The 223,397-nt window shown below is 70.8% G+C and carries 211 protein-coding genes, 1 tRNA gene and 7 pseudogenes (2 of these 219 only partly in view); 102 read left to right on the forward strand and 117 right to left on the reverse strand.

Annotation, left to right across the window (positions count from 1 at the left end):
* From ACGFNV_RS12625 to ACGFNV_RS12640, 4 genes are all read left to right on the forward strand, one after another.
* On the forward strand, nt 1-186 hold the 3' portion of the coding sequence (locus tag ACGFNV_RS12625; RefSeq protein WP_393621808.1) for an FmdB family zinc ribbon protein. It extends 138 nt beyond the left edge of the window; the window shows 186 of its 324 coding nt (coding positions 139-324); its start codon lies beyond the left edge, outside the window; its stop codon occupies nt 184-186.
* A 132-nt stretch (nt 187-318) separates the two neighbouring features.
* Nucleotides 319-1,152, forward strand: a complete 834-nt coding sequence (locus ACGFNV_RS12630; protein WP_393621809.1) for an S-methyl-5'-thioadenosine phosphorylase — start codon at nt 319-321, stop codon at nt 1,150-1,152.
* Between the two features lie 158 nt (nt 1,153-1,310).
* Nucleotides 1,311-1,913, forward strand: coding sequence for a hypothetical protein (locus ACGFNV_RS12635; protein WP_393621811.1), 603 nt, complete (start codon nt 1,311-1,313; stop codon nt 1,911-1,913).
* A 147-nt stretch (nt 1,914-2,060) separates the two neighbouring features.
* A complete protein-coding gene (locus tag ACGFNV_RS12640; RefSeq protein ID WP_393621812.1) occupies nt 2,061-2,540 on the forward strand; it encodes an MscL family protein in 480 nt (159 codons plus the stop codon).
* Nucleotides 2,541-2,550: 10 nt separating this feature from the next.
* Here ACGFNV_RS12640 and ACGFNV_RS12645 read toward each other — a convergent pair whose 3' ends face one another.
* Entirely contained in the window at nt 2,551-2,733 is a 183-nt protein-coding gene (locus tag ACGFNV_RS12645) for a hypothetical protein (RefSeq protein WP_133928781.1), read from the reverse strand.
* Between the two features lie 77 nt (nt 2,734-2,810).
* Between ACGFNV_RS12645 and ACGFNV_RS12650 the strand changes: the two genes are divergently transcribed.
* The 4 genes from ACGFNV_RS12650 (at nt 2,811) to ACGFNV_RS12665 (ending at nt 7,499) form a co-directional block, all read left to right on the forward strand.
* A complete protein-coding gene (locus tag ACGFNV_RS12650; protein ID WP_393621813.1) occupies nt 2,811-4,040 on the forward strand; it encodes a low temperature requirement protein A in 1,230 nt (409 codons plus the stop codon).
* 101 nt (nt 4,041-4,141) lie between these two features.
* Nucleotides 4,142-5,173: a P1 family peptidase gene (locus tag ACGFNV_RS12655; protein WP_393621815.1), complete on the forward strand. Its 1,032-nt coding sequence runs from the start codon at nt 4,142-4,144 to the stop codon at nt 5,171-5,173.
* A gap of 154 nt (nt 5,174-5,327) precedes the next feature.
* On the forward strand, nt 5,328-6,554 hold the full coding sequence (locus tag ACGFNV_RS12660; protein WP_393621817.1) for an Ig-like domain-containing protein: 1,227 nt from the start codon (nt 5,328-5,330) through the stop codon (nt 6,552-6,554).
* A gap of 198 nt (nt 6,555-6,752) precedes the next feature.
* Nucleotides 6,753-7,499, forward strand: coding sequence for a DUF6227 family protein (locus ACGFNV_RS12665; RefSeq protein WP_393621819.1), 747 nt, complete (start codon nt 6,753-6,755; stop codon nt 7,497-7,499).
* A 19-nt stretch (nt 7,500-7,518) separates the two neighbouring features.
* Here ACGFNV_RS12665 and ACGFNV_RS12670 read toward each other — a convergent pair whose 3' ends face one another.
* The 5 genes from ACGFNV_RS12670 to ACGFNV_RS12690 form a co-directional block, all read right to left on the reverse strand.
* Nucleotides 7,519-7,776, reverse strand: a complete 258-nt coding sequence (locus ACGFNV_RS12670) for a hypothetical protein (RefSeq protein WP_393621821.1) — start codon at nt 7,774-7,776, stop codon at nt 7,519-7,521.
* Nucleotides 7,777-7,909: 133 nt separating this feature from the next.
* Nucleotides 7,910-10,021, reverse strand: a complete 2,112-nt coding sequence (locus tag ACGFNV_RS12675) for a fructose-specific PTS transporter subunit EIIC (RefSeq protein ID WP_393621823.1) — start codon at nt 10,019-10,021, stop codon at nt 7,910-7,912.
* A gap of 226 nt (nt 10,022-10,247) precedes the next feature.
* The gene (gene pfkB, locus ACGFNV_RS12680; RefSeq protein WP_393621825.1) at nt 10,248-11,195 is read right to left on the reverse strand and encodes a 1-phosphofructokinase; all 948 of its coding nucleotides are present in this window, start codon (nt 11,193-11,195) and stop codon (nt 10,248-10,250) included.
* Nucleotides 11,192-11,953 carry a DeoR/GlpR family DNA-binding transcription regulator gene (locus ACGFNV_RS12685; RefSeq protein ID WP_393621826.1) on the reverse strand — a complete coding sequence of 254 codons (762 nt, stop codon included), beginning with the start codon at nt 11,951-11,953 and terminating at the stop codon, nt 11,192-11,194. The genes pfkB and ACGFNV_RS12685 overlap by 4 nt, the downstream gene beginning before the upstream one ends.
* Nucleotides 11,954-12,143: 190 nt before the next feature.
* A complete protein-coding gene (locus tag ACGFNV_RS12690) occupies nt 12,144-13,676 on the reverse strand; it encodes an MFS transporter (RefSeq protein WP_393621828.1) in 1,533 nt (510 codons plus the stop codon).
* Between the two features lie 62 nt (nt 13,677-13,738).
* Here ACGFNV_RS12690 and ACGFNV_RS12695 point away from each other — a divergent pair, with 62 nt between their 5' ends.
* Nucleotides 13,739-14,725 (forward strand): helix-turn-helix transcriptional regulator, encoded by a 987-nt coding sequence (locus ACGFNV_RS12695; RefSeq protein ID WP_393621830.1) that lies wholly within the window; start codon nt 13,739-13,741, stop codon nt 14,723-14,725.
* Between the two features lie 466 nt (nt 14,726-15,191).
* On the opposite strand, the gene ACGFNV_RS12700 is transcribed toward ACGFNV_RS12695, so the two are convergent.
* Entirely contained in the window at nt 15,192-16,190 is a 999-nt protein-coding gene (locus ACGFNV_RS12700; protein ID WP_133928792.1) for a sigma-70 family RNA polymerase sigma factor, read from the reverse strand.
* A 224-nt stretch (nt 16,191-16,414) separates the two neighbouring features.
* Here ACGFNV_RS12700 and ACGFNV_RS12705 point away from each other — a divergent pair, with 224 nt between their 5' ends.
* Entirely contained in the window at nt 16,415-16,933 is a 519-nt protein-coding gene (locus ACGFNV_RS12705; protein ID WP_393621832.1) for a GNAT family N-acetyltransferase, read from the forward strand.
* 23 nt (nt 16,934-16,956) lie between these two features.
* Here ACGFNV_RS12705 and ACGFNV_RS12710 read toward each other — a convergent pair whose 3' ends face one another.
* Nucleotides 16,957-17,748: a dioxygenase gene (locus tag ACGFNV_RS12710; protein WP_393621833.1), complete on the reverse strand. Its 792-nt coding sequence runs from the start codon at nt 17,746-17,748 to the stop codon at nt 16,957-16,959.
* A 109-nt stretch (nt 17,749-17,857) separates the two neighbouring features.
* Here ACGFNV_RS12710 and ACGFNV_RS12715 point away from each other — a divergent pair, with 109 nt between their 5' ends.
* Nucleotides 17,858-18,367 (forward strand): MarR family winged helix-turn-helix transcriptional regulator, encoded by a 510-nt coding sequence (locus ACGFNV_RS12715; protein ID WP_393621835.1) that lies wholly within the window; start codon nt 17,858-17,860, stop codon nt 18,365-18,367.
* A 106-nt stretch (nt 18,368-18,473) separates the two neighbouring features.
* On the opposite strand, the gene ACGFNV_RS12720 is transcribed toward ACGFNV_RS12715, so the two are convergent.
* Together ACGFNV_RS12720 and ACGFNV_RS12725 are read right to left on the reverse strand one after the other, a co-directional pair.
* On the reverse strand, nt 18,474-20,015 hold the full coding sequence (locus tag ACGFNV_RS12720; RefSeq protein ID WP_393621837.1) for an MFS transporter: 1,542 nt from the start codon (nt 20,013-20,015) through the stop codon (nt 18,474-18,476).
* A gap of 119 nt (nt 20,016-20,134) precedes the next feature.
* Nucleotides 20,135-20,779, reverse strand: a complete 645-nt coding sequence (locus tag ACGFNV_RS12725; RefSeq protein ID WP_393621839.1) for a TetR/AcrR family transcriptional regulator — start codon at nt 20,777-20,779, stop codon at nt 20,135-20,137.
* Nucleotides 20,780-21,132: 353 nt separating this feature from the next.
* Between ACGFNV_RS12725 and ACGFNV_RS12730 the strand changes: the two genes are divergently transcribed.
* A complete protein-coding gene (locus ACGFNV_RS12730; RefSeq protein WP_393621840.1) occupies nt 21,133-22,419 on the forward strand; it encodes a M6 family metalloprotease domain-containing protein in 1,287 nt (428 codons plus the stop codon).
* A gap of 91 nt (nt 22,420-22,510) precedes the next feature.
* Nucleotides 22,511-24,241, forward strand: a complete 1,731-nt coding sequence (locus tag ACGFNV_RS12735) for an IclR family transcriptional regulator C-terminal domain-containing protein (RefSeq protein WP_393621842.1) — start codon at nt 22,511-22,513, stop codon at nt 24,239-24,241.
* A gap of 347 nt (nt 24,242-24,588) precedes the next feature.
* Here the strand turns inward: ACGFNV_RS12735 and ACGFNV_RS12740 are convergent, their stop codons facing one another.
* Both ACGFNV_RS12740 and ACGFNV_RS12745 read right to left on the reverse strand, forming a co-directional pair.
* Entirely contained in the window at nt 24,589-25,194 is a 606-nt protein-coding gene (locus tag ACGFNV_RS12740; RefSeq protein WP_393621843.1) for a dihydrofolate reductase family protein, read from the reverse strand.
* Between the two features lie 94 nt (nt 25,195-25,288).
* Complete coding sequence (locus ACGFNV_RS12745; RefSeq protein WP_393621844.1) at nt 25,289-25,681, reverse strand: SgcJ/EcaC family oxidoreductase; 393 nt, start codon at nt 25,679-25,681, stop codon at nt 25,289-25,291.
* A gap of 174 nt (nt 25,682-25,855) precedes the next feature.
* On the opposite strand from ACGFNV_RS12745, the gene ACGFNV_RS12750 reads away from it, so the two are divergent.
* A complete protein-coding gene (locus ACGFNV_RS12750; RefSeq protein ID WP_393621845.1) occupies nt 25,856-26,275 on the forward strand; it encodes a TetR family transcriptional regulator C-terminal domain-containing protein in 420 nt (139 codons plus the stop codon).
* Between the two features lie 23 nt (nt 26,276-26,298).
* On the opposite strand, the gene ACGFNV_RS12755 is transcribed toward ACGFNV_RS12750, so the two are convergent.
* A complete protein-coding gene (locus ACGFNV_RS12755; protein ID WP_393621846.1) occupies nt 26,299-26,868 on the reverse strand; it encodes a TetR family transcriptional regulator in 570 nt (189 codons plus the stop codon).
* Nucleotides 26,869-27,001: 133 nt separating this feature from the next.
* Here ACGFNV_RS12755 and ACGFNV_RS12760 point away from each other — a divergent pair, with 133 nt between their 5' ends.
* The 3 genes from ACGFNV_RS12760 (at nt 27,002) to ACGFNV_RS12770 (ending at nt 29,557) form a co-directional block, all read left to right on the forward strand.
* A complete protein-coding gene (locus ACGFNV_RS12760) occupies nt 27,002-28,267 on the forward strand; it encodes an MFS transporter (protein ID WP_393621847.1) in 1,266 nt (421 codons plus the stop codon).
* 83 nt (nt 28,268-28,350) lie between these two features.
* Nucleotides 28,351-28,743: a nuclear transport factor 2 family protein gene (locus ACGFNV_RS12765; RefSeq protein WP_393621849.1), complete on the forward strand. Its 393-nt coding sequence runs from the start codon at nt 28,351-28,353 to the stop codon at nt 28,741-28,743.
* Nucleotides 28,744-28,792: 49 nt separating this feature from the next.
* Nucleotides 28,793-29,557 carry an SDR family NAD(P)-dependent oxidoreductase gene (locus tag ACGFNV_RS12770; RefSeq protein WP_393621851.1) on the forward strand — a complete coding sequence of 255 codons (765 nt, stop codon included), beginning with the start codon at nt 28,793-28,795 and terminating at the stop codon, nt 29,555-29,557.
* Between the two features lie 12 nt (nt 29,558-29,569).
* Here the strand turns inward: ACGFNV_RS12770 and ACGFNV_RS12775 are convergent.
* Together ACGFNV_RS12775 and ACGFNV_RS12780 are read right to left on the reverse strand one after the other, a co-directional pair.
* A pseudogene (locus ACGFNV_RS12775) lies at nt 29,570-30,367 on the reverse strand (NAD-dependent epimerase/dehydratase family protein); the annotation flags it as partial.
* A gap of 66 nt (nt 30,368-30,433) precedes the next feature.
* On the reverse strand, nt 30,434-31,351 hold the full coding sequence (locus ACGFNV_RS12780) for a helix-turn-helix transcriptional regulator (protein ID WP_393621853.1): 918 nt from the start codon (nt 31,349-31,351) through the stop codon (nt 30,434-30,436).
* Between the two features lie 286 nt (nt 31,352-31,637).
* Here ACGFNV_RS12780 and ACGFNV_RS12785 point away from each other — a divergent pair, with 286 nt between their 5' ends.
* The 3 genes from ACGFNV_RS12785 (at nt 31,638) to ACGFNV_RS12795 (ending at nt 34,524) form a co-directional block, all read left to right on the forward strand.
* Entirely contained in the window at nt 31,638-32,492 is an 855-nt protein-coding gene (locus ACGFNV_RS12785) for an oxidoreductase (RefSeq protein ID WP_393621855.1), read from the forward strand.
* Nucleotides 32,493-32,865: 373 nt separating this feature from the next.
* A complete protein-coding gene (locus tag ACGFNV_RS12790; protein WP_393621856.1) occupies nt 32,866-33,642 on the forward strand; it encodes an SDR family oxidoreductase in 777 nt (258 codons plus the stop codon).
* A gap of 78 nt (nt 33,643-33,720) precedes the next feature.
* On the forward strand, nt 33,721-34,524 hold the full coding sequence (locus tag ACGFNV_RS12795) for an SDR family NAD(P)-dependent oxidoreductase (RefSeq protein WP_393621858.1): 804 nt from the start codon (nt 33,721-33,723) through the stop codon (nt 34,522-34,524).
* A 110-nt stretch (nt 34,525-34,634) separates the two neighbouring features.
* Here the strand turns inward: ACGFNV_RS12795 and ACGFNV_RS12800 are convergent, their stop codons facing one another.
* A complete protein-coding gene (locus ACGFNV_RS12800; protein WP_393621860.1) occupies nt 34,635-34,784 on the reverse strand; it encodes a hypothetical protein in 150 nt (49 codons plus the stop codon).
* 565 nt (nt 34,785-35,349) lie between these two features.
* Between ACGFNV_RS12800 and ACGFNV_RS12805 the strand changes: the two genes are divergently transcribed.
* Nucleotides 35,350-35,425: transfer RNA gene (locus tag ACGFNV_RS12805), tRNA-Arg, on the forward strand.
* A 68-nt stretch (nt 35,426-35,493) separates the two neighbouring features.
* On the opposite strand, the pseudogene ACGFNV_RS12810 reads toward ACGFNV_RS12805, so the two are convergent.
* Nucleotides 35,494-36,099, reverse strand: a pseudogene (locus ACGFNV_RS12810) (site-specific integrase); the annotation flags it as partial.
* On the opposite strand from ACGFNV_RS12810, the pseudogene ACGFNV_RS12815 reads away from it, so the two are divergent.
* The 4 genes and pseudogenes from ACGFNV_RS12815 to ACGFNV_RS12830 form a co-directional block, all read left to right on the forward strand.
* Nucleotides 36,088-36,360 (forward strand): annotated as a pseudogene (locus tag ACGFNV_RS12815) (hypothetical protein); the annotation flags it as partial. The pseudogenes ACGFNV_RS12810 and ACGFNV_RS12815 overlap by 12 nt on opposite strands.
* A 516-nt stretch (nt 36,361-36,876) precedes the next feature.
* Nucleotides 36,877-37,260, forward strand: coding sequence for an ester cyclase (locus ACGFNV_RS12820; RefSeq protein WP_393621861.1), 384 nt, complete (start codon nt 36,877-36,879; stop codon nt 37,258-37,260).
* 76 nt (nt 37,261-37,336) lie between these two features.
* On the forward strand, nt 37,337-37,636 hold the full coding sequence (locus ACGFNV_RS12825; RefSeq protein WP_393621862.1) for a putative quinol monooxygenase: 300 nt from the start codon (nt 37,337-37,339) through the stop codon (nt 37,634-37,636).
* Between the two features lie 276 nt (nt 37,637-37,912).
* The gene (locus ACGFNV_RS12830; RefSeq protein ID WP_393621864.1) at nt 37,913-38,326 is read left to right on the forward strand and encodes an Imm10 family immunity protein; all 414 of its coding nucleotides are present in this window, start codon (nt 37,913-37,915) and stop codon (nt 38,324-38,326) included.
* A 271-nt stretch (nt 38,327-38,597) separates the two neighbouring features.
* On the opposite strand, the gene ACGFNV_RS12835 is transcribed toward ACGFNV_RS12830, so the two are convergent.
* The 5 genes from ACGFNV_RS12835 to ACGFNV_RS12855 all read right to left on the reverse strand — a co-directional run bounded on the left by ACGFNV_RS12835 (nt 38,598) and on the right by ACGFNV_RS12855 (nt 42,455).
* Nucleotides 38,598-38,912 (reverse strand): hypothetical protein, encoded by a 315-nt coding sequence (locus ACGFNV_RS12835; protein ID WP_393621866.1) that lies wholly within the window; start codon nt 38,910-38,912, stop codon nt 38,598-38,600.
* Nucleotides 38,913-39,219: 307 nt separating this feature from the next.
* Nucleotides 39,220-39,906 carry a response regulator gene (locus tag ACGFNV_RS12840; protein ID WP_393621868.1) on the reverse strand — a complete coding sequence of 229 codons (687 nt, stop codon included), beginning with the start codon at nt 39,904-39,906 and terminating at the stop codon, nt 39,220-39,222.
* Nucleotides 39,903-41,063, reverse strand: coding sequence for a sensor histidine kinase (locus tag ACGFNV_RS12845; protein WP_393621869.1), 1,161 nt, complete (start codon nt 41,061-41,063; stop codon nt 39,903-39,905). The genes ACGFNV_RS12840 and ACGFNV_RS12845 overlap by 4 nt, the downstream gene beginning before the upstream one ends.
* Nucleotides 41,064-41,090: 27 nt before the next feature.
* Nucleotides 41,091-41,882 carry a hypothetical protein gene (locus ACGFNV_RS12850; RefSeq protein WP_393621871.1) on the reverse strand — a complete coding sequence of 264 codons (792 nt, stop codon included), beginning with the start codon at nt 41,880-41,882 and terminating at the stop codon, nt 41,091-41,093.
* A gap of 177 nt (nt 41,883-42,059) precedes the next feature.
* The gene (locus tag ACGFNV_RS12855) at nt 42,060-42,455 is read right to left on the reverse strand and encodes a DUF6959 family protein (protein ID WP_393622496.1); all 396 of its coding nucleotides are present in this window, start codon (nt 42,453-42,455) and stop codon (nt 42,060-42,062) included.
* Between the two features lie 431 nt (nt 42,456-42,886).
* Here ACGFNV_RS12855 and ACGFNV_RS12860 point away from each other — a divergent pair, with 431 nt between their 5' ends.
* Both ACGFNV_RS12860 and ACGFNV_RS12865 read left to right on the forward strand, forming a co-directional pair.
* Complete coding sequence (locus ACGFNV_RS12860) at nt 42,887-45,415, forward strand: SdrD B-like domain-containing protein (protein WP_393621873.1); 2,529 nt, start codon at nt 42,887-42,889, stop codon at nt 45,413-45,415.
* Between the two features lie 319 nt (nt 45,416-45,734).
* Nucleotides 45,735-46,415, forward strand: coding sequence for a hypothetical protein (locus ACGFNV_RS12865; protein WP_393622497.1), 681 nt, complete (start codon nt 45,735-45,737; stop codon nt 46,413-46,415).
* Between the two features lie 7 nt (nt 46,416-46,422).
* Here the strand turns inward: ACGFNV_RS12865 and ACGFNV_RS12870 are convergent, their stop codons facing one another.
* Entirely contained in the window at nt 46,423-47,763 is a 1,341-nt protein-coding gene (locus ACGFNV_RS12870; RefSeq protein WP_393622499.1) for a NosD domain-containing protein, read from the reverse strand.
* Between the two features lie 87 nt (nt 47,764-47,850).
* Between ACGFNV_RS12870 and ACGFNV_RS12875 the strand changes: the two genes are divergently transcribed.
* The gene (locus ACGFNV_RS12875) at nt 47,851-49,008 is read left to right on the forward strand and encodes a Dyp-type peroxidase (protein WP_393621875.1); all 1,158 of its coding nucleotides are present in this window, start codon (nt 47,851-47,853) and stop codon (nt 49,006-49,008) included.
* 311 nt (nt 49,009-49,319) lie between these two features.
* Here the strand turns inward: ACGFNV_RS12875 and ACGFNV_RS12880 are convergent, their stop codons facing one another.
* Both ACGFNV_RS12880 and ACGFNV_RS12885 read right to left on the reverse strand, forming a co-directional pair.
* Nucleotides 49,320-50,021 carry a response regulator transcription factor gene (locus ACGFNV_RS12880; protein WP_393621877.1) on the reverse strand — a complete coding sequence of 234 codons (702 nt, stop codon included), beginning with the start codon at nt 50,019-50,021 and terminating at the stop codon, nt 49,320-49,322.
* On the reverse strand, nt 50,018-51,223 hold the full coding sequence (locus ACGFNV_RS12885; protein ID WP_393621878.1) for a sensor histidine kinase: 1,206 nt from the start codon (nt 51,221-51,223) through the stop codon (nt 50,018-50,020). Before ACGFNV_RS12885 ends, ACGFNV_RS12880 begins: the two co-directional genes overlap by 4 nt.
* A gap of 163 nt (nt 51,224-51,386) precedes the next feature.
* Between ACGFNV_RS12885 and ACGFNV_RS12890 the strand changes: the two genes are divergently transcribed.
* The 3 genes from ACGFNV_RS12890 to ACGFNV_RS12900 are packed head-to-tail and all read left to right on the forward strand — an operon-like array spanning nt 51,387 to nt 54,624.
* Complete coding sequence (locus ACGFNV_RS12890; RefSeq protein WP_393621880.1) at nt 51,387-52,325, forward strand: ATP-binding cassette domain-containing protein; 939 nt, start codon at nt 51,387-51,389, stop codon at nt 52,323-52,325.
* Nucleotides 52,322-53,836 (forward strand): hypothetical protein, encoded by a 1,515-nt coding sequence (locus tag ACGFNV_RS12895; protein WP_393621882.1) that lies wholly within the window; start codon nt 52,322-52,324, stop codon nt 53,834-53,836. The genes ACGFNV_RS12890 and ACGFNV_RS12895 overlap by 4 nt, the downstream gene beginning before the upstream one ends.
* Nucleotides 53,833-54,624, forward strand: coding sequence for an ABC transporter permease (locus tag ACGFNV_RS12900; protein ID WP_393621883.1), 792 nt, complete (start codon nt 53,833-53,835; stop codon nt 54,622-54,624). Before ACGFNV_RS12895 ends, ACGFNV_RS12900 begins: the two co-directional genes overlap by 4 nt.
* A 159-nt stretch (nt 54,625-54,783) precedes the next feature.
* On the opposite strand, the pseudogene xerC reads toward ACGFNV_RS12900, so the two are convergent.
* The 3 genes and pseudogenes from xerC to ACGFNV_RS12915 all read right to left on the reverse strand — a co-directional run.
* Nucleotides 54,784-55,684, reverse strand: a pseudogene (gene xerC, locus ACGFNV_RS12905) (tyrosine recombinase XerC); the annotation flags it as partial.
* Between the two features lie 7 nt (nt 55,685-55,691).
* Nucleotides 55,692-56,501 (reverse strand): HNH endonuclease, encoded by an 810-nt coding sequence (locus tag ACGFNV_RS12910; protein ID WP_393621885.1) that lies wholly within the window; start codon nt 56,499-56,501, stop codon nt 55,692-55,694.
* Between the two features lie 38 nt (nt 56,502-56,539).
* On the reverse strand, nt 56,540-58,033 hold the full coding sequence (locus ACGFNV_RS12915; protein WP_393621886.1) for an AAA family ATPase: 1,494 nt from the start codon (nt 58,031-58,033) through the stop codon (nt 56,540-56,542).
* Nucleotides 58,034-58,445: 412 nt separating this feature from the next.
* Here ACGFNV_RS12915 and ACGFNV_RS12920 point away from each other — a divergent pair, with 412 nt between their 5' ends.
* Nucleotides 58,446-58,982 (forward strand): hypothetical protein, encoded by a 537-nt coding sequence (locus tag ACGFNV_RS12920; protein ID WP_393621888.1) that lies wholly within the window; start codon nt 58,446-58,448, stop codon nt 58,980-58,982.
* Nucleotides 58,983-59,210: 228 nt separating this feature from the next.
* On the opposite strand, the gene ACGFNV_RS12925 is transcribed toward ACGFNV_RS12920, so the two are convergent.
* The 8 genes from ACGFNV_RS12925 to kdpF form a co-directional block, all read right to left on the reverse strand.
* Nucleotides 59,211-59,432 carry a ferredoxin gene (locus tag ACGFNV_RS12925; RefSeq protein ID WP_393621889.1) on the reverse strand — a complete coding sequence of 74 codons (222 nt, stop codon included), beginning with the start codon at nt 59,430-59,432 and terminating at the stop codon, nt 59,211-59,213.
* Nucleotides 59,429-60,628, reverse strand: coding sequence for a cytochrome P450 (locus tag ACGFNV_RS12930; RefSeq protein ID WP_393621891.1), 1,200 nt, complete (start codon nt 60,626-60,628; stop codon nt 59,429-59,431). The genes ACGFNV_RS12925 and ACGFNV_RS12930 overlap by 4 nt, the downstream gene beginning before the upstream one ends.
* A 279-nt stretch (nt 60,629-60,907) precedes the next feature.
* Complete coding sequence (locus ACGFNV_RS12935) at nt 60,908-63,454, reverse strand: DUF4118 domain-containing protein (RefSeq protein ID WP_393621892.1); 2,547 nt, start codon at nt 63,452-63,454, stop codon at nt 60,908-60,910.
* A 12-nt stretch (nt 63,455-63,466) separates the two neighbouring features.
* On the reverse strand, nt 63,467-64,150 hold the full coding sequence (locus tag ACGFNV_RS12940; protein WP_393621894.1) for a response regulator: 684 nt from the start codon (nt 64,148-64,150) through the stop codon (nt 63,467-63,469).
* A gap of 106 nt (nt 64,151-64,256) precedes the next feature.
* Nucleotides 64,257-64,925: a potassium-transporting ATPase subunit C gene (locus ACGFNV_RS12945; protein WP_393621896.1), complete on the reverse strand. Its 669-nt coding sequence runs from the start codon at nt 64,923-64,925 to the stop codon at nt 64,257-64,259.
* A gap of 5 nt (nt 64,926-64,930) precedes the next feature.
* A complete protein-coding gene (gene kdpB, locus ACGFNV_RS12950; RefSeq protein WP_393621898.1) occupies nt 64,931-67,021 on the reverse strand; it encodes a potassium-transporting ATPase subunit KdpB in 2,091 nt (696 codons plus the stop codon).
* 29 nt (nt 67,022-67,050) lie between these two features.
* Complete coding sequence (gene kdpA, locus ACGFNV_RS12955; RefSeq protein ID WP_393621899.1) at nt 67,051-68,715, reverse strand: potassium-transporting ATPase subunit KdpA; 1,665 nt, start codon at nt 68,713-68,715, stop codon at nt 67,051-67,053.
* A 1-nt stretch (nt 68,716) separates the two neighbouring features.
* Nucleotides 68,717-68,806: a K(+)-transporting ATPase subunit F gene (kdpF, locus tag ACGFNV_RS12960; RefSeq protein ID WP_018566520.1), complete on the reverse strand. Its 90-nt coding sequence runs from the start codon at nt 68,804-68,806 to the stop codon at nt 68,717-68,719.
* A 418-nt stretch (nt 68,807-69,224) separates the two neighbouring features.
* Here kdpF and ACGFNV_RS12965 point away from each other — a divergent pair.
* The 5 genes and pseudogenes from ACGFNV_RS12965 to ACGFNV_RS12985 all read left to right on the forward strand — a co-directional run.
* Nucleotides 69,225-69,416: pseudogene (locus tag ACGFNV_RS12965) on the forward strand (cation:proton antiporter); the annotation flags it as partial.
* Between the two features lie 131 nt (nt 69,417-69,547).
* Nucleotides 69,548-69,715: a hypothetical protein gene (locus ACGFNV_RS12970; RefSeq protein ID WP_393622537.1), complete on the forward strand. Its 168-nt coding sequence runs from the start codon at nt 69,548-69,550 to the stop codon at nt 69,713-69,715.
* Nucleotides 69,716-69,967: 252 nt separating this feature from the next.
* Nucleotides 69,968-70,399: a hypothetical protein gene (locus ACGFNV_RS12975; RefSeq protein WP_393621902.1), complete on the forward strand. Its 432-nt coding sequence runs from the start codon at nt 69,968-69,970 to the stop codon at nt 70,397-70,399.
* A 223-nt stretch (nt 70,400-70,622) separates the two neighbouring features.
* Nucleotides 70,623-72,578 carry an amino acid transporter gene (locus ACGFNV_RS12980; protein ID WP_393621904.1) on the forward strand — a complete coding sequence of 652 codons (1,956 nt, stop codon included), beginning with the start codon at nt 70,623-70,625 and terminating at the stop codon, nt 72,576-72,578.
* A gap of 93 nt (nt 72,579-72,671) precedes the next feature.
* A complete protein-coding gene (locus ACGFNV_RS12985) occupies nt 72,672-73,190 on the forward strand; it encodes a hypothetical protein (protein WP_393621906.1) in 519 nt (172 codons plus the stop codon).
* Between the two features lie 46 nt (nt 73,191-73,236).
* On the opposite strand, the gene ACGFNV_RS12990 is transcribed toward ACGFNV_RS12985, so the two are convergent.
* The gene (locus tag ACGFNV_RS12990) at nt 73,237-73,491 is read right to left on the reverse strand and encodes a hypothetical protein (protein WP_393621908.1); all 255 of its coding nucleotides are present in this window, start codon (nt 73,489-73,491) and stop codon (nt 73,237-73,239) included.
* Between the two features lie 186 nt (nt 73,492-73,677).
* Nucleotides 73,678-73,983, reverse strand: coding sequence for a hypothetical protein (locus tag ACGFNV_RS12995; protein ID WP_393621909.1), 306 nt, complete (start codon nt 73,981-73,983; stop codon nt 73,678-73,680).
* Between the two features lie 382 nt (nt 73,984-74,365).
* Between ACGFNV_RS12995 and ACGFNV_RS13000 the strand changes: the two genes are divergently transcribed.
* The 3 genes from ACGFNV_RS13000 to ACGFNV_RS13010 all read left to right on the forward strand — a co-directional run bounded on the left by ACGFNV_RS13000 (nt 74,366) and on the right by ACGFNV_RS13010 (nt 77,440).
* Nucleotides 74,366-75,355 carry an STAS domain-containing protein gene (locus ACGFNV_RS13000; protein WP_393621911.1) on the forward strand — a complete coding sequence of 330 codons (990 nt, stop codon included), beginning with the start codon at nt 74,366-74,368 and terminating at the stop codon, nt 75,353-75,355.
* A gap of 239 nt (nt 75,356-75,594) precedes the next feature.
* On the forward strand, nt 75,595-76,107 hold the full coding sequence (locus ACGFNV_RS13005) for a DUF5994 family protein (protein ID WP_393621912.1): 513 nt from the start codon (nt 75,595-75,597) through the stop codon (nt 76,105-76,107).
* A gap of 139 nt (nt 76,108-76,246) precedes the next feature.
* Nucleotides 76,247-77,440, forward strand: a complete 1,194-nt coding sequence (locus ACGFNV_RS13010) for a PP2C family protein-serine/threonine phosphatase (RefSeq protein ID WP_393622501.1) — start codon at nt 76,247-76,249, stop codon at nt 77,438-77,440.
* Between the two features lie 44 nt (nt 77,441-77,484).
* Here ACGFNV_RS13010 and ACGFNV_RS13015 read toward each other — a convergent pair whose 3' ends face one another.
* The 5 genes from ACGFNV_RS13015 to ACGFNV_RS13035 all read right to left on the reverse strand — a co-directional run bounded on the left by ACGFNV_RS13015 (nt 77,485) and on the right by ACGFNV_RS13035 (nt 81,591).
* Nucleotides 77,485-77,967, reverse strand: coding sequence for a DUF5994 family protein (locus tag ACGFNV_RS13015; RefSeq protein WP_393621914.1), 483 nt, complete (start codon nt 77,965-77,967; stop codon nt 77,485-77,487).
* 368 nt (nt 77,968-78,335) lie between these two features.
* Nucleotides 78,336-79,097 (reverse strand): DUF2182 domain-containing protein, encoded by a 762-nt coding sequence (locus ACGFNV_RS13020; protein WP_393621916.1) that lies wholly within the window; start codon nt 79,095-79,097, stop codon nt 78,336-78,338.
* Nucleotides 79,094-79,708, reverse strand: a complete 615-nt coding sequence (locus tag ACGFNV_RS13025) for a DUF1326 domain-containing protein (protein WP_393621917.1) — start codon at nt 79,706-79,708, stop codon at nt 79,094-79,096. Before ACGFNV_RS13025 ends, ACGFNV_RS13020 begins: the two co-directional genes overlap by 4 nt.
* A gap of 171 nt (nt 79,709-79,879) precedes the next feature.
* A complete protein-coding gene (locus ACGFNV_RS13030; protein WP_393621918.1) occupies nt 79,880-80,581 on the reverse strand; it encodes an NAD(P)-dependent oxidoreductase in 702 nt (233 codons plus the stop codon).
* Nucleotides 80,578-81,591 (reverse strand): EamA family transporter, encoded by a 1,014-nt coding sequence (locus ACGFNV_RS13035; protein WP_393621920.1) that lies wholly within the window; start codon nt 81,589-81,591, stop codon nt 80,578-80,580. The genes ACGFNV_RS13030 and ACGFNV_RS13035 overlap by 4 nt, the downstream gene beginning before the upstream one ends.
* A gap of 79 nt (nt 81,592-81,670) precedes the next feature.
* Between ACGFNV_RS13035 and ACGFNV_RS13040 the strand changes: the two genes are divergently transcribed.
* Complete coding sequence (locus tag ACGFNV_RS13040; protein WP_393622503.1) at nt 81,671-82,570, forward strand: LysR family transcriptional regulator; 900 nt, start codon at nt 81,671-81,673, stop codon at nt 82,568-82,570.
* Nucleotides 82,571-82,642: 72 nt separating this feature from the next.
* Here the strand turns inward: ACGFNV_RS13040 and ACGFNV_RS13045 are convergent, their stop codons facing one another.
* Both ACGFNV_RS13045 and ACGFNV_RS13050 read right to left on the reverse strand, forming a co-directional pair.
* Nucleotides 82,643-83,755 carry a sensor histidine kinase gene (locus ACGFNV_RS13045; RefSeq protein WP_393621922.1) on the reverse strand — a complete coding sequence of 371 codons (1,113 nt, stop codon included), beginning with the start codon at nt 83,753-83,755 and terminating at the stop codon, nt 82,643-82,645.
* Nucleotides 83,748-84,443 carry a response regulator transcription factor gene (locus ACGFNV_RS13050; protein WP_393621924.1) on the reverse strand — a complete coding sequence of 232 codons (696 nt, stop codon included), beginning with the start codon at nt 84,441-84,443 and terminating at the stop codon, nt 83,748-83,750. The genes ACGFNV_RS13045 and ACGFNV_RS13050 overlap by 8 nt, the downstream gene beginning before the upstream one ends.
* A 179-nt stretch (nt 84,444-84,622) precedes the next feature.
* Here ACGFNV_RS13050 and ACGFNV_RS13055 point away from each other — a divergent pair, with 179 nt between their 5' ends.
* Nucleotides 84,623-85,699, forward strand: a complete 1,077-nt coding sequence (locus ACGFNV_RS13055) for an endonuclease/exonuclease/phosphatase family protein (RefSeq protein WP_393622504.1) — start codon at nt 84,623-84,625, stop codon at nt 85,697-85,699.
* 98 nt (nt 85,700-85,797) lie between these two features.
* Here ACGFNV_RS13055 and ACGFNV_RS13060 read toward each other — a convergent pair whose 3' ends face one another.
* Nucleotides 85,798-86,268, reverse strand: a complete 471-nt coding sequence (locus tag ACGFNV_RS13060; RefSeq protein ID WP_393621925.1) for a VOC family protein — start codon at nt 86,266-86,268, stop codon at nt 85,798-85,800.
* A gap of 214 nt (nt 86,269-86,482) precedes the next feature.
* Between ACGFNV_RS13060 and ACGFNV_RS13065 the strand changes: the two genes are divergently transcribed.
* On the forward strand, nt 86,483-86,734 hold the full coding sequence (locus ACGFNV_RS13065; RefSeq protein ID WP_393621927.1) for a hypothetical protein: 252 nt from the start codon (nt 86,483-86,485) through the stop codon (nt 86,732-86,734).
* 12 nt (nt 86,735-86,746) lie between these two features.
* A complete protein-coding gene (locus tag ACGFNV_RS13070; RefSeq protein WP_393621929.1) occupies nt 86,747-87,961 on the forward strand; it encodes an SPFH domain-containing protein in 1,215 nt (404 codons plus the stop codon).
* A gap of 29 nt (nt 87,962-87,990) precedes the next feature.
* Here the strand turns inward: ACGFNV_RS13070 and ACGFNV_RS13075 are convergent, their stop codons facing one another.
* Nucleotides 87,991-88,380 (reverse strand): hypothetical protein, encoded by a 390-nt coding sequence (locus tag ACGFNV_RS13075; RefSeq protein ID WP_393621931.1) that lies wholly within the window; start codon nt 88,378-88,380, stop codon nt 87,991-87,993.
* 219 nt (nt 88,381-88,599) lie between these two features.
* Here ACGFNV_RS13075 and ACGFNV_RS13080 point away from each other — a divergent pair, with 219 nt between their 5' ends.
* Entirely contained in the window at nt 88,600-89,487 is an 888-nt protein-coding gene (locus tag ACGFNV_RS13080) for a prohibitin family protein (protein ID WP_393621932.1), read from the forward strand.
* Between the two features lie 31 nt (nt 89,488-89,518).
* Here ACGFNV_RS13080 and ACGFNV_RS13085 read toward each other — a convergent pair whose 3' ends face one another.
* Nucleotides 89,519-90,868, reverse strand: a complete 1,350-nt coding sequence (locus tag ACGFNV_RS13085; protein WP_393622506.1) for a phosphatase PAP2 family protein — start codon at nt 90,866-90,868, stop codon at nt 89,519-89,521.
* A 386-nt stretch (nt 90,869-91,254) separates the two neighbouring features.
* On the opposite strand from ACGFNV_RS13085, the pseudogene ACGFNV_RS13090 reads away from it, so the two are divergent.
* The 4 genes and pseudogenes from ACGFNV_RS13090 to ACGFNV_RS13105 all read left to right on the forward strand — a co-directional run.
* Nucleotides 91,255-91,487: pseudogene (locus ACGFNV_RS13090) on the forward strand (hypothetical protein); the annotation flags it as partial.
* Nucleotides 91,488-91,615: 128 nt separating this feature from the next.
* Nucleotides 91,616-91,936 (forward strand): GYD domain-containing protein, encoded by a 321-nt coding sequence (locus tag ACGFNV_RS13095; RefSeq protein ID WP_393621934.1) that lies wholly within the window; start codon nt 91,616-91,618, stop codon nt 91,934-91,936.
* A 266-nt stretch (nt 91,937-92,202) separates the two neighbouring features.
* Nucleotides 92,203-92,391, forward strand: coding sequence for a hypothetical protein (locus ACGFNV_RS13100; RefSeq protein ID WP_133928881.1), 189 nt, complete (start codon nt 92,203-92,205; stop codon nt 92,389-92,391).
* A 16-nt stretch (nt 92,392-92,407) separates the two neighbouring features.
* Entirely contained in the window at nt 92,408-93,109 is a 702-nt protein-coding gene (locus ACGFNV_RS13105) for a DUF2637 domain-containing protein (protein WP_393621936.1), read from the forward strand.
* Between the two features lie 72 nt (nt 93,110-93,181).
* Here ACGFNV_RS13105 and ACGFNV_RS13110 read toward each other — a convergent pair whose 3' ends face one another.
* A complete protein-coding gene (locus tag ACGFNV_RS13110; protein ID WP_393621938.1) occupies nt 93,182-93,982 on the reverse strand; it encodes a hypothetical protein in 801 nt (266 codons plus the stop codon).
* Nucleotides 93,983-94,188: 206 nt separating this feature from the next.
* Nucleotides 94,189-94,587: an ACT domain-containing protein gene (locus ACGFNV_RS13115; protein ID WP_393621940.1), complete on the reverse strand. Its 399-nt coding sequence runs from the start codon at nt 94,585-94,587 to the stop codon at nt 94,189-94,191.
* 30 nt (nt 94,588-94,617) lie between these two features.
* Between ACGFNV_RS13115 and ACGFNV_RS13120 the strand changes: the two genes are divergently transcribed.
* The 3 genes from ACGFNV_RS13120 (at nt 94,618) to ACGFNV_RS13130 (ending at nt 97,403) form a co-directional block, all read left to right on the forward strand.
* Entirely contained in the window at nt 94,618-95,199 is a 582-nt protein-coding gene (locus tag ACGFNV_RS13120; protein ID WP_393621941.1) for a hypothetical protein, read from the forward strand.
* Between the two features lie 210 nt (nt 95,200-95,409).
* Complete coding sequence (locus tag ACGFNV_RS13125; protein WP_393621943.1) at nt 95,410-96,384, forward strand: glycoside hydrolase family 11 protein; 975 nt, start codon at nt 95,410-95,412, stop codon at nt 96,382-96,384.
* Nucleotides 96,385-96,416: 32 nt separating this feature from the next.
* On the forward strand, nt 96,417-97,403 hold the full coding sequence (locus tag ACGFNV_RS13130; RefSeq protein WP_393621944.1) for a polysaccharide deacetylase family protein: 987 nt from the start codon (nt 96,417-96,419) through the stop codon (nt 97,401-97,403).
* Between the two features lie 73 nt (nt 97,404-97,476).
* On the opposite strand, the gene ACGFNV_RS13135 is transcribed toward ACGFNV_RS13130, so the two are convergent.
* The 3 genes from ACGFNV_RS13135 to ACGFNV_RS13145 are packed head-to-tail and all read right to left on the reverse strand — an operon-like array spanning nt 97,477 to nt 100,122.
* On the reverse strand, nt 97,477-98,196 hold the full coding sequence (locus tag ACGFNV_RS13135; RefSeq protein ID WP_393621946.1) for a response regulator: 720 nt from the start codon (nt 98,194-98,196) through the stop codon (nt 97,477-97,479).
* On the reverse strand, nt 98,184-99,365 hold the full coding sequence (locus tag ACGFNV_RS13140; protein WP_393621948.1) for a sensor histidine kinase: 1,182 nt from the start codon (nt 99,363-99,365) through the stop codon (nt 98,184-98,186). The genes ACGFNV_RS13135 and ACGFNV_RS13140 overlap by 13 nt, the downstream gene beginning before the upstream one ends.
* A 22-nt stretch (nt 99,366-99,387) precedes the next feature.
* Entirely contained in the window at nt 99,388-100,122 is a 735-nt protein-coding gene (locus tag ACGFNV_RS13145; protein WP_393621950.1) for a hypothetical protein, read from the reverse strand.
* Between the two features lie 138 nt (nt 100,123-100,260).
* On the opposite strand from ACGFNV_RS13145, the gene ACGFNV_RS13150 reads away from it, so the two are divergent.
* Nucleotides 100,261-101,085: a class I SAM-dependent methyltransferase gene (locus tag ACGFNV_RS13150; protein ID WP_393621952.1), complete on the forward strand. Its 825-nt coding sequence runs from the start codon at nt 100,261-100,263 to the stop codon at nt 101,083-101,085.
* 151 nt (nt 101,086-101,236) lie between these two features.
* Here the strand turns inward: ACGFNV_RS13150 and ACGFNV_RS13155 are convergent, their stop codons facing one another.
* On the reverse strand, nt 101,237-101,737 hold the full coding sequence (locus ACGFNV_RS13155) for a GNAT family N-acetyltransferase (RefSeq protein ID WP_393621953.1): 501 nt from the start codon (nt 101,735-101,737) through the stop codon (nt 101,237-101,239).
* A 158-nt stretch (nt 101,738-101,895) separates the two neighbouring features.
* Between ACGFNV_RS13155 and ACGFNV_RS13160 the strand changes: the two genes are divergently transcribed.
* The 3 genes from ACGFNV_RS13160 (at nt 101,896) to ACGFNV_RS13170 (ending at nt 103,364) form a co-directional block, all read left to right on the forward strand.
* Nucleotides 101,896-102,114, forward strand: coding sequence for a hypothetical protein (locus ACGFNV_RS13160; RefSeq protein WP_393621955.1), 219 nt, complete (start codon nt 101,896-101,898; stop codon nt 102,112-102,114).
* A gap of 86 nt (nt 102,115-102,200) precedes the next feature.
* Nucleotides 102,201-102,860, forward strand: coding sequence for a hypothetical protein (locus ACGFNV_RS13165; RefSeq protein WP_393621957.1), 660 nt, complete (start codon nt 102,201-102,203; stop codon nt 102,858-102,860).
* 63 nt (nt 102,861-102,923) lie between these two features.
* On the forward strand, nt 102,924-103,364 hold the full coding sequence (locus ACGFNV_RS13170; RefSeq protein WP_393622508.1) for a MarR family winged helix-turn-helix transcriptional regulator: 441 nt from the start codon (nt 102,924-102,926) through the stop codon (nt 103,362-103,364).
* A gap of 19 nt (nt 103,365-103,383) precedes the next feature.
* Here the strand turns inward: ACGFNV_RS13170 and ACGFNV_RS13175 are convergent, their stop codons facing one another.
* A complete protein-coding gene (locus ACGFNV_RS13175) occupies nt 103,384-104,589 on the reverse strand; it encodes an MFS transporter (RefSeq protein ID WP_393621959.1) in 1,206 nt (401 codons plus the stop codon).
* An 85-nt stretch (nt 104,590-104,674) separates the two neighbouring features.
* Between ACGFNV_RS13175 and ACGFNV_RS13180 the strand changes: the two genes are divergently transcribed.
* From ACGFNV_RS13180 to ACGFNV_RS13190, 3 genes are read left to right on the forward strand one after another with little or no spacing between them, the layout of a single operon-like run.
* Nucleotides 104,675-105,676, forward strand: a complete 1,002-nt coding sequence (locus ACGFNV_RS13180; protein WP_393621961.1) for an ArsR/SmtB family transcription factor — start codon at nt 104,675-104,677, stop codon at nt 105,674-105,676.
* Complete coding sequence (locus ACGFNV_RS13185; RefSeq protein WP_393621963.1) at nt 105,673-106,179, forward strand: glutathione peroxidase; 507 nt, start codon at nt 105,673-105,675, stop codon at nt 106,177-106,179. Before ACGFNV_RS13180 ends, ACGFNV_RS13185 begins: the two co-directional genes overlap by 4 nt.
* Nucleotides 106,180-106,234: 55 nt before the next feature.
* Complete coding sequence (locus ACGFNV_RS13190; protein ID WP_393621965.1) at nt 106,235-107,107, forward strand: MerR family transcriptional regulator; 873 nt, start codon at nt 106,235-106,237, stop codon at nt 107,105-107,107.
* 121 nt (nt 107,108-107,228) lie between these two features.
* On the opposite strand, the gene ACGFNV_RS13195 is transcribed toward ACGFNV_RS13190, so the two are convergent.
* From ACGFNV_RS13195 to ACGFNV_RS13205, 3 genes are all read right to left on the reverse strand, one after another.
* Nucleotides 107,229-107,420, reverse strand: coding sequence for a DUF397 domain-containing protein (locus ACGFNV_RS13195; RefSeq protein WP_393621967.1), 192 nt, complete (start codon nt 107,418-107,420; stop codon nt 107,229-107,231).
* A gap of 193 nt (nt 107,421-107,613) precedes the next feature.
* Complete coding sequence (locus tag ACGFNV_RS13200; RefSeq protein ID WP_393621969.1) at nt 107,614-108,471, reverse strand: helix-turn-helix domain-containing protein; 858 nt, start codon at nt 108,469-108,471, stop codon at nt 107,614-107,616.
* 306 nt (nt 108,472-108,777) lie between these two features.
* Nucleotides 108,778-109,530 carry a GPP34 family phosphoprotein gene (locus ACGFNV_RS13205; RefSeq protein ID WP_393621971.1) on the reverse strand — a complete coding sequence of 251 codons (753 nt, stop codon included), beginning with the start codon at nt 109,528-109,530 and terminating at the stop codon, nt 108,778-108,780.
* A 390-nt stretch (nt 109,531-109,920) separates the two neighbouring features.
* Between ACGFNV_RS13205 and ACGFNV_RS13210 the strand changes: the two genes are divergently transcribed.
* Together ACGFNV_RS13210 and ACGFNV_RS13215 are read left to right on the forward strand one after the other, a co-directional pair.
* Entirely contained in the window at nt 109,921-112,956 is a 3,036-nt protein-coding gene (locus ACGFNV_RS13210) for a D-alanyl-D-alanine carboxypeptidase (RefSeq protein ID WP_393621972.1), read from the forward strand.
* Between the two features lie 216 nt (nt 112,957-113,172).
* Nucleotides 113,173-115,008 (forward strand): MFS transporter, encoded by a 1,836-nt coding sequence (locus tag ACGFNV_RS13215; RefSeq protein WP_393621974.1) that lies wholly within the window; start codon nt 113,173-113,175, stop codon nt 115,006-115,008.
* On the opposite strand, the gene ACGFNV_RS13220 is transcribed toward ACGFNV_RS13215, so the two are convergent.
* Entirely contained in the window at nt 115,009-115,848 is an 840-nt protein-coding gene (locus tag ACGFNV_RS13220) for a hypothetical protein (RefSeq protein WP_393621976.1), read from the reverse strand. It abuts the gene before it with no gap.
* Between the two features lie 81 nt (nt 115,849-115,929).
* Here ACGFNV_RS13220 and ACGFNV_RS13225 point away from each other — a divergent pair, with 81 nt between their 5' ends.
* Nucleotides 115,930-116,718: an SDR family oxidoreductase gene (locus ACGFNV_RS13225; RefSeq protein ID WP_393621977.1), complete on the forward strand. Its 789-nt coding sequence runs from the start codon at nt 115,930-115,932 to the stop codon at nt 116,716-116,718.
* A gap of 221 nt (nt 116,719-116,939) precedes the next feature.
* Complete coding sequence (locus ACGFNV_RS13230; RefSeq protein WP_393621979.1) at nt 116,940-118,520, forward strand: sodium:solute symporter family protein; 1,581 nt, start codon at nt 116,940-116,942, stop codon at nt 118,518-118,520.
* A 74-nt stretch (nt 118,521-118,594) separates the two neighbouring features.
* Here ACGFNV_RS13230 and ACGFNV_RS13235 read toward each other — a convergent pair whose 3' ends face one another.
* Nucleotides 118,595-119,710, reverse strand: coding sequence for an ADP-ribosylglycohydrolase family protein (locus ACGFNV_RS13235; protein ID WP_393621981.1), 1,116 nt, complete (start codon nt 119,708-119,710; stop codon nt 118,595-118,597).
* Nucleotides 119,711-120,039: 329 nt separating this feature from the next.
* Here ACGFNV_RS13235 and ACGFNV_RS13240 point away from each other — a divergent pair, with 329 nt between their 5' ends.
* The gene (locus ACGFNV_RS13240; protein ID WP_393621983.1) at nt 120,040-120,540 is read left to right on the forward strand and encodes a DUF2165 domain-containing protein; all 501 of its coding nucleotides are present in this window, start codon (nt 120,040-120,042) and stop codon (nt 120,538-120,540) included.
* Here ACGFNV_RS13240 and ACGFNV_RS13245 read toward each other — a convergent pair.
* From ACGFNV_RS13245 to ACGFNV_RS13255, 3 genes are all read right to left on the reverse strand, one after another.
* Nucleotides 120,533-121,096, reverse strand: a complete 564-nt coding sequence (locus ACGFNV_RS13245) for a hypothetical protein (RefSeq protein ID WP_393621985.1) — start codon at nt 121,094-121,096, stop codon at nt 120,533-120,535. The genes ACGFNV_RS13240 and ACGFNV_RS13245 overlap by 8 nt on opposite strands.
* A gap of 207 nt (nt 121,097-121,303) precedes the next feature.
* Nucleotides 121,304-123,916, reverse strand: a complete 2,613-nt coding sequence (locus ACGFNV_RS13250; RefSeq protein ID WP_393621987.1) for a bifunctional FO biosynthesis protein CofGH — start codon at nt 123,914-123,916, stop codon at nt 121,304-121,306.
* Between the two features lie 69 nt (nt 123,917-123,985).
* Nucleotides 123,986-124,852: an LLM class F420-dependent oxidoreductase gene (locus tag ACGFNV_RS13255; protein ID WP_393621989.1), complete on the reverse strand. Its 867-nt coding sequence runs from the start codon at nt 124,850-124,852 to the stop codon at nt 123,986-123,988.
* 222 nt (nt 124,853-125,074) lie between these two features.
* Between ACGFNV_RS13255 and ACGFNV_RS13260 the strand changes: the two genes are divergently transcribed.
* On the forward strand, nt 125,075-126,613 hold the full coding sequence (locus ACGFNV_RS13260) for a CehA/McbA family metallohydrolase (RefSeq protein ID WP_393621991.1): 1,539 nt from the start codon (nt 125,075-125,077) through the stop codon (nt 126,611-126,613).
* 57 nt (nt 126,614-126,670) lie between these two features.
* Here ACGFNV_RS13260 and ACGFNV_RS13265 read toward each other — a convergent pair whose 3' ends face one another.
* The 4 genes from ACGFNV_RS13265 to ACGFNV_RS13280 form a co-directional block, all read right to left on the reverse strand.
* On the reverse strand, nt 126,671-126,952 hold the full coding sequence (locus tag ACGFNV_RS13265; RefSeq protein ID WP_393621993.1) for a hypothetical protein: 282 nt from the start codon (nt 126,950-126,952) through the stop codon (nt 126,671-126,673).
* Nucleotides 126,949-127,224 carry a hypothetical protein gene (locus tag ACGFNV_RS13270; protein WP_393621994.1) on the reverse strand — a complete coding sequence of 92 codons (276 nt, stop codon included), beginning with the start codon at nt 127,222-127,224 and terminating at the stop codon, nt 126,949-126,951. The genes ACGFNV_RS13265 and ACGFNV_RS13270 overlap by 4 nt, the downstream gene beginning before the upstream one ends.
* Before the next feature lie 150 nt (nt 127,225-127,374).
* Complete coding sequence (locus ACGFNV_RS13275) at nt 127,375-127,659, reverse strand: hypothetical protein (protein ID WP_393621996.1); 285 nt, start codon at nt 127,657-127,659, stop codon at nt 127,375-127,377.
* Nucleotides 127,660-127,779: 120 nt separating this feature from the next.
* Nucleotides 127,780-128,604 carry an endonuclease/exonuclease/phosphatase family protein gene (locus tag ACGFNV_RS13280; RefSeq protein ID WP_393621997.1) on the reverse strand — a complete coding sequence of 275 codons (825 nt, stop codon included), beginning with the start codon at nt 128,602-128,604 and terminating at the stop codon, nt 127,780-127,782.
* 84 nt (nt 128,605-128,688) lie between these two features.
* Here ACGFNV_RS13280 and ACGFNV_RS13285 point away from each other — a divergent pair, with 84 nt between their 5' ends.
* A complete protein-coding gene (locus ACGFNV_RS13285; RefSeq protein WP_393621999.1) occupies nt 128,689-129,081 on the forward strand; it encodes a nitroreductase/quinone reductase family protein in 393 nt (130 codons plus the stop codon).
* 10 nt (nt 129,082-129,091) lie between these two features.
* Here ACGFNV_RS13285 and ACGFNV_RS13290 read toward each other — a convergent pair whose 3' ends face one another.
* The 4 genes from ACGFNV_RS13290 to ACGFNV_RS13305 all read right to left on the reverse strand — a co-directional run bounded on the left by ACGFNV_RS13290 (nt 129,092) and on the right by ACGFNV_RS13305 (nt 134,388).
* A complete protein-coding gene (locus ACGFNV_RS13290; RefSeq protein WP_393622001.1) occupies nt 129,092-130,543 on the reverse strand; it encodes an aldehyde dehydrogenase family protein in 1,452 nt (483 codons plus the stop codon).
* Entirely contained in the window at nt 130,540-132,270 is a 1,731-nt protein-coding gene (locus ACGFNV_RS13295) for an amidohydrolase family protein (RefSeq protein ID WP_393622003.1), read from the reverse strand. Before ACGFNV_RS13295 ends, ACGFNV_RS13290 begins: the two co-directional genes overlap by 4 nt.
* Nucleotides 132,271-132,366: 96 nt before the next feature.
* Nucleotides 132,367-133,485 (reverse strand): LLM class flavin-dependent oxidoreductase, encoded by a 1,119-nt coding sequence (locus tag ACGFNV_RS13300; RefSeq protein WP_393622004.1) that lies wholly within the window; start codon nt 133,483-133,485, stop codon nt 132,367-132,369.
* A gap of 132 nt (nt 133,486-133,617) precedes the next feature.
* The gene (locus ACGFNV_RS13305) at nt 133,618-134,388 is read right to left on the reverse strand and encodes an SDR family NAD(P)-dependent oxidoreductase (protein WP_393622005.1); all 771 of its coding nucleotides are present in this window, start codon (nt 134,386-134,388) and stop codon (nt 133,618-133,620) included.
* A 205-nt stretch (nt 134,389-134,593) separates the two neighbouring features.
* Between ACGFNV_RS13305 and ACGFNV_RS13310 the strand changes: the two genes are divergently transcribed.
* Nucleotides 134,594-135,328 (forward strand): hypothetical protein, encoded by a 735-nt coding sequence (locus tag ACGFNV_RS13310; protein WP_393622007.1) that lies wholly within the window; start codon nt 134,594-134,596, stop codon nt 135,326-135,328.
* Between the two features lie 64 nt (nt 135,329-135,392).
* Nucleotides 135,393-136,184, forward strand: a complete 792-nt coding sequence (locus ACGFNV_RS13315; protein ID WP_393622008.1) for a hypothetical protein — start codon at nt 135,393-135,395, stop codon at nt 136,182-136,184.
* A gap of 4 nt (nt 136,185-136,188) precedes the next feature.
* On the opposite strand, the gene ACGFNV_RS13320 is transcribed toward ACGFNV_RS13315, so the two are convergent.
* The 3 genes from ACGFNV_RS13320 to ACGFNV_RS13330 form a co-directional block, all read right to left on the reverse strand.
* The gene (locus tag ACGFNV_RS13320; RefSeq protein WP_393622010.1) at nt 136,189-136,851 is read right to left on the reverse strand and encodes a response regulator transcription factor; all 663 of its coding nucleotides are present in this window, start codon (nt 136,849-136,851) and stop codon (nt 136,189-136,191) included.
* A 124-nt stretch (nt 136,852-136,975) separates the two neighbouring features.
* Entirely contained in the window at nt 136,976-137,899 is a 924-nt protein-coding gene (locus ACGFNV_RS13325; RefSeq protein WP_393622011.1) for a TIGR03619 family F420-dependent LLM class oxidoreductase, read from the reverse strand.
* Entirely contained in the window at nt 137,896-139,188 is a 1,293-nt protein-coding gene (locus ACGFNV_RS13330; protein WP_393622013.1) for an amidohydrolase family protein, read from the reverse strand. The genes ACGFNV_RS13325 and ACGFNV_RS13330 overlap by 4 nt, the downstream gene beginning before the upstream one ends.
* Before the next feature lie 209 nt (nt 139,189-139,397).
* Here ACGFNV_RS13330 and ACGFNV_RS13335 point away from each other — a divergent pair, with 209 nt between their 5' ends.
* The 3 genes from ACGFNV_RS13335 (at nt 139,398) to ACGFNV_RS13345 (ending at nt 143,549) form a co-directional block, all read left to right on the forward strand.
* Nucleotides 139,398-142,346 (forward strand): BTAD domain-containing putative transcriptional regulator, encoded by a 2,949-nt coding sequence (locus ACGFNV_RS13335; RefSeq protein WP_393622014.1) that lies wholly within the window; start codon nt 139,398-139,400, stop codon nt 142,344-142,346.
* 287 nt (nt 142,347-142,633) lie between these two features.
* A complete protein-coding gene (locus ACGFNV_RS13340; protein ID WP_393622015.1) occupies nt 142,634-142,840 on the forward strand; it encodes a hypothetical protein in 207 nt (68 codons plus the stop codon).
* 256 nt (nt 142,841-143,096) lie between these two features.
* Nucleotides 143,097-143,549, forward strand: coding sequence for a phospholipase (locus ACGFNV_RS13345; protein ID WP_393622016.1), 453 nt, complete (start codon nt 143,097-143,099; stop codon nt 143,547-143,549).
* On the opposite strand, the gene ACGFNV_RS13350 is transcribed toward ACGFNV_RS13345, so the two are convergent.
* A complete protein-coding gene (locus ACGFNV_RS13350; protein WP_393622018.1) occupies nt 143,522-144,187 on the reverse strand; it encodes an ATP-binding protein in 666 nt (221 codons plus the stop codon). The two genes, ACGFNV_RS13345 and ACGFNV_RS13350, sit on opposite strands and share 28 nt — an antisense overlap.
* Before the next feature lie 125 nt (nt 144,188-144,312).
* On the opposite strand from ACGFNV_RS13350, the gene ACGFNV_RS13355 reads away from it, so the two are divergent.
* The 3 genes from ACGFNV_RS13355 to ACGFNV_RS13365 all read left to right on the forward strand — a co-directional run bounded on the left by ACGFNV_RS13355 (nt 144,313) and on the right by ACGFNV_RS13365 (nt 146,330).
* Nucleotides 144,313-145,164 carry a helix-turn-helix domain-containing protein gene (locus tag ACGFNV_RS13355; protein ID WP_393622020.1) on the forward strand — a complete coding sequence of 284 codons (852 nt, stop codon included), beginning with the start codon at nt 144,313-144,315 and terminating at the stop codon, nt 145,162-145,164.
* The gene (locus ACGFNV_RS13360) at nt 145,145-145,354 is read left to right on the forward strand and encodes a DUF397 domain-containing protein (RefSeq protein ID WP_393622021.1); all 210 of its coding nucleotides are present in this window, start codon (nt 145,145-145,147) and stop codon (nt 145,352-145,354) included. The genes ACGFNV_RS13355 and ACGFNV_RS13360 overlap by 20 nt, the downstream gene beginning before the upstream one ends.
* A gap of 418 nt (nt 145,355-145,772) precedes the next feature.
* Nucleotides 145,773-146,330, forward strand: coding sequence for a hypothetical protein (locus ACGFNV_RS13365; protein ID WP_393622023.1), 558 nt, complete (start codon nt 145,773-145,775; stop codon nt 146,328-146,330).
* Between the two features lie 506 nt (nt 146,331-146,836).
* On the opposite strand, the pseudogene ACGFNV_RS13370 reads toward ACGFNV_RS13365, so the two are convergent.
* Nucleotides 146,837-147,442, reverse strand: a pseudogene (locus tag ACGFNV_RS13370) (SRPBCC family protein).
* Nucleotides 147,443-147,505: 63 nt separating this feature from the next.
* A complete protein-coding gene (locus ACGFNV_RS13375) occupies nt 147,506-148,531 on the reverse strand; it encodes a medium chain dehydrogenase/reductase family protein (protein WP_393622024.1) in 1,026 nt (341 codons plus the stop codon).
* Between the two features lie 103 nt (nt 148,532-148,634).
* Here ACGFNV_RS13375 and ACGFNV_RS13380 point away from each other — a divergent pair, with 103 nt between their 5' ends.
* Both ACGFNV_RS13380 and argG read left to right on the forward strand, forming a co-directional pair.
* Complete coding sequence (locus ACGFNV_RS13380) at nt 148,635-149,198, forward strand: TetR/AcrR family transcriptional regulator (protein WP_393622026.1); 564 nt, start codon at nt 148,635-148,637, stop codon at nt 149,196-149,198.
* Nucleotides 149,199-149,243: 45 nt separating this feature from the next.
* Nucleotides 149,244-150,689 (forward strand): argininosuccinate synthase, encoded by a 1,446-nt coding sequence (gene argG / locus ACGFNV_RS13385; protein WP_393622027.1) that lies wholly within the window; start codon nt 149,244-149,246, stop codon nt 150,687-150,689.
* Nucleotides 150,690-150,740: 51 nt separating this feature from the next.
* Here the strand turns inward: argG and ACGFNV_RS13390 are convergent, their stop codons facing one another.
* Nucleotides 150,741-152,345 (reverse strand): FadD3 family acyl-CoA ligase, encoded by a 1,605-nt coding sequence (locus ACGFNV_RS13390; RefSeq protein WP_393622029.1) that lies wholly within the window; start codon nt 152,343-152,345, stop codon nt 150,741-150,743.
* Nucleotides 152,346-152,441: 96 nt separating this feature from the next.
* Here ACGFNV_RS13390 and ACGFNV_RS13395 point away from each other — a divergent pair, with 96 nt between their 5' ends.
* The 3 genes from ACGFNV_RS13395 to ACGFNV_RS13405 are packed head-to-tail and all read left to right on the forward strand — an operon-like array spanning nt 152,442 to nt 154,781.
* The gene (locus ACGFNV_RS13395) at nt 152,442-153,590 is read left to right on the forward strand and encodes a lipid-transfer protein (protein WP_393622031.1); all 1,149 of its coding nucleotides are present in this window, start codon (nt 152,442-152,444) and stop codon (nt 153,588-153,590) included.
* A 1-nt stretch (nt 153,591) separates the two neighbouring features.
* The gene (locus ACGFNV_RS13400) at nt 153,592-154,011 is read left to right on the forward strand and encodes a Zn-ribbon domain-containing OB-fold protein (protein WP_393622032.1); all 420 of its coding nucleotides are present in this window, start codon (nt 153,592-153,594) and stop codon (nt 154,009-154,011) included.
* Nucleotides 154,008-154,781, forward strand: coding sequence for an enoyl-CoA hydratase/isomerase family protein (locus tag ACGFNV_RS13405; protein WP_393622033.1), 774 nt, complete (start codon nt 154,008-154,010; stop codon nt 154,779-154,781). The genes ACGFNV_RS13400 and ACGFNV_RS13405 overlap by 4 nt, the downstream gene beginning before the upstream one ends.
* 7 nt (nt 154,782-154,788) lie before the next feature.
* Here ACGFNV_RS13405 and ACGFNV_RS13410 read toward each other — a convergent pair whose 3' ends face one another.
* From ACGFNV_RS13410 to ACGFNV_RS13420, 3 genes are all read right to left on the reverse strand, one after another.
* A complete protein-coding gene (locus ACGFNV_RS13410; RefSeq protein ID WP_393622035.1) occupies nt 154,789-155,334 on the reverse strand; it encodes a hypothetical protein in 546 nt (181 codons plus the stop codon).
* Nucleotides 155,335-155,545: 211 nt separating this feature from the next.
* Nucleotides 155,546-157,888: a PQQ-binding-like beta-propeller repeat protein gene (locus tag ACGFNV_RS13415; protein ID WP_393622037.1), complete on the reverse strand. Its 2,343-nt coding sequence runs from the start codon at nt 157,886-157,888 to the stop codon at nt 155,546-155,548.
* A 177-nt stretch (nt 157,889-158,065) separates the two neighbouring features.
* Nucleotides 158,066-158,788: a VOC family protein gene (locus ACGFNV_RS13420; protein ID WP_393622038.1), complete on the reverse strand. Its 723-nt coding sequence runs from the start codon at nt 158,786-158,788 to the stop codon at nt 158,066-158,068.
* Nucleotides 158,789-158,922: 134 nt separating this feature from the next.
* Here ACGFNV_RS13420 and ACGFNV_RS13425 point away from each other — a divergent pair, with 134 nt between their 5' ends.
* Nucleotides 158,923-159,558, forward strand: coding sequence for a TetR/AcrR family transcriptional regulator (locus tag ACGFNV_RS13425; RefSeq protein ID WP_133929174.1), 636 nt, complete (start codon nt 158,923-158,925; stop codon nt 159,556-159,558).
* A gap of 59 nt (nt 159,559-159,617) precedes the next feature.
* Here ACGFNV_RS13425 and ACGFNV_RS13430 read toward each other — a convergent pair whose 3' ends face one another.
* The 3 genes from ACGFNV_RS13430 to ACGFNV_RS13440 form a co-directional block, all read right to left on the reverse strand.
* A complete protein-coding gene (locus tag ACGFNV_RS13430) occupies nt 159,618-163,685 on the reverse strand; it encodes a trypsin-like peptidase domain-containing protein (protein WP_393622040.1) in 4,068 nt (1,355 codons plus the stop codon).
* A 5-nt stretch (nt 163,686-163,690) separates the two neighbouring features.
* A complete protein-coding gene (locus ACGFNV_RS13435; protein ID WP_393622042.1) occupies nt 163,691-164,065 on the reverse strand; it encodes a CU044_2847 family protein in 375 nt (124 codons plus the stop codon).
* A gap of 126 nt (nt 164,066-164,191) precedes the next feature.
* Nucleotides 164,192-164,644 (reverse strand): Lrp/AsnC family transcriptional regulator, encoded by a 453-nt coding sequence (locus ACGFNV_RS13440; protein WP_393622044.1) that lies wholly within the window; start codon nt 164,642-164,644, stop codon nt 164,192-164,194.
* Between the two features lie 82 nt (nt 164,645-164,726).
* On the opposite strand from ACGFNV_RS13440, the gene ACGFNV_RS13445 reads away from it, so the two are divergent.
* Entirely contained in the window at nt 164,727-165,350 is a 624-nt protein-coding gene (locus ACGFNV_RS13445; RefSeq protein ID WP_393622046.1) for a LysE family translocator, read from the forward strand.
* On the opposite strand, the gene ACGFNV_RS13450 is transcribed toward ACGFNV_RS13445, so the two are convergent.
* Nucleotides 165,274-165,807: a nitroreductase family deazaflavin-dependent oxidoreductase gene (locus ACGFNV_RS13450; protein ID WP_393622047.1), complete on the reverse strand. Its 534-nt coding sequence runs from the start codon at nt 165,805-165,807 to the stop codon at nt 165,274-165,276. The two genes, ACGFNV_RS13445 and ACGFNV_RS13450, sit on opposite strands and share 77 nt — an antisense overlap.
* Nucleotides 165,804-167,135, reverse strand: a complete 1,332-nt coding sequence (locus ACGFNV_RS13455; protein WP_393622048.1) for an acyl-CoA dehydrogenase family protein — start codon at nt 167,133-167,135, stop codon at nt 165,804-165,806. The genes ACGFNV_RS13450 and ACGFNV_RS13455 overlap by 4 nt, the downstream gene beginning before the upstream one ends.
* Nucleotides 167,136-167,239: 104 nt before the next feature.
* On the opposite strand from ACGFNV_RS13455, the gene ACGFNV_RS13460 reads away from it, so the two are divergent.
* The 3 genes from ACGFNV_RS13460 (at nt 167,240) to ACGFNV_RS13470 (ending at nt 170,203) form a co-directional block, all read left to right on the forward strand.
* Nucleotides 167,240-168,409: an acetyl-CoA acetyltransferase gene (locus tag ACGFNV_RS13460; protein WP_393622510.1), complete on the forward strand. Its 1,170-nt coding sequence runs from the start codon at nt 167,240-167,242 to the stop codon at nt 168,407-168,409.
* 129 nt (nt 168,410-168,538) lie between these two features.
* A complete protein-coding gene (locus ACGFNV_RS13465; protein ID WP_393622049.1) occupies nt 168,539-169,522 on the forward strand; it encodes an expansin EXLX1 family cellulose-binding protein in 984 nt (327 codons plus the stop codon).
* Nucleotides 169,523-169,537: 15 nt separating this feature from the next.
* Nucleotides 169,538-170,203 carry a pyridoxal 5'-phosphate synthase gene (locus ACGFNV_RS13470; RefSeq protein ID WP_393622051.1) on the forward strand — a complete coding sequence of 222 codons (666 nt, stop codon included), beginning with the start codon at nt 169,538-169,540 and terminating at the stop codon, nt 170,201-170,203.
* 74 nt (nt 170,204-170,277) lie between these two features.
* Here the strand turns inward: ACGFNV_RS13470 and ACGFNV_RS13475 are convergent, their stop codons facing one another.
* Genes ACGFNV_RS13475 through ACGFNV_RS13490 form a run of 4 tightly spaced genes read right to left on the reverse strand, consistent with a single transcriptional unit; the run spans nt 170,278 to nt 172,643 of the window.
* A complete protein-coding gene (locus tag ACGFNV_RS13475) occupies nt 170,278-171,147 on the reverse strand; it encodes a GNAT family N-acetyltransferase (protein WP_393622052.1) in 870 nt (289 codons plus the stop codon).
* Nucleotides 171,144-171,746, reverse strand: coding sequence for a GNAT family N-acetyltransferase (locus ACGFNV_RS13480; protein WP_393622054.1), 603 nt, complete (start codon nt 171,744-171,746; stop codon nt 171,144-171,146). The genes ACGFNV_RS13475 and ACGFNV_RS13480 overlap by 4 nt, the downstream gene beginning before the upstream one ends.
* Nucleotides 171,747-171,783: 37 nt before the next feature.
* Nucleotides 171,784-172,194, reverse strand: coding sequence for a Zn-ribbon domain-containing OB-fold protein (locus ACGFNV_RS13485; protein WP_393622056.1), 411 nt, complete (start codon nt 172,192-172,194; stop codon nt 171,784-171,786).
* Entirely contained in the window at nt 172,194-172,643 is a 450-nt protein-coding gene (locus tag ACGFNV_RS13490; RefSeq protein WP_393622057.1) for a DoxX family protein, read from the reverse strand. The genes ACGFNV_RS13485 and ACGFNV_RS13490 overlap by 1 nt, the downstream gene beginning before the upstream one ends.
* Before the next feature lie 64 nt (nt 172,644-172,707).
* On the opposite strand from ACGFNV_RS13490, the gene ACGFNV_RS13495 reads away from it, so the two are divergent.
* The 5 genes from ACGFNV_RS13495 (at nt 172,708) to ACGFNV_RS13515 (ending at nt 178,514) form a co-directional block, all read left to right on the forward strand.
* A complete protein-coding gene (locus ACGFNV_RS13495; protein WP_393622059.1) occupies nt 172,708-173,220 on the forward strand; it encodes a hypothetical protein in 513 nt (170 codons plus the stop codon).
* A gap of 248 nt (nt 173,221-173,468) precedes the next feature.
* Entirely contained in the window at nt 173,469-174,668 is a 1,200-nt protein-coding gene (locus tag ACGFNV_RS13500; protein ID WP_393622061.1) for a flavin-containing monooxygenase, read from the forward strand.
* Between the two features lie 190 nt (nt 174,669-174,858).
* The gene (locus ACGFNV_RS13505; protein ID WP_393622063.1) at nt 174,859-177,084 is read left to right on the forward strand and encodes an acetate--CoA ligase family protein; all 2,226 of its coding nucleotides are present in this window, start codon (nt 174,859-174,861) and stop codon (nt 177,082-177,084) included.
* Entirely contained in the window at nt 177,075-177,878 is an 804-nt protein-coding gene (locus ACGFNV_RS13510) for an enoyl-CoA hydratase/isomerase family protein (protein ID WP_393622064.1), read from the forward strand. Before ACGFNV_RS13505 ends, ACGFNV_RS13510 begins: the two co-directional genes overlap by 10 nt.
* Nucleotides 177,879-177,929: 51 nt before the next feature.
* Nucleotides 177,930-178,514, forward strand: a complete 585-nt coding sequence (locus ACGFNV_RS13515) for a flavin reductase family protein (RefSeq protein ID WP_393622066.1) — start codon at nt 177,930-177,932, stop codon at nt 178,512-178,514.
* Nucleotides 178,515-178,593: 79 nt separating this feature from the next.
* Here the strand turns inward: ACGFNV_RS13515 and ACGFNV_RS13520 are convergent, their stop codons facing one another.
* Nucleotides 178,594-180,204 (reverse strand): MFS transporter, encoded by a 1,611-nt coding sequence (locus tag ACGFNV_RS13520; RefSeq protein ID WP_393622068.1) that lies wholly within the window; start codon nt 180,202-180,204, stop codon nt 178,594-178,596.
* Nucleotides 180,205-180,374: 170 nt separating this feature from the next.
* Between ACGFNV_RS13520 and ACGFNV_RS13525 the strand changes: the two genes are divergently transcribed.
* Together ACGFNV_RS13525 and ACGFNV_RS13530 are read left to right on the forward strand one after the other, a co-directional pair.
* Nucleotides 180,375-181,397: an Lrp/AsnC family transcriptional regulator gene (locus ACGFNV_RS13525; protein ID WP_393622070.1), complete on the forward strand. Its 1,023-nt coding sequence runs from the start codon at nt 180,375-180,377 to the stop codon at nt 181,395-181,397.
* 139 nt (nt 181,398-181,536) lie between these two features.
* Nucleotides 181,537-182,160, forward strand: a complete 624-nt coding sequence (locus ACGFNV_RS13530; RefSeq protein WP_393622072.1) for a hypothetical protein — start codon at nt 181,537-181,539, stop codon at nt 182,158-182,160.
* Between the two features lie 8 nt (nt 182,161-182,168).
* Here the strand turns inward: ACGFNV_RS13530 and ACGFNV_RS13535 are convergent, their stop codons facing one another.
* Both ACGFNV_RS13535 and ACGFNV_RS13540 read right to left on the reverse strand, forming a co-directional pair.
* Entirely contained in the window at nt 182,169-182,609 is a 441-nt protein-coding gene (locus ACGFNV_RS13535; protein ID WP_393622512.1) for a nuclear transport factor 2 family protein, read from the reverse strand.
* A 111-nt stretch (nt 182,610-182,720) separates the two neighbouring features.
* Nucleotides 182,721-184,040, reverse strand: a complete 1,320-nt coding sequence (locus ACGFNV_RS13540; protein WP_393622074.1) for an MFS transporter — start codon at nt 184,038-184,040, stop codon at nt 182,721-182,723.
* 71 nt (nt 184,041-184,111) lie between these two features.
* On the opposite strand from ACGFNV_RS13540, the gene ACGFNV_RS13545 reads away from it, so the two are divergent.
* A complete protein-coding gene (locus ACGFNV_RS13545; RefSeq protein WP_393622075.1) occupies nt 184,112-185,116 on the forward strand; it encodes a GlxA family transcriptional regulator in 1,005 nt (334 codons plus the stop codon).
* Here ACGFNV_RS13545 and ACGFNV_RS13550 read toward each other — a convergent pair.
* The 3 genes from ACGFNV_RS13550 to ACGFNV_RS13560 form a co-directional block, all read right to left on the reverse strand.
* A complete protein-coding gene (locus ACGFNV_RS13550) occupies nt 185,106-186,155 on the reverse strand; it encodes a Zn-dependent alcohol dehydrogenase (RefSeq protein ID WP_393622076.1) in 1,050 nt (349 codons plus the stop codon). The genes ACGFNV_RS13545 and ACGFNV_RS13550 overlap by 11 nt on opposite strands.
* Entirely contained in the window at nt 186,155-187,309 is a 1,155-nt protein-coding gene (locus tag ACGFNV_RS13555; RefSeq protein ID WP_393622077.1) for an acyl-CoA dehydrogenase family protein, read from the reverse strand. Before ACGFNV_RS13555 ends, ACGFNV_RS13550 begins: the two co-directional genes overlap by 1 nt.
* A 124-nt stretch (nt 187,310-187,433) precedes the next feature.
* A complete protein-coding gene (locus tag ACGFNV_RS13560; protein WP_393622079.1) occupies nt 187,434-188,345 on the reverse strand; it encodes an SDR family NAD(P)-dependent oxidoreductase in 912 nt (303 codons plus the stop codon).
* Between the two features lie 86 nt (nt 188,346-188,431).
* On the opposite strand from ACGFNV_RS13560, the gene ACGFNV_RS13565 reads away from it, so the two are divergent.
* A complete protein-coding gene (locus ACGFNV_RS13565) occupies nt 188,432-189,358 on the forward strand; it encodes a cyclase family protein (RefSeq protein ID WP_393622080.1) in 927 nt (308 codons plus the stop codon).
* Between the two features lie 466 nt (nt 189,359-189,824).
* Here the strand turns inward: ACGFNV_RS13565 and ACGFNV_RS13570 are convergent, their stop codons facing one another.
* From ACGFNV_RS13570 to ACGFNV_RS13585, 4 genes are all read right to left on the reverse strand, one after another.
* Nucleotides 189,825-190,307, reverse strand: a complete 483-nt coding sequence (locus ACGFNV_RS13570; protein ID WP_393622513.1) for an ATP-binding protein — start codon at nt 190,305-190,307, stop codon at nt 189,825-189,827.
* A 510-nt stretch (nt 190,308-190,817) separates the two neighbouring features.
* On the reverse strand, nt 190,818-191,723 hold the full coding sequence (locus ACGFNV_RS13575) for an acyl-CoA dehydrogenase family protein (RefSeq protein ID WP_393622081.1): 906 nt from the start codon (nt 191,721-191,723) through the stop codon (nt 190,818-190,820).
* Nucleotide 191,724: 1 nt separating this feature from the next.
* Complete coding sequence (locus ACGFNV_RS13580; protein ID WP_393622083.1) at nt 191,725-192,858, reverse strand: acyl-CoA dehydrogenase family protein; 1,134 nt, start codon at nt 192,856-192,858, stop codon at nt 191,725-191,727.
* On the reverse strand, nt 192,858-194,051 hold the full coding sequence (locus ACGFNV_RS13585) for an amidohydrolase family protein (RefSeq protein WP_393622085.1): 1,194 nt from the start codon (nt 194,049-194,051) through the stop codon (nt 192,858-192,860). Before ACGFNV_RS13585 ends, ACGFNV_RS13580 begins: the two co-directional genes overlap by 1 nt.
* Before the next feature lie 146 nt (nt 194,052-194,197).
* On the opposite strand from ACGFNV_RS13585, the gene ACGFNV_RS13590 reads away from it, so the two are divergent.
* Nucleotides 194,198-195,715 carry a class I adenylate-forming enzyme family protein gene (locus ACGFNV_RS13590; RefSeq protein WP_393622515.1) on the forward strand — a complete coding sequence of 506 codons (1,518 nt, stop codon included), beginning with the start codon at nt 194,198-194,200 and terminating at the stop codon, nt 195,713-195,715.
* On the opposite strand, the gene ACGFNV_RS13595 is transcribed toward ACGFNV_RS13590, so the two are convergent.
* Both ACGFNV_RS13595 and ACGFNV_RS13600 read right to left on the reverse strand, forming a co-directional pair.
* Nucleotides 195,699-196,211 carry an EF-hand domain-containing protein gene (locus ACGFNV_RS13595; RefSeq protein WP_133928985.1) on the reverse strand — a complete coding sequence of 171 codons (513 nt, stop codon included), beginning with the start codon at nt 196,209-196,211 and terminating at the stop codon, nt 195,699-195,701. The two genes, ACGFNV_RS13590 and ACGFNV_RS13595, sit on opposite strands and share 17 nt — an antisense overlap.
* Nucleotides 196,212-196,378: 167 nt before the next feature.
* Nucleotides 196,379-196,759 carry an STAS domain-containing protein gene (locus ACGFNV_RS13600; protein ID WP_393622517.1) on the reverse strand — a complete coding sequence of 127 codons (381 nt, stop codon included), beginning with the start codon at nt 196,757-196,759 and terminating at the stop codon, nt 196,379-196,381.
* Nucleotides 196,760-197,135: 376 nt separating this feature from the next.
* Between ACGFNV_RS13600 and ACGFNV_RS13605 the strand changes: the two genes are divergently transcribed.
* Both ACGFNV_RS13605 and ACGFNV_RS13610 read left to right on the forward strand, forming a co-directional pair.
* The gene (locus ACGFNV_RS13605; protein WP_393622087.1) at nt 197,136-197,717 is read left to right on the forward strand and encodes a sigma-70 family RNA polymerase sigma factor; all 582 of its coding nucleotides are present in this window, start codon (nt 197,136-197,138) and stop codon (nt 197,715-197,717) included.
* A gap of 119 nt (nt 197,718-197,836) precedes the next feature.
* Nucleotides 197,837-199,270 carry a zf-HC2 domain-containing protein gene (locus ACGFNV_RS13610; protein WP_393622518.1) on the forward strand — a complete coding sequence of 478 codons (1,434 nt, stop codon included), beginning with the start codon at nt 197,837-197,839 and terminating at the stop codon, nt 199,268-199,270.
* A gap of 30 nt (nt 199,271-199,300) precedes the next feature.
* Here the strand turns inward: ACGFNV_RS13610 and purU are convergent, their stop codons facing one another.
* Together purU and ACGFNV_RS13620 are read right to left on the reverse strand one after the other, a co-directional pair.
* Nucleotides 199,301-200,182: a formyltetrahydrofolate deformylase gene (purU, locus tag ACGFNV_RS13615; protein WP_393622089.1), complete on the reverse strand. Its 882-nt coding sequence runs from the start codon at nt 200,180-200,182 to the stop codon at nt 199,301-199,303.
* Between the two features lie 95 nt (nt 200,183-200,277).
* Nucleotides 200,278-200,778, reverse strand: coding sequence for a hypothetical protein (locus ACGFNV_RS13620; RefSeq protein ID WP_133928989.1), 501 nt, complete (start codon nt 200,776-200,778; stop codon nt 200,278-200,280).
* Nucleotides 200,779-200,895: 117 nt separating this feature from the next.
* Here ACGFNV_RS13620 and ACGFNV_RS13625 point away from each other — a divergent pair, with 117 nt between their 5' ends.
* Complete coding sequence (locus ACGFNV_RS13625; RefSeq protein WP_393622092.1) at nt 200,896-202,212, forward strand: ABC transporter substrate-binding protein; 1,317 nt, start codon at nt 200,896-200,898, stop codon at nt 202,210-202,212.
* A 62-nt stretch (nt 202,213-202,274) separates the two neighbouring features.
* On the opposite strand, the gene ACGFNV_RS13630 is transcribed toward ACGFNV_RS13625, so the two are convergent.
* Nucleotides 202,275-204,152 (reverse strand): hypothetical protein, encoded by a 1,878-nt coding sequence (locus ACGFNV_RS13630; RefSeq protein ID WP_393622094.1) that lies wholly within the window; start codon nt 204,150-204,152, stop codon nt 202,275-202,277.
* 222 nt (nt 204,153-204,374) lie between these two features.
* A complete protein-coding gene (locus ACGFNV_RS13635; RefSeq protein WP_393622095.1) occupies nt 204,375-205,760 on the reverse strand; it encodes a transcriptional regulator in 1,386 nt (461 codons plus the stop codon).
* A gap of 349 nt (nt 205,761-206,109) precedes the next feature.
* Between ACGFNV_RS13635 and ACGFNV_RS13640 the strand changes: the two genes are divergently transcribed.
* Genes ACGFNV_RS13640 through ACGFNV_RS13650 form a run of 3 tightly spaced genes read left to right on the forward strand, consistent with a single transcriptional unit; the run spans nt 206,110 to nt 209,177 of the window.
* Nucleotides 206,110-206,772, forward strand: coding sequence for a bifunctional DNA primase/polymerase (locus tag ACGFNV_RS13640; protein WP_393622097.1), 663 nt, complete (start codon nt 206,110-206,112; stop codon nt 206,770-206,772).
* Nucleotides 206,773-206,826: 54 nt separating this feature from the next.
* Nucleotides 206,827-207,591: an ABC transporter ATP-binding protein gene (locus tag ACGFNV_RS13645; protein WP_393622099.1), complete on the forward strand. Its 765-nt coding sequence runs from the start codon at nt 206,827-206,829 to the stop codon at nt 207,589-207,591.
* On the forward strand, nt 207,588-209,177 hold the full coding sequence (locus tag ACGFNV_RS13650) for a transporter (RefSeq protein WP_393622100.1): 1,590 nt from the start codon (nt 207,588-207,590) through the stop codon (nt 209,175-209,177). Before ACGFNV_RS13645 ends, ACGFNV_RS13650 begins: the two co-directional genes overlap by 4 nt.
* A 129-nt stretch (nt 209,178-209,306) precedes the next feature.
* Here ACGFNV_RS13650 and ACGFNV_RS13655 read toward each other — a convergent pair whose 3' ends face one another.
* Both ACGFNV_RS13655 and ACGFNV_RS13660 read right to left on the reverse strand, forming a co-directional pair.
* Complete coding sequence (locus tag ACGFNV_RS13655) at nt 209,307-210,245, reverse strand: alpha/beta fold hydrolase (protein ID WP_133928996.1); 939 nt, start codon at nt 210,243-210,245, stop codon at nt 209,307-209,309.
* A 603-nt stretch (nt 210,246-210,848) separates the two neighbouring features.
* The gene (locus ACGFNV_RS13660) at nt 210,849-211,541 is read right to left on the reverse strand and encodes a metal-dependent transcriptional regulator (protein WP_133928997.1); all 693 of its coding nucleotides are present in this window, start codon (nt 211,539-211,541) and stop codon (nt 210,849-210,851) included.
* 259 nt (nt 211,542-211,800) lie between these two features.
* Here ACGFNV_RS13660 and ACGFNV_RS13665 point away from each other — a divergent pair, with 259 nt between their 5' ends.
* Nucleotides 211,801-212,556 (forward strand): SIS domain-containing protein, encoded by a 756-nt coding sequence (locus tag ACGFNV_RS13665; protein ID WP_393622102.1) that lies wholly within the window; start codon nt 211,801-211,803, stop codon nt 212,554-212,556.
* An 86-nt stretch (nt 212,557-212,642) separates the two neighbouring features.
* Here ACGFNV_RS13665 and ACGFNV_RS13670 read toward each other — a convergent pair whose 3' ends face one another.
* From ACGFNV_RS13670 to ACGFNV_RS13680, 3 genes are all read right to left on the reverse strand, one after another.
* Nucleotides 212,643-214,076: a PAS domain-containing protein gene (locus ACGFNV_RS13670; protein WP_393622104.1), complete on the reverse strand. Its 1,434-nt coding sequence runs from the start codon at nt 214,074-214,076 to the stop codon at nt 212,643-212,645.
* Between the two features lie 129 nt (nt 214,077-214,205).
* Complete coding sequence (locus ACGFNV_RS13675) at nt 214,206-214,649, reverse strand: GNAT family N-acetyltransferase (protein ID WP_393622105.1); 444 nt, start codon at nt 214,647-214,649, stop codon at nt 214,206-214,208.
* Between the two features lie 338 nt (nt 214,650-214,987).
* Entirely contained in the window at nt 214,988-216,088 is a 1,101-nt protein-coding gene (locus ACGFNV_RS13680) for a citrate synthase 2 (protein WP_393622106.1), read from the reverse strand.
* Nucleotides 216,089-216,413: 325 nt separating this feature from the next.
* Here ACGFNV_RS13680 and pdxH point away from each other — a divergent pair, with 325 nt between their 5' ends.
* Nucleotides 216,414-217,043: a pyridoxamine 5'-phosphate oxidase gene (pdxH, locus tag ACGFNV_RS13685; protein ID WP_133929185.1), complete on the forward strand. Its 630-nt coding sequence runs from the start codon at nt 216,414-216,416 to the stop codon at nt 217,041-217,043.
* A 22-nt stretch (nt 217,044-217,065) separates the two neighbouring features.
* Here the strand turns inward: pdxH and ACGFNV_RS13690 are convergent, their stop codons facing one another.
* The 6 genes in view from ACGFNV_RS13690 to ACGFNV_RS13715 are tightly spaced (at most 58 nt apart) and all read right to left on the reverse strand, a layout consistent with a single transcriptional unit that may run on beyond the window.
* Entirely contained in the window at nt 217,066-217,632 is a 567-nt protein-coding gene (locus ACGFNV_RS13690; RefSeq protein ID WP_393622108.1) for a hypothetical protein, read from the reverse strand.
* Between the two features lie 5 nt (nt 217,633-217,637).
* Nucleotides 217,638-218,279, reverse strand: coding sequence for a TetR/AcrR family transcriptional regulator (locus tag ACGFNV_RS13695; RefSeq protein WP_393622109.1), 642 nt, complete (start codon nt 218,277-218,279; stop codon nt 217,638-217,640).
* The gene (locus ACGFNV_RS13700; RefSeq protein ID WP_393622111.1) at nt 218,267-219,001 is read right to left on the reverse strand and encodes an enoyl-CoA hydratase family protein; all 735 of its coding nucleotides are present in this window, start codon (nt 218,999-219,001) and stop codon (nt 218,267-218,269) included. The genes ACGFNV_RS13695 and ACGFNV_RS13700 overlap by 13 nt, the downstream gene beginning before the upstream one ends.
* Nucleotides 218,998-220,566 (reverse strand): 4-coumarate--CoA ligase family protein, encoded by a 1,569-nt coding sequence (locus ACGFNV_RS13705; RefSeq protein WP_393622112.1) that lies wholly within the window; start codon nt 220,564-220,566, stop codon nt 218,998-219,000. Before ACGFNV_RS13705 ends, ACGFNV_RS13700 begins: the two co-directional genes overlap by 4 nt.
* A 45-nt stretch (nt 220,567-220,611) precedes the next feature.
* A complete protein-coding gene (locus ACGFNV_RS13710; protein WP_393622114.1) occupies nt 220,612-221,772 on the reverse strand; it encodes an acyl-CoA dehydrogenase family protein in 1,161 nt (386 codons plus the stop codon).
* 58 nt (nt 221,773-221,830) lie between these two features.
* Nucleotides 221,831-223,397 carry the 3' portion of an acetyl/propionyl/methylcrotonyl-CoA carboxylase subunit alpha gene (locus ACGFNV_RS13715; protein WP_393622115.1) on the reverse strand. It continues 275 nt past the right edge of the window, so only the last 1,567 of its 1,842 coding nucleotides appear in the window; the start codon falls outside the window, past its right edge; the stop codon is at nt 221,831-221,833.

Genomic DNA, 223,397 nt, shown 5'->3' on the forward strand with positions numbered 1-223,397 from the left:
TTCAAGGGTTCCGGTTTCTACCGCAACGACAGCCGCGGCTCCTCGTCGAGCAGCGCGCCGGCTACCGCGAAGTCGTCGACGTCCTCGTCCGAGTCGAAGTCCTCGGAGTCGAAGTCGTCCGACTCCAAGGCGTCGGACTCGAAGTCGTCGGGAGCCGGCACCTCCTCGAGCAGCTCCGCCGCATAAGACCCGCTCAGGGACCCTGCCGTCGTACGACGGCAGGGTTCTCGGCGTTCCGCCAAGTCCCTTCCCCGTCGCTCCGGAAGTCCCTTCCGAAGTCGCTCTCCAGTTCGGTCTCCGCCAGCTAATGTGCTGGTCATGGCGAACGCAGAGATCGGCGTAATCGGTGGCTCCGGCTTCTACTCGTTCCTCGAGGACGTGACGGAGATCCAAGTGGACACCCCCTACGGGTCTCCCAGTGACTCTCTTTTCCTCGGCGAGCTCGCCGGCCGCAGGGTCGCCTTCCTGCCCCGGCACGGGCGCGGTCACCATCTGCCCCCGCACCGGATCAACTACCGGGCCAACCTGTGGGCGCTGCGCTCGGTCGGTGTGCGCCAGGTCCTCGCCCCGTGCGCCGTGGGCGGTCTGCGCCCCGAGTACGGACCGGGCACGCTCCTCGTCCCGGACCAGTTGGTCGACCGCACCAAGTCCCGGGTCGGGACGTACTTCGACGGACTGCCGCTGCCCGGCGGCAGCGTGCCGAACGTGGTCCACGTGTCCCTCGCCGACCCCTACTGCCCCACCGGCCGGGCGGCCGCGATGAAGGCGGCACGCGGCCGGGACTGGGAGCCGGTGGACGGCGGCACGCTGGTCGTCGTCGAGGGTCCGCGGTTCTCGACCCGCGCCGAATCGGTGTGGCACCAGGCCCAGGGCTGGTCCGTGGTGGGTATGACCGGTCACCCCGAGGCCGCCCTCGCCCGAGAGCTCGAACTCTGCTTCACCTCCCTGACCCTCGTCACCGACCTCGACGCCGGCGCCGAGACCGGTGAGGGCGTCTCGCACGACGAGGTGCTGCAGGTGTTCGCCGCGAACGTCGACCGGCTGCGCGGTGTGCTCTTCGACGCGGTGGCGGCCCTGCCGACGACCGAGGAGCGGGACTGCCTGTGCGTGAACGCGCTGGGTGGGATGGATCCGGGATTCGAGCTGCCGTAAGGAGAGTTGCGGATGAGGGTGCTGGGGTGCCGGAACGCCTCGTTCAGGTGAGGGAGTTGTCCACAACCCGTCGGTAGTCCACCCGTCTCGGCGGGCGGCGGCGCGAAGCCTCATCGTGGGCTTCGCAAGCCGTTGCCACGTCTCAGGCGGTGACTCCCATGTCCTCCCTCACTCCCCCTCCCCATCCGTTCTTCCCGTCCTCCTCCGTGCGCCCGCCCGGCGCCGACGCCCCCACCACCTGCGAGGTGCCGCAGTTCGCCCCGGTGCGGGTGCGCGGCGGGCTGCATCGGCTTCGGCGGCTCGTACGGCACCGGAGGCCGGCCGTGGCGGCCGGCCTCGCCATCACCGCGGCCGCGCTGGTGGCGGCGGGGCCTGCGGCACAGCGAGACGGCGACGGGGCGCGCGGGCATCCCTCGTCACGCCTTCCCACTCACACCGCCTCGCTCGCGGATGACCGGGCGCCCGCGCGCCGGGCCGTGGAGATGGTGACGGCCCCCGTGCGCATCGCCGACGGGGCCACGGTCCGGCTGCTGCGGTCCGGGGACCGGGTCGACGTCATCGCCGCCGAACCGACGGGCACGGGCGGCGACGCCCGGGTGGTCGCCCACGGGGCCCTGGTGACGAAGGTGCCGGAGGTGCCGGAGGTCGTGGACGGCGCCGCCGACAGCGGAGCGCTCGTCGTGCTCTCGGTGCCGCGCACCACGGCGGCGCGTCTGGTCGGTGCCGGTGCGACGGCCCGGTTGGCGGTGACGCTGTGCTGAGCCATGCCCTGCGCCTGCTGCGCGGTCTGCGCCGCCTCTTCCTGCCGGATCCCACGTCGCGACCGGACTGGACACGGCATCGGCACCCTGACGTAGGTTGCGGAACTGTTTGTTCCCCAACCAGCGCATGCGAGGAGAGTCCCCGAGGTGGCCGAGAAGAACAAGGAACCGAGCATCCTGCAGGGCTTCAAAGCCTTCCTGATGCGCGGGAATGTCGTCGACCTGGCAGTGGCGGTGGTCATCGGCGCCGCCTTCAGCAACATCGTCAACTCGGTCGTGAAAGGGGTGATCAACCCGCTGGTCGGGGCGATCGGCACCAAGAACCTCGACGGCTACAGCTCGTGCCTGGAAGCGCCGTGCAAGGTGGCGCCGGACGGCACGGTCACGAAAGGCGTGCCGATCCTGTGGGGCACCGTCCTCGGCGCGACGCTGACGTTCGTGATCACCGCGGCGGTCGTCTACTTCCTGATGGTCCTGCCGATGTCCAGGTACCTGGCCCGGCACGAGGCCCGCAAGAAGGCGCGGGAGGGCACGCAGGAGGTCATCGAGGTGACCGAGCTGGAGGTCCTGAAGGAGATCCGCGACGCGCTGGTCGCACAGCGCGGGTCAGGTCACGACCGGGTGTAGCGGGAATCCCTCAGAGGTGGTGGGGCGGCTTCTCGTCGAGGAAGCGTTTCAGGTCGGCGGCGCTGTCGCCGTCGGCCCTCGGCCGCTCACCCCAACCCCGGTCCGTGTCGTCGGAGGACTGCGCGTCCAGCGGGTCGTCGAAGATCAGCGCGGCCTTCGGGTCGCGCGGCTCGGGGGCGGGGGCGGTACTCATGCCTCAAGAGTACGGTCCCGGAATCGTCGTGAATCCGTTCACGAGCGTTTCGCGCCGATGTCTGCTGTGCTGGACCCATGACGTCCAGCTCAACTCCCCCGTCCGGCGCGCCCGTACGCCACGCCCCTCTGCGCAGACTGACCGCGCGCGGCCGCGGGGAGGCGCACCGGGTGGCCTCGCCGCTGGAGCTCTTCTTCGACCTGTGCTTCGTCGTGGCCATCGCGCAGGCGGGCGTCGAGCTGGTGCACTCCGTCGCGGAGGGGCACGCGGGCCAGGGCGTCCTCGACTACGCGATGGTCTTCTTCGCCATCTGGTGGGCGTGGATGAACTTCACCTGGTTCGCCTCCGCCTACGACAACGACGACGTCCTCTACCGGGTCGTCACCCTGTTCCAGATCGCCGGCGTGCTGGTGCTCGCGGCCGGGGTGTCGCGGGCCTTCGAGGAGCACGACTTCGTGCTCGTGTGGCTCGGCTACCTGATCATGCGGCTGGCGATGTCCGCGCAGTGGCTGCGGGCCGCGCGATCGGCCGAGGGCGCCGAGCGGGCGACGGCGGTGCGGTACGCGGTCGGCGTGCTGGTGTGCCAGGTCGGCTGGCTGGGTCTCGTGGTCCTGCCGGAACCCGCCCGGCCCTGGGTGTTCCTGGCCATGGTGGTCGTGGAGCTGTGCGTGCCGGTGTATGCGGAGAGGGACTTCTCGACGTCCTGGCATGCGCACCACATCGCGGAGCGGTACGGGCTGTTCACGATCATCGTGCTCGGCGAGACGATCGCCGCGGCCACGGTCGCCGTGAAGTCTGCGGCGGACGAGCACAACGCGCTGGACGAGCTGCTGCCGATCGCCGCGGGCGGTCTGCTGATCGTGTTCTCCGCCTGGTGGATCTACTTCGTGGTGCCGATCCACGACCATCTGCGCTCCAGCAAGCAGGCGTTCGTGTGGGGGTACGGCCACTACCTGATCTTCGCCTCGGCGGCGGCGATCGGTGCCGGTCTGGAGGTGGCGGTCGAGCAGGCGGTCGGCCAGGCGCACATCTCCACACGGGCCGCCTCGGCCGCGGTGACCCTGCCGACGGCGCTCTATCTGCTGGCCGTGTGGGCGTTGCACGCGCGCCACTTCAAGGTGGGCGTCCGGCAGCAACTGGTGCTGCCGGTGACGGCACTGCTGGTGATCTGCTGCACCTTCCTGGGGCACTGGGCGGTGCTCGCGGCCGGCCTGGTGTCGGCGCTGGCGGTGGCGGTGGGCGTGGCGCTGACGGCGCGAACGGACGCGGCCGTGCGCGAGCCGAGGGCGACCGCTCCGGCGGCGTGAGGGCGTCCGGGGGTGCCGCATCACAGGTGCCTCAGGTGCCTCAGGTGCCTCAGATGCCTCAGGTGCCTCATCGGGTGCAGCTTCGCGGGAAACTGACCCCCATGACAGTTGACGCTCTGACGGACGTCGCCGGGGTGCGCGTGGGGCATGCCTCGCGCACCGGCGACGGTTGGCTCACCGGCACCACGGTCGTGCTCGCCCCGGAGGGCGGGGCGGTGGCCGCCGTGGACGTGCGCGGCGGCGGTCCCGGCACCAAGGAGACCGACGCCCTGGATCCGCGCAACGTGGTGGAGAAGGTCGAGGCGATCGTCCTGACCGGCGGCAGCGCGTACGGGCTGGACGCGGCGTCCGGGGTGATGGCCTGGCTGGAGGAGCAGGGGCGCGGGGTGCGCGTCGGGGTGGACCCGGCGCACGTCGTGCCGGTGGTGCCCGCCGCCTGCGTCTTCGACCTGGGCCGGGGCGGCGACTTCCGGGCCAGGCCGGACGCGGCCCTAGGCCGGATCGCGGTCGAGGCGGCCGCGGCCAGCCCGGCGGGCGCACCCGTGCGGGAGGGATGCGTGGGCGCCGGGACGGGAGCCGCGGTCGGGACACTGAAGGGCGGCGTCGGCACCGCGAGCACCGTCCTGGACTCGGGGATCACGGTGGCGGCGCTGGTCGTGGCCAACGCGGCGGGATCGGCGATGGATCCGGACACGGGGGTGTTGTACGGGGAGTTGTTCCAGGGGCGGCCGGTGCGACACCCGGAGGCGCACGTCCATGAGTCCGCACGCCGACGCCTCGCCGAGGCCGGGGCGAGGAACCCCCCTCCCCCGCTCAACACCACACTCGCCGTGGTCGCCACCGACGCGGACCTGTCCAAGGCGCAGGCGCAGAAGCTGGCAGGCACGGCGCACGACGGCATCGCGCGGGCTGTGCGGCCGGTCCATCTGCTCAACGACGGGGACACGGTGTTCACGCTGGCCACGGGGGCGCGCCCGCTCGACGCCGGGCACCCGCTCGCGCTGAACGAGGTGCTCGCGGCGGGGGCGGACGTGGTGACACGGGCGCTCGTGCGTGCCGTTCGGGCGGCGGAGTCGGTGGTCGGGCCGGGCGGGGAGTGGCCGTCGTACGCGGAGTTGTACGGGCGGCCGTAGGTGCTGCTCGCGCTTCGCCCGCGGCGGGCGATTGTCCCGGTTCTGTCACTTGACGGCGTTCGGGGCGGCCGGAGGGAACCTCAACGGCCGCCGGTCCCCTCTTCGTTCACGTACTGGAGCGGACCACGCACATCACACGAACCTGGAGCAGCTCGTGACGACGCCGGACATAGCACCGCGGCGAGCGCTGGGGGCCTGTGCCGCCCTTCTGGTCGGCGCGCTCACCCTCACCGCCTGTGGCGGCAGCGCCAACGCCAAGAACGACGACGAGAACGGCAAGGGCGGCAAGGGTTCCAGCCAGACCTCCGCCGCGGACATCGTCATCTCGGCCAAGGACGGTTCGACCGGCGCGTCGATCAACACGACCGGCGTGAAGGTCGGTGACGGTCGGCTGACCGAGGTGAAGATGACCGTGGCGGGGACGGGGCAGGCCGTACCGGGGGACATCTCCGCGAACGGCCGCTCCTGGAAGCCGAAGGAGCAGTTGGAGCGCGGGACGAAGTACGAGATCTCGGCGACCGCGAAGGACGCGGACGGCCGGGCCACGGCCGCCCGTTCGACCTTCACGACGGTGAGCAAGGCGAACAGCTTCATCGGGTCGTACACGCCGGACAACGGCACCACGGTCGGCGTCGGGATGCCGGTGTCGTTCACCTTCGACAAGGCGATCAGCGACAAGAGGGCCGTCCAGTCGCACATCACGGTCACCTCCAGCAGCGGGCAGGAGGTGGTGGGGCACTGGTTCGGTGCGCAGCGGCTCGACTTCCGGCCGCAGGAGTACTGGAAGGCCGGCTCCAAGGTCACGATGAAGATCGACCTGGACGGTGTGAAGGGCGCGAACGGCATCCAGGGGGTGCAGAAGAAGACCGTCACCTTCACCATCGGGCGGTCGCAGGTCTCCACGGTCGACGTCAACACGCAGACCATGACGGTCGTGCGGGACGGCAAGACGCTGCGGACGGTGCCGATCTCGGCGGGGAGCCCGGAGTTCACCACGTACAACGGGCAGATGGTGATCTCCGAGAAGTACCAGCAGATCCGCATGGACAGCAGGACGGTCGACCTCGCCAACGCCTACGACATACCGGACGTCCCGCACGCGATGCGCCTGACGACGTCGGGGACCTTCATCCACGGCAACTACTGGTACAACCAGGGCAACCCGCCCTTCGGCCGCCAGGGCACCAGCCATGGCTGCGTCGGCCTCCAGGACGTGCGGGGCGCGCAGGGGGACACGCCCGCCAAGTGGTTCTACGACAGCTCGATGATCGGTGACGTGGTGATCGTCAAGAACTCCCCGGACAAGTCGGTCGCGCCCGACAATGGTCTCAACGGCTGGAACCTGCCGTGGAGCCAGTGGGTGGCCACCAGCGCCGGGTGACGGGATCAAGTCACGAAGGACCGGATCAAGTCACGTTCGACCGGCCGAACTTGACGGGGTGACCGGCCGTGCGGGAACTTTTCGCACGGCCCCGGCGTTTTCTACAGCGTACGTTTTCTCGGTTCCGGGACACGATGTCCGACCGAGGGGCTACGGTATGCACCCACAAGGTGACATGCAGCAACGCCGGGAGAAGCCTTGAGCGTTCCGTACGAGACGGCACCGTACGAACCACCCGAGTCGCCCGAGTCTCCGGAGGAGCACCTCGCGCGGCTCCTCGGCCGCGCCCTGAACAGCTTCGAACTGCCCGACGAGACGCTCCACCAGTTGGACTGCGCGCTGGCGCACGACAGTTCCCTGCACTCCGCGCACCACAGCGCGGGGCTGCACCGGGAGACGTACCGGCACACCTGGCTGCTCGCCGACGGCTCGGCCGTCACCCTGTGGGAGCTGGTCCACAACACCGCGCGCGGCAGCGAGCCGCAGCACGAGGTGTACGTCGACGAGGAGGAGCTGCGCGCCGCCACCGGCCGGCTGCCGCTGCCGCCGGACGCCCCGGACTTCGAACTGCCGGTGACGGTCCAGCTGTCGCCGGCCCTGCAGCCCCGCCACGCGTACGTGACCGAGGACTCCCCGGACCACGCGCGCCGGCTGCTGCGCCGGGCGGAGAACACGGACCGGCCGGACGGGGCCACCGCAGCCCTGCTGACCACGGCGTTCGCCCACCAGATCACCCAGGCCTTCGGGCGCCCCTGCCGGGCGGGCCGTATCGGGCTGGGCTTCTCGCTCTACGAGCACGCGTTCCTGCTCGGCGACGGCCGGGAGATCTCCCTCTGGGAGGTCGAGCACACGGCGACGCCCGACGGCCGGCACATGTGCGAGGTGTACGACACCGAGGACGCGGCGCGGGAGGCGATGGAGCGGCGGGCCGCCCAGGTCTCCTGAACGGCCGGCGGGGGACGCGCTAGCGGCGGTCGTCCAACTGCCGTACGAGGAGCGCGAAGGCGTCCCGTTCCGCCGGGGTCAGCTCGACGGCCTCGCGGTGGGGGCCGCTCTGCCGCTGCTCCGGTACGCCGTACAGGGCGGCGGAGCCGGTGTGCCAGACGGTGGCCTCGGCGCGGGCCCGGCGCAGCATGCGGAGCAGGCCGACCAGCCAGGCGACGGACACCAGGGCGAGGAAGGCGACGCCCGCCAGCTGGAGGATCGAGACGTGCTGAGGCATACGTCCCAGTACACACCACGGCCCGGGACTTTGGTCCCGGACCGTGATGTATCTCGCAGGTGGTGTGAAGCACTCACACCGCGTCAAAAGCGCGCAGAGGGGTGACTACAGGCCACTGAGAGCCCTCGGCCACTCAGGCCGCGACCGGCTGCTTCGCCTGCGACGCCGAGGTGCCCGTGCCGTCCTGCGCGGCCTCGGCGGCCGTGGTCCCCGGGGCCGGCTTGCGCAGGCCCTTGAGGACGACGACCAGCGTGGTGGTGACGCCCACGCCCACCGCGATGGCGACCAGGTACAGGAACGGGTTGCCGATCAGCGGGACCACGAAGATGCCGCCGTGCGGGGCGCGCAGGGTGGCGCCGAAAGCCATCGACAGGGCACCGGTGACCGCGCCGCCGACCATCGAGGACGGGATGACGCGCAGCGGGTCTGCCGCGGCGAACGGGATCGCGCCCTCGGAGATGAAGGAGGCACCCAGGACCCAGGCGGCCTTGCCGTTCTCGCGCTCGGTCGGCGTGAAGAGCTTGCCGCGCACGGTCGTCGCCAGCGCCATGGCCAGCGGCGGGACCATACCGGCCGCCATCACCGCGGCCATGATCTTCATCGCCGAGTCGCTGGGGCTCGCGACGGCGATACCGGCGGTGGCGAAGGTGTAGGCGACCTTGTTGACCGGGCCGCCCAGGTCGAAGCACATCATCAGGCCGAGCAGGGCGCCGAGCAGGATCGCGTTGGAGCCGGTGAGGCCGTTCAGCCAGTCGGTCAGGCCCTTCTGCGCCTCGGCGATGGGCTTGCCGATCACGACGAACATCAGGAAGCCGACGATCGCCGCGGAGATCAGCGGGATCACCACCACCGGCATGATGCCGCGCACCGCCGCCGGGATCTTGACCCGCTGGATCGCCAGCACCACGCCACCGGCGATGAGACCGGCCGCCAGACCGCCGAGGAAGCCCGCGTTGATGGTCACCGAGATCGCGCCGCCGACGAAGCCGGGCACGAGGCCGGGCCGGTCCGCCATGCCGTAGGCGATGTAGCCCGCGAGGACGGGGACCAGGAAGCCGAAGGAGACCACGCCGATCTGGAAGAGCAGCGCGGCCCAGCTGTCGCTCTGGGTCCACACGAAGTGCTCCATGACCGACGGCGCCTTGTTGATCTTGTAGCCGCCGATCGCGAAGCCCAGGGCGATCAGCAGACCGCCCGCGGCGACGAACGGGACCATGTAACTGACGCCGGACATCAGCCACTTGCGCAGCTTGGTGCCGTAGCCCTCGGTGGAGTCGCCGGAGCGCTCGACGGGCGTCGCGCCCGGGGAACCGGCGGTGACCTCGCCGCGCTCGGCCTTGCCACGCACCTCGGTGATCAGCTCGCCGGGCCGGTTGATGCCCGCCTTCACGCCGACGTCGACGGTCGGCTTGCCGGCGAAGCGGTCCTTGTCCCGTACGGGCACGTCGTGGGCGAAGATCACGCCGTCCGCGGCCGCGATGACCGCCGGGTCGAGCCGGGTGAAGCCGGCCGAACCCTGGGTCTCGACGACGAGTTCGACGCCCGCCTCACGGCCGGCGTTCTCCAGCGACTCGGCCGCCATGTAGGTGTGGGCGATGCCGGTCGGACAGGACGTGACGGCGACGATCCGGAAGGGCCGCTCCTCGGCGGCCGCGTCCTCGGCGGCGACCGTGGCGGCCGTACCTGCGGCGGCAGTACCCGTGGCGGCGTCGGCGGAGGCCGCCGCCGACGCCGCCACGGAGTCTTCGGAACCGGCCCGCGCGGGCTCGTCCCCACCGGCGACCGCGGGCTCGTCCGCCGCGGGCTCGTCCCCGCGGATCAGCGCGGCCGCGGCCGTCGCGTCGTCCACCGACCGCAGCGCGGCGGTGAACTCGGCGTTCATCAGCTGCCGGGCCAGCGACGACAGGATCGTCAGGTGGGCGTCGTCGGCACCGGCCGGGGCGGCGATCAGGAAGATCAGGTCGGCGGGGCCGTCCGCCGCGCCGAAGTCGATGCCGGCGGCGCTGCGTCCGAAGGCGAGCGTGGGCTCGGTGACGTGCTCGCTGCGGCAGTGCGGGATGCCGATGCCGCCGTCGAGGCCGGTCGGCATCTGTGCCTCGCGCGCGGCCACGTCGGCGAGGAAGCCGTCCAGGTCGGTCACGCGGCCCAGGGCCACCATGCGCTCGGCGAGGGCACGCGCCGCCGCTTCCTTGGTATCGGCGGACAGGTCGAGGTCGACCAGGTCCGCGGTGATCATGTCGCTCATCGCGGGCTCCTTCGCACGCGTATCGCCCGGCACTGGGGGTGGGCGAGAGGGGGGACGGGGGTGCTGTGGGGGGTGACGGGAGTGGTGGAGGCGGGGCCGGGGAAACCCCGCCTCCTCGGGACGGCGGGGCGGCTCAGGGTGCCCCGCGTCCCGTCCGTCGCGGCGAGTAACAGGGAGCCTCGCCGCTCCAGGGCGGATGGTCGGGCCGTCGTCGCTGCGCGGACGCTCATGCCACCGGCTCCTTCAATACGCGATCCATCGGCACGTCCGCCGTGACCGTCACCACAGCGGGGTCCAGGTCGTCCGGCTTCGGCATCTCGCTGCCCGGCAGCTGTACGGCGGCGGCGCCGTGCGCGACGGCGGAGGCGAGCGCGTCGGGCCCGCTGCCGCCGGCGATCAGGAAGCCGGCGAGCGAGGAGTCGCCCGCGCCGACGTTGCTGCGGACGACGTCTACCCGCGCGCTGCCGAACCAGGCGCCGTGGGCGTCGACGAGCAGCTGCCCGTCGGCGCCCAGGCTGGCCAGGACGGCACCCGCGCCCCTCTCGCGCAGTTCCTCGGCCGCCTTCACCGCGTCGCCCACCGTGGCCAGCGGGCGTCCGACGGCCTCCGCGAGTTCCTCGGCGTTCGGCTTCACCACGTCGGGCCGCTCGCGCAGCGCCGCGAGGAGGGCGGGGCCGGAGGTGTCCAGCGCGATGCGCATGCCGGCGGCGTGCACCCGGGCGACCAGGTCGGCGTACCAGGACGGGGCGAGTCCGCGCGGCAGGCTGCCGCAGCAGGCGATCCAGGAGGCGTCGCGGGACTGCTCGCGCACGGTCTCCAGGAGCAGTTCCTGCTCGGCGGCGGACAGCTCGGGCCCGGGAGCGTTGATCTTCGTCAGAACACCGTCCGACTCCGCGAGCGCGATGTTCGAGCGGGTGGCCCCGGCGACCGGCACCGGCGCGACCTCGATGCCCTGCGCGTCGAGCAGGTGGGCGACGAGCGCGCCCGGCGCACCACCCAGGGGCAGGACGGCGACAGTGCGCTGCCCGGCGGCGGCGACGGCGCGGGAGACGTTCACGCCCTTGCCGCCGGGGTCCATGCGTTCGCCGGTGGCGCGGATGACCTCGCCACGGTCGAGGGACGGGACCTCGTAGGTGCGGTCCAGGGAGGGGTTCGGGGTGACGGTGAGGATCATGCGCGCACTACTTCCGTGCCGCCGCGCTCGATCGCGACGGCGTCTTCGGGGCTCAGCCCGCTGTCGGTGATCAGCAGGTCCACGTCGCTCAGGTCGCCGAAGCGGGCGAAGTGCTCCTGGCCGTGCTTGGCGGAGTCGGCGAGCAGCACCACGCGGCGGGCGGCGGCGACGGCGGCCTGTTTCACCGCGGCCTCGGCGAGGTCGGGGGTGGTCAGACCGTGCTCGGCGGAGAAGCCGTTGGCCGCCACGAAGAGGACGTCCGCGCGGATCTCTCCGTACGCGCGCAGCGCCCAGGCGTCCACGGCGGCGCGCGTACGGTGCCGTACGCGCCCGCCGACGAGGTGGAGCTGGATGCCGGGGTGGTCCGCGAGGCGGGCCGCGATCGGCAGGGAGTGCGTGACGACGGTGAGCTCGGCCTCCAGGGGGAGGGCGGCGGCCAGGCGCGCGACCGTCGTTCCGGCGTCGAGGATCATCGTGCCCTCGGTGGGCAACTCCGCGAGGGCCGCCTTGGCGATGCGGTCCTTCTCGTCGGCGGCGGTCGACTCGCGCTCGGCGATGTCCGGCTCGAAGTCGAGCCGGCCTACGGGGATGGCCCCGCCGTGCACCCGGCGGACCAGGCCGGCACGGTCGAGGGCCTTCAGGTCCCGGCGGATCGTCTCCGCCGTGACCTGGAACTCCTCGGCCAGCGACACGACATCCACCCGCCCGCCGTCACGGGCGAGCCGGAGAATCTCCTGCTGCCGCTCCGGTGCGTACATGTCCGTTCGCCTCCGACCGATGCCCGAACGTGTGGTTTCGATGGGAGGCTACGCCCGGATTTCCAGAAAGTAAACATTTTCGGGCTCCACTCGGACATGAACGGACTTCCGGCTGTGTCCGAGCATGCCAGGAGCACACATCAGAAGGGGCCCGGCATCTCGAAAGATGCCGGGCCCCGCACCGAGAAGCTCACCCCACCGGCTGCGGCTCCCGCTCCGCCACCCCGGGAACCTCCGACGAAGCGCCCTCGATGTGCTGCGCGGGGCGCCGGGGCAGCGCGAACATCAACAGGAAGATGACGACCATCACCGCGGCCACCCAGCCGAGCGCGTGCTGGAAGGCGTCCACGAAGGCCGGGCCGATCCGCTCCGGCCGCAGGTCGTCGCCGATGACCCCGAAGAACACCACGGACACCAGGCCGAGTCCCAGCGCGTTGCCCATCTGCTGCACGGTGTTGATGAGCCCGGACGCCGAACCGGCGTGTTCGCGCGGGACCTCCGACAGCACCGCGTCCGTGAGCGGGGCGACGATCAGGCCCATGCCCACGCCCATGACGACCAGCGGCAGCGCCATCTGCCAGGAGGCTATGGACAGGCCGTACCGCTCGGACTCCCAGATGTAGATCAGCACGCCCACCGCCATCAGCAGCGCACCGGCCTGGAGCACCTTGCGGCCGAAGCGCGGGACGAGCTTCTGCACGGACAGACCCGCCGCCGTGGAGACGGCGATCGAGAACGGCACACCGGTCAGCCCCGCCCGCAGCGGGCTCCAGCCCAGCCCGGTCTGCATGTACAGCGTCCACACCAGGAAGAAGATGCCGAGTCCGACCCCGAAGACGGTCTGCACCGCGATGCCGGCGGCGAAGCTCTTCACCTTGAACAGGGACAGCTCGACCAGCGGGGAGCCGTCCCGCGCGGCCTTCCGCTTCTCGAACACCACCAGCAGGGCGAAGACGACCGGCGCACCGGCCATCGACACGTACCCCCACACCGGCCAGCCCAGCTCCTCACCGCGGGTCAGCGGGTAGAGCAGCATCAGCAGCCCGAGCACGACCATGGCCACGCCCACCAGGTCCAGCCTCAGCGCCCGCGGAGCCTTCGACTCGCTGATGAAACGGCTCCCGAGCACCAGCCCGACGATCCCGACCGGCAGGTTGATGAGGAAGATCGGCCGCCACTCGAGCCCGAACAGGTTCCACTCGGTCAGCAACGCGCCGAGCAGCGGCCCGGAGACGGCCCCCAGCCCCACGATCGCGCCGAACAGCCCGAACACCTTGCCGCGCTCGTGCGCCGGGAAGGTGGCGTGCACGATCGACAGCACCTGCGGCACCATCAGCGCCGCCATCGCGCCCTGGAGGATGCGGGAGGCGACCAGCATCTCCGGGTTCGCGGCGAAGCCGCACAGCGCCGACGCGAGGGTGAACCCGCCGATCCCGACGAGGAACAGCCGCTTGCGCCCGTGAATGTCACCGAGCCGCCCGCCGGTGATCAGCCCCGCGGCGAAGGCGAGGGCGTATCCGGCGGTGATCCACTGGATCTGGCTGACGGAGGCGCCGGCGTCCTGCCGGATGGACGGGATGGCGATGTTGACGATCGTGACGTCGACGAGGTCCATGAAGGCCGCCGTCATCACGATCGCCAGGGCGAACCAGCGCCGGCGGTCGCCCGCGGTGCCCGATTCGCCCCTGTCGGCGGTGGTGCGCAGGGTGTCCGTTGAGGTCATGGGAAGAAGTTAGGACCCCAGTAGGTCTGATCGTGACCTACATGTGCGCGATTCTCACTCTCATGACAACGGACACTCCGGCTCGACTCCTCCAGCTACTGTCCCTGCTCCAGACGCCCCGCGAATGGCCCGGCGGTGAGCTCGCCGACCGGCTCGGGGTGTCCCGTCGTACCGTGCGGCGGGACATCGACCGGCTGCGGGAGCTGGGGTATCCCGTGCAGGCGAGCATGGGGGCGGACGGCGGGTACCGGCTGGTGGCCGGCAAGGCGATGCCGCCGCTCGTGCTGGACGACGAGGAGGCGGTGGCGATCGCGGTCGGGCTGCGCGCGGGCGCCGGGCACGCGCTGGAGGGCGTGGACGAGGCGTCGGTGCGGGCCCTTGCCAAGCTGGAGCAGGTGTTGCCGTCCCGGCTGCGGCACCGGGTGACCACGCTGCAGGCCGCGACCACGCCGCTGACCAGTGGGGACGGGGCGAGCATCGCACCGGAGACGCTGACCGTCATGGCGGCGACGGTGGCCGGGCGGGAGCGGTTGCGGTTCGCCTACCGCGCCGGGGACGGGAGTACGTCACGGCGGCTGACCGAGCCGTACCGGCTGGTGTCGACCGGGCGTCGCTGGTACCTCGTCGCCTACGACCTCGATCGCGCGGACTGGCGGACGTTCCGCGTCGACCGGGTGAGCGAGCCGTTCGCCACCGGGGTGCGGTTCGCTCCGCGGGAGGTGCCGGAGGGGGACGCGGCGGAGTATCTGCGGCGGTCCATCCGGCGGCGGCAGGACCCGCACGAGGCGGAGTACGACTTCGACGTCACCTTCCGGGCACCGGCGGAGGTCGTCGCCACCCGGTTGTGGGGGGCGATGGGTCGGCCGGAGCCGCTGGAGGGCGACGAGGGGGCGTGCCGGTTGCGGGGACGGACACAGGATCCGGTGGAGTGGGTGGCGGTCCGGCTCGCCGTCGTGGGGTGCGAGTTCTCCGTACGGGAGCCCGCCGAGTTGAGGGAGTGCGTACGGGAGTTGGGGGGCCGGCTGAGTCGCGCCGGGGGCGGTGGGTGAGACGGCCACCGGCCCGGGTGCCGTGGAGCGTGGCACAATCTGGCATTCGGGCGGGTCACCCCGTGGTTCAGGTACGGGGTGGCCCGCCTGAGTCGTGCGCGGGCCCGGCCGCGATGTGGCGCGACGGGAAGAACGCGGCGGGAAGGTGGAGACGGGCCCCGGCGCCCGGGGGGAGGGGCGCCGGAGCCCGGCTCGGGGAAAGTCCCGGCGCCGGGGGGGGATTGCGTCGGGACTTGGATCAGGGGCCCCGGGATGTCCCGGGGTCGGACCACCGTCTCGTGGGTCGAACTGCCGTGTCGTGGATTCTTGTTCCCGGACTCGGCGCTTTGAAGCGGCGTTACATCGCCATGTTTGCGCGGGCTTTCGCCACCCGGCGCACGCATCGGCGCGCACCCGCACCGTGCGCCTCGGAGTGCCTCTGCCGTGCCGAGCCGGCGCCCGTCGGCGCCGGCTTGTGGCACTCGGCTCATGCCGCCGCGTCGAACCCGGTGTCGCGGGCCAGCTTCTTCAGCTCCAGCAGGGCGTGCTTCTCGATCTGACGGATGCGCTCACGGGTGAGCCCGTGCTCCTTGCCGACCTCGGTCAGCGTGCGCTCGCGGCCGTCCTCGATGCCGTACCGCATCTTGATGATGGAGGCCGTGCGCTGGTCGAGGCGTCCGATGAGATCGTCGAGTTCCTCGCTGCGCAGGAGGGTGAGGACCGACTGCTCCGGGGAGACCGCCGACGTGTCCTCCAGGAGGTCGCCGAACTGGGTCTCGCCCTCGTCGTCCACCGACATGTTCAGCGAGACCGGGTCACGGGCCCAGTCGAGGACGTCGATCACACGCTCCGGGTTGGAACCGAGCTCCGCCGCGATCTCCGCGGGCTCCGGGTCACGGCCGTTCTCCCGGTTGAACTCGCGCTGCACGCGACGGATCCGGCCGAGCTCCTCCACCAGGTGGACGGGCAGACGGATGGTGCGGGACTGGTCGGCTATCGAGCGCGTGATCGCCTGGCGGATCCACCAGGTCGCGTACGTCGAGAACTTGAAGCCCTTGCGGTAGTCGAACTTCTCGACCGCGCGGACCAGGCCGGCGTTGCCCTCCTGGATCAGGTCGAGCAGGGGCAGGCCGCTGCGGGGGTAGCGGCGCGCCACGGCGACGACCAGGCGGAGGTTGGAGCGGATGAAGACGTCCTTGGCCCGCTCTCCCTCGGCGACCAGGGCCTCGAGCTCCTCACGGGTGGCGTCCGTCTTGGACTCCTCGTACCCGTCGAGGACCTGTCGCGCGAACACGCCCGCTTCGACGGTCTGCGACAGCTCGACCTCCTTGGCGGCGTCGAGCAGCGGTGTACGCGCGATCTCGTCGAGGTACATGCCGACCAGGTCGCGGTCGGCGATCTCGCCGGCGTGGGCGCGAACACTGCTTGCCGAGTCGGCCGTCTCGCCGGTGGCGGACTGACGACGGGCGACGGCACGGGTTGCCATGCGTGCTCCCTTGCGATGGTGGGTCAGCGGGTGGTCCGTCGGACACCGGACGCACTCGTCGGTCTTCGGCGCTCGGAGCGCTCTCTGCCTCCTGAACGCTCCGGACTCTTGTCGAGTGCCCTGCATCCGAAGGAAACAACGACTGGAATCAGGACAGAATTCCCAACCAGCACCTCGTTTTTTCTGATCATGCAGTACCCTGTCCGGCCACACGAGGAGGAGCGATGTCGCCAGCACGTACAGAGGTGCAGGTCAGGGCGGGAGTCGAGGCGGATCTCGACGCCCTCACGGATCTCTACAACCACTACGTACGTGAGACGGCCATCACATTCGACATCGAGGCCTTCACTGCGGAAGAGCGCCGCCCTTGGCTGCTCTCCCACCCTGAAGACGGACCGCACCGACTGATGGTTGCCGAGGCCACGGACTCACAGGAGATTCTCGGCTACGCCACATCCAGCCCTTACCGGCCGAAGGCCGCCTACTCGACCTCCGTGGAGGTCACGGTCTACGTCGCCCCGCACGCCGGTCGCCGAGGTATCGGCACGCTCCTTTACAAGGCGCTCTTCGAGGCGCTCTCCGGAGAGGACGTGCATCGCGCCTACGCGGGCATCGCGCAGCCGAACGAGGGGTCCGTCGGGCTGCACGAGCGCTTCGGCTTCCGGTACGTCGGCACGTACCGCGAGGTGGGCCGCAAGTTCGGCCGCTACTGGGACGTGGCCTGGTACGAGAAGGAGCTGTAGCCGTACGCCCGGGACGGCTCGCCTCAGCCGAACTGCACCGACCGCTTCGCCATGCCCATCCAGAAGCCGTCGATCACCGACCTCTGCGCGTCGAGCTCGCCGCTGACCTCCGCCGCGCCCATGGTCACGAAGAGCGGGGCGAAGTGCTCGGTGCGCGGGTGGGCGTAGCGGCCGGCCGGGGCCTTGTCGAGGAAGTCGAGCAGGCCGTCCCAGTCGCGGGACTCCAGCGCCCGGCGCCCCCAGTCGTCGAACTCCGAGGACCAGGTCGGCACACCCGGGCCGGTGTGGCGCAGGGCGGCCAGGTTGTGGGTGAAGAAGCCGGAGCCGACGATCAGCACGCCCTCGTCCCGCAGGGGCGCGAGCCTGCGGCCGATCTCCATCAGTTTCACCGGATCGAGGGTCGGCATGGAGACCTGGAGCACCGGGATGTCGGCTTCGGGGAACATCTCCACCAGCGGGACGTAGGCACCGTGGTCGAGGCCGCGGTCCGGGATGTCCTGCACGGGCATGCCGGGGGCGCGCAGCAGCTTGCGTACGGATTCGGCCAGCTCCGGTGCGCCCGGGGCGTCGTAGCGGACCCGGTAGTAGTGCTCGGGGAAGCCCCAGAAGTCGTAGACGAGGGGGACGGGCTGGACGGCACCGAGGGCGAGGGGCGCCTCCTCCCAGTGGGCGGAGACCATGAGGATCGCCTTGGGTCGCGGCAGGTCGGCGGACCAGGCGGCAAGCTGACCGGGCCAGATCGGGTCGTCCGCCAGCGGCGGCGCGCCGTGGCTCAGGTACAGGGCGGGCATGCGCTCCTGGGTGGCGGCGGACATGGCGGCGACTCCTTCCGGAGGATCAGTGCTTGAAACCTAAAGCTCTACCTCATGCAACATACAGTCACTTTGTTCAATTTTCAAGGACACAGCCTTTACAGTGGGATACATGAACACGGCACCCGCATCCGCTGAAGAGCCGCAGTGGCTCACCGCCGAGGAACAGCGCGTATGGCGCTCCTACCTGCATGCCACCACCCTCCTCGAGGACCATCTCGACCGCCAGCTCCAGCGTGACGCGGGCATGCCGCACATCTACTACGGCCTCCTCGTGGGCCTCGCGGAGGCCCCGCGGCGGCGGCTGCGCATGACCGAGCTGGCGATGAAGTCGAAGATCACCCGCTCCCGGCTCTCCCACGCGATCGCCCGTCTGGAGAAGAACGGCTGGGTGCGGCGCGAGGACTGCCCCTCCGACAAGCGCGGGCAGTTCGCGGTGCTGACGGACGCCGGCCTGGAGGTGCTGCGGCGGACCGCGCCGGGCCATGTGGCGGCCGTACGGCAGGCGCTGTTCGAACGGCTCTCCCCGGAACAGCAGAAGTCCCTCGGCGAGATCATGCAGATCGTCGCCGAGGGACTTCAGCCCAACGAAGCGGGTGCGGACCTGCCCTGGCTGCGCTGAGCCGCTCACTCAGCCGGGCCGGGGCAGGTCCTGGATGCGTTCGTACGGAGCGTCCCCTTCCCCGTACGAACGAAGGGCCCGAAGGGGTACCGCGGGACGGTCGCCGTCAGTGGACGACGACCGGCACCGCCAGCTCGTCCTCGACACTCTCGCCGGAGCCCGCCACCGTGGTGCCGTCGGGCCGGCCGGCGTTGACGAAGACCGACACGATCACGGCGGCCAGCACCAGCATGCCGACGGCGAACCAGATCGCGTTGGTGTAGCCGTGCACCATGCCCTGCAGCTGGACCAGCTGCTGCTGGGACTTGGACGTGGCGCCCCCGATGTGGTCCGTGATGTACGACGTCGTCGCCGAGGCGGCGATCGTGTTCAGCAGGGCCGTGCCGATCGCGCCGCCCACCTGCTGCGAGGTGTTGACCATCGCGGAGGCGACACCGGCGTCCCGGGGCTCGACGCCCAGGGTGGCCAGGGACATGGCCGGCATGAACGCCGTACCCATGCCGAGGCCGAGCAGCACCATCGACGGCAGAACGGTCGAGGCGTACGACGAGCCGATCTCCAGCTGGGTCAGCAGGAACATGCCGCTCGCGGCGACCAGGAAGCCGGGGCCCATCAGCAGCCGGGCCGGGACCCGGGTCATCAGACGTGTGCCGATCTGGGTCGAGCCGATCATCATGCCGACGATCATCGGCATGAAGGCGAAGCCGGTCTTGATGGGCGTGTAGCCCTTCACGATCTGCAGGTAGTAGGTGAGGAACAGGAACGTGCCGAACATCGCGATGATGGCGATGCCGAGCGAGAGGTAGATACCGCCGCGGTTGCGGTCGGTGACCACGCGCAGGGGCAGCAGCGGGGCCTTGACCTTCGCCTCGGTGACGACGAAGGCGACGAGCAGCAGCGCTGAGGCGACGAACAGGCCGACCGTCATCGAGTCGCCCCAGCCGTCGGTCTCGGCGCGGGTGAAGCCGTAGACCAGCGCGACCAGACCGGTGGTGGACAGCAGGACGCCGGGGATGTCGAGCGGGTTGCGGTTGCGGCCGCCCTCGGGCTCACGGATGACGAAGTACGCGCCGAGCGCGGCGGCCACGGCGAACGGGATGTTGACGAAGAACGTCCAGCGCCAGTCCATGTACTCGGTCAGCACACCGCCGAGGATGAAGCCGACGGCGCCGCCACCACCCGCGATCGCACCGTAGATGCCGAACGCCTTGGCGCGCTCCTTGGCGTCGGTGAACATCACGGCGAGCAGGGAGAGCGCGGCGGGCGCGAGCAGTGCGCCGAAGGCGCCCTGGAGGGCGCGGGCGCCGAACATCATCGCCTCGTTGGTGGCCGCGCCACCGAGCGCGGAGGCCGCGGCGAAGCCGACGAGGCCGACGACGAAGGCGTTCTTACGGCCCCACAGGTCGGCGATGCGGCCGCCGAAGAGGAGGAGTCCGCCGAAGGCGAGGGCGTAGGCGGTGACGACCCACTGCCGGTTGCCGTCGGATATGCCCAGGTCCTGCTGGGCGGAGGGCAGGGCGATGTTCACGATGGTGGCGTCGAGGACGACCATCAGCTGGGCGAGCGCGATGAAGACGAGCGCTTTCCAGCGGTTGGCGTCACCGGACGTGGCCGGTGCGCCGGGAGCCTTTGCGGCTGTTTCAGACATGGAGGTACCCACTTCGGGACTTCGGAGCGAAAAAAGACTGTCGAAAGGGGACGGCCCGTCGTTGTGACGGCCGGTCAACGTCGGTGTAGTTGACTGCTGTGGTGCGCTGAACTAATCGGTCAGGACTCGCGCAGGTCCTCCAAGGTCACGGCCGTGCCCGGCAGGGTGGAGCGGGCCGGGGCCCGCAGTCCGTCCAGGAACAGCTGAAGATGGCGGTGTACGAAGCGGTCGGCGTTGAGGCAGGCCGTACCGGCGGGAGGCCTGCTGAGCTGGGCCACGGCGACGAACAGGTCGCCGACGTCCACGTCGGCGCGGAGCTGTCCGGCCGCCCTGGCGCGGCCCATGACCTCATGGATGATCCGCTCGACCCCGTCGCGAGCGGCGACCAGGTCGGGGTGGTTGTCGTCGAACGTGCTGGAGAGCATCGGGCACAGCGCGCTGATCCGCTCGTCGGCGGCCACGTGCACGAAGCGCTCCAGCGCCCCGAACGCGTCGCCGTTCTCGGCGAGGGCGATCTCGGCGGCCCGCGCGGTGCGGTCCATGACCGAGCAGACGACCTCGCGCACGAGCGCGTCGCGGTCCGGGAAGTTGCGGTACACCGTGGCATTGCCGACGCCGGCCCGGCGGGCGATGTCGTCGAGCGGCACATCGGGGCCCAACTCGGTGAACATCTCCCGGGCGGCGGCGACGATCCGCTCCCGGTTGCGCAGGGCATCGGCGCGCGGCCGGGATGCCTTGCGCTGCTCGGGGGGCGCGGTCTGCACGGCGTACTCCTTGGTGGATGGGCTGTGTGGTTCGGTCCGAACAATCCGAACCATCCGGCGGCCCGTTCTGCTTGTCCGGCCTGTTCGGCTTGTCTGGTTCGTTCGGGTCCGCGATCCGGGGAGGGGATCCCCGTTTCACTCGGACACATGGCTAAACGGGGAATCAGTCCCCGGAATTTCCCCTACCGCCCTCCATTTCTTGTGACCTGAGTCACATCTCACGACGAGCGGGCGACCACGGACGGAGCCCACGATCGGCCCCCTCCAACGCGCGCCCCCCACCACCCCGACACAGGGTGATCGGGAGGGCGCAGCCGGTGACGGGCGGCTGCCCGGACCGGAAGGGCCCACCCATGCAGCCGCAGCCGACCAGGCGTCGGATACGCCCGCGCCGTGTGGCCGCCCTCGCCTCCGTGACCGTCCTGACCCTCGCGGTCAGCACCTCGGCCGGTTCCGGACGCCTCACCCCGAGTGCCTCGCCGGCCGGCGCGGGCCCGGTCGCGGTGTCCCCCTCCACCGCCCTCGGCGCCTGCATGATCAGCGGCAGCCCGGTCGTCCAGATGTCGGAGGGCATCCCGACCCCGGCCGGCTACGCCCGCGCCACCGGGGTCGTCCGCGCGCTGACCGTGATGGTCGACTTCTCCGACGCGCCGGGCCAGGGCAGCGCGCTCGACCGCTTCAACGAGTTCTTCCCGCAGACCCAGGAGTGGTTCCGCACGAGTTCCTACGGCCGCCTCGACTACCGCCCCGAGGCCCCGGTCCGCGACTGGCTGCGCATGCCGAAGCCGTTCCGCGCGTACGACATAGAACGCGGCGCGCCCTTCGACCCCGGCTACCGCGCTCTCGTCCAGGACATCGTGGCCGCCGCCGACCCGACGGTCGACTTCCGGGCGTACGACCTGCTGAACGTGCTGATCACCCCGAACGCGGGGCCGTCCGCGCTCGACACGGTCCTGTCCGTGACCTTCGCGGGCAACGCCGAGGCACCCGTCGCCGACGGCGTCCCCGTGTCGAACGCCTCCTTCGTCTACTCCCGCCAGGACGACGGCTCCGGCTCCTACGCCCGGACCGGCTTCCGCGTCCTGCCGCACGAGAACGGCCATGTCTTCGGGCTGCCCGACCTGTACACCCAGGAGGGCGGGGGCGCGGTCGGGCACTGGGACATCATGAGCGAGGACTGGGGGGCCAACAACGACCTGCTCGGCTGGCACAAGTGGAAGCTGGGCTGGCTGGACGCCACCCAGATCGGCTGCGCGGCGCTGCCCGGGACGACGCAGTACACGCTGACACCGCTGGCTCGGGCGGGTGGGCCCAAGCTGGTCTTCGTCCCGGTGAACCGCCGCAGTGGCTATGCCGTCGAGCTGCGCACCCGGGAGGGCAACGACGAGGCGGTGTGCCGCCCGGGCGTCCTGATCTACCGCGTCGACGCGGAGATCGACACCGGTATGGGCCCGATCACCGCGTACGACTCCCAACCCGACTCCGGCGGCTGCACCCGCAGCCCCAACGTCCACGCGGAACTCTCCGACGCCCCCTTCACCCCGGGCGAGACCTTCGTCGACTCCGGGCACGGCATCCGCATCTCGGTGACGTCGACGGACACAGCGGGGAACTACAGGGTGCTGGTCACACGGCGGTGAGATGGGTTCTCAGGTTCTGGTGGCCGAGGGCCTCAATTACGGTAGGCGTGCCGTGGAGCCGTAGGGCCCTGGATGCCGTAGCGGAGAGTCGATGCCTGCGAGGACGAGCGTGGAGAGCGTGCCGGACGCCGTGGCGGCGGGCGGCTCGTCCGCCGTGCCGCCCGCCGAGGCGGTGACGCCGTTGGTGCGTGGGGTCGCCGTGTTGCGGGAGCTGACCGAGGCCGGGGGCACGGTGAGCCTGAGCGGGCTGGAGCGGGCCACCGGGCTCGCGCGGTCCACGGTGGACCGGATCACGGCGACCCTCGCGCGGATGGGGTACGTACGGCTCGACGGACGGGACGCGGTGCTGGCCCCACGGGTGATGGAGCTGGGCAACGCCTACCTGGCGGCCCTGCGCCTCCCCGCCCTGCTGGACGCGCGCGCGGACGCCCTCGCCGACGAGCTCGACGAGTCGGTGTCGCTGGCGGTCGCCGACCGGGACGGCATCCGGTTCATCCACCAGGCCACCCGCCGCCGCGCCATGTCCCTCAGCTTCCGCATCGGCGACCTGCTCCCCGCCGAACGCACCGCGCCCGGCCCCCTGTTCGCCACGGAGTGGACGGACCCCGACTGGCACCGCTGGCGCGAGCGCCGGGCGGCGGACCCGCGGGACCGTGGCTTTCCCGCCGTACCGCCGAGGGAACGCCCGTCCCCGGACGAGGAGTTCGAGCGTGCGGCGGCCCAGGCCGCGACCGGCGGCTTCGCACTGGACGACCAGCTGATCGAGCCCGGCCTGGTGGCGGTCTCCGTACCGGTACGGGACCCGCGCACCGGCCGGATCGCCTGCGTGGCCAGCGTCGTCAGCCACACCAGCCGGCACACCGCGGCCGACCTGCGCGACACGCTCCTCCCCCGCCTGCGCACGGCGGTCGGAGCCATGGAGGACGACCTGCGCGAGGCACCCGTACCCGAGCCCGGGGCGGGCCCGACGGGACTCGCCACCTGGACGGGCGGGTCCAAACAGGAGCTCGGCCGAGAGTTCGTCGAGTCCCTCGCCCGTGGCCTGACCGTCCTCACCGCCTTCGGCGAGGGCCGGGCCGAGCTGCCGCTCACGGACGTGGCGAAGGCGACGGGCCTCGCCCGGGCGACGACCCGCCGGGCGCTGATCACCTACGAGCACCTGGGCCTGGTGACCCGCCCGACCGACCGCACCTTCGCCCTCACCCCCCGCGTCCTGTCCCTGGGCTTCCCGCCCCTGTCCCGCACCTCCCTCCCCCGCATCGCGACCCCGCACCTGACAGAACTGGCGGAACGGATCCAGGAGTCGACGTCGCTGGCGGTGCTGGTGCGGGGTGGCTCCGGCGCTGTGCCCAGCGAGACCAGCTCCGGGCCGGAGATCCAGTACACGGCGCGGGCCACCACGCACCGCGTGATGACCGTGGACATCACCCCCGGCACACGTCTGCCCGCCTACGCCACGTCACTGGGCCGCGTCCTGCTGGCGGACCTGCCGCCCGCCGAGCGCGACCCGGGCCCGCTGCACCCCCTGACCTCCCGCACGGTGACGGACCCCACGGCCCTCGCCGACGCCCTGGAGGAAGTGCGGGTCCAGGGATACGCCCTGGTCGACGAGGAGTTGGAGGAGGGGCTGCGCTCGATCGCCGTACCGGTACGCGACCGCACGGGCCGCGTCGTCGCCGCCCTCAACACGGCGATGCACCCGGCCCGCCGCACCCTCGACGACTGCCTCGACACCCTCCTGCCCGAGCTGATCACAACGGCCGGCCACATCGAGTCCGACCTCCACGTGGCGGAACGCTTCACTCACGTCGCGTCGGCCTGAGCGGGGCGGGCCTCTCACAGCGACCCCGCCGCCGCACACGCCCCAGCGGCGAGCTCCGAAGTCCGGGCCACGCGTCTACCTCACCTACACCACCACTCCCCCCCCCCACTCCCCCTCCACTCCGGCATCCGCCGGGCCCACCCGGTCCGCCAACATTCCGACACATTCGTCGAGCGCCGCGTGCCACGGCGGTACGAAGGCAGCGAGTTGACGTCCGACACCCCGCCCGCCTCCAGCACGGCCTCGACGACCGTCACCAGGACAGCGGCGGCCTCCAGGGCGTGCATGTCGGCCGGCGTCTCGAGCAGGCCACGCGGGCGCGCGACCGCTGAGCGAAGAGACAGAACCTAGTAGCTGTCGTAGCTGGGCTTGCCCGTCGGCCGGTAGACGCCGACGACGGTGCCGCTCTTCGTCGTCGAGACACTGACCGGCTCCAGAGCGGTGGGGACCGCTCCGTCGGCGAACAGCCGCTTGCCGGTGCCGATGATCACCGGATGGATGGTCAGCCGGTACTCGTCGACCAGGTCGTGCCGCATGAGCGTCTGGGCGAGGTCGCCGCTGCCGACGACGTTGATGTCACCGCCGTCGGACGCCTTCAGCTCACGCACGGCGTCGGCGACGTCGCCCTCCAGCAGCGTGGAGTTCTCCCACTCCAGGGACGTCAGGGTCCGGGACGCCACGTACTTGCGCATGCTGTTCATCCGCTCGGTGAACGGGTTGCCGGGATCGGCGGTCGGCCAGTACGCCGCGAAGATGTCGTACGTCTTGCGGCCGAGCAGCATCGCGTCGGCGGGCTCGTACCAGCCGGCGATGGCCGCGCCGACCTCGTCGTCGGACACCGGCCTCTGCCAGCCGCCGTGCTCGAAGCCGCTCTCGGCGTCCTCGTCCGGACCGCCCGGTGCCTGCATGACGCCGTCCAGCGACAGGAACGTGCAAACGATGATCTTGCGCATGGTGCGCTCCCTTCGTGTCGACGGGTGGACTGCGCGACCACCGGAAACTCATCGGTGGGGCCTCGGCGGCGCGGCAGGGGTCACCGTCCGATCCTCAGCCTGCCCGCACTTCCGTGTTCTGGCAGGCGTGCAGGAGCCAGCTCCCGTTTCCCTGCTTGGTCATGACGTAGAGCGGGGCACCTTCGGTGTCGCCGTCCGCCGAGTGGTAGACCTGCCGGACCTTGACCGCCGCGACGTCGGGCCGCAGGAACTGCGTGTGCACCGCCTCGTAGGTGACCTCGCCGTCCCAGCTCGCGGCGGGCAGGACGGCGCGGGTGAACTCGGCGATGGCGTCGAGGCCGATGAGGACCTTGCCGTGGGCGGTCGTCCAGACGGCGTCGGGATGGAACAGCGCGAGGAACCCGTCGACGTCCTTGGCGCGCTGTGTGCGCTCGACGGTGGCCACAACCTGTTCGATGGCTTTGATGTCCGCGGTTTCGGTGCTCATCTCGGTGTTCATATGGATCACCCTGAGACCTCAAGCAGACTTGAGGTCAAGGGTTCCACTCGCCGTGATCACCCCACAGGTGCTGGCGTCACTGCTTCCGCTGTCCCGGCACGAACGGGCCGGTCGCCGGAGCCACGCACACAGGCTTGCATACAGCCCCGCCTTCGTGCCTTCGTGCCTTCGGCGTCTTCGCGCCTTCGTGGGCGGGAGGAGCGCGACGAGGAACAGGCCGACCGGATCCTCGCGGCGGGGGCCTCGGGAGCCGCCGCACTCGGGCAGGTCCTGGCCGACGAGTTCACGGACCCCGACTACCTGCGCCACTGGCTCGCACTCTCCATCGCGGCGACGGACCCCGCCCATCCGGCGCACGAGTACTTCGCCCGCCGCGGCGAGCGGTTGCGCAGGCGGTTGCGGGACGATTCCGCGCCCGCCGCGCACAGCAGTACGGGCCTGACCGATGACGACAAGACGGTCATGGTGCTCGCCATGATGGACGGACTGAGGATTCAAGCCCTTCTCGATCCCTCGCACGATCCGTTGCGCCTGATGGAACCCTTCATGCGGATGCTCATCACTCCGGCCGAGAGCGAATAGCCCGGCATCCGGTCACCTGAACATCAGGCACCGCCTCGCGAACCCTCCGGGGGAAGCGCGGCCACCGCACGAGCGATCTCCTGCCGGAGCCGGTCCATGCCGAAGTCGGCGCCGAGCACCATGCGCCGCAACTGCGGCATGGCGACGCTCCAGCTCGCCAGGGCGAGGGTGAAGAACACGCGCGTCCGGGCATCGGCGTCCGGTTCACCGGCCTGCGCGGCGGTCACCTTGTCGCCATAGTGCGCGGTGCGCTCCTCCTCGGCGGGGACCGGCCCGTCGCCGATCTCCAGGGCCTCCCACATCACCAGGCGAAGGGCCTCGGGGTGGGTTCGGTGGTACTCGAAGAGCCGCTCCGAGTAGCCGACCAGATCCTCCGACGGCGGGACGGCCTCGGCCAGTTCGGCGAGACGGCGCTCCAGGACGACGGCGAAGAGCCTGTTCTTGTCGCCGAAGTAGTCGTAGATGGCGCGCTTGTTGGCCCTGGCCGCGGTGGCGATGCGGTCGACACGGGCGCCCGCGACCCCATGCGCCGCGAACTCGGCGGTCGCCGCCGTGATGATGCGCTCTTTGGTCGCCGCGGAGTCATATGCCATGCGGCCATGGTAACGAACTGGTTCGTTTGACCTTCGCGAGGCGGCATGCAACGCTGATTTCAGCAACCGAACCAACTAGTTCGTTCGGCCCTCGGTACGGACCGATCGCCGTCGAAAGGAGTCCTCGGCCGCCATGCCCCGATCCACACCACCGGCAGCTCCCGCGCAGCCGACCCTCGGCCGCGGTGTCCCCCTCGTCATGGCGCTGGCCTGCGGTGTCACTGTGGCCAACGCCTATTTCCCACAAGCCCTCACCCCGCTCATCTCCCGGAGTCTCGTCGTCTCCGACGGCACGGCCACGACCCTCGCGACGCTGACCCAACTCGGCTACGCCGTCGGGATCTTCCTGCTCGTCCCGCTCGGGGACCGCCTCCCCCGCCGACCTCTGATCACCGTGCTGCTCACCGTCACGAGCGTGGCGCTGCTGACCGCAGGGCTCGCCCCCGGAATCGGTCTGCTGCTCGCCGCGGGCACCCTGGTCGGCCTGGCCACCGTGGTGCCACAGGTCCTCCTTCCCATGGCAGCCGGGCTCGTCGCACCCGAGCGGCGCGGCAGCGTGATCGGGACCCTCCAGGCGGGGCTGATCGGCGGCATCCTGCTGGCCCGCGCGTTCGGCGGTGTTCTCGGCGAGCACCTGGGCTGGCGGGCCCCGTATCTGGTCGCCGCCCTGCTCACCGCGCTGCTCGCCGTGGTGCTCGGTGCCGCTCTGCCCACGACCGTCCCGGCAGTCCGCGACGGCTACCCGGGCCTCCTCGCCGACACCCTGCGACTGCTGCGTACGGAGAAGGAGCTGCGCAGGTCCGTGCTTTTCCAGGTCACCGTCTTCGGAGGGTTCAGCGCCGCCTGGACCGCGGTCGCGCTGCTGGTCACCGGACCGCGCTACGGCATGGGCACGCAGGCCGTGGGCGTGCTCGCGCTGGTCGGAGCGGGCAGCTTGTTCCTCGCTCCCTCCGCCGGAAAGTGGGTGGACCGGTACGGCCCCGACCGCGTCAACCTGTGGTGTGTCGTGGCCGGGGTCGCCGCGGCGGGCGTGCTGGCGGCCGGCGCGCTCGGCGGTGTCGTCGGGATCGTGGCTCTGGCCGCTGGATTGCTGCTGATCGACGTGGCGGTGCAGTGCGGACAGGTCGCCAACCAGGCCCGCATCTTCGCCCTGCGCCCGGAGATTCACAGCCGGCTCAACACGGGCTACATGACCTGCTCGTTCCTCGGCGCGAGCGCCGGGTCGTGGCTCGGTACCCGTGCCTACACGCATCTCGGCTGGTGGGCGGTGTGCGCTCTCATCGCACTCGCCGTGGCGTCGGCCGTGGTGACGTACGGGGTCGGGGGCAGCGGGCGCCGTATCACCGGGGCGGGCGCAAAGGACGCGATCGAGTCCGAGCCGACGCTCCCCTCTCGGTAACCGGCATGACCGAGCCCCTGGTGACCGCCCTCAATCCGTAGGACCGCCCTGTCCACCACCGCCTCCCCCTCCAAGGATTCGTCATGTCCGTCCCTGCCATGCCCCCGGCCGTTCTGCAGTTCTTCCAGGCCTCCCAGAACGGTGACGCCGACGCCTGGAGCGGCGCCTTCGCCGAGGACGCGCTCTTCCACGATCCGGTCGGCACGCCGCCCCTCAAGGGCCGCGCCGCGATCCACGAGCTCGTCGCCTCCGTCCTCACGGGCTTCAGCCCCTTCCTCGGGCTGACCCCGACCGAGGCGCACACCGCCGGAAACAACGTGGCCGTCGCCTGGCACGGTGCCGCCATCACCCGGGACCTCAGGCCGGTCAACTGGTCGGGCATCAACGTGTTCGAACTGGACGACACCGGCCGGATCCGCGAGGCGAAGGCCTACTTCAACCGCGCCGCCTTCCAGGCCCAGGTCGACGGCGGCTGACCTTCACACGACTGAAAGCCCCTCCCGCCACCCCGTACGAGGACATCCGATGAACGACATCTCCCCCACCCCGCTCACCGACCGCACCGCGCTGATCACCGGAGGCTCCGGCGGCATCGGAACAGCCGTCGCCCTGCGTCTCGCGGATGCCGGAGCCCGTATCGCTCTCGTCTACGGCAGCCACGGCGAGGATGCCGAGAACACCGCCACCCGGATCAACACGCTCCACGGCTCCGGCCGGGCGGTCACGCTCCAGGCGGACCTGTCCGAGGCGACGGCCGCCGCCGAGCTGGTCGACCGGACCTCCCACGTACTCGGCCCCGTCGACCTGCTCATCGCGGGAGCGGGCATCGGAAAGCAGCTGGCCTGGGCCGACATCGACGCCGACACCTGGGACACAACCATGGCCGTCAACGTGCGCGCGCCGTTTCTCATGGCGCAGGCCGCCCTTCCCGGCATGGTCGAGCGCGGCTGGGGCCGGGTCCTGTTCGTCTCGTCCATCGCGGCCCTCAACGGCGGCATCATCGGCCCGCACTACGCTGCCAGCAAGGCGGCCCTGCACGGGTTGACCCATTCCCTGGCGGCCGGTGTCGCCGCCGCCGGTGTCACGGTCAACGCACTCGCGCCCGCGCTCATCGGAGGCACCCGCATCCTGCCCGCCGATGCCGGCGAGGGTGGAAAACTGCCCGCGCCCATCCCGGTCGGGCGTCTTGGCACGCCCGACGAGGTCGCCTCCATGGCCGTCTCGATGGTCACCAACGGCTATCTGACCAACAAGGTGATCACGCTCGACGGCGGCCTGTACCCCCGCTGAGCCCAGGGTCACCTACGCCCTCGCCCGCTGGACCTCCGGCGCCACCTTCCTGCATCCCGTACGACGCGAGAGGCTGGCGTACCCGGCATGCCCGTCTCTTTCAACTCCTGCGGGAGAACCGGAAGTCGAGTCCTCATAAGCGGGACGCGGCAGCGAACAAGGACAGGCGGGTGCTCGGCCTGGTCGTGCTGCGCCAGGGTCAGTCCCGGTGGGGACGTGGTCGCGCCAGCTGTGCCGGGGGCGGAAGCCCAGGCCCTGTTTGGCGGCCTCGTTGGACAGCAGCGGGGTGCGGTCGCCGAGCTCGGTCCTCACAGGCACGTCGGGGAAGCGTGCGGCGAGGAGGTCCGGCGTGGGAACGGGCATGGCGGTGTCGTCGGCAACGATGAGGAAGGTCTCGAACCCGCGCGGCTGGTAGTGGAGGGCGGCTTCGACGGCGGCGCCGCTGTCGCGACCGTCGATGTAAGACCACAGGTCCCAGATGCGATGGTCGATGTCGTCAGCGAAGTCGGGGTGTTCGGCGTACTCCTCGACGTTCTGGACGTAGGACAGGCGCAGGGCGGTGACCCTCAGCCCGGGGTCGTTCTTGGTGTACTCCTCGGCGATCTGCTCGATGAGGAGCTTGCTGAGGCCGTAGGCGTTTTGGCCGCGGCGGGGAGAGTTCTCATCGAGCGGCAGGTAGGTGATCGAGTCGTCGAAGGGCACCCCGAGGACGGTCTCGCTGGAGGCCAGGACGATGTCGTGCAGTCCGAGGCGGCGGCATGCCTCGAAGACGTTGTAGGCAGCGGTGACGGCGTGGCAGGCATGGTCATCCCTTGTCTTTGAGCTGTGTGTGGGGGGGAGGCGAGGCCGCCGGGCCGGGCGGGACGCCGCGGCGGCCTACGCGTGGCGGGGGTCTTGTTCGCCCGTGCTGTGCCGTTGCGGCTGAGCAGTTTCGTTGCCGATGGTGGCGGGGTGGGGGGTGGACTGGGCGTACCAGCTGGCGAGGATGCGCAGCTTTTCGAGGTCGTCGTCGGTTTTGCCGGCGTAGACGAAGAGGATCTGGTCGGGATCGCCCGGCAGGGAGAGGGCTTCGTAGGTGATGTCGAGGCGGCCGATGACGGGGTGGTTGAACCGTTTGCTGCCCCAGGTACGTTCGACTACGGTCCGCTCGGCCCACCAGGTGCGGAACTCGGGGGATGCGGAGCGCAGTTCGGCGACGAATTCGGCGATCTGCGGGTCGTGGGGGTTGCGGCCGGCCTCGGCGCGCAGCACGCCGACGACCTCGGAGGTGACCTGCGCCCAGTCGAGGTAAAGGGAGCGGGCGGCGGGGTCGAGGAGCATCCAGCGCAGCAGATTGCGCTCGTTGGCTGGGCGGTGGTTGAACGGGGTGAACAGGGCGTCGAGGAGGTCGTTGGAGGCCAGGACCTCGTTGCGGCGGCCGAGGACGAAGGCGGGCTGGTCGTGCAGCCCCTTCAGCATGCGCAGCAGATCGGGCCGCACCTGCTGGGGCGGTGCCGGCTCGGCGCTGCGGCGGGGCTGGGGGCGCAGCAGGTCGCGAAGGTACTGGGTCTCTGCCTGGGTCAGTCGCAGGGCCTCGGCGATGGACAGGATGACGCCTTCGGAGGCGCTGGTAAGCCGTCCTTGCTCCAGGCGGGTGTAGTAGTCCACGCTGACCCCGGCGAGCTGCGCCACCTCTTCGCGGCGCAGGCCGGGTACTCGTCGGCCCGGGTAGTTGGCCAGGCCGGCCTGGGAGGGGCGGACCGCGTCACGCCGGGCGCGCAGGAACTTCTTGATCTCCTCGGCATTGTTCGCCATGTGTGCCAGTGTTCCCCGGCTCTCGGAGGGGTTCCACGTGCGTGGGGGGGAAGGTTTTTCCCCGGCAGCAATGGCCCCCGTCCACGGCTTGGTTCGCCGCGTTACGGCGTGCATCAATGGTTGGGCGGCCATCGCAGCGACCTTGAAAGGGTCCGCGGCCCGCCTGCCGTGTGCGTGGCACCGGCTGGGGCGGGCGCCGCTTCACCCCGTACACAGCGCCCCCGCCGCCGTCACTCTTGGTGATCGGTGTGGGAGGGGTGCGCCCGTTCTGAGGAAGATCCGCATCGTGTCTGTTCAGCAGAAGGTCTGGTTCATCACCGGCTGCTCGACCGGCTTCGGACGTGCTCTGGCCCGCGAGGTCCTCGTCGCCGGCCACAAGGCAGTCGTCACCGCCCGCAACGTCGCCCGAGTCCAGGACCTCGTCGAGGGCAACGACCGGGCGCTCGCCCTGCCCCTCGACGTCACCGACGGCGCCCAGGTCAGGGAGGCCGTCGAGGCGGCGGAGAAGCACTTCGGCGGCATCGACGTGCTGGTCAACAACGCCGGCATCGGCTACTTCGCCGCCGTGGAGGAGAGCACCGACGACGAGATCCGCCGGATCTTCGACATCAACGTCTTCGGCCTGTCCGACGTCATCCGCGCCGTCCTGCCGGGCATGCGCGCACGCCGCTCGGGAACGATCGTGAACTTCTCTTCCATCGGAGGACTGCGCGCCTTCCCGGCCGTCGGCTACTACGCCGCCACCAAGTTCGCCGTCGAGGGCCTGACCGATGCCCTGCGCCAGGAGGTCGCCCCGCTGGGCATCACCACGCTGCTCGTGGAGCCCGGCCCCTTCCGCACCGACTGGGCCGGCCGGTCCGCCAACGAGACGCTGCCCGAGCGGGAGATCGCGGATTACGCCGACACGGTCGGCGCGGCGCGTGCCGCGTTCCGCGCGGACACCGGCAAGGAACCCGGTGCCCCCCACGCAGCCGCCCGGGCGATCATCACCGCCCTCGCCGCCGACGCCCATCCCCAGCGCCTGCTGCTGGGCGCCCCGGCGTACGGCATGGCGATCGAGCAGCTGGAGTCGATGCTCGCCGAGATCCGCGCGAACGAGGCGCTGACGAAGTCGGCCGACTTCGACGCTCCCGCCGCCTGATCTCCAGCTAAGGGCTGTCCCGTAATCCCTGGTGGATCAGCGTGCGGCGTCAGATGCGGTGCATCGCAAGGCGGAGGGACGTCCGCATACTGGATGTATGCGGACGTTCCGACAACGCGGCGAGGTGCCGTAGCTGTCGTCGCGCGCCCGCCAGGGATTACGGGACAGCCCTTAGGCGTGCCGGCCGGTGACGAGACCATACGGTCTCTCGCCGGCCGGCCTCACCCACGGTCGGGAAACGTCGGCACGTCACCCGGTGCCCCGAGGACCTGACCCACCAGCCTGACGCGATCGCAGACGAGCGCGTGTCCCTCGACTTCGACAGCCGCGCACGCATGCGTCTCACACTGCGCACAGCAAGGAGAGTGCCACCATGGCAGACAGCCGCGAAACCCACCTTGAGGGCCGCGTCAGCGTCATCACCGGCGCCTCCTCCGGCATCGGTGCGGCCGCCGCCCGCGCCCTGGCCACCCGTGGCGCCCGCGTCGTCCTCGCCGCCCGCAACGCCGACAAACTCGACACCTTGGTCACCGAGATCCGCGACGCCGGCGGCACCGCGACCGCAAGCGTCACCGACGTCACCCGCCTGGACGACGTCGAGGGCCTGATCGACTTCGCCGTCGGCGCATACGGCCCCGTCGACCACCTGGTCAACAACGCCGGCCTGATGCTCTTCTCCAAGTGGTCCGACGGTGCCGTCGACGACTGGGACAAGATGATCGACACCAACCTCCGCGGCTACCTGCACGCCATCAGCGCCGTCCTGCCCGACATGATCGCCCGCCGATCCGGCCACATCCTCAACCTCAGCCCGGTGGCCGGCATCCGCGTCGGACATGCCAGCGGCGTCCACAGCGCCACCAAGTTCTTCATCCGCGGCATCACCGACAGCCTCCGCCAGGAGGTCGGCATCACCCACGGCATCCAGGTCTCCATGATCAGCCCCGGTTTCATCGACACCGGCTGGGTCGAAAGGTCTCCAACGCCGAGGGCAAGCAGATCGCCCAGGACCTCAACGAGGGCGCGATCCACCCGGATCGGATGGCCGACACCGTCGTCCACGCCCTCGACCAGCCCGCCGAGGTCACCGTCGACGACATCGTCATCCACCCCACCCGCCAGGTCTGGTAACCCCACTCCGGCCCCGTAGCGGTCCCACACTCCCCCACGATGGCCGGCCACCGGCAGCGCCGGACGCCCACCAGCACACGGAACAGGAGCACCACTCATGAGCAGCACCGTCTCCCGCCGCCCGCTCGCCCTGGTGACCGGGGCCTCCGCGGGCATCGGCCACGAACTTGCGAAGCTGTTCGCCATCAACGGCTTCGACCTGATCGCCACCGGCCGCAGCAAGCACACCGACCAGGCAGCGGCCGACCTCGCGCGGCACGGCGTCCACGTCACACCCGTGCGCGCCGACCTCTCCCAGAGCGAGGGTGTCGAGACGGTGTGGCGGGCGGTGCAGGAGACCGGCCGACCGCTCGACGCCGCGGTCCTCAACGCCGGCCGCAGCATCGGCGGCGCCTTCCTCGACACCGACCTCGACGACGAACTCTCCCTGATCCAGCTGAACGTGGCCTCCGTGGTCCACCTGGCCAAGCACGTCGCCCGGCACATGGCCGACAACGGCCGCGGCCGCATCCTGATCACCTCGTCCCTGTCAGCGACCCTGCCCACCCCCTACGAGACCGTTTACGGGCCCTCCCGCGCCTTTACCCGCATGTTCGCCCTCGGATTGCGTGAGGAGCTCAAAGAACACGGGATCACCATCACCTGCCTCATGCCCGGAGCCACCGACAGCAACTTCCACGCCAACGCCGGCATGAACAACACCGCCTTCGGCCCCGGCATGAAGAAGAACAGCCGCAAGGAAGTCGCCCGCCAGGGCTTCCTCGCCCTGATGAACGGCCGCGCCGAAGTCGTCGGCGGCGACGCCGCCACCAAGCGCACCGCCATCGAACACCGCTTCCTGCCCGAGACCTACAAGGCCGCCCGCCACGCCACCAAGGCCAAGCCACGCCCTGAGCACTAGGGCAACCATGAGGCTCGCAGCCGGAAGAGGCACGAGCTGAGTGCGGCAGCAGCCTCCGCCAGCCATGTCCGCGGCACCCCGGGGGCTGCCGACTGCTGCGCGCGGCCGGGCTACTTGAGGGCGCCGGCGCCGAGGCCGTTCACGATGTTCCGCCGCGCGAGCAGATAGAACACGATCACGGGCACCACCGAAAACTCACGCGCCGTCGAGTGCCGCCGAATCCTTGAGTTCCTGGGCTGGCCGACGAAGAAGCTGCGCATGATCAGCGTCGCGGGACATCCTCTGCCCGCCGTTTCCGGCGGACAATCCCGTTGAGCAACTGGCGAAACATACGCGGCGGTAGATCCTCAACACGTTGACGTACTGGCTGAGGGCTGGCTGCTGCCGGAGGTCTGCTCCCGCATGCTCTGCCGCTGTGGCAGACCGCCTAACTGGATCGCGCGCCTCGTGAACCCAGCGGGACATGACCGGGGCCTGGCCAGGCACCAGCGAACGCGGGCAAGTGATCCAGAAGCTGACGCAGGGAGCAGAACGGCCCAACCGCCCTCAGTCCCTACCCCTCAGGCTTCCACCAATCTCGCACTGCGAGCCACAAAGACAGCAGGTCACAGGCGTCCGAGCTCGCCACCCCGATCTCCTGGCCCTATACGGAGGCCCCTCGGTGGCGGTGCATCCGCTACGCTGTCCCTGGTCAGTCGTTGGCGCGTCGCGTTGTCCGCTCAGGTAACGACGCGGAGAGCGTCCAACCGCGTCTGACCAGCGGGCTTGTATTTCTCGTTGAAGATCCACACCCTGGATTTTCAACAAGGTTTTCTACAAGCCCCCGCCTTCGTAGCTCAGGGGATAGAGCACCGCTCTCCTAAAGCGGGTGTCGCAGGTTCGAATCCTGCCGGGGGCACCAGCGCAAAGGCCCCGGACCGATCATGGTCCGGGGCCTTTGACATCTACTTTTGACATCAACGGGGGCGCTCACCCGCGATCGGGACGCCTCTTTCGCAGCAGCCGGTCCATGTGGCTCATGGCCTCGCGCTGGGTGTCCTGGACGACGTGGGTGTAGACGTCCATGGTGATGCTGATCTGGGAGTGGCCCAGGATCTCCATAACGACGCGGGGCGCGACTCCGGCCGCCGTGAGGAGGGTCGCGGTCCCGTGGCGGGCGTCGTGCAGCCGGATCACGCGGAGGCCGGCGGCCTCGGCGACGCGCGTGATGGAGCGGTAGAGGTTGCGCGGCTCGACGGGGCGGCCGGTTCGGGTGGCGAAGACGTAGTCGGAGCCCTTCCACCTCTCCCCCGCCTTGGCACGAGCGTCCGCCTGCCGCATCCGATGCCAGCGCAGGGGCGCGATGCAAAGGGCGGGCAGCGGGACGGCTCGGCGACGGCGGCTCTTGGGGTCATCGTCGTAGAGGACGCCACGGCGGCGCTGGACCTGGTGGCGGACGTAGAGGACGCGGTTGTCGAGGTCGAGGTCCGACCAGCGGAGACCGACGATCTCTCCTCGGCGAAGGCCCATGGCGATGGCGAGGACGAAGGCGGCATAGAGCGGGTCCTTGCGGGAGGCGGCGAGGAAGCCGACCGATGGGTAGCGGTAGCTCTGCGCACCATCTCACCGGCGCTCGATCCCGACGCATCCGAAGAAGCGTGGGAGTGGTTGTACGACGGCCGCATCGAGACCCGACGAGCCCTCCTACGCTCCGAGCCCTGCACGGTGACCATCACCCAGGCCGGCACACGCATCACCTGGACCATCCGGCCAGCGCTCTTCCTGCCACTCGCACACCGCCAGGCCACCAACCTCCCCAGCTGCGCATACGACTTCAAGCCCCGCCCCACCGACTGAGTTACAACTTTCTTTACGGGTTCAAGCCCCGGCTGCGCTCCGCTCCGCCGGGCGCGCTTCCCGGCTCTGGCTGCGCCCGCGCTCCTGCCTTCGGCCCGCTCGGCGCTGCCGCCGCCGACGCGCGCCCACATGTGGATAGGGCCGGAAGCCATGAGTCGATCACCGCATAGCGAGGCCCACGGTCAAGACGATGCCTCCGGCGGGGGATCGGCCGGCACCGGGATAGAGGGGGCGCCGTTCCCGACCGCGGGTCCGTAGGGGCATGCGCGGGGTGCTCCCATCCCGTCCACCATCGACCCAGGCAGAGCCGAGCAGACGCGGCCCAGGGCGTCCAGGTCGTTCGTACAGTGGCGCGCTCCACCTGGACGCCCTGAACCACGCCCGCTCCACGGTGTGTGGGTCGACGGCGGACGGGATGGGAGCTGGGGAGAGTGGTGGGCTGGGGTGGAGTGCCGGTGGCTTGGGGGAGTCGAGCGCGTGGTTGACTGCTGAGGTCGCCGACGACTGGGGAGTGATATGACGCACGACGCAAGGGCCGTTGCTCAGCGCATGTACGAGGCGTTCAACGCTCGTGACCTCGCCGCGGCAGAGACGATCTTCTCCGCCGACTTCGTGAGCCATCCGCTGGGCACCGTCGGCGTCGACAGCGTCGTGAAGGCGTGGAGCGGGCTTCACGCCACGTTCCCCGACATCCAGGTCATCGTCGAGGACATGGTCGTGGATGCGGACAAGGTGGCGGTTCGCACGTCCTTGCACGGTGTCTTGGACGGCGCAGGCGTCGATGACCAGCCCCTGCCCTCGATGATGGAGATCTTCCGGGTGCTCGACGGTCGCATCGCCGAACTGTGGGGCATATCCACGCTCAACCGCCCGGCGGGTAGCAGCGTGACCCCAGGTTGATCCTTGTGTCTCCAGGCCGCCGATGGAAGGGTCCTGGCCCAGGCACAACGGTTCATCCCAGGGAGAGGGAGTCACCATGACTTACGGCTACATCGCCTCGATGAAAACCCAGCCCGGTTCCCGCGACGAAGTCGTCTCCATTTTGCTGAGTGGTGTGGACGGTCTCCGCGAGGCGGGATGCCACCTCTACGTTGTCAGCGTGTCCGACGACGATGACGTGACGATCTGGGTGACCGAGGTCTGGGAGAGCAAGGAACATCACGATGCTTCGCTAGAGCTGCCGGAGGCAAAAGCTGCCATCAGCAAGGCGATGCCGATGCTGACGGGAGAGTTCACCAGGCAGGATTTGTCCGTCGTGGGCGGGCTGGGACTTTAGACGTTGTCAAGACTGCATCAGACTCTGACACCAGCGGCTGACACCAACAAGCACGAACAGCAGCGGTCGGTGCCGGACCTCAGTGGACGATCGACCGAGGCGCAGGGACCGTTGGTCGACGTTGACAAGCCTCTGTGATCGACCTGATAAAGATGAGGCCATAGCGCCCTACAACTGGGGCGGTGCACCTGGCAAAGGGGGCGCCGCTCCCGTTGTCTTGTCTGGGGTCCACCCGGGTGATCGAGACTGTCAGCCCCGAGTGCTAGAAACACCCGCATGGCGTACAGATTCACGGCGCAGATTGCTTGCGGGTTCGATGATCCGGATCAAGACGACTGCGTGATGGCGGGTGTGGCCGAGTCGGACGACGAGGATGGGTTCTCCCTGTTGTTCATGTGCGACTTCGAGGAGCCCGACGCTCAGGAAGTGTCCTTGGGGATGGACACCCACTGTCTTGTCACGCCGGACCAGGGCACCGCATATGGCTGTGTGCGTGAGGTGGAACTGGACGGAGATGTGTTTCGGGTGACGTTGCACCCTTCGTCGCTGGACGCGCTCGGCTTGACCGACCCCATCGTCGAGGCCTTGTTGCGGGCGCCGGCGGTCGACGTGGCACGTATGCGCGAGGTGCTGCCGCGCATCCTGGCGTACGGGCGTCCAGGTGCTCACCCGAGACTGATCAACCTGTAGCAAGTACAGCAGCACAGCAACCCCAGCAACCGAGCCCGACCGGCAGCACCCTCGAAAAGCCGTGTCAGGACCGGTATGACCATCAACAACCGCTCCACATAGAGCTACGGATCAGAAGTTCCCCGTGCCACACCCGTGCCAGATCCAGCGGGGAGCCACGGGGAACGACGGTGGCCGACAGGTGACCGGCCCTCGGTCAGCTCATGTGGACAGTTCGCAGCTCAGGGCGCCACTCGCCCAACCTCGCTCCTAAAGTGGTTGTCCAGACCGCTCACCGAGTCCACACGCGCTGGAACTCTTCGGACGGGATGGCCTCCAGCGGATCCTGTCCAGGATCGATTGCTTGGTCTGTCAGGCCGCCGTGCTCGTCCTCCAGGTGCTCCCAGCTGTATCGGTGGAGCTGGCCGGCCGCGGTCAACTCGGCCTGCTTGATGACGATCAACTGGCCGCTGTCGGGTACGGCCTCGATGTACCAGAGGCCGCCTTCTTCGTCAGCGTGGCGGAAGTGGTGCCGCAGAGTGGCGCACTCGTCGAGTGCTCGGTAGTACGCCATGATCTCTGCCGCGATGCGCTCCAGGTCGTCCACGGAACCATCGTGCCAACGACCGCACGTAGTTGGGCCGTTCTGACATCCACTAGTGACATCAACGGCGCCGGACGCCAGCACTCCCAGGCAGCCTGGCATGGCCAGCGTGGCCGTGTCGTTCCCCGGTGGTGCCGAGGAGCGATCGAACTCCTAAAGCGGGTGTCGCAGGTTCGAATCCTGCCGGGGGCACTGAGAAGTAGCAGGTCAGAGGCCCTGCCGTCCGAGTGGGTGGCAGGGCCTCTTCTTCTCGCAGCACATATGAGGCGCGCGCCTCGGGACTCTGAGAGAGCCGTCTGCCCCGTGAACGTCACCCTCGATGTTGGCGGTCGCCCACGAGCCCGGTCTCGTAGGCGACGATCACGAGTTGGGCGCGGTCGCGTGCATGCAGCTTGGCGAGTAGGCGCCCGATGTGGGTCTTGACCGTGGCCAGGCTCAGGTGGAGGTGTTCTGCGATCTCTGTGTTGGACAAACCCCGTGCGATCAGCCCGAGGATCTCCAGCTCCCGGTCGGTAACCCCGTCCAATGAGCGGCTGGGCGGGCGCGCGGGCTCTGGGCGGCGGGCAAACTCCGCTATCAGGCGGCGGGTCACCGAGGGGGCGAGCAGCGCCTCGCCCGAGGCGACGACGCCGATAGCGGTGAGGACCTCGGTCGGCGGGGTGTCCTTGAGCAGAAAGCCCGCGGCGCCGGCGCGCAGGGCGGCGTAGACGTACTCGTCCAGGTCGAAGGTGGTGAGGATGAGGACGCGGACGCCGGACAGGGCCGGGTTCGCGCAGATCTGCCGGGTCGCCTCAATGCCGTCGCAGCCCGGCATGCGTACGTCCATCATCACGACGTCCGGCCGTTCGCGGCGGGCGAGTTCGACGGCCTCCACTCCGTTCGCGGCCTCGCCCACGGCCGTCATGCCGGGCGTGTGGTCGACGAGGACCCGGAAGCTGCCGCGAACCATCGCCTGGTCGTCGACGATCAGAACCCGGACTGGGGGCACGTCGGTCATAATCCTTGGTTCCCTTCGGCGGGCAGGCGGACGGACACCGCGAAGCCGCCCCCCGGCCGGGGGCCCGCCTCCAAGCTGCCGCCGTACATCATCGCCCGCTCCCGCATACCCAAGAGGCCATGTCCGCCCGGTAGTTCGCGGACAGCTCGCCCGGGTGCAGGTGGTGGTCCCTCGTCCGCGATGTCGATGCGGATCTCTCGCTCATCCGCCTCCACCCTGACCTGGCAGCGGGTCGGGGCGGCGTGCCGGACCGCGTTGGTGAGGGACTCCTGGACGATCCGGTAGATGATCAGCTGTATCCCCTCGGTCAGGCCTTCCATGACATGCACCGTCAGGTCGACATCCACCCCTGCCCGTTTCGCCTCCGCCGCGAGCGAGCCAAGACGGTCGAGGCCCGGTGCAGGCTCTAGGGGCGCTCCCTGGGTGCGCAGCACGCCGAGCGTGCGCCGCATCTCGGCCAGCGCGGAACGGCTCGTCTCCTCGATGACCTTGAGGGCGGCCCGTGCCTCCCACGGGTCGGCCTCCGCCACATGCCCGGCAACGCCCGCCTTGACGGCGATCAGGCTGAGGTTGTGCGAGACGATGTCGTGCAGCTCACGGGCGATCCGCAGGCGCTCCTCGTCGAGTGTGCGCTCCGACCGGCGCCGCTGTTCGCGAGCGGCCTCGGCCCGGCGGCCACGTACGGTGAACCCCACACCCCAGGCCGCCCCAATCACCAGGAGTACAAGTCCGGCCACTCCGACGGCGCCCCGCCAGTCTTCGGCGGGAGTGACCACTGCCTCGCCGAGATACACGGCACCGAAAGCCACTGGCAGCGTCACCGCGAGTGCGGGCACGGACCGGCGGGCGGGCTCGGCCAGTCCGACGAGGTAGGCCGCGAGCCCGGCGGCGGCGTATGGCTCACGGGGGATGTCGAGAATAGATGCCGTGGCCAGAGCGGCCAGTACGGCCACCAGGACCGCAAGCGGCCAACGGCGGCGTACGGCGATCGGCAGGCCGGCCGTGGCGGCGATCACGTAGCCGAGCCAGGACGGCCCTGTGTAGGCAGGCTGGCCGTCGTCGGAGGTCAGCCGGGCGAAGCCGACGTACACGGCGGTCAGGGCCAGTGCCGCGCTGAGGTCGAGGACGTAGAGATGGCGCTGCCCCTTAGGCTTCATGGCCCGACCGTATCTGTACGCGTTCACTCAACCGGCCTGTCCCAGCAGCACCATCAGCCCGAGCGTCACCAGGGTCAGCGGCACCCAGCGCAGCACGGCGGCTCGGCTGGGGCGGGGCGCTTCACACAGCAGCGCCAGACCCAGCGGCACGAGTGCGGCGCACAGTCCGGCCAGGGCCACCAGCGACAGAGGAGTGGTTCCCTTGAGTACTCCGAGGGGCAGTGCCGCGGTGAGGCCGAGTGCGGCAGCGCGGACCGGGCCGAGCACCCGGGTGCGCCAGGCGCCGAGGGCAAGGACGATCCACCCTCCGAGGATGGCGATGTTCAGCGTGGCGAAGACGTGGAAGGCGCCGTAGCCGGCGGAGACCGCTTCGGTGGCGGGCCCGACTCCCTGGGAATGCACCAGTTGAAAGGCGAGGTGATCCACCCCCGCGTGGAAGGTGCGGGCGAACAGTCCGAACATCACCAGGACCCCGCCCCACAGGCCCCAGCCCGCACTCCGCGCCCCGATCCGTGCAGCCACCACCGCCACAGCGGGCCAGAGCAGCAGGTTGCCCGCGGCAAACAGGCCATATGTGGTGGCCATCAGAGTGGGGTGCCGCTCGTACGCGGCGAGTTGGTCGGGGAAGAAGAAGTGGAAGCGGGCCCGCAGCAACGCGCCGGTCAGCATCAGGAGTGGGCCGAGCACCATGGCAGTGCCGCCCACCCAACGTCCGGGGAAGCCGGTGGCCTCCCACCGCTCCACAGGCAGCGCGCCACGCAGTCGGGTGCCGCTCGTTGTGACCGGGGTGGCGGCCGTGGACGTCGTGGGATTCGTCATGCTGACGACGATGCCTTCGCCGTCCCCCGCAGGGCGTCGGACCAGGAGCTGAACCGCGGGGTCAGACCTGGGTATGACCCGTCGGACCACCGAACACGCACCTCCTTCAGTCCGCCGCATGAGCAACTGACGCCTTGCCAGGTTGCTTCGGGACGAGGAGGTCGTTGACCCAGCCACTCAGTACGGTCGAGGCATCGCGTGCTCCTGCAGCGCATTCGCGTAACGCGTCAGCACAGCGTCGAGGCCCGCCAGGAGGACGCCGGCAGCGTCCTGGGCTTCGGCCAGCTGGCCACGCTCGCTTCGCCGGCGCCGCCGCGCGGGTGGCCTGCGTGGCCCGGCCACCGCGTGCGCGAGGGGGCACATCCGGGACACGCCGCGAGGTGGCATCGCACCTTCGCGCGAACCACCAGTGAGTTCGCACCGGCAATGGCTGTCCGGTCGAAGTGTGCGAAGAGGAATGCGTCGACGCCTCGCGGGCCGGCTGGAACGAGGACACGTTCTACTGTCTGATTCGAGGTGTTGCACGACGCGGCATCCGAACGCGCCCGGTCCAACAGGAATGAATTCGGCCATCACGTCGCTGTCGCACTTCTTCCTGTCCCCATTCCCGGGAGACTCGGTACTACTACCGATCCTGATGGATACCAGGGATTCTGCTGGTGCCGACGAGGCCCCAACAGATAGTATTGCGCGCTGCTCGCAACTGCGGGCCGGTGAGGTCGGCGGGGGGCGAACACATCGTGATTGGGCTGGGAAGAAACACAAACCGGGGCGGTTCTGCCCAAGGTCATGAACACACGTTTCCTCTCCCTGACCAGCGGCGCTTACAACTCTCCCACAACCCCTCAAGTGCTCACCACAATGCGGTCCACGCCACGGCAGTGGGCCCTTTTCTTTTCCATCGCGTTCGCAACCTGGCGTACGTGACCGGGGCCATGCGGTGGGCGTGCAGCAAGAAGCGGAGGCTTCGATTTCATGACAAGAGAAAAGTGGAGTGTGATGCTGTGAACCGAGTCGGCAGAGACTCGCGCCGGTCGGCCTGCGGGCCGCTGGCGCGCCTGGGGTTATCTGTTCTCCTCCTGGCAGGTGGCGCCGTCGGAGCGACGGCTGGACCGGCCACCGCTTCAACGGACGACGGCACGCTGACGGTCCAGGTGCTGCGCGACTTCTTCGGCACCGGCGTGATCAACACGACGATGGACGTGCCGCAGCGGGGCATGAAGGTGGAGATCTCCGACCCCGCCGGGCACCATGTCACCGGCGTCACGGATGCCACGGGAAAGGTCGTGGTGCCACCGTCGACGGAGCTGAGCGGCGGCCAGTACCGGGTCGACGTCAGTGTCCCGGCGCCGTACAGCGACTATCTGCAGGCGGCGCCCGCGTCGACGGCGGACAACCACTTCGACAGCTTCACGTCGTTCGCGGATGTGTCGGACGGAAAGAACGCCTCGGTGGTGACGGGCGTGTGGAACCCGGCCGATTACGCGCTGCCTGGCGCGCGCTATTTCGTACCGGTCCACAACGCCGCCAACGGAACCGACACCCGGGCCCTGGTGGCGTTCGGGACGAACGCCCGGGGCACGTGTCCCACCGATGTGGCGTGCCCCGACACGCTGGCCACGCAGGCCCAGGTGGGCACGACGTTCGGGCTGGCGTACGACAAGAACGAAAACCGGGTGTTCCAGAGCGCGTTCGCCCGCCGGTACGCCGCCTACGGGCCGCAGGGCGCCGGCGCGATCTACACGGTCCCGGCCGACGGCTCGGGTGCGCCGGAGCTGTTCGCGCGCGTGCCGGGCGCCGTGGTGACGCCGCATGACGCCACCAACATGGAGAGGGACGCCGGGTTCACCGACGCGCCGGGTAAGGAGAGCATCGGTGGACTGGCCCTGTCAGCTGACGGCTCCACGCTGTACGCGGTGAATCTGCTGACCCGCAGCCTGGTGAGCTTCGACGCGACCGGGGACACCGCCCTGCTTCCCGAGGCGACGGTGCGGATCCCGGACCCGGGGTGCGCGAGTTCCGGCGACTGGCGGCCGTTCGGTCTTGAGTACCACGACAACAGGCTGTACGTCGGCGGTGTGTGCAGCGCGGAGAGCACGCAGCGGCGTGCGGACCTGAAGGCCGTCGTCTACGCCTACGACGGTGAGCGGTTCACAACGGTGCTGGACCACCCGCTCACCGCCAAGCGCGGCGCCGTCTTCGGCACCGAGGATGTCGACCGGGCCACCCACTGGAACCCGTGGAACACCAGCCTGGCCACGTGGGACGACCGGAAGGTGGGCAACGTCTTCATCGATCCGCAGCCGGAGCTGGCCTCCCTCGCCTTCGGGCGCGACGGCTCGATGATCCTGGGTTTCCGCGACCGGTTCATGGACGTGCTCGGTTGGGGAGGGAAGGGCCCCCGCCCGGGGGACGATGCGCAAAGCGGCATGTCCGGTGGTGACATCACCATGGTCTGCGCCACTCCCACCGGTACGTTCGAGTGGGAAGGCACCGGGAGCTGCCCCAACCACGCCAACCCCGCCAACAGCGGCGGACAGTCCGCGGATACCGTCGAATACTTCCCGGGCGACTTCTACGCCGGGGCGCACAGGGAGACCGCGCTGGGGTCGGTGGCCTTCATCCCGCAGCAGCAGTGGGTTGTCAGCACGGAGTTCGACCCCGTCGTCAATGTCGCGACCTCGGGAACCGGCTACCACAACATCACGTCCGGTGAGGGCCCGGGCAACAACCCGACCGCCAACGGATTCCAGTTCGTCAGCCGGGAACAAGGCGGGTTCGGCAAGGCCGGCGGACTCGGGGACATCGCGTTCACGGCGGCGAACGCGCCGATCCAGATCGGTAACCGCGTGTGGTTCGACGGCGACCACAACGGGCTCCAGGACGCGGCGGAAGTGCCGCTGCCGGGGGCGACGATCAACCTCCTGGACGCGGTCGGCAAGCAGGTCGCCACGACCACGACCGATGCCGCCGGTGAGTACTACTTCGGTGGTGTCGGCGCCGAGTACCAGCTCACGCCAGGTGCTGAGTACACGGTGCAATTCGACGTGTGTACGGCGGACACCGGCAAGGTGCCCGGCCGGCCCGCGACGAGCGAGCTGCGGTTCACGCTCCCGCGAGCCGGGGCCAGCCGTGCGCATGACTCCAACGTGACCCCGCCGACCACCGGGCAGCTGTGCGACGGCTCCGCGCCGGTCACGGCCCCGGACGAGCCGGGCGAGGTCGATCACACGATCGACGCCGGGGTGTATGTCCCGAAGGAGACCCCGCCGTCACCGACACCGACGCCGACGCCGACACCGACGCCGACGCCGACGCCCACCCCGACTCCGAGTTCGAGTTCGCCGCCCGCTTCCACGCCGCCGTCGTCCGCGCCGCCCGCCTACCCGGCCCCGGCCGGCGGGGGCGGGGGTTCGATGGCGCACACCGGCACGTCCGGGCTGCCGGAGGTGATCGCCCTCGCCGGCCTGCTGATGGGTGCGGGACTGGTCATGGCGTTCATGAGCCGGAAGCGGCGCGCTCAGCAACACTGAACGAACTGAACGACTGAACGAACGAGCAACAGTGATCTGCCTGCCCGCGACCGGATGAGGGCGCGGGCAGGCAGGTCACGTCTCGGCCGGCTCACTAGGGCCGAGCCTGGCGTCGTGTGTCACCTGACCGCTGAGTGCCGCCGCGACCGCACGGCTGCCGGGCAGTGGGTGATCGAGAGGGTGAACCAGAAGAGTGGCAGCGTCAAGGCGCGTGCGAAGCGTCAGATTCCAGCAAGTTCCACCGGGTCGTGCGGTCGGCCGGCGCCGATGGCTGCGGCCACGCTGGGCCGCGGCCGTCATCGGCCCGGTGGCCGTCGTGGTGGTCGCGCTCCTGGTCGCCGGCCATGAGTCCGAGTCCAGCCATCCGCGCACAGTGACTTCGGATGAGGCGAACCGACTGGCGATCACGCGGTTCCGCAACTACGAGGCGCACGGCCGCGCGCTGACGATCACTGTGCCCGGAGCCGCCGGCGGGCTGACCGTCACCGGGTCCGTCGACTACGAGGGCAAGCTCGGGTACGGCGTGGTGCACGGCACCGGACGCGACACCTCCAGCAACGGGCTGATCCAGTGGACCGCCACCTCGGCGTTCGTCCACCCGATGGCTGACGCCCCGGCACACGCGCCCGCGTCGCCGCCCCGTTCAGGCTGGTACAGCCGCCCGTTGCAGTCGTCCGGCAGTGCGCTGGACACCGCGCTGGCCATCGCGCTGAGTCTCGGCAGCGACCGGCCGGACAACGCCGAACTGCTGCCGCAGAACGGCGCCGCCTGGTGGGGCCGGGACGAGGTGGACGGGCATCAGGTGGACGTCATGACCGGGCCGGCCTCCCGGGACCGCCCCGGTACGGCGGGCAATGTGCGTTACTGGGTCGGCTCGGACGGCACCATGTACCGGGTCCGCGTCAGCGTGAGTTCCGAGCCACAGCCAGTGGTCATCGATTTCGACACCCAGAAGTACGTTCCGGTGACTCCGGTGCCCGGAGTCACCCCGGCGCGATAGCCGCCGATCAGGACGTCCGTACCAGCGCGTCCGCGGCAAGCAGGGACACCGGGGGCAGCGGGATGCCCGCCGTGTCCGGCAGGTCCGGAACGGCCGGTACAGCGGTGGCGCCCGCCGTGCGGGCATGAGGGAACTGCGGCTGCGGACCAGGCGCCTCGACCTCGGTGAACGCGATGCCACCGGGTGCCACCGGAGTCGTCCACTGACCGGCCGGCGAGGCCGACTTGGCCGGAAGCGGGCAGGTCGCCGTTGTCGCAAGCCGGGCGGGCACGGTGGTGCGCAGGTCGTTGCCGCGCAGGCAGTTGCCGCGCCCCCGCGTGGCGGTGGGGAACGTCCAGCCGACATCGACAGCGTTGCCGGTGAACGTGTTGTCCACGATCTGATTGCCGACCGCCGGCATGTCGGAGGTCGCGGTGATCACCAGGCCGGCGTTGCTGTTGTCGGCGACGCGGTTGCGGATGAACTGGTTGCCGCTGCCACCGTCGATGCCGATACCGGTGCCCCACCCTCCGTCGGCCTGCTCCGGGGTGGCCCTCTGCTGGTTTGCGGCGATCAGATTGCCCGCGACGACGGAGCCCCGCTGCGGGACCAGCTTCTCCTGGTGGTCGGAGTTGGTGGTGAGTCCGACGCGGTTGCCCACCAGGCGGTTGCCGACCACGTACATGTCCCCGCTGGCGTTGGTGCCTTCGTAACCGACCGCATTGAGTTCGGCAATGTTGTCCCGCACCACGATGCGGCACGGCTTGCACTGCCCGACGTAGATCCCCGAGTCGGCCCCGCCCGACGTGTATGAGTGCTCGATGACACCGTTCTGCGTGGAGAACGCGTAGATGCCGTACAGGCCGTTGCGAGTCGCGGTCACATACGAGACCAGGAACGACTTCAGGAAGGTGACGGGCTCATCGCCGGTGTCGTAACCGCCACTCTCCCCCGGCATCCCGGCGGCAGCCTTCGCCGAACCGGTGACCAACACCCCGTTCTGCGTGTTGTTCCGCACGGTCAGGTTCTGCACCGCCACCCCGGGCGCCGTCACGACGACACCGTTCGGCTGCTGCAACCGCCCGTCAATGACGACCTTCTCCCGGGACTCACCACGCAGGGTGACCCGAGCCGTGGAGACCTTGACCGACTCGTGGTACACGCCCGGAGCGACCAGCACCAGGTCACCGGGCCGAGCCAACGACACCGCAACCGAGATCGTCGGGGCATCGCCAGGCACATGGATCGTCACCTGCGCACCGCTCGGCCGCCGGCCTTCGCCCGATCCGCCGTCGCCGCCGCTGCAGCCGACCACCAGTGTCAGTGCGCCCAAGGCCGCCGCTAACGCGCGCAGAGCTGTTCGAGGCATGATCACAGTCTGGCATGACGCCCAATTCCTCGCCACAGACAGGGGGTTGACCGGCACGAGCGATGCGGCTGTGGCACTCTGCACACCATGCACCGAGCCGATCATCGCCCGTCGCGCCGCAGGTTCCTCGATGTCACGGGCGCCGTGGTGGCCGCCGGTCTGACCGCCGGGTGTACTTCGGACTCCGCCCAGCCAGGCCGCCCCGCCCCCACCGCGGCGGCCACGCCCAAGCCGGTTGTGGCGACGGGCCGGCACCAGGCAGGCATCACGCTCCCCCAGCCGGCCCAGCCCAACCTGCTCGCCGTGGTGGCAGACCTCGGTGCCGACGTGGCCGTCGGCCCGCTACTGACCGAACTCGGCCAGGCCATCCGCGCACTCACCACGGGGAGCGACCCACGGCTGCTGGGCCTGCCGCCGGGAGACCTCACCGTGACCGTCGGCGTGGGCCCCCGGCTGGTGCGCACCGCCGGTGCCTCGCTGCCCGGCGCGGCCGACCTCCCGCGCTTCTCCCGCGAGCGGATCGCCGCACGGGCACGTGGCGGCGACCTGCTGATACAGATCTGCGCCAGCGACGCACTGCTCTTGCCGGTCGTCTCCGCCGCGCTCCTGGACCAGGCCGGCGACCGCGTCCAGGAACGCTGGCGGCAGTCCGCACGCCGCGGTGCGAACGTGCCCCTCGGCAACGGCCTCACCGCGCCACGAAACCCCCTCGGCTTCATCGACGGCATTGTGGGCCCGAACACCGCCGCCGAACAACGACGCGACCTGTGGCTGGCCGGACCCCCCGCGGTCGCCGGCGGCACCATCGCCGTACTGCGGCGCATGGAACTCGACCTGCCGCGGTTCGCCGCCCTGTCCGTAGCGGAACAGGAAGCGGTCTTCGGGCGGCGCCGGGCCAGCGGCGTCCCCCTCTCCGGCGGCACCCTCGCCTCGGGCCCGAACCTCGGCGCCAAGACACCGGACGGACGCTATCTCGTCCCCGCTGACGCCCACGTGCGCAGGGCGCACCCTGCCGTGGTCGGTGTCGGCCACATGCTCCGCCGCTCCTACGGCACAGACGAGCCCGCCCCCGGCCTGCTCTTCATCAGCTTCCAGAACGACCTGCGGACCTTCACCGCCACCCTGACCCACATGGACGTCTCCGACGCACTGCTGCAATTCACCACCACAACCGCCAGCGCGACCTTCCTGATCCTCCCCGGCTTCGACCGCAAACACCCGCTCGGTTCCCAGCTGTTCGGCTGACCACGAATCGATGTGCCCGCAGCGGCCACGTCAAGGGTGCAGTACAGCGGCCGGCAGGTCCCCCCTCATCCCCCGTTATTTGACCGGGCCTCATGCGTGAGCGATGCGTGAGCGGTGCGGATTCGATCCCACTCCTGAAGCGGGTGTCGCAGGTTCGAATCCTGCCGGGGGCACAGAGAAACACCAGGTCAAAGGGACCCTTTCGGCCAGTGGACGGGGGGGTCTTCCTATGGGTGGCACACATGAGGCCATGGGGCAGCGGATGATGGCATCGGCACGCTCACGAGCGGGGCGGAGCGGATCGGATCGGATCAGGCGAGCTCGGCGTCCTGTCGTCCGGTCTCACTTGTCGGGTCGTCGGCGATCCGGTAGCCGACCATGGGGGTCGTGATGATCACTGGTGGGCTGCCGAGCTTGCGTCGGAGCCTGCCGATGGTCACTGTGACGGTGTTCGTGAACGGGTCGGCGTGCTCGTCCCACACCTGTTCCAGCAGCGTCTCCGCGCTGAGAGGGGCCGGGCTGGCCCGCAGTAGGGCCGTCAGGACCTCGAACTCCTTGGCCGAGAGGTCGAGGCGGCGCCCGTCGCGGGTGGCCGTACGGTGCACGGGGTCGAGTTCGATGCCCGCCGCGCGGAGTGTGCGAGCGCGGGCGTACGGGCGACGGCGAGCCAACGCCCGTAAGCGGAGCACGAGTTCGGGGAAGTGAAACGGCTTGACCAGATAGTCGTCGGCGCCCAGGCTGAGGCCGCCGACACGGTCGGCCGGCGTGTCCGCGGCAGTCAGCATCAGCACCATGGGGCGGTCGTCCCCGTCGGTGACCATCCGGCAGAGCGTGTCACCGTGGATGCCTGGCAGGTCCCGGTCCAGGACGACCGCGTCGTACGCGTTGGCATCCAGCTTGGCCGCGGCCTCCAGGCCGTCGTAGGCGACATCCACTGCCATGCCCTGGTCGCGCAGGCCCTCGACCAGCACGTCGGCGAGCGACCTGGCGTCCTCCACCACGAGCACCCTCACGCCGCGGTCTCCGCCTCGGGCGCTCGGGAGGACAGCGTGACCGTGACCCGCAGGCCGCCCTCGGCCCGAGCATGCAGGTCGAGGGTGCCACCGTGTGCGTAGGCGACCGCCGCGACAATCGACAGGCCGAGGCCCGACCCTGCGCCGCTGCCGCCGCCGGTCCGCTCGGCGCCGAGCCGACGGAACGGGTGAGCCAGCTGGGCGACCTGAGCTGTTGTCAGCACTGGACCTCCGTTCTCCACGACCAGCCGTACGGCTGTTCCCTCGGCGCTGGTGGCGACGCGGATCCAGCCGCCGGACCAGTTGTGCACGATCGCGTTGTCAACGAGGTTCTCCACCATCCTGCTCAACAGCGTCGCGCTGCCGCACACCCACGCGCCGGACCCGTTGCCCGCGCGGTCGGCGTCCACAGTGAGGCCCTTCGCCGACGCCAGGGCGGCACGCTCGGCGAGCGCAGCCGTGGCGAGCGAATCCAGCGGGACTGCCTCCACGTCCGGCAGCGGCACTCCGTGCTGCGCGCGGGCCAGTGCCAAAAATCCGTCCAGCAGCCGCTCGACCTGATTCAGCTCGGTCCTGACGCGGCGCGCGAGGGTGCGTGTCTGCTCCGGCAGCGGGCCGGGTTTGGCGAGCGCGACGTCCACCGAGGCCCGCATGGTGGCCAGAGGGGTGCGCAGTTCATGCGAGGCGTCGGCGACGAAGCGCCGCTGAGCGGCGAACGCCTGCCCGAGGCGCTCCAGCAGTTCGTCGATCGTGTCACCGAGATCCTTGAGTTCGTCGGGCGGCCCCGGGACGTCAAGTCGGTCGTGCAGGCTGTCGGCGGAGATGCGACGGGTGGCCGCGGTCATCTCGCGGAGCGGACGCAGGACGCGTCCGGCGGCGTACCAGCCCAGCGCGACTGACAGCAGCCCCATCACCGCCAACCCCACCCCCGAGCCGAGCAGCAGTTGGTCCACCTGCCGGCTGTGGGTCTGGGCGAGTTGGTGCTCCAGACTGGCGATCCTTGCCTGTGCCACGGACGAGAGCGTGCCCGGCTGGTTGCCCGGCGCCGGAGCCGCACGGTAGGTACCGCCGGCCACCAGCCCGACCACCGCCAGCATCGCGACGGCCGAGGTCAGGAACAGGCCGGCGTACAGGGTGGTGAAACGCCAGCGGACGCTGCGGCGGTGCGCGGACCGTCCGGGAAACCCCAGTTCCGCTGCCATCCGTCCCCCTTCGCCCGTTTCTCCCGCTGTTCCCTCACTGCCCGCTCAGGCTAGGCGAACCGGCCTAACAGCGGCATGACAGTGCCTGTTCCGCCCGCGTTACGGCTCCGGGCGCAGCGTGGTGGCCGCACGGACGGGACGAGCGAGGGGCGGAGCAGCGAGGATGACGGACGATTCCAGGATCGAGGTCGAGGGCCTGCACAAACGCTTCGGGGCGACGCAGGCACTCGACGACATGACATTCACCGTCCGGCCGGGACGAGTGACCGGGTTCGTGGGCCCGAACGGCGCGGGCAAGTCCACCACCATGCGGGTGGTGCTGGGCCTGGACGCTCCCGACAGGGGACGGGCGCTGGTCGGCGGACGGCCGTACCGAACTCTGAGCAGCCCGCTGAGCCACCTGGGCTCGCTGCTGGACGCCGGTGCACTGCAAGCCGGCCGGACCGCGCGCAACCACCTGCTGTGGCTGGCCCACTCGCAGGGCCTCCCGGCCGCCCGGGTCGACCAGGTCCTCGAACAGGTCGGGCTCGCCGGCGCGGCGCGGCGCCGGGCGGGTGCCTTCTCGCTGGGCATGCGGCAGCGGCTCGGCATCGCGGCGGCGCTCCTCGGAGATCCGCCCGCGCTGATGCTGGACGAGCCGTTCAACGGCCTGGATCCCGAAGGGATCCTGTGGATCCGCAGCCTGCTGTCCTCACTGGCGGCGCAGGGCCGGACGGTGCTGGTGTCCAGCCATCTGATGAGCGAGCTGCAGGATGTCGCGGAGCACCTCGTCGTCGTCGGACGAGGCCGTGTGGTCGCCGACACGGGCGTGCCGGAGTTGCTCGCGACGTTGTCCGCGGGCCGCGTCACGCTGCACACCTCCGCACCTCTCGCGGCGGCGGAGGCGCTGGCTCGGGCCGGCGCGACCGTGCACGCCGAGGGGACGGACACACTCGAGGTCAAAGGGTTGACGGGGGAGGCGATCGTGACCCTGCTGAACGCGGCCGGGGTGCCGTTCGCGGAACTGGCCACACACCGCGCCACCCTGGAGGAGGCGTACCTGGAGCTCACCCGGGACGCCGTGCAGTACCGCGGCGCCGGCGTGGAGGAGGCCGCGCGATGAAGGGGCTGCGAGTTCTGCGCGCGGAGTGGACCAAGTTCCGTACGGTGCGAGGCTGGGTCCTCGGCGTATTCGGCGCGGCCCTGGCGTCCGTACTGTTCCTGCTGGCCGGGACGACGTCGTCGAACCAGCAGGCGCATGACGCCGCCGCGCTGCCGGTCGGTCCCGGAGGCGAGGCGGTCAACGACAGCTTCTACTTCGTGCACCAGGCCCTGACCGGCGACGGCAGCATCACCGTCCCCGTGATCGCGCTGGTCGGCGCACTGGCCCAGGAACCGGGGCAGACCTCAAGCGGAGTCACCCCGTGGGCCAAGACCGGGATCCTCGTCAAGCAGAGCCTCGGCCAGGGCTCGCCGTACGCGGCGATGATGGTCACCGGCGCCCACGGCGTGCGGATGCAGGACGACTTCACCCATGATCGGGCCGGCCTGCCCGGCCGCCCCTCCGCCGACGCGCCGCGCTGGCTGCGCCTCGTCCGCGCCGGGTCAACCGTCAGCGGCTACGACTCAGCAGACGGCGTACGCTGGAACGACGTCGGCAGCGTGCACCTGGCCGGTCTGGCCGCCACCGTGCAGGTGGGCCTCTTCACCGCCTCCCCGGCGGCCGTGCAGACGAGCGGATCCCGAGCGGGTACCAGCCCTGCCGTGGCCACCGGAACCTTCGGCGGCGTCACGCTCGACGGTCCCTGGACCCGTGACGGCCGACAGGACGGCTGGCAGGGCGTGCAGGTGGGCGGCGACGCCGGGACCTCCGGCAGCTATGCGCAGGACACCACAGGCGGCTACAGGCAGACCGGCAAGGGCTTCACCGTCACGGGTGCCGGGGACATCGCCCCCGTGGTCGGCGGCCCCGCGCTCGGCCCCGCCTACACCATCGAGAACTTCTTGGTCGGCACGTTCGTAGGGCTGATCGTCCTGACCGTCGTGGCCACACAGTTCGTCACCGCCGAGTACCGCCGCGGTCTGATCGGCACCACCCTCGCCGCGATGCCACGGCGCGGGCGGCTGCTGGCCGCCAAGGCCGCCGTGGTCATGGCGGTCGCCTTCGCGGTCGGCGTGGTCGTCGCCGCCGTCAGCATCCCGTTCGGCCGGCAACGCGCGCACGCCACCCACTTCCTGGTGTTGACCGTGCCGCACGCGGTGGAACTGCGCGCGGTCCTCGGCACCGGGCTTCTGCTGGCCGCCACCGCTGTTCTCTCGCTGGCGCTCGGCGCGGTGTTCCGGCGCAGCGCGACGGCGATCACCGCCGTCGTCGTGACGACGGTGCTTCCCTATCTGCTCGCGGTCAGCGGCATGCTGCCGACTGCTCCGGCCCGGTGGCTGCTCCGCCTCACCCCGGCGGCGGGCTTCGCCGTCCAGCAGACACTGCCGCGCTACGCCCATGTGCTGACCGACTACACACCGTCCTCCGGATACTTCCCCCTCTCGCCTTGGGGCGGCTACGGCGTCCTGGGCGGCTGGGCCATCCTCTCTCTGGCGGCCGCGATCCTCGTGCTGCGCCGGAGGGACGTATGAGCGCGGGCGGCTTGGGACAGACGGTCCATGCCGAGTGGACCAAGCTGCGAACCGACACCGGATACGTGTGGCTACTGCTCGTCCTCGTCGCCGTTACGGCGTCCGTGAGCGCGGGAGTGGCGGCGACTGCCCATTGCTCCTCGGGGTCCTGCGGCGAGGACCCGGTCAGGCTCAGCCTGACGGGCGTGACGCTGGGTCAGGCGATCGCCGCGATCGTATCCGTGCTGGTCATCGGCCACGAGTACGGCACCGGCCTGATCCACACGACGCTCGCGGCGGTACCGCGGCGCACCACCGTGCTGGTCGCCAAGGCCGTCGTCGTGGGCGGGGCGGTGTGCGCCGCGGGGACTGTAGCAGTCCTGGTGTCCGCCCTCGCCGGACGCCGCCTCCTGCCCGGCAACGGCTTCACGTCCGCTCACGGTTACGCCGCCCTCTCCCTCACGGACGGGCCGACCCTGCGGGCAGTCGCAGGCTCGGTGATCTACCTGATCCTGGTCGCTCTGCTCGCCCTCGGCGTCGCCGCGGCGGTTCGGGACGCGGCGGTGGCGATCGGCGTCGTGCTGGGGCTGCTGTACCTCTTCCCCCTCCTCAGCCACGTGGTCACCGACCCGCACCTGCGACAGCACCTCGCGCAGATCGGGCCGATGCCCGCTGGACTGACCGTCCAAGCCACGACGGGCCTGAGTCATCTCCCCATCGGACCGTGGGCGGGCCTCGGCGTGCTGGCCCTGTGGGCAGCAGGCGCGCTGGTCATCGGAGGCACGGTGCTGGGGCTACGTGATGCCTGAGCGGCGATCACTTCACCGGACAGGCGACACCACGGGAACGGATTTGGCACACATGAGGCCGGGAAACGCCGCGAACACGTGAGAACCACGGAGCGGTGTTTTCCCAGGCCGAGCGCACTGACGTCGATGTTCGCGCAGGTCACAGCCCCGCCCAGGGGCGCGGAGGCCGGCGGACTCGGCGACACGGGTGAAGGAGCGGTAGACGTTCCGCGGCTCGACCTGACGGCCGGTACGCGTGGTGAAGACGTAGCCCGACTCCTGCCAGGCCTCCCCCGCCTTGGTCCGAGTGGCCGCCTGCCGCATCCGGTGCCAGCGCAAGGGCGCGATGCAGAGCGCGGGCAGCGGGACCACACGACGGCGGCGGCTCTTGGGGTCGTCGTCGTAGGGGACGCCGCCACGGCGCTGGGTCTGCTGGCGGACGTGGAGGACGCGGTTGTCGAGGTCGAGGTCGGACCAGCGGAGACCCATGATTTCGCCCGGTCGCCGGCCCATGGCGATGGCGAGTACGAAGGCCGCGTAGAGCGGATCTTTGCGAAAGGCGGCAAGGAAGTCGAGCGTCTCGTCGAGGCTCCAGGGCTGTAACTCCCGATTGTCCGTGCGCGGCGGCGCGACGAGCTTGGCGGCGTTGCGCGTGACTGAGTTCCTCGCGGCAGGCGGAGGTCAGCGCCGAGCGCGGAACTCGATGCGATTCCTTGGCGGTTGCGGCGGTCGTCTCCTTCTCCAGACGGACAAGGAAGCGGCGAACGTCGGCGACGCCGAGGGATTCGAGTCTCTTGCTGCCGAGGAGCGGCACCAGGTAGAGCCGGACGTGCGCCTCGTACTTGTCGACGGTGTTCAGCTTCCGGCGAGGCTTTATGACGTTCTCCAGCCAGTGCGGCAGTCACTCCGAAAGCTTCGCCGACTTGGTGGGCACGGGCACACCCTGATCGACCTTGTCGAGCAGCTCCCGGCGCTTGGCGTCACGCTCGGCCCAGGTCTTGCCGTAGGCGAACTTGCGGGCGCGGGTGCCGTCCGGCTGGAGCACATAGACCGCGCACTGAAAGCGACCATCCTTGCGCTGAGCCGATTCAGATCTCCTTCATGCCACCATTGATGTACCAGTCGGAGTCTGCGAGGGCGTACAACAGGGCGGTCTCCCAGCCGTTCGGGTCGACTACCGCGCAGCTGTCGGCGTCTTCGATGAGGGTGGCTCGTAGTACCTCAGCGCCCGAGGACTCGAGCAGGCGTGTGTCCTTCCTACGACGGGTCGCCAGGCGGCGGGACGCTTGATATCCGTATTTCTTTCCAAGCTTGTGCCTGGTGAAGTGGTGGAATAGGCGCTCAGCTTTGATCTTGGACCAGTCCGCAGGAGGACGGACCGAGAATTCAACCGCGCCACCCCCGGCGACACGGCAGACGTCGGCGTACAGCCATCGAACGGCTCCGAGGTCGTCGAAGTAGGGGTGGAAGGGTTCCTCGGCCGCGACGGTGGAAAAATTCTTGCTCTTGCCCTGGTTGCAGGGCCCGCAAGCAGGCACCAGGTTCAAGGGCGTCAGCGCGAGAAGCGGGAAGCTGTCTTTCGGAGCGTGATGGTCGAGGGTTGACGCTTCCCCCACCCCGCACACCGTGCACGAACCATGTATCGCGGCGGCCTTGATCGCGTCGTAGAGTTTGCGTCCGCCACCTCCGACGAACGCCCTGTCGTACGTCGCGTTGAGCCGGCCTTTGTCCGGGTCCACGCTCTGAGCGCCGACCTCGGAAATCAGCAAGGCGAGCAGCTGACCTGCCTCAGCCGCCACCCGGTACCGTTCCTGGGTCTCCACGAGCTCCGGAAGCCGACCCCGGAAGGCCTCGTCCCATCCCTGTTTCGCCAACCACTTTGTGCAGGCGTTCAGCACGTGTTTAACGGTGATCCCCGGCCGTGGTGGCCACAGCATCAGCGGTCCTCCCGCCCGCGAGCAAACGTCATCGCCCGCAGAAGAGCCCGAGCTTCCGCTCCCAAACCACTGAACCGCTGGGTGATCTCCTCGTAGCTTCCACCCTTCTCGACTTCTTCGGCAATCGCCGCGTGAAAGCCGGTCGAGCCGACCTCCAAGCCGAACACGTCGTAGGTCAGCTCACCGACGCTCTCGCCATAGGTCTCAAGGCCCGGGCGGTGAGCGGTGAGCTCATCACCGTGACGGATCATCTTCCACACGCAAGACGCAGGCACCTCTTGCAGAACGACGGGGGAGTGAGTCGCAACTATCGCCATGCCGTTGCGGTCGGACAGCAGCGCGGACAATGCGCTCGTCAAGGCGGCAAGCAACGGCGGATGCAGGTGCGTTTCCGGTTCGTCGATCAGGACCAGTGTGCGTTCGCCGACCACTTCGAACAGGCGGGTCATCATCAGGAGCACCACTGCGTGGCCAGAACTCAAACTGTCAAATACCTTGCCCACCCGCGCCTCGAACTTGTATCTGCTTCCCTCCCTCATCATGGTGGTCAGCATCGTCAAATGATCATCGAGGAAGCCGCTGGCGACGTAGTTGAGCGTTTCGATAGCCTTGCGCCAGCGCATGCCTCTCGAACCGATTCTGACGGTGTCAAAACTGTCGACGAACTCCTTCCGCCTCTCATCTCTAGTCTTGAGTCGCTGCTCCTCTTGGTGGTACAGGCCGATGTAGTGGAATGAAAGCGCACTGGGGGGCATCGGTCCGTAGGGCCGATCGAAGGGGCTGAACGATACGACAACACAGCCATTGAAGCTGTTGTCCTCGTCGGCTTCACTCTCCACCGTGATGCGATCCGCCATCGCGTCCGAGGCAATTCGATGCAGCAGCGTCGACTTTCCGACACCGTTGCGGCCGATCAACGCATGAAGATTCGTGGGAGGACGACTCCCCGGCTCGGCGTCGAAGGTGAACTCATGCGCTGGCAGCAAACCCTCCCCACCGAGGGTGTACGTCCAGCGGAAGGGAACGACACGCGCACGCAACCCGCGAGCAATGCGATTCGCATTGGCCAGCTGCTCTTCGCTGCGGCCTCGGAGCACCGACTTTTGGAACACCTCAAGGGACATGAGTGACCGAAGATCCGCACCCCAGCCAAACGCAACATCCTGCAAGGCGATGAGGACCTCACGGCCCATACCTGGGGGCAGCTCCAGCAGGGCCACGTAGTAGTCGTCCTCGTGACCAAGGCTGAAGAAGCCGTGTGGCAAGGAGGTGAAGCGGCCTGGCAAGATCTCGGCTGTGCTGACGACTCCGTCTCGACTCATCGAGACATGGGCGATCCGGAGGTAACCGATGCGCCGCCTACTCATGTCAGCCAGACGGATGTGGAGATCGTACGTGGTCACGTACCCGTGGTCGTTCCATCCGTCTCTGATCAAGTAGGCACCGGCGCGCATGGGTAGCGCCTCCTGGTACTCCAGCAACGTGAACTGCACGGCAACGGCCCCCCTCCTAGGACTGACGGTCCGCCGGTAGAATGCCTCAGCTGACTCCGAGACGGCGAACTGCCACCGCGCACCTTGTCGTCGGTAGACGTCATAACCTCCACGTACGGGTCGCTAAGCGCACGACAATCCCTCCTCGGGGCATGCTGCCCGGCAGGCGTGATGCACGGGGCAGGCGACCGGGCGACTCACTGGCGGTGCCGTGCAGCGATCGAATTCCGGGTGGACGAGCGCGGACGCCTGCGGACCATCGGCGCAGGTGAGAGACGCAGCAGCCCAAGTCAGACGCCCACTCAAGTTGCTTCGGGACGAAGGAGTCAGAGCCCCAACCTGGTTCCCGAGGCCCATCCGACGTTGAGTAGCGTTTCTGCCGCATCGTGTGCAGACAAGAGAAGGCGGCGCAGTGGGCATCTGGGACGTGAAAAGAGACCCCGAGCGCATGCAGTGGACGTTCATCCCTCATGTCAGTGCAGGACCGATCCGTTTCGGCATGACTCATGACGAGGTGAGCGAAGCTCTCATGAGCACCGCCACCATCAGCCGACAGACGCACGAGACGTGGCCAGTCTCTGACAACCCATTGGTCGTTGAAGCCGAGTTCACGGAGCTGGGCGTCACCGCCTACTACGAGCGGGAAGGGCATACCTTGGCCGGCGTAGCCGTCGACGCCCTTGTCGGCCCCCAGGTCACGCTGGACGGCACCGCGCTTGTAGCTCAGGTGCCATCCGCAGCCGAGACGTGGCTCGTGGACCTCACGCAAGCGCACGAGCTCGATCTACTCTTCACACACGCGGCAGACCCGGGGTCGGCAGACCTCGGACTCATCATGCGTGCCCAACGGGCAGGAGACATCGTCCTCACCCGGCCCGTCTTCCTCATCCGCGAGTGGGCAGAGAACAGCTGGGACTGCATCCCTGGATCCGAGTGGTCAACGTTCTGACAGGGACACCCTGCCGCACCACTAGCGCACCGGATCGGGCGGGGAACAGCGGGGAACCACGGTTGTGCGGGGTGACCTTGAGGCGTCCCAGCCCGGCCTTCACGACCGCCGGCGCGAAGAACCGCTGACGGACGTTGCGGGCCCGTAGTGGCCCGCCCTGCGAGGCGGTGAAGAGTAACTCCTCATCTTCGTGTGGCAACGCCTGCACCCCGCCGAGCTGCCGCGGTACTAGGAGCCGCTGGATTCCGGCTCGTGGAGGGTGATCGCCCCGGAGGGGCAGACACCGGCGGCCATCCGGGCGGCCGCGCGATGGGGGGTGGGCGGGTCGGCGTGCAGCAGGAGTACGCGGCCGTCGTCGAGGTCCTGGTCGAAGACCTCGGGAGCGGTCAGAGCGCACATCCCGGCGCCGATGCAGCGCTCTCGGTCGACGCGCAGGCGCATTGTCGTCATGCCCCCTCCTTGTCCCAGGTGACCGGCAGGCTCTTCACTCCGAAGATGTCCGCGGTCTCCGGGCGCAGGCCGACTTCTTCAGCCGGTACGGCCAGGCGCAGCGTGGGGAAGCGGTCGATCAGCGCGCGGAACGCAACCCGCATCTCGACGCGGGCCAGCTGTTGGCCCAGGCACTGGTGGATGCCGTGGCTGAAGGCCAGGTGCCCGTCGGACGGCCTTCGGAGGTCGAGCACGTGGGGGTCGGTGAAGCGCTCGGGGTCGCGGTTGGCAGTGTTGTACGACAGGACGACCGTCGTGCCGGCCTCGATGGTCTGGCCACCCACCTCGACGTCCTCAAGCGCCGTCCTCATGAACGTCTTGGCGACGCTCAGGTACCGCAGCAGCTCCTCCACGGCTCCGTCGGTGAGCGCGGGGTCGGCGCGCAGCGCGGCCAGTTGTGCCGGGTGCTGCAGCAGCGCGAAGGTCCCGAGGGACAGCATGTTCGCGGTGGTGTCGAATCCGGCCGCCAGCAGGATCAGGCTGATCCCCCTGAGCTCCTCATCGGTCAGATCGCTGTGGGTGAGTTCGCTGAGCACGTCGTCGGTGGGGTTCGCGCGCTTGGTGGCCACCAGCCCTGCGAGGTACTCCTGCGTCGCGGTGTAGGCCGCCATCAGCTCCTCGTCGCTCGTCTCTCCGCCCATGAACTTGTCGATCTGCTCCTGGAACGAGTCACGGTCCTCGTACGGCACCCCGAGCAGCTCGCAGATCACGATGGTGGGGATGGGCTTGGCGAACGCGGTCACCAGGTCTGTCGGCGGCCCGGCCGTCTCCATGGCGTCCAGGCAGTCGGCGGTGATCTGCTCGATGCGTTCGGTGAGCAGTCGCATCCGCCGCACGGTGAACTTGCCCACCAGCGGTTTCCGGTAGCGGCTGTGCTGTGGCTCGTCCATGAGGAGGAACTCGCCGGGCGGCGCCGGAGGAAGCTCGAAGTCGACGACGTTCATGAGCTCCTTGCGCGAGCTGAACCGCGAGTCGGCCAGGACAGATCTGACCAGGTCGTATCCGGTGATCAGCCAGCCGGGTTTTCCGCCGGGGTGGGTGTAGCGGCTGATGGGGCCGTGCCCACGGGCGTCGATCAGCTCTGCCGGGGGGTCGAAGGGGCAACTGGCCTGACGGGCCGCCGGCAGCGTCGTGACGGTGTGGAGGGACTCACTCATGGCCATTCCTCGTCTCGCGATATGACGTGTTTTACGTAGACCGAAAGCTACGTTGCGTTCATAATTACGTCAACCGGATAACGAGCATCCTCCCAGGATAATGGCCGGAAATTGATGCAATGACGCCGAGTCGAAAGCAATGACGCGTTGCAATGAGATGGGAATGAAGGCAATGTAGATCTTCGAACCGGCGGTCAGGTCGGGATGCCGAGGATGGCAGCGCGCGTACATGCCAGCTGCCCAGGAAGGCTCCGGGACCGGCAGTCCGGCCTTCGGTCCCTACGAGGTGGCCGTCGCGGACAGGTCCGGTTCGGTCGGGGGCGGGTGGCTCGCGGCCATGGGCAGGCTCAGCACCATGGTCAGGCCCCCGCCAGGTGTGTCCTCGGCGCGCAGTGTGCCGCCGATGGCCTCGGCGAAGCCGCGGGCGACCGCGAGGCCGAGGCCCACGCCGGCGCCGCGCGGGGAGTCGCCGTAGCGCTGGAAGGGTTCGAAGATGCGGTCCTTGGCCTCGTCCGGGACCCCCGGCCCGCGGTCCACGACGCGCACCTCGACACGCTCGGCGATGGCACTGGCGGAGACCAGGACCGGCTCGCCCGGCGGGCTGTATTTGACGGCGTTCTCGACGATGTTGGCCACGGACCGCTCCAGAAGGCCCCGGTCGACGTGGACCATCGGCAAGGTTTCCGGAACGTCCAGGTCGACGCTGCCCTCGGGAACACCTCCGAGCGCCATCGGGATCACCTCGTCGAGGTCGGTCTCGCGGATGATCGAGGTGACGGTGCCGGTCTGCAGGCGGGACATGTCGAGGAGGTTGCCGACGAGGTGATCGAGGCGGTCGGCGCCCTCCTCGATGGCCGCCAGGAGTTCCGCCCGGTCCTCCTCGGACCACTCGACGTCGTCCGAGCGCAGGGACGTGACCGACGCCTTGATCCCGGCGAGCGGGGTGCGCAGGTCGTGGCTCACGGCGGCGAGCAGGGCGGTGCGGATGCGGTTGCCCTCGGCCAGTGCCTTGGCCTCGTCCGCCTTCTGTTGGAGGCGCTGCCGGTCGAGGACGACGGCTGCCTGGGCGGCGAAGGCGGCCAGCACCCTGCGGTCCTCGGCGGGCAGGACGCGGCCCGAGAGGGCGAGGGACATGTGGTCGCCGACGGGTACGTCGACATCCGCGTCGTCCGGGGTGGTGCAGGGCTGTGGGCCGACACTGCCGGCGCAGTTCCAGGGCGCCACGTCGCTCTCGCGCTCCAGCAACGCCGCCGACTCCATGCCGAAGGTCTCCCGCACCCTCTCCAGCAGCTCCTCCAGGCTGGTCTCGCCCCGCAGGACATTGCCGGCGAGGAAGGAGAGGATCTCCGACTCGGCCCGCAGGCGGGCGGCCTGGTGGGTGCGGCGGGCCGCGAGGTCGACGACGGAGGCGACGGAGACCGCGACCCCGACGAAGATCGCGATGGCCACGATGTTCTTCGGGTCGGCGATGGTGAACGTGTGGACGGGCGGCGTGAAGAACCAGTTCAGCAGCAGGGAACCGGCCACCGCCGAAGCCAGGGCCGGGAAGAGCCCGCCCAGCAGGGCCGCCGCCACCGTCATCGTGAGGAAGAGCAGCATGTCGTTGGCGAGACCCACATCGGGGAGGACACCGCTCAGCAGCCAGGTCAGCAGCACGGGGCCGCCGAGACCGACCAGCCACCCCCAGATCAGCCGGGACCGGCCGAGACGCGCGCCCCGGGCCACCGGGAGACCCCGGCCCTTGCCCGCCTCGTCATGCGTGATGAGGTGGACGTCCAGGTCCGGGCCGGAGTCGCGGGCGACCGTGGCGCCCACCCCGGGCCCGAAGGCGTACTGCCAGGTCCTGCGGCGGGAGACTCCCAGCACGATCTGGGTGGCGTTCACCCCGCGGGCGAAGTCGAGCAGTGCGGACGGTATGTCGTCGCCGACCACGTGGTGGAAGGTGCCGCCGAGGTCCTCCACCAGGGTGCGCTGGTCGGCCAGTTCCTTCGGGGAGGCGCCGGTCAGACCGTCGCTGCGGGATATGTAGACGGCCAGCACCTCGCCGCCGGCGCCCTTCTCCGCCAGCCGGGCGGCGCGGCGGATCAGCGTACGGCCCTCGGGGCCGCCGGTGAGCCCGACCACGATCCGCTCCCGCGAGCCCCAGATGGTGGAGACCTGGTGCTCGCTGCGGTACTCGGTCAGATACGCGTCGACCCGGTCGGCCACCCACAGCAGCGCCAGCTCCCGCAGGGCGGTGAGGTTCCCGGGGCGGAAGTAGTTGGAGAGGGCCGCGTCGACCTTGTCCGGCTTGTAGATGTTGCCGTGCGCCATCCGGCGGCGCAGCGCCTCCGGCGACATGTCGACCAGCTCGATCTGGTCGGCCCGGCGGACGACCTCGTCGGGCACGGTCTCCCGCTGCCGTACGCCGGTGATCGACTCGACGACGTCGCCGAGGGACTCCAGGTGCTGGATGTTCACCGTGGAGACGACGTTGATGCCCGCGGCCAGCAGCTCCTCCACGTCCTGCCAGCGTTTCTCGTTGCGGGAGCCGGGGACGTTGGTGTGGGCGAGTTCGTCGACGAGCGCCACCTCCGGGCGGCGGACGAGGACCGCGTCCACGTCCATCTCGGTGAAGGTGCCGCCCCGGTACTCCAGCTCCCTGCGCGAGATCTGCTCCAGGCCGTGCAACATCACCTCGGTGCGCGGCCGGTGGTGGTGCTCCACGAAGGCGACCACGCAGTCGGTACCCCGCTCCACCCGGCGGTGCGCCTCGGAGAGCATGGCGTAGGTCTTGCCGACGCCGGGGGCCGCGCCGAGGTAGATCCGTAGCTTGCCGCGCGCCATGTCGTCCCTCGGTCAGCCTTCGAAGCGGTAGCCCATGCCGGGCTCGGTGATCAGATAGCGGGGGTGGGAGGGGTCCGACTCCAATTTGCGCCGCAGTTGGGCCATGTAGACGCGCAGGTAGTTGGTCTTGTTGCTCTGGGAGACGCCCCAGACGTCCTGGAGCAGCTGCTTCTGTGTGATCAGCCGTCCCGGGTTGGTGACCAGGATCTCCAGCAGGTGCCATTCGGTGGGGGTGAGGCGGATGTCATGGCCCTGGCGTACGGCCTTCTTGGCCAGCAGGTCGATGGTGAAGTCGTCGGTCTCCACCTGCGTCGCCCCGGACGCGAGCGGTACCTCCTCGGTACGGCGGACGGCGGCCCGCAGCCGGGCCAGCAGCTCGTCCATGCTGAACGGTTTGGTGACATAGTCGTCGGCGCCGGCGTCGAGCGCGGCGACCTTCTCGTCGGACGCCTGCCGGGCGGACAGCACCAGGATCGGGACGCGGGTCCAGCCGCGCAGGCCCTTGATGACGTCGACGCCGTCCATGTCGGGCAGCCCGAGGTCGAGCATGACGACGTCGGGCTGACGGGCGGCCGCCAGCCGGAGCGCGGTGGCGCCGTCGGGGGCCGCGTCGACCCCGTACCGGCGTGCCTGGAGATTGATGATGAGGGCCCGCACGAGCTGCGGGTCGTCCTCCACCACCAGCACCCTTGTCATGGGCGTGCGCCTTTCCTGTCGTACGTCGATGGGCCGTACCGCCGTGACGACGGCGGGAGTCGGCGGCACCCGCGTACCACCGACTCCCCTGTGTCCTGTCTCGCCGTCAGCTCTTCGCGAGGAGTCCCTTGAGCGCGATGTTGAGCTCGAGGACGTTCACGCGGGGCTCGCCGATGAAGCCGAGGGTGCGGCCCTCGGTGTGCTCGTCGACCAGCCTTTGCACCTGGGCGACGGACAGGCCGTTCTTCTCGGCGACGCGGTGGACCTGGAGGTCGGCGTAGTCCGGGGAGATGTCCGGGTCCAGGCCGGATCCGGAGGAGGTGACGGCGTCGGCGGGGACCTCGGACGGCTTGACCGTGTGGTCGGCGGTCGAGTTGTCCTTGACGACGGCGGCCTTGGCGGCCTTCACCCAGTCGATCAGGTCCTTGTTGTCGGCGGACCGGTTGGTCGCGCCGGACAGGATGAGCTTGTACCGGGTGTTGACGCTGTTGGTGCCGAGGCCGTTCTGAGGGCGGCCCTGGAACCACTTGAGGTCCGGCTCGGGGGTCTCCTGACCCTTCTTCAGCGGCAGGTTGTACGCCTGGCCGATGAGGGACGAGCCGACGACCTTGCCGTCCGCCTTGACCTCGGAGCCGTTCGCCTTGTTGTTGAACAGGCCCTGGGCGATGCCGGTGACGGCCAGCGGGTAGATCACGCCCGTCACCAGCGTCAGCACCAGCAGGGCGCGCAGCCCCGCCCACAGCAACCGGGCCGTGTTCGATACCGAGTTGTTCATGGCGGTCATCCGATTCCGGGGATGAGGGAGATGAGCAGGTCGATGAGCTTGATGCCGATGAACGGGGCGATCAGGCCGCCGATGCCGTAGATCGTGAGGTTGCGCCGCAGCATCTTGTCCGCGCTGACCGGCCGGTACTGCACGCCCTTCAGCGAGAGCGGCACCAGCGCGATGATGATCAGCGCGTTGAAGACGACCGCGGACAGGATCGCGGAGTCCGGTGAGGACAGGCCCATGATGTTGAGCTTGTCCAGACCCGGGTAGACGGCCGCGAACAGGGCCGGGATGATCGCGAAGTACTTCGCGACGTCGTTGGCGATGGAGAACGTCGTCAGCGCGCCCCGGGTGATCAGGAGTTGCTTGCCGATCTCGACGATCTCGATGAGCTTGGTCGGGTTGGAGTCGAGGTCGACCATGTTGCCGGCCTCCTTGGCGGCCGACGTCCCCGTGTTCATCGCGACGCCGACGTCCGCCTGGGCCAGCGCGGGCGCGTCGTTGGTGCCGTCGCCGGTCATCGCGACGAGTTTGCCGCCCGCCTGCTCGCGCTTGATGAGGGCCATCTTGTCCTCGGGGGTGGCCTCCGCGAGGAAGTCGTCGACGCCCGCCTCCTCCGCGATCGCCTTGGCCGTCAGCGGGTTGTCGCCCGTGATCATGACGGTTTTGATGCCCATGCGGCGCAGTTCGTCGAACCGCTCGCGCATGCCGTCCTTGACCACGTCCTTCAGGTGGATGACACCCAGGACGCGGGCGCCCTGTTCGTCGTCCACCGCGACGAGCAGCGGGGTGCCGCCCGCCTCGGAGATACGGGTGGCCGTGGTGTCGGCGCCCTCGGCGACCGTGCCGCCCTGCTCCCTGACCCACGCGACGACCGACCCGGCGGCGCCCTTGCGGATCTTCCGTCCGTCGACGTCGACGCCGGACATGCGGGTCTGGGCGGTGAACGCGATCCACTCGGCGCCCGCGAGTTCTCCCTGCTGACGCTCGCGCAGCCCGTACTTCTCCTTCGCCAGTACGACGATGGAGCGGCCCTCCGGAGTCTCGTCTGCCAGCGACGACAGCTGGGCGGCGTCGGCGACCTCGGCCTCCGTCACGCCGGACACCGGCACGAACTCGGCGGCCTGCCGGTTGCCGAGGGTGATGGTGCCGGTCTTGTCGAGCAGCAGGGTGGAGACGTCACCGGCGGCCTCGACCGCCCGCCCCGACATGGCCAGGACGTTGCGCTGCACCAGCCGGTCCATGCCGGCGATGCCGATCGCCGACAACAGCGCGCCGATGGTCGTCGGGATCAGGCAGACCAGCAGGGCCACCAGCACGACCATCGTCAGATGCGTGCCCGCGTAGTCAGCGAACGGGGGCAGCGTGGCACAGGCGAGCAGGAAGACGATCGTCAGGGACGCCAGCAGGATGTTCAGCGCGATCTCGTTCGGGGTCTTCTGCCGGGCCGCGCCCTCGACGAGGTTGATCATCCGGTCGATGAAGGTCTCGCCCGGCTTCGTCGTGATCTTGACGACGATCCGGTCGGAGAGCACCTTCGTGCCGCCGGTGACGGCGGAGCGGTCGCCGCCGGACTCACGGATCACCGGCGCCGACTCACCCGTGATCGCCGACTCGTCGACCGAGGCGACACCCTCGACGACGTCACCGTCGCCGGGGATGACGTCGCCGGCCTCACAGACGACCAGGTCACCGATCTTCAGCTCGGTACCGGGCACGACCGTGCCGTCCACCTTGCGGGCCACGCTGTCCGTCTTGGCCTTGCGCAGGGTGTCGGCCTGCGCCTTGCCACGCCCCTCGGCGACGGCTTCCGCCAGGTTGGCGAAGACGACGGTGAGCCACAGCCAGGCGCTGATGGTCCAGCCGAACCAGTCGCCGGGATCCTCGAAGGAGAAGACCGTGGTCAGCACGGACCCGATCCACACCACGAACATCACGGGCGACTTGACCATCACCCGCGGGTCGAGCTTGCGGAAGGCGTCCGGTAGCGACTTCAGCAGCTGCTTGGGGTCGAAGAGGCCCGCGCCGACACGTCCCTCGGCGGGCTTGTGCCCGGTCGGTACGTCGCTGTGCGGCGCCCGGGTCGGGGTCACTGTGGACATGGAACCCTCTTGGTTCTCGGTACGGGTGGTCATGCCGCCAGCCCCTCGGCCAGCGGGCCCAGCGCGAGCGCCGGGAAGTACGTCAGACCGGTGATGATCAGGATCGCGCCCACCAACAGACCGGTGAACAGCGGCTTTTCAGTGCGCAGGGTGCCCGCGGTCACCGGGACCGGCTTCTGTTCGGCGAGCGAACCGGCGAGCGCGAGGACGAACACCATGGGCAGGAACCGGCCGAGTGCCATCGCCAGGCCCAGCGTGGTGTTGAACCACTGCGTGTCCGCGTTCAGTCCGGCGAAGGCCGAGCCGTTGTTGTTGGCGGCGGAGGTGTAGGCGTAGAGGATCTCGGAGAACCCGTGCGCCCCACTGTTGGTCATCGAGTGCGCGGGGGTGGGCAGCGCCATGGCGACGGCCGCGAAGACCAGCACCAGGGCCGGGGTGATGAGGATGTAGCAGGCGGCCAGCTTGATCTCGCGGGTGCCGATCTTCTTGCCCAGGTACTCGGGCGTGCGGCCGACCATCAGACCGGCGATGAACACCGCGATCACCGCCATGATCAGCATGCCGTAGAGGCCGGAGCCGGTACCGCCGGGCGCGATCTCGCCCAGCATCATGCTCAGCATCGCGACACCGCCGCCGAGACCGGTGAACGAGGAGTGGAAGGAGTCCACCGCGCCGGTCGAGGTGAGCGTCGTCGACACCGCGAAGATCGACGACGAGCCGACGCCGAAGCGGACCTCCTTGCCCTCCATCGCCCCGCCCGCGATCTGCAACGCCGGGCCGTGGTGGGCGAACTCGGTCCACATCATCAGGGCGACGAAGCCGACCCAGATGGTGGCCATCGTGGCGAGGATCGCGTACCCCTGCTTGACCGAGCCGACCATCACACCGAAGGTCCGGGTCAGCGCGAACGGGATCACCAGCAGCAGGAAGATCTCGAAGAGGTTCGTGAACGGCGTCGGGTTCTCGAAGGGATGGGCGGAGTTGGCGTTGAAGTAGCCGCCGCCGTTCGTGCCCAACTCCTTGATGGCCTCCTGCGAGGCCACCGCACCGCCGTTCCACTCCTGCTGCCCGCCCAGGAACTGCCCGACCTCGTGAATGCCGGAGAAGTTCTGGATCGCACCGCACGCCACCAGCACGATCGCCGCGACGAACGCGCCGGGCAGCAGGATGCGGGTGACCCCGCGCACCATGTCCGACCAGAAGTTGCCGAGCTCACCGGTGCGGGACCTGGCGAAGCCCCGTACGAGTGCCACCGCCACCGCGATGCCCACGGCCGCCGACACGAAGTTCTGCACGGCCAGACCGGCGGTCTGCACGACGTGCCCCATGGCCTGTTCGCCGTAGTACGACTGCCAGTTGGTGTTGGTCACGAAGGACACGGCCGTGTTGAACGCCTGGTCGGGGTCGATGGCCTTGAAGCCGAGCGAGCCGGGCAGCACACCCTGCAGCCGCTGGAGCAGGTACAGGAACACCACCCCGACCGCGGAGAAGGCGAGGACACCGCGCAGGTACGCGGGCCAGCGCATCTCGGTGTCCGGGTCGGCGCCGATGCCCTTGTAGATCCACTTCTCGACCCGCCAGTGCCGGTCGGAGGAGTAGACCTTGGCCATGTAGGTGCCGAGGGGGATGTAGGCCAGGGCCAGTGCGGCTATGAGGGCCAGCAACTGGAGGAAGCCGGCGAGGACGGGACCCATCTCAGAACCTCTCCGGGAAGATCAGGGCGAGGACGAGGTAGCCCAGCAGGGCGACGGCCACGATCAGGCCGACGACGTTCTCGGCGGTCACAGCTTCGTCACCCCCTTGGCGACGAGGGCCACCAGCGCGAAGACCGCGATCGTGGTGACGACGAAGGCCAGATCGGCCATCGCGAACTCCTGGAGTGAGGTGCGGGAGAAGAACGGACGATTAGAGGAAACCGCCTCGGTGGCCGGATCCGGTCGGCCCTTGACGGCTCTCTTACGGCGACCCCCACACCTTTGACGGGACCCATACGGCCCCTGATCGGTGCCGGTGGGGCAAGCCCCTGCGCGACTCACAGCAGCCGGAAGCGGAGCCTGCAGATGACCGCGTCCGTCTCGCGCCGTACGGCGTGTGCGACGACCGCGCCCCGCTGGTTCTGCAGCAACCTCTGCCACAGCCGCTCCGGCTCGGTCTCCGACGACGCCACCTCGCTGGTCTCTTCCGCGTGGCGGTGAGCGCCGCCGTGGCCACCGCGGCGGCGGGCTGGGGCTCGGTTGGCGGTGAGTTCCTTCTGCTGGCGGGCGGCGGCACGGTCATCGGCGCGGCGGACGCCGAAGTGGTTGCGCTGATCCGCCGGCGCACCGGGGACCCGATCCTGGAGACTGTGATCTCCCTGGTCACGCCTTACGCGGCCTACGTCCTCGCCGAGGCGGCGCACACCTCCGGCGTCACGTCGGTGGTGGTCGCGGGCGTCGTGCTGGGCGGCCGCGGCGACCGCCTCACCGACGCCCGAATCCGCCTCCGACTCCACGCCGTGTACGGCACGGTGTCTTCCTCCTGGAGAGTGTGGTCTTCAGCCTCATCGGCCTGGCGCTGCCCGCGCAGGTGCGGGCGCTGGCCGACGAGGACCGCGCCCGGCCGCTGTACGCCCTCGCCGTGGCGGGCACGCTGATCGCCGTACGGCTGCTGTGGCTGGCGCCGCTGTCGGCCGGGAAGGCCCAGGGTCGAGGCTGACCGCCGCGGTGGGCGCCGGGACCTCAGTCACGCTGGGTTACCCGCTGGTCCTCACTGTCCTGGTCAACAGGGACGTCCGAGATCCGGCCGCGGTGCAACTGCCGATGTGGCACGTGGCTGTGCTGCTGCTCGCGGGCGCGGCTGTCGGAGCTCCGGCCTGGTGGCTGATGCGGCCTGCCGCGCCCCGCGCCCACGCCGACGGCCCCCTCGCTGCCGCTGTCCGAGGGCGAGGCAGCGGCCTGGAGCCGCACCGTGGTCTCTCGCGCACTGCTGTTCTCGGCCGGTGTCGTCGCGCTCGGCGGGCTGTCAGCCGTGGTGTTCGGCCCCTGGCAGGCGGGTCTTCTGCTGCTCGTCCTCGGCCTGACGTGCGTCGCGTTCGCCGGTGTCCGGGTCACCGTCGACGGGCGCGGGCTCACGGTCGCCTCGACGGTCCTGCCCCGGCCGCGGCTGGTCCTGCCGCTCGGCAGCATCGATGGCGCCAGTAGCGTCCAAATCTCCGCGCTGGGGGACTTCGGCGGCTGGGGGTACCGGATACGCCCGAACCGGCGGGGTGTGGTGCTGCGTTCGGGACGCCTGCCAAGTGGTGGCGAGCTCGGAGTCGTACGTCGACAGGGTCACGTTCTTCAGGCCGTACAGCGGTTGGTGGAGGCGGCGTACGACATGACACTGGGTGTCCGCTCCTGATCCGCCCGCTCTCGCTCCCCGTACGGCTCAGTCCGAGCCCACTCGTCCGGGACCTCACCGTCCTCCTGTGCTGCCGACAGCCGCCGGGATGTTCTTAACGGAAGATTGACGCCCCCGGACGGCCCATCCAGAGGCCCACACGTCACTCTCTGCTTACGCTGGTTCCGCCGTCCGCGTGATGCCCGGGACCGCACGCTGAGCCACACGTCAGGAGAGCACGTCGATGGCCACCACCGAACATCCGCCTCCGAGCCGTCTGCGCACGTGGATGCTGGAGGGCCTGTCCGACATGGGCAGGGCCGGGGGCCACACGGGGCCGCACGCCGAGCCGGAGCCCCCGCACAAGGGCCAGCGCTGGTACCGGGTGATGTGCCTGACCGGTGTCGACTACTTCTCGACCCTCGGCTACCAGCCGGGCATCGCGGCCCTGGCCGCGGGGCTCCTGTCCCCCATCGCCACCGTCGTACTCGTGATCGTCACCCTGGCCGGCGCATTGCCCGTCTACCGGCGCGTGGCCGAGGAGAGCCCGCACGGCGAGGGCTCGATCGCGATGCTGGAGCGGCTGCTGTCCTTCTGGAAGGGCAAGCTGTTCGTCCTGACCCTGCTGGGCTTCGCCGCCACCGACTTCCTGATCACCATCACCCTGTCCGCAGCCGACGCGTCCACCCACCTGGTCGAGAACCCGCACCTGGAAAGCGCGCTGCACGGCAAGCAGATGATCATCACCCTCGCGCTCGTCGCCCTGCTCGGCGCGGTGTTCCTGAAGGGCTTCCTGGAGGCGATCGGTGTCGCGGTCGCTCTGGTGGTGGCCTACCTCGGGTTGAACGTCGTGGTCGTGATCGTCGGCATGTGGCACGTGCTCACCGAGGGCCACTTGGTCACCGACTGGACCAGCGCCCTGACCGCCGAGCACGGCAACGTCTTCGTGATGATCGGCGTCTCCTTGGTCGTCTTCCCTAAGCTGGCCCTCGGCCTCTCCGGCTTCGAGACCGGTGTCGCGGTGATGCCGCACGTCCAGGGCGACCCCGGCGACACCGAGGAACAGCCGAAGGGCCGCATCCGGGACACCAAGAAGCTGTTGACGGCCGCCGCTCTGATCATGAGTGTGTTCCTGATCGCGACCAGCTTCATCACCACCGTCCTGATCCCGGAGAAGGAGTTCGAGCCCGGCGGCCAGGCCAACGGACGAGCCCTCGCCTACCTGTCCCACGAGTACCTGGGCAACGCCTTCGGCACCGTCTACGACGTCTCGACCATCGCGATCCTCTGGTTCGCCGGCGCCTCCGCCATGGCCGGCCTGCTCAACCTGATGCCCCGCTACCTGCCCCGCTACGGCATGGCCCCGCACTGGGCCCGCGCCGTCCGCCCCATGGTCATCGTCTTCACCCTGATCGCCTTCCTGGTCACCTGGATCTTCGACGCCGACGTCGACGCACAGGGCGGCGCCTACGCCACCGGCGTCCTGGTCCTGATGTCGTCGGCCGCGATCGCCGTGACCATCGCCGCCCGCAAGGCCGGACAGCACAACTGGACCATCGCCTTCGCGGTCGTCTCCGCGGTTCTGCTGTACGTGATGGTCGCGAACGTCATCGAGCGCCCCGACGGCGTCAAGATCGGCGCCTGCTTCATCGCCGGGATCATCCTCGTCTCCCTCCTGTCCCGCCTGGCCCGCGCCTTCGAGCTGCGCGTGACCAGCGTGACGCTCGACGACATGGCGGAACGATTCATCCGGGACATGGCCAGCCGCAAGATCCGCTTCATCGCCAACCAGCCGGACAGCCGCGACAAGGCCGAGTACCGGGACAAGATCGAGCAGATCCGCCACGACAACGACATGCCGGAGCAGGAGGACTTCGTCTTCGTCGAGGTGACGGTCACCGACCCTTCGGAGTTCGAGGCGGGCCTGACGGTCCACGGCGAGGTCCTCCACGGCCGCTACCGCGTCCTGACCCTGGAGTCCTCCTCCATCTCCAACGCCCTGGCCGCTCTGCTCCTCCACGTCCGCGACTCGACCGGCCGCATCCCGCACATCTACTTCGAGTGGACCGAGGGCGGCCCCTTCGCCAACTTCCTGCGCTTCTTCCTCTTCGGCCAGGGCGAGGTCGCCCCCGTCACCCGCGAGGTCCTGCGGGAAGCGGAACCGGACCGCGTCCGCCGCCCCCGGGTCCACACGGGCTGAGGCGTCAGGATCCCGTCAGGATTCGCCCGTACGGCGTCAGAGAACCGTCAGCGGCAGTCGCCGGGCCTCGCTCAGCGGCCTAGCGTCGGCGCCATGCGACGGAGCGGACCGCCGAGCCCGGCCGGCGACCGCCACTGGCGTGGCAGCGCCCGGTTCGCGGTGAGCTGCGCCCTGGTCTTCTGCGCGATGGCCCTGCTGGTCGACTGGGACGCGGGGAGCTTGGCCCCCCTCCACGCCCTGTTGTGGGTCACCGCGTCGACGGTGGTCCTCACCATCCTGCTCCCGCCCCGGGTGACCGCGGGCCCTGGCTGGCTGGCGGTACGCGAGCCGTGGTCTCGACGCCTGGTGCGCACGGACGCGCTGGTGGCCGTACGGCAGTACGACGGCGTCTCCTCCCACCTCGTCCTGCGGGACACCTACGGCTATCGCCTGGAACTCGACCCCCGTGTCCTCGTCGCCAACCCGCTGCTCTGGCACGAACTCGACACGGGCGTACGTCGCTCCCTCGAGCGGGGCACACTGCACCAAGGAGCGGACGTGCTGGAACGGCTCGGTCACCGGATCGACGACGAGACCGCGCGCGCGGTCCTCAGGGCGTCCGGGCTTTCCTGACAAAGCGTTGATCGATTACACGGCCGCAGGTCAGAGACCCGGCCCGTCACTTCTTCGGCCTGTGACCGTCTTGCAGTCCCTCAACCACGACCAAAGAACCGTCCCGCTCGAAGCGCAGCACCCGGGGCCGGGGAGCTTCCTGGGCTGGTTGCGGCTCAGGATGAAGCTGTCTATAGCGCTGATGGTAAAGATCAACCGCTTCGCGGAGCGAGCATCCCTGTGCCTCACGAATCGTCTTCACTGCGAGGATGGTGCGCCCCTCAAGAATGTCGCGATCTACACTCTCCGGCAGTTCTGCCACAGGTCCTCCCCCGCTCCGGCACCGCAGTAGAGCAACTGCGGCTCCTCCGGTCAACTGAGTTGAGCAGTCACTGTCGTACGATCTCGGCCCCAGCTGGTGCGGACGGGAGACTTGCCAAGGTCCGGGATGCGGCGGGGCGGTGGCCGGTCCGGGCGGGCGCCGACCGCAGCCCGGCAGGCGCACGCGTCACGCGGTCTCGCCCGGATGCGTCCGGTCGACGGGCGGTCTGCTGACGTCCAGCCAGGAACGGAGTGGGCCGGCGCCCCGCGCGGGGTCGAGCGTGAGGTGCAGACGTGTCCCTCGCCCCGACGTGAACGCCGGATAGCTGCGCTGCTCGCCTCCGGCGAACAGCAGCCGGAGAGCGTCCGCGACGTGCCGGGCCGCTTCGGCATCCGTGGAGACGATGCGCACCTCGACCGTGCCCTCGGCGGGAGCGTCGTCCGGAAAGTCTTCAGTCAAGGGTGAGTGCGGCTGCAGGGATTCGGTGGTCATGATCGGCACCTGCCCCGGGCCGTCGGAACGGCTCGTGTCGTCTCACGCGGCCCTACCGTGCCGCGCGCCGAGGACGAGACCAGTCCTGTCACCGGAGTACGAAGTACCCTCGACCTTCTCCACCGTACTCCTGGGCACCCTCGCTGCGGCCGCTTCCGGCCTCGGCGACGTACGGTGGGGAGTACCGAGGGCATCACGCACTCCGGCCGCCGCGCCGGGTCGTCCTCGGCGAGAGAGGAAACCCCGAGCCACCCCAGCGGTCGGCGCGGAGACGGGTCGGCATCATGTCCGCCGCGGTCGAAGCAACTCCAGGCACGCTCGTCATGGCCGCCCGCGTACCGCGTGCCCGCACCGGCCCGCGCTCCTGCCGAGGGGAGGCGTGATGGTCCTTTCCCGGCTGGACGTCCACCGGCGGAACCGAGGGGAGGGGGCACTCGTCACGCTCGCCGGTGCGATCGGACCGGCCACGGCACCGCTGCTGCGGGCCGCACTGGAGCAGTGTCTGCGCGACGGCGTCACCGTCATCGACGTCGACCTCACCACGGTCGGCTCCTGCGACGCCAGGGGCCTGGACGTCTTCCTGTCGATGTCACAGCGCGCCGGCCGGGTGCACACGTCCCTGCGGTTGCACCACCCGTGCGCGCAGATCACCCGGCTCCTCGCCGTCACCGGCTCCACCCCCCTGCTCCTCGCAGCCCCTACGGATCCCGTGCCGCCCGCGCTGCCCCGCGACCTCTTGGAAGCGGCCTCCTCGGGTCCGTCGGCCGACGGACCGCGGACGCCTGAGGACACCGCTCGCAAACCGGTCCCCAAGGACGGAATCCGCCTGCGTCGGCTGACCCGTTGGCAGACCGAAGGAGTGGAGCAGGACATCGCGGACCTGGCCATGGCGTCCGTCGCGGACACTCCCGGTGCGTCGTTCCACGGCCGGGGAGAGTTCCTGCGCCACCTGGCCGTCAGTGCCAGGCGGCCCGGCTTCGCGCTGCTGGTCGCCGAGACGACGGTGCTGGTCGGTTGTGCCTACGGCTTTCCGCTGGGCCCGGACGGTTCCGGCCGACGAGGGTTCGACCAACTGCTGCAGGAGAGCATCCAACGGCTCACCACCTGCGCGCGGTTCGTCGTCCTCACGCAGGTCGTCGCCCATCCGCACGCTCAGCGCCGCGACATCGCCCGCCGACTGCAACAGCGCCTGCTCACCGACCGGCACACCGCCCTCGGAGTCGCCCTGCTCCATCCGGCCGACCAGGCCGGACATGCCGTATTCGAGTCCTGGGGCTGGCAGAACATGGGAGAGGTCGTCGGGCTGCCCGGCCCGGTGGCCCCCTCCGTGCTGATCCTGCCCCTGGAGAGCCCCTCCCCGGCAGGCCGGTGATCAGGACGACTGTTGTGGTCGATGAGCCGGCGGGCCGTACCGGCCGAGGTGTCCTGTCCCCGTCGTCTGCGGTGCGGACGCGCCCTCCGCACGGCGGTTGCGCCCCGCGCCGCCCGCCACGGCCGGGAGTACTCTGGCAGTTACCGAGAGCCTTTTCGGCCGCACGACCACGGCGAGGCCGTTCCCCGCGAGTGATAGACGCGGGCAGCCGAAGGCGCCGCCCGGGACGGGATCGCACGATGGACACCATCAAAAAGCCCGCCGAAGGCACACAACCCGGTGACGCGCACACCTACCGGATGCCCTTGCCCCGTCTGAGCCTCACGCCGGGCGTCAGCCACGGCCCGCTGGACGGAGCGTGGTGGCCGCGCTGTGACGCGCTGGAACTGGAGCTGCCCGCGCTGGTCGGCGCATTGGACCCGGCCGTCGGCACCATCACCCGGGTCACCATGGACCCCGCGTCCTGGCCCGATGCCCCGCAGAAAGTGATGGCGCCCGGCCACGTGATCGAGGTGGCCCAGAGCGACCTCGCCGCCGAAGCGCATGCCATCACCCTGGACTGCAGCACCACGGGACGCTGGGAACTGCTGGTCATCCCACCCGACGAGCCGCCCGGAGCAGCCACCCGACTGCTGACCGCCGCCGCCGACCCCGAGAACCCGCTGTCGGCTCCGCGCATCCTGGAACTCGCCGAGAGCGGCCTGGACGGGGAAGCCACATGGGAGTCGGAAGGGGGTCCCGGACTCAGGTGAGAGGCCCGACGCGGTCGGGCCCACGTGACCGGCCGGCCGGTCCGGTCGTCGACGTCTCCGGTGGAGCAATGGCACGAGCGATCGCTTCGTCGTCCGACACCGCCGCGACCCGTGCGCGCGGATCATGGCGAGTGAGCGGATGATGCCCGGACGGCGCGCGGACCGCTCCGAGAGCTTCGGGGAAGCTCTGCTGGGAGCGGTTCTCGACCGCGCGCACGAGCTTCCTCCCCATCTCATCGGGCCCTTGGTCTCCGACGTGGTGGAGCGATTGGGGGGCCGCCGTCCGCAGGTTCTGCTGCAGGACTACGGCCAGCTGATGCTCGTACCCCTGCCCGGCGAGGGCCTCGCGGGCGGGGAGCCGCAGCTGATCGACGACTCCGACGCGGGACGCTGCTTTCTCGACGCGGTCCGCGTCGAGGTGTCCGACGACGACTGCGTACGGGTCCACCTGCCGCTGCTGGACGGCGGTGACCAGGTGGGTGTCATGGCCGTGACGCTGGACAGGGTCGACGACCACGACCGCCGCCTGCTGTACAGGCTCTCCGGCCTGGTGGCCGACCTGCTGGTGACCAAGCACGGCTACTCCGACCTGTTCTTCACCACCCGACGTGATGAGCCGATGAGCGTCGCCGCGGAGATCCAGTGGTCCCTGCTGCCACCGCTGGCGATGATCATGCCCCGGGTCGCCGTGGCCGGGATCCTGGAACCCGCCTACGACGTGGCGGGTGACAGCTTCGACTACGCGCTCAACGGGGACATCCTCTACGTCGTCATGATCGACGCGATGGGGCACGGCCTGGACGCGGCCACGATGGCCACCGTGGCCATCGGCGCCTACCGGCACGCCCGCCGCGCCGGCGTCGGGCTGTCGGAGATCTACGACTTCATGGACCGCGCGGTGGCGGAGCAGTTCGGTCCCGAGCACTTCGTCACCGCGCAGATGATGCAGCTGGACACGACGACAGGACAGGTCCAGTGGGTCAACGCAGGGCACCCGCCGCCGATCCTCGTCCGCGACCACCGCGTCGCGGGCCGCTTGGCCGCCCCGACGACCCTCCCCGTCGGCCTGGGCGGTGCGGAGCCACGGATCAGCGAACTGGAGCTGGAGCGCGGGGACCGCGTCCTCTGCTTCAGCGACGGACTGGTCGAGGAGCACAAGATGAGCAACGAGGAGTTCGGGGAGAACCAGCTGATCACCTGTGTGAACCAGCTGGAGAGAACCGGCCGCGGGGTCCGGGCGGTGACGCGCTCCCTGTCCCACACGCTCAAGCGGGCGCGGGGCGGACACACCACGGATGACGCGACGCTGCTCATGGTGGAGTGGCGTGGATGACCTTCGTCGCTGGCGTCCGTCGGCCTCGGCCGAGGGACGGCTCGTCAGTCGGACGGCCCCTGCCCGCTCCCGGTGTCGATGAGGATCTGTTCCGCCTGGCTGATGTTGTCGGCCCGGACGGCCTGGGCCATCGCGGCATGGGCGGCCTCCGGTGTCGCGTGCGGCGGGACCACCAGCAGTGAGAACACGTCCTGGTCGCCGCGGGTGATCAGGACAGTGTCATCGCCCACCGGGAAGGAGTCGATGTGCACCACCCGGTCGTCGACGACGATCCGCGTCGGGAGCCCTTCCCAGGCAGCGGAGTCCAGTCCGACGCGCGTCACGGGGCCGAGATGTGCGATGAGAGCGCTCAGCAGCGCGGGCAGCTCGGCACCGATGTCGCGCGACCGCGGCCACCACGCACCGTCCAGGACACCTTCACGCGACTCCGTCGTCTCCAGCCGGAGCAGTGCACACCCCGGCCGCATGGCCGCGTGAACGCCACTCGGCAGATGCCGGGAAACAGGGGGTGAATCGGAGCCGGCCATAAGGGACCACCTGTCTTCCGGAACCGGTGCGAACACGGGACTCGCCTCGCCCCTATCACGCTACTCCGTGGCGCCGGGGGGCCGGCATCTCCGGGATCGGCCCGACCCCGGTGCCTGCTTCGACGGTGGGAATCACTGTCGCGGCGCTTCCGGGCATGGGCGTATGCGGAAGCGCGGCGGCAGCCGGACGCCGGACGTTCCGGGCGGTGGCTGCACTTACTCGCGCTCAACGTCCCACCAGCGCGAGTCTCCGCGCGTGAGCGATGCGTGAGCGGACGGTCCGGATCGGAGCGCCACCAGGAGGAGCGACCGTGTCAGGCCCCCCGGTGCCCGCCCGGCACGCGATCAGCGGCGAACACGGTCCGCTGTCACATCCCGGTCATGTCGGCACCGGTGAGGCCCAGAGCCAGCGCCGGGACCCAGAAGACGGCGACGGCCAGGGCGATCGAGGCGACCCCCACGGCACGGGCCACCAGACGGCCGAGCGGAGCGAGCTTCTCGACGGTGATCACGGAGGCCAGGGCCACCATGGCCCACAGGTTCATCGCACCGAACGCCGCCAGCAGCACCATCAGTGACCAGCAGCAGCCCAGGCAGAAGGCCCCGTGGTGGGCCCCGGCGCGCAGATCGCGCGAGGGCCCCGGATACGAGGCGTAGCGCAGCATCAGCCCGATCGGCGACCGGCACCGTGCCAGGCAGCGGTCCTTGAGGGGCGTGAGCTGATAGACGCCGTTGAGCGCGAACAGGGCCGCGGCCACTGCGGTCCCCGCCACGGCGGGGAGGCTCGCCGCCCGGCCCAGGGCAACGGCCAGCCCGTACCCCGGCAGCCCGGCCGCGGCCCAGACGAGCAGGTAGGCGACGGTGAAGACGACCATGCGCGATGCCCGATGCACGGTGATGGTGCGCGCGTACAGCGCGGCGACGAACGCCGTGGCGGGCAGCATCATCGCAGCCATCATCAGCGTCCACACGGCCAGAAAGGCGGGCAGGCCCAGACCCATGGTGCCGGGCATCGCCGACATGCCGCCCCAGCGCGTCACCAGCCAGACCCAGGCGGCGGCCGCCGCGACCAGCAGCAGCCCGGCGGGGCGCCCGGCCCCGCGGCGGACGGCGTCCGGCCCACCGGTCATACGGACCACTTGAACGGCGCCGAGTGTCCGTTGCCGCCGGTGAAGTCCCAGGACCGGCCGTACACGCCGTCGCCCGTGGCCCGGGTGGACCGGGCGATCGTCAGCGTGCTGTTCACCGGGTGGAAGATGCCGGTCAGGCCCATCACCGGACCGTCGTCGCCGAACTGCGGGGCGATCTGGTCCTCGATTTCGACGTCGATGGCGTCGCCCACCCGCACGGCGTGTCGGCGGCCGTCGTCGCGGTAGTCGATGGGGGTGCGCTCCACGCCGAGGACCTCGCCGATGAGCGGGGCGAGCGCCGCCATCGGCCCGCCGGCCTGGCCGGAGAAAATCTTGCCCAGCGCGTCCGCCTGGCCGTCGTCGGCCGAACTGTCGATGTACAGCGCCACCTGCCAGTCGCCCTCGGCCATCACCTGGGGCGCGTCGATGAAGAGGGCGACGCTGCGGTCGGAAACGTCCACGCCGTCCACGTTCCCGCTGTCCACGTGGAAGGCCAGGGTCAACTGACAGCGCTCGTGATCGGCCGGTGCGGTGAGGCCCGAGGTGGTGCAGGGGCACACCACATCACAGTTGCAGTTCTCCAGGTACGTGCCGTTCAGATTCCAGGGCATGGCTACATCTCCCTGTTTCGCGTCCCCCGCGGCGAAGGGAATGCGTCGGGAGGGTCCTCGGCGTGGTGTCCCGTCCCGGTGCGTCCTTCTCCAGGCTATTCCTGACGACCCCCGCCACGCAGATCCGTGGCCGCCGCCCGTGCCGGCAGTGCCCTGACCGCATGGCCCGGCTCACGCCGACGGGCGTTCGCCATGGTGGACGACCGTGATCAGGTGATCGGGGCCAGGGGTCTCGAGTTCGTCGAGCACGGCGACGGCCAGGTCCTCGGCGCTGATCCAGGATCGGCCGTCGGCGCCGAGGAGCAGAGTGTCGGTGCCGCGCCGATAGCGGCCGGTCCGTACGCCGGGTTCGAGCAGGGCCGGTGGACTCAGGTAGACGCAATCGGCATCGGCGTGGGACTGGCAGGTTCGCAGCTGAGCGACTCCGGCGGCGGCGACGGCCTTGATCTCGGCAGGGACGTACGCCGGGTTGTCCGCGACCAGCAGATTGCGGTCGTCGGGGCTGCGCAACGCGCCGGCGCCGCCGACGACGAGGACGCGGATCCCGAGCCGCGCGGCGAAGTCCAGCACCTTACGGGTGGTGCCGACCAGGAACTCCTCGTCGACCGGCATGGTCCGCACGGTCAGTACGACGGCGTCCGCGGCACCGTGGGAGTCGGAGCCTGCGAGTGCCTCGCGCAACGCGTGTGAGTTGTTCGTGTCGACCGCGAGCGGCGTCACGTTCGAGTTCCCCGGCTTGTCGCCCGCGGGTTTCCGGGACAAGGCGATCACCTGGTGTCCGCGTGCACTGGCCTCGTCGGTCACCCGGCTGCCGACCATGCCGGTGGCGCCCAGTACGGCGATCGTCAGGCCTTGGTTCATTGCTGTCTTCATCGGGTCCGTCCCTCTCGTATGGGGTCGTCGAGCAATTCGGTCTTCTCGGATCGGGCTTCTCTGCGCCTGCCGCTCGCCATGCGGCCCGACAGGTTCGGCGAATCGAGCTGTGCCGCGAGCAACGCGGCCAGGGCGAGGACGAAGCCGAAGGTCTGCAGCGGGCTCAATGACTCGCCCATCGCGACGCCGATCACGGCTGCGACCAGGGGGGACAGCAGCACCAGCGGTGCGGAGGCGCCGACCGGCAGCCTTCCGATACCGCGGAACCACAGCGTGGACGCGATCAGTCCACCCACGCTGCCGAGCCACAGGTATCCGCTGGCGGCTCCGGCATCGATGCGCGGCGGCGCCCCCTCGATCGCGAAGGTGAGAGGAAGCAACAGCAGGCCGCCCGCGGTCAGTTGCCAGCCGGTCAGGGTCAGCGGACCGACCCCCGCGGGGAGGCCCCACCGCTTGGTGAGGACGATCCCGGCAGCCATGGTGGCCGTACCACCGAGGCCCGCGAGGACACCGACGGCGTCCAGCCGGGCCTGCGGCCCCAGCACGACGAGTCCCACGCCGACCACGCCGAACACACCCCAGGCCAGTCGCCAGGCCGTCGGCCGGACATGGAGCAGCGCGACGGCCAGCCCGGCGACCATCAGCGGCTGGGTGGCACTGAGGGTGGCGGCGACACCGCCGGGGAGTCGTTCGGCCGCGACGAACAAGAGCGGGTACAAGGCGCCGATGTTGAGCGCGCCTAGGACGGTGGCCCGCCACCACCAGTCCCCGCGCGGGAGCACTCGGGTGATCACCAGCGCGAGCAGCCCGCCGGGCAGGGCGCGGAGCATCCCGGCGAAGAGCGGATGCCCGGGCGGGAGCAGCTGCGTGGTGACGACGTACGTGGTGCCCCAGGACGCGGGAGCGAGTGCGGTGAGGGTGGTCAGGGCGACGGTGGTGGCCGACCGCGGCGCGTGCGAGATCCACGGTCGGCCGGGCGCCCGCTCGGTCGAAGGATGCGGCGTATGCATGTGATGAGTCTCAGAAGCCGCCCTGCCATGAGTCCAACACATGCTTGTCATTGCAGCCATGAGCCAGAACGATGGATGGGTGGATCTCCAGCAGATGCGCTACGTCGTCGCCGTGGCCGAAACCCGCAACTTCACCCGCGCCGCGGAGCGCTGCTTCGTGGTGCAGTCGTCGCTGAGTCACCGGATCGCCGGACTGGAACGGGAGCTCGGGGTCAAGCTGTTCGCCCGGTCCAGCCGACGTGTCGAACTGACGCCTGCGGGAACGGCGTTCGTCGCCGGCGCACGCGAGTGCCTGGCCGCCGCCGACCGCGCGGCTGCCGACGCCGCCGCCGCGACCGGCGTGGTACGCGGCCGGCTCGCCGTCGGCGTGATCGTGACGACGGCTGCCGTCGACGTACCCGAGTTGCTGCAGCGGTACCGCGCGCGGCATCCGGGCGTCCGCGTCGCCCTCCGTTCCGGACGCAGCGATGAACTGGCGGCGGCGGTCCGGAAGGGTGAGCTCGACATCGCCTTCCTCGGCGTGCCGGAGGGCGAGCCACCTTTCGGTGTGGAGGCCGTCGTCCTCGATCACGACGAGCATGTGCTGGTGGTGCCGGCCGGGCACCGGCTGGCGGACGTTTCCCAGGTCACGCTGCGGGAGATCGCCGAAGAGACGTTCGTGGACTTCGTGAGCGGGACGCCCGCCCGGGCCCAGTCCGATCAGGCCTTCGCCGCGGCGGGCCTGGTGCGCGACGTCGCGTACGAAGCCGGCGTCGTGGAGCTCATCACCCGGCTGATCGCGCGCGGGCTCGGCATCGCGCTGCTGCCGTCGGCGTTCATCCGGCCCCGGGCTGCTGAAGACCCCGAACTGGCGCTGGTCCCGGTGGTCGACGGACCGCATCGGACCGAGTACCTGGTGTGGAGCCGCTTCAACCCCAGCCCGGCCACCCGAGCGATGCTCGACGTCCTCGGGGTGGGAGCGCGGTCGGCAGTGTCCTGACCCGCGGCGGCTTCACCAGGCACACTTCGGCTTCATTGGGCACACTTCGGCTTCATTGAGCACACCTCGGCGTCACCGGTCGGGGTGCGGCGATGTCGCGGGTAGTTCCACGGTGATGCGGATCCCGCCGGTGGGGCGCGGGGTGAGGGCGAGCGTTCCGTCGTGTGCGTGGGCGATGGTCTTGACGATGGCCAGGCCGAGGCCGACCCCTGCGTGGTCGGTGTGTACGCGTTCGGTGCCGCGCTGGAATGGTTCGGTGAGGGTCGCGGCCAGCTCCGGGGTGAGTTTCTCGCCGGTGTTTTCCACAGTGAGCACCACGGTCTGGGAGCGGACGCCGGTATTGACCCACACGGTGCCCTGTTCGGGCAGGTTGTGGATGATCGCGTTGTGCACGAGGTTCGTGGTCAGCTGCAGCAGGAGCGCTTGTGATCCGATCGTGGGGGCGATGTCGCCGCTGGTGTGGAGGGTGACGCCCCGCTTCTCGGCCAGGGGGAGGAGTGTTTCGGTGGCTTCTTCCGTCATGAGGGACAGGTCGACGGGTTCTCGGGTGAAGGACCGCTGATCGGCGCGGCTGACCAGGAGCAGTGCCTCGGTGAGGTCGATCGCTCGGGTGTTGACGGCGTGGAGGCGGTCGATGAGTTCGCCGGTGTCGTGGTTCGGGTCGTTGCGGGCCACGTCGAGAAGTGCCTTCGAGATCGCCAGCGGTGTGCGCAACTCGTGAGAGGCGTTGGCTGCGAATCTCTGCTGTTCGGCGACGTGTGTTTCGAGCCGGGCGAGCATGGCGTCGAAGGCGTCGGCGAGTTCACGGAACTCGTCTTTGCGTCCCGGCAGCCGGATGCGGTGGGAGAGGGATCCGTTCGTGGCCATACGTGTGGCCTGTGTGATGCGGGTCAGGGGGGCGAGCATGCGGCCGGCGAGGATCCATCCCCCCAGGAGGCCGAAAACCAGCAGGAACGCCAGTACCGCGACTGCCCTCGGAGCGAAAACCTCCAGGAGGGCGGACCGGACGGGAAACACACCGCCCGTGGGTCTGTCGTCGGGGTTGATGAGCATCGCACGGTTGGGGACGTAACGCAGGAGGAACACCCACACCGCGGCGAGCAGCAGGACGCCGGCCGGCATCAGGAATCCGGCGTAGCTGAGGGTGAGTTTGAGGCGAACGCTCAACCCGGGCGCCCTATCCACGCTCGCCTCCCTCGTGTCCGGCCTCCGGCTGCGTGTCGACGCGGTAGCCGACGCCCGGCACGGTGGCGATGATCCAGGGTTCGCCGAGACGCTTGCGCAGTGCCGAGACGGTGATGCGCACGGCGTTGGTGAACGGGTCGGCGTTCGCGTCCCACGCGCGTTCAAGGAGTTCTTCGGCGCTGACGACACCGCCTTCGGCGGCGACGAGGACTTCGAGCACGGCGAACTGCTTGCGCGTCAGCGCCACGTAGCGGCCGTCCCGGTAGACCTCCCGGCGGAACGGATCCACCCGCAGGCCCGCGATGTCTCGTACGGGTGGCCTGGCGTGGGCGCGTCTGCGGTCGAGTGCTCTGAGCCTGAGGGCGAGTTCCTGGAGTTCGAAGGGTTTCGTGAGGTAGTCGTCGGCTCCGAGTCCGAACCCGGTGACCTTGTCGTCGAGACGGTCGGCCGCGGTGAGCATGAGGATCGGCATGCCGCTGCCCGAGGCGACGATGCGTTTGGCGATCTCGTCACCGGAAGGCCCGGGTACGTCGCGGTCGAGGACGGCGATGTCATAGGCGTTGACGCTCAGCAGTTCCAGAGCGGTGTCGCCGTCACCTGCGATGTCGGCCGCGATCGCTTCCAGGCGTAAGCCATCGCGGATGGCTTCTGCCAGGTAAGGCTCGTCCTCGACAATCAGCACACGCATGCTCTCGATGCTAGGAGCCGACGCATATCGCCGACGTATCGAAAACCGCATACGTGCCGGCAACACCGCGCTGCCTTGACTGGCAGCATGACTCGAACCCCACCATCAGCACGAACGACAACTCGCCTCACCCCGGGCCCGAGGACGCAGCAGTGACCGGCCGTGAGCTCGGACAGACGGTGGCGCAGGTGGACACGGCGGAGACCGGACAGGGCGGCGCCGGGAGCCGGGATGCGGCCTCCGGTTCCCGGCGCGCGGGCCTGCGCCGGGCGATCCGCATCGGATTACGGCCGGGGCCCTGGAAGCGTGGCCCGGTCCTCGCGGCGCTGGCGCTGCTGCTCGGCCTGATCATGCTGCTGCACTCGAAGATCACGGACTACGGTGGCCTCGGCAGTCTGGTGGAGACCTTCCTGCCGTGGCTCGGCCTGTTCGTCCCGGTGCTGCTGGCCGGGGCGTTGTGGCGCCGCTCCGCCTCCGCGGTGGCCGCGCTGCTGCTGCCGGTCCTGGTGTGGCTGTACCTCTTCGGCGGGCTGCTCGGCGACAAGTCCCACTCGGGCGGTGACCTCGTCGTGGCCGGCCACAACGTGGGCGCCGACAACCCCGACCCGACCGGCACCGCCCGCGATCTGGCCGCCTCCGGGGCGGACGTGCTGGCCCTGGAGGAGATCACCCCGCAGGCGAAGCCGGTGTACGAGAAGGGTCTGGCGAAGACGTATCCGTACCACACGGTGCAGGGCACGGTCGGGCTGTGGAGCAAGCTGCCGCTGTCGGACACCCGGCCGGTCGACACCGCGATGGACTACGGGCCGCTGGCGGCCACCAAGCCGGTCGACAGCACGATGGCCTACACCCGGGCGCTGCGCACCACGGTGGCCACGGACAAGGGGCCGCTGGCGGTGTACGTGGCCCACCTGGGGTCCGTACGCCTGTTTCCCAGGAACGGCTTCTGGACGGACAGCCGGGACCGCGGCGCCAAGGCGCTCGCCGAGGCCCTCGCCGCCGAGCGGAACGAGCGAGTGGTGCTGCTCGGAGACCTGAACGGCACCACGGACGACCGCGCGTTCGCCGCCCTCACCTCCCAGCTGCACTCGGTCCAGGACACGGCCGGGGACGGCTTCGGCTTCAGCTGGCCGGCGAAGTTCCCGGTGGCACGGATCGACCAGATCCTGGTCCGCGGTGTGAAGCCGACGAGCTCGTGGGTGCTGCCGGGCACGGGCAGCGACCACCTGCCGGTGGCGGCCGGGATCAGCTGGTGAACACGGCTGAACAGAGCTCCGCCATGGGGACACCGGCCCGAAGGCCGGGTGATCCGCCGGGGCCGGCCGACTGACTGGCCGGCCGGCCCCGGCGGTGGTCAGGACGGGGCGTCGGCGTCCTGGGGGGAGGCCGCGAAGGCCTCCGGGCCCTGCTCCGCCGCCGCGGGGTCCATCCACATGACCTGCCAGCCGTGGCCGTCGAGGTCGTAGAAGCTGCGTGAGTACATGAAGCCGTGGTCCTCGGCGCCATCCACCTCGGAGCCGCCCGCCGCGAGCGCGGCGGCGCTGACCGCATCGACCTCGTCGCGGGACGACACGCTGAAGCAGTACAGCGCCAGCGTGTGCGTGGTGGGATCGGCCATCGGCAGCTTCGCGAACTCCGCGAACTTCTCGCGGGTGAGCAGCATGACGAAGGCCTGCTCGCCGACCAGCATGCAGGCGGCGGTCTCGTCGGTGAACATCGGGTTGAAGCCGAACCCGAGCTTGGCGAAGAACGCCTTGCTGCGCTCGAGGTCCGTTACGGGGATGTTCAGGAACAGCATGCGGCCGGGGTGTGCGGGGTGGGTCATGGTGGGTCTCCAGTCGGTGGCTCGACGGCGTGCGTCCTGGTAGACCGGCCCCGCCGGCGGGACTCATCGGTGGATCTCGGCCGAGTCGCCGTCGGAGTGTCGGTCCGTCCGCATCACGGCCGTACTCGGAGACCAGGTGCTCATGCACGTTGGGTCCGGGCCGGACTGGGTCTATCGTCGGAATCGTGGGGCCAGACAAGGAGGACAGCCGGTGATGCCGCAGGACGAGGCCGTGATCGGCTGCACGGGGAAGGTGCTCATCGGAACCCGCGGATCCGCAGGACCCGGCGAGGTTCTCGTGCGGGTCCGGGGCGGATCCGAGACCTTCCTCGCCTGGTCGGAGGAGCCCGTGCCCACGGGGGCGACAGTGCTCGTGATCGAATCGCGGGGATGTCGCGAGGTGGGCGTCATCGAGTGGGTGGATCCATTGGACGCGCTCGGCGGCGGTCCCGTCGACGCCGGCTGAGGAGTTGCAGGCATGTTCGGATACCGCGTTCCCGCCCCCGACGAGGCGATGCTGATCTCGGGAGGCAGGCGGGGACTGGGGGGTGCGCCGTTCCGAGTGGTGACGGGACACGGGAAGTTCGTGCTCCCGATCTTCCGCAAGACCCGTTTCCTGACCTTGTCGATGTGCGAGTCCGAGGTCACCGAGACCTGTGTGACCAGGCAGGGCATCGCGCTGCACGTCCGCGCCGTCATCGCCTTCAAGGTCGGCAACGACCACGAGAGCATCATCAACGCGGGCCAGCGCTTCCTCTCCGACCAGGACCAGATGTCGGTGCTGACGGGCCGGATCTTCGCCGGCCACCTGCGGGCCATCATCGGCTCGATGACGGTCGAGGAGATCGTCACCGAGCGGCAGAAGCTCGCCGCGGAGGTCCTGGACACCTCCAAGACGGAGATGGCGAAGATCGGCCTGATCGTCGACTCGCTGCAGATCCAGTCCATCGACGACGGCGACACCGGTTACATCGACGCGATGTCCGCGCCGCACAAGGCGGCCATCCAGCGGCAGGCGCAGATCGCCCAGGCGCAGGCCACCCAGGCCGCGGTCGAGGCGGAGCAGGTGGCGGCCCGTAACCAGGCCGAGTACGCCCGGCAGACCGCCGTGGTCAGGGCGGAGTACTCGGCCGAGGTGGACCGTGCCCAGGCGAGGGCCGCGCAGGCCGGGCCGCTGGCACAGGCCCACGCCCAGCAGGAGGTTCTCGACGCCCAGACGGAGCTGGCCCAGCGCCAGGCCAAGCTGCGCCAGCAGCAGCTGGTGGCCGAGGTGGTGAAGCCCGCCGAGGCCGAAGCCGAGCGGGTCAGGATCCTCGCGGCCGCCGAGGCGCAGCGGATGAGGATCCAGGCGGAGGCGGCGGCCTCGTACGACCGGGTCGCGCTCGACCGGATGCTGATCGACCAGCTCCCGCAGATCGTCAAGGAGGCCGCCGGCGGCCTCGCCGGCGCCAACGTCAACGTCCTCAACGGCGCGGACGGGCTCGGCGAGATCGCCGCCGGCCTGGTGTCACAGGGCCTGACGATCCTCGACTCGGTTCGACAGAACCTGAGCGGCCAGGACTCCGAGGGACGCCGCGCCGATGACCGCCGCTCCGACGACCGCCGCTCCGAGGAGAACGGGGGCAACGGTCTGCTCCAGCTGCCCACCACCAGGGAAAAGCGGTCGAACGACGGCCCGGTGGACGTCGACTAGGGCCTGGCCTGCGGCCGTTGTACGTAGCCCTATACGTAGAGTTCCTCCCCGCACGTCTTGTACGGAAGCGGGGGGAACCAGCCGATCGACTTGCCGACGCAGATGTGGAAGCTCTTCACCTTGAGGAACTTGGCGGCGCTGGACTTGCCCTTCGTCGTCGACAGTTCATGCGGGCGGTCGAAGTCGTCCTTCGCGTAGACGGTCGCCCAGTCCCAGTTGTCGCCGACCCAGACCCACACCCAGCCGTCCGAGCAGTTGTCGACCTGGACCTGGACGGTGCTCTGCTGCCAATGGCGGGTGCAACTCGCCGTGGCGGCCGTGCCGGCCGAGGCCGGGGTGGCGGTGGTGGCGGTCAGCGCGGCCACGGTGAGGCCCAGGACGCCGGCCATCTTCGCGATCTTGCCTGACGAGAACTTCATGTCCGTCTCCAGTTGTTCGAATCCGCTGTCGACCGCGACCTTCTCAACGGGAACGCACCCACGACATCAGTCACATGACTGCTCATCAGGTGATCTCCACGCGCGTTCTCCGGGTGTCAGTCGGTTAAGTCGTCCGCGTATGGCACGACACCGGGCACGGCTACGATGCGCCGGGGCCGCGCCCCAGGTGGCGCGGAAACGTTTCGGAGGGGGACATCTGTGTTCGTGCTGTGCATCCTGCTGCTCATAGCCGCGGTAGTGCTTCTTCTCGTCGGTCGCGGCCGTGCCGTCGCGGGCTGGAAGGTCGGGGCGGCGCTCAGCGCCGTGGCGGGCGTACTGGCGGGCGTCTTCGCGTGTGTTCATGTCGTGAGTGCCGCCGAGGTCGGCGTGCCGGTGACCTTCGGCAAGATCGGTACGCCGCTGACCTCGGGCGTCCACTTCACGTCACCGTTCACCGACGTCACCTCCTTCTCCACCCGCCCGGTGGACCTCGACCTCAACGACAAGGACGTGGTGGAGGTGCGCTCCTCGCAGGGCGGTGTGCTGTACGCGGACGTCACCATCAAGTGGGCCGTGGTGCCGGCCGAGGCGGTCGAGCTGTACCGGCTGGCGGGCAATGAGGAAGCCGTCGAGGAGCGGCTGGTGCTGCCGGACAGCCGCGAGATCATCCGCAACGTCTTCGCGAAGCACACCAGCGAGGAGGGGTACGCGTCCGCCCGTGAGCAGATCGGCTCGGAGATCGCCGACCTCGTCAAGAAGCGCCTGGCGCCGCGCGGGATCGACGTCACGTCCGTCAATCTGCGCAATGTGAAGCCGTCGGAGAAGCTGCAGGACCAGATCGACAAGAAGATCCAGCAGGAGCAGGCCACCGAGCGGGCCACCGAGGCGGCGCGTACGGCCAAGGCGGAGGCGGAGCGCAAGCGGATAGAGGCGGAGGGCGTCGCCAGCGCCAACAAGATCATCGAGCGGTCGCTGAGCGACAAGGTGCTGTACAACCAGTGCCTGGAGGCCTACCGGGAAGCCGCGAAGAGCAACCCGGTGTACGCGGTGCCGTGCGGTACGGGCTCGGGCGGCACGCCGGTCATCGTGGACAACGGCAAGAACTGATGCCGTCGGAGGCGGCACCTGGGGTTGGCGGTCAGGCTTGCGACGCTGCTTGGACCGGTTCGGGTTGCGGTTCCGGCTGGAGCGCCGGCGCGGCCTGCGGTTCCCACAGCCTGGTGGTCCGCAGGTAGCCGTGGATCACCGAGGCCATCGCCAGAAGGAGAAGGGGGCCGAACACCCACGGATGTCCGGCCATCTCCATCGGCAGATAGCGAAACGACACCAGGAGCGCGGCGAAGACCGTGGTGCCGTACGCGACCAGCTGGATTCCTGACCGGTCCCAGCCCCGTGCGTGTGCGCGCATGGCGGCCTCGATGGTGAGCGCGAACACCACACCGACGATGAGATCGACGCCGTAGTGGTAGCCGAAGCCGAGCGTCGCCGTGAGGGTGGCGATCAGCCAGAACGTGCCCGCGAACCGCAGGACCCGCGGGGCCCTGCGGGAATGGATGAAGATGGCGGTGGCCCATGCCGTGTGCAGGCTGGGCATGCAGTTGCGCGGGGTGATCCCGTCGTACGGCACCGGGTGCGGGGGGCTGATCGGCGGCGGCGTGTGCGGCCACAGGTTGGCCACCGCCCACTGCACGCCACCGGTGCCGGAGGCGCCCGGGCCGTAGGCGAAGACCGGTCCGACCACCGGGAAGATCATGTAGATGGCAGGCCCGACGAGGCCGATCACCAAAAAGGTGCGCACCAGGTGATGGCTCGGGAAGCGGCGCTCCGCCGCCACGTTGCGCAGCTGGTACAGCGCGACGACCACTGCGGCCACCGCAAGCTGGGCGTAGACCAGGTGGAGAACCTGGGGGCCGATCGGGTCGGTGGCCTCGACGAGCCGGCCCACCACCCACGACGGGTTGCCCAGCGCGTGATCGGCGGCTGCCACGTACGGGTCGAGCACCATCGGGCGCGTCTTCGACGTGATGATCAGCCATGTGTCGCCGGTCTTGCGGCCGGCCACCAGCAACATGCCCAGCCCGACGCCCTTCAGCAGCACGACACGTTCCCGGCCGGTGCGGCGCGTGACGGCGATGACGGCAACGCCCAACATCACCCACAGCGCACCGGTGCCGAGGGAATGGCCCTCGGTCGCCCTGGCGCCGACCGCCCACCGCACCAGCAGGAAGACGACGTCGATGCCGATCGCGGCGCCGACCGCGATGAACCGTTGCCGCCAGGTGAGCACCACCAGCATCAACGCCAGGCCGCCGTACAGCGGGCCCGGTTTCGGGGCGAAGATCAGGGCGTTCACCTGGGTGCTGATCGGCCCCGGTTCGCCGTAGCGGCGTGCGGCGATCTCCAGCGTGATGAGGAATCCAAGAGCCACCACACCCGCCGCGCCCCACAGCAACGCGCGCCGGTGAGGCCACGCAAGCAACGAAGTCATGCCGCTTGTCCGCGAAGACGTCCGCGATGCTCTAGGTATCAATCGTTCGGCCGATTTGTTCGAATGGCTGGGCAGATGAAAGGCGATGGGGCTGGCGATCGTAAGTTCGAACATGATATCGGAGCGGCGCGAAACTGCGGCTTCAGCGGGCAAATGTGGCCGGCATCATCATGGGATGGCCGGGAGGCAACGTGTCGCCCAGCGAAACGCCGCCCGCTCCGACGGCTCCGACGGCTCAGGCGGGGGCCGACGCCAGGCAGGCGTCGTCGAAGGGCGGGTGACTCTCGTCGCCCCTTCGCTCGGCCGCATCGATGTGGTCGGCAAGCGTGTTGCGGGATTGAGCGAGCCTGTCCGTCCGATCGTCCAGTCGCCGCAGCCGTGACCGCATCGCGGCGAACCACGGGCCGGCCTCCCTGTACGACGTGGCCGGTCTGGCCATGATGTGGAGCGTCCTGAACGGGCGATGACGCACTTGATCGAGGAGAGCGAGGCGGTGGGCGTCAACGCCGAACTGCCGAGGTTGATCAAGGCGATGGCCGACCGCTCGATCGCCGCCGGACACGGCGGGCAGCAGTATCCCGTGCTGATCGAGGAGTTCAGCAAGCCCCGCGGCGACTGACTGCCGAGGCCGGGGGCGACTGACTGCCGAGCCCAGGGAGTGAATCCAGTCGTTCTGTGCGTACCGGCCGACGTGACACGGGGAAGGCATCTCCGCGTACCGGACGAGCGAGGGCAGGAAGCATCCCCATGGCGAAGTTTCTCATCCAGGCCACCTACACGCCCGAGGGCACCAAAGGGCTGCTCAAGGAAGGCGCGAGTGGGCGCGGTGCCGCCGTCGACCAGGTCGTCTCCGACTTGGGCGGGCGGGTCGAGGCCCTGTACTTCGCCTTCGGGGAGGACGACATCGTGATCATCGTCGACCTTCCCGACCCGGTCTCCATGGCCGCCATCAGCCTCACCGTCAAGGCCAGCGGCGCCCTTCACACCCGGGCCACCCCCCTCCTCACCCTCGACGAGATCGATGAGGCGGCCCGTCGGCCGGTCAGCTTCCGCGCCCCCGGCACGTGATCCCCGGAGTCGGCTCCGCGACGTGACCAGGCCGGTCACCGTGGACTTCGAACTGACCGGCGTCGATCGCGCGAACTGGACGCCTATTGGCGGCGAATCCTATTTGCTGCCCAGGAGGGCCCGGGAAGACAAACCGCTCGACTCACAACCTGCCCATTCTGAAACACAGAGAAATAATCAATCAACGGTGTAATCAGCGTTTATCCTACGTCGGCCGTCACTCATTTGCCGCGCATCTGGAGGAGGGGAAGCAGTGTTATCCCGGCATGACGAACGAGAGCCTCCACCGCTTGCCTCACCGTGCCACCTCGCACGGGGAGGGCGCACGGGTCGAACCCCCGGTCGCCGAGTCGCTGCTCCGGGAGTTCCTCACGCTCCTGGAGGCGGTCCAGGACGAACTCAATCAGCGGTGGAACAGTCAGGGGAGTCCCGGCTGCCACGCGGAACACGCGTGACGAAAAGCGGATTTCCATGAACCACGACTACGCGGAGCCCGCATATGCGCGGCGCGAATGGTATTCCGACCCGTACCCCTACGAATCGGCCTGGGACCCGGTCGAGGAACTCGCCTATCTCCTCCAGGAGGCCACGCCGACGGAGCAGGCGGCCACCGTGCCACCCCCTCGCGCTGAGCCGTCACCCTGCGTCGACTTCGCCGAGCCGATGGAGAACCTGGAACGGATCACCGCCCAGTTGCCGCCCATCCGGTCTTCTTCCACCGGGCACCGGAAGGTTCGGGTCCGAAAACTGCGGCTCGGGTGGTTGCAGACCGGCAGCTTTGTGATCGTCGCGTTCGTCGCCGTCATCGTGGCGATGGTCAACGTCTTCGGTGGCATGGTGGCCTACGTGCCTCTTCAGAAGATCCCCGTCGGCACACCGGGCGGAATTGTTCTCTGGTGGCCTCTGCTCGTGTACGGCCCCTGGCTGGTGGCCTCCCTGTCCATCCTGCGCACCGCGTTGCATCGACGCCGGGCCGTGCACTCATGGCTCATCGTCGTGATGTTCTCCTCCGTCGCGATGATGCTGTGCGTGGCCCAGGCCGAGAAGACCTTCATCGGCATCGCCGGAGCCGCCCTGCCGTCCCTCGCCTCACTGGCGTGCTTCCAGCAACTCGTCCGACAGATCACCCTGACCCTGCCGCCGCGACAGAGCACACGCTCCCACCGGCAGTAGCGACCGGCGCACCGCCGGGCCCGCGGCACCGCGTAGCACCTGCCGAGGTCGCCGCCGTTGCGGGAGCGGCCCTCACCGGATCAGACCCAGGCTCTTCTTCGGGTTGTACGGGTACAGCCAGGGGCTGTACCCGCCGGCCTGGAGGCTGTCCAACGCGATCAGCGCGTCCGCCGCGGTCTTGCAGCGCGGGTGACGCGCGGCGAAGGCGGCGACGCGGGCCCGCTGGGTGGGCAGCCAGGCGGCGATCACCTGGGGGTCGCCGTCGTACCACCATGAGAACTCGAACTCCTCCCACAGGAGTTCGGTCGCCCAGTCGAGACCGAGGCGGACGAGCCCGGCGTCCGCCTCGGGGCCGGGGAGCCCGGCCAGGTATGCCAACCACGGTTGTATGTCCCCCGTCGCGTGGGAAATTCCCTCCAGGAGGTCGACGATGTCCGAGGGAGACCGGCCGTCGACCAGAGCGAGGGCCAGCAGCGCGCGGAAGGCCCGCTCCACCGCTGCCCGTTCGGGCGCGGGCCAGTCCACGAGCCTGGCGCCGTCCTGGCCGAGATGGCCGAGCTCGCGGGACGGATCGACGCAGTCGCCCTCCGGCGCCCAGTAGCGCAAGGCGCGGGGCATGAGGCGGCGCCACAGGACCGGGTACTGGTCCTCGTCCCAGTGGCTGACCACCTCGCGCATGAAGTGCCCGAGGAGATCGTCCGGCACGGCGGCGGGGTCACCGCCGAGCATGACCAACTCCGACTCCGCGGTGCAGTAGGTGCAGCCGTGCACCGGGCGGTCGAGCTCCGGGGGTGAAGCGAAGACCCGGTCGGCTTCGGCGAGCGCGTGTCGCCACATCGCGTGGTACGGCTCGAGGTCAACGGGCTTGGGCATGTCAGGACCTACCGCTGGGACTCCGCCCAGGCGCACCTGGAGAAGAGCGGGACATTACCAGTCGGCACGCCCGGGGCCCAGCCCGGCCGGACATCCGGCACGCCGCATGGCGCACCCTTCGGGAAGGGCGTCTCGGTCAGGGGGCTGAAGCCGGTCGTTTTCACTGCCCCGCGAAGTGAAGCAAAAGGCAAGCAAAAGGCGGCAACTCAGGCGGAACGCCGCGCCAGATCCTCCAGGACGGCGACCGCTCGGCCCGCGAGTTCGTACGGCACGAAGAGGTGGTCGTGGTGGAACCCCGCGACGACGTTGCAGCTCAGACCGGCGTGGGCGAGTTCCCGTGAGACCGCCGCGGTCAGCCCCACCGCCTCCAGCGCGGAATGGACCCGCAAGGTGATCCACGCGGCCACGTAGTCGTACGCCATCCCCGCGGCATCCGCCTCCTCCTGCCGCGCCACCACGGTCAGCCCCTCCCCCTCCGCGACCGTGACCACGGGCCTGACCCCGGACGGCACGCCCCCCTCGACCGTCGTGAACACATAGCGCCCCGGATTCAGCTCCGGCCGCATCCCGCTCAGCAACATCCCCAGATCCGTCTCACCAGCCATGCCCGCACGTTATGTCCTACCGTTCCGCTCATGAAGCCGATCAGCTCCGAGAGCCCGCTGACCCCGGAAGACGCGCGTGCACTGCTGGCGATGCTGCCCGCGCAAGTGGAGGTCGGACCGGGGATGAGCGAGCGGGAGCTCGACGGGGTCGAGGAGCGGTGGGGGTTCCGGTTCGCTCCGGAGCATCGGGTGTTGCTGGGGGCGGGACTGCCGACGGGGAGCCGCGCCTGGCCGGACTGGCGGGGCGGGGACCCGGAGGAACTGTCCGAGAGGCTGGCGCGGCCGGTGGAGGGGGTGCTGTTCGATGTGGAGCACAACGGGTTCTGGCATCCGGAGTGGGCCAAGCGGCCGGCGGACCCGAGGGACGCCCTGGACGTGGCCCGCTCGTATCTGGCCGAGGTGCCGGTGATGGTGCCGGTCTACTCGCACCGCTATCTGCCGGCCGATCCGGGCCGGACCGGCTCGCCCGTGCTGTCGATGTACCAGACGGACATCATCTGCTACGGCGTCGACCTGGCCGACTACCTCCACCACGAGTTCGGGGGCCGCGCGTCGGCTTCCCAGGACCGGCCGTGCGCCACCATCCCGTTCTGGTCGTACTTCGTCGAGTGAGATCGGAAATTCTTCGAAAGATTCGAAGAGCTGAATCGCACCTTGATCTTCGCTTCAGGAGTGTTGAAGGATCTTTCACGGGCCAATGCAACGAATGTCGCGCTGAGCTGGCATGATGCGCCACCGCGACACACCCGAGGTGGTCGAATGTTTCGAGATCATTGCCGAAACTATTGACAGTTGGCAGGGTCATACCAAAACTGCACGCACATGAATGCCACACACCGCTTCAGGTTGTTCCTCAGCAGCGTCTGGGCCACCGTGCTGGTCGCCCTGGCCGTCGTGGCCCTGCCGGGCACCGCCCACGCCGACACGGTCATCACCTCGAACCAGACCGGTACCAACAACGGCTACTACTACTCGTTCTGGACCGACTCCCCCGGGACCGTCTCCATGAACCTGGCCTCCGGTGGCAGCTACAGCACCTCCTGGCGCAACACCGGCAACTTCGTCGCCGGCAAGGGCTGGAGCAACGGCGGACGCAGGAGCGTGACCTACTCGGGCACCTTCAACCCGTCCGGCAACGCCTACCTGGCCCTCTACGGCTGGACCTCCAACCCGCTCGTCGAGTACTACATCGTCGACAACTGGGGCACCTACCGGCCCACGGGAACGTACAAGGGCACCGTCACCAGCGACGGCGGTACGTACGACATCTACAAGACGACCCGCTACAACGCCCCGTCCGTCGAGGGCAACCGCACCTTCGACCAGTACTGGAGCGTCCGGCAGTCGAGGAGGACGGGCGGGACCATCACCACCGGCAACCACTTCGACGCCTGGGCCCGCGCCGGAATGCCCCTGGGCAGCTTCAACTACTACATGATCATGGCGACCGAGGGCTACCAGAGCAGCGGCAGCTCCAACATCACGGTGGGCGGCACCGGTTCGGGCGGAGGTGGCGGCGGGGGCGGCGGCGGCAGCTGCAGCGCAACTCTGTCCGCAGGCCAGCAGTGGAGCGACCGCTACAACCTCGACGTCGCCGTCACCGGATCCAGCAACTGGACCGTCACGATGAACATCCCCTCCCCCGCCAAGGTCCTCTCCACCTGGAACACCAGCGCCACCTACCCCAGCCCCCAGGTACTCACCGCCAAACCCAACGGCAGCGGCAACAACTTCGGCCTCACCATCCAGCACAACGGCAACTGGACCTGGCCAACCGTCAGCTGCAACGCGGCGTAGCCCCTACCCCCGAGGCTGGAGGACCGCTCCGTATGCGCATCACACAGCACCTCTCCTTACGCCGCCCGCTCACGACGTCGGCCGTCATGGCACTGGCCGCCGCCGGCGCCCTCGGCGTCCACGCCGGCACCCCCGCACAGGCCGCCGCCTGCAACGGGTACGTCGGGCTCACCTTCGACGACGGCCCGTCCGGCAACACGACGGCCCTGCTCAACGCGCTGAAGCAGAACGGGCTGCGGGCCACGATGTTCAACCAGGGCCAGTACGCCGCCGCCAACCCGGCCCAGGTCCGCGCCCAGGTCAACGCCGGGATGTGGGTCGCCAACCACAGCTACACCCACCCCCACCTGACCCAGCTCGGCCAGGCGCAGATCGACTCGGAGATCTCCCGCACCCAGCAGGCCATCGCGAACGCGGGCGGCGGCACGCCGAAACTGTTCCGGCCGCCGTACGGCGAGACCAACGCGACGGTGAAGGCGGTCGCGGCCAAGTACGGCCTGACCCAGATCATCTGGGACGTCGACTCGCAGGACTGGAACGGCGCGAGCACCGACGCGATCGTGCAGGCGGCCGCACGGCTCACCAACGGGCAGACCATCCTCATGCACGACTGGTCCGCCAACACGCTCGCCGCGATCCCGCGCATCGCACAGGGGTTGGCCTCTCGCGGCCTCTGCGCCGGGATGATCTCACCGCAGACCGGCCGCGCGGTCGCCCCCGACGGAAGCTCCGGGGGCGGCGGGGGTGGCGGCAGCAGCTGCAGCGCGACCCTCTCCGCAGGCCAGCAGTGGAGCGACCGCTACAACCTCGACGTCGCCGTCACCGGATCCAACAACTGGACCGTCACGATGAACATCCCCTCCCCCGCCAAGGTCCTCTCCACCTGGAACACCAGCGCCACCTACCCCAGCCCCCAGGTACTCACCGCCAAACCCAACGGCAGCGGCAACAACTTCGGCCTTACCATCCAGCACAACGGCAACTGGACCTGGCCGACCGTCAGCTGCAGCACCGGCTGATCGACTTCCGCGGTCAGGACCGCGGGGGACTTCGTCGACGTGCGCTGAGCGTGCGCTGAGACGTGCGCTGACGTCACCGTGCTCGTCGGTCCCAGCGGGTGGCGGGCGTGGCGGCGGAGAGATCTCGGGCCTCGTGGACGAGGATCGCCACCTGGACCCGGTTGGTGCACTCCAGCTTGGTGAAGATGCGGGTCACGTTGGCCTTCACGGCGGCGAGGCTCAGGTACAGCGACGCGGCGATGTCCGCGTTCGAGTGGCCCTCGCCGATCGCGAGGGCCACTTCCCTTTCCCGGGCGGTGAGCCGGTCCAGCGCGGTGCGTGCGCGCGCGGCCCGCGCCTCGGTCTGGTCGTGGTCCTCATGCCGTACGACATGGCTGATCAGCTGGGTGATCACGGACGGGGAGAGCATGGACTCACCGGCGGCGACGCGCCGTACGGAGTCCAGGATGTCGGTGGGGTGGGTGTCCTTGAGCAGGAAGCCCCTGGCGCCCGCGCGCAGCGCCCGCAGCAGGTGCTCGTCGGTGTCGAACGCGGTCAGCACGATGATCGCGGGGCCCGGGCCCTCCTCGGCGGAGCGCAGCCTCTCGGTCGCGGTGAGCCCGTCCACACCGCGCATGCGGATGTCCATGAGGACCACGTCGGGACGCAGTCGCCGTACCAGTGCGATCGCCTCGCCCCCGTCGGACGCCTCCCCCACCACGTCGATGTCGGCCCCGGCGCCCAGGACCGTGGTCAAACCCATGCGTACGAGCGGATCGTCGTCCACGACGATCACGCGGATCAGCTCGGCCATGGCACCCACGCTTCCAGACGAAAGGCGAGCCGCCCACCCGGATCCCGCCGTACGCCGTGCTCCAGCCGCCCGCCCGCGACGTCCAGCCGTTCCCCGAGGCCGATCAGCCCGAAGTGGGAGCCGGGCACCAGGGGGCCGTCCCGCCCGAGGACCAGGGGGTTGAGGAGCAGGACGTGCAACTGGTCGTCCCCCGCAGGCTCGACGAGACGCTCGACCAGTACGTGGACCGTCGCACCCGGGGCGTGCTTGCGCGCGTTGGTCAGCCCCTCCTGGACCACCCGGTACACGGTACGCCCGACGGGTGGCGGTGCCTCCTCGTCCGTCAGCCGGTCGTCGACCTCGACGCGCATGCCCGCCGTACGGCACTCCTCGACGAGGTCGTCGAGTTCGGCGAGGCCGGGCTGCGGTCGCAGGCTGTCGCCGGCCGTGCCCGTGCGCAGTACGCCGAGGATCTCCCGCAGCCCTTCCATGGCCTGGTGGGAGCTGTCGTAGATGGTCGAGGCGGCCTTCGCCATCGCCTCGGGCGGCAGGTCGGTCCTGATCTGGAGCGCGCCGGCCTGAAGGCTGATCAACGAGATCTGGTGGGCCAGCACGTCGTGCATCTCCCGTGCGATGCGCTCGCGTTCCCGGGCGCGCAGCAGTTCCGTCCGTTCCAGTGCCGCTGCCTCCGCCGCACGGGCCTGTTCCCGCAGGGCGATCATCAGGTCGCGCCGGGTCCCGATGACACCGCCGACCCAGGTGGCGACGGTGAGCACCGCGATGGTGAACAGGTTGGCGAGGAGGGGTGGGGTCCCGTCGTCCGGGCCCCAGAGGGAGAAGGGGACGTAGGCCACGGCGAAGAGGACGGTCGTCGCGATCGCCACCCGGCGGGGACGGCGGGCGGCGACACCGCTCACGGCGAAGAGCGCCGCGACGAACACGAAGTCGGTGACCGCGAAGCAGCACGCCAGCGCCAGGGCGACCCGTACCGGATGCCTTCGGCGCCACCACAGCAGCGCGCTGCCCGCGAGCCCCAGCAGCATCACCCAGAACAGGGGGTCACCGGTGATCTGTCCGCTCTCGTAGGAGGCCACCGTCCAGGTGAGGGCCGCCATCGCCGAGACGAAGACGCAGAGCAGGTCCAGGAGCCGGGCGCTCCAGGGGCGTGAGGGAAAGTCCGGGCGGGCCACGGACGGGCCGTGCTCCCGACGGTCAGGACTGGACAAGTGGCCGCCAGAACTGTTCGGTTCCGCTGTCCCTGACGGTGTGGCCGAGTTCCTCGACGGCTCGGGTCAACTCGCGGACGTCGTACCCCGACTTGTGCTTCAGCGCTTCCTTGCGGGCGGTCAGTACGGCGTCCACCTCGGGGCGCAGGGCGCCCGAGCCGGGGCTCCACTTCTGGAACAGGTCGGCGTACGGGTCGCCGGCCTGCCAGGGGTAGCCGTGTGCGCGAAAGGCTGCGGCCAGTTGCCGGGCGGGGGCGGCGTGGGTGCCGCGGACGAGTTGGCGGGAGTCGTGGTCCAGGACGACCAGGGTCCTGCCGTCCAGGAACACGGCCGACACGTCGGCGCGGGCGTGGGACTCCCGCCCCCAGTGGTCGTGGACGGCCTCCAGCCGGGCATCGGTGAGTGTGACCGTCAGCGACTCCGAGAGGGAGACGAAGGCGAACCCCACTCCGACGACGAGGCCGCCGGCCATGAACGCGACGACCTGCCAGGTCTCCTCCACGGACGCGACGAACTCGGCAACCGTCCGCAGGGGCAGCTTCGACAAGCCGGTGATCTGTCTGGCCAGCACCGGCAGAAGTAATCCGACGACGGCGCCGGCCAGCGGCATACCCACGAGGATCAGGATTTTGTCGGAACGCGGATACCCGAGCACGGTGGCGGTGGATCCCCCGGTCGCGGAGGGTGTGCGGAACGTGTGGTCAGGGCGCTTGCTCTCCATGTTCCGCATGCTAGGTACGCCCGAGCGGCGCGGGACAGTAGCCAAAGGTCGATGAAACGAGCCGACCCGGGGGCATCGGTCACGCTGCCGCCCCTCGCCGGGGGCCGGAACGACGAGCGCGTCTGGGAAGCTGGGCGCATGACCCGCGAGGTGAGGTTCGAGCCCGGCTTGTACCGGGGCACCGCCGGCCACTACGACCGCTTCCGGCTCCCCTACCCCGACGCGATGATCACCGACCTCGTGCGCCGCGCGGCCCCCTCGGGACGCGGGCGCCTGCTCGATCTGGCCTGCGGCACCGGGCAGTTGACCTTTCCGCTGCGCGACCGGTTCGCGGACGTGTGGGCCGTGGACGCGGAACACGACATGACGGGCCTGGTCCGCGCCAAGGCGGTCGCCGTCGGCGCGTCCCACATCCGGGCGGTCACGGCCGGCGCCGAGGAGCTGCACGCCGAAGCGTCCAGCTGTGAACTGATCGTCATCGGCAACGCCTTCCACCGCCTCGACCGCGCCCGGGTCGCCCGGCACGCCCACACCTGGCTGGAGCCGGGCGGTCATCTCGCCCTGTGCTGGTCGAACTCCCCCTGGGTCGGCGACCAGCCCTGGCAACGGGTGCTCGACGCCCTGCTGCGCAGCTGGCAGGACGCCCTCGGCGCCGCCACCCGCGTCCCACCCGACTGGAACCGGTCACGGCAACAGGCCCCCGACCACCAGATCCTCTCCCGGGCCGGCTTCGAGCCCGTCGGGCGCCACGAGTTCACCGTCGAGCACCACTGGACGGTCCCCGAGCTCGCCGGTCACATCCGCTCGACGTCCTTCCTGCCGCCGTCGGTCCTGGGCGAGCACGCCGCCGACTTCGACACCACCCTCACCGCCGAACTGAGCGGCCACACACCCCTCGCCGAAGCGGTCAGCTTCGCCTACGACCTGTTCCGCAAACCGCCTTCGAAGGCCACCCCTGAGTGACGACGCCCTCGCAGGACAGCCTCGCTGGCCCTTGCTGCCGACTCCCATCCCGACCGCCCCGCCGACAAAGACGACGAACCCGGCCATCACCACATGCCGAGTCCACAGCCGCCCACCCCCGGGTCAACCACGGCCGAACACAGACAGACCGTCAGCGAGACGCGGCAACGAGCCGACGCCGGTACCGGACCCCGGGACGCCCGACCAGCACGATGTCCTCCACGGCTTTGAACTCGTTCCGCTCCAGTACGGTCCTGGACGCCACGTTGTCGACCGTGGTGACCGCCATGAGCCCGACCAACCCGTACTCCGCGACCGCCAACCGGCACACCTCCCCCACCGCAGCCGTGGCGACCCCCCGGCCCGCCGCACGCTCCCCGATCCGATAACCGAGCTCAGCGACCCCGCCCTCGACGTCCACGAGGTTCACCCGGCCTATGAGCTCCCCCTCGGCGTCCACCACCACATGAAAGTGACACACCCCTGCGTCCTGCTCCGCGAGCAGCGCCCCGATCCGGCTCCCGAACTCCTCAAAGTACGCATCCCCCCGATCCGTAATGGACCGCGCGAAGTACGCCCGATTCGCCGTCTCGAACCCGAGCAGAGCCTCCACATGCCCTGCCGCGAGCCGCTCCAACCGCACCGCTGACATACCCGAGCTCCTCCCCCGCCGACTGCTTGCCCGCCGAGGATAGGCACGGATCAACTCCTTCCGGACCTTGCCTCGTTATGGAAAGGCGTGTGCGCATCTGTATGTCAATGGGGTGCGTCGGGTGAGTCAGTGTCATCACGTGACGAAGTGAGCCGGTCATGATCGAGCAGCAGGGACGGGAGTCGGACCAGGCGTATGAGGTGCGGCGACGTCGGGTCGGGGTGGGCGGGTTCTTCGTGGGCGTCTGTGTGGCGCTCGGGTTCTTCGCGTTCTTTCCTGGGATGCCGCACGTCATCGACTGGGGGGCGATCGTGGTGGCCCTGGTGGTGGGGGTGGCGGTGCGGTGGGGGTGTCGGGGGTGGGTGAGGAAGAGGTAGCTGGTGGAACAGGGAGCCGCTTCGACACACCCGGGATCGGGGTGGTCGGGCGGGTCCGGGTGGTGGGGGACCCTACAGTCGCCTTTATGAACGGGCGTCTGATGGTGGACATCCTTGCCGTGGGCGCGCGGTTCTCGCTTGCGCTGTCCGGTGGGTGTGGGGTGTGGGCTCATGGGTTGGTCGGGGGGATGGGGGCAGGTGTGGAGGTCGCCACTGAGAGTGCGGTGGGGATGGGGGACGTGGTGGAGGCGGTGAGGGGTGGGCTCGGTGAGTTGGGGTGGCTCGTTCGGGTGGTGGATGTGGAGCCGTTGGCCGGGCGGATGGTCGTGACCGATCCGGGCACGGGTGAGGCGTGTGAGGTGAACGTGCTCAAGGAGGTGCTGTGGCGGGCGCCCGTACACACCGAGCACGGGCCGGCCGTCGCTCTGGAGGACCTCGTCGGGATCCGGGTGCGGGACCTCGTCGACGGAGGGCTCGCCCGGGAGCTCGTCGACGTGCGCGCGGGGGCCGAGTACTGGACCGCTCCCGAACTGGAGGAGCTGGGGCGCCGACACGCGCGGGACCTGTTCGATCTCGCCGACCTGCAGAGCCGCCTGGCCGCCGTGGAGTTGATCGACGACCGTGACTTCGCCGCCCTCGGCCTCGACGAGCCGGACATCGTCGCCCTGCGGCGGTGGGCGCAGGAGTGGGCGGACGACATCGCGGAACGGCTGGTGGAGGGGGAGGCACCCCCGCAGGACGAGTGACCGCCCCTCCCCTGCCCTGCTCGGTACCCTTGCCCGATGGTCGAAACCGCAGGTGAGCAGCAGATGAGCCTCGTGACCGCCCTGGTGCGCTCCGCGTTCCTGGTGAACGCCGTGTACGCCGACTCGAGCCGCGCCTACGGCCTCACCCCACAGCAGGGCAAACTCCTGTGCGTACTGATCCCGCAGCCCCTGGGCATGACCGAACTCGGTGAACTCCTCGGGCTGGCGAAGTCGAGCCTGACCGGTCTGGTGGACCGGACGATGCAGCGGGGACTGGTGCGAAGGGAGCCCGACCCCCGGGACGGGCGGGCGGTACGGGTCGGGCTGACGGACGAGGGGGCCGTACTGGCCAGGGAGTTCCACGACGAGACGTGCCGCCGCGTCGAGGCCCTCCCCGCCGGCCTCGGAGGCCCCGAGCGCGAGCAGCTCACCGCCCTCCTGACCCACGTCGTCCTCGCCAACAAGGTGCCCGAGGCGTTCCTCGGACCCGAGAACGGCCTCTAGCCGTCAGCTGGAATGGCAGTCACTTCGCACTGCCGTCAGCTCGCACTGCGATCTCCGCCGGGATCGGCAGCCGCCCACGGCCCGCCGTCGCCAACGTCAGCGTCACCCCGACCGACATCACGGCCATCACCGTCACCGCGGTCGCCGGCGAGGTCAGTTGGGCCACCGAACCTGCCACAGCCGCGCTCACCCCCTGCATCGTCAGCCTCCCCGCGGAGTCCAGCCCCAGCGAGTGACCGCGCAACTCCGCCGGTGTGAGGGCCACCAGGCGCTCCTGCTGGACCAGGCTCGCCCCGAAGCCCACCGAGGCCAGCACGGCGCACGACGCCGCCACCGGCGTGTCCGGGCGCAGCGCGAAGCAGGCGTACGGGGTGGCCAGGAGGAGCAGCAGCGGCACCACGAGACGGGACCGCACCTCCGGCGGGAGCAAGCGGCCGACGATCACGTCACCCACCAGCATGCCCAGCGCCGCGCAGGCGAACAGCGTGCCCGCGGCGCCGGGGTCGTAGGACACGAAGAGGGATTCGCAGCCGACGACCAGGCCGTTGGGGATCCACAGACCGAGATAGACCAGGCGGCGCGGGCGGGAGGACCACAGCAGGGCGTTGGCGCGCCAGGTCGCGGCAGCGGAGGGGCGGCCGGTGGCGCGGGGCGGGCGTGTGGTCAGGCCCAGGCGCAGGATCCCGGCGGACGTGGCGTACAGCAGGGCGGCCAGCAGCAGGGCCGCACGCGGGGAGAGGACGGCGACCAGGGCGCCGCCGATCGCGTAGCCGGTGATCTGCAGCAAGCCGTTCATCATGTTGAACAGCGATCGCCCCGTCAGATACCCCTCCGGCGGCAAAATCTCGGTCAACAGGCCCCAGCGGACCCCGCCGCCCAGCGCGCCGACCAGGCCCTGGGCGAGGACGACCGCGAACACCGCCCACAACGACAGGCCGGGCACCGCCAGGACGGCCGTACCCGCCGCGAACCACAGGGCGACGCCCGCCAGCGCCGTACGCGGGGGCAGCCGGTCGGCCCCCGACAGCAGGAAGGTCGCACCCAGCACCTGCGCGAGCGACGGGCCGAACATGCTCACCGCCGACAGCAGCGGCGAGTCCGTCGCCCGGTACACCAGCGTGCCGAGCGCCAGACCGCTCACCGTCTGGGCCGCGGTGTGGGCGGCGGAACTGAGGAAGAGGGGGGTGAACTCCGGGGTGCGGAAGAGTCCGCGGTAGCTGGACATGCGCCAAGGCTCGGGCGGGACGCGAGCGGTCGTTATTGTTTCGCACTGACGCGAAACGTCGTACGAGGAGCAGTCAGGAGAAGTCGTGGGCTGGTGGCAGATCAACGCCGACACGCTCGCCCGCAGCCGGTTCGTGCTCTCGCCGCTCACCGAGACCTTCGCGAGCCTGAAGCTGCTGCACGCGGGCACGGCCTCCCATCCCGGGGAGCGGGACTGGCTGCGGGCGCATCTGCCCGGCTATCGCGCGCGCCTGGCCGCCGATCCGGTCACCGCGCTGCTCGTGCGCGCCGGGCTCGGCAGGGACTGGATCGCCGACTTCCTCACACCGACGCCCCGGGACGGGGAGAGCTTCGAGGAGGGGGTCGCCCGGGTGCGGGCGACCCGCCCCGACGCGGCGCGGGCTCATCTGCGGGTCTCCCTGGCCGGTCCGCTGCCCGCCGCGCTGGAGCGCGACGACCTGCCCGAGCGGGCGGCCGCGCTCCTCGCGTACGTGTGGGGCGAGACCGTACGGCCGTACTGGGAGCGGCGACGGCGCATCCTGGAGGCCGATGTCGTCGCGCGGACCGCGCAGGTGAGCCGGGGCGGCTGGGCGGCCGTGCTGGACTCGCTGCGGCCGGGGACGCGCTGGCTGGGCGAGAACCGCTTCCAGGTCAATCTGCACGAGTATCCGCCGCGCGAGATCTCCGGCGCCGAGCTGCTGTTCGTGCCGGTCACCCCGCGGACCGGCTGGGTGTCGTGGGAGGAGTGGGACCGGTTCGCCGTCGTCTACCCCTGCGTGGGCGCCCTCGCCGAGGACCCCGCCCACCGGCCCGTCCCGGCGAGCCTGGGCGCTCTCCTGGGCCCGGCCCGGGCTGCGGTGCTGGTCCTGCTCGGCTCCCCGATGAGCACGACCCAGCTGGTCGCCGCCACCGGACAGGGCCTCGGCTCCGTCGGACGGCATCTGCGGGTCCTGCTGGACGCCGGGCTGGTGACCCGGCGCCGCGCGGGCCGCTCGGTGCTGTACTCCCGGACGGCGGCGGGCCAGGTCCTGGTGGAGGCGGGGGGCGGCCCCTCCGCGTCACCCGGCGGCGTTAGCATCCGCTCATGACTACTGACGCCACCTCCTCCCCCCTCGACGTCGAAATCGGCGCCCTCACGGGCGGTTCCGCCGACCTCCAGCAGTACGCGGGCAAGGCCGTGCTCATCGTGAACGTGGCTTCCAAGTGCGGGCTGACCCCGCAGTACTCGGGCCTGGAGCGGCTCCAGGAGCGGTACGCCGCCCAGGGCTTCACCGTGCTCGGCGTGCCCTGCAACCAGTTCCTCGGGCAGGAGCCGGGCACGGCCGAGGAGATCGCCGAGTTCTGCTCGGCGACGTACGGCGTGTCCTTCCCGCTGACCGAGAAGGTCGAGGTGAACGGCGAGGGCCGGCACGCGCTGTACGAGCGGCTGGTCGGCTTCGCCGACGCCGAGGGGCACACCGGGGACATCCGGTGGAACTTCGAGAAGTTCCTGGTCGGGCGGGACGGCAGGGTCGTCGCCCGGTTCTCCCCGCAAACCGAGCCGGAGTCCGCGGAGCTCGTCGCCGCCGTCGAGGGCCAGCTGGCGGCTTGACCCTGCCCCTGGGGCAAGGCGGAGCGTCCTTCTCACCGGGCGAAAGGACCGCCCGGTGACGGAGGATCACACCGTGGACGCAGACCTGCTCACCATCGGCGCGTTCGCCGCGCGGGCCCGGCTCTCGCCCAAGGCCCTGCGGCTGTACGACCGCCTCGGACTGCTGGACCCGGCGCACGTCGACGAGGCCAGCGGTTACCGCTACTACCGCGCGGACCAGGTGGAACGCGCCCGCCTGGTGGCGCTGCTGCGCCAGCTCGACATGCCCCTGGCCCGTATCGCCGGGGTGGTCGAGGCGGCCGACGGCGCCGAGGCCGCGGACCGGCTCACCGCCTACTGGGCGGACGTCGAGTCGCGGGTGGCGGGGCAGCGGACGCTCGCCGAGTACCTCCGTGGACGGCTGTCGGGGAGGAGCTCCGAGATGTACGGAAAGTTCGTGGTCGAGACGGTCGACGTACCCGAGCAGGTGGTGATCACCGAGACGCGGCACACGCTCGCGGACGAGCTGCCGGCGTGGATCGGGGCGTCGCTGGACCGGCTGGAGGAGGCGGCGCGCGAGTGCGGTGGGATCACCGCTGCGCCGTACGTCGTCTACCACTCCGAGGTGTCCATGGAGAGCGACGGCCCCGCCGAGGCGTGCGTACCGGTCGCCGACGAGGCGGCGGCACGGGCCTGGGTCGAGCGGCAGGGCCGGGGCCGGGAGACGAGGGTGCGGGTGGAGCCGGCACGACGGCTGGCGTACACCCGGATCACCAAGGCGCAGGTGGCCCACCCCCAGATCCTGGCGGCCTTCGAGGCGGTCGAGGAGTGGATGAAGGCGGAGGGACTGTCCGGCGACGGACCCTGCCGCGAGGTCTACTTCGCGGACTGGGGCGCGGCGGGGCCCGAGGACCCGGTGTGCGATGTGGCGTTCCCCGTGAGGCCGTGAATCAAGGCCTTCGAGGCCAGGTGGGGCTCGGCGGGCACGAGCCGAGCCCCCTCGGCAAGGACGGCGGGCTGGTCGAGAGGGCTCTGTCGGTACTGCGTATGAAGTTGTCGGCCTACGGTGGCTACGGCTTGACCGATGCCACGAACGCGCTCCACGCGTCGGCCGGGAAGGCCAGCACGGGACCCTGGGGGTCCTTGGAGTCGCGGACGGCCAGTGCTGAGAGGGTGGGTGACTTCACTTCGACGCATTCGCCGTTCCCGACGGAGTACGAGGACTTGGTCCACTCTTGCGTGGCACCGCGAAGAATTGCCATTTCTGCTCCGATGACTTGCCCGTTGTTGAGTGCGCTTTGCGCCAGCGTCGACGTGTTGCTGGCTTGATCGACGCTACTCGTCAACTCCCTCAAGCAGAGCAGTCATTCACTCGACCGGATGGCATATTCCATGCGGGTCTTCCCTTGGGGCCTGCCCAGGGTGTATTGTCCGGCACCTTCCGTCGCGATGCGGTCAGCGGGCGTACTCTTTCGCCAAGTTCCCAATGAACTGCCGGGTTTGGTCCGCATTCATGGCCTGTGCCCGCAGATGCTCGTACATGACGCTGTAGTTCTGCACATCGGGCGCCTTCTCCAGATACAGGTCACTGGTGACCCCCTCGATGTAGACGACGCTGGAGTCCGCCGTGTCCGGGAACTCGAGGATCGCGTACTGGCCGTTGAGACCCGGATGCGCGCCCACGTCGAACGGCAGCACCTGCACGGTGACATGGGGCAGCTGGGAGACCTCGGCGAGGTGCTCCAGCTGCTCGCGCATCAACTGCCGGTCCCCGACGACCCGGCGCAGCGCGGCCTCGTCCAGCACCGCCCACAGGCGCAGCGGGTTCTCCGCGGCGGAGACACGTTCCTGGCGGCGCATGCGCACCTGGACCCGTTTCTCGATCTCGGCCGTCGCCGTCTCCGGCAGCGCCCCGGTGATGACAGCCTCCGCGTACGCGCGGGTCTGGAGCAGCCCCGGCACGACCTGCGGGGCGAACACGCGCAGGCTCGCCGCGTCCGTCTCCAGGCCGATGTAGACGCTGTAGGGGATGTCCCCGAAGGTGTGCCACCAGCCCTGCTGGCGCGAGTCCTTGGCCATCTGCATCAGGGAGTCGATGATGCGGTGGTCCTCCACCTCGTAGACCCCGCAGAGATCGCGCACGTCACGCTGGCTGATGCTGCGGCGGCCGTTCTCCAGTCGGCTGATCTTCGACTGGGACACCAGCAGGCGCTCGGCCACTTCTTCGGCGGTCATGCCCTTGAGCTCACGGAGCCGACGCAGCTCCTGGCCCAGCCGGCGTCGCCTGACGGTGGGATTGACATTGGACGCCACGGGACGTGCACCTCCGGCTGCGTGCTCCACTTTGCGTATCTGCTGCTGAGCAGACTGCCACCAAGGCGCTTTCCACCGCTGGAAAACGGTCGATATGCAGCTGGTACACGCCAGTTCGCGGCGCGCCGGCCGCATGTGCACGAGGAGCGCACGACAGCGGCGGGCACGTCCGGACATGCGTCCGCGCGGGGTGGCGGGACCGGGTGCGTCCGAGGACGTACGGTCCACCACCCCGCGCGGGCCGCGGCGGCTCCCGAACGGGTCTTGCGGTTGTCGGCGGTTGCCGGTGTGTCGTGGGACTGCGGCTCAGTGGGCCACGACACGTGCCATGGGTCCTCGGCGCGGCTGCACCGGAACGCCACGCGCGGGTTCCGGAGCCGGCCTGGCGCCGGGGGCGGCCTGGCGGCCGGCCGGTGCCGGACGGCGTGGCTGGGCCGCCGCGCCGTTCTGGACGTCCATCACGGCGTGCGCGACGAGCCCGCCCATGGGGTCGTGCCGGATCAGGTCCCGCAACCGGGATCGGGACGAGCGTCCTTCGTTCCCCGGGTACAGGTGCTTGCCGAGACCGACCGCGTGGGCCAGGGCGGCCAGCGCCGCGGTCCGCGGGTCCGGCGGTACGCCGGTGCGGATCGCGGAGTCCAGCCGGGCCCTGATCTCCCGGCTGATGTCGGTGTCCGTCGCCTGGTAGCGAGTCGTCGGCAGCACTCCGCACATCTGGCCCGCCACGGCATGCACCATGCCGCACCGCTCCAGATGCGAGAGGTAGGTCTGGCGGAGCCCCAGTCGTGGCCCGCCGATCCAGTGGACGGCCCGTACGGGAGCGCCACGCCTTCGCAGCAACTCCAACGCGCAGTCCAGTGTTGGATCTCCAGTCGGCCGTGGGGACACCACGGCGATACGATCCCCGTCTGGGGCTATCCGTCCGGCCAGCGCCAGCTCCACTAGCTGTGCTCCGGCCAGACCAAGGTCGAGCGACTGCGGCTGTGCAGTGGTACCCGTGGTCGGGTCCAATGCCAGCAACAGAAGCTCCTCCGGAATGGTTCTGCGGCTCCTGCCCATCCATGCCTCCCCGCGTGGATGAATGACAGGGTGACCCCTCTCACATTGGTCTGTCGAGGGTGCGTGACCTGTTTGTGAGGGAACCGGTAGGTATGTCGTTCTCGTCTACCGCAGGGGCCAAGTCCTCACACAGGACACTGGTACATGGTTCGGACAACGCGCAGTGGCGGTGTTCCGGGCGGCGGTTCACGGTTCGGCAGGCGCACGGAGGCCGTGCGGCACATGGAGGAGGCATCGGTGGCGGGCGAGTCCCCCGACAGGTCGAAGCAGCGCGAGTCGTCGGCAGAACCGACGTCGGGGAGCGCGAGTCCGGTTCCCGAGGCCAGGTCCAAAGCGCGCGACCCACGCCTCCCGGCAACCCGGGAGGGCGGCACGGGCTCCCGAGGGGGCGTGGACACGGCGACCCGTGTGTTCTCCGTACGGAGGTCGGAGACCGGGGACGTCGAAAGCGCCGAGGACGACTCGGCCGAGGCGACGGCCGAGGCCGAGACCCCGGAGGACACCGAGGGCTCGGCGCAGGACCCGGCCCCGACCGATTCCGAGTCCCGCGAGAGCGCCGAGGACGCCGAGGACGCCGAGGACGCCGCCAACGACACCACCGGGGACGCCCGTCTGCGCGCCGCCGTGGCCGCCTGGGTCCAGACCGCCGAGGACAAGCCCCCGACGCAGCCCGACTCCAGCGAAACGGTTACGCAGCCCCCCGCGAAGCCGGCCCGCGCCTCCAAGGACGCCCCGAAGAGCAGTCAGGACGCCGAGGAAGCCGGGAAGACCGAGCACGCCTCTGCGGGTTCCCCGGACGCCGAGGCACCCGAGCAGGACGCCGGGACGGCCACGAAGGACGCGCAGGACGCTGCGGGCGCCGCGAAGCCCAAGCGCACCTCTCCGAAGGCCGAGACGGGCACGCGGGACGCCGAGCAGGACGCTGGGAGCGCCGAGAAGGCCGAGCAGGACGCTGCGGGCGACAAGAAGGCCGAACGCGCCTCTACGGCCTCCGCAGGCTCCCAGGCGGGCAAGCGGGGCCCTGCGGGCGCCCGTGAGGCCAAGCGGGCCTCTGCGGGCGCTCAGGGCGCTGCTGGTGCCGTTGGGGCGGCGGGTGGCCGGGGTGGTGACGACACCAAGGGCGCCCCGGAGGCGCAGGATGCCGACGAGGCGGCCGGAGCGGGTGCCCGCGGTGAGGAAGACTCGGGCTCCGACACCGCCGAGGACCGCACGGACGTGGACGCGGCTTCCGAGGCCGCCCCCGGCGCTGACAGCGACACCGACGAGTCGGCCCCGAAGGCGACCGGTGGTTCCCTGAAGGCCGGCGCCGCCGCGAAGGCGGGCTCGGAAGGCGACGCCCAGCCCAAGCGCGGCACGAAGGGCGAGACCGACTCCGCGACGAGCTCCAGCACCGCGAAGGCCGACCCGGAGCCCGCCGAAACGGAGAGCCCCGCGAAGGCGGACGCCGAACCCACCGACACCAAGCCCGCCGACTCAAAGACCCCCGCAAAGGCGGACCCCCGCGTCGGCACAGACGCGCCCGCGAAGGCGGACGCCAAGCCCAGCGCCGCCGCCTCCGCAAAGGCCGGTGCCAAGCCCGACGCCGACGCCAAGCCCAGCGCCGACACCCCCGCGAAGGCCGACGCCAAGCCCGAAGCCGACGCCAAGCCCGACACCGACACCGACGACTCCCCCACCGCACCCCCCGTCGACCAGCCCACCGCCGTCTTCAAGGCGCCGCGGGCTGCCAAGCCGGCGGTTGATCAGCCGACGACCATGCTGAAGCTGGGGGACGCGGCCAGGGCCGGGCAGAAGAGTGATCGGAAGCCCGAAGGCAAGACCGCCGAGGACAAGGTCGAGGACAAGAAGCCCGGCGCCACCGAGGCCGATGTCGAGGACAAGAAGCCCGGCGCCACCGAGGCCGATGTCGAGGACAAGAAGCCCGGTGCCACCGAGGCCGATGTCGAGGACAAGAAGCCCGGCGCCACCGAGGCCGATGTCGAGCGGACCAGTAAGTTCGTCGCGCTGAAGCCGTTGGACGATCCGTCGACGCGGAAGCCGCCGCCCGCGGACGCGACGACGGCGCTGCCGAGGGTCAAGCCGGCGGACGCCACCAGCCCCGTCCCGCAGCTCGGCACGGAGCGGACGACGCAGCAGCCGTTGCCGCCGAAGCCGCCGCTGGACCTGCTGGCGGAGCTGACGAACACGCCGCCGCCTCCGGAGACCCCGCTCAGGACGACCGTCCGCCGGGTGAAGATCTGGACGCCGATCGTCCTCCTGCTCGTGGTCGTCTTTGCGATCGTGCAGGCCGTACGACCGCTGCCCACCCCCTCCCTCGTCCTCACCGCGGAGGAGTCGTACACCTTCAAGGGCGACAAGGTCTCCCTGCCGTGGCCGAACGAGGGCCAGGGCTGGATGGACGTCAACGGCATCGGCAACGTCGACGGCTTCGGCGAGCAGAAGCCGGTCGCCATCGGCTCCGTCGCCAAGGCCATGACCGCGTACGTCGTGCTGAAGGACCACCCGCTGAAGCAGGGCACGGAGGGCCCGTCCATCACCATCGACGCCCTCGCCGAGAAGGAAGGCGGCTACGACAAGTACGACGAGTCGACCGTCAACACGGTCAAGGAGGGCGACAAGTACACCCTCAAGCAGGCCCTCTCCGCGGTCATGATCCCCTCGGCGAACAACATCGCCCGGCTCCTCGCCCGCTGGGACGCGGGCAACGAGGCGGCGTTCATCAAGAAGATGAACGCCACCGCCCGGGAGCTCGGGATGAAGCACACGAAGTACACCGATGCCTCCGGGCTGAAGGAGACCACCGTCTCCACCGCCGAGGACCAGGTGAAGCTCGGCCACGAGCTGGTGAAGATCCCGGCCCTGATGGACATCACCAAGCAGCCGAACTGGGTCGACCCGACCGGCTTCAAGTGGCGCAACTACAACGACCTGGTCCCCTACAACAACGCCATCGGCATCAAGACCGGCTCCACCAGCAAGGCCGGCGGCAACCTGCTCTTCGCCGCCACCAAGGAGGTCGGCGGCGAGACCGTGACCCTGGTCGGCGCGATCCTCGCCCAGCACAACGCGGTCTCGATCATCGACCAGGTCAACAAGGTCAGCAAGACCGCGATGCTCGCCACCCAGGACGCGCTGACCTCGGCGAAGATCCTCAAGAAGGGCGATGTCGTCGGGTACGTCGACGACCAGCTCGGCAACCGGACCCCCGTGGTCGTGACCAAGGACGTCAGCGCCGTCGGCTGGGCCGGGCTGAAGGTGAAGCTGTCCTTCGCCACCGACGACGTACCGCACACCGCGAAGGCCGGCACGAAGGTGGGCTCGCTCACGGTCGGCGACGGCACCGGTGACGCGGTGAAGGTTCCGGTCGCACTCCAGAAGGACCTGGCCGAACCGGGCTTCACGGACAAGCTGACCCGCGTCGGCTGACGCACGCGACACGACAGGTCACGACTCGTCACGGTCACCTCACGGCCGTACCGGCGGCGCCCGCCGGTGGAGCGCGATATCAGGCGCTCCACCGGGGGGCCGCGTGCTAGCGTCCCGAAACGGGACAGGTCGCCGGACGCGTACAACGCGGCCGTGAAGCGCGAGCGAACGAGGTGCGGCCGAGAACAGAAGACGGGACACGGGGAGCGCCTACAGGTGGCCACTGCGGAGCCGACACGCACCGACGACACGGGTCCGGGCCGGGGTACCGGCCCGCGAATAAAGCTGCCCGCGTCAGCGGGGCGTGACGGCGGGTCGTCCAGATTCGCGGCCCGCGCGGCCGCCCTGCGCGAGTGGATCGGGCTGCACCCGGTCCTCTTCGTCACCGGTCTCGCCGGCGCCCTCCACATCGCCTGGTTCTTCACGTTCGCGAACAGTGGCGGTGACCTCGCCGCGCAGGACGCGTGGGCCGAGTTCGTGGGCCGCTACCCCGACTCCGCGTACAACCTCGCCTGGTACGGCGGCATGCACGCGGTGTCGTACAGCATGGTGTCGCCGTATCTGATGTCCGTCCTGGGCGTCCGTACGACGATGATGATCGCGGGGACGGTCTCCGCGGCCCTGCTGATGCTGATCCTGGTGCGCTGCCGGCCGGTGCGGAACCCGCTGTGGCCCGCGCTCGCCGGTGTCTTCGCCTTCCTGTGCAACGCCATATCGGGACGGGTCACGTTCGGCCTGGGCACGGCGTTCGCGCTGGGCGCGGTCGCCGTCGTGTTCTGCTGGCCGCACCGCTGGCGCTACAAACGGTGGGCGAAGGCGCTGTGCGCCGCGCCGCTGGCCGCGCTGGCCACGATGTCGTCGCCGGTCGCGGGCCTGTTCGTGGGTCTGGTGGCGGCCGCGCTGTTCCTGCAGAAGCGACGTCCCGGGGCGTGGGCCCTGGGCCTGGGCCCGACGGCGGTCGTCGCGGTGTCGGCGCTGGCGTTCCCCTTCTCGGGCACCCAGCCGATGGGCTTCGGGTCCACCGTCCTCCCGCTGCTGTTCTCGGTGGTCATCTACATGGTGGTGCCCCGGGACTGGAAGACCGTACGGATCACGGCCGCGGTCTACGGTCTGTCGGTGCTGTTGGTGTGGCTGATCAGCTCGCAGATCGGGTCGAACATCACCCGGTTGCCGATGCTGTTCGCCGGGGTGGTGCTGATGGCGGCGCTGCCGTTCGCGGTGCCGCGCACCCGCAAGTGGTACGTGATCGTGCTGGCGATGGCCACGTTCGCCGGTTGGATCGGCTTCAAGTCGGTCGACGACATAATCCACACGACCCCGGCCGCGGGCTGGGCGCGCGAGCTCGCGCCGCTCGTGAACGAGCTTCAGGAGGTCGGCGCGGAGAAGGGCCGGGTCGAGGTCGTGCCCGCCCGTTCCCACCGTGAGGCCTCCGCGCTCGCGCCGTACGTCAACCTGGCCCGCGGCTGGAACCGCCAGGCCGACATGGAGCGCAACCCGCTCTTCTACGACGACACGCTCAACTCTGCGAACTACCACGACTGGCTGAAGCGGTGGGCCGTGCACTTCGTGGTGCTGCCCAAGGACGAGCCGGACCCGGGCGGCGCGGAGCGCGAGCGGGAGCTGGTCCAGCGGGGCATGCCGTATCTGAAGCAGATCTGGGGCGACGCGAACTGGCAGCTGTTCCGGGTGACCGATCCGACGTCCCTGGCGGAGCCGAACACGGTCGTGGAGCGGGCCGGGCAGACCGAGGTGACGATGAAGGTGGCCAAGCCGGGCCGCATCCTCATCCGCATCCCGTACTCGCCGTGGCTGAGCGTCGTCGACGCCAAGGGCAAGAAGCTCAAGCCGCCGCAGGAGACGCAGGAGTCCAAGGACGCCCCCGAGGGCACGCCGAAGACGTACGACAACCCCAACGGCTGCCTGATGGAGACCGAGGAGGACGCCAAGGGCGACAAGTGGACGATGCTGGTCGCGCCGAAGGCGGGCACGTACCGGCTGGCGGCGCCCTACGGTCTGCCCCGGGGCACTCCGTGTCCGGACGAGCTGAAGTGATCAGCGCAGCTCGGCCACGTACCGGTCCGTTCCCGGCACCGTCGGGATGAACGGTGCCACCAGCTCCACCCGCCCGAGGCCCGACTCCGCGACGGCCGCGTCCAGGCCCGTGAAGGCGTTTCCCCAGCACTCCCTGGGGTCGGTCTCCAGGAACCACAGCAGGGTCAGGCGGGTGTCGACACCCTCGACCTGCTTGACGTAGGTCATGCGGTCGCCGGGCAGGGGCGTCGGGCGGAAGACCGTGACCATCGCGGCCGGGGAACCGGCGAGGCGCTCGGGCAGGTGCCGGGAGCGCAGCCACTCCAGGAGTTCGGCGCGCTGCTCGGCCGAGTCGGCGTCGATCACCTCGACGACCAGCCCGGCGTACGGGTGGTCGAGGGCGTGGAAGTCGCGGGGGCCGGCGGCGCCGTCGCGGTACACGGTGGCCTCGTGGTCCTGGAACGCCGTGAAGACGTGGGTGCGGTCCTGGTAGACGCGGGCGTCCCGGTTGAGGCGCGTGTTGATGGCGACCGTCCACCGCATGTGGTCGTCGTAGCGGCCGGACGTGATCCAGTACGTCGAGATGTAGCAGCCGGCGGTGACGGGCTGGGCGATCGCCGACTTCTCCGGGTAGCGCAGATGTTGCAGCTCGCGGGTGGCCACCCAGCGGCGGCCGGCGTACATCCAGGGCATGGCCATCGCGCCGGCGTAGTAGTGGTCGTCCTCGTACCAGCGGTTGTAGGCGTACTCGTGGCCGGGATGCGGTTCGACCATGGTGATCAGGGCATGGCCGGGGTGGACGCCGTAGGGGCCTACGGCGGCCAGTTCGGCGTACGTCTTGCTGCGGGTCTCCTCGCTCATGCGTCTTCCCCTTCCGTCCGCCTGCGGTCGCCCATACTCTGACGGCCCGTCAGATATTGCGCCATACCCCGGGAGGTCCGGATGTCACTGCTCACCGGCAAGACCGTCGTCGTCTCGGGAGTCGGCGCCGGGCTCGGACACCAGGTCGCGGCCGCCGTCGTACGGGACGGCGGGAACGCGGTGCTCGGGGCGCGGACCGAGGCGAACCTCGCCAAGAGCGCCGCCGAGATCGACCCGGACGGCGCCCACACGGCGTACCGGGCGACCGACATCACCGACGAGGGACAGTGCGAGGCGCTGGCGGCGCTGGCCCGGGAGCGGTTCGGCGGCATCGACGCGGTGGTCCAGGTGGCCGCGTGGGACAGCTACTTCGGCGGAGTGGAGGACGCGGACTTCGCGACCTGGCAGTCGGTGATCGACGTGAACCTGCTGGGCTCGCTGCGGATGACGCGGGCGTGCCTGCCGGCGCTGAAGTCGGGCGGGGGCGGCGCGGTGGTCTTCATCGGCACGCAGTCGGCCGTAGCGGCCCCCTCCCAGGTGCGGCAGGCGGCGTACGCGGCGTCCAAGGGGGCGCTGACCAGCACGATGTACTCCCTGGCGCGCGAGCTCGGGCCGCACCGGATCCGGGTCAACACGGTGCTGCCCGGCTGGATGTGGGGCCCGCCGGTGCGGGCGTACGTGCAGTTCGCGGCGCAGTCGGAGGGGGTCGGGGAGGCCGACGTACTGGGGCGGCTCACCGAGCGGATGGCGCTGCCGGACCTGGCGACCGACGGGGACGTGGCGGACGCGGCGGTGTTCCTGGCGTCGGACCGGGCGCGGGCGATCACGGGGCAGTCGCTGCTCGTCAACGCGGGGGAGCTGATGCGCTGAGAGGGGCTCTTTTCAGCCACTCCGTGTTGTTCACATGGATGAACCAGGGTCAGTAAGCCGAACATTTTTACTTGCCCTTGACCATCCCTCTCCTTGTCGTGCCCACGCAACCCCACCCAGGATGAGCGGGCACTTCGCCGCCTCCCTCGCCCCTACCCCGCTCGTGCGAAGTGCCAACCAGCTGAGCGGAGTTCACAAGGCGGACCCTGGAAGGGGGCACCATGAACGGTCTCGACTGGACCGTGCTCATCGGCTACTTCGGCGTGATGGTCGCGATCGGCGTCTGGTCGCACAAGCGGGTCGACAACGTCAGCGACTTCTTCACCGCGGGCGGCAAGATGCCGTGGTGGCTCTCCGGCATCTCGCACCACATGTCGGGCTACAGCGCGGTGATGTTCACGGGGTACGCCGGCATCGCCTACACCTACGGCGTCACCTCGTTCGTGACGTGGTCCTTCCCCATCGCCCTCGGCATCGCCATCGGCTCCAAGCTGTTCGCGCCCCGCATCAACCGGCTGCGCTCCCGGCTGCACGTGGCGTCTCCGCTGGAGTACCTGAAGAACCGGTACGACCTGAAGACCCAGCAGGCGCTGGCCTGGTCCGGGATGCTGCTGAAGATCGTGGACGTGGGCGCGAAGTGGGCGGCGATCGCGACGCTGCTGTCCGTCTTCACCGGCATCTCGCTCAACCAGGGCATCCTCATCACCGGCGCGATCACCGCCGTCTACTGCACGATCGGCGGCCTGTGGGCGGACGCGCTGACCGAACTCGGCCAGTTCGTCATCCAGTTGCTGGCCGGAATCGCGATGTTCATCGCGGTGGTGCTGAAGCTCGACGACAAGGGCCTCAGCATCAGCAGCGCCTGGGACGAGCCGGCGCTCCAGGGCCACGACAAGCCGCTCGTCGCCCAGTACGGCACGGTGTTCCTGATGGCCTTCCTGTTCATCAAGCTCTTCGAGTACAACGGCGGCATGCTCAACCAGGCCCAGCGCTACATGGCCACGGCCGGTCCGAAGGAGGCCGAGCGCTCGGCGCGACTGTCGGCGGTGCTGTGGCTGGTCTGGCCGCTGGTGCTGTTCTTCCCGATGTGGATGTCGCCGCTGCTGGTCACGTCGAAGAAGCCGGACGGCTCGGACTCGTACGCCCTGATGACCGAACAGCTCCTCCCGCACGGCCTGTTGGGCCTCGTCATCGTCGGCTTCTTCTCCCACACGATGGCGATGTGCTCCTCCGACGCCAACGCCATCGCGGCCGTGTTCACCCGGGACTGCGCGCCGGTGGTGTGGCGCAGGGCGCGGGCGTGGAGCGAGGGACAGGGGCTGCGGGTCGCCCGGATCACGACCGTCGTCTTCCTCGGCCTGTCGATGGCGGCGGCCACCCAGGTCAACTCCCCGGCGTTCAAGGACATCATCACCGTCGTCATCAAGTGGGTCGCCGGTCTGATGGGCCCGATGGCCATCCCGATGATGCTGGGCCTGCTCCGCCCGTTCCGCCGCTCCGGGCCGACGGCGGCGCTGACCAGCTGGTCGATGGGCCTGCTCGCCTTCTGGCTGGTCAACTACCCCATCAACTGGAACGTCGACGGCGGTGTCCCGCTCCAGTACCAGGTGTCGATCCCGCTCGCCGTGTCGCTGGTCCTGTACATCCTCGTCGGCTTCCTCAAGCCGGAGGACACACCGGAGCGGCTCGCGATCATCGAGCGGATCAACTCGGACGGGGACGGCGACGGTTTCGGCGCGGCCGCGGTCCCGACGCCGGCGGAGCCGGTGGACCAGGTGGTGCGGGCCCGGGCGAAGGACTGAGACGCGCGACTACGAAGACACGGCAGGGGCGGTCACGGAGGTGGCCGCCCTTTCCCCTTTCCCCCTGCCCCGGCTCAAGCGCGCGGGTACCGGGCGAGCCACCCCGGCGCGGACCCCGCCGGGCCGTGCAGCGCGGGCCCCTGGGTCATCTCCATCGCGAAGTCGTCGGCCAGTTCCAGAATCGTCGGACGGCCCTCCAGTTCGACCAGCCAGGCCGGCGGGAGGGCCGTTTCGCCGTGGAGGGCGCCGAGGAGGCCGCCGGTCAGGGCGGCGGTCGCGGCCGAGGGACCGGCGTGGTTCACGGCCAGGCGCAGGCCGTGGCGGACCTCCTCCGCGACGAGGGAGCAGTACACGGCGGCGGCGAGCACGGTCTCCGCCTTACCGGCCCCGGCCAGCTCGGCCACCCGGTCAGGCGTCGGAATCCCCTGCCGTACCGCGCCCAGCGCGTGCTGCAGCGCGTCCGACACGGGCTGGTGGCCGGGCCGCGCACCGAGCAGTGCGAGCGCCCGCTGCACGGCGCCGTCGAGACTGTCGCCACGAGCGAGGGCGTGCACGATCACGGCGTACGCGCCGGCCGACAGGCAGGCGACGGGGTGCCCGTGGGTCTGCGCGGCGCACTCCACGGCGAGCTGTACGACCAGTTGCGGCTCCCAGCCGACGAGCAGCCCGAAAGGAGCGGAACGGGCGACCACCTCGGGGCCCGCCTCGCCGGGGTTCTTCGGCGCCTCCAGCGTGCCCATCGTCGCGTCGCCGAGCCCCAGCAGCAGCGCGCGGCCCGGATCCCGGCGGGCGTACAGCCACTCCTCGCGCGCCAGCCAGCCGTCTTCCTTACGGCGCTCGTCCGGCCCCCAGTCGCTCTGGGTGGCCGCCCACCGCAGATACGCCCGGTGCAGATCCGTCGGCGGGTGCCAGGCACCGGTGTCCCGGCGCACCTGGGCGCGGATCAGCCCGTCCACGCTGAACAGGGTGAGCTGCGTGAGGTGCGTGACCGCCCCGCGTCTCCCGTACGCGGGCGCCAGATCCACGACCCCCTCGGCCCCGTGCGCCTCCCGGATCGCGTCCACCCCCAGCCCGTCGACCGGCGCCCCGAGCGCATCCCCGAGGGCGGCCCCCAGCAGGGTGCCCCGCACCCGGCTCCGAAAGTCCTGCTGCTCGGTACGGCCCCAGACGGCGCCGTCGGTCGCACCCACCAAGACCTCCCCAGGCACCGTCCGTATGTACGACAGCCAGCACTGTAATCGAACGGGAACGGCTGGTTCAGGGGGAGAATCGGTGCGCGAAGTGTGGGTCGGGTGAGCCCCGGGATCACCTGTCAGCCGTACCAGGGGAACGCCGCAGACGTAGGGGGTGAGGGCGCCCCCAGGTCCCGTGCGTCTCGGGAGTTGGCGGGTTTGTGCCACGTAGGGAAGCCGATGTCTTGGCCGGGCGGAGCTTGCGGTGGCGCACATCCACCAATCCACCCCTCTTCACGATTCCGGGGTGGCGGTTCTTGTGGGTTCAGGGCGGGAACGGGACGGGCATGGTCACATCAAAATTGCGGGGGATTTCGCTCGCTGTCACGCTGCTCACGGGCACGGTCGCCCTCTACATGGTTCTCGTCGCCTTCGGGAACATCACCGATTTCGGGACGAATCAGCAGTTCGTGCGGCACGTGTTGGCGATGGACACGACGTTCAAGGACGACGACCTGATGTGGCGGGCGATCACCAGCAAGGGATTACAGGACGCCGCGTACGTCGCGATCATCGTGTGGGAGACCGTCGCCGCGCTGGTCCTCGGCTACGGGACCTGGCTGTGGGCGCGGCGGGATCACCAGCAGGCCCGGCGTGTGTCGACGTACGGGCTGTTGATGGTGATGTTGCTGTTCGGGGCCGGGTTCATCGCGATCGGTGGGGAGTGGTTCGCGATGTGGCAGTCGGAGGACTGGAACGGGCTGGACGCGGCGATGCGGGTCTTCCTGCTCAGCGGGGTGGTGCTGATCGTCACCCACCTGCCGTTCGGGCAGACGGACGCTACTTGACGACCCTGACCTGCGTCCCCTCCGTACCGAACGCCCACAGCGCCGTCCCGTCCGCCTTGGGCATGCGGATGCCGCCCGTCTGCTTACCGCCGGAGGCGGGCGGCGGGGACGAGCCGTCGACCGCGTTGGAGAAGGCGATGTTGATGCCGGACTTGGCGGTGAAGTAGATGATGTGCTCGATCTGGACGCCGTCGGAGCCGGTGGTGGCGTCCTTGCGGGTGTAGACCGAGTACTTGCCCGGGTCGGGGCTGACCGTGCCCGCCCAGACGGTGAACGTGCGGCGTGCGGCGTCGCTGGCGTCGACCAGCCAGACCCGGTGCTGTGCGAGGGAGTAGACGATACGGCGGCCCGTGCCCGAGGCGTTCGGTACGGCGGGCGGCGCCGACTCCTTGGGTGCCGCCGACCCCTTGGGCGCCGGTTTCGACGCGCTGGGGCGGGCCGCCGTGGCCGTGGGGTGCGGGCCTCCGTCGGCCTGCACTGCCAGGAACGCGACCGCGACGATCGCGCCGGCCGTCAGGCCGGTGACCCAGGCCCACGAGGGCAGTCGGGCAGACACGGGTGCGCCTCTCCTCAGTCTCCGACCCCCTGAGAAGGGGGTCGGATCATCGTACTGTGGGTCGGCTGTCTGGCGGACTCCGTCCAGGTCGGTCCGGTACGGATCAGTCCGGTCGAATCAGGCCGGTCCGGGTCAGGCCGGTCCGGGTCAGGCCGGTCCGGGTCAGGCCGGTCCGGGTCAGGCCGGTCCGGGTCAGGCCGGTCCCGGTCAGTCCAGTACCGGGAGCAGCTCCGGCAAGTGTCCGTCCGACGCCGTCGCCGCCCGCCGGCGCTCCTCCGACACCTCCCCGTACAGCGTCGTACGCGGCCTCGCCGGGCGGCCCGCCGCGTCCGCGACCGCGATCAGGTCCTTGACCGACTTGTACGAGCCGTAGGAGGAGCCCGCCATGCGGGAGATCGTCTCCTCCATGAGGGTCCCGCCGAGATCGTTCGCGCCGGAGCGCAGCATCTCCGCCGCGCCCTCCGTGCCCAGCTTGACCCAGCTGGTCTGGATGTTGGGGATGTGCGGGTGGAGCAGGAGCCGGGCCATCGCCGTCACCGCCCGGTTGTCCCGCATGGTCGGGCCGGGCCGGGAGATGCCCGCCAGGTACACCGGCGCGTTGGTGTGGATGAAGGGGAGCGTCACGAACTCCGTGAAGCCGCCCGTCCGTTGCTGGATGCCGGCGAGGGTCCTGAAGTGGCCCAGCCAGTGGCGGGGCTGGTCCACATGCCCGTACATCATCGTCGAGGACGAGCGGATGCCCAGCTCGTGGGCCGTCGTGACGACCTCGATCCAGGTCGCCGTGGGCAGCTTGCCCTTGGTCAGGATCCAGCGGACCTCGTCGTCGAGGATCTCGGCGGCGGTCCCGGGGATGGAGTCCAGGCCCGCCTCCTTCGCGGCCGTCAACCACTCGCGGATGGACATGCCCGTACGGGTCGCGCCGTTCACCACCTCCATCGGGGAGAAGGCGTGGACGTGCATGCCGGGTACGCGGGACTTCACCGCCTTCGCGATGTCGAAGTACGCCGTCCCGGGCAGGTCGGGGTGGATGCCGCCCTGCATGCAGACCTCCACCGCGCCGACGTCCCACGCCTGCTGGGCCCGGTCGGCGACCTGGTCCAGCGACAGCGTGTACGCGTCGGCGTCCGTGCGGCGCTGGGCGAAGGCGCAGAAGCGGCAGCCGGTGTAGCAGACGTTGGTGAAGTTGATGTTCCGGGTGACGATGTACGTGACGTCGTCGCCGACGGCCGACTTGCGCACCTCGTCCGCCACCGCGCACAACGCGTCCAGCGCCGGTCCGTCCGCGTGCAGCAGGGCGAGGGCCTCGTCGTCGGTCAGCCGGGTCGGATCGTCGGCCGCGACCCGCAGGGCCTGCCGTACGTCCGTGTCGATGCGCTCCGGTGCCATGCCGGGGGCGGCCGCCTCGCGCAGGGCGGCCCAGTCGCCGTACACCTCGTCGAAGTCGTCGCGGCGGTCGGACGTACGGCCCTCGGTGTCGATGGTGGTGTGCAGGTCCGTACGGCCGGACGCGACGAACCCCTCCTCCGGCTCCTGCCAGGGGTGGCCCTCGACGACCGCGTCCTCGCGGGCCAGGCCCGTCTCGGGGTCCGCGAGCGCCCGGACGTGGGGCAGCAGCCGCGGGTCCAGCCAGGGTTCGCCGCGCCGGACGAACTCGGGGTAGGCGCAGAGACGTTCCCGCAGGGAGAAGCCGGCGGCCGCCGAACGTACGGCGAGCTCCTCGATCTGCGGCCACGGGCGCTCGGGGTTGACGTGGTCGATGGTGAGCGGGGAGACGCCGCCCCAGTCGTCGATGCCGGCGTGGATGAGGCGCTCGTACTCGGAGTCCACGAGGTTGGGCGGGGCCTGCAGGCAGGCGCTCGGGCCCATGATGTGGCGGGCGACGGCCACCGTGGCGACCAGCTCGTCGAGTTCCGCGTCCGGCATGCCGCGCATCGCGGTGTCCGGCTTGGCGCGGAAGTTCTGGATGATGAGTTCCTGGATGCCGTGGTAGGCCCTCGACACCTTCCGCAGCGCGAACAGGGACTCCGCGCGCTCCTCGTACGTCTCGCCGATCCCGATCAGGATCCCCGAGGTGAAAGGTACGGAGGAGCGGCCGGCGTCCTCCAGGACGCGCAGGCGTACGGCGGGTTCCTTGTCCGGGGAGCCGTAGTGCGGGCCCCCGGGCTCGGACCACAGCCGGGTCGCGGTGGTCTCCAGCATCATGCCCATGCTCGGCGCGACCGGCTTCAGGCGCTGGAAGTCGGTCCAGCTCATCACACCCGGGTTGAGGTGCGGCAGCAGGCCCGTCTCCTCCAGGATCCGGATGGAGATGGCCCGGACGTAGGCGATCGTGTCGTCGTAGCCGTGCGCGTCGAGCCACTCGCGCGCCTCCGGCCAGCGGTCCTCCGGCTTGTCGCCGAGGGTGATGAGGGCTTCCTTGCAGCCGAGGGCGGCGCCCTTGCGGGCGATGTCCAGCACCTCGTCCGGGGACATGAACATCCCGTGCCCCTCGCGCCGCAGCTTGCCGGGCACGGTGACGAAGGTGCAGTAGTGGCACTTGTCCCGGCACAGCCGGGTCAGGGGGATGAAGACACTCTTCGAGTAGGTGATGACGCCGGGCCGGCCGGCCGCCTCCAGGCCAGCGTCCCGCACCCGGGCGGCGGACGCGACGAGGTCGTCGAGGGCCTCGCCGCGCGCCTGGAGGAGCACCGCCGCCTCGTCGACATCGAGGGCGACGCCGTCCCGGGCGCGTTTGAGGGCGCGACGCATGGAGTTCTCGGTCGGGCCGGTGCCGCCGGGGTGGTCGGTGGGGCCGGTTCCGGAGGTCGCGGAAGTCGTCATCCTTCGAGGATACGTAGCCGCTGCTCAGCGGCCGGAGGGGCGGCCCGGTTCGTCCCGGGCAGCCGCTCGTTACACGGTGTCACTGTTGCCGGGCAGGTACGGCGCGAAGCCGTCCAGCAGCTTCAGCACCTCCGCCTCCCCCGCCGGCGGCAGCTGCACCACGGCCTCCTCGATGCCCAGCTCGGCGTAGTACGCGAGCTTGCCCGGGGACGGGTGGACGGCGTACGGCACGACCTGGAGGGCGGCCGGGTCGCGGCCCGCGTCGGCCCAGGCGGCGCGCAGCACCGGCAGCGACTCCGACAGGCCCCGCCCGCCGATGGGCAGCCACCCGTCGGCGTACTCGCTGATGTGCGCGAACAGCTTGGGGCCGGCGGCCCCGCCGATGAGGGTGCGCGGTCCGACGACGGGCCCGCGCGGCTTCTGTACGGGCTTGGGGTACGCGGAGCTGGCCCGCACGCTGCCGAACTCGCCCTCGTACGCGGTGGGTTCCTCGCTCCACAGCGCCCGCATGAGCGCCATCCGGTCCCGGACCAGCTCGCGGCGCGTACGCCACTCCACGCCGTGGTCGGCGGCCTCCTCGACGTTCCAGCCGTAGCCGAGGCCGAGGGTGAGGCGGCCGCCGGAGAGATGGTCGACCGTCGCGATCTGCTTGGCGAGGTCGATCGGGTCGTGCTGGGCGACGAGCGTGATGCCGGTGCCGAGGCCGAGCCGTTCGGTCACCGCGGCGGCCTGCCCGAGCGCGACGAAGGGGTCGAGCGTACGGCCGTACTCGCGCGGCAGCTCGCCGCCCGCCGGGTACGGGGTGGTCCGCTCGACCGGGATGTGGGTGTGTTCGGGCAGGTACAGCCCGGCGAACCCCCGCTGCTCCAGCTCACGGGCGAGCCGGGTGGGGGTGATCGTCTCGTCGGTGAGGAAGATCGTCACGGAGATGCGCATGCCTCATCTGTACCGGGCGAGGGTCCATCTGTCCATACCGACCAGTCGGCATCCAGTTCGGCATCCACGGTAGGACCGGATGGACGTCCTTCGACCGCCGCACCCCCGAAAGCCACCGATTCCCTTCCCTTGTACGGCAGTTCACGGCTGAATACCAGGGTTGCACGCACCACACCTGCACCAGCCATGCCCTGTCACACACGACACCTGGGGAGCAGCAGCATGTGCGAGGACAATCACGGCACGTCCGGCCTCGGAAGGCGCGCGTTGGTCGTGACCGGAGCCGCCGCCGCACTTACGTTGGGAGGCGTGAGCTTCGCTTCCGCGGCAGGCCGGGACCAGGAGACGAGGACCGTACGCGGCACGCTGCCGCCCGGCTCCCCCGACTTCGTGTACGTCCCGGTGGAAGTCCCCGCGGGCGTACGAGAACTGCGGGTCGCCTACGCCTACGACCGCCCGACCGTGCCCGCCGGCACCCCGGGCAACGCCCTCGACATCGGCGTCTTCGACGAGCACGGCACCGAGTTGGGCGGCCGGGGCTTCCGGGGCTGGTCCGGCGGCGCCCGCACGGAGTTCTTCATCCGCGCGGACGAGGCCACGCCGGGCTACGTCCCGGGCCCGGTCCGCAAGGGCACCTGGCACATCGCCCTCGGCCCGTACACGGTCGCCCCGCAGGGCCTGTCGTACGAGATCACGATCACCCTGACCTACGGCGAACCGGGTGAGGCCGTCCACCCGACCTACCCGCCGGAGCGGGCGAAGGGGCGGGGCCGCGCCTGGTACCGGGGTGACTGCCACCTCCACTCCTGGCACTCCGACGGCCGCCGCACCCCCGCGGAGATCGCCGCGCTGGCCCGGGCCGCCGGGCTGGACTTCATCAACAGCTCCGAGCACAACACCCACTCCGCGCACGCCCACTGGGCGGACGTGGCCGGGGACGACCTGCTGGTGATGCTGGGCGAGGAGGTCACGACGAGGAACGGCCACGTGGTGGCGCTGGGCACCGACCCCGGCACTTTCGTCGACTGGCGCTACCGGGCCCGCGACAACCGCTTCGGCCGTTTCGCCCGCCAGATCCGACGCGCGGGCGGCCTGGTGGTCCCCGCCCATCCCCACGCCACCTGCGTCGGCTGCAACTGGAAGTTCGGCTTCGGCGAGGCGGACGCGGTCGAGGTCTGGAACGGGCCCTACACCCCGGACGACGAGGTGGCGTTGGCCGACTGGGACAGCATGCTGGTCGCCTCCGTGCGGGAGGGACGGGAGGGCCGGGACGGCCGGTCCTGGATCCCGGCGATGGGCAACAGCGACGCCCACCGCGATCCGGACCCGGTGGGCTCCCCGCAAACAGTGGTCCTGGCCGACGACCTGACCCGGGAGGCGATTCAGGCCGGCATCCGCGCGGGGCGGTCCTACATCGCCGAGTCCAGCAGGGTCTCGCTGTCCTTCACGGCAAGTGGGGGCCGGGGCGAACACGCGGGGATCGGCGAGCGGCTGCGGGTGGCCCCGGACGCGCCGGTGACCGTATGGCTGGAGGTGACGGGCGCACCCCGGTGCGTGGTCCGCTTCGCGACCGACCAGGGGGTCCTGTTCACCAGCGGCCCGTTGGGGGTGGACGGCTCGGGGGTGGCGGAGTGGCGTACGACGGCTTCTTACGCGGCGTACGTACGGGCTGAGCTGCGGCACGAGGCCGCGGCGGGGCCGGTGCCGGGGGCGTTGGCGGCGTTCACGAACCCGATCTTTTTGGGGCGCGGCGTCGACTGAGCGAAGGGGGCCGGCCCCGCCCCGCCGAGATCACTGACGCGATGGGGCAACGTCGCCTCAATCCACAACCTGTGGATCACGGAAGTAAAAGACGACCGTCACTCCCATGCCCGGGGTGTGCGTGTACACGACGGTGATCGCCTCGGCCGAGTCAGGGGCGAAGGGAGTGGTGTACGTGTACTCCACGGACGGTGGCCGCCAGCCGGGGATCTCGCGGCCCGTCGCGGGGGCGCGGGAGATGGCCGCCAGTGCCTCCCGGACGACCTCCCGCTCCCCCTCCGTCAGATCACCGAACGCCTTCCGGGCGGGCTCGGCCTCCTCCAGCGGGACTTCGGTCACGTGCCGCCGCCTCCGCCTCGGGCGTCCTCCAGGGCTGCCATGATCTCGGGGGAGTTCCTGATCAGGATGCGGTGGCGGTACGCCCTGACCACGGCTGCGGCGCCTTCGAAGTCGTTGGTCGGTGAGGCTCCTATGGCGGCGGCCAGCTCCTCCTCGAAGCGCTCCCGGTCGCCCGGGAAGCCGTAGCGGCTGAGCGCGCTGCGCAGGTCGTCCACGGTACGGATCTCCGGGAGGGGCATCGTTCCCCAGCCGTGCTCGGGCTGTGCGCTCATGGTCCGCTCCTGGTGAAGGGCATGGCTCCGTCTCCCAGTATGGCGCTGACCGGCCCCCGGGGCTTCATCCACACCATCAGCACCCTTCTCCACACCCTGAAGAGGACGGCGCGCCGCCGGAAGGACACCGGCGGCGCCCGAGCGTCTCGGCTACACCGACGCCACGACCTGGCCGGACATGACCTGGGGAGGGTTGGGGAGCAGCTCGGCGAGGTTGTCCCGCACGAAGACCGCGGCCATCCTGATCGATTCCTGGGCCCCCGCCTCGCTTTCGAAGACGCTGGTCGAGACCATGACCCCGTTCCCGGCGTCGACCCAGTAGTAGGCCAGGAGACCGGAGACCTGACGGATGAGCGGCACGAACCCGTCGTTCACGCGCCGCCCCGCCTCGGCCGGATCGGTCACTCCCTCGTATCGTCTGACGGCTGCGTACACGGGCGATCTCCTTACGATTCCGGGACATCTGTGCGCAGACGCCCTACCCCTGCGGCGCGTGCCCCGCTCGCGAGTCGTCCGACGATCACTGGAAAGGGACCAGCGGATGGCCCTGGCGGCTCAGCCCGTGATCCCCTCCAGCTCCGCCACCACCGCCGCATGGTCCGAAGGCCACACCCCGTCCACCGGGCCGTCCCCCGCACGTCGGGCCGACCGCACGCGGCCCGGGCCGCCGGGGTCCGGTCGGCCCACGTGGATGTAGTCGATGCGGGCGGTGGGGTCGCCGCCCGCCGCGACGTAGGGGTTGGTCGTGTCCCAGGTGGCGGAGGGGGCTGAGGGGTCGGCGTAGTCCCAGGCGTCGTAGAGGACCTGGCCGGGGACGGGCGAGGCGGTGCGGTAGCCGCCGAAGAGGCGGATCTCGTCGGAGTCGGGCCAGGCGTTGAAGTCGCCGGTGACGACCGGGGGGAAGGGGGTGTCGCCACAGTGGCGGGCGACGAACTCGGCGAGGACGGTGACCTGGTGGCAGCGTACGGCGGAGGCGTGCGGGGGCGAGGTGAGGTGGGCGGTGAAGAAGGGGACCTCGTGGGTGGGGGCGGCGAGGCGGGCGTAGAGGGCGAGGCGGCCGTCGTCGAGGTCGGGGGGCGCGGGCAGCCGCAGTGCCTCCCGCTCCAGCACGGGCCACCGGCTCAGCACCGCGTTGCCGATGTCGACCGTGGCGTTCCCTATCCGACGCTGCCAGCGCTCGGGTGCGGGTGAGGGCGCCCACGTCCAGTGCAGGCCCAGCTCACCGGCCAGCCACTCCGCGAGGTTCTCGCCGCCGGCGGCCCACACCTCCTGGAGGCCGACCACGTCGGGGCGCAGGTCACGCAGGGTCTCGAGGATCGCCTTCTGGCGTGCCTCCCAGGGACCGAAGCGCCACCACAGGTTCCAGGTCACCACACGCATCCCAGCCACCCGTTCTCGTTCCGCAGCGTGGGGGACCATTGAAGCAACAGTTCGAGAGTGATGTGTGAAGGAGTCGTACGGACGATGTCCCGTCTCGCCGAGGTCAGATACCGCGCCGCCACGACCTTCCAGCGCCGGCTCAACCCCCTGCTGCGCCGCCTCCCCCTCCAGACCGTCCTGGAGACCACGGGCCGCGTCTCCGGGCTGCCCCGTCAGACGCCGGTGGGAGGCCGCCGGGTCGGCGACTCCTTCTGGCTGGTGTCGGAGTTCGGCGACCGGTCCCAGTACGTGCGCAACATCCGCGCGAACCCGAGAGTCCGGGTGCGGATCAGGGGCCGCTGGCACACCGGCACGGCGCACCTCCTCCCCGACGACGACCCGGTGGCCCGCCTGCGCGCCCTGCCCCGCCTCAACAGCACGGCGGTGCGGGCGCTCGGGACTGATTTGCTGACGGTGCGGGTGGATCTGAAGCGCTGATCAGGTCACCTCACCCCGGCCACACGATCGCCTGCACCTCGCTGTACGCGTGCAGTGCGTACGAGCCCACGTCCCGGCCGACCCCGCTCCTCTTGAACCCCCCGAACGGCGCCTCCATGTTGCGGCCGACGGTGTTGATGCCGACGCCGCCGGCGCGCAGCAGGCGGGCGACGCGGAACGCGCGGGCCACGTCGCCGGTCCAGACGTAGTCGATGAGGCCGTAGTCGGAGTCGTTGGCGAGCGCCACACCCTCCTCCTCGTCGTCGAACGGCAACACGGCGACGACGGGGCCGAAGATCTCCTCGCGGACCACCCGCATCTCCGGGGAGCAGTCCGCGAGGAGGGTCGGAGAGACGTAGAACCCGGTGTCGTGCGGCGGGCGTTCGCCTCCCGTCACCACCACCGCGCCCTCCTTGCGGCCCGCTTCCACGTACGACTCCACCCGCTCCCGGTGCCCCGCCGAGATCACCGGACCGACCACCGTGTCCCGCTCCCTCGGGTCGCCCACCTTCAAACGGCGGGCGTAGGCCGCCAGTTGCTCCACGAGCCGGTCGTACACGCCCCGCTGGGCCAGTACCCGGGTCGGTGCCGTGCAGATCTGGCCGCTGTAGAAGGAGAACGTCGTGCCGATCCCGGCGACCGCCGAGGCGATGTCCGCGTCGTCGAAGACGAGCGCCGCGCCCTTCCCGCCGAGCTCCATCAGCTGGCGTTTCATGCCACGCCCGCACACCTCGGCGATGCGCTGTCCCACGGCCGTGGAGCCGGTGAAGCTGACCATGTCGACGTCCGGGGAGTCCACGGCCGCCTCGCCCACCTCGACCGAGCGGCCGGAGACCACGTTCACCACACCCGCCGGCGCGCCCGCCGCCTCCAGCGCCTCCGCCATGCGGTAGACGGACAGGGGATCCTGCGGCGCCGGTTTCACGACCACCGTGTTGCCCATCGCCAGCGCCGGCGCGATCTTGCCCGCCGGGTTGGCCCACGGGTTGTTGTACGAGGTGATGCAGGTGACCACGCCCACGGGCTGCCGTACCGCCAGCGCGCCCATCACGCCGGCCTTCCCCATGGGCCCGGCCTCGTTGATCTGCGGCGGGATCGCCCACTCTGCGGGCTCCACGCGCGCGTACCGCCGGAACCGCGCGGCACCGACACCGACCTGCATGCCCCGTGCGGTCCCGGTCGTCGCGCCGGTCTCCGCCTGGGCCAGCTCGGCGTACGGCACCAGCCGCTCGCGTACGACATCCGCGGCCCGCGCCAGCACCGCCGCCCGCTCCTCGGGGGGCGTGCGCGACCACGGCCCGAAGGCCTCGCGGGCCGCGGCGCAGGCAGCGTGCACCTGCTCCCGCGAGGCCTCCGGCGCCCACCCGACGGTTTCCTCGGTCGCCGGGTCGGGGACGGCGTAGTGCCCGCCGTCCGGCTCGACCCACTCACCGCCGACGAACAGCCGCTGCCCGTCGCTCACTTGGTGTTCACCGTCTCGGTGTCCCGTCCGGACCGCAGCACCCGCCCCGGTACGGCACCGGTCACCGTGTCGTCCCGGAGCGCCTCGACCCCGTTGACCCACACGGCCCGTACGCCGATCGCCTTGGAGTCCAGCCGCGGACTGTCACCCGGCAGGTCGTGCACCAGGGTGGCCTTGCCCGCGTCGATCCGCTCCGGGTCGAAGAGGACCAGGTCCGCATGCCAGCCCTCCCGCACCCGGCCCCGCTCCCGCAGCCCGAACAACCGCGCCGGGTCGTCCGTCAGCATCCGCACCGCCTGCTCCAGCCCGACCAGCTTCCGGCCCCGCAGACAGTCCCCGAGGAAGCGCGTGGTGTACGGGGCTCCGCACATGCGGTCCAGATGGGCCCCGGCGTCGGAGCCGCCCAACATCACGTCCTCGTGCTGCCAGGTCTCGGCGCGCAGCGCCCAGGACGCGGGGTCGTTGTCCGTCGGCATCGGCCAGAGCACGGTCCTCAGCTCGTCCGCCGCGCAGATCTCCACCAGACAGTGGAAGGGGTCCAGCCCCCGCTCCTTCGCGATGTCCCGCACCACCCGCCCGGTCAGCCCGGCGTTCGCCTCGCTGTACGTGTCGCCGATGACGTACCGCCCGAAGTCGGTGAGCCGCCGGAACACTCCCGCCTCCTTGGAGTCGGCCCGCCGCAGCATCTCGGCCCGCACCTCCGGGTCGCGCAGCCGCTCGATCCGCTCCGGCACCGGCAGCCCGAGGACCGGCCCCCACCCGGGGATCAGGTTCAGCGCGCAGAAGGTCCCCAGCGACATGTTCATCGGCGTGAGGATCGGCATGGTCAGCGCGACCACCCTGCCCCCCGCCTTCCGTGCCCGCTCACTGGCCACCAACTGCCGGGGCACCCGCTCCGGTACGGCCGCGTCGATGGTCAGCACGTTCCAGTTCAGGGGCCGTCCGGCCACCGCGCTCAGCTCCACGAACAGATCGATCTCCGCGTCGCTGAACTGGTCCAGACAGCCGGCGACGATCGCCTCGATCTGCGTCCCCTCGTGCTCACCGACGGCCCGCGCCATCGCCAGCAACTCCTCGGGCCCGGCGTGCCGGGACGCGACCGGCTGCCCGTCCCCGTCCGAGTGACTGCTCGACTGGGTGGTGGAGAACCCCCAGGCCCCGGCGTCCATGGCCTCGTGCAGCAGCCTTACGATCTCCGCCAACTGCTCCTCGGTCGGCTGCCCGCCGATCGCCTCCGGTCCCATGACGTACCGCCGCAGCGCGCAGTGGCCGACCATGAAGCCCGCGTTGACGGCGATCCGCCCTTCGAGGGCGTCCAGATACTCCCCGAACGAACTCCAACTCCAGGGCGCCCCCTCCTCCAACGCCACCAGCGACATCCCTTCCACCTTGGACATCATCCGGCGGGTGTAGTCGGCGTCCTCGGGGCGTGCGGGGTTCAGGGGCGCGAGCGTGAACCCACAGTTGCCTGCGGCGACGGTCGTCACTCCGTGGTTGAGGGAGGGCGTGGCGTACGGGTCCCAGAAGAGCTGGGCGTCGTAGTGGGTGTGGGGGTCGACGAAGCCGGGGGCGAGGACGAGTCCGGAGGCGTCCTCGGTGGTGCGGGCTTCCTCGGTGACGGTACCGATGACGGCGATACGGCCGTCCCGGATACCGACGTCGGCGACGTACGCGGGCGCACCCGTCCCATCCACCACGGTCGCGCCCGAGATGACGTGATCAAGCACGGGGCTCACCTCCATGAACTCCGAGGGGGCTGTCCTACCTAGGGGCGCGGGGAACTGCGCGACAAGCCACAGACACCCCGCACCCGCCGACGGCGATCACACGGCAGTCCGGAACCGCGTGGTCCGGTGAACAGGATCCGCATCGATCTTCGGAATCACGTGCTCCCCGATCAACCGAATCGTCTGCAACGTCTCCTCCTTCGGCACCCCCACCGGCAACCCGAAGCTCAACTGATCCGCCCCCGCCTGCTCCCACCGCTTGCACTGCCTGAGCACCTCGTCCGGGTCACCGCAGATCAGCAACTCCTCCTCGATCAGCAGCTCCACGAACTCCGGCGTGTACTCCGGCAGCGTCTCCGGCCACACCGGGAACCCCTCGGGACGGGGGAACGTGTCGTGGTACCGGAACACCAGCGAGGGCAGATAGTGCAGCCCGCCCTCGACGGCGATCCGGATCGCCTCGTCGTGCGTCGGCGCGCAGATCGCCGTCGTCGTCACCATGACGTTGTCGTTGACGAAGTCCCCGATCGGCTCGGCGTTCACCACCGCCGTCTTGTACTGCTCCAGCACCCACTCCATGTCGGCGACCTTCTGCACGCTGAAGCCGAGCACCCCGAGCCCCTTCTTCGCAGCCATCGCGTACGACGGCGGCGACCCGGCGGCGTACCACATCGCCGGGTGGGACTTGCCGTACGGCTTGGGCAGGACCTTCCTCGGCGGGAGCTGCCAGTGCTTGCCCTGGAAGCCGGCGTACTCGTCCTGGAGCCACATCTTGGGGAACTCGGCGATGGTCTCTTCCCAGATCTCCTTGGTGTGGTTCATGTCGGTGATGCCGGGGAGGAAGCCCAGGATCTCGTGCGAGCCCGCGCCCCGGCCGGAGCCGAACTCGAAGCGGTTCTGGCTGAGATGGTCGAGCATGGCCACCTTCTCCGCGACTTTCACGGGGTGGTTGACCTGGGCGAGGGGGTTGAAGATCCCCGACCCGAGATGGATCCGCTCCGTCGCGTGTGCCAGGTACCCCAGGAAGACGTCGTTCGCGGAGAGGTGGGAGTACTCCTCCAGGAAGTGGTGCTCGGACGCCCAGGCGTACTTGAAGCCGGAGCGGTCCGCCTGGATGACGTACTCGGTCTCCTCCATCAGCGCCTTGTGCTCGGCGAGCGGGTCGGTCTCGGCGCGCTTGCCGACGTATCCCTGTACAAAGAGCCCGAATTCCAAGGAGGTTCACCGTCCCCAGTTGTTTCTGACGAGACGTCAGATTGGCTTGCCGCCGACTGTGGCACCGGGCCCGTGGACCGTCAATAGCTGACTGGCCGTCAGATGGTGCGGATCCCCGGATGACGCGGATCCTCAGACGATGCTGACCCCGGCCAGCCAGCCTCCGTCGATCACGAACGGCTGGCCGGTGATGTAGGAGGAGTCGCCGGAGGTGAGGAAGAGCGCGAGCCGGGCCACCTCCTCCGGCCTGCCGATCCGGCCCAGCGGGACCAGCTTGCGGTACAGCTCGTCGAGGGCCCGGGAGGTCTCCTCGCGGTCGGCGGACGGGTCGAGGAGCGCCGGGTTGGACATGGCGGTGTCGATGGCGCCGGGGCACACGGCGTTGACCCTGATGCGGCGGGGTGCCAGTTCCAGCGCGGCGACCCGGGTGAGCCCGAGGACGGCGTGCTTGGTGGCCGCGTACGCGCCCACGGCCGCCATCCCCGTCACTCCGGTGTAGGACGCGGTGTTGACGATCGTGCCGCCGTCCTCCAACTCGGGCGCGACGGTCCTGACGCCGAGAAAGCAACCGACCTGATTGACCCGCACGACCTGCATGAACTCGTCGAGGGGCGTGTCGACGAGGGCGTTGAAGCGCAGGATGCCGGCGTTGTTGACGAGCCCGTCGACGTGACCGTACGCGTCCTTGGCGGCGGTGACGGCGGAGCGCCAGTCGCCCTCCTCCCCCACGTCGAGGTGGACGTACAGCGCACCCAGTTCCTTGGCGAGGGTCTCGCCCTGTTCGTCGAGGACGTCGGCGACGACGACCCTCGCGCCCTCCGCCGCGAACAGGCGGGCCTCCTGCTCCCCCTGCCCGCGCGCGGCCCCGGTGACGATCACGACACGGCCGTCCAGCTTGCCCATGCGAGCCCCCTTCACGTCGGTGGGCTCAGCATCGTACCGCCGTATCTGACGATACGTCAGATGGCGGGCCGCCGAAGAAGATCGATTGCACAAGCACACAGCAAGTGACTGACAGGTAGGGACATTTGACTCTGTCCACGCCCCGCGCCGGCCCCCAATAATCCTTCACGTTCAGGTAAAGCGATCCCCAAGGACGGAGTTCCGCGTGGCCAGGAGAAAACTGAGGAACAGGAAAGTCAGGTACGTCGCGATCGGCGCGGCGCTGGCGACCGGCGGAGCCGTCATCACTCTGCTGCCGTCGGCGAACGCGGCCGACGAGAAGACACCGGAACAGATCATGACGATGTGCGAGCGGTCCGCGGTCGTCAACGGCAAGCAGCGCTCGGTGCGTGACTTCAACGGCGCTTTCGCGGACGGGTTCCAGGCCGACAACTGCGATTTCGTCGAGACGAAGTTCGAGACCTTCGACGGCCCCACCGAGAAGGCGTCGATCGACTTCCCGAACTGCGAGCCGAACGCCACCGACCCGGCGAAGGTGTCCGTCACCTGGTCGGCCACCGCGGCTCAGGGAGAGGGCAAGTACAGCGTGACCCAGCAGGGCGGCGGCGGGGGGCTCTTCGGGTTCCTGAGCGGGTCCTGGGTCAAACACAAGGGAACGCTGGACATGACCGTGAAGTCGGCGACCGCCGGCGCCACGGAACAGCGGGAGGTACCGGTCGGCAAGGTGCTCCACATGGAGTTCACGCCGAAGATGCAGCGCATGACCGGCGAATGGCGGGTGCGGATCGACGCCCGTGCGGCGACGACCGTCACCAACGCCACCCCCGAGCAGAACTTCGTGGCGCCGGACGTCGTCGAGGGGCCCGTGGTCCTGCCGGGCGCGGCAGGCGCGCCCGGCGTCGTGGACGGCACGTCCAAGGCGGTCCTGGCGGACTGCTGACCCACTGATCACCCCCCCCCACCAGCACTCTCCCTCCACCAGCACTTTCCCCCAGGAGACCCTCATGACCCGCGCCGACCGCCCGAGAAGCCACCGCAGCAGGAAGAAGCGCATCACCCTCGCCCTGGCCCCCGTCGCGGCACTCGCCGTGGCCATCCCCCTGATGAATTCGGCCGGTGCCGCCACTCCCTCCGAGGTGACCTCCGACTGCGCCGCGGACTCCGACAAACTGGAGAACTGCGAGTTCGTCGACGTCCAGTTCAAGGCGAACAGCCTCGGGCCCAATCAGCGTGTTTCCCCCGTGACCCAGAACTGTGGCACGACGACCGGGGCGACGAGCACCTTCAACGTGAGCACCTCCGTCACCAGAACCATCCAGCTGGAGGACGGATTCACGGCCGGCGCCGACACCAAGCTGGGGAACTCGTTCTTCGAGATCGGCCTGAAGTTCAGCACCTCGGAAATCAACATCACACGCGACGACAAGACGACCGGTCTGGCGTTCAGCCGCTCCGACACCGTACAGCCGGACAGCATCGGCTTCTTCATGTGGTCCGCCAAACGCACCGACGTGAGCGGATTCCTGAAGGCCACGTACAAGGAGGCCCAGGACGGCCAGAAGGTGTTCTTCGCGCCGAGCGAGGGCGGGAAGACCGTCCATGTCTTCTATCCGCAGATCCTGAAGAACGGAACTCCGGACGGACGCCTCTGGCTGCGCAACGTGAAGTGCGGAACCCCCGAGGCCAACGGAATTCTGAACTCGGCGAACAGCCTGCGGGCGGAACCGGGATTCGGTGAGGGCGGCGACAACGTCACCGACGTGGAGATCCCGTCGGCGGAGATACCGGCGCCGTAGGTTCTCACATGCGAAGCACGGGCGTGGCGGGCGTGGCTCCCAGCCACCGCAGGACCGCGTCCGTGCTGCCCCGGGCGTCCAGCTTGGCGTAGATGTTGCTGAGGTTGTTGCGGACGGTCTTCTCGCTCAGCCGTAACCGCAGGCTGATCTCCTGCGCGCCCAGGCCGGTCGACAGCAGCTCCATGATCTGGCGTTCGCGCGGCGAGAGCAGCGCGCGCAGCCGTTCGAGGGCGTCGCCGGCCGTGGGCATGCGCCGGGCCCTCTCGCGCAGCGCGACGCAGGCGGTCGGGGAGAGGTAGGTGTGCCCGACAGTGGCCGCCATCACGGCCGAGGACAGCATGTGGGTGCAGTAGTCGCCCTCGACCAGGTAGCCCGCGCCGCCCCGGAACACCTCGACCACCGCCTCGGTGTCCTGGCGCGGGCTGACCACGATCACCGGGACACCGCGGTCGCCCAGCGCCTTCAGCAGCTCCGGGAGGGACTTGGACGGCTCCGCGCAGTACAGGAGGACGACGTCGACGAGATCGCCGGCCTCGGGGAAGCGGAACGGCGGGGTCAGATGCTCGGCCCGGCCCACGTACCGGTCGTCGGGGGCGGGCCAGTCGTCGTGCGGCCAGGCGCCGTCGGCGCAGGCGAGGGCAACGGAGAGTCGCTGGGAGGATCGCACTGTACGTGTCCTTCCGCCGGAACCATCACGTCCGTACGTTCGTACATACGCGGCTCGGCGTGGACATGTTCAAAGCTTCAAGAGAAATCGGCTCGGCTGTCAGACAGGTGAGTCAGTCCGGTGGTTACTGGAGCAGCGGGGCCACCTCCGCACCGAACTCGCCCATCTGATCAGTCAGTTCGGTACGGTCCCGGCTGCGGAACCGCACCTGGATCTGGTCCACCCCCATCGCCCGGTAGGCCCGCAGGGACTCGGCGAGCGCCTCCGGCGGGCCCGTGAGCGTGCGGCGGCCCACGTCCCAGGCGGGTGTGCCGACGTACAGGGGCTCGGCGATGGCGCCGATGGTCAGGGGTGCCTCGATGCCGGCCTCGGCGCGCAGCCGTCGGAGCGTGCCGATCTGTGCGGGCAGCCGCTCCCGCGGGTCGCCCTGCGGCAGCCAGCCGTCCCCCTTCAGCGCGGCCCTGCGGACGGCGGCGGGTGAGGAGCCGCCGACCCAGACGGGGACGTACGGCTGGGCGGGCCGGGGGCGCTGGCCGAGGTCGGCGAAGTCGTACCGCTTCCCGTGGTGTTCGGGGAACTCGTCCGGCCCGAGGGCCGCCCGCAGGGCGTCCAGGCACTCGTCGAGGACCGCCCCGCGACGCCGGAACTCCACCTCCAACACCTCGAACTCCTCCCGTACGTGCCCCGCCCCCACCCCGAGGATCAGGCGCCCGCCGCTGAGGTGGTCGAGGGTGGCGTACTGCTTGGCGGTGACCAGGGGGTGGCGCAGGCCGACCACCGCGACATGGGCGAGCAGGCGGACGCGTTCGGTCACGGCCGCGAGGTGGGCGAGGGTGGCGACGGGGTCGTACCAGACCGTGCTCATCGCGGGCGCGAGGCGGCGCGGGATCGCTACGTGGTCGCAGCAGGCGACGTAGGCGAAGCCGGCCCGGTCGGCGGCACGGGCGACGGCCACGAGGTCGTCGGGTCCTGCGCCGGCCTCCCAGGGTTCGGCGTAGATCGTGGACTGGGACTGGACGGGGAGCTGGAGGCCGTACGCGAGGCTCATCGCGGGCTCCACAGGCCTTCCGGGGTGAGCCCCAGCAGGTCGATCGCGTTGCCCCGGACGATCCGCTCCACGACATCGGCGGGCAGGTGGCCCATCTGGGCCTCGCCGACCTCGCGCGACTTGGGCCAGGTGGAGTCGGAGTGGGGGTAGTCGGTCTCGTAGAGGACGTTCCCGACGCCGATGGAGTCGAGGTTCCTGAGCCCGAAGGCGTCGTCGAAGAAGCAGCCGTAGACGTGCTCGGCGAAGAGTTCGGACGGCGGCCGGTGCACCTTGTCGGCGACGCCGCCCCAGGCCCGGTTCTCCTCCCAGACGACGTCGGCGCGCTCCAGGATGTACGGGATCCAGCCGATCTGGCCCTCCGCGTACATGACCTTCAGGCCGGGGAAGCGTTCGAACTTGCCGCTCATCAGCCAGTCGACCATCGAGAAGCAGCAGTTGGCGAAGGTGATGGTGGAGCCGACGGCGGGCGGGGCGTCGGCGGAGGTGGAGGGCATCCGGCTGCTGGAGCCGATGTGCATGGCGATGACGGTGCCGGTCTCGGCGCAGGCGGCGAGGAAGGGGTCCCAGGCGTCGGTGTGGACGGAGGGGAGGCCCAGGTGCGGCGGTATCTCGGAGAAGGCGACGGCGCGCACCCCCCGTTCGGCGTTGCGGCGGACCTCCTGGGCCGCCAGCTCGGCGTCCCAGAGGGGGATGAGGGTGAGGGGGATCAGGCGCCCTCGGGCGTCCGGGCCGCACCACTCCTCCACCATCCAGTCGTTGTAGGCCCGGACGCACAGCAGGCCCAGTTCGTGGTCCTCGGCCTCGGTGAAGGTCTGGCCGCAGAAGCGGGGGAAGGTCGGGAAGCACAGGGCCGACTGGACGTGGTTGACGTCCATGTCGGCGAGGCGCTGCGGGACGTCGTACGAACCCGGGCGCATCTGCTCGTAGGTGATGACCTCCAGGCGGATCTCGTCCCGGTCGTAGCCGACGGCGGTGTCGAGGCGGGTCAGCGGGCGGTGCAGGTCCTCGTAGACCCACCAGTCGCCGACCGGCCCGTCATCGCCGGGGCGGCCCATGACGGGCTTGAAGCGGCCGCCGAGGAAGGTCATCTCCTTCAGCGGGGCGCGGACGATCCGGGGCCCGATGTCCCGGTACTTCTTCGGGAGGCGGTCCTGCCAGACGTCCGGGGGCTCTACGGTGTGGTCGTCCACGGAGATGATTTGCGGAAGGGTGAGGGAGTCGGTCTGCGGAAGGGTGAGGGAGTCGGTCTCCGGAAGCGTGTCAGTGGTACGCGTGGGCTCGGTCTCCATGAGGCTCACAGTAGCGCCAATCTGACGGTCCGTCAGGAAGCGGGTACCGTTCGACTCTGTGCGGAAGTGTGCGCGGAGTGTGTGAGGGGCTTGTGATGTCCTGTGCGTCCGGCCGTGTCCCGCCTGTGATCGGCGTCTCGCCCGGCTGACGCGTCCGCCAAGGACAGGGCAAACTGACGTAGTGGTTGAGGATGCCTAGGGGGACCCCGATGGACGACGGTGTACCGCGCGTGCCCGAGCAGAGGCGGCCCGGCTCCTCCGAGGAGTCGGCGGCCCTGCGCTTCAGCCTGCTCGGCCCGGTGCGCGCCTGGCGCGGCGAGCAGTCGCTGGCGTCCGGTTCCCCCCAGCAACGCGCTCTGCTCGCCGCCCTGTTGCTGCGCGAGGGCCGTACGGCGACCGCGGGCGAGCTGATCGACGCGCTGTGGGGCGAGGACCCGCCGTCCCAGGCACTGGCCGCGCTGCGCACGTACGCCTCCCGGCTGCGCAAGGTGCTCGACCCGGGCGTCCTGGCGAGCGAGTCCGGCGGCTACGCGGTGCGCGGCCTCGGGGAAGGCGCCCTGGACCTGGCGGTGGCGCAGGAGCTGGCGACGGAGGCGGAGAAGGCGCGCGGGGCCGGGGACCTGTCCCATGCGCGGAGCGTGCTGAACCGGGCGCTGGACCTGTGGGACGGCGAGGCGCTGGCCGGCGTCCCCGGCCCGTACGCCGAGACACAACGGGTCCGCCTGGAGGAATGGCGGCTCCAACTGCTCGAAACCCGCCTGGACATGGACCTGGAGCAGGGCTGCCACGCGGAGGCGGTCTCGGAGCTCACCGCGCTGACGGCGGCCCATCCGCTGCGGGAGCGGCTGCGGGAACTGCTGATGCTGGCCCTGTACCGCTCGGGCCGCCAGGCCGAGGCGCTCGCCGTCTACGCCGACACGCGCCGGCTGCTCGCCGACGAACTGGGCGTGGATCCCCGTCCCGGGCTACGCGAGTTGCAGCAGCGCATCCTCCAGGCGGACCCGGCCCTCGCCGAGCCGTCGGCACCGGTCGCCGAGCCGGCCGTCGTCCCGGTGCGCCCCGCACAACTGCCCGCGACTGTCCCCGACTTCACCGGGCGCTCGTCCTGCGTCGCGGAGCTGGGCGAGGTGCTGGCGTCGGCGGACGGCCGCGTGATGGCGGTGTCGGCGCTGGCGGGCATCGGAGGCGTCGGCAAGACGACCCTGGCCGTGCACGTCGCCCACCAGGCGCGGGGCGCCTTCCCGGACGGGCAGTTGTACGTCGACCTCCAGGGCGCCGGACAGCGGGCGGCGGAACCGGAGACCGTCCTCGGGTCCTTCCTGCGCGCCCTCGGTACGGCGGACTCGGCGATCCCCGACTCCCTGGAGGAGCGCGCCGCACTGTACCGCTCGGTACTGGACGGCCGGCGGGTGCTGGTGCTGCTGGACAACGCCCGTGACGCCGCCCAGGTACGCCCGCTCCTGCCCGGCACGGAGGGCTGCGCGGCCCTGGTGACCTCCCGGGTGCGGATGGTGGACCTCGCCGGTGCCCACCTCGTCGACCTGGACGTCATGTCCCCCGACGAGGCGCTGTCCCTCTTCACGAAGATCGTCGGGGAGGAGCGGGTCCGGTCCGAGCGGGAGGCCGCCCTGGACGTGGTGGCGGCCTGCGGCTTCCTCCCCCTCGCCATCCGCATCGCCGCCTCCCGCCTCGCCGCCCGCCGCACCTGGACGGTGTCGGTCCTCGCGGCGAAGCTCGCGGACGAACGCCGGCGACTGGACGAACTCCAGGCGGGCGACCTGGCGGTGAAGGCGACGTTCGAGCTGGGCTACGGGCAGTTGGAGCCCGCCCAGGCCCGCGCCTTCCGCCTGCTGGGGCTGGCCGACGGCCCGGACATCTCGCTGGCGGCGGCAGCGGCCGTACTCGATCTGCCGGTGGAGGACACCGAGGATCTGATGGAGTCCCTGGTCGACACGTCCCTGCTGGAGTCGGCGGCGCCGGGTCGCTACCGCTTCCACGACCTGGTGCGACTCTACGCGCGTGCGTGCGCGGAGCGGGACGAGTGGCCGCCCGGCGAACGTGCGGCGGCGCTCTCCAGACTGCTGGACTTCTACCTGGCCACAGCGGCCGGGGTGTACGCCATCGAGCGCCCCGGCGACCGTCTGGTGGACCACCTGGCCCCGACCGAGTACCCGGGGATCGTCTTCCCCGACCGCCGGGCGGCCCGCGACTGGCTCTACACGGAGGCCAACTGCCTGCTGTCGCTGGCCCGGCAGTGCGCCGCCGGCCCGGACACCCTCCCCCGGGCCATCGACCTGCTGTGGGCCGCGCTCGACCTGTCCGAGTCGGGGGCCAACTCACGGGAGTACGAGGCGACGGCGCGGGCGCTGCTCAAGCGGGCGGACGCGCCGCGGGTCGAGGCACGGGCCCTCATGACCCTGGCCCACGCCCACCTCGACGGCGGGCGCTTCGACATGGCCGACCAGGAGGCGGAGCGGGTGATCCACCTCGCCCACGAGGCCGACGACCTGCTGGCCGCCTGCTGGGCCGGCAACGCCCGGGGGGTCATCGCCATCTACCAGGGCCGCGCGGCGGACGGCGAGGAACACCTCTCCCAGGCGATCGAGGACTTCCGCGCCCTGGGCGATCGACCGGGCGAGGCCGCCATTCTGTGCAACCTCTCCCGCATCCACCTCGCCACCGGCCGCACCCAGAGCGCCGTCGCCCTCGCCGAGCAGGGCAGGGAGATCTACGACGCCATGGGCAACTCCATGCGGGGCGCCAACGGCCGCTACGCACTGGGCATGGCACTCACCCAGAGCGGCCGGCTCGACGCCGCCTCCGACCGCCTCCACGAGGCACTCGACGTCTTCCGCGACAGCCGCCAGCGCCTGTGGGAGGGCATGACCCTCTTCCGCCTGGCCGAGGTCGACATCGCCGGCCAGCAGTACGCCCAGGCCGCCGCCAACGCCGAGATGGCTCTGACGGTGCTGCGGGGCATCGGCGGGGAGTGGCGACGCGGCAACGTCCTCACCGTCCTCGGCCACGCGCTGACCGGTGTGGGGCACACGGGACGGGCGCGGGTCTGCTGGGAGGAAGCGATGCGGATCTACGAGGAGCTGGGGTCGCCGGAGGCGGAGGAGCTGCGGGGGCTGCTGACTCCCGTGCGGGCGGCCTGAGGGGTTCTCGCAAGGACCCCTGAGGGGTTCTCGCAAGGACCCCTGAGGGTCCTGAGCGCCGGTCGGCGGCCCGGGGGGATCCGGCGTTCATCATTCGTTTATCGCCGCCCACCATGCTCAGGGGCAGTCGATCCGTCGTGTCGGGGGGCAAACGAGTCGACGCAGTGGCCGCGCACCGGCGAACTAGGGTTGAGCGGCCGGCGGCCCGTCCGGACACTCACGGGGGAGTGCACGGACGGGCCGCCACCGAGTCACGGACGAACACGCCAAGTGGGGAGCGAACGAACATGAGCGACGAGCCGGTCGTCAAGCCGCAGGGAGACATCCACGCCACGTCGGAGCCTCTCAGGGCCGCCAAGACCGCGGACGCCGAGGTGACTCCTCAGGGGGACATCCACGCCACGGACGAGCCCGCCGAGGCCAAGGCCGAGGCGCGGATCGAGACGAAGGGCGACATCCACGCGACGTCGGAGCCCTGGAAGCCTACGAAGTAGGCCCGTACCGGGGGGATATGGCACGCGGGCAACGCGGGAGCGCCCCTGGAGCGGCTCGGGGGAGCTGCTTCGGGGGGAGCACCCCAGGGGGATCGGCCGCGGCGGCGCGGGCACGGAGGGGAGCCGCCGCGGCCGCGGCGTGTCCAAGAGTTAACGGCCCGTTAGGTCGTCCGAGGAGTAAAGGCACACCGGATCCGGCGAACCTCTTGTCATGAACCTGTTGCCCGAGCGGGCAGCAGCCTCATGGAGGTGTGGGATGCACCGCAGACTCGCCACCGCTCTTGCCGCCTCGACCCTGGCCCTCGGCACCCTCGTCGCCACCGCGACGGCCGCCGAGGCCGCTCCCGCCGACAAGCCCCAGGTCCTCGCGAACTGGAGCCAGCCCAGCGCGTCCAGCTACAACCTCTGGGCGGCGGCCCGCGCCAACCAGTCCGCCTGGTCGGCGTACGCCTTCAACTGGTCCACCGACTACTGCTCCTCCTCACCGGACAACCCCTTCGGCTTCCCCTTCGCCCTCTCCTGCGCCCGCCACGACTTCGGCTACCGCAACTACAAGGCCCAGGGCACCTTCAGCGCCAACAAGTCCCGCCTCGACAGCGCCTTCTACGAGGACCTCAAACGCGTCTGCGCCGCCTACACCGGCTCGACCCGGACCGCCTGCACCAGCACCGCCTGGACGTACTACCAGGCGGTACGCGCCTTCGGCTGAGCGTGAGCGTCATCGGGGGACGCCGGTTGCCCCGGCGTCCCCCGATCCACCTCGGCCAACTCGCACCACACGGTCTTGCCGGCCCCGCCCCGCTCGACGCCCCACCGCAGGGCCACCGCGTCAAGGAGCGCGAGACCACGCCCGGCTTCGTCCTCGCCCGTGGCGTGCCGAAGGACGGGGAGAGCCCGCGCATCCGGGTCGGCGACCTCCACGCGGATCCGACCGGCACCGTCCTCACGGAACACCCGCACACGGGCCGGGGTCCCCTCTCCGACGTGCCGGATGACGTTCGCGACCAGCTCCGTGACACAGAGCTCCACATCCGAACGGGGCGGCGCCAGCCGTCGGCGCAGGGCACCACGCAGAACCGGTACGGCCTCAGGGACGGCGAGGAGATCGAGGTCGAGCAGTGTCGTACGACCACTTCCCCGCAGCACGTCCGTGAGCCTGCGTGCGGTCGCGGTGTTGCAGTTGCCGAGGGCGATGAGGCCCGCCGGCGGTAGGTAGGTGCCCGCGAAGGTCGGCAGGTCGGCGCGGAGTGAGGGGAGGGTGATGTCGTGGACGGCGAGGGCGGCGCGGAGGTCGCCCACGCAGCGGTCGACGTCGTCGATGGTGGGAGCCGCTTGGGGGATGTGCATGAGGGGCGCCTTCCGTGTCCGCATGTGCGTTGCGTGATGAATCGGTCACAGAATGGCGTGAGACCCCGTACCGTAGAAGGGATTCCGACTGCGCAAGAGCAACTGGCAAACGGCGGTGATGAGTCGTGCCCGCACGCAAGGACCCCGACGCATCGGCGAACGTCCCTTCCTTCTACGGCGCCGAGTTGCGCTATCGGAGAGAGCTGGCCGGGCTGACCTTGGAGCAGCTGGCGGCGGGCAGCTACCGCGGCGTCCCGTTCCTCAGCCAGATCGAGCGGGGAGAGCGGCGCATGCCTCTGGATCTGGCCCAGCACGTCGACAAGGTGCTGGAGACCGACGGCTTTTTCGAGCGCCGCTGTGAAGACGCCCGCCGGGCACGGCAGTCGGGGCATGCGGAGTACTTCGCGGATGTGGCGGAGATGGAGCGGGATGCGGAGAGTATTGAGGAGTGGGCGCCGACGCTCGTTCCTGGTCTGTTGCAGACGGAGCTGTACGCCAGGCGGGTCGTGCACGTGTCGCTGCCGTGGCTGAGGCCCGAGACCGTCGAGAGGCAGGTGCGCGCGAGGATGGACCGCGCGGACATCTGGGAGCGGGACGACCGCCCCGCGTTCTGGGCGATCCTGCACGAGTCGCTGATCCGTAGGCCGCTCCTGCCGCCCGAGCCGATGGCGGACCAACTCGAACACATCATGCAGGTGGTCACCTCGGCACAGGGCGTTCTGCAAGTCCTCCCGGAAACCGCGGCGGCCCATCCGCTCATGATGGGCATGATCAAGGTCATGGGCTTCCCCGACGCACCGCCCGTGGTGTACACGGAGGGTCTCCACAGTGGCCAGCTCATCGACTTTCCGGCCCTCGTGAAGGACTACCGGAGGTCGTACGATCTGCTCAGGGCCGCGGCGCTTTCGCCTGAGGCGTCCCTGGCCATGGTCGAGCAGGCAGCAGAGGACTACCGAGATGGCAAGCAGCGAGCTTGACTTGAGCTCAGCCACATGGCACAAGAGCAGCTACAGCAACGGCAGCGGCGGCGACTGTCTGGAAGTCGCCGACAGCCACCCCGGCGACATCGTCCCCGTCCGCGACTCCAAGCGGGCCCAGGACGGCCCCGTACTCCTCTTCCCGACTCCGGCCTGGACGGCCTTCCTCACCTCCGTGAAGGGCGCCTGACCGGTTATCCACAGGGCCCCACGCGCTTCGTGAACTCTGCGATCTTGGCGGGGTGGCGAAGCGGAAGGCACTGCGAGAGTTGGCCGAAGGTGGCGTGCTGCTCAATGCGCGGGCCCTTGATGCCGGCTGGCCCCGGCGAAGCCTCGCGCGGGCTCTGCGTACGGAGGGGTGGAGTCGGCTTCAGGCCGGTGCCTGGGCCGAACCGGGGTTGGCCCCCTGCCTCTTCACACGGCTCCGAGCGGTACAGCTTCTTCAGCCCCGGCTCGTTGTGAGCCACCGTTCCGCCGCAGAGCTCTGGCTGATCGAGACGCTCGGTTGCGCCGCCGAAGCGCCCTTGGAGTTTACCGACCCCGCGCGCTCCTCGCGCCTTGAGCGCGGGGGCGTACGAGTGCACCGGATTCCCGTCGCATCGCATGATGTGACGCATCGGCAGGGCCTGCGGGTGACGGGCGTGGTGCGGACTGTCGCCGACCTGCTCCGCAGGGAAGCACGGGACGGCGCGCTTGTCGTGCTGGAATCGGCGCTCACCTACCGCCGGGTCGGACAGGTCCGACGGACACCGCTCACCAGGCTCGATACGGTCACCGCCGCACTCGCGCCCTCCCTCCCGGGGACGGCGAGGGCGCGTCGGTGGCTCCAGTTGTGTGACCCACGCGCTGGATCACCGGCCGAAACCATCGCCCGTCTGCGGATGTACGACGCCGGGCTCCGACCCGAGAGCCAGGTCGCGCTGATCACCCCGGACGGCCGCCGAGTCGTCCTCGACTTCCTCTTCCGGAGAGAAGGGCTGGCCGTCGAGATCGAGGGCTACGCCTACCACGGCACCCGCGAGGCGCACCGGCGAGACATCGCCCGCTTCAACCAAGTGCTCCAGTGCCCAGAGGTGCGCAACCTGTTGCGCTACAGCGCGGAGGACGTGATGTATAACCCCGCTCAGATGATTCACGAGATCCGCGCCGCCTTGAAAGCCGGGTGAGCTGCGGCTCCTCGGCGCTTCCCACTCCCGTCGGGGCCGCCCGCTTCTTTGCCAGTGTCGCGCTTCCACGGCCCGCCTCAAGGGCGCTCCGCGTCGCCTCCGGCGATGGCCCTGCGGGCCACCCTTGACCCGGCCCGCTCCAGCACGGGTCGGAAGCGAGCGAGCGGCCCGGAAACGCGGGTGACCGAGGCAAGTCGGCGGCTCGGGCCTGCTGCGTTGCGGCCGGAGTTCGCGGGCGCGGGCGCGCCTCGCATGGACGCCGGGTCGGCACGGCGGCAAACCGGGAATGGGGCGGGCGCGCCGGGCGGGTGGGGGGCGAGGCGGGGCAGCGGCCTCGGGGGGTGGGGTAGGTGAGGTTCGGCCGGTGGAGAGGTGGGCGCTTTTCCGGTCGGCGCCGGTGAGGGGTGGATGTGGGCCAGTTGGGAGCGTGCTCGCCCACTTGGTGCGGATCGGCCCCTGGCACAGGTCCGCCAGGGGCGCCTGCCCGCCCCACGACGAGGCCGGGCTCAGGTGAGGGTCTCCGCTGTGGTCTTCAGGTCGTGGAGCCACGCCTCCAGGCCCGCGCCGAGGGCTGTCGTGGCCGTCGGGACGTCCGCTTCGACCTGGGCGCCGGTCCAGGTTTCCTCGGTGTGGACGCGGACGCCGGTCCTGGTCTCGGTGAAGGTCCACAGGTGGACACCCTCGTCGATGCGGAGGCCTTCGCCGGTCGCCGGGCCGCTTCACAGGATGCAGGGCCGGCGCTTGTCGAGTTGGCGCACGGTCGAGGTGACGTCCAGGGTTGTCGCCGGGGTCGAGGGGGTGGCGGGGGCCGGGGTCGTCCAGCGGAACGCTGAGCCCTTGCGGAGGGGGCCGGGGTCGAGGCGTTCGGCGGTGAGGACGGGGGGCTGCCAGGTCGGCCAGCGTTCCACGTCGGTCTGGAGCTTCCAGATGGTGCTGAGAGGGGCGTCGATCACGATGTCGGAGGCGTAGCGGATGTGGGCAGCGGGGTCCGTGCCTTCGCCGCGGCACCGGGTGTGCGGGGTGGGTGCGGCCTGGGCGGGCGGGGCGGTGAGGCCGAGGACGCCGGCCACGGCGATCGAGAGCGTCAGGGCGGCGGTGCGTGCGCTGGGCACGGGGTTCTCCTCGTTGTGGGCGACAGGGTGGTGAGGGGGCGCTGCGGTTGACTACGGCCGGCTCTACGGGTGCAGTACGACCTTTCCGGCGACCGTGCCGGACTCGGCCAGGCGTACCGCCTCGGCGACACGGGTGAGGGGGAGTTGGGCGGCGATCCGGGGGGTCAGGTCGCCGCGCTGGAGGGCCGTGAAGACCTGGGTGAGGTCGGCGGTGAGGCGGGAGCGGAAGCGGCTCCTGGACAGGGCTCGGCCGGCCCAGACGTTGAAGAAGTAGGCGTGGCGGCGGTTGGGGAGGGTGTTCCAGAGCCATACGCGGGCGAGCAACTTGAGGACGGGCCACTGCTTGGAGCCCTCGGCGTCGCGGGTGGAGGCGCTGCCGTAGGAGACGAGGGTGCCGCCGGGGGCGAGGAGGTGCCAGGAGTCGGTGATGCCGCTGCCGCCCACGTGGTCGAAGACCGCGTCCACGCCGGCGGGGGCCAGGTCGCGGATGCGGGCGGCCAGGTCGGCGGCGCGGTAGTCGACGGGCGTGACGCCCTGGGCCCGTAGTGCCTCGTGGTGGCGGGTCGATGCCGTGCCGATCACCTTCACGCCCGCGGCGCGGGCGAGCTGGACCAGGACCGAGCCGACCCCGCCGTTGGCGCCGTGGACGACGATCGTCTGCCCGGCGCGTACGCGGGCCTTGCGGTGCAGCATCTGCCAGGCCGTGATGCCGTTCACCACCAGGGTCTCCGCCTCAGCCGCGCCGATTCCCTCGGGGACCGGCACCGCGTCCGCCGCGTCGACCAGGACGTGGCTCGCCCAGCCGCCGACCTTCAGCAACGCGGCCACCCGGGTGCCGGCCAGGCCCGGGTCGACGCCCTCGCCGGTCGCCTCCACGGTGCCCACCAGGTCGTAGCCCGGCACGAAGGGGAACGGCGGCTGGTCGTAGTAGCGGCCTCGGCGCATCTGCTGTTCGGCGAAGGAGACCCCCGTCGCCTCCATGCGGACCAGGACCTGGCCGGGGCCCGGAGTGGGCACCGATCCGTGCCGGATCCGGAGACCTTCCGGGTCCACCATGCCCGGCAGGACCACCTCGACGAGTCCGTTCATGACTGCCTCCACGATCTGAGTGAGTTACTTGCTCTTTCGTTCGTTAGAAGTTGTAACTCAACGCCGCTGTGAGAGTCAATAGGGTTCGCGATACCCTCTAACCATGACTGAGACCGGCACCCAGAACCCCCGCGAGCGCTACCGCACCCAGGTGCGCGCCGAGATCAAGGAACGCGCGTGGGAGCAGATCGCCTCCGCGGGTGCGTCCGCGCTCTCCCTCAACGCGATCGCCAAGCAGATGGGTATGAGCGGGCCCGCGCTGTACCGGTACTTCGCCGGGCGGGACGAGCTGATCACCGAGCTGATCAGGGACGCGTACCGCAGCCTCGCCGACACCTTCCGCGCGGCCGGCGAGGCCGGCGCCGACCTGGCCGGGCTGGCACACGCCCTGCGGGGGTGGGCCCTGGAGGATCCGCAGCGGTACTTCCTGATCTACGGCACGCCCGTTCCGGGCTATCACGCGCCCGAGGACACCGTCGGGATCGCTTCCGAGATCATGGCGACCCTGCTCGACGCCTGCGACGCCAGGGACGACGTGGCCCTGCGGTTCTGGACCCGGCTGCACGGGGTGCTGTCACTGGAGCTCGCGGGGCACTTCACCGGGATGGACTTCGACCCCGCGTCGCTCTTCAGCGAGGAAGCGGAAGGCCTGCTGACACATCCGTGAGCTGAACCCTTTGCATGATCATGCGCGATTATGCATAATCTTCCTATGTCCAAGGTCCTCACCTCCCTCCCCGCCGGCGAGCGCGTCGGCATCGCCTTCTCCGGCGGTCTCGACACCTCGGTCGCGGTCGCGTGGATGCGTGACAAGGGCGCCATCCCCTGCACCTACACCGCCGACATCGGCCAGTACGACGAGCCCGACATCGCCTCGGTGCCCGGCCGCGCGCAGACCTACGGTGCCGAGATCGCGCGCCTGGTCGACTGCCGGGCCGCGCTGGTCGAGGAGGGCCTGGCCGCGCTGACCTGCGGGGCGTTCCACATCCGTTCGGGCGGGCGTGCCTACTTCAACACCACGCCCCTCGGCCGCGCCGTCACCGGCACGCTCCTGGTGCGGGCGATGCTCGAGGACGACGTACAGATCTGGGGCGACGGCTCGACGTTCAAGGGCAACGACATCGAGCGGTTCTACCGATACGGCCTGCTCGCCAACCCGCACCTGCGGATCTACAAGCCCTGGCTGGACGCGGACTTCGTGACCGAGCTCGGCGGCCGCAAGGAGATGTCGGAGTGGCTGGTCGCCCACGGCCTGCCCTACCGGGACTCGGCCGAGAAGGCCTACTCCACCGACGCCAACATCTGGGGCGCCACCCACGAGGCGAAGACCCTGGAGCACCTGGACACCGGTGTGGAGACCGTGGAGCCCATCATGGGCGTGCGGTTCTGGGACCCCGCGGTCGAGATCGCCACCGAGGACGTCACCATCGGCTTCGACCAGGGCCGGCCGGTCACCGTCAACGGCAAGGAGTTCGCCTCCCCCGTCGATCTGGTGATGGAGGCCAACGCCATCGGCGGCCGGCACGGGCTCGGCATGTCCGACCAGATCGAGAACCGGATCATCGAGGCCAAGAGCCGCGGCATCTACGAGGCCCCCGGCATGGCCCTGCTGCACGCGGCCTACGAGCGTCTCGTCAACGCGATCCACAACGAGGACACCCTCGCCCAGTACCACACCGAGGGACGGCGCCTGGGCCGGCTGATGTACGAGGGCCGCTGGCTGGACCCGCAGGCCCTGATGATCCGCGAGTCGCTCCAGCGCTGGGTCGGCTCGGCCGTCACCGGTGAGGTCACCCTACGGCTGCGGCGCGGCGAGGACTACTCGATCCTCGACACCACGGGCCCGGCGTTCAGCTACCACCCGGACAAGCTGTCGATGGAGCGCACCGAGGACTCCGCGTTCGGTCCCGTGGACCGGATCGGCCAGCTCACCATGCGCAACCTGGACATCGCCGACTCCCGCGCCAAGCTGGAGCAGTACGCCGGCCTCGGCCTCATCGGCACCGGCAGCCCCGCCATCGGTGCCGCCCAGGCCGCCGCGACCGGCCTCATCGGCAGCATGCCCGAGGGCGGCGCCGAGGCCATCGCCTCCCGCGGCGAGGTCTCCGGCGAGGACGCGCTGCTGGACCGCGCGGCCATGGAGTCGGGCAACGACTGACCCACTGCGGTGCGCCAGAGGGGCCGGCTCGTATCGAGTCGGCCCCTCCCGTTACGGCACCCTGGCCCGCAGCTCCCCCTTGAGCACCTTCCCGCTCGCGTTCCTCGGCAGCTCCCGCACGAACTCCACCGTCCGCGGCACCTTGTAGTTGGCCATCTCGCGCCGCGCCCAGGCGATCAGCTCGTCGCCGGTCAGCGCGGCCCCGGGGCGGCGCACCACATAAGCCCTGCCGACCTCGCCGAGTCGCGCGTCGGGTACGCCGATCACCGCCACGTCGGCCACGTCCGGGTGCAGGCCCAGCCGTTGCTCGATCTCCGCCGGGTAGGCGTTGAAGCCTCCGACGATGTACATGTCCTTGATGCGGTCGGTGATGCGGAGGTTGCCCGAGTCGTCCAGGACGCCGACGTCGCCGGTGCGGAGCCAGCCGTCGGGGGTCAGGGCCTCGGCGGTGGCCGCCCGGTCCTCGTAGTAGCCGCGCATGACGTTGAAGCCGCGGACCCATATCTCCCCCGGGGTGCCCGGCCCGAGCGGGGTCCCCTGCGCGTTCACGATCCTGACCTCCGTGCCGGGGATCGGGCGGCCGGAGGTCGACGCGATGACCGAGGGGGCATCGTCGCGGCGGCACATGGTGACGATGCCGCTCGCCTCGGAGAGGCCGTACGCCGTAAGGACCGTGTCGACGCCCAGTTCGCCCCGGAGGCGTTCCACCAGGCGCAGCGGGACCACGGCCGCGCCCGTCACCACGAGCCGCAGCGCGGACAGGTCGTGGGCGGTCCGGGCGGGATGGTCCAGCAGGGACTGGTGCAGGGTCGGGGGGCCGGGCAGGACGGAGACGCGTTCCGCCGCCACGTTGGCCAGGACCGTGTCCACGTCGAACACGGGCTGCGGGATCATCGTCGCGCCCCGCATCAGGCAGGCGATCACGCCCGCCTTGTAGCCGAAGGTGTGGAAGAACGGGTTGACGATGAGGTAGCGGTCGCCGCGGCGCAGGCCCGCGAGGTCGCTCCACACCTCGTACGCCCGCAGCGTCTGCGCGTGGGTGATCACCGCGCCCTTCGGGCGGCCCGTCGTTCCCGACGTGAAGATGATGTCCGAGGGGGAGGACGGGGACACGGCCGCCGACCTCGCCCGCACCTCCGCCCCGCTCACGCCCTCGCCGCTCGCCAGGAAGTCCTTCCAGGTACGGAAGTCGGCCGGGGCGTCCTCCGCGAGGACCACCACCCGCTCCAGCGAGGGCAGCCCGGGCAGCGGCCCGGGGCCGTCTCCGTCGCCCGCCGCCCTGCGCAGGGCCGCCACGTACGACGTCCCCAGGAACGTGCCGGTCACGAACAGCAGCCGGGCGCCGCTGCGGCGCAGTACGTCCACCGCCTCCGCGCCCTTGAAGCGGGTGTTCAGGGGGACCAGGACCGCGCCCGCCGAGACCGCGCCCAGCGCCGCGACCATCCAGTCGAGGGAGTTGGGGGCCCAGATGCCGACCCGGTCGCCGAGGCGCACCCCGTTCGCCACGCAGGCGGCCGCCGCGCGCTCCACCCGGGCGCCCAGTTCGCCGTACGTGATCCGGGTGCGCCCCTCCACGACGGCCTCGACGTCCGCGTACCGTTCGGCGGCCGACCGGACCAGTCCCGGAACGGCACCCCACGCCCTGTCTGCGCTCACAGCAGGCCTCCCAACCCAGGAGCTGACTACCCGTCAGATTAGCTGTAACCTGACGCACTGTCAGCAGCCGGGCACCCTCGCGGAGGTAGCCACAGCATGGCCGCACTCAAGGACGCCACCGCCGTCGTCGGCATCGGACAGACCCCCTTCGCCAAGCGCCTCCCCGAGGACGAGCGCACGCTCGCCTGCCGTGCCGTCCTCGCCGCGCTCGACGACGCCGGCATCGCGCCCGGCGAGGTCGACGCCCTCGCCTCGTACACCATGGAGGAGACCGACGAGGTCGAGCTGGCGAAGGCCGTCGGATTCGGTGACCTCACCTTCTTCAGCAAGGTCGGCTTCGGCGGCGGGGGTTCCTGCGCCACCGTCGCGCACCTCGCCGCCGCGATCGCCGCCGGGCAGGCGACGGTGGGGGTCGCCTGGCGGTCACGCAAGCGCGGGAGCGGGCCCCGGCCGTGGACCAACACGGCCGTCCAACTCCCCACTCCGGGCCAGTGGACGAGGCCCTTCGGCCTCCTCCGCCCGGCCGACGAGATCGCCATGCTCGCCCGCCGTCACATGCACGAGTACGGCACCACCCGCGACCACCTGTTCAACGTCGCCCTCGCCTGCCGCAACCGCGCCAACCAGAACCCGGCCGCCCTCATGTACGACCGCCCGCTCACCCGCGAGATGTACATGACCTCCCGCTGGATCAGCGAGCCCCTCTGCCTCTTCGACAACTGCCTGGAGACGGACGGGGCGTTGGCCTGTGTCGTCGTCTCCCGGGAGCGGGCGCGTGACTGCCGGTGGCCGCCCGTCTACGTCCACTCCGCCGCCCAGGGACTGCCCGCCCAGCACCACGGCATGGTCAACTACTGGAACGACGACCCCCTCACCGGCCCCGCCTGGACCGCCGCCCGCCACCTGTGGAAGCACGCGGACCTCACCCCCGAGGACGTGGACGTCGCCCAGATCTACGACGCGTTCACACCCCTGATTCCGCTGTCCCTGGAGGGCTACGGCTTCTGCGGGCGCGGCGAGGGCGGCGCCTTCACCGAGGGCGGTGCGCTGGAGATCGGCGGGCGGCTGCCCCTCAACACCGGCGGGGGCGGGCTCAGCGAGGCCTATGTGCACGGCTTCAACCTCATCAACGAGGGCGTCAAGCAGCTGCGCGGGACCAGCACCGCCCAGGTTCCCGGCGCCGCCACCTGCCTCGTCACCGCCGGCGAGGGAGTCCCCACCTCCGCCCTCCTGCTGAGGAGTTGAGATGCTCCAGCCGATCGCCGACCCCGACGGCGCCCCCTTCTGGCAGTACGCCGCCCAGGGCGAGCTGCGCGTCCAGGCCTGCGCCGACTGCGGCGAACTCCGCTTCCCGCCCCGGCCCTGCTGCCCCCACTGCCAGTCCTTCGCGAGCGAGTGGCGTGCGATGTCGGGACGGGGTCGCGTCTGGTCGTACGTCGTCCCCCATCCGCCCCTGCTGCCCGACTACGCCGAGCAGGCGCCGTACAACGTGGTCGTGGTGGAGCTGGCGGAGGCGCCGCGCATACGGCTCGTGGGGAACCTGGTCAGCCGCGCCGGGGCGGCGCTCAACTCCCTTCCGCCCGAACGCCTGCGGATCGGGGCCAGGGTGCACGTCGTCTTCGACGAGGAGTCCGGGCTGCCCCAGTGGGTACTGGAGCGACCGTGAGCCTGCGAATCAGCACCTACGAGGACACCGGTGTCGCCGTCATCACCCTCGACCGGCCCAAGCGGCTGAACGCGATCGACCTCGACACGGCCGCCGAACTGGCCGCCATCTGGCGCGCGTTGCGGTACGACGACTCCGTACGGGCGGTCGTGCTCACCGGCGCGGGAGAGCGGGCGTTCTGCACGGGGATCGACCGGGACGCCGTCGTGCCGCAGCCCGACTCCCCGTACATGCAGGACGATCCGCTGCTCACCGTCGGCCCGAAGGCGAACGACCTGTGGAAGCCGGTCGTCGCCGCCGTGGAGGGGATGGCCTGCGGGGGCGCCTTCTATCTGCTCGGGGAGTGCGAGTTCGTCGTCGCGGGCGCCGGTGCCGAGTTCTTCGACCCGCACACGACGTACGGCATGGTCAGCGCGTACGAGTCGGTGCTCATGGCGCAGCGGATGCCGTTCGGGGATGCGGCCCGGATGATGCTGATGGGGTCGGCGGAGCGGATCGGGGCGCGGAGGGCCCATGAGATCGGCCTCGTCTCCGAACTCACCGAGACCGGAGGCGCTTTGGCCGCCGCCGAGGCTTGCGCCGCGGTCATCGCCGGGTATCCCGCCGAGGCCGTGCAGGGCACCGTGCGCGCCCTGTGGTCCGCCAAGGAGGCGGCGCGGGCGCAGGGGTTCGCGCAGGCGCCGCATCTCATCTCGCTGGGGAACCTGCCCCCCGACCGGCAGGCGGAGCTGTTCGCGGGGCGGCGGTCGGGGGGGTACCGGGTGCGGTGAGCGGGCGTCAGGGGACCGGCTTGGCGTCACCGTCGGCCACACAGTGGTCGATGCGGGGGACGAGGCGGGTGTCGTCCACTCTGACCGTCACCTTGGTCGAGCTGTTCGACGGTACGTAGGCCTCCGCTCTCCGCCGGGTGACCTCGTCGCCCCGCTCGTCCAGGAAGGCGACGTGGAAGGCGAAGATGCCGGCGGCGCTGTTCGGGTTGGTGACCGAGACGGTCGCGTACGGGGCCTTCTCGGTGGCGCAGCTGATCAGGTCCGTCGCGGCGTTCTCCAGCACCGGCGTGGACGTGTCGCCCGACCCGCCGCTGCCGGAGGTGCCGTAGTCGTCATCGTCGTCGTAGTCGTTGTCGTGGTAGCGCGACCCGCTGCCCCCGGAGGTCGACGACGAACTGTCGTGGTCCTGGCTGGAGCTGCTGCACCCACCGCCTCCGCCGCTGCCGTGGCTGCTGCCGTGGCCGTGACCGCGGCTCGTCGAGAAGCCGGTGAGCGACAGGACCACGAGTGCGGCCACCGCTGTCAACTTGATGCTGCGTCCCCGTGAAAGCATGACGGTCACCCTACGCACTGCCTGTCACGGTCATGTCACCGCGTGGCGATGACCGCGTACCCGGCGTAGCGTCTGGACCTGAGAGCGGTGAACGGGCCGCTCCCCGACGCGGCGGCCGCCGTCCGGGTCCCCTTCCGTGCGCACCGGCACGACGGCCGTCGGCGGCCAGGCCGGTAGGGCGGTCCGACCGGCAGGACGGCCCGACCGCCCGTCACGCCGTGCGTGCCGTCCCCGTCCCCTTCTCCGCGTCCAGCGCGTACACGCAGCGGTCCTTGCTGCACGCGTACACGACGCCGTCCCGCACGACCGGGGAGCCGGTGATCTCGCCGCCGGTGGCCAGCTTCCAGCGCAGGCGGCCGTCGTCGGCCTTGAGGGTGTAGAGCAGGTGGTCGGTGGAGCCGAAGTGGATGCGGCCCTCGGCCACCGCGGGGGCGCCCACGATGTCGCCGCCCGCCTGGAAGCGCCACTTGGGGGTGCCGGTGACGGCGTCCAGGGTGTAGAGGCCCTTGCCGCTGCCGACGTGGACGTGGCCCGCGGCGACGAGGACCGGTTCGATGGACGTCCGGGACTCGGTGGCGATGCGCCAGCGGTCGCGGCCGTCGGTGGCGTCGAGGGCGTACACCGTGCCGAGGTAGTCGGCGAGGTAGACGCCGCCGCCGGTCACCGCGGGGCCGGAGACGAAGGTGGGCGGGGAGAGGAAGACGGCGGGGGCCTCGAAGTGCCAGCGGACCCTGCCGCTCGCCACGTCCACGGCCAGGACGCGGGAGCCCGCGGAGAGGTACACGTAGCCGTCGGGGCCGTTCGTCACCCGGACGGGGACGCCGCTGCAGGAGGCCGCGTCGCCGATGGGGTACGACCAGCGCTCGTCGCCCGTGCGGGCGTCGAGGGCGCGCAGGCGGGCGTCCTGCCAGACGTAGGCGGTGCCGTCGTGGAGGGCGGGGCCCGCCTCGGGGGACTCGAAGTCGGTCTGGCAGCCGGTGATCTCCCAGAGCTTCTGCCCGTTGGAGGCCTCCCAGGCCTGGACGCCGCCGCCGCGGGTGCCGGTGAGGACGGTGCCGCGGTCGGCCTTGAGGGAGTACACCCAGGCGTCCGTGGACAGCCGCCACAGGTCGCCGCCCTCGCGGGCGTCCAGGGCGAACAGGGTGGGGCCGTCGGAGGCGTGGACACGGCCGTCGGCGACCGCCATGGACCAGGCGACGTCCCGCGTCTTGAAGCGGCGGCGGCCGGTGGCAACGTCCAGGGCGTGCACCTCGAAGGAGGTGACGTAGACGAGGTCGTCGGCCACCTTGGGGGTGCCCCAGACGTCGTTGGACATGCGGAACCGCCAGGGCCGCCAGCCGGCCGCCGTCTCCGGGGGCACCGGCGGCGGCGCGGGTACGGCGGGGTCGGCGCCGTTGAGGCCGGGGCGCGGCCGGGACCAGGAGGCGACCAGGCCCGCCTCGGGCGGGGGCGCCTTCACGGCGGCGGCGCGGGCGTCGGCGACGCGCGGGCCGGGGCCGATCGGGACGGGCGCGCCGGCCAGCCGCACGGGGCCGGTGTCGGGGCCGCCGACCGGGACGGGCTGCGGGCCGGGCACCACGGGGTCGTGGGAGGGCGGGGGCGGCACCGCGGGCCTGCCGCCGCTGCGGGGGCCGGCGGAGGTCTGCTGCGCGGGCGGGCGGCCGCCGCGGCGCGACTCGATGAGGGCGACCGCCTTCTCGGGCAGCCACGCCGACGCCGTACCGCTGTCGTCGGAGCCGGAGCCGAAGAGGTGGGGGGCGAGCTGGGCCTGGAGGTCGGCGGGGTTGGGCCGGCCGGTGGCCTCCATCTGCATGCAGGACTCGATCAGGGGGCGCAGCTCGTCCGGGAGCCCTTCGAGGTCCGGGCCCTCACGCAGCAGCATGAAGACCGTCTCGACCGGGTTGGCGCCGTGGAAGGGCGGGTGCCCGGTGGCGGCGAAGACCAGCATCGAGCCGAGCGAGAAGACGTCGCTGGCGCCGGTGACGCTGCGGGAGTCCTTCGCCTGCTCGGGCGACATGTAGGCGGGTGTGCCGACGGCGACGTTCGTCATCGTCAAACGGGTGTTCGATACGCCGGAGGCGATACCGAAGTCGATCACCCGGGGGCCGTCCTCGACGACCAGCACGTTGGACGGCTTGAGGTCGCGGTGGACGAGGCCGGCGCCGTGGATGGACTGCAGGGCCTCCGCGACACCCGCCGCGAGCCAGCGCACCGCCTGGGCCGGGAGCGGCCCGCACTCGTTCACTATCTCCTCGAGCGAGGGCGCGGGCACGTACGCGGTGGCCAGCCACGGCACGGCGGCACGCGGGTCGGCGTCGACCACGGCGGCCGTGTAGAAGCCGGAGACCGCCCGGGCCGCCTCCACCTCACGTGTGAAGCGGACGCGGAAGAGCTGGTCCTCGGCGAGCTCCGTGCGGACGGTCTTGATCGCCACACGCCGGCCGGACGCCGAGCGCGCGAGATAGACCAGACCCATGCCGCCGGCCCCCAGCCGTCCCAGCACCTCGAAAGGCCCGATCCGCCGCGGATCGTGCTGTGTCAGCTGATCCACCACTTGCCTGCCACCTCCCCGTACGAGCCGCGTGGCTCACCTGTGTACGCGACCCCGTGCAGCGTCTCACCACCGCACCGCCATGGCGGCACGCACCCCGATTCTTCCTGGCCGGGCCACAGGTTGCGAACCCGGTGAGGAATGGGATGTCTACCTGTTTACCAGGACGAACGTGACGGATCAGCGCTGCAGCACCGCGAACGACGCCCCCTGATTGTCGGTGACGACGCCGACTGTCCCGTACGAGGTGTCGAAGGGTCCCGCCTGGACACGGCCGCCGAGCCGGTTCACCGTCCCGAGTGCCGCCGCGCAGTCCTCCACACGGAAGTGGACCAGGAAGTGCGGCGGCATCTCGGCCGGGAAGACGCCGGTGACGGGCGCGCGGCCGAAGTCGGGATCGGCGCCGGGGCCGAAGAGGGCGTCGTGGAAGAGATCGCCGTAGAACGTGTTCGCGGACTCGGTGTCGCGGGTGTACAGCTCGGCCCAGGCGAAGGTGCCGGGCTCGTGGCGGCGGCCGAAGCCGGTGTGCCGCAGCGGCTGCCACAGGCCGAAGACGGCGCCCTCCGGGTCGGTGGCCAGGGCCGCGACGCCCAGGTCCCCGACCGGCATCGGGGCGGTGACGACCTGCCCGCCGGCCGCCCAGATGCGGTCGGCGAGGCCCTCGGCGTCCGGGGTGGCGAAGTAGACCGTCCAGACGGTGGGCATACGGCCGTCCGTCTTGCGGGCGAGGGCGGCGACGGGCTCCCCGTCCAGCCGGGCCCACACGGAGGGGCCGTACGCCTCCTTGAAGGTCCACCCGAAGAGCTCACCGTAGAACCGCTCACCCGCCGCCACGTCGGGCAGCTGGGCGTCCACCCAGCAGGGGACGCCCTCTCTATACGCGGATGCCCTGTTTTCGGCCATGCAGCCAACGTAGCGTCGGCTTCCGCAGCCCGCAGACCAGGCACACCCGCCCCGCAGCACCCGCACACCCCATTTGCAGTCGGCCGAATCGCGCTCCCATCACCCCTCGGTAAGCTGACGGCATGACAGGACAAGTGCGTACCGTCGACGGCCGCGTGGCCGGTCGGCGCGGGCAGGCGACGCGGCAGAAGCTGCTGGACTGCCTCAGCGAGATGCTCAGCTCCTCTCCGTACCGGGACGTCAAGGTCATCGATGTCGCCCGGAAGGCAGGCACTTCGCCCGCGACCTTCTACCAGTACTTCCCGGACGTCGAGGGCGCCGTCCTGGAGATCGCCGAGCAAATGGCCGCGGAGGGCGCCGGGTTGACCGAGCTGCTCGAGGGCCGCTCCTGGGTCGGCAAGTCGGGCTGGCAGACGGCACAGGAACTCGTCGACGGGTTTCTGGAGTTCTGGAAGAAGAACGACGCGATCCTGCGCGTGGTCGACCTCGGCGCCGCCGAAGGCGACAAGCGCTTCTACAAACTCCGCATGAAGATCCTCAACTCGGTGAACAACTCCCTCTCGGACGCCGTCGCCGAGTTGCAGGCCAAGGGCAGGGTCGACAAGGACGTGAACCCGGCCGCGATCGCCGGTTCCCTCGTCGCCATGCTCGCGGCGGTCGCCTCGCACCAGAAGGGCTTCCAGACGTGGGGCGTCAAGCAGGCTGAACTGAAGCCGAACCTGGCGCTGTTGGTGCATCTGGGCATCACCGGAAAGAAGCCGACGAAGTAGGCCGCGCGCAGCATCGAGGAACTTTTTCCGGCCCCAAGTCCTGTCTGGCAGGCGGCGGTTCACATGTGTGAACCACCGCCTGCTTCCTCTTGGGGTGGGGTTTCGATGCCCAGGGCCTCGGTGATCGGCGCCCAGCTCCAGTGCGTGGGGCCGCTCGTCTCCATCCACTCCCGCGCCCACCGGCGTACGTCGGCCCGGCAGTCCACCGGGGGGTCCGGGTCGTGCAGCAGGGCGTCGAGCACGTCACCCGCGCCGGCCCTGTGGGCGTTGCACGCCAGCCAGGCGAGCGCGCGGGTGACCGCCGCCGCCCGCCAGGGCGCGTGTCCGGTGTGCCGGAGCAGACGGCTCAGGGGGCGTGCGACCGCGGGGCTGGTGGCCCGGGGTTCCATCCAGGTCAGAAACCGCTCCGCGCTGCGGGCCAGCTGCTCCTCGGTGAGGTCGCGCTGGGCCAGCAGGTGCGCGAACACCTGGTCGGCCCCCCTGCCGACCGTGCCGCGCCGGGCCAGCCAGGTGATCGTGTGATCGATCAGCGCGGCCCGCTGCTCCGTCCCGCTCGGCACCGTGTGCAGCAGGCCGATGAGCAGGGGCGTCGCGCCGGCACCCTCCGGCATCCTCTCCAGCGCGTGGGGAGCGAGCGCGGCGGCGCACTCGGGGCCGGGAGCGGGACCGCGTTCGGCGAACAGCGTCAGCAGCACCTTCAGGGCGTTCTCGCCCTGCGGGTACCGCTCGAACCAGACCACCGTGAGTTCCTCGACCTCGGCCCGCAGAGCGGGTGCCAGGTCCTCGCGGCCCAGCAACGGACCCAGCACCCGATCCGCGTTGGGCCTTTCCGCGTGGCCCCGCAGCCAGGTGACGGCGGCCCGCACGACGGCGTCGGCGTGGTCGGGCCCGAGGGACGGCAGGAAGAGCAGCGGCTCGACGACGAACCCGGCGTCGTCGCCGTCGGCGCGCCCCTCCAGCCAGCGCAGTGCGAGGTCCAGCGCCTGTTGGGCCTGGTCCTCGGCGAGGCTGCCGTGGCACCACAGCAGGGGTCGCAGGACGTAACTGGCGTGGGGGTCGACGCCGGGCAGTGCCAGCCACTCCAGGGCGAGACGGGCGATGTCCGCGCGGCCGGGCTCGGCGGTGAGGAGGTCGTTGAGGAGGAAACTGGCCTCCGCGGCGGTTCCGTACCGCTTCAGCCACCGCACCGCCATGTCGGACGCCTCGGCCCACGCCGCGTCATGCGGTGAGAGGCGGCCGAGCAGCAGATGCAGCAGGATGGAGTCCGGCCCTTGTCCGTGGTGCCGCAGCCAGCCGAGGGACGCGTCGACGACCTCGCCGAGGAGCGGTCGCGGCAGTTTCTCGCGGAGCAGGTCGGCCAGCAGGCCCTGCGTCGGCTCGATCACCGGCTGTCGGAGCAGCTCGCTGACGCGCTCGGCGGCCGACTCGTCCCAGCGCAGCAGGGGACCGAGGACGAAACCCTGCGATCCGTCGCCGTGGTGCGCCAGCCACACCTTGGCGTATTCGACGGCCTGGCGAGCCTCCCCGTGGGTGAGATCGGTACGCAGCAGTGGACGCAGCACGAAGGAAGCCTGCGCGCTCGTGTGGTGGTCACGCAGCCACGCCAGAGCGTGGCCGACCGCCCGGTCCCGGTGCACTCCGAGATCCGTACGCCGCAGGAGGCGCGGCAGGACGAACGAGACGCCGGGGTTGTCGTTCTGCCGGACGATCCAGGTCAGAGCGGCGTCGAGCGCGGGCTTGCCGTGGGGTCCGAGGTCCTGGCGGTCGAGCAGCCGACCGAGCACCACTGAGCCGGCCGGGTGTCCCGGGTGGCGACGTGTCCACTCCCGGGCGGCTTCCACCACCCGCGGCGCGATCGCGGGCGGGAGGTCCGGGCGGGCCAGGGCGGCACCCAGCAGCTGGGCGGAACGCCGCTCGGCCGGGTGGCGCTCGACCCAGCCCAGGGCGTGGCGGGCCACGACGTCCAGCCGGTCCGGCGCCAGACCGTCCACGTACAGCAGGGCCTGGAGGAGGATGTCCGTCTCGCGGGCGGCGGGCCGGGATTCCAGGCAGGCCAGCGCGCTGTCCAGGAGGCGTTCCGGCAGCGGGCCGACGATCTTGTCCACGGCCTGGGCCAGCACGGCGGGCAGGGCGGTGGGCTGCTCGCTCTCGATCCGAGCCAGCCAGGGCCCGACCAGCTCGTCCCAGAGCCGGAGCATCCCCGCCTGCCAGGGCGGCCGGGCCACCAGGTCGAACGCCGTCTCGCCACGGGCGTCGGCGGAGAGCAGGCTGCCGATGCTGTCGGCCCGCCGGGCCAGCCAGCGCGCGCACACGGACTCGATCTCGGCCTGCCGGTACTCCTCCTGGTCGGTGCTCCAGCGGGACAGGTGCCGTACGGCCTGTGCGAACACCGGGCCCCGGTCGAGCAGCGCGTCGAGCAGCTCCTGGGCGGTGCGGCTCTGCACGGCCTCCCCCGGTGCCAGGGTGGCGTCGAGCAGACCGTCCGCCACGATGTCGTGGACCAGTTCGGGCCGGTCGTCACTCCCCACCAGCCAGCCCTGTCGACACAGCTCGCCGACCACGCCACCGCCGTCGTGCCCGAAGTGGGCGTCACCGCGTGCCTCGAGCGCCCGGTCCACCGCCGATTCCACCAGGGAGCGGTCCTGCGGGCAGGCCAGCAGGGCGACCGTGGAGGCCAACAGGAACACATGCGGCCGCGACAGGCCGGCTTCGCGGTCCGCGGCGGTCGGGACGCCGAAGTCGCGTTCGAGCTGTCGCCGGAGCCAGTCGAACAGCTCTCCCCTGCGCAGGTCGGACAGGTCCGGAGCGCGCTGTCCGGCCCGTGCCTGCTCCTCCAGTACACGCGCGATCAGAAGGGCGAAGACCGGCCGGTCACTGCACGCGTCCACCAGCCAGCTCTCGCCCCACAACCGCCGCGCCCGAGGGGCGACCTTCCGGAAGATCTCGTCGGCCACCCTGGCGCGGTATTCCTCCCCGTCCTCCAGGGGCACCCGGGTGAGGACCGTCTGCCGCGCCAATCCCTTGAGCGCACCGGGCCGGGCCGAGGCCAGGCAGGCCACCCGCCCCTCCGGGTCACCGGTCTGCAGTGCCTCGCTCAGCCGGGCCAGCGAGAGCTGCGCGTAGCTGTCCAGGTAGTCGAGCACGAGCAGGACCCGGGCGGCCTCCGCGACCCCGGCATGCGCCAGGGCCGCCTCCACGAGTTCCTCAGCGGTCACGCCGGACGCGGGGGTCGCGTGCAGGACCAGCCAGTCCCCTTCCGCCCTCTCCGAGGCCAGCTTCGCCACCTCGTGGCAGGTGCGGGTCTTGCCGGCCCCGGCCACGCCCTCCAGCAGCACTCCGCGCTGCGGCTCCGCGTGTCCGCGCGGATCGAACTGTGCGTCGAGTACGTCCATCAGCCGGGCGGGAGCGGCCCTGCTGCCCGGGCCGGGGCTGACGAACTCCAGCCGGCCCGCGGTGAGGTACTGCTCCTTGCCGTCCAGGCCCCGCAGCACCTGCTCGTGCGTGCGCAGGTGCGGGGAGAACCAGGACAGCTCCCGGGGAGCGAGCGCGGCGAGATCCTCCGTGCGGGCCGCCCACACCGAGTCGCGCAGCCAGCCGTCGGGGCTGTTGTAGCGGGCACTGACCACGCCGATGACGACGTCGTCGGAGCAGCGGCGCACCGGGGCACCGCTCATGCCCCGCAGCAGGTCCTTCGTGCTGAGGCGGCCGAGGCGGACACCGTCGTCCCGTCGGGTCGTGCCGGCCCAGCGCCCGCTCGCCGTCAGGTACTGGTACGTGTGCCCGTCGTACGCGGGGACGTCCCCGAAGCCCTCGACGACCAGCTCGGTGCCGGGGGCCGCCTTAGCCGTCGGTGCCACGCCGGTCGCGGACCCGGGGAGCGGGCTGTCGGTGCGCAGGACGGCCAGGTCGTTCGGCGGGTCCACCCGGTCGACGACGGCCGTGTGGACCGGTCCGCCGGCCAGCGGGGCGAAGCGCACCTCGGCGCCCGGAACTCCCAGTTCGAGGTCGTCGAGGACGTGGCAGGCGGTGGCGAGCACACCGGGGACGAGCTGGAAGCACGTGCCCACGGGGGAGTCCTGGGACGGATGCAGGACGCTGCCCAGAAAGCCGGGGACGCCGAGGGACATGGCCGTCACTCGGCCCCGTCGTCGGGTTCCGCGGCGGCGGCCGGTTCCGTTCCCCTCCTGTCGTACGTCAGCTTCACCTTGAGCGTCGCCTCGCCGCTGGCTCCGGCCACGATGATGTCGCCCTTGGCGGAGAATCTGAGCCCGAACTCCACCTCCATGGCATCCGGCCTGACCGCCCGGCCCGCTCGCTGCATGGCCGTCACCGTGGAGGCCGCTATCTCCACGATCGTCGACTGCGCCTGTCCGAAGGCGTCCCGGACCCGCTCGGTGAGTTGCCCCGGCCCGGCGGCCGTCGGTTCGGACCCCGGCATCCGCACCGGAGTGGCCTCCACCAGCACCTCGATCCCGCCGACTTGCACGGGTATGTACGCACTGTTCATGTCCGCCCCCGTCTCCCGGATCCGTTGATCCCTTCTCGGTCTACCACAGGCCGCTCCCGCCTCACAGGGTGAACTGCGCGTTCACACAACCCATTTGAGACACCCGCCCGCGGCCTCCAAGTCGGCCTACGCCGGCAGCGGCCGGTCCTTCACCACGTGCTTCATCACCAGCGTGGACGTCAGCCGCTGCACGCCCGGCAGCGTCGCCAGCCGTTCGTCGTACAGCCGTTGGAAGGCCGCGAGGTCGGCCGTCGCGACCCGCAGCAGATAGTCCGGGTCCCCGAACAGCCGCTGTGCCTCCAGTACGTGTTCCACCTCGCTCACCGCCCGCTCGAACTCGGCGACCGTGTCCCGGTCCTCCTGCCGCATCGAGACGAAGACGAGCGCCTCGAAGGTCAGGCCGACGGCGGCCGGGTCCACGACCGCCCGGTACCCGGTGATCGCGCCGGACCGCTCCAGCTCCCGCAGTCTGCGGTGACACGGCGAGACGCTCAGCCGCACCCGCCCGGCCAGCTCGGTCACGGTCAGCCGCCCGTCGTGCTGCAGCTCGGCAAGAATCTTCCGGTCCATGTCGTCCATGAGGCAGATCCTCCCCCGGTTCCGGCGATTTCGGGAAAACTTTGGGAACACCTTTGGCCTCATCGCGCCTAATGTCCCCGGCATGGACTCCGCGACACTGATTTCCTTCCTCGCTCTCGACCTGCTGCTGGTGTGCGTGCCGGGCGCGGACTGGGCGTACGTGATCACCGCGGGGCTGCGCGGGCGCTCGGTGGGCGCGGCGGTGGCCGGGCTGGTCTCGGGGTACGCCCTGCACACCGCCCTCGCGACGGCGGGCCTCGCGGTCCTGGTCGCCGGGTCGCCGACGCTGCTGACCGCGCTGACGGTCGCGGGCGCGGCCTATCTGGTGTGGCTGGGGTGGAGCGTGCTGCGCCGGCCCGGGGTGCCGGAGGCGGGCGGGACGGTGGTGACGGGCGGCGGGCGGGTCTTCCTGCGCGGGGCCGTGATCAGCGGCCTGAACCCCAAGGGACTGCTGCTCTACCTCTCGGTCCTGCCCCAGTTCCTCGTCACCCGGGGCGCCCACCTGCCGGTCCCCGCGCAGACCGCCGTCCTGGGGCTGCTGCACATGGCGTGCTGCGCCGCCGTGTACGCGGCGGTGGGCGTCCTGGCCCGCGCCGTGCTCGGCGCCCGGCCCGCCGCGGCCCGGGCGGTCACCCGGACGTCGGGGGCGGCGATGCTGGGGATCGGGGCGTTTCTGCTGGTCCAGCGGCTGGCACTCGGCGGCTGACCCGGAACAGCCGGATCTCCCGCTTCACCCGCGCCTGGTACGTCGCGTACGGCGGCCAGAACGCCAGCGCCGCCTTCCAGGCCGCCGCCCGCTCCTCCCCCTCCAGCAGCCGCGCCGTGACCGGGATGTCCTCGCCCTTCCAGCTGATCTCGGCGTCGGGATGGGCGAGCAGGTTGTGGGTCCAGGCGGGGTGGCCGCTGCGGCCGAAGTTGGAGCCGACGAGCAGCCAGCCGCGCCCGCCGTCCTCCGGCATGCAGGCAAGTGGCGTACGACGCCGCTGCCCGCTGCGCGCACCGGTCGAGGTGAGGACCACCCCCGGCAGCATCTGCGCACTGAGCAGCACCTTTCCGCGCGTGAGCCGGTGCACGGCACGGTCCAGCGCCGGAATGACATGCGGGGCGACCTTCGCGAAGCCCCGCGTCGAGGACACCTTCTGCACCACCCGCACACCGATCACACCGCCACCTCCGCCCGCTCGAAGAGCCGCGCCCGCTCCGCGGCACGCGCCCGCAGCCGGTGCGCGGGCCCGAAGAGCAACTCGTCACCCGCCGCCCGCTTGAAGTACAGATGAGCCTCGTGCTCCCAGGTGAAACCGATACCGCCGTGCAACTGGACGGCCTCGGCGCCGGCGCCCCGGAGCGCTTCCACCGCCTGGGCCAGGGCGAGCCCGCCAACGCGGTCGGCGGGCGGGGCGTGGGGTGGGGCGACGTCGGCGGGGTCGCCTGCCGGGGCTGTTCGCGGGGCGGGGGCGACGGCGGGGGCGCCTTCGCGAGCCGCGTGCCGCGCCTGTGCGAGGGTGCGGCCCCCCGGGTCCGTCCGTGCCGTCGCCCAAGCGGCGTAGTACGCCGCCGAGCGCGCCGCCCGCACCTGCACGTACACGTCGGCCAGCCGGTGCTTGACGGCCTGGAAGGAGCCGATCGGCCGTCCGAACTGCTCGCGCTGCCCCACGTACTCGACCGTCCGCTCCAGCGCCCGGTCGGCGGCGCCGACGGCCTCGCAGGCGAGGAGGGCGGCGAGGGCGTCGCCGACGTCGGCGAGGGTCGCCGGGACGTCCGCGTCCGGTTCGCCCAGCACCTCGGCCGGTACGTCCCTGAGCTGGACACGGGCCCGGGGCCGGGTCGCGTCCAGCGCGGTCTGCCGTACGCGGACGAGTCCGGCCGCGTCGCCCGGGACGAGGAAGAGGAGGGTGCGGGAGCGGGCGAACCCACCGGTGTGGGCGGCGACCAGGAGGAGCCCGGCGCTGTGCCCGTCGAGGACCTGGTCGGCCTCCCCGTAGAGCAGCCACCCGTCCCCGGTCCCCGCACCCCGCGCCCGCCGGGCCTGCACCCCGCCCGCACGCCCCCCGCCGGCCCAGTCGCCGTCGTTGCCGCCGGTCAGTGCGAGGGCGGTGGCGAGGCCGGGGCCGGGCACGGCGAGGGCAGCGGTCAGGGTGCCGGAGGCGAGGCGGGGCAGCAGGTCGGCGCGCTGCGCGTCGGTGCCGAGGGCGAGGACGAGGGGAGCGGCGAGTCCGGCCGTGGCGAGCAGCGGGGAGGGGGCGAGTACGCGGCCCACCTCCTCGCAGGCGAGGGCGAGTTCGGTGACGGAACAGCCGACCCCGCCGTACTTCTCGGGCAGGGCGAGACCGGGCAGGCCGAGCTGTTCGGCGAGGGCGGTCCAGAGGGCGGGCGCGTGGCCGCCGGGGGTGTCGAGGGCGGCGCGCAGCTCATGGGGTCCGCAGCGCTTGTGGAGCAACTCCCGCAGGGTGCGGCGGATCTCGTCCTGTTCGGCGGTGAAGCTCGCGTCCATGGCCGGCCTTCCCTCCCGATCTGACGGTTCGTCATGTTAGGGGCGCCGAACGGAAGCGGGAAGGCTGTCGGGAGCGCCAGACCTGATATACCGTCAGATTTATGGTGACCCCAGGGAACCGCAAGGTGGCCGTGGTGGGCGTGGCCCTCTCCGACTGCGGCCGGGTGGACGACGCGACGCCCTACGCCCTGCACGCCCAGGCGGCCCGCAGGGCCCTCGCCGACGCGGGCCTGGACCGTACGCTCGTCGACGGCTTCGCCTCGGCGGGCCTGGGCGTCCTCGCACCGGTCGAGGTCGCCGAGTACCTGGGCCTGCGCCCCACCTGGGTCGACTCCACCTCGGTGGGCGGCTCCACCTGGGAGGTCATGGCGGCCCACGCGGCGGACGCGATCGCCGCGGGCCACGCGAACGCCGTACTGCTGGTCTACGGCTCCACGGCCCGCGCGGACATCCGGGCGGGCCGCCGCACCGGCGACCTCTCCTTCGGCGCGCGCGGCCCCCTCCAGTTCGAGGTCCCCTACGGCCACACCCTGATCGCCAAGTACGCGATGGCGGCCCGCCGTCACATGATCGAGTACGGCACGACCGTCGAGCAGTTGGCCGAGGTGGCCGTCCAGGCCCGGGCGAACGCGGCCCTGAACCCCGGGGCGATGTACCGCGACCCGATCACGGTCGACGACGTCCTGTCCGGCCCGATGATCGCCGACCCCTTCACCAAGCTCCACTGCTGCCTGCGCTCCGACGGTGGCGCGGCGGTGCTGCTGGCGGCCGAGGAGTACGTACAGGGCACCCGCTCCGCCCCCGTTTGGATCCTCGGCACCGGGGAGCACGTCTCGCACGCGAGCCTGTCGGAGTGGGAGGACTTCACGGTCTCCCCGGCGGCGGTCAGCGGACGGCTGGCGTTCGAGCGGGCGGGCGTACGGCCCGAGGAGATGGACTTCGCGGAGATCTACGACGCCTTCACCTACATGACCCTTGTGACGCTGGAGGACCTCGGCTTCTGCGCGAAGGGGGAGGGCGGCGCCTTCGTGGAGAAGGGACGACTGACCCTGTCCGGAGGCCTGCCGGTGAACACCGACGGGGGTGGACTCTCCGCCCAACACCCCGGCATGCGGGGCCTGTTCCTGCTGGTGGAGGCGGTACGGCAACTGCGGGGCGAGGCGGGCGAGCGGCAGGTGCGGCGCACGGACGGTGAGTTGCCGCGCCTGGGCGTCGCCTCCGGCACCGGCGGCTGGTTCTGCTCGTCCGGGACGGTGGTGCTGGGCCGGGACTGACCGGATGTTACGGGTGCGCCAGAAAAAACGGGAGAACACGGCAACCTTTCCGGCCGCGGCGACCACTGAGGTGTCGCAAGCACCGCCGTCCGCAGGACGTGCTCCGCCGAACCGCGTAAGGATTCGTCCGTGACATCCCCCTCGCACCGCCGCGCCCGCCCCGCCCGGCGCCCGGTCCGCGTCCCCCTGCTCACCGTGGTCGCCGTGGCGGCCGTCGCACTCGTCGTGTCCCTGGTGATCGCCCTCCGCCCCGACGGCGGGCCCGGCGGCCCAAGCGAGGCCGGCAAGGACAGGGCCGCGTCCGTCGCCGGCGCCCGCACGGACACGCAGCCCACGCCGACGGCCGAGTCGGCGTCACCGTCGCCGTCCACGGCGTCCCCGAGCCCGAAGGCGAGCACCAAGGCCCCCACCAAGTCGGCCAAGCCCAGCAGCGCGCCCGCGTCCGCGCGCGCCGCAGCCAAGCCGGCGCCCAGGAAGCCGGTCACCGCCGCCGCCCCGTCGTCCGGCCGGATCCGCCCGGGAGCCACCTACCAGGGGGTCGCCACCGCCTACGACAGCAACGGCGACGGCGCCTGCTCCTACGGACCGACCTCCGACGTCATGAACGCCGCGATGAACACCACCGACTACGAGACGTCCCGGGCCTGCGGGGCGTACGTCCTCGTCCGCGCGTCGAGCGGCAAGTCGATCACCGTCCGGATCACCAACGAGTGCCCCGCGCCCTGCCAGCCGGGCCAGCTGGACCTCAGCCAGCAGGCGTTCGCCAAGCTGGCGCCGCTCTCGACCGGCCGGATCGCGATCACGTGGAGCCTGCTGAGCCCCGAGACGTCCGACACCATCTCCATCCGCTACAAGACCGGCTCCTCCCAGTACTGGTGCGGCATCCAGGCCATCGGCCACCGCAACCCGCTGGCCTCCCTGGAGGTCCGTACGGGCGGCGGCTGGAAGGCGCTGCCGCGCACCGGCTACAACTACTTCCTCTCCGAGCAGGGCACCGGGTGCGGCAGCGCGATCCGGCTCACCGACATCTACGGGGAGCAGCTGACGGTCGGCGCACTCCCGGTGCGTGCGAACGTCGTACAGCCCACGGGGATCCAGTTCGCCCGGCACTGACCCGATACTCGGAGCATGGCTACGGATCTTCACGAACTGCTCCGGTCACTGCGGGTGTGGGACCCGGAGGTGACCGAGTTGCCGCCCTTCGACCCGGAGGCTGCGCCCGGCGAACCCCTGCCCCTCTTCACGACCTGGTTCGCGGAGGCGGTCGCGGCCGGCGAGCGCGAACCGCACACGATGAACCTGGCGACCACGGACGAGGAGGGCCGGCCCGACGCCCGCATCGTCATGCTGCACGGCGCCGACACCGACGGCTGGTCCTTCGCGACCCACACCACCAGCCGCAAGGGCCACCAGCTCGCCGCCCACCCGTACGCGGCCCTCACCTTCTACTGGCCCGTCCTGGGCCGCCAGGTCCGGCTGCGCGGGCCGGTCTCCGTCGCCCCGGCCGAGGAGGCGCAGGCCGACCTGCACGCACGCTCGACGGGTGCGCTGGCGGCCGCGCTGACCGGGCGCCAGAGTGAGGTGCTGGGCTCGGTGGCGGAGTTGGCGCGGGCCTCGCAGTCCGCGTGGGAGCACGCCCAGGCCCACCCGACCGCCGACGCCCCGACCTGGACGCTGTACCGGCTCCGCCCGGACGAGGCGGAGTACTTCCAGGGGGACAGCGCCCGCCGACACGTGCGGCTCCGCTACCGGCGCGCGGCCGGGGCCTGGGCCAGGGAGCTGCTGTGGCCCTGAGTGCGTGACGCCACCACCGCTGCGGACGCACCTGGGGGACCCCCTACGCCTTGACGCTCGACTCCCTCGACGCCCTACGCCCCCTCGAAGTCGTACACCGCGAAGTCCCGCACCGGCCGGTAACCGATGCGTTGGTAGAGGGCGTTGCTGGTGGGGTTGGCGAGGTCGGTGAAGAGCAGGACCTCGTCGGCGCCCCCGGCCAGGGCGGCCCGGCTGACCTCGGCGGTCACGGCGGCCGCGTAGCCGTGGCCGCGCAGGTGGGCCGGGGTGTAGACGGGGGCCACGCGGATCTGGCCGGCCACCTCGGGGGTCGCGCCCGCCATGGAGACGGGGGTGCCGTCCGGGGTCTCCCAGAGGGTGAGGCCGCCGTGGGAGAGGCGGGCGTCGACCCAGCCACCCGCGTTCCCCGCGAGCCGTTCCCCGATGGCGTCGTGGAACTCCTGGTACCAGCGCGTCAAAAGCGCCCGGTCCGCCCCGGTGGCGAGCCTCGCCCGCCCGGCCGGGAGAGGCTGCGGCGCGGTGAGCGTGCCGAGCCGGTACAGGCGCATGCGGTCGCTCAGGGTGGCGCGGGCGCCCGTGTGGTGCTGCCAGGCAGCGGCGAACGCGGCGGCGGTCTCACGGTCCGCGTTGACGCCGGGTACGGGCTGCCCGAGCCCCGCGAGCCACCGCGCGAGGACGTCCGCCTCCCCGCCGGTGAGGGGCGTGAGGGTCAGCGGGCGCGGGGGCGTGCGGAAGAAGGCCGCGCGTACCGGCCCGTTCCGCTCCTCCAGCACCCCGAACACCGGTGGCTCGTCCCCGTAGGCGTCGGGGCCCCTCCTGCGCAGGCTCTCGGTGACGGTCAGGGGGACCGTGTGCAGAGCGGGGCGCGAGTGCAGGAAGTCCCCGGCGCGGTTCAGGAAGGCGTCGACGTCCCGCACGAGATGCCACTCGGGCGTGCCCGTCACGGCAGCTCCACCTTCGGGTCCGTGGCCAGGCGGCCGTGGAGGTGGACGTCGCGGAAGGCGTCCTGGCGGCCGGCCTCGTACATCGCACCCCGGAGCGTGCCCTCGTACGGGAAGCCGCAGCGTTCGGCGATGTGGCAGGAGGCGTGGTGGCCGAGGGCGTGGCCGAGTTCGAGACGGTAGAGACCGAGGTCGGTGAGGGCCCACTGGGCGGCGAGGGTGAGGGCACGGGTGGCGGCGCCCCGGCCGCGGGCCTCGGGGAGGATCCAGTAGCCGACGCGGGCCACGCGGAAGGCGGGGTCGATCATGTTGACGCCGAGGTGCCCCAGCGTCGTACCGCTCGCCGCGTCCGTGACACGGAACGACGCGCTGGTGCCGTCCGCCGCCTGTTCCGCCTTGCTGCGCAGGGACAGACGGGCGCTGTCGAGGTCCGTGATCGGTGTCATGGGGGTGTTCCAGCGCAGGAACTCCGGGTCGGTCTGTCCGCGCAGCCAGAGCTCGACCTGGCTCTCGGAGTCCGCGTCCCAGTGACACAACCGGAGTCCGTGACCGTGGAGTTCGGGGAAGGAGTGGGTGAGGGGCTGCTCGCTCGTGTGCGCCATCGGGCCATTCAAGCCCGAGCGGCGGGCCCGGTTCAGCTCAATTCCGGGAAGTCACGGAGGTCACGGCGCGGAACACCGGCGTCCCCTCCCGGAACACCACCTCCAGGTCCATCCCCGCCCGCAGCTCCCCCGCCGCGCACCCCACCACCTCCGTCATCATCCTCGGCCCCTCCGCGAGGTCCACCACGGCGGCGACGTACGGGGTGCGCTCCCCGAAGGGGGGCAGGTCGTTGCGGTGGACGACGGACCAGGTGTAGAGGGTCGCGCGGCCGGTGGCGGGCTGCCAGGTGACGTCCTCGCTCCAGCAGTGCGGGCAGAACTCGCGCGGGTAGTGGTGGGCCCGCCCGCACGCCCCGCAGCGGCGAATCAGCAGGCGGCCCTCGGCGGCCGCGTCCCAGTAGGCGCGGGTGAAGGCGTCGGGCTCGGGGAGGTCGTGGCGCGCCGCCATCAGAAGAGACCCAGCGCGTTGTCCAGCGACCACGTCTGCCACGACATCCCGAACAACGCCACCGCCGAGATCAGCGCCATCATCGCGTTCTGCCCCTGCTCGGCCCAGTCGTGGATCATGAGCGTGAGGTAGAGGAGGTTCAGCAACAGCCCGCTCACCAGGGCGATCGGCGTCAGGAACCCCGCCACGAGTCCCAGGCCCAGCGCCAGTTCCGCGTACACGACGACGTACGCCATCGTCCGCGGCCTGGGCGCCACCACGACGTCGAAGCCGGACCGTACGGCGTTCCAGCGGTGCTTGGCCGCGACGTCCGCCGCCCAGGCGATGCCGGTGCCGCGCTCGAACCAGCCCTTCTTGTCCTTGTGGCGCCAGCTCTCCAGCCACCACAGGCCGAGCCCGATCCTCAACACGGCCAGCCATTCCGCCCCGTTGAGCCAGATCGTGTCCATGGATCTGACGGTACGTCAGGTTGGGCGGTTGGGGAAGCGTCCCCGCGAAGCCCCGAGGAGCACCGTGAACCAACCAGTACCTGGCCCTGGCCGCCGGTTACGTCGTCGTCGAGCCCGGCGCCCGCGGCCGTACGCTGAAGAACTCCGCCGTCGAGTACTACGGCGTCGCCCCGGCCGTCTGTCCACGGGCGAGAACAACCTGTTCGGCAAGGGCACCACCCAGGCCCGCCACTTCACGGCGTACGGCCTGAAGCACGACACCACCGGGCTCACGAACAAGCGGCTCGACAGCGACATCCCCGAGCTGCTGCGGTTGATGAACCCGATGCGCTTCCTCGCCGAGAAGGCCAACCCCCGGCGCTCCAAGCACTGGTGGATCCGCCTCGGCACCAAGGACTCCGACACCTCGCACACGGCCTCCGCCAACATCGCCGCCGGCACGCACGGCCTCGGCGACGACGTCAGCCACCTCTACTACTGGGACGAGGGCCACGGCGCGAACACCGACCCCGGCGACTTCATCGAGTGGATCGCCCGGATCGCCAAGGTGTCGGGCCCCAGGGCGAAGGCCGAGTAGCCCCGGTGTCCCACTGACGTGGCGGCGCCGTCTTCCCGTCACAGAGCGGCCGCCGCCACCCACCCGTGACGCCGGGCCCCGCACAGCCGGAGCCCGGCGTCACGGCACTGCCCCACTCCCGGAAACCCCACGACCGGACCCCCTACGCCACCGATCCCACCCATTCCTCCTACACCCGTGATCAATCCGCAACCAATTCCGGTCTTGACCGAGACCCATCAACACCCCATCTGATTACGCTCGCGCTCATGGCCGACTCCACCCCACCCGCGTCCCCCACCGCGCACCCCGCCGACCGCCCCGTCTACGTCATCGGCGGCGGCCCCGGCGGCCTCGCGGCCGCCTACGCGCTGCGCGCCCAGGGCATACGCGCCGTCGTCCTGGAGAAGTCCGACCGTGTCGGGGCGTCCTGGCGGCGCCACTACGACCGGCTGCATCTGCACACCACCCGGCGCCTGTCCGCCCTGCCCGGGCTGGCGATCCCGCGCCGGTTCGGGCGGTGGGTGTCCCGGGAGAACGTGGTGCGGTACCTGGAGAAGTACGCCGAGTACCACGAGCTGGAGATCGTCACCGGCGTCGAGGTCTCCCGCGTCGAGCGCTCCGCCGACGGCACCGGCTGGCTGCTGCACGCCACCGGCGGCCGTGAACTGACCGGCGGCGCGGTCGTGGTCGCCACCGGTTACAACCACACCCCGCGCATCCCGGACTGGCCGGGCGCCGACGACTACACCGGCGAGCTGCTGCACGCCTCCGCCTACCGCAACGCCGCGCCCTACGCCGGCCGGGACGTCCTCGTCGTCGGCATCGGCAACACCGGCGCCGAGATCGCCGTGGACCTGGTGGAGGGCGGCGCCTCCCGGGTCCGCCTCGCGGTCCGCACCGCCCCGCACCTCCTGCGGCGCTCGACGGCCGGCTGGGCCTCCCAGTACACGGGTGTCCTGGTACGGCGTCTGCCGGTGGCCCTCGTCGACCGGCTCGCCAAGCCGGTCGCCAAGCTGAGCGTGCCCGATCTGTCGGCCCACGGCCTGCGCCGCCCCGACACCGGCCTCTACAGCCGGGTCAACGAGGGCGCCATCCCCGTTCAGGACGTCGGCCTCATCGACGCCGTACGCAAGGGGAAGGTCGAGATCGTGGCCGCCGTCGACAGCTTCGACGACGGCAAGGTGGTGCTCGCCGACGGCACCCGTGTCTCCCCCGACGTGGTCATCGCGGCCACCGGTTACGTCCGCGCCCTCGAGGGCCTCGTCGGCCACCTCGACGTCCTGGGCCCCAACGGCAGACCGGTCGTCCACGGCGCCCACACCCCGCCCGGCGCCCCCGGCCTGTACTTCACCGGCTTCACCAACCCCATCAGCGGCATGCTCCGCGAACTGGCCCTCGACGCGGTGAAGATCGCGAAGTCGGTGGCGAGGAACGGCGCGGGAAAGGTGTCCAGGATCCCGGGCTGAAAGGTGTCCAGAATCCCGGGCTGACCGGAGTCCCCTCGTCGGGGATCCTGGACCGGCCTCCCGGGCCGGGAGTCCCGCCGGGTCCCCCGTTCTTTGCGTGCACGCCCATTCCTGACGACCCGTCAGTTCAGTAACCTGACAGAGCGTCAGTTATTGAGCCATTGCCGTCGTCACAAGAGCGGGCGGACCGATGCTTGGATCAACCCACGGCACTCTCACCACCGACTCCCGCCGGGCCCGGGTCATCGCATGCGGCGAGCCACCCGCGCCCGCCGTCCACGGCCGCCCGGCCGACGTGGACGACCTCGACGTCAGCGGCCGTCCGCTGTACGCCGACGTCCCCGACCTGGACCGCTTCTTCCGGCCCGAGTCCGTCGCCGTGATCGGCGCGTCGGACACCGAGGGGCGGCCGAACACCGGTATCACAAGGCAGCTGCTCACCTGGGCCGAGCGGGTCGGCGCGCGTCTGCATCCCGTGCATCCGACCCGTGAGTCCGTCTTCGGCATCCCCTGCTCCCCTTCCGTGGCCGACCTGCCCGAGCAGGTCGACCTCGCCGTACTGCTGGTCGCGGACCCTCTCTCGGTGATCGCCGAACTCGCGGAGGGCAAGGTGAAGTTCGCCGTCGCCTTCGCCTCCGGGTTCGCGGAGACGGGGGCGGAGGGCGCGGCGGCGCAGGCCCGGCTGGCGGCGGCCGTCGCACGGTCCGGACTGCGGATGCTCGGACCCAACACCAACCTCAACGCCTTCGAACGGTTCCGGGACGACCTGGACGGTCCCGCCATCGCGCTCATCACCCAGTCGGGGCACCAGGGCCGCCCGGTCTTCGCCCTCCAGGAACTCGGCGTCCGCCTCTCCCACTGGGCCCCGACGGGCAACGAGGCCGACCTGGAGACCGCCGACTTCATCTCCTACTTCGCCGAGCAGCCCGAGGTGGGCGCCATCGCCTGCTACGTCGAGGGCCTCAAGGACGGCCGCTCCTTCCTGCTCGCCGCCGACCGGGCCGCCCGGCGCGGGGTGCCGGTCGTCGCGGTCAAGGTGGGCCGCACCGAGACCGGCTCCCGCACCGCAGCCTCCCACACCGGCAAGCTGACCGGCGCGGACGCGGTGGTGGACGCGGCGATGCGGCAGTACGGGGTGATCCGCGTCGACGGCCTCGACGAACTCCAGGACACCGCGGCCCTGTTGGCGCGGGCCAGGCCGCCGCGTGCGGACGGGGTCGTCGTCTACTCGATCTCCGGCGGCACGGGCGCGCACGTCGCCGACCTCGCGACCGAGGCGGGCCTGCGCCTGCCGGTGCTGTCCGAGGCCCGACAGGCCGAGCTGCACCAGTGGATACCGGAGTACCTGAACGTGGCCAACCCCGTCGACAACGGCGGGCACCCGGTCGGCGACTGGCGCGGGCGGAAGATCATCGACGCGATCCTCGACGACCCCGAGGTGGGGGTGCTGATCTGCCCGATCACCGGTCCGTTCCCGCCGCTCAGCGACCGGCTGGTGCGGGACCTGGTGGACGCGGCCGAGCACACGGACAAGCTGGTGTGCGTGGTGTGGGGGTCGCCGGTGGGCACGGAGCCGGCGTACCGCGAGGTGCTGCTGGGCTCCTCGCGCGTGGCCACCTTCCGGACCGTGGCCAACTGCCTGACCGCCGTACGCGCCCACCTCGACCACCACCGCTTCGTACGCGCGTACCGCTCCCCCTTCGACGAGGCCCCGCGCACCCCGTCCCCCTCCTTCCGCAAGGCACGGATGCTGATGCGGCCGGGCCAGCAGCTCAGCGAGCACGCGGCGAAGCAGTTGCTGCGGGCGTACGGCATCCGGGTCCCGCGCGAGCAGCTGGTGACGAGCGCCGCGGCGGCCGTACGGGCGGCCGGGCTGGTCGGCTACCCGGTGGTGATGAAGGCGTCCGGTGCGCAGATCGCCCACAAGACCGAGCTGGGCCTGGTGAAGATCGGGCTGACCTCGGCGAGCCAGGTCCGCGACGCCTACCGCGAACTCACCGACATCGCCCGCTACGAGGGCGTCTCGCTGGACGGTGTCCTGGTGTGCCAGATGGTCGAGCGGGGCGTGGAGATGGTCGTCGGCGTCACCCACGACGACCTGTTCGGCCCCACCGTGACCGTCGGGCTCGGCGGCGTCCTCGTCGAGGTGCTGCGCGACACGGCCGTACGTGTGCCGCCGTTCGGTGAGGACCAGGCGCACGACATGGTCGCGGAACTGCGCGGCCGGGCCCTCCTGGACGGGGTCCGGGGCCGCCCCCCGGCCGACCTGGACGCCCTGGTCGAGGTCGTTCTGCGGGTCCAGCGCATGGCGCTGGAGCTGGGGGACGAGCTGGCCGAGCTCGACATCAACCCGCTGATGGTGCTGCCCCGGGGGCAGGGGGCGGTGGCGTTGGACGCGTTGGCGGTGTGCCGGTGAGGCCGCCCCAGCCGTGGATCAGGACCACGACCGACCGCCACGTCACCCACCTCACCCTCAACCGCCCGGAAACCCTCAACGCCCTCACCCCCGACCAGCGCGACGAGCTGATCGGCCTTCTCGCCGAGGCCTCCGCCGACCCGGACGTACGGGCGGTGGTCCTCACCGGCACGGGCCGGGGCTTCTGCGCGGGCGCGGACCTGAGGGGCGGATCGGCTCCCGGGGAGCGGATCGCCGGAGACGTGGCCCGCACCCTCCGCCTGGGCGCCCAACGCCTCATCTCCGCCGTGCTGGACTGCGAGAAGCCGGTCGTCGCCGCGGTGAACGGCACGGCGGCCGGCCTGGGCGCCCACCTCGCGTTCGCCTGCGACCTGGTCCTGGCCGCCGAATCGGCCCGCTTCATCGAGGTGTTCGTGCGCCGGGGCCTGGTCCCCGACGCCGGCGGCGCCTATCTCCTCCCGCGCCTGATCGGCCCCCAGCGCGCCAAGGAACTGATGTTCTTCGGCGACGCCCTCACCGCCACGGACGCCGAACGCCTGGGCCTGGTCAACCGGGTGGTCCCCGACGAGGAGTTGACCAAGACCACCCAGGCCTGGGCCGAACGCCTCGCCACCGGCCCCACCCGCGCCCTCGCCCTCACCAAGCAGCTCGTCAACACCTCCCTGGACACCGACCGAGCCACCGCCTTCGCCGCCGAGGCCGCGGCCCAGGAGATCAACATGACGACGGCGGACGCGCGGGAGGGCGTGTCGAGCTTCGTGGAACGGCGGACGCCGAAGTTCAGGGGCCGGTGAGCGGCACGAGGGTTCCCATCTGACGTACCGTCAGCTTCAATGGTGCATGTGATGGGACACGCAGGCATGGCGGCGGCCGCCGTCCGCTATCTCAGGGAACACCCCGTCGAGGCGTTGCCACGCCCCGAGTTGCGCTGTGTCCGCGAGGACGAACGAGCACCGGTCGACCAGGGCGACTTCCGACGCGTCCTGGGCACCTTCGCGACCGGCGTCACCGTCATCACGGCCCCGGCCACCGAAGACGATCCCGCCCCCGCCGGCTTCGCCTGCCAGTCCTTCACCTCCCTCTCCCTCGACCCGCCCCTGGTCGCCTTCATGGTCGCCCGCACGTCGACGACATGGCCCCGCATCGCCCGCGCGGGCGTCTTCTGCGTCAACGTCCTGAGCGCCCACCAGGGCGACCTGTGCCGCGCCTTCGCGGTCAGCGGCACCGACAAGTTCGCCGGCGTCCCGTACGACCCGGCCCCCGTCTCCGGCTCCCCCCGCCTCGCCGACACCCTCGCCTGGATCGACTGCACGATCCACGCCGTCCACACCGGCGGCGACCACCTCGTCGTCGTGGGCCGGGTGAACGCCCTGGGAGCGACCGACGGGGATGTGGCGCCGCTGCTGTTCCACAGGGGGCGCTTCGTCTGAGAGCGGGAGCCGGAACCCCTGATCGAGGTCGGGCCGCCCGCGTCTGCGGGCGGCCCGGCAGTGTGCTCGGTCGAACAGGTTATGCCGTGTGCCCACCGGGATCGGCGGCGGCCGGGGTGTGGGAACGGTCCGGTGCGGGTACGGTCGGGGCGCCGTCACCGTGTGCCGTGGTTGTCCGGGGCTGCGGTCGTACCAGGATCAGGACGATCAGTCCGCCGAGCGCCGCCGCCGTCGCCGACAGCAGGAACACCCGGTCCATGCCTGCCGCGAAGGCCTGGTGCACCAGGTGGCGTGCCGCGTCGCGGTGTGCGGGCGGTGCCGCCTGGATCAGGCGCTGCGCCTGGCCGCCGGCCAGCGCGGAGGCCGCCCTGTCGGCGTCCGGTACCGTGCCGGGGCCGGCCAGTACCTCGGCTGCCCGGCTGGTGAAAACCGCGCCGAAGACGGCGATGGCCAGCGTCATGCCGAGTTGGCGGAACGTGTTGACCGCCCCGCCGGCCACCCCCGCCTGACGCGGCGGCACGGTGGAGGTAGCGGCCGACACCAGTACCGGTGTGGCCAGGCCGACACCGATACCGCTGACCACGAGACCCCACATGAGCGCGGCCCGTCCCGCGTCGGCCGTCATCCCCGCGCGCAGCAGCAGCATGCCCGCCGCGACGAGCAGCAGACCCACGCCGATCGGCAGGCGCGGGGCGAGCCGCTGGATGTGGCGGCCGGCCACGGCGGCCACCAGGAACGACGCCCCCGCCAAGGGGGTCAGCGCGAGGCCGGCCGCGACCGGGCTGAGGCCCAGGACGGACTGCAGCCACAGGGAGACCAGGACGAGCCAGCCGAACGCACCGGCCTGCAGCAGCAGCGCACCGCTCATCAGGCCCGCGAAGGACGGGCGGCGCAGCAGCGCGGGATCCAGCATCGGGGCGCCGCCGTGCCGCGCCGTGCGGTGCTCGATCACCACGAACGCGGCGAGCGCCAGAGCGGCGACGGCGAAGGCCGCCACGATCCCGGCCGAGGTCCAGCCCGCGTCCGTGCCGCGGATGAGCCCGTAGGTGAGCGCGCCCGCGGCGGTGGTGAAGGCCGCCGCGCCGGGGGCGTCGATGCGCCCCAGTGCGCCGGGGGCGGACGCCTTGCCGGTGCCGGGCCGGTCCGGGCGCACCACGCGCAGCGTCATCGCGATGGCGACTGCGGCGATCGGCAGGTTGACGAAGAAGATCGCCGGCCAGCTGATGTGCTCGGTGAGCAGGCCGCCGAGCAGGGGGCCCGCCGCAGCGGCGGCTCCATTGACCGCACCCCACACGCCGAAGGCCGTGCCCCGGTCCTTGCCCTGGTAGGTGGTGATCAGGAGGGCAGGCGAGGTGGCGAACATGGCCGCGCCGCCCACGCCCTGCACCACACGGGCGCCGACCAGCACCCCTGCGTCGGGGGCCAGGCCGCACACGAGGGAGGCCAGGGCGAACAGGCCCAGACCGTAGACGTAGAACCGCCGATGGCCGAACCGGTCCGCCAGGGAACCGGAGGCCAGCAGCAGGGCCGCGAGGGCCAGGGCGTAACCGTCGATCACCCATTGCAGCAAGGTGAAGGAGGCGTCGAGGTCGTCGGCGATGCTGGGCAGTGCCACGTTCACGATGGTCACGTCCACCAGCAGGACGAAGGCGCCCAGGCAGACCGCCGTCAGGGGCCACCACTTGCGCATGTCGGGTCTCCGTTCGGAGTTCGAGATTCGGAATTCGGAGTGCGGAGTGCGGGATACGAGTTCGGACCAGGCGTGCTGTCCGGCACCGAGAGCACCGAGCGTTGGCGACCCTCAGGTGATCCTGTTAGCCAGAGCCCGCCCTCTGCGCGGATCCGACATGATGGGGTGCTGTGATGACCTATCTCGACATCCCTCATCGCGCCGACCGCGCACTGTCGGACGAGGACATGGCGCTCGCGCAGGCCCTTCAGATCAACGGACGGGCCTCGTTCAGGGAGATCGCCGACGCCCTCGGCGTCTCCGACCAGACCGCCGCTCGCCGCTGGTCACGGCTGCGGTCCTCCGGGAGGATCCGGGTCCTGGGGCTGACCGATCCCCGACGGATGGGGGACTCCGGCTGGCTCGTACGCGTACGGTGCACGCCCGACGCGGCCTCTTCCATCGGGGAGGCGCTGGCGCGGCGCACGGACACCACCTGGGTCCATCTCAGCTCCGGCGGCACCGAGATCAACTGCTTGGTGCGGACCCGCGGCCTGGGTCTGGACGACTCACCGCTCCTGCAGAAGCTGCCGCGCACGCCCCAGGTGGTGGACGTGTCGGCGCACTGCCTGCTGCACATCTTCTTCGGCCGGGACCTGAGCCCGATCAACAAGCGCGGACCGCTGACGGCCGCGCAGATCGAGGCACTCACCCCACGCGTGACGCCCGAACCGGCCCCGGACGACACGCCTCCGGTGACGCTGGACGACAGCGACCGGCACCTGCTCGACCTGCTGGCCCGGGACGGCAGGGCGGCAGCCGGAGAGCTGGCCGCGGCGACGGGTCTGTCCCCGTCGACCGTGCGCCGCCGCATCGCCGAACTCACCGTGTCCGGCGTTCTGTACTTCGACGTCGAATACCACCCGGACGTCCTGCGGGAGAACTTCGGGGCCTCCCTGTGGCTGGAGATCGACCCGGCCCACCTCGCCACCGCGGGAGCCGCGCTCGCCGCACACCCCGAGGTGGCCTTCGCCTGCGCCGTGACCGGTACGACGAACCTCTACGCCAGCGTCGACGTCCCGACCGCGCACCTCTTCTACCGCTACCTCACCGAGTCGGTGGCGGCCCTGCCCGGCCTGCGCCACACCGCGACCACCCCCATCCAGCGCACCATGAAGGGCGCAGGACCCTACCTCCCGGCCGGAACGCCGTGACGCACGACAGCGCCTACGGCACCCGGCACTCCTCGCGCGAGGGTGCGCGCCGACCCTGAGGGCTTGTCAGGGTTGGGCGAGGGTCTTCTCGGGGCGATGCCTGATCTCGCGTACGGGTGCCGGCGGACAAGATCGACACATGACGAACCGACCTCGAGGAACCCGCCGGACCGCGCTGACGCGGACCGCTTTCATCGCCGCACCGCTGTGCATGCTCGCCTACGGAACCATCCGGCTCTCCGATCCGGACCACGGCCCGGGGCTTGCCTGGACCAGCGGTCATATCGCCCTGATCGTCGGGGTGTTGCTCTTCGGTGCGATCTTCATGGGCCTGCTGCGACTGTCGGAACCGACGACCGGCGCGGCACGGCTGAGCGCACGCGTGGCGGCGTTACTCGGGCTGGTGGGGACAGTGGCTGTCACCGCCCAGGGCGTCATCGATCTCGTCGTCGGCTTCCGGGCCGACGACCGGGCCGGAATGGAGCGACTCTTCCAGGACATACAGAGCCACCCGGGCGTGATGCCCGCGGTGTACACGGTCGGCCCGATGCTGTTCTACGTCGGCCTGCTGTGGCTGGTGATCCAACTCGCCGTACAGCGCCGTATCAGCGTCTGGCGTCCCGCGCTGGTGGTGCTCGGCACGGCGACCATGGCCGCCAGTCTGGATCTGCTGCCGCTCGGCGGGCTCCTCTTCGCCGTGGCGCTGTCTCCCCTGGGGCGCGATGCGGCAGCTCCCCGCGCCGCGCACATACAGCTGTCGTAGTCCTGGAGCTACGGCGTGCACGCCTCGGCGATCGACAAACTGTTCTCGTAGAGGTGGTGCCGGGTGATCCGGCCGTCCTCGACGGTGAGGCGCAGGGCGAACGGGCCCTCGAAGGACTTGCCCGTCGCCCGTACGGTCCCCGACAGGTGGCCCATCAGGACGGCGTCGGTGCCGTCGACGAGGAAGGTGTCGACGGAGGCACGGGCGTCCTCGGGCACGGTGTGCTCCATCAGCTCCGCGCCCTGGGCGGCGCACTCCGCGGCGGTGGACCGCGGGCGGATCCACGGCGCGGCGGGGTTCTCGGCGAGCAGCCAGTCGACCTCGTCGGCGAAGAGCGCGACGAGCCGCCCGGTGTCCCCGGCCGACCGGGCGGCGAGGAACTCCCCCACGACGGCCCGGGTGGTCTCGGCGACCGAACTCGTCGTGCTGTCAACGGACTTGACCGACATGGCGCTCTCCTCGCGGCTGGGGTGCGGGTTCTGGCGGGGGTTCCCGTCCATGTGCTCGATCCTGCCGGGGGAGGAGCAGGCGGTCGATTACTCCGGGAGTAATCCCGGCGCTCAGGACGTCATCAGCGCGGGAGCCGCCGGCTTTCGCCGGATCACCAGCGCCATCAGCGTCGCCGCCGCGCACAGTGCGCCCGAGGCGTACCAGACCATGTCGTACGAGCCGAAGGCGTCGCGGGAGACACCTCCCAGCCAGGCGACCAGGGCTGCGCCGATCTGGTGCGAGGCGAGGACCCAGCCGAAGACGATGGCGCTGTCGTCGCCGTAGTGCTCGCGGCACAGGGCGAGGGTGGGCGGGACGGTGGCGACCCAGTCGAGGCCGTAGAAGACGATGAAGAAGATCATCGGAGGGTGGACCGTCGAGGCCAGCAGCATGGGGAGGAAGAGGAGGGAGACGCCGCGCAGGGCGTAGTAGACGGCCAGCAGGCGGCGGGGTTGGAAGCGGTCGGTGAACCAGCCGGAGGCGATCGTGCCGACGACGTCGAAGACGCCGACGACCGCGAGCAGTGAGGCCGCCGCGGTGACGGGCATGCCGTGGTCGTGGGCGGCGGGCACGAAGTGGGTCTGGATCAGGCCGTTCGTCGACGCGCCGCAGATCGCGAAGGTGCCGGCGAGCAGCCAGAACGGGCCGGTGCGCACCGCCGAGAGCAGGACCGTGACCGCCCGCCGCGCGGCACCCCGCACGGGCGCGGGCTTGGGCACGAACTGCGGGGCGCCGTACGGCTTCAGGCCCACGTCCGCCGGGTGGTCGCGCAGCAGCAGCCAGACGAAGGGGACGACCGCGAGGGCGGCCAGCGCCACGGTCACCGCCGCCGGACGCCACTTGTGCGTCTCGACCAGCCAGGACAGCAGCGGCAGGAAGATCAGCTGGCCGGAGGCGGACGCGGCGGTGAGGATGCCGCTGACCAGGCCACGCCGCGTCGTGAACCAGCGGTTGGTGACGGTCGCCGCGAAGGCCAGCGCCATCGAGCCCGAGCCCAGGCCCACCAGCAGGCCCCAGTACAGCAGCAGTTGCCAGGCCGCCGTCATCCACACCGTCAGGCCGGAGCCGAGCGCGATCACCGTGAGGGCCACGGCGACCACCCGGCGGATGCCGAAGCGGTCCATCAGCGCGGCGGCGAAGGGGGCGGTCAGTCCGTACAGCGCGAGGTTGACGGACACGGCGGCGCCGATCGTGCCGCGCGACCAGCCGAACTCCGTGTGCAGCGGGTCGATGAGCAGCCCGGGCAGGGAGCGGAAGGCGGCCGCGCCGATGATCGTCACGAAGGTGACGGCGGCGACGAACCAGGCCCGGTGGATTCGGGAGCGGGAGCGGGAGCCGGGACGCTTGCGGGAGTCCTCTACGGCAGCAGGGGCTTCGGTCGTCTGAGTCACGTCAACGAGCTTCCGGCCTGCGGTCTCCGAGAACGAGTGGCCCGGAGGACACCGTTCGCTAGGATCGGGCCATGACCTCAGAGCACGCGCCGTCGGCGTTCCGCCCCCACCGCGTCGTCGTCCTCGCCCTCGACGGGCTGCTGCCCTTCGAGCTGGGCATCCCGCACCGCATCTTCGACCGCCCCAGGGACGCCGAGGGACGACGTCTGTACGAGGTCGTCACCTGCTCGATCCGGCCGCCCGGCCCGGTGGAGACCGACGCCGACTTCGCCATCCACGTCGCGAACGGCCCCGAGACCCTGGCCACCGCCGACACGGTCATCGTCCCGGCGTCGTACGAAATGGGCCCGGTCTACGAGGAGGGCGTCCTCACCGACGAACTGGCCGCCGCCCTCGCCCACATCCGGCCCGGCACCCGCCTCGCCTCCATCTGCACCGGTGTGTACGTCCTCGCCGCCGCCGGATACCTGGACGGCCGCCCGGCCACCACGCACTGGATCGACGCCGACCGTCTGCAACGCCTCTTCCCGCAGGTCAGGGTCGACCCGGACGTCCTGTTCATCGACGACGGCGACGTCCTCACCTCGGCGGGCGTCGCGGCCGGCCTAGACCTGTGCCTGCACATGCTGCGCCGCGACCACGGCACGGCGATCGCCAACGAGGTGGCCCGCCGGACGGTCGTACCGCCGCACCGCGACGGCGGGCAGGCGCAGTACATCCAGCGGCCCGTCCCCGACCCGCAGCAGGCCACCACGACCGGGGCGCGCGCCTGGGCGCTGGGGCGACTGCACGAGCCGATCCAGCTGCGGGACATGGCCGCGCAGGAGGCCATGTCGGTACGCACCTTCACGCGCCGCTTCCGCGAGGAGACCGGCGTCAGCCCCGGCCAGTGGCTCACCCAGCAGCGCGTGGAACGGGCCCGCCACCTCCTCGAGTCCAGCGAGCTGTCCATCGACCAGGTGGCCGACGAGGCCGGCTTCGGGACGGCCCAGTCGATGCGCCAGCACCTCCAGGCCGCACTGGGGGTCACACCGACCGCGTACCGCCGTACCTTCCGGGCGGGTGTCAGAACGTGAGCACCCCCCGCGCCACCCGGCCCGCCTCCGCGTCCGCGGCCGCCTTCTCGAAGTCCTCCACCGGGTACGTCGCCGTCACCAGCTCGTCGAGCAGCAGCCGCCCCTGCCGGTACAGCTCGGCGTACAGGGCGATGTCCCGCTGGGGGCGGGAGGAGCCGTAGCGGCAGCCCAGGACGGACTTGTCGAGGTAGAGGGAGGAGACGAGGAAGGACGCCTCGGCGGTCGCGGCGGGTACACCGAGGAGGACCGCCTGACCGCGCCGGTCGAGCAGGTCGATCGCCTGCCGGATCAGTTCGACGCGCCCCACGCATTCGAAGACGTGGTCCGCGCCCGTCGGCAACAGCTCCCGCACCCCCTCGGTCGACGTCAGGAAGTCCGTCGCCCCGAACTGCCGCGCCATCGCCTCCTTCGCCGGATTGGCGTCCACGGCGACGATCCGCAGCGCGCCCGCGATCCGCGCCCCCTGGAGGACGTTGAGGCCGACCCCGCCCGTGCCGATCACCAGCACACTGTCCCCACGGTCCACGCGAGCGCGGTTGAGCACGGCCCCGACCCCGGTCAGCACCCCGCACCCGATGAGCGCGGCGGACGGCATGGGGATGTTCTTCGGTACGGGCACGGCCTGGACGGCCTTCACCACCGTGCGTTCCGCGAAGGCGGAGTTGGCCGCGAACTGGTACAGCGGTCGCCCTCCCCGCGAGAAGGGCCGCTCCGGCCGCCCGATCGCCCGCCGGCACATCGTGGGACGGCCCCGCCCGCACTCGGCGCAGGTGCCGCAGCTGGCGAGCGTGGACAGCGAGACGTGGTCGCCGGGCACGACATGGGTGACCCCGGCCCCCACCGACTCCACCACACCCGCACCCTCGTGCCCCAGCACCACCGGCACCGGGAACGGAATGGTCCCGTCGACGACCGACAGGTCGCTGTGGCACAGCCCGGCCGCCGAGATCGCCACCCGCACCTCACCGGGCCCCGGATCCCGCACCTCCAGATCGTCGGCGACCTCGATCCGCTTCCCGTCGTAGATCACGCCTCTCATCACGCGGCTCCCTTGGGTTCCCTGGGCAGACCGAGCACCCGCTCGGCGATGATCGTGCGCTGGACCTGGTCCGAGCCGCCGTAGATCGTGTCGGCACGGGAGAACAGGAACAGGTGCTGCGCCGCGTCGAGTTCGTACGGCGCCGACGGCGACCAGTCCACCGGCCCGACGCCCCCTTCCACCCCCCGCACCCGCACCGCCAGCTCCCCGAGCCGCTGGTGCCACCCGGCCCACAACAGCTTCGCCACGCTCGGCGCGCCCGCGTCCCCCGAACTCCCGAGCGTGCGCAGGGCGTTCCACCGCATGGTGCGCAACTCGGCCCACTGCCGCACCAGCAGGTCCCGTACGACGGGATCATCCGCCGCCCCGGTCTCCACGGCCGTCCGCAGCACCCGCCCCAACTCCTGGGCGAACCCGATCTGCTGGGCGAGCGTCGACACCCCGCGCTCGAAGCCCAGCAGGCTCATCGCGACCCGCCAGCCCTCGCCCTCCCCACCGACGACATGCTCCACGCGCGCGCGTGCCCCGTCGAAGAACACCTCGTTGAACTCGCTCGTCCCGGTCATCTGCCGGATCGGCCGCACCTCGATCCGCCCCGGCTGGTCCATGGGCACGAGCAGGAAGCTCAGCCCGTGGTGCCGCCGCGAGCCGGGTTCCGTCCGGGCCAGCACGAAGCACCAGTCGGCCTCGTGCGCGAGAGACGTCCAGATCTTCTGCCCGGTGACCCGGTACGTCCGCCCGTCGGGGTCGAGTTCGGCCTTCGTACGAACCCCGGCGAGGTCGGATCCCGCCCCCGGTTCGCTGTAGCCCTGGCACCACAGCTCCGCACCGGCCGCGATCGGCGGCAGAAAGCGCGCCTTCTGCTCGTCCGTGCCGTGGGCCAGCAGGGTGGGCGCGAGGAGGTTCTCCCCGATGTGACCGGACCGGGGCGGCGCGGACGAGCGGGCGTACTCCTCGGCCCAGGCGACCTGTTGGGTGAGGCTTGCGGTGCGGTTCCCATAGCCGCCTTCGGCCCAGCCGAGCCCTATCCACCCGGCCGAGCCGAGGGTGCGTTCCCAGGACCGCCGATCCTGCCTCGCGTCGATGTGCGCATCGAGCCAGCCGCGCACTTCGACACGGAACACCTCATCGCCGGAAGTGAACCCGAACTCCACGAGCCTCTCCTCTCAACGCCGGGCGGATCAACCAACTCAGGGGCGCGGGGCTGTATCGATGTGCGGCTCCGCCGCGTGGGCGCGACCAGCCACAACTCACCCGCACCCGCCAACGAACCGCACCTCACCCGTTCGGCCGCGCCCCCTCCGCCGCGGCGCGAGCCATCTCCTCCAACCGCTCCAACATCGGCATCGGATCCACCCCCACCGCCCCCGGCAAAACCTCAGCGACCCTCTCCGGCGTCCAAGACCCCTCCGCATAAGCCGAACGCAGTTCCCTCGGTTGAGCCCACACCGCGATCTTCGGCCCCGCGACCGTGTACACCTGCCCGGTGATGCCCGCCTCCCGAGCCCGCTCGGACAGCAGGTACACCACCAGCGCGGCGACATCCTCCGGCTCCCCGATCTCCGCGAGCTCCATCGGCACGCCCGCCGACATCCGCGTACGGGCCACCGGCGCGACCGCGTTCGCCGTGACCCCGTACTTGTGCAGGCCCAGCGCGGCGCTCCGCACGAGCGAGATGATCCCGCCCTTGGCCGCGCTGTAGTTGGCCTGGGACACCGACCCCTGATGGTTGCCGCTGGTGAACCCGATCAACGTGCCGCCACGCTGCTGACGCATCACCGCGGAGGCCGCCCGGAAGACGGTGAACGTGCCCTTGAGATGCGTGGCGACCACGGGGTCCCACTCCTCCTCGGACATGTTGAACAACATCCGCTCACGCAGGATCCCGGCGACGCACACCACCCCGTCGAGCCGTCCGTACGACGACAGCGCGACGTCCACCACCCGCTGTCCGCCCGCCATCGTGGACACGTCGTCGGCGACGGCGACGGCCTCGCCGCCCGCCGCCTCGATCTCCTTGACGACGGCCTCGGCGACCTCGCTGCTGGGCGAGGCGCCGTCCACCGACACCCCGTAGTCGTTGACGACGACCCGCGCTCCCTCGGCCGCCGCGCCCAGCGCGACCGCCCGGCCGATGCCCCGCCCGGCGCCCGTCACGGCGACGACCTTGCCTGCCAAGAAGTTCCCCACGCCCGGCCCCTTCCCGCGGTTTCTGACGGACCGTTAGATTTTATGACCCGTCAGATGGGCCAGGACAAGCCCCGGGGAGGCATCGGATGTCACTGCCGGCCGAGTTCCACGACATCGCCAAGCGCGTCAACAACTGGGGCCGTTGGGGGGCGGACGACGAGATCGGCACCCTCAACCTGATCAGCGACGAGGTCGTGCGCCGGGCCGCGGAGAACGTCCGCAGTGGGCGCCGCGTGCCCCTCGCGCTGCCGCTGAAGCAGGACGGCGTGCAGACGGGGATGATCCCGGGGCGGGTGAACCCCCTGCACGCCATGGTGCAGATCAACCAGGAGATCTTCGGTCCGGGGACGGTGGCGTGCAGCGACGACGCCGTGACGATGGGGCTCCAGGCCGGCACCCACTGGGACGCGCTCACCCATGTCTCGCATTCGGGCCGGCTCTACAACGGCCGCCCGGCGAGCACCATCACCGCGCACGGCGGCGCCGAGTTCAGCGGTATCGACAAGGCGCGGCACATCGTCTCGCGCGGGGTCCTCCTCGACGTGGCACGCGCGCGTGGCGTCGACCGGCTGCCCGGCGGGCACGCCGTCACCCCGGAGGACCTGGAGGCCGCCGAGGAGCTCGCCGGTACGCGTGTGCGCGCCGGCGACATCGTGCTCGTACGGACCGGACAGGTGCAGGTTTATCTGGCCGGTGACCGGGAGGCGTACGCCTACCCTTCGCCCGGGCTGTCGATCCGTACGCCGGAGTGGTTCCACGCGCGCGATGTGGCCGCGGTCGCCAATGACACGATGACATTCGAGATCTTTCCGCCCGAGATCGACGACCTGTGGCTGCCCGTCCACGCGCTCGATCTGGTGGAGATGGGGATGCCGCAGGGCCAGAACTGGAATCTCGAAGAGTTGTCCACAGCCTGTGGAGAAGAGAACCGTCATACGTTCCTGCTGGCGGCGATGCCCGAGCCGTTCGTCGGCGCGACCGGCACTCCCGTGGCACCGGTCGCGATCCTGTGAACCGCGGGTCCCGGGGGCACCCCTGACCCCGGGACCCGCCTCCGGCCGGCGGCGCGCCGCGCCCGCCCCGAGCACGGCACCGCGCGCCACCATCCGGCTCCGGCGACCCGCCCCGGCCCCCCTAGGCCCTGAGGAAGCCGACGCCGAACCCAACGACCCGCACTCGACGAGGGCTTCCCGTCACGAGCCCTCGCCGTCCCCTCGCGGCGAGTCGCTGAACCTCAAGCGTGATCAGGCGGACACGAGGCGTCAACACCCTCGTTGTTTTTGCCCCCGTTTGTCGTGGGCGCGCACGGAAGCACGTCCGGGCGCACGGATGCTCCACCCGTCTTGCCGCGACAGCGCCCTCTGCACCCGTGCACCGGGCCGACGACACCCGCGGCGCCCCCGCACCCCGTGCGCCCGTCACGCAGACCGACACCGGGGCGATCGATCCCCGCACGCGCGTGCAAGCCCCGCGCAGCGGTCAGGCCCCCGTGAACAACGCCTCGTACGCCAGTTCCTCGTACGCCGACAGACCGACGACCCCGCAGCCGGCCGCGGCCTGCCGGGGCTGTGCGCAGCGGTCGAGTTCGCACCAGATGCGCTTGCCGGCGCCTTCGCGGGTCCAGCCCCAGCGGTCGGCGAGGCCGTCGACGAGGGCGAGGCCGCGGCCGCCGGTGGCGTCGTCGTCCGCGCACCGCGGCGTCGGGGCCCGGCCGCTGCTGTCGGCCACCTCCAGGCGCACGGTGGCGGAATCGTCGGCCGCGTCGCAGTCGGGCAGGGACAGCCGGAGCACGGCCGGCCGGCCGGTGTGCACCACGGCGTTGGTGACCAGCTCCGAGACCAGCAGGACAAGGGTCTCGGCGAGTGGCTCGTCGGCCTGTATCCCTGACCCGGCGAGCCGCGACCGGGCCCATCTCCGGGCGCGCCCCACCTCCGCGGGGTCGGGCCGGATCTCCAGCTGCACTTGAAGCACCTGCACCGCTCACACCATCCGAACCGGCGGACACATGACCTCGCGGCACGCGAGCGCCACGACGAGCGCCATGACGAGGGCTACGACGAGGGCCACGATCGTAACCATTTTTTGCATGACCAGAACAACGGCCCGTATTGGAGTCACGGCCGGAGTCACGGAACGTGAATCCCTTACGAGACAGCTTGATTGACGTACAGTCACCTCAACAAGCGCTTCGGGCATATTCCAGCGCGAAGGAGTACCCATGCGGCATACTGTGCGACGCTCGCCGCGGGGAGTCGAACAGGCAGGCCCAGGGGCCGCACCCGCTTGGCTCGCACTCGGCACCACTCGCATCCCACCCAAGGTACCCGAGGGACACGCCGACTCCGGGCCGTGACGAGCCACGTCGAGGACACAAGCCGGTATCAACGCTCCGTAATCCTCTTTTGCCACAATCCGTGACACTTGCGTGGGTGAATGTCGGCCACGCGCGCGATGGCACTGGTCAACGGCCCGTCAGCCCACGCCGGCCAACAGATCGGCGGCGAGCAGCTCCTCACTCTCCGTGGTGGCCCCCGCACGTCGCGTCCGTACCCATGCCCGCTTCATATGCAGATGCACCTCCGACTCCCAGGTGAAGCCCATACCGCCGTGCACCTGGAGGCAGTCGCGAGCACCGCGTACGGCGGCGTCGTCGGCCAGCAGCCGGGCGGCGGCGACGTCGGCCGGGTCGGCGGTGACAGCGGCCGCGTACACGGCCGCACGGGCCGTCTCGGCCCGCACGAGGAGCTGTGCGCACAGGTGCGCGACCGCCTGGAAGGCCCCGATCGGCCGCCCGAACTGCTCACGCGTCCGGGCGTGTTGCACGGCCAGCTCGCACACGCGCGTGGCCGTGCCGAGTTGTTCGGCGGCGGTCAGGAGGACGGCGACGGGATCAGTGGGCCGCAGAGAGCCTTCGACGCGGTGCAGCGGCGTCAGAGGATCGACCGACCGCACCGGTACGGCACCGGAGGCATCGCTCGCCTCCTCCGCTCCTCCGCGCGCCACGCCCTCCACCACGTCCGCCTCCGCCAGCCACTCCACCAGCCCGCCGTCCACGGCCGTCACGACCGCCTCCCCGGAGGCCGCCCCCGGCACCCTCCCCGCCGCGAGATGGGTGGCCACCAGCGGGCCCGGCAACAGCGCGCGGCCCGCCTCCTCGAACGCCAACACGGCCTCGGGCAGCCCCGCCCCGACCCCGCCGTCCGCCTCGGGCAGCCGCAGCGCGAAGAACCCGGCCTCGCCCAACTCCCGCCACAGCGCGCGGTCGAGCCCCGGACGCTCCACGGCGGCGCGCAGGGCCCCGGCGTCGAAGCGCCGCGCCAGCAGCTCCCGCACCCCGGCCCGCAGGGCCCGCTGGTCGTCGGTCAGTTGAAAACGCACGTCAGCGCCCCTTCGGCAGGCCCAGGATCCGCTCGGCCACGATGTTGTGCTGGATCTGCGAAGTGCCGGCGGCGATGGTGTAGGACAGCGAGGAGAGTCGGTCGAGCGTCCAGGGCCGGTCCAGGTCGAGGGCGGCGTCGCCCAGGACCTCCGCGGCGGCGTCGTACAGCTCCTGACGCGCGTGTGAGTACCTCAGTTTGAAAACCGAACCCCCGACGCCGGGCACCCCGCCCGACGCCTCCGCCTCGCTCACGTTCCACTGGGTCAGCCGCCACAGCGCGCGGAACTCGGCGTTCAGGCGGCCGAGGCGCCGCCGGAGCGCGGGATCGTCCCAGCGGCCGTTCCTCCGCGCCTCGAGGGCGAGTTCGCCGAGGACGCGTCGGCAGGCGACCACCTCGCCGACGAAGGCCGTGCCGCGCTCGAAGGACAGCGTCACCATCGTGACCCGCCAGCCGTCGTTCTCCTCGCCCACCCGGTTGGCCACCGGCACCCGCACCTCGTCGAGGAACACCTCCGCGAACTCGGCGGACCCGGCGAGGGTGCGCAGCGGCCGTACGGTGACGCCCGGCGTGTCCATGGGCATCGCCAGCCAGGTGATGCCCCGGTGCTTGGGCGCGTGGGGGTCGGTGCGCACCAGGAGCTCGCACCAGTCGGCGACCTCCGCGTGGGAGGTCCAGATCTTGGAGCCGCTGACGACGTAGTGGTCGCCGTCGCGCCACGCGCGTGTGCGCAGTGCCGCGAGGTCGGACCCGGCGTCCGGTTCGCTGAAGCCCTGGCACCAGGCCTCCTCGCCGCGCAGGATCGGCGGCAGCCAGCGCTCCCGCTGCTCCGGCGTGCCCTCGGCGGCGATGGTGGGCCCGGCGTGCAGCAGCCCGACGAACCCCGCTCCCACATAGGGCGCGCCCGCCTTCTCGGTCTCCTCCAGGAAGATCAGCCGTACGGTCGGTGATCCGCCCCAGTGGACGTCGGCGTACCCGGCGTCGTACAGCATCCGCTGCCAGCCGAGGTCGTAGGCGCGGCGGGCCGGCCAGTCGGCGGGGTCCGGCTTGGGCGGCAGGGTGGGCAGCACCTTGGCGAGCCACTCCCGCAGCCGGGCCCGGAACTCCTCCTCGGCGGGCGTGCAGGAGAGGTCCATTACGTGTCGAGGTCCAGGGCCAGCATGCGGATCGCGTTGCCCCGCATCAGCTTGTAAATCGTCTCGTCGTCGAGGCCCTTCACATGGTCGAGGGCGACCTCCCTGGTGTTCGGGAAGGTCGAGTCGACGTGCGGGTAGTCGGTCTCGAAGGTGGCGTTGTCGCGTCCGACCACGTCCAGCGAGGCGATCCCGTGCTTGTCACGGAAGAAGCAGCAGAAGATCTGCCGGTAGTAGTACGTCGACGGCGGCTCGGGAATCGTGTCGCGCACCCCGCCCCAGGCCCGGTGTTCCTCCCACACGTCGTCGGCGCGTTCGAGGGCGTACGGGATCCAGCCCATCTGGCCTTCGGAGTACGCGAGTTTCAGCCGGGGGAACTTCACCAGGACCCCGCTGAACAGGAAGTCCATCATCGAGGCCATCGCGTTGTTGAAGCTGAGCGAGGCCTGGACGGCGGGCGGGGCGTCCGGGGAGGCGGCGGGCATCTGGGAGCTGCTGCCGATGTGCATGTTGACGACCGTCCCGGTCTCCTGGCAGGCCGCGAAGAACGGGTCCCAGTGGCCGGAGTGGATCGACGGCAGGCCGAGGTGCGTGGGGATCTCGGAGAAGGTGACCGCGCGCACCCCGCGGGCGGCGTTGCGGTGGATCTCCGCCACCGCGAGGTCGATGTCCCACAGCGGGATCAGGCACAGCGGGATGAGCCGCCCGCCGCTGTCGCCGCACCACTCCTCCACCATCCAGTCGTTGTAGGCCCGTACGCACGCGACCGCCACTTCTTTGTCCTGCGCCTCTGCGAAGGTCTGCCCGCAGAAGCGGGGGAAGGTCGGGAAGCAGAGGCTGGCCTCGACGTGGTTGAGGTCCATGTCCTTGAGCCGCTCGACGGGGTCCCAGCAGCCGCGTCGCATCTCCGCGCGGGTGATGCCCTCCAGGGTCATCTCGTCGCGGTCGAAGCCGACGGCGGCGATGTTGCGCTTGTACGGGAACTGCAGGTCCTCGTAGATCCACCAGTCGGTGGGCGGGCCGTCCGGATCCATCGTGATCCGGTACTTGCCGCCGACGTAGGCGAGGTCCCCGATGCCCGCGGTGAGGGGCTTCGGGCCGCGGTCGCGGTACTTCTGCGGCAGCCAGGTCTCGAAGAGGTGCGCGGGCTCGATGACGTGGTCGTCGACGCTGATGATGCGGGGCAGTTCGGTCATGGGTCCCCTCCGAGGATGCGCGGGAACTGCCGGACGGTACTGATCTGATGGAGCGTCAGATAGCATCGCATCTGACGACCCGTCAGCCAAGGCTGTCAGCCAAGGAGGGGGCATCCGTGAACGAGTCCTCCGTGAACAAGACCTCCGTGAACGAGACCCCGCGCTCCCTGAGTTCCTCCCGCACGCTGTGGGACCTGCTCGACCGTCGCGCCCGCCTCACCCCCGACCGCCCGCTCTTCCTCCAGGACGACCGCACCCTCACCTTCGGCGCGCTGCGCGCCCGTGCCGAGCGGGTCGCGGCCGGGCTGTACGACATGGGCGTACGCCCCGGCACGGTGGTCGCCTGGCAACTGCCCACCCGCCTCGAAACGGCCGTCCTGTCCTTCGCCCTGGCCCGCCTGGGCGCCGTACAGACCCCGGTCATCCCCTTCTACCGGGACCGGGAGGTCGGCTTCGCGCTGCGGGAGTCGAAGGCGGAGTTCTTCGCGGTGCCGGGCCTGTGGCGGGGCTTCGACCACACGGAGATGGCCCGGCGACTGGGCGCGAAGGGGGTCTTCGAGGCGTACGACGACCTGCCCGAGGGCGATCCTTCCGTGCTGCCGCCCGCGCCCACCGAGGGCACCTCGGTCCGCTGGATCTACTGGACCTCGGGCACGACCTCCGATCCCAAGGGCGTGCTCCACACGGACCGTTCCCTCATCGCGGGCGGCTCCTGCCTCGCCCACGCGCTGCGCCCGACGCCCACCGACGTCGGCTCGATCGCCTTCCCGTACGCCCACATAGGCGGCCCGGACTACACGGTGATGCTGCTGCTCTACGGCTTCCCCGCGGTGATGTTCGAGCAGTTCGCGCTGCCGGACGCGCTGGAGGGGTACCGCGGGCACGGGGTGACGATGGCGGGCGGGTCCACGGCGTTCTACTCGATGTTCCTCGCCGAGCAGCGCAAGCAGCCCGACCGGAAGGTGATCCCGACACTGCGGCTGCTCGCGGGCGGCGGGGCGCCGAAGCCTCCGGAGCTCTATTACGCCGTGATCAGGGAGATGGGGGTTCGGCTCACCCACGGATACGGCATGACCGAGGTGCCGATGATCACGATGGGGTCGCCGGACGACACCACGGAGAACCTGGCGACGACGGAGGGACGGCCGCCGGACGGGATGGAGATACGGATCGTCGACGGGGAGGTCCGGCTGCGCGGGGAGGCCGTGTGCCGGGGCTATCTGGATCCGGCGCAGACGGCGGAGGCGTTCGACGGGGACGGGTTCCTGCGCACCGGCGACCTCGGGCACCTCACCGACAGCGGGCATCTGGTGCTGACGGGACGCCTGAAGGACGTGATCATCCGCAAGGGCGAGAACGTCTCGGCGAAGGAGATCGAGAACCTGCTGCACGCGCACCCGGCCGTCGGGGACGTGGCCGTGATCGGGCTGCCGGACGCGGAGCGCGGGGAGCGGGTGTGCGCGGTGGTGGAGCGGGCGCCGGGGGCCGGGGAGTTGACCCTGGCGGCGGTCACGTCGTATCTGCGCGAGGAAGGGCTGTCGGTGCACAAGCTGCCGGAACAGCTCGAGGTGGTGGACGCCCTTCCCCGCAACGAGACCCTGCGCAAGGTGCTCAAGTACAAGCTGCGCGAACGCTACTCGGGGAGCGCTACTCGGGGACGGTGAAGTAGCGGGCGAACGCGGGCACGATCTCGGCCTCGCCGACCTTGCCGTCGCCGTCCGCGTCGAGTGCGGCGGCCGCCGCGCGGGCGGTGTCCTGCGGCACACCCAGGAGGACCAGCACGCGGGCGGTGTCGGCGACCGTGGCGGCTCCGTCGCCGTCGGTGTCGGCGATGTCGAGGGCGGCGTGCAGGAAGGGCCGGGCGATCTCGGCGAACCGCTCGGGGTTGTCGCGCAGGCGCTTGAGCGCGCCGTTCACGAACTCGTCCCGGGTGATGCGCTGGTCGCCGTCCCGGTCCGCTATGCCGGCCATGCCCTGCCAGAACGCCTCCGCTCCGGCGTACAGCGCCTGCCCCTTGTCGGAGCGGGCCGCGGTGCCGAACTCCACGAGCAGCGCCTTGGCCGCCACGTTGAAGTCCTCGCGGTCGATGTAGCCGTTGCCGTCCTGGTCGAAGGTGGCGAACCGGTCGGCGATCCTGCGCTCGTACTCGCTGCTGACCATGTCTTTTCGGGCCGCCTTACGTCACGTGAGGGTGTATCTGGCACGGAGCGTACGACGTGGTGGGCCGTCGGGGAGCGGGAAATCGACGCTTGTACCAAGACCGGGGAAATTCTGCGACAACGGTGTGGCAGTCGCGGACCCGGTGACGATCCGGTCCCTCGGGCGTCTCACGCCGACAGCGGGCCGGCCTCGTCCTCCAGGGCGTCGTCGACGTCGGCGTACACGTCGAACAGGCGTCGCACACCGAGCGCGCCGAGGACCCGGTTGACGTGCGAGCCGTCGACCGCGCCCTGCGCGGGCAGGATCAGGCGCAGGGTGCCCCGGCAGGAGCGGATGAGGCGGCGGGAGGCGATGAGCACGCCGACACCGCTGGAGTCGCAGAACTGCACCTCGGAGAGGTCGAGGACGAGGCTGTGGCGGCCCTCGGCCACCACGTCGTGCACTCGTTGACGCAGCACCGGCGATGTCACGAGGTCCAGTTCACCGGAGACGTGGAGCACGGCCCAACCGGCCTGCTCGACGTCGTTCACTTTGAACGCCACCACCACGCCCTTCATTCGCTGGAGAATCCCGGAAAACCGGAAGTGGAAGCCGTCCCTACGCTTCCTTGCAGCGCGGCTGCCCAGCGGCGGTTCCCTGAAACACGGCTCCAGAAACGGTAATCGAACAAAAGAGGCTGGTTTCAGTCGTATTCGATCCTGTTCGATCAGGCTTGAGCGGGGCGATGGAGGGTAGATGGGCCCGGAAGTCTGCCCGGCGCACCCCGGATCCCCCCTACCACCTGGGGCGGGTCGGGGGGCGCACATTGCCACAAAGGGGCGTGCGCGCTCGGCCATGCCGACTACATTCGAGGTGACGTTGGACGCAGGCTGGACACAGGAACGGACCGGCAGGGCCGGACGAGCACAGGGGTGAGGGGGCCGCATGGCGACGCAGGACGCACCGCCCCGCTGGGACCGCAGGATGCAGCAGCGGCTCGCCCGCGGGGAGGCCGCCGCCCTCGGTGAGCTGTACGACCGGTTCGCGTCGCTCGTGCACGGCCTCGCCCACCGCGTGCTCGAGGACGAACGGGCGGCCGACCGCATCACCCGCGAGGTCTTCACCCACGTCTGGGAGAACCCGGACGCCTACGACCCGAAGAACGGCCCCCTGCGCACCTGGGTGGCCACGCTCACCCACCGGCTCGCCGTGCAGCGGCTGCGTGCGACGGAGACGGAGGCTCTCGCCCAGGGCGGCGAGGGCTCCACCGAGGACCTGGAGCACAAGGTCCGCCACGCCTCGGTCGCCGCCCGCGCCGACTACATCGTCCACGCCATGCCGACCCCGCTCCGCGCCGCCCTCGAACTCGCCTACTTCCAGCGCCGCGACTACCGCCAGACCGCGGTCGACCTCGGCGTCACCGAGGACGAGGCCCGCCGCCGCCTCCGCCTCGGCCTCCAGCTCCTCTCCACGGCCCACGACACCGACACACCGGGGGCACCGCCTGGGTACGGGGGTGCGGCGTGAGAGGGGCCGAGGGTTTCGACGACGCGGACCGTCCGGCACAGCAGGCACCGGAGCACATGACCACACACGACGCCTCCCCGCTCGCGTGCACTCCGGGCACGGCGACGCAGGGGCAGAACATGGCGGATGCCCCGACGAACGACACCTCCGACGCACGGGACCCGGACGACCCGGACGACCTGGGCGTTCCGGACGCCGTCGACGGCTCGGGCGGGGCAGGCGGGGCCGGTGGGGCTGACGGGAGCGGCGGGTCCGGCGACGGGACCGGTGGGCCTGGCGGGACCTTTGGGGTTGATGTTGGTTCTGGTGGGTCCGGTGGTGGGACAGGGGACCCGAGCGGTGGTTCGGGTGAGGCCGTCGGGCCTCCGCGTATACCGATGCCGCGGGTTTCCGTCGAGGACAGTGGGTTGGTGTTGCCCGTGCTGGGGGCGGTGGAGGCGCCGGTGCTGGAGCATCGGGTGTTGAAGTCGTTGCTCGGGGCGTGGGCCCTGGCGGCTTGTTCGGCGGAGGAGACGGCGGCGGTCGAGGAACACCTCGGCGACTGCGGGGCCTGCGCGGACGAGGCGCGCCGGCTGCGCGAGGCGGTCGGCCTGTTGCAGCGCCCGGAGAGCCTCGACCTCGACCCCGGCCTGCGCACCCGCGTCCTCGCGGGCTGCCTGGACCGCCGCGCGCCGCGCATCCCGGTACCGGACTGGGCCGCCTCGTACGACGCCGAGACCGCCCGCCTCGACGCCCTGCTCCAGGACTTCGGCGACGCCGAGTGGCACGCCCCCGTACGCCTGCGCTGGTTCGAGCGCGACGCCGCCACGAGCCGTCGTACGACCGTCGCCGGGGTCATCGCGCACCTGCTCGCCGTCGACGGGCTCGTCGCGCTCGCGCTCGGCCTCGACGACCCCCTCGGCGACGCCTCCGACGGCAAGGAGCCCACACCCGCGGCCCGCACCGAGGCGTACTGGCGTGCCTCGCACTTCCCGCCCACCCGCAAGGTACGGACACCGTGGCGGGAACAGGGCCACGACATCGTCCGCACGGTGTCGTTCACCGGCGGCTCCGGCGAGCGCCCGGTGTCGTACGGCGACTTCGAGCTGCGCCTGCGCGACGCCCTGCTGGACCGGGCGTTCGAGTGCTGGGTGCACGCGGAGGACATCGCCGAGGCGGTCGACTACCCGTACGCACCGCCGTCCCCGCGCCATCTGCACCGCATGATCGGCCTGGCGGCGCGGGTGCTGCCGAACGCGCTCGCGGCCCGCCGCCGGGCCGGCCTGGCCACGCCTCCCCACCGCCGCCACCTCGTCCCGGCGGGCGAGCCGGGGCGCAGCCTGCGGCTGGAGATCGAGGGGCTGGGCGGCGGCGAGTGGCTGATCCCGCTGGACTCCCCCGCCGCGGTGGGCTCCGCCGAGCACGAGGTGGCCCATGTCGCCCTGGACGGAGTGGAGTTCTGCCGCTTGGCCGCGGGACACGTGTCTCCCGCGGAGGCCGCCGCCGGTCAGGTCGGCGACCGCGAGGCCATCAAGGACGTACTGTTCGCGGCGGCGTCGCTGAGCCGGATGTAGGGCCGGGTTGCCGCGCGCCCCTCCGAGCCGCTAGGCGAACACGACCGTCCGGCGCCCGTTCAGCAGGATGCGCCGCTCGGCATGCCACTTCACCGCCCGCGCCAGCGCCTGGCACTCCACGTCCCGCCCGATCGCGACCAGCTGGTCCGGCGTGACGTTGTGCCCGACCCGCTCGACCTCCTGCTCGATGATGGGCCCCTCGTCGAGATCCGCGGTCACATAGTGCGCGGTGGCCCCGATCAGCTTCACCCCACGCGCGTGGGCCTGGTGGTACGGCTTCGCGCCCTTGAAGCTCGGCAGGAACGAGTGGTGGATGTTGATGATCCGCCCGCTGAGCTGCTTGCACAGGTCGTCGGAGAGCACCTGCATGTACCGGGCCAGCACCACCAGCTCGACGTTCTCCGCCCGCACCAGCTCCAGCAGCTGCGCCTCGGCCTGCGCCTTGGTGTCCTTCGTCACCGGGATGTGGTGGAAGGGAATGTTGTACGAACCCACCAGCTCGGCGAAGTCCGTGTGGTTGGACACCACCGCGGCGATCTCCACCGGCAGCGCCCCGATCCGCGCCCGGAACAGCAGGTCGTTCAGGCAGTGCCCGAACTTGCTGACCATCAGCACGATGCGCATCTTCTCGTCGGCCCGGTTGATCTGCCACTCCATGTGGAAGGAGTCACCGATCGCGGCGAAGCTGGCGCGCAGCTTGTCCACCGTCACCGGCGACTCCGCCGAGAAGTGGACGCGCATGAAGAACAGGCCCGTGTCGTGGTCGCCGAACTGCTGGCTGTCCTCGATGTTGCAGCCGGTCATGAAGAGGTAGCTCGACACGGCGTGCACGATGCCCTGCTTGTCGGGGCAGGAGAGGGTGAGGACGTACTGGTCGGCCGGGGCCGCGGCTCGGGTGGACTGCTCGTTCATGCAGGACAGGGTCCCATATCCCATGAACCCCACCGGAACCCGTCCGCCACGCGGACCGAGCCGGAAACCACCTCCGGGGACCGCCGGGGCGCGCCCTAGGCGGACCGTGTCATGATCCGCAGCACCTCCAGGGTGCGCGGCGGCACGTCCGCGTCCTCCCCGTCGGCCGCGGCCATGCGGACATGCGCGTCGCGGGCCGCCCGCACCGCCTCCGGCCAGGCGGGATGGTCGACGTAGGCGGAGACCGGCGCGTCCGGGCCGACCTGGTGCATGATCCGCAGCACCCGCAGCACCGCGGTGTCCACGAGCGCCGCCTCCTGGGAGTCGCGGAAGATCGTGCCGACGTACTTCTCGGCGGACCAGTTGTCCAGCCAGGTGTCCTCGACGAGGCGGTACACGGCGTCGGTGACGTCCCCGTACCCGTCCACGCCTGCCAGCCAGACGTCCCGCTGGAACACCGGATCGGAGAGCATGTGCAGCGCCGAGCGCACGTTGCTGCGCCAGCGCCACCAGGGCATGTCGTTGAGGGGCATGCCGCCCATGGTGAATGAGCGACGCCCGCGACGGGAAGAGTTGTCCGCACCTTGCACGGTCATCGATCGTACGTTCCCCCTCGAACACGGCTCACCGCCCCCCGCAATTCACCCCCGCGTCACCAACCGTTGACCGGAGGTCACTCCCAGGTTAGCGGTGTGCAGGAATCGTGCGTATCCATGACCGGCAGGCGACGCAAGCGAAGCACCTTTCTCCCCATGTTCGGCCACTCCACTCGTCCCGTCAGAGCCGCTGTCCGCTCGATGGGCGCGCTGGCCGCATGCGCGTCGCTCGCCGCCGGTTGCGGAGTCGTCCCCGGCGGCACGGGGGGCGCCGGGGACGACCCCATCACCGTCATGACCTGGGCGCCGGAGGAGACCCAGGCGACCAACAAGCCCGGAATGCCCGCCTTCGCGCTCGCCTACGCCCGCTGGGTCAACGCCCACGGCGGCATCGAGGGCCGCAAGCTCAAGGTCCTGACCTGCAACGACCACAACGACAGCGTCGAGGCCGCGAAGTGCGCCCGGCGCGCGGTCAAGGAGAACGTGGTCGCCGTCGTCGGCTCCTACAGCCAGTACGCCAACTCGTTCTTCCCGGCGCTGGAGAGCGGCGGCATCCCGTACATCGGCGGCTACGGCGTCACCAACAGCGAGTTCACCAGCCCGCTGTCCTACCCGGTCAACGGCGGCCAGCCCGCGCTCCTGGCCGGCCTCGGCAAGGAGCTGGCGGGCCGCTGCGGACCCGTGTCGCTCGTGCGCCCCGACTCCATCGCGGGCGACCAGCTGCCGGCCCTGCTGAACTCCGGGCTGCGGGCGGGCCGGCACGAGGCCGTGAAGGACCTGCTGGCCAAGGAGGACGCCACGGAGTACGGCACACAGGCCCAGCGCTCGCTGGAGCACGCCGCCGGGGACCCGGCGAAGGAGGGGTGTGTGGTGCCCGCCCTCGGGGACCGCAACGACACCTTCATGGACTCCTTCCGGCGCACCCGCGCCGACCATCCCGCCGTGCGCACCGCGACCGTGCTCGGCAGCGTCGACCAGACGGTCATCGACGCCTCCGGCGGCGCGTCGGGGCCGTACGAGGGCGCGTACATCAGCGGCTGGTACCCGGTGGCCACCGACGAACGGTGGGACGAGATGAAGCAGGTCATCAAGGAGCAGGCGTTCTCCGACAACCGCATCGATCCCGCGGACGCCGGGGTGCAGACCACCTGGATCGCGTACACCGCGTTCCGGCAGGCCGTGGAGTCGCTCGGGGACGGCGAGGTGAGCGCGTCCACCGTGCGCAAGGCATTGAACGACGGGCTGAAGGTGACCACGGGCGGGCTCACGCCGCCACTGCGCTGGCGCTACTCGGACCGGCTCGCCTCCGTCGGCTTCCCGCGCCTGGTCAACACCTCCGTGACCCTGCAGGTCGTCCGGCAGGGCCGACTGGTGGCGGCCGAGAAGGGCTTCGTCGACGTGACGAAGACCCTGCAGGACGCGGACCTCGACTGACGCGGACCCCGGCTGGGGCGGACCCCGGCTGGGGCGGAGGGCGGGCTCGGGGCCCGCCCGTCTCAGAGCTGGACCGGCTGGCGCTGGGTCAGCCCGTACGTCTTCGCGATCGCGTTCCACAGTTCGGCGGCGGTCTTCTTCTGCGTGCTCGCCGTGCCGCTCTCGCGGTTGCCCGCCTGGGTCTGGCCCGTGGAGCGGGCCTGGCCCTTCTTGCAGAGCTTCTTGTTGCCGGCGACCTGGTCGGCCCAGGCGGCGTAGTGGTTGTCGGCCGCCGCGGACGCCTGCCACGCCTTGGTGAGGGCGGCCGTCAGCTCCGTGTGGTTCGGCAGCTTGTCGACGGCCAGCCCGGACAGCTTGGTGACCAGGTCGCCTCGCTGCTTGGCCGCGTCACGCAGGTCGGTGGCCGCCTGGCCGAGGTTGGTGCAGGACTTCACGTCGCCCACAGCGTTGATCACGCTGGTACGGCTGCTGCCGCTGTCGGCCAGCAGCGCGTCCAGGGCGGTCGCCTGCTGCTTGGCCGGATCGGCGGCCGCGGAACCGGAGGAGTCCGTCGCGGGCGTCGAGGCGGCCACGGTCTTGTCGTCACCCTTGTCGTCACCGCCGCCCCCACCGGCCAGCAGCGCGCCGGCACCGATGCCGACGACCGCGATACCCACGCCGATGGCGGCGATCAACGGCAGACGCGAGCCGGTACGCCCGCTCCGGCCGCGTTCGTCGCCGCTGTCATCGGCCCGGGGCCCGCGCAGCCCGCCCGGACCGGTCGGCGGAGCGTACGAGGCCGCGGGCGCGTATCCGTCGTGGCCGCCCGGGGACTGCTGGATCCGCGGCAGCTGCTGGGTGGAGCCGGCCTGGCCCCCGCCGCCCTGGTCGCTGCGGAAGAGGTTGTCGAACTCGGAGGGCGTGCGCTGGTCCCCGTACGGCGCTCCACCGGGCCCGCGCGTCACGGGCGGGATGTACTGGGTGGCCTCGGCGTCGGACCCCGCGGCGGGCGGCAGCGGCCCGGCGCCGGGTCTCCCCGCCGACGCCCCGCCGTGCTCCGGCATCGGTCCGGGCCCGCCCTGCGAGGCGCGTCCCAGGAAGTGCGTGGACTCGGCCGGCGTCTCGGGCGGCAGCGCCCCGGGACCGACCGGCGGAAGGTACTGCGTCGCGCCCTCGTCGGCGGGCGCGGCGGGGACCGGCGGCAGGTACTGCGTGGCCCCTTCGTCCGCCGGGGCGGCCGGGACCGGCGGTATGTACCGGGTGGCCTGGTCGGTGGGTGCGGCCGGGACCGGCGGTATGTACTGGGTGGCCCCTTCGTCGGCCGGGGGCAGCGGAGCGCCGGGGGCACCGCCCGTGCCGGGTCCCTGCCCGGGGTACGACGACTGCGCGCCGCCCGTGCCCTCGGCGCCGTACGCCGGAGGCTGCGCGGGCGTGCCGCCGCCGTACGCGGGAGGCTGTGCACCGATGCCGTAGGCCTGCGACGGTGCGCCGGTGCCGTAGCCCTGCTGGTGGGCGCCGGCGCCGTAACCCTGTGGTTGCGAGGCGGGGCCGTAGCCCTGCTGCTGGGAGCCGGGGCCGTAGCCCTGCGACGGTGTGCCCTCCTGGGGCAGTGCGCCCGGCTGCTGTGGCGCGTCCCAGGCCGGCGGCTCGGGCGTGCTCCACTGCTGGTCGGGCGGGGTCGGCCAGCCCGGGGTCGGCGGCGGGGCCGGGTTCTGGTGCTGGTCGGGGCCCCACGGGCGGTCCCAGGCCTGGCCGCCGGGCGGCGCCGCGGCGGGGTCCTGGCGGCCGTACTGCCCGCCGTGGTGCTGCCCCGTCGCGGGCCCCGGCTGCGAGCCCGGCTGTCGGTCACCCGATCCGCCCGTCATGCCCGGCAGCAGGGGCTCGCCACCGTCGGAGGGCAGCACGATGCCTTCGCGCGCGGGCCGCGCCGAGGGCTCCTCGCCCTGTCCACTCTGCGTCACCGGGACTCCTACTTATGGGGGACCTTCGGAATCGTCGGCTCACGCTACCGGGTCCGCGGAGCGAGGTGCTACGCAGCTCAGGCCGTGACCGGGGTCCCTGTGACCGCCGTAACAGATCACCGGGCCGCGGAACCGGAACGCGCTCCCCCGCCGCCGAACAAGCCCTCCCTTCACGACCGGAGCCCCGTTTTCCCTTCGTTCACGCGCCGGTCGCCCCGGGTTTCACGCGGCGACCTTCATCTCCAGCCGCGCGCCGAACTCCCGTACCACCGATTCGTCCCGGTACGGATCGAGCCGCTGCTGGAAGTCCTCCAGGTACTCGGCGCCCCGGTTGGAGCGGAGCTTCTCGAGGAGTTCCAGGGCCTTCGTCCCGGTGTGGCAGGCCAGTTCGACCTCGCGCTGCTGGACCTGGGCGGTGGCGAGCAGGAGGTGGCCGATAGCCCGCCTGCGCGCGCGTGACTCGGGGTGCCCGGCCAGGGACTGCTCGGCGCACCGCGCCGCCGCCTCGGCCTGCCCCAGGTCACGGTGGCAGTGTGCCAACTCGTCCGCCAGGTACGCCTCGTCGAAGTGCGCGATCCACTCCGGGTCGTCCCCGGAGTCCGGATCGGCCGTGTCCAGCGCGGTGACCGCGCGCCCGGACGCCACGTGGGCCGCCCGGGCGTCGCCCAGCAGGGCGTGGCCGCGCGCCTCCGCCGCGAAGAACATGGCCTCCGCGCGCGGTGACACGCGCCCACGCGCCCCCTCCTGCGCCGCCCGCGCCAACTGCGCGATCTCCCGCGGGTTCCCGAGCTGCGCGGCGAGATGGCTCATGGACGCGGCGAGGACGTACCCGCCGTATCCGCGGTCGCCCGCCGCCTGCGCGAGCCGCAGCGCCTGGATGTAGTACCGCTGGGCCAGGCCCGGTTGCCCGGTGTCGACCGCCATGTACCCGGCGAGCTCCGTCAACCGCGCGACCGCGCCGAAGAGATCACGGCCCACCGCCTCCCGGTACGAGCCGGCCAGCAGCCCCGAGACGACGCTGTTCAGGTAGTGCACGACGACCGGGCGCACGTGCCCGCTGCCGTACTGGTGGTCCAGGTCGACCAGCGCCTGGGTCATCGCGCGGACCGCCGCCACGTCGGACTGCCCCACGCGCGGCCCGGCCGAGCGCGACACCTGGGCGTCGGGCGCGGAGATCAACCAGTCGCGGCTGGGCTCGACCAGCGCGGACGCGGCGACGGACGAGCCGGAGAGGAAGTCGCGGCGGCCCACATCGCTCCGCCACAGCTCACACACCTGCTCGATGGCCCCCAGTACCGTCGGCGAGAACTGGAGACCGACACCCGACGCGAGGTTCTTGCCGTTGGCCATGCCGATCTCGTCGATCGTGACCGTACGGCCGAGCTTGCGGCCCAGCGCCTCGGCGATGATCGCCGGGGCCCGTCCGCGCGGCTGCTGTCCGCGCAGCCAGCGCGCCACCGACGTCTTGTCGTAGCGCAGGTCGAGGCCGTGCTCGGCGCCGCACATGTTGACCCGGCGGGCCAGCCCGGCGTTCGAGCACCCCGCCTCCTGGATGAGCGCCTGCAGCCGTTCGTTCGGCTGCCGCGCGACGAGTGGCCTTGCGGCCATTGGCGTACCCCCTGTGGCTGCGGTGCCTGCCCGCGCACCGAGTTGATGTGTCTTTCCCGACCGGGTCGCGCCGCTCCGGCGAGCAGAAGCGCAAAGATCCGGCCGCAAAGATCAATGCCCCGCAAACAGGACGAAAATGCGAGGCATGTGAGGATTGCCGGGGTAACGGCAGAAGCCGGCCCCAACCCTGCCTACCCGCTCACAACGCGGATCCTTCCACGCGCCCCCACACATGCACCCATGCGCCCCAGAAGGGGCGCCAAGCTCCTCCCCGGCGCGCGCCGGACCCGTGCCGCCAATCTCCGACGGCCAGGTCCGGGAGCCGTAACTCCAGGTGGACGCTGGAGTTGTGTTCAGCGTGGAAGAGACGATCGCGGGCACCGAAGCCGTTCAGATTCCGAAGCAGCGCGGGGAATCGCTGCTGGAGACCGCCGTTCGCTATGCAGAGGAACGCCACTGGGACGTGTTCCCCGGCACCTGGCTGGAAGCGGTCGAAGGGGTGCAGCACTGCTCCTGCGGCGACGCCGCGTGCGCCGTCCCCGGCGCGCACCCGGCGCGTACGGACTGGGCGACCCAGGCCACCGGCAGCGCGACCGTGGCGCGCCGGATGTGGCAGAAGCAGCCGACGGCGTCGATCCTGCTGCCGACGGGGCGGACGTTCGACGCGATCTCCGTTCCGGAGACGGCCGGGTTCCTGGCGTTGGCGCGGATGGAGCGGATGGAGTTGACGCTGGGTCCCGTGACGCTGACGCCGGACCGTCGGATGCACTTCTTCGTGTTGCCGGGGGCGTCGGTGAAGGTGCCGGATCTGGTGCGGAAGTTGGGCTGGTCGCCCTCGTCCCTCGATCTGGTCGCGCTCGGCGAGGGGGCGTATGTGGCTGCGCCGCCCACGCGGTTCGGGTCTCGGGGGGCCGTGCAGTGGGCGTGCCGGCCCACACCGGCGAATCGGTGGTTGCCGGACGCGGAGGAGTTGATCTCGCCGCTCGCCTATGCGTGCGGGCGGGATCGGTAGGCCTTCCAGCCGCCGTCCGCGGGTCGGTAGGTCAACTGACCGTAGGCTTCACGCATGACGTCCGTACGTGTGCGTGGGCTCTGGAAGCGGTTCGGGCAGCAGGTCGCCGTGGCCGGGATCGATCTTGAGCTGCCCTCCGGGAAGTTCATCGGGCTGGTCGGGCCCAACGGGGCCGGAAAGACGACCACGCTGTCGATGGTGACCGGGTTGCTGCGGCCGGACCAGGGGAGCGTCGAGGTCGTCGGGCACGACGTGTGGCGGGACCCGGTCGAGGTGAAGGCGCGCATCGGGGTGTTGCCCGAGGGGCTCAGGCTGTTCGAGCGGCTGTCGGGGCGGGAACTGCTCGGGTACAGCGGGCGATTGCGCGGGCTGCCCGGTGCGGAGGTCGACAAGCGGGCCACGCAGCTCCTGGACGTCCTCGACCTGGCCGGCGCCCAGCACAAGCTGGTCGTCGACTACTCGACCGGCATGCGCAAGAAGATAGGACTCGCGGCCGCTCTCCTCCACAATCCCGAAGTCCTCTTCCTCGACGAGCCGTTCGAGGGCGTCGACCCGGTCTCCGCGCAGACCATCCGGGGCGTCCTGGAGCGGTACACGGCCTCTGGCGCCACCGTCGTCTTCTCCTCGCACGTGATGGAGCTGGTCGAGTCGCTGTGCGACTGGGTCGCCGTGATGGCGGCCGGCCGGATCCGCGCCCACGGCACGCTCGACGAGGTGCGCGGCGACCACCCCACCCTCCAACGGGCGTTCCTCGACCTCGTCGGCGCGAGCGGCCGCGACACCGGCACCGACCTCGACTGGCTCGGTGGCCGCCGATGACGAGCGTGACCTCCACCGTCGTACGGCTGAAGCTGTCGCTGTTGCGGAACGGGCTGCGGCAGTCCGGGGGACGGCGAGCCGCGTACATCGCCTCCGCCGTCGTCGTTCTCCTCTTCGCCGCCCTGCAGTTCCTCGGTCTCCTCGCGCTGCGCGGACACGAGCACGCCGTCTCGCTGGTCGTGCTGCTCGCGGCGGTACTGGGGCTTGGATGGGCGGTGATGCCACTGTTCTTCCCCACCGGGGACGAGACGCTGGATCCGACGCGGCTGGTGATGCTGCCGCTGCGCCCCCGGCCCCTGGTGCGGGCACTGCTCGCCGCCTCGCTGGTGGGGATCGGGCCGCTGTTCACCCTGCTGCTGCTCGTGGGCTCGGCGATCTCCGTGGCGCACGGGGCGGCCGCGTTCGTGACGGCCGTCGTCGGGGTCGCCCTCGCGCTGCTGCTGTGCGTGTCCCTCGCGCGGGCCGTCGCCGCCGCCAACATCCGCCTGCTGACCAGCCGCAAGGGGCGGGACCTCGCCGTGCTGAGCGGGCTGGTCATCGCCGTCGGCGCGCAGGTCGTCAACTTCGGTGCGCAGCGGCTCGGTTCCGCCGGACTCGGGGAGCTGGACCCGGCGGCCGCGGTGCTCCGCTGGATACCGCCCGCCTCCGCGATCTGCATGGTCGACTCGGTGAGCGAGGGGTCGTACGGCGTCGCCGTCGCCCAACTCGCCGTGAGCGCGGGTGCGTTGGTGCTGCTGGTGGCGGGGTGGGCACGCACTCTGACGCGGCTGATGACCGCACCCGACGGTTCGACACTCCAGGCCGCGGACGCGGCCTCGCGCGAGCGCGGTACGTCCACGGGCCTCGCCCGGCTGCTGCCCGCCGGGCGGACCGGCACCGTCATGGAGCGCAGCCTGCGCTACATCTGGCGCGATCCCAAGACGAAGGCCGCCTGGGTGACGTCCCTGGCGATCGGGCTGATCGTGCCCGTGTTCAACGCCCTCCAGGGCACCGGCTCGCTCTACTTCGCCTGCTTCGCCGCCGGCATGCTCGGCATCCAGATGTACAACCAGTTCGGGCAGGACACCTCCGCGTTCTGGATCGTCGCGATGACGATCTCGTCGCCCCGGGACGCCTACGTCGAGCTGCGGGGGCGGGCCCTGGCCCTGCTGCTGATCACCCTGCCGTACGCCACCGTCGTCGTCGTGGTGACGACCGCGCTGCTGGGCGACTGGCCGAAGCTGCCGGAGGTGCTGGGCCTGTCCCTCGCCCTGCTCGGCGCGATGCTGGCGACCGGCGCGTGGACCTCGGCCCGCTTCCCGTACTCCATCCCCCAGGAGGGCCACAAGAACGTGGCCCCCGGCCAGGCCGGCCTCGCCTGCATCGCCATCCTCGGCGGCATGATCTCCGCCGCCCTCCTGTGCGCCCCCGTCATCGCCCTGACGATCTGGCTCAACATCAGCGCGACCGGCGAGTCGTGGAGCTGGCTCCTGCTGCCGGTGGGCGCGGCATACGGTACGGCGATCACCTTGCTGGGTCTCCGGCTGGCGGCTCCCCGCACGGCGGAGCGCCTGCCGGAGATCCTGTCGGCGGTGAGCAAAGGCTGAGGGGGACGGCTGAGCGCCCGGTGCCTGCAACCCCCTAGGGGCGCGGGGCTGTGCCGGTACGCGGCTCCGCCGCGTGGGCGCGACCAGCCACCGACGAACCGCACCCCGCAGACGAGAACGCACCCGGCGCTACACAGTCAGCACCGCATCCAAGAACGGCTCAATGGCCGCCCGCCACGCCTCCGGCTGGTCATAGTGCACAAGATGCCCCGCGTCGGCCACCTCCGCGTACTGCCCCCGAGGCAACACCCGCACCATCTCCTGCGCCTCCGCCCGCCCCAACTCACCATCGAGGCCACGCACGACCAGCGCCGGGCACTGAACCTGCGTCAACTCCTCCCAGTGCGCGTCGAACACCCACGTCTCACGGGACTTCAGCATCTGCTCGGGCTCGAACACGGGCCGCCAGCCGTCGGCGGACTCCTGCATCACCTCGGCGTAGAACGCGCCCCGGGACGGGTTCGGGCGCTCCACCCAGGGGTCGTCCTCGCCGAACCACTTCCGTACGTCGGCGAGGGTGGCGAAGGGAACCGGCCAGGACTTGAACCAGTCGCCCCACTCGCGCTGCGAGGCCGCGCCGAGCGCGGAGGCCCGCATGTCGCAGATGATCAGGCCGTGCACCAGGTCGGGGCGTTTGGCGGCGAGCTGCCAGGCGGTCAGCGCACCCATGGCGTGGCCGACGAGGAGCGCGGGGGCGAGGCCGAGCTGCTCCAGTGCGGCCTCGGCGTCGTCGACGTACGCCTCGCGCGTGAAGGCGGCCTGCGGGGGTTTCTCGGACTGGCCGTGGCCCCGCTGGTCGAGGGCGACCGCGCGGTGGCGCTCGGAGAGCCAGCGGGCGGTGGACGCCCAGTGCGAGGCACGGCCCATCAGGCCGTGCAGTAAGAGGACGCCGGGCGCCCGGTCGGCCCCCGGGGCCGAGGGCTCGTCGACCGGTGCCGCCTGGCCGGGCAGCAGTGGTTCCGCCTGGCCGGGCAGGAGCTGGGCCGGATCGCTCTTGGGAGGATCGCCGAACTCCCAGGCGGCCAGGCGTACGCCGCCCGCCCCGGTCACGTCGATGCGTCGCGCCATTGGTTCTGGCACCCCCCTCGCTTCGCCCGGACCGTCGCTCCCGCTGGGGGCGACCGTCCCGTAGCGCGTCCTGTATGCCGTCGCTGCTGTGCCGTCGTGCCGCTTTCCCTGTCCTGCCCTCGCCGCCGTCACACACGTCGCGTGCGTTTTCCTGCCCCTCCTTCTAACGCACGGACCGCGTGAACCGTCACTGGCAGAGTATCGAATGGGTATTCGAGAATTGCACTCTCCGCTGACAACACCCCTCGTTCGAGTGACCACTCACGAGGAATGATCGCCGCTGCCGAGGGGAGATCTTCAACGGGAGGCGGACCGCTCGGGGAAAACGGTCCGAGGGGAACGACCCTGGGAGCTCGGGGCTCCGGGTCGACACAGGGGAGGACAGGCCCCGGTGCCGTACGGCACCGGGGCCCTCCACTCGATCACGGCACATCCGCCCGGCCCCCCTAGGTCATATGCCTACGCGACAGCCTCGCACGCGCAGCGTCGAAGCGCTGCGATTCGGCACAGGCAATCTTGGATTCGACCAGTTCGACGGAACGCCACAACTGCCCCCGCCGCCCCGAGAGTTACGGGCCCCGAGGGTTACTTGTGGGCCGGCGTTCAGCGCTTGGCGACGAACACGTGAGAGGCGACGTCCGCCTCCAGCTCGGCCGCCTCGCCACCGCTGCCCACCAGCACACCGCCCGCCGACTCCGTCACGCTCACCACCGAGCCGGGCTGCACGCCCGCCCGACGCAGCGTGTACATCAGCTGCGCGTCCGTCTGGATCGGCTCGCCGATACGGCGGACGACGACCGTCTTGCCGTCCGAACCGGGATCGAGGTCGGCCAGCGACACCATGCCCTCGTCCAGGAAGGGGTCGGCGTGGTCCTTCTCGCCGAGCTCCTCGAGGCCGGGGATCGGGTTGCCGTACGGCGACTCGGTGGGGTGACGCAGCAGCTCCAGCACGCGCCGCTCCACGGCCTCGCTCATCACGTGCTCCCAGCGACACGCCTCGGCGTGCACCTGCTCCCACTCCAGGCCGATCACGTCGACGAGCAGACACTCGGCGAGCCGGTGCTTGCGCATCACCCGCGTGGCCAGCCGACGGCCCTCGTCCGTCAGCTCCAGGTGCCGGTCACTCGCCACGGACACGAGCCCGTCGCGCTCCATCCGCGCCACCGTCTGGCTGACCGTCGGCCCGCTCTGGTCGAGGCGTTCGGCGATCCGGGCGCGCATCGGGACCACACCTTCCTCCTCCAGCTCGAGGATGGTGCGGAGATACATCTCCGTGGTGTCGATCAGTCCGGACATACGTGCCCCTCGATTAGCTCTGCCGAAGGCTGGACGGCTCTCCGGCGCGTGCGCTGGCCCTGAACTCAATTCTGACGCATACCACCGACAACCGTGCCGTGCCGGTGAAACGAGCGGGTCATGTGGTCGTCCCTGTTGTCGGGGCGTGACCACACACCGGCGGCTTCCCCGCGCCGGGTGGCCGTATTGACACCGCACTGGTCCAGACCGCACCGTGATCCGCGACACGGACACCGTCAGAGGCGAAGGGGCCCCGCGGATGAGCGACAGCAAGCCGGCCGGTCAGTTCTTCGATGCCGCGATCGCCCTGCTCCAGCGGGTCCGCGAGGAGGAGGCCGACAACATCGAGGCCGCCGGCACGCTCCTCGCCGACACCGTCGCCTCCGGCGGCCGCCTCTTCGCCTTCGGCGCCGGCCACTCCTCGCTCGCCGCGCAGGACGTCGTCTACCGCGCGGGCGGACTCGCCCTGATGAACCTGCTCGCCGTCCCCGGTGTCGTCGGCGTGGACGTCATGCCCGCCACGCTCGGCTCCGCCCTGGAGCGGGTGGACGGCCTCGCGACCGCGGTCCTCGACTCCTCACCCCTGCGCGAGGGCGACGCCCTGGTGATCATCTCCCTCTCCGGACGCAACGCCCTCCCCGTGGAGATGGCCCAGCACGCCCGCACGCTCGGCGTGAAGGTCATCGGCGTGACCTCGGTGGCGTACGCCTCACAGACCGGGTCCCGGCACTCCTCCGGCACCTACCTCAAGGACCACTGCGACCTCGTCCTCGACTCCAAGATCGCGGTCGGCGACGCGGAACTCACCCTCGACACCGTCCCCGCCCCCTTCGCCCCCGCCTCGACGGTCGTCACCTCGGCCCTCCTCCAGGCCGTCGTCGCCACCGCCGCCACCACCCTCGCCGCCCGCGGCATCGACCCCCCGCTCCTGCGCTCCGGCAACGTGGACGGCGGCCACGCCTGGAACACCCGCATCATGGAGCAGTACGGGGACCGGATCTTCTACCGGCACTGAGGCGCGCCGACGGACGGGGTGCCGGTGCGGTGTGTGCCCCCGGCGTGCCGATGCGCGCCCACAGCCGTGCCGACGGGGAGCCGCGTTCAGTCCTTCCGCTCCCCCACCGCCCCCGCCAGGTCCAGCGCCATGGCGATGCGTACGGCCACGTCCTCCGCGTAGGTCGCGTCGGAGCGTTCGAAGGTGTTGCGGCCGGCGCCGCGCAGGAAGGTCACGACGCCGAGGGTCCGGCCCCGACTGCGGAGGACCGTGCACAGGGCGTGGACCGCGTCGGGCGGCCACTGGCGGGCCCGGGCCCACTCGCGGGCCTGCTCGGCCGGGACGGAACCGACGCTGGCCCGGACCGATCCCGACCGCACCACGGACTGGAGGGCCGGATGGCCCTCGGCGTAGCGGACGGGCAGACCGGCCTGCCCGGTCAGCGCGCTCGGGCCGGGCTGGCCGGAAGGGGTCGCGGCGGCGCGTACCAGCCGTACCGGCCCCGCGGTCTCCGCGTCGGTCACCGACCCGCCCGCGACCCGGTCGATGACCGCGTGGTCGGCGAAGCCGGCGAGGGCGAAGTCCAGGTGGACGACGGCAGCCTCCGCCGGGTCCTCGCACTCGGCGGCCGCCCGTGCCGCCCGGTGCAACTGGATGGTGCGGAACCGCAGCAGCGCCGCCTCCTGCTCGCCCTGCTTGGCCTCGGTGACGTCCTGGAACAGCCAGCCGACCCCGAGCGGAACCGGTTCCTCCGCGAGCGGCGAGGCCAACCGCAGGAAGCCACTGCGCCAGCACCGCCGCTTCTCGCCCTCGGGCGTACGCACGGTCACCCAGATCTCGGCCGGTGCGGGCGGCGCGCCCTCCGCCAGGACATGGGTGAGGGCGCTCTCCAGTTCCTCGAGGCCCTGCGTGAGCAGGTCCCCGAGCGGCCGCCCCAGCACGGACGTGCGCCCGATCCCCAGGGCACGCGCGGCGTGCGCGTTGACCACGGCCGGCCGTAGATCCGCGTCGACGAGTACGACACCCCAGCTCGCGTCCTCGAACAACGCCTCGCTGAGCGCGATGGACCGCTCCAGGTCGATCTGCGCGTGCACCTCGCTGAAGGCGCAGTACACGCCGGCCGGCTTGCCGTCGGGCCCGTGCACGGCCGCGGACTGCGTCCGCACCAGCACGCGACCGCCGTCCTTCGTCAGCAGCGCGAACTCGTACACCTGACGTCCGGGGGCGTGCATGGCGGACATCAGCCGCCCCTCCACGTCCTCGGCGTCCGCGCTGCGCACGGCCCAGCCGGCGAAGCCGTGCCGGCCCACGGCCTCGGCCGCGCTCCAGCCGAGGATGCGTTCCGCCTCGCGGTTCCAGTGGGTCACCACCCCGTCCCCGTCGAAGGCGCACAGGGCCGCGTCCATCCCGTCGAGCAGCGCGGCGAGCAGATCCGAGCCGTCCCGCTCATGCTGCGCGGGCTGCTCGGCCCCGGTCTGCTCGGGCTCGGGCTCGTCCGGCCCCAGCTCGTCGGTGGTCCCGCTACGTCGGGAAGCACTCACCTGGACCCCCTGCAGGCTGCGTCCGCACGTAAGACGCGTCGGTTCGCTCACTCGCAATCATTCAACTGGAACGTGACGCAGCACACATCAGATTCCCGCAAGATTGCAGAAATCGTTGTACGCCGAAATTCACCCCGCCAGCCGCAACGTCAGCCACATATCCGTCTCCCCGTCGAGCACATACCGCTCGACCTCGGCAAACCCACGCGCCTCAGCAAACCGGACGCCCTCCTCGTTCTCGGCCAGCACGACCGTCTCGATCACGCCTGCCCCCTGCACGCGCGCGTAAGCGACCGCCCGCTCGTACAACGCGGCCCCGAACCCCTGCCGCCGGAATTCCGGCAGCACGCGCGCGATGACCGTCGCCACCGCCTCCTCACCTTCCGGCGGCCGCACCGTCGAACAACCGACGAGCACATCACCGGCATAGGCGTTCTCCAGGCGATAACGCCCGGCCCGCTCCCGCACCTCGTCGAGGGACATCGCCGCAGGGGGCACGATCACGTTGTGCACATGCCGCCACTGCTCCAGCATGCGTTCGTCGGCCACCGGTTCGATACGAAGATCAGTCACGGCACCAGCGAACGGCAGACGTGATCAGTGAGTCAACGTCAGGACCGAACATCTCGAAAAAAGCGGTTGATCCGCGCTCCACCGCTTCTTAGTGTGGGCGCTACACCGAAAGGAGGTGATCCGGCGAATGTATGCAAACCGGACGCGTGAGGTGGCTGCGGGCTAGCGGCCCACACCACACACTGTGCGGTGCCGGAGCAGCGCGTGAGGAACGCGTGTCGCCGGCCCAATTTCAAGCAGTCACCCGACCCGCGGGCTGCCGGTACGTCCGGCCGGCCTCTCCTTGGAGAGACCCAGCCCGCGGGTCGTCTGCGTTGTGGCTCCGGGTGCCCCGGGAGTCAGCCGGAGATGTCCTCGTAGCCCTCGATCGCCCTCGGGTCGCGGGGGCCCGGGCCGATGTAGCGGGCGGAGGGGCGGACGAGGCGGCCGGTGCGCTTCTGTTCGAGGATGTGGGCCGACCAGCCGGCCGTACGGGCGCAGGTGAACATCGAGGTGAACATGGGGGCGGGGACCTCGGCGAAGTCGAGGATGATGGCCGCCCAGAACTCGACGTTCGTCGCGAGGACGCGGTCCGGGCGGCGGTTGTGGAGCTCCTCCAGGGCGGCCTTCTCGAGGGCTTCGGCGATCTCGAAGCGGGGGGCGCCGAGTTCGCGGGCGGTGCGGCGCAGGACGCGGGCGCGGGGGTCCTCGGCGCGGTAGACGCGGTGGCCGAAGCCCATGAGGCGTTCGCCGCGGTCGAGGGCGTTCTTGACGTAGGCCTCGGCGTCGCCGGTGCGTTCGATCTCCTCGATCATGCCGAGGACGCGGGAGGGGGCGCCGCCGTGCAGCGGGCCGGACATGGCTCCCACGGCGCCGGAGAGGGCGGCGGCGACGTCCGCGCCGGTGGAGGCGATGACGCGGGCGGTGAAGGTGGACGCGTTCATGCCGTGCTCGGCGGCGGAGGTCCAGTAGGCGTCCACGGCCTTGACGTGCTTGGGGTCGGGCTCGCCGCGCCAGCGGATCATGAAGCGTTCGACGACGGAGTGGGCCTTGTCGATCTCGCGCTGCGGGACCATGGGCCGGCCCTGGCCGCGCGCGGACTGGGCGACGTAGGACAGGGCCATGACGGCGGCGCGGGCGAGGTCCTCGCGGGCCTGTTCGGCGTCGATGTCGAGGAGGGGCTTGAGGCCCCACACGGGTGCGAGCATGGCGAGCGCGGACTGCACGTCGACGCGGATGTCACCGGAGTGCACCGGGATGGGGAACGGCTCGGCGGGCGGCAGGCCGGGGTTGAAGGCGCCGTCGACGAGCAGGCCCCACACGTTGCCGAAGGAGACATGGCCGACCAGGTCCTCGATGTCGACGCCCCGGTACCGGAGGGCGCCGCCCTCCTTGTCCGGTTCGGCGATCTCCGTCTCGAACGCGACGACTCCTTCGAGCCCGGGTACGAAGTCGGACATCAGGCGGCTCCTCGTGAGGTGTGCGACAGATGGCGTCCGGGGGATCCGCGGTCATGTTCGAGACTCGCGGTCCTGGTCGGTCATCCCAGTGATTCCCCGTGCGGTCGGCGGTCACCCAAACCGGGATGCGGGGCGGGGTGGCATCAGCACCCTATCCCCGAGTGCCATCTTTGGGGAGAGTCGCGGCACTGAGTGCCATGGCGTGGTCGGTGAGATCGGGAACGGCGGCCCGTCGACGTCGCTTGTACGGCAAGATGACCGAGTGACCGATCACGACGCCGCCTTCCTCGATCCCGCGGACGACCGGGCTCCCGATCCCGCGTCGATGCGCAAGCAGTACCGGGAGGCCGGCCTCGCCGAGTCCGAGCTGGCCGCCACGCCGGTGGAGCAGTTCGCGCGCTGGTTCCAGCAGGCCGCGACGGAGGCGCACCTCTTCGAGCCCAACGCGATGATCGTCTCCACGGCGGACGCGGAGGGCCGGCCCTCCTCCCGTACGGTGCTGCTGAAGCAGTTCGACGAGCACGGCTTCGTCTTCTACACGAACTACGACTCCCGCAAGGCCCGTGACCTGGCCGAGAACCCGTACGTCTCGCTGCTGTTCCCGTGGCATCCGATGGCGCGGCAGGTCATCGTGCGGGGTGTGGCGCGGCGGACGGGCCGGGACGAGACGGCCGCCTATTTCCGCACCCGGCCGCACGGCTCCCAGCTGGGTGCCTGGGCGAGCGCCCAGTCCTCGGTGATCTCCACCCGGGCCGACCTGGACGCCTCCTACGCCGAGCTGGAGGCCCGGTATCCCGAGGGTGAGCAGGTGCCGGTGCCGCCGCACTGGGGCGGTTTCCGGGTGGCGCCGCAGTCGGTGGAGTTCTGGCAGGGGCGGGAGAACCGGCTGCACGACCGGTTGCTGTACGTGGCGCAGGTGGACGGGAGCTGGCGGGTGGAGCGGCTCAGTCCGTGAGGCGGTGTGACCCTCGGAGCTCTCAGACCTTGCCCGGCAGGAACGCCGTACGGTGCCCGCCCAGTAGCTCACCTATTCGGGCGCGGAACTCCTCGCTGAGCGTGGGCCAGTTCCAGAACTGCAAGCCGAGGTGGGCGAAGGCCAGGTGGTCGTCGGTCCAGTCCCACTCGGGCAGCGGGGCGGACTCGGCGCAGGAGGCGCACTCGGCCTCGGCCGTGCCCGTCTCGTACCAGACTTCGATCACGGTGGACACCTGCGCCGACCAGACCGGATCGTCGGCGTCGGCGGCCGTCCCGCAGCGTGGGCAGATCGCCGTCGCCCCCTTCTTGGTGTTGTAGTTGCTGTAGAAGACGCGGCGCTCGGTGTGGACGACGACGCCTTCCGGCGCACCCCAGCGGGCGTGGTTGACCGCCTTGTGCCAGTGCGGGCCGGGTGGGTGGGCCGAATCGTCACCCAGGGCCCAGCCCGGTTCCGCCTCGGCGAGCACGATGCCCTCGGTCACGAGCCACTCCACCACGGGGCGCGCGAGGCCCGGTGCGTCCTGTGGGCTCGCGTCGCGGTCGACGATCGTCTGGAATGTGTCTCCCACGGGGGTCAGCCCAGCGTCTCCTCCAGCAGTGCCGCCCACTGCGTGACCACCCGGTCCCGGCGGGTCTTGTCGTCGGTGAGGAGGTTGGCGAGGCCCAGGCCGCGCGCCATGTCGAGCAGGCCCTGGACGGTCTCGCGGACGCCGGGCACGGATTCGTCGGCGCCGAGGAGTTCCACGGCTATCCGGTGGGTCTCGCGGCCCACGCGGGCCTCCAGTTCGGTCACGCGTGGGCGCAGCTGTTCCTCGTTGGAGGCGGCCACCCACAGGTGGAGGGCCGCCCGGAAGAGGGGGCCGGTGTAGAGGTCGACGAGGGCGGCGACGACGGCGTGGCGGTCGGCCCCGCCTTCGGGGAACAGTGCGCGCAACGCGGTGGAGCGTTCCTCGGAGACGTATTCGACGGCCGCGGTGAACAGGTCCTCGCGGGTGGGGAAGTGGTGCTGGGCGGCGCCGCGGGAGACACCGGCGCGTTCGGCGACGACGGAGACGGTGGAGCCCGACCAGCCGTGTTCGGCGAGGCAGGCCACGGCGGCTTCGAGGAGCCGCTGCCGGGTCGCGCGGCTGCGGTCCTGCTTGGGGACGCGATCGACACGGCCGACCCGTTCGTCCTGTGCGCCGGCCGATCCGAGGCTCGTGGTCACAGCACCCATGAGGGATCCCGTCGTTCGAGGAAGGCCGTCATTCCCTCGCGGGCCTGCGGGGCGGCGAACAGTCGGGCCGAGAGCGCGGTGAGGTCGGCCGCGTCCCGGTCGAATGTTTCCAGCACCCTAGCTGTGAGCAGCCCTTTCGTCTCTGCCAGGGCCTGGGGCTCGGCTCGGCGCAGGCCGTCGAGGACGGGGGCCAGTACGGCGTCCACGTCGTCGCCGGTCGCGGTGAGCAGGCCGATACGGGCGGCCTCGGCCGCGTCGAAGCGTTCGCCGGTGAGGCAGTAGCGGGCGAGGGCTCTGGGGTCGGTGCGCGGCAGGAGCGGCAGGGAGATCACCGCGGGTGCCACACCGATCCGTACCTCGGTGAACGCGAAGGTCGCCCCGTGGGCCGCGGCGGTGATGTCGCAGGCGCCGAGCAGGCCGAGGCCGCCCGCGCGGACGTGTCCCGTGACGCGGGCGACGACGGGTTTGCCCAGGTCGAGGATCTGGCGGAGTAGGTGCACGAGCGCGTCGGGGTGGGGCGGGTCGCGCAGGTCGGCGCCCGCGCAGAAGGTGGTGCCGGTGTGGGTGAGGACGACGGCGCGGGTTTCGCCGTCCTTGGCGCTGTCGGTCAGCGCGTCGGAGAGTTCGCCGACGAGGGCCGCGGAGAGGGCGTTGCGGTTGCCGGGCGAGTCGAGGGTGAGGGTGGCGATGCCGCGTTCGTGGGTGCGGCCGATGAGGGTCATGCCGGCTCCCTGAGCTGTCGGCGCAGGATCTTGCCGGAGGCGGCGCGGGGGACGGCGTCGATGAAGGTGACCTTGCGGACGCGTTTGTAGGGGGCGACGCGTTCGGCGACGTACATCATGACCTCTCCTTCGGAGAGGCCGGTGGCGGTGGGCTGGCGGACGACGTGGGCGTGCGGGACTTCGTTGCCGTCGTCGTTGTAGGCGCCGATGACGGCGGCGTCGGCGATGCCGGGGTGGGTGAGCAGGAGTGCCTCGAGTTCGGCGGGGGCCACCTGGAAGCCCTTGTACTTGATGAGTTCCTTGACCCGGTCGACGACGAAGAGCCAGCCGTCGGCGTCGACGTGTCCGACGTCGCCGGTGTGCACCCAGCCGTCGGTGTCGATCATGGCGGTGGTGGCCTCGGGGCGGCCCAGGTAGCCCTTCATGACCTGGGGGCCGCGGATGAGGATCTCGCCGGACTCGCCGACGCCGAGGTCCTTGTCGGGGTCGTCGAGGGAGACGATGCGCATCTCGGTCCCGGCGATGAGCTTGCCGACGGTGCCGGCGGGGGCGTCGCGCATGGCGTCCAGGGGGACGACGTGGGTGCCGGGCGACAGTTCCGTCATGCCGTAGGCCTGGCCGACGGGCGGCAGGCCCAGGCGCTGGGAGCAGGCGGCGGCGAGTCTGGCGTCGAGGGGTGCGGCGGCGCTGACGATGTACTTCAGCGACGACAGGTCGTACTGCGCGACGGCGGGGTGTTTGGCCAGGGCGAGGACGATCGGCGGGGCGACGTACAGGCTGGTGATGCGGTGGTTCTGGATGGCGGCGAGGAACGTGTTCAGTTCGAAGCGGGGCAGGACGACGACGGTGGCGCCGAGCCTGAGCGGGGCGTTCATCAGGGCGGTCAGGCCGTAGATGTGGAAGAAGGGCAGGACGGCGAGGATGCGGTCGCCGGAGCGGTCGGCGAGGGCCGGTTCGAGCTGGGCGAGGTTGGTGGCGATCTGGCGGTGGGTGAGCATCACGCCCTTGGGGGTGCCGGTGGTCCCCGACGAGTACGGCAGGACGGCGACGTCCCGCGCGGGGTCGATGTCGACCACCGGCTCGGGGGCGGCCGAGGCGAGCATGTCGATCAGGGAGCGGTGTCCGGGCGCGGTGTCGCAGACGAAGATCTCCCGCACTCCGCCCGCGATCTCGGCGGCCCGGCGCGCCGTCTGCAGCAGCGGTGAGACGGTGACGATCCAGCGGGCCGAGGAGTCGCCGAGCTGTTTGGCGAACTCCTCCGGGGTGGCGAGCGGGTGCACGAGGGTCACGGAGGCACCCGCGCGTGTGGCGCCGTAGAACGCCGTGGGGAAGGCGATGGTGTTGGGGCTGTGCAGGGCGAGGACATCGCCCTTGCGCACGCCCGCGTCGGTGAGCGCGGCGGCGATCCTGCGGTGGAAGCGGTCCAGCTGCTCGTAGGTGAGCGTGGTGCCGTCGGTGCCGTCGACGAGCGCGGGCGCGTCACCGAACTCGGCCGCCCGGGCGAGGACGGCTTCATGGATGGGGAGCTCGATGGCGGGAACGTCTGCGTACTCGCTGCGGAACATGGGTTCCTCCTCGCGCGACGGCGTGTCGGATCGGTACGGCTCGGGTCAGTACGACTTGGGCAGGCCCAGGGTCTGGTGGGAGACGTAGTTCAGAATCATCTCCCGGCTCACCGGGGCTATACGAGCCACCCGCGCTGCCGTTATCAACGAGGCGAGGCCGAACTCGCGCGTGAGGCCGTTGCCACCGAGGGTGTGCACGGCCTGGTCCACGGCCTTCACGCAGGCCTCCCCGGCCGCGTACTTCGCCATGTTGGCCGCCTCACCCGCCCCCGTGTCGTCCCCGGCGTCGTACAGGTGAGCCGCCTTCTGCATCATCAGGCGGGCCAGTTCGAGTTCGATGTGCGCCTGGGCGAGGGGGTGCGCGATGGCCTGGTGGGCACCGATGGGGCTGTTCCAGACGGTGCGGTCGCGCGCGTAGCCGACGGCCTGGGCGAGAGCGTGGCGGCCCATGCCGATCGCGAACGCGGCCGTCATGATCCGCTCGGGGTTGAGCCCCGCGAACAGTTGCAGCAGGCCCGCGTCCTCGTCGCCGACGAGCGCGTCGGCGGGCAGCCGTACGTCGTCCAGGACCAGCTCGAACTGCTTCTCGGCGGCGTTCAGCTCCATGTCGATGGGCCGCCGCTGAAAGCCCTCGGCGTCACGCGGGACGATGAACAGGCAGGGCTTGAGGCGTCCGGTGCGGGAGTCCTCCGTACGGCCGACGATGAGGGTCGCGTCGGCGATGTCGACCCCCGAGACGAAGACCTTGCGGCCGGTCAGCAGCCAGTCGGCGCCGTCGCGGCGGGCGGTGGTGGTGATGCGGTGGCTGTTGGAGCCGGCGTCGGGTTCGGTGATACCGAAGGCCATGAGACGGGTGCCGTCCGCCAGGGCGGGCAGCCATTTGCTCTTCTGGGCGTCCGTGCCGAAGCGGGCGATCACCGTGCCGCAGATCGCCGGGCTGACGATCAGCATGAGGAGCGGGGCGCCTGCGGTTCCGAGTTCCTCGAGGACGATCGAGAGCTCTGCGATGCCGCCGCCTCCACCGCCGTATGCCTCCGGCAGGTTGACGCCGAGGTAGCCGAGTTTGGCGGCTTCTTGCCAGAGCTCTGTGGGGTAGCGGCCCTCGTCCACGACCTGGGTGATGTAGTCCCGGCCGTAGCGCTTGCCGAAGGTGGCTACCGCTCTGCGGAGTGCTTTGTGTTCGTCGGATTCGATGAGGGTGGTCATGTGAGCGGCTCCTCGAAGTGCGGCTTCGTCGTGGCTGGTCGCGCAGTTCCCCGCGCCCCTAGGGGGCTTTCACCACTGCCAGCAACATGCCGAGCTCCACCTGTTGTCCGGGGGTCACCTGTAGGGCCGTCAGCTGACCCGTGACCGGGGCGGAAATGACGTGTTGCATCTTCATCGCTTCGAGCCACACCAGCGGTTCGCCCGCCTCGACACTCGATCCGGTGATGAGACCGTCCGCGATCTTGACGACCGTGCCGGGCATCGGCGCGAGGAGGGAGCCGGGGGCGCGCTGTCCGGTGGGGGCGGGGAAGCGGGGCAGGGCCGTGAGGCGGGAGGTGTTGACGTGGATCTCGTCGCCGTACTGGGCCACCTCGAACCTGCGCCGGACGCCGTCCACCTCCAGGATGACGAGCCGCGGGCCGGTGTGCAGGACGTGCACGCCGTCCGCCGTCGGGCCGGTGCGAGTGTGGTGGTAGCGCACCTCGTGTTCCTCGCCGGCCACGGCGTAGCGCTTGGTCTGGGGCTGGGAGGGCAGGTTGCGCCAGCCGCCGAAGCGGGAGCGGCCGTGGGTGTCGGCGAGGGCGGCGGCCAGGGGGGCGTACGGGTCGGGTGCCGACGCGGTGAGGGTCGCGAGGTGGCGGTCGTAGAAGCCCGTGTTCATCCGGGCCGTCGTGAACTCCTCGTGGCGCAGGGAGCGGATCAGGAGGTCGCGGTTGGTCACCGGGCCGTGGATCGTGGCTCGCTCCAGTGCGCCCGCCAGCTTGCGGATCGCCTCCGCGCGGGTGGGGGCGTGGGCGATGACCTTGGCGAGCATGGGGTCGTAGTGGACGCCGATGGAGTCGCCGTCGTCGAAGCCCGTGTCCAGGCGGACGCTCTCGGGGACGGTGAGGCGGTGCAGGATGCCGGTCTGGGGCGTCCAGTCGTTGGCCGGGTCCTCGGCGTACAGGCGCGCCTCGATCGCGTGGCCACGCGCGTGTGGAGGCTCCGGTGGCAGGGCGTGGCCCTCGGCGACGCGGAGTTGCTCCGCCACCAGGTCCAGGCCGAAGACGGCCTCGGTGACGGGGTGTTCGACCTGGAGGCGGGTGTTCATCTCCAGGAAGTGCGCCTTGCCGTCGGCGACCAGGAACTCGACGGTTCCGGCGCCGACGTAGTCGACGGAGCGGGCGGCGTGTACGGCCATCTCCTCCAGTGCCTGGGTGACTTCGGGTGTCAGCCCGGGTGCCGGGGCCTCCTCGATCACCTTCTGGTGGCGGCGCTGGAGGGAGCAGTCGCGGGTGCCGAGGGCCCGGACCGTGCCGTGGGTGTCGGCGAGGATCTGCACCTCGACGTGCCGGCCGTGTTCCACGTAGGGCTCGACGAAGACCTCACCGTCCCCGAAGGCGCTCGCCGCCTCGGCGCGGGCGCCCTCCAGCGCGGTGTCCAGGTCCTCCAGTCGGCGTACGACGCGCATCCCGCGGCCGCCGCCACCCGCGGCCGCCTTCACGAGGACCGGCAGGTCGGCCTCGGTGACCTCGCGCAGGGGTTCGAGCCCCATCAGCTTCTTGGCGCGTGTCTTGGACGCCATCGCCTCGATCGCCTCCGGTGGCGGTCCGATCCAGACGAGTCCCGCGTCGAGGACGGCCCGC

This window comes from Streptomyces sp. NPDC048751 (assembly GCF_043198595.1).
Lineage (GTDB): Bacteria > Actinomycetota > Actinomycetes > Streptomycetales > Streptomycetaceae > Streptomyces.

Excerpts from the sequence above, each read along its gene's own strand:
- ACGFNV_RS13470 (WP_393622051.1), top strand. The coding sequence starts at position 169,538 with ATGGCTACGGATCTTCACGAACTGCTCCGGTCACTGCGGGTGTGGGAC.
- ACGFNV_RS13260 (WP_393621991.1), top strand. The coding sequence starts at position 125,075 with ATGTGCGAGGACAATCACGGCACGTCCGGCCTCGGAAGGCGCGCGTTG.
- ACGFNV_RS13335 (WP_393622014.1), top strand. The coding sequence starts at position 139,398 with ATGGACGACGGTGTACCGCGCGTGCCCGAGCAGAGGCGGCCCGGCTCC.
- ACGFNV_RS12670 (WP_393621821.1), bottom strand. The coding sequence starts at position 7,776 with ATGCCTCAGCACGTCTCGATCCTCCAGCTGGCGGGCGTCGCCTTCCTC.
- ACGFNV_RS12925 (WP_393621889.1), bottom strand. The coding sequence starts at position 59,432 with ATGACGACAATGCGCCTGCGCGTCGACCGAGAGCGCTGCATCGGCGCC.
- ACGFNV_RS13655 (WP_133928996.1), bottom strand. The coding sequence starts at position 210,245 with ATGGCGCGACGCATCGACGTGACCGGGGCGGGCGGCGTACGCCTGGCC.
- ACGFNV_RS13490 (WP_393622057.1), bottom strand. The coding sequence starts at position 172,643 with ATGGACACGATCTGGCTCAACGGGGCGGAATGGCTGGCCGTGTTGAGG.
- ACGFNV_RS13025 (WP_393621917.1), bottom strand. The coding sequence starts at position 79,708 with ATGCCCTGGAATCTGAACGGCACGTACCTGGAGAACTGCAACTGTGAT.
- ACGFNV_RS13010 (WP_393622501.1), top strand. The coding sequence starts at position 76,247 with ATGATGCCCGGACGGCGCGCGGACCGCTCCGAGAGCTTCGGGGAAGCT.
- ACGFNV_RS13325 (WP_393622011.1), bottom strand. The coding sequence starts at position 137,899 with ATGAGCCTCGCGTACGGCCTCCAGCTCCCCGTCCAGTCCCAGTCCACG.
- ACGFNV_RS13000 (WP_393621911.1), top strand. The coding sequence starts at position 74,366 with ATGGTCCTTTCCCGGCTGGACGTCCACCGGCGGAACCGAGGGGAGGGG.
- ACGFNV_RS13520 (WP_393622068.1), bottom strand. The coding sequence starts at position 180,204 with ATGCGCAAGTGGTGGCCCCTGACGGCGGTCTGCCTGGGCGCCTTCGTC.
- ACGFNV_RS13535 (WP_393622512.1), bottom strand. The coding sequence starts at position 182,609 with ATGTCGGTCAAGTCCGTTGACAGCACGACGAGTTCGGTCGCCGAGACC.
- ACGFNV_RS13250 (WP_393621987.1), bottom strand. The coding sequence starts at position 123,916 with ATGACGACTTCCGCGACCTCCGGAACCGGCCCCACCGACCACCCCGGC.
- ACGFNV_RS12630 (WP_393621809.1), top strand. The coding sequence starts at position 319 with ATGGCGAACGCAGAGATCGGCGTAATCGGTGGCTCCGGCTTCTACTCG.
- ACGFNV_RS13565 (WP_393622080.1), top strand. The coding sequence starts at position 188,432 with ATGTCACTGCCGGCCGAGTTCCACGACATCGCCAAGCGCGTCAACAAC.
- ACGFNV_RS12685 (WP_393621826.1), bottom strand. The coding sequence starts at position 11,953 with ATGTACGCACCGGAGCGGCAGCAGGAGATTCTCCGGCTCGCCCGTGAC.
- ACGFNV_RS13270 (WP_393621994.1), bottom strand. The coding sequence starts at position 127,224 with ATGAGCGCACAGCCCGAGCACGGCTGGGGAACGATGCCCCTCCCGGAG.
- ACGFNV_RS13125 (WP_393621943.1), top strand. The coding sequence starts at position 95,410 with ATGAATGCCACACACCGCTTCAGGTTGTTCCTCAGCAGCGTCTGGGCC.
- ACGFNV_RS13060 (WP_393621925.1), bottom strand. The coding sequence starts at position 86,268 with ATGACCCACCCCGCACACCCCGGCCGCATGCTGTTCCTGAACATCCCC.
- ACGFNV_RS13070 (WP_393621929.1), top strand. The coding sequence starts at position 86,747 with ATGTTCGGATACCGCGTTCCCGCCCCCGACGAGGCGATGCTGATCTCG.
- ACGFNV_RS12745 (WP_393621844.1), bottom strand. The coding sequence starts at position 25,681 with ATGAGCACCGAAACCGCGGACATCAAAGCCATCGAACAGGTTGTGGCC.
- ACGFNV_RS12820 (WP_393621861.1), top strand. The coding sequence starts at position 36,877 with ATGACGCACGACGCAAGGGCCGTTGCTCAGCGCATGTACGAGGCGTTC.
- ACGFNV_RS13205 (WP_393621971.1), bottom strand. The coding sequence starts at position 109,530 with ATGGGCAGGAGCCGCAGAACCATTCCGGAGGAGCTTCTGTTGCTGGCA.
- ACGFNV_RS12710 (WP_393621833.1), bottom strand. The coding sequence starts at position 17,748 with ATGTCCGCCGCCACCCAGGAGCGCATGCCCGCCCTGTACCTGAGCCAC.
- ACGFNV_RS13345 (WP_393622016.1), top strand. The coding sequence starts at position 143,097 with ATGCACCGCAGACTCGCCACCGCTCTTGCCGCCTCGACCCTGGCCCTC.
- ACGFNV_RS13170 (WP_393622508.1), top strand. The coding sequence starts at position 102,924 with ATGAGCCTCGTGACCGCCCTGGTGCGCTCCGCGTTCCTGGTGAACGCC.
- ACGFNV_RS13020 (WP_393621916.1), bottom strand. The coding sequence starts at position 79,097 with ATGACCGGTGGGCCGGACGCCGTCCGCCGCGGGGCCGGGCGCCCCGCC.
- ACGFNV_RS13485 (WP_393622056.1), bottom strand. The coding sequence starts at position 172,194 with ATGGCGGCGCGCCACGACCTCCCCGAGCCCGACGCCTTCACCCGCGCC.
- ACGFNV_RS13445 (WP_393622046.1), top strand. The coding sequence starts at position 164,727 with ATGGACTCCGCGACACTGATTTCCTTCCTCGCTCTCGACCTGCTGCTG.
- ACGFNV_RS13340 (WP_393622015.1), top strand. The coding sequence starts at position 142,634 with ATGAGCGACGAGCCGGTCGTCAAGCCGCAGGGAGACATCCACGCCACG.
- ACGFNV_RS13330 (WP_393622013.1), bottom strand. The coding sequence starts at position 139,188 with ATGGAGACCGAGCCCACGCGTACCACTGACACGCTTCCGGAGACCGAC.
- ACGFNV_RS13650 (WP_393622100.1), top strand. The coding sequence starts at position 207,588 with ATGACGAGCGTGACCTCCACCGTCGTACGGCTGAAGCTGTCGCTGTTG.
- ACGFNV_RS13095 (WP_393621934.1), top strand. The coding sequence starts at position 91,616 with ATGGCGAAGTTTCTCATCCAGGCCACCTACACGCCCGAGGGCACCAAA.
- ACGFNV_RS13100 (WP_133928881.1), top strand. The coding sequence starts at position 92,203 with ATGACGAACGAGAGCCTCCACCGCTTGCCTCACCGTGCCACCTCGCAC.
- ACGFNV_RS13155 (WP_393621953.1), bottom strand. The coding sequence starts at position 101,737 with ATGTCAGCGGTGCGGTTGGAGCGGCTCGCGGCAGGGCATGTGGAGGCT.
- ACGFNV_RS12755 (WP_393621846.1), bottom strand. The coding sequence starts at position 26,868 with ATGGCATATGACTCCGCGGCGACCAAAGAGCGCATCATCACGGCGGCG.
- ACGFNV_RS13175 (WP_393621959.1), bottom strand. The coding sequence starts at position 104,589 with ATGTCCAGCTACCGCGGACTCTTCCGCACCCCGGAGTTCACCCCCCTC.
- ACGFNV_RS13635 (WP_393622095.1), bottom strand. The coding sequence starts at position 205,760 with ATGGCCGCAAGGCCACTCGTCGCGCGGCAGCCGAACGAACGGCTGCAG.
- purU (WP_393622089.1), bottom strand. The coding sequence starts at position 200,182 with ATGAACGAGCAGTCCACCCGAGCCGCGGCCCCGGCCGACCAGTACGTC.
- ACGFNV_RS13660 (WP_133928997.1), bottom strand. The coding sequence starts at position 211,541 with ATGTCCGGACTGATCGACACCACGGAGATGTATCTCCGCACCATCCTC.
- ACGFNV_RS13315 (WP_393622008.1), top strand. The coding sequence starts at position 135,393 with ATGACCCGCGCCGACCGCCCGAGAAGCCACCGCAGCAGGAAGAAGCGC.
- ACGFNV_RS13545 (WP_393622075.1), top strand. The coding sequence starts at position 184,112 with ATGACCTCAGAGCACGCGCCGTCGGCGTTCCGCCCCCACCGCGTCGTC.
- ACGFNV_RS13280 (WP_393621997.1), bottom strand. The coding sequence starts at position 128,604 with ATGCGTGTGGTGACCTGGAACCTGTGGTGGCGCTTCGGTCCCTGGGAG.
- ACGFNV_RS12940 (WP_393621894.1), bottom strand. The coding sequence starts at position 64,150 with ATGACAAGGGTGCTGGTGGTGGAGGACGACCCGCAGCTCGTGCGGGCC.
- ACGFNV_RS12705 (WP_393621832.1), top strand. The coding sequence starts at position 16,415 with ATGTCGCCAGCACGTACAGAGGTGCAGGTCAGGGCGGGAGTCGAGGCG.
- ACGFNV_RS13130 (WP_393621944.1), top strand. The coding sequence starts at position 96,417 with ATGCGCATCACACAGCACCTCTCCTTACGCCGCCCGCTCACGACGTCG.
- kdpA (WP_393621899.1), bottom strand. The coding sequence starts at position 68,715 with ATGGGTCCCGTCCTCGCCGGCTTCCTCCAGTTGCTGGCCCTCATAGCC.
- ACGFNV_RS13645 (WP_393622099.1), top strand. The coding sequence starts at position 206,827 with ATGACGTCCGTACGTGTGCGTGGGCTCTGGAAGCGGTTCGGGCAGCAG.
- ACGFNV_RS13230 (WP_393621979.1), top strand. The coding sequence starts at position 116,940 with ATGAACGGTCTCGACTGGACCGTGCTCATCGGCTACTTCGGCGTGATG.
- ACGFNV_RS13085 (WP_393622506.1), bottom strand. The coding sequence starts at position 90,868 with ATGACTTCGTTGCTTGCGTGGCCTCACCGGCGCGCGTTGCTGTGGGGC.
- ACGFNV_RS12985 (WP_393621906.1), top strand. The coding sequence starts at position 72,672 with ATGCGACGGAGCGGACCGCCGAGCCCGGCCGGCGACCGCCACTGGCGT.
- ACGFNV_RS12735 (WP_393621842.1), top strand. The coding sequence starts at position 22,511 with ATGCCTGCGAGGACGAGCGTGGAGAGCGTGCCGGACGCCGTGGCGGCG.
- ACGFNV_RS13065 (WP_393621927.1), top strand. The coding sequence starts at position 86,483 with ATGCCGCAGGACGAGGCCGTGATCGGCTGCACGGGGAAGGTGCTCATC.
- ACGFNV_RS12760 (WP_393621847.1), top strand. The coding sequence starts at position 27,002 with ATGCCCCGATCCACACCACCGGCAGCTCCCGCGCAGCCGACCCTCGGC.
- ACGFNV_RS13455 (WP_393622048.1), bottom strand. The coding sequence starts at position 167,135 with ATGGACGCGAGCTTCACCGCCGAACAGGACGAGATCCGCCGCACCCTG.
- ACGFNV_RS13695 (WP_393622109.1), bottom strand. The coding sequence starts at position 218,279 with ATGGGTGCTGTGACCACGAGCCTCGGATCGGCCGGCGCACAGGACGAA.
- ACGFNV_RS13610 (WP_393622518.1), top strand. The coding sequence starts at position 197,837 with ATGGCGGATGCCCCGACGAACGACACCTCCGACGCACGGGACCCGGAC.
- ACGFNV_RS13035 (WP_393621920.1), bottom strand. The coding sequence starts at position 81,591 with ATGCATACGCCGCATCCTTCGACCGAGCGGGCGCCCGGCCGACCGTGG.
- ACGFNV_RS13400 (WP_393622032.1), top strand. The coding sequence starts at position 153,592 with ATGCTCCAGCCGATCGCCGACCCCGACGGCGCCCCCTTCTGGCAGTAC.
- ACGFNV_RS12885 (WP_393621878.1), bottom strand. The coding sequence starts at position 51,223 with ATGGCAGCGGAACTGGGGTTTCCCGGACGGTCCGCGCACCGCCGCAGC.
- ACGFNV_RS13410 (WP_393622035.1), bottom strand. The coding sequence starts at position 155,334 with ATGCTTTCACGGGGACGCAGCATCAAGTTGACAGCGGTGGCCGCACTC.
- ACGFNV_RS13605 (WP_393622087.1), top strand. The coding sequence starts at position 197,136 with ATGGCGACGCAGGACGCACCGCCCCGCTGGGACCGCAGGATGCAGCAG.
- ACGFNV_RS13165 (WP_393621957.1), top strand. The coding sequence starts at position 102,201 with ATGAACGGGCGTCTGATGGTGGACATCCTTGCCGTGGGCGCGCGGTTC.
- ACGFNV_RS13050 (WP_393621924.1), bottom strand. The coding sequence starts at position 84,443 with ATGCGTGTGCTGATTGTCGAGGACGAGCCTTACCTGGCAGAAGCCATC.
- ACGFNV_RS12675 (WP_393621823.1), bottom strand. The coding sequence starts at position 10,021 with ATGAGCGACATGATCACCGCGGACCTGGTCGACCTCGACCTGTCCGCC.
- pdxH (WP_133929185.1), top strand. The coding sequence starts at position 216,414 with ATGCGCAAGCAGTACCGGGAGGCCGGCCTCGCCGAGTCCGAGCTGGCC.
- ACGFNV_RS12870 (WP_393622499.1), bottom strand. The coding sequence starts at position 47,763 with ATGCCTCGAACAGCTCTGCGCGCGTTAGCGGCGGCCTTGGGCGCACTG.
- ACGFNV_RS13110 (WP_393621938.1), bottom strand. The coding sequence starts at position 93,982 with ATGCCCAAGCCCGTTGACCTCGAGCCGTACCACGCGATGTGGCGACAC.
- ACGFNV_RS12720 (WP_393621837.1), bottom strand. The coding sequence starts at position 20,015 with ATGTCTGAAACAGCCGCAAAGGCTCCCGGCGCACCGGCCACGTCCGGT.
- ACGFNV_RS12995 (WP_393621909.1), bottom strand. The coding sequence starts at position 73,983 with ATGACCACCGAATCCCTGCAGCCGCACTCACCCTTGACTGAAGACTTT.
- ACGFNV_RS13515 (WP_393622066.1), top strand. The coding sequence starts at position 177,930 with ATGGGACACGCAGGCATGGCGGCGGCCGCCGTCCGCTATCTCAGGGAA.
- ACGFNV_RS13135 (WP_393621946.1), bottom strand. The coding sequence starts at position 98,196 with ATGGCCGAGCTGATCCGCGTGATCGTCGTGGACGACGATCCGCTCGTA.
- ACGFNV_RS13120 (WP_393621941.1), top strand. The coding sequence starts at position 94,618 with ATGAAGCCGATCAGCTCCGAGAGCCCGCTGACCCCGGAAGACGCGCGT.
- ACGFNV_RS12795 (WP_393621858.1), top strand. The coding sequence starts at position 33,721 with ATGAGCAGCACCGTCTCCCGCCGCCCGCTCGCCCTGGTGACCGGGGCC.
- ACGFNV_RS13550 (WP_393622076.1), bottom strand. The coding sequence starts at position 186,155 with ATGAGAGGCGTGATCTACGACGGGAAGCGGATCGAGGTCGCCGACGAT.
- ACGFNV_RS13285 (WP_393621999.1), top strand. The coding sequence starts at position 128,689 with ATGTCCCGTCTCGCCGAGGTCAGATACCGCGCCGCCACGACCTTCCAG.
- ACGFNV_RS13505 (WP_393622063.1), top strand. The coding sequence starts at position 174,859 with ATGCTTGGATCAACCCACGGCACTCTCACCACCGACTCCCGCCGGGCC.
- ACGFNV_RS13595 (WP_133928985.1), bottom strand. The coding sequence starts at position 196,211 with ATGGTCAGCAGCGAGTACGAGCGCAGGATCGCCGACCGGTTCGCCACC.
- ACGFNV_RS12980 (WP_393621904.1), top strand. The coding sequence starts at position 70,623 with ATGGCCACCACCGAACATCCGCCTCCGAGCCGTCTGCGCACGTGGATG.
- ACGFNV_RS13430 (WP_393622040.1), bottom strand. The coding sequence starts at position 163,685 with ATGTCCCTCGGCGTCCCCGGCTTTCTGGGCAGCGTCCTGCATCCGTCC.
- ACGFNV_RS12730 (WP_393621840.1), top strand. The coding sequence starts at position 21,133 with ATGCAGCCGCAGCCGACCAGGCGTCGGATACGCCCGCGCCGTGTGGCC.
- ACGFNV_RS13005 (WP_393621912.1), top strand. The coding sequence starts at position 75,595 with ATGGACACCATCAAAAAGCCCGCCGAAGGCACACAACCCGGTGACGCG.
- ACGFNV_RS12635 (WP_393621811.1), top strand. The coding sequence starts at position 1,311 with ATGTCCTCCCTCACTCCCCCTCCCCATCCGTTCTTCCCGTCCTCCTCC.
- ACGFNV_RS13240 (WP_393621983.1), top strand. The coding sequence starts at position 120,040 with ATGGTCACATCAAAATTGCGGGGGATTTCGCTCGCTGTCACGCTGCTC.
- ACGFNV_RS13585 (WP_393622085.1), bottom strand. The coding sequence starts at position 194,051 with ATGACCGAACTGCCCCGCATCATCAGCGTCGACGACCACGTCATCGAG.
- ACGFNV_RS13360 (WP_393622021.1), top strand. The coding sequence starts at position 145,145 with ATGGCAAGCAGCGAGCTTGACTTGAGCTCAGCCACATGGCACAAGAGC.
- ACGFNV_RS12845 (WP_393621869.1), bottom strand. The coding sequence starts at position 41,063 with ATGAAGCCTAAGGGGCAGCGCCATCTCTACGTCCTCGACCTCAGCGCG.
- ACGFNV_RS12890 (WP_393621880.1), top strand. The coding sequence starts at position 51,387 with ATGACGGACGATTCCAGGATCGAGGTCGAGGGCCTGCACAAACGCTTC.
- ACGFNV_RS12780 (WP_393621853.1), bottom strand. The coding sequence starts at position 31,351 with ATGGCGAACAATGCCGAGGAGATCAAGAAGTTCCTGCGCGCCCGGCGT.
- ACGFNV_RS13395 (WP_393622031.1), top strand. The coding sequence starts at position 152,442 with ATGGCCGCACTCAAGGACGCCACCGCCGTCGTCGGCATCGGACAGACC.
- ACGFNV_RS12715 (WP_393621835.1), top strand. The coding sequence starts at position 17,858 with ATGAACACGGCACCCGCATCCGCTGAAGAGCCGCAGTGGCTCACCGCC.
- ACGFNV_RS12770 (WP_393621851.1), top strand. The coding sequence starts at position 28,793 with ATGAACGACATCTCCCCCACCCCGCTCACCGACCGCACCGCGCTGATC.
- ACGFNV_RS13700 (WP_393622111.1), bottom strand. The coding sequence starts at position 219,001 with ATGACCCTCATCGGCCGCACCCACGAACGCGGCATCGCCACCCTCACC.
- ACGFNV_RS13705 (WP_393622112.1), bottom strand. The coding sequence starts at position 220,566 with ATGTTCCGCAGCGAGTACGCAGACGTTCCCGCCATCGAGCTCCCCATC.
- kdpB (WP_393621898.1), bottom strand. The coding sequence starts at position 67,021 with ATGTCCACAGTGACCCCGACCCGGGCGCCGCACAGCGACGTACCGACC.
- ACGFNV_RS13375 (WP_393622024.1), bottom strand. The coding sequence starts at position 148,531 with ATGAACGGACTCGTCGAGGTGGTCCTGCCGGGCATGGTGGACCCGGAA.
- ACGFNV_RS13225 (WP_393621977.1), top strand. The coding sequence starts at position 115,930 with ATGTCACTGCTCACCGGCAAGACCGTCGTCGTCTCGGGAGTCGGCGCC.
- ACGFNV_RS12765 (WP_393621849.1), top strand. The coding sequence starts at position 28,351 with ATGTCCGTCCCTGCCATGCCCCCGGCCGTTCTGCAGTTCTTCCAGGCC.
- ACGFNV_RS13500 (WP_393622061.1), top strand. The coding sequence starts at position 173,469 with ATGGCCGACTCCACCCCACCCGCGTCCCCCACCGCGCACCCCGCCGAC.
- ACGFNV_RS12695 (WP_393621830.1), top strand. The coding sequence starts at position 13,739 with ATGACAACGGACACTCCGGCTCGACTCCTCCAGCTACTGTCCCTGCTC.
- ACGFNV_RS12655 (WP_393621815.1), top strand. The coding sequence starts at position 4,142 with ATGACAGTTGACGCTCTGACGGACGTCGCCGGGGTGCGCGTGGGGCAT.
- ACGFNV_RS12945 (WP_393621896.1), bottom strand. The coding sequence starts at position 64,925 with ATGAACAACTCGGTATCGAACACGGCCCGGTTGCTGTGGGCGGGGCTG.
- ACGFNV_RS12825 (WP_393621862.1), top strand. The coding sequence starts at position 37,337 with ATGACTTACGGCTACATCGCCTCGATGAAAACCCAGCCCGGTTCCCGC.
- ACGFNV_RS12850 (WP_393621871.1), bottom strand. The coding sequence starts at position 41,882 with ATGACGAATCCCACGACGTCCACGGCCGCCACCCCGGTCACAACGAGC.
- ACGFNV_RS13195 (WP_393621967.1), bottom strand. The coding sequence starts at position 107,420 with ATGGCAATTCTTCGCGGTGCCACGCAAGAGTGGACCAAGTCCTCGTAC.
- ACGFNV_RS12700 (WP_133928792.1), bottom strand. The coding sequence starts at position 16,190 with ATGGCAACCCGTGCCGTCGCCCGTCGTCAGTCCGCCACCGGCGAGACG.
- ACGFNV_RS13710 (WP_393622114.1), bottom strand. The coding sequence starts at position 221,772 with ATGACCACCCTCATCGAATCCGACGAACACAAAGCACTCCGCAGAGCG.
- ACGFNV_RS12930 (WP_393621891.1), bottom strand. The coding sequence starts at position 60,628 with ATGAGTGAGTCCCTCCACACCGTCACGACGCTGCCGGCGGCCCGTCAG.
- ACGFNV_RS13255 (WP_393621989.1), bottom strand. The coding sequence starts at position 124,852 with ATGCGCATCTCCGTGACGATCTTCCTCACCGACGAGACGATCACCCCC.
- ACGFNV_RS13440 (WP_393622044.1), bottom strand. The coding sequence starts at position 164,644 with ATGGACGACATGGACCGGAAGATTCTTGCCGAGCTGCAGCACGACGGG.
- ACGFNV_RS13435 (WP_393622042.1), bottom strand. The coding sequence starts at position 164,065 with ATGAACAGTGCGTACATACCCGTGCAAGTCGGCGGGATCGAGGTGCTG.
- ACGFNV_RS13015 (WP_393621914.1), bottom strand. The coding sequence starts at position 77,967 with ATGGCCGGCTCCGATTCACCCCCTGTTTCCCGGCATCTGCCGAGTGGC.
- ACGFNV_RS12855 (WP_393622496.1), bottom strand. The coding sequence starts at position 42,455 with ATGGCCGAATTCATTCCTGTTGGACCGGGCGCGTTCGGATGCCGCGTC.
- ACGFNV_RS13625 (WP_393622092.1), top strand. The coding sequence starts at position 200,896 with ATGACCGGCAGGCGACGCAAGCGAAGCACCTTTCTCCCCATGTTCGGC.
- ACGFNV_RS13380 (WP_393622026.1), top strand. The coding sequence starts at position 148,635 with ATGACTGAGACCGGCACCCAGAACCCCCGCGAGCGCTACCGCACCCAG.
- ACGFNV_RS13305 (WP_393622005.1), bottom strand. The coding sequence starts at position 134,388 with ATGGGCAAGCTGGACGGCCGTGTCGTGATCGTCACCGGGGCCGCGCGC.
- ACGFNV_RS13105 (WP_393621936.1), top strand. The coding sequence starts at position 92,408 with ATGAACCACGACTACGCGGAGCCCGCATATGCGCGGCGCGAATGGTAT.
- ACGFNV_RS12895 (WP_393621882.1), top strand. The coding sequence starts at position 52,322 with ATGAAGGGGCTGCGAGTTCTGCGCGCGGAGTGGACCAAGTTCCGTACG.
- ACGFNV_RS12645 (WP_133928781.1), bottom strand. The coding sequence starts at position 2,733 with ATGAGTACCGCCCCCGCCCCCGAGCCGCGCGACCCGAAGGCCGCGCTG.
- ACGFNV_RS12900 (WP_393621883.1), top strand. The coding sequence starts at position 53,833 with ATGAGCGCGGGCGGCTTGGGACAGACGGTCCATGCCGAGTGGACCAAG.
- argG (WP_393622027.1), top strand. The coding sequence starts at position 149,244 with ATGTCCAAGGTCCTCACCTCCCTCCCCGCCGGCGAGCGCGTCGGCATC.
- ACGFNV_RS12875 (WP_393621875.1), top strand. The coding sequence starts at position 47,851 with ATGCACCGAGCCGATCATCGCCCGTCGCGCCGCAGGTTCCTCGATGTC.
- ACGFNV_RS13580 (WP_393622083.1), bottom strand. The coding sequence starts at position 192,858 with ATGGACCTCTCCTGCACGCCCGCCGAGGAGGAGTTCCGGGCCCGGCTG.
- ACGFNV_RS13160 (WP_393621955.1), top strand. The coding sequence starts at position 101,896 with ATGATCGAGCAGCAGGGACGGGAGTCGGACCAGGCGTATGAGGTGCGG.
- ACGFNV_RS13145 (WP_393621950.1), bottom strand. The coding sequence starts at position 100,122 with ATGGAGAGCAAGCGCCCTGACCACACGTTCCGCACACCCTCCGCGACC.
- ACGFNV_RS12840 (WP_393621868.1), bottom strand. The coding sequence starts at position 39,906 with ATGACCGACGTGCCCCCAGTCCGGGTTCTGATCGTCGACGACCAGGCG.
- ACGFNV_RS13665 (WP_393622102.1), top strand. The coding sequence starts at position 211,801 with ATGAGCGACAGCAAGCCGGCCGGTCAGTTCTTCGATGCCGCGATCGCC.
- ACGFNV_RS13115 (WP_393621940.1), bottom strand. The coding sequence starts at position 94,587 with ATGGCTGGTGAGACGGATCTGGGGATGTTGCTGAGCGGGATGCGGCCG.
- pfkB (WP_393621825.1), bottom strand. The coding sequence starts at position 11,195 with ATGATCCTCACCGTCACCCCGAACCCCTCCCTGGACCGCACCTACGAG.
- ACGFNV_RS13620 (WP_133928989.1), bottom strand. The coding sequence starts at position 200,778 with ATGACCGTGCAAGGTGCGGACAACTCTTCCCGTCGCGGGCGTCGCTCA.
- ACGFNV_RS12830 (WP_393621864.1), top strand. The coding sequence starts at position 37,913 with ATGGCGTACAGATTCACGGCGCAGATTGCTTGCGGGTTCGATGATCCG.
- ACGFNV_RS13075 (WP_393621931.1), bottom strand. The coding sequence starts at position 88,380 with ATGAAGTTCTCGTCAGGCAAGATCGCGAAGATGGCCGGCGTCCTGGGC.
- ACGFNV_RS12690 (WP_393621828.1), bottom strand. The coding sequence starts at position 13,676 with ATGACCTCAACGGACACCCTGCGCACCACCGCCGACAGGGGCGAATCG.
- ACGFNV_RS13150 (WP_393621952.1), top strand. The coding sequence starts at position 100,261 with ATGACCCGCGAGGTGAGGTTCGAGCCCGGCTTGTACCGGGGCACCGCC.
- ACGFNV_RS13530 (WP_393622072.1), top strand. The coding sequence starts at position 181,537 with ATGACGAACCGACCTCGAGGAACCCGCCGGACCGCGCTGACGCGGACC.
- ACGFNV_RS12800 (WP_393621860.1), bottom strand. The coding sequence starts at position 34,784 with ATGCGCAGCTTCTTCGTCGGCCAGCCCAGGAACTCAAGGATTCGGCGG.
- ACGFNV_RS13680 (WP_393622106.1), bottom strand. The coding sequence starts at position 216,088 with ATGTCCGACTTCGTACCCGGGCTCGAAGGAGTCGTCGCGTTCGAGACG.
- ACGFNV_RS13350 (WP_393622018.1), bottom strand. The coding sequence starts at position 144,187 with ATGCACATCCCCCAAGCGGCTCCCACCATCGACGACGTCGACCGCTGC.
- ACGFNV_RS13420 (WP_393622038.1), bottom strand. The coding sequence starts at position 158,788 with ATGGCCGAAAACAGGGCATCCGCGTATAGAGAGGGCGTCCCCTGCTGG.
- ACGFNV_RS13220 (WP_393621976.1), bottom strand. The coding sequence starts at position 115,848 with ATGAGCGAGGAGACCCGCAGCAAGACGTACGCCGAACTGGCCGCCGTA.
- ACGFNV_RS12650 (WP_393621813.1), top strand. The coding sequence starts at position 2,811 with ATGACGTCCAGCTCAACTCCCCCGTCCGGCGCGCCCGTACGCCACGCC.
- ACGFNV_RS12790 (WP_393621856.1), top strand. The coding sequence starts at position 32,866 with ATGGCAGACAGCCGCGAAACCCACCTTGAGGGCCGCGTCAGCGTCATC.
- ACGFNV_RS13185 (WP_393621963.1), top strand. The coding sequence starts at position 105,673 with ATGACTACTGACGCCACCTCCTCCCCCCTCGACGTCGAAATCGGCGCC.
- ACGFNV_RS12740 (WP_393621843.1), bottom strand. The coding sequence starts at position 25,194 with ATGCGCAAGATCATCGTTTGCACGTTCCTGTCGCTGGACGGCGTCATG.
- ACGFNV_RS13480 (WP_393622054.1), bottom strand. The coding sequence starts at position 171,746 with ATGGCGCACACGAGCGAGCAGCCCCTCACCCACTCCTTCCCCGAACTC.
- ACGFNV_RS12935 (WP_393621892.1), bottom strand. The coding sequence starts at position 63,454 with ATGGCGCGCGGCAAGCTACGGATCTACCTCGGCGCGGCCCCCGGCGTC.
- ACGFNV_RS13030 (WP_393621918.1), bottom strand. The coding sequence starts at position 80,581 with ATGAAGACAGCAATGAACCAAGGCCTGACGATCGCCGTACTGGGCGCC.